The organism is Hymenobacter terrigena (genome assembly GCF_054776515.1).
The window spans coordinates 631,176-861,861 of sequence record NZ_BAAHBU010000001.1 but is presented as its reverse complement, the minus strand read 5'-3'; the positions used below and the strand labels follow the sequence as shown (position 1 = coordinate 861,861).

The 230,686-nt window shown below is 60.1% G+C and carries 186 protein-coding genes, 3 tRNA genes and 2 pseudogenes (2 of these 191 only partly in view); 81 read left to right on the top strand and 110 right to left on the bottom strand.

Annotation, left to right across the window (positions count from 1 at the left end):
* The 8 genes from ACYU7Q_RS03410 to ACYU7Q_RS03375 form a co-directional block, all read right to left on the bottom strand.
* Positions 1–929, bottom strand: partial view of a bifunctional folylpolyglutamate synthase/dihydrofolate synthase gene (locus ACYU7Q_RS03410; protein ID WP_460608023.1) — the 5' portion only. It extends 385 nt beyond the left edge of the window; only the first 929 of its 1,314 coding nucleotides appear in the window; the start codon lies at positions 927–929; its stop codon lies beyond the left edge, outside the window.
* 113 nt (positions 930–1,042) lie between these two features.
* Positions 1,043–1,927: a hypothetical protein gene (locus tag ACYU7Q_RS03405; RefSeq protein WP_460608022.1), complete on the bottom strand. Its 885-nt coding sequence runs from the start codon at positions 1,925–1,927 to the stop codon at positions 1,043–1,045.
* A 33-nt stretch (positions 1,928–1,960) separates the two neighbouring features.
* Positions 1,961–2,380, bottom strand: coding sequence for an ExbD/TolR family protein (locus ACYU7Q_RS03400; protein WP_198068443.1), 420 nt, complete (start codon positions 2,378–2,380; stop codon positions 1,961–1,963).
* 91 nt (positions 2,381–2,471) lie between these two features.
* Positions 2,472–3,170, bottom strand: coding sequence for a MotA/TolQ/ExbB proton channel family protein (locus ACYU7Q_RS03395; protein WP_460608021.1), 699 nt, complete (start codon positions 3,168–3,170; stop codon positions 2,472–2,474).
* An 8-nt stretch (positions 3,171–3,178) separates the two neighbouring features.
* A complete protein-coding gene (locus ACYU7Q_RS03390; protein WP_460608020.1) occupies positions 3,179–4,405 on the bottom strand; it encodes an HU domain-containing protein in 1,227 nt (408 codons plus the stop codon).
* A 152-nt stretch (positions 4,406–4,557) separates the two neighbouring features.
* Positions 4,558–6,351: a TonB-dependent receptor gene (locus ACYU7Q_RS03385; RefSeq protein ID WP_460608018.1), complete on the bottom strand. Its 1,794-nt coding sequence runs from the start codon at positions 6,349–6,351 to the stop codon at positions 4,558–4,560.
* A gap of 44 nt (positions 6,352–6,395) precedes the next feature.
* Complete coding sequence (locus ACYU7Q_RS03380) at positions 6,396–9,659, bottom strand: tetratricopeptide repeat protein (RefSeq protein WP_460608017.1); 3,264 nt, start codon at positions 9,657–9,659, stop codon at positions 6,396–6,398.
* Positions 9,660–9,901: 242 nt separating this feature from the next.
* A complete protein-coding gene (locus ACYU7Q_RS03375) occupies positions 9,902–10,093 on the bottom strand; it encodes a hypothetical protein (RefSeq protein WP_460608016.1) in 192 nt (63 codons plus the stop codon).
* Positions 10,094–10,329: 236 nt separating this feature from the next.
* Between ACYU7Q_RS03375 and ACYU7Q_RS03370 the strand changes: the two genes are divergently transcribed.
* On the top strand, positions 10,330–13,749 hold the full coding sequence (locus tag ACYU7Q_RS03370; RefSeq protein WP_460608014.1) for an SNF2-related protein: 3,420 nt from the start codon (positions 10,330–10,332) through the stop codon (positions 13,747–13,749).
* A 23-nt stretch (positions 13,750–13,772) separates the two neighbouring features.
* On the opposite strand, the gene holA is transcribed toward ACYU7Q_RS03370, so the two are convergent.
* Entirely contained in the window at positions 13,773–14,834 is a 1,062-nt protein-coding gene (holA, locus tag ACYU7Q_RS03365) for a DNA polymerase III subunit delta (RefSeq protein WP_460608013.1), read from the bottom strand.
* Between the two features lie 160 nt (positions 14,835–14,994).
* Between holA and tyrS the strand changes: the two genes are divergently transcribed.
* Complete coding sequence (gene tyrS / locus ACYU7Q_RS03360) at positions 14,995–16,305, top strand: tyrosine--tRNA ligase (protein ID WP_460608012.1); 1,311 nt, start codon at positions 14,995–14,997, stop codon at positions 16,303–16,305.
* 249 nt (positions 16,306–16,554) lie between these two features.
* On the opposite strand, the pseudogene ACYU7Q_RS03355 reads toward tyrS, so the two are convergent.
* Both ACYU7Q_RS03355 and ACYU7Q_RS03350 read right to left on the bottom strand, forming a co-directional pair.
* Positions 16,555–16,725 (bottom strand): annotated as a pseudogene (locus ACYU7Q_RS03355) (histone H1); the annotation flags it as partial.
* A gap of 252 nt (positions 16,726–16,977) precedes the next feature.
* Positions 16,978–18,225 (bottom strand): aminotransferase class I/II-fold pyridoxal phosphate-dependent enzyme, encoded by a 1,248-nt coding sequence (locus tag ACYU7Q_RS03350; RefSeq protein ID WP_460608011.1) that lies wholly within the window; start codon positions 18,223–18,225, stop codon positions 16,978–16,980.
* A 373-nt stretch (positions 18,226–18,598) separates the two neighbouring features.
* Between ACYU7Q_RS03350 and accC the strand changes: the two genes are divergently transcribed.
* Positions 18,599–20,110, top strand: coding sequence for an acetyl-CoA carboxylase biotin carboxylase subunit (gene accC / locus ACYU7Q_RS03345; protein ID WP_460608010.1), 1,512 nt, complete (start codon positions 18,599–18,601; stop codon positions 20,108–20,110).
* A gap of 94 nt (positions 20,111–20,204) precedes the next feature.
* On the opposite strand, the gene ACYU7Q_RS03340 is transcribed toward accC, so the two are convergent.
* The 3 genes from ACYU7Q_RS03340 to parS all read right to left on the bottom strand — a co-directional run bounded on the left by ACYU7Q_RS03340 (position 20,205) and on the right by parS (position 23,342).
* Positions 20,205–21,935: a serine hydrolase domain-containing protein gene (locus tag ACYU7Q_RS03340; RefSeq protein ID WP_460608009.1), complete on the bottom strand. Its 1,731-nt coding sequence runs from the start codon at positions 21,933–21,935 to the stop codon at positions 20,205–20,207.
* 506 nt (positions 21,936–22,441) lie between these two features.
* Complete coding sequence (locus tag ACYU7Q_RS03335) at positions 22,442–22,894, bottom strand: RES family NAD+ phosphorylase (RefSeq protein WP_460608008.1); 453 nt, start codon at positions 22,892–22,894, stop codon at positions 22,442–22,444.
* A gap of 7 nt (positions 22,895–22,901) precedes the next feature.
* Positions 22,902–23,342, bottom strand: coding sequence for a type II RES/Xre toxin-antitoxin system antitoxin (parS, locus tag ACYU7Q_RS03330; protein WP_460608007.1), 441 nt, complete (start codon positions 23,340–23,342; stop codon positions 22,902–22,904).
* Between the two features lie 243 nt (positions 23,343–23,585).
* Here parS and ACYU7Q_RS03325 point away from each other — a divergent pair, with 243 nt between their 5' ends.
* A complete protein-coding gene (locus ACYU7Q_RS03325) occupies positions 23,586–24,005 on the top strand; it encodes a YjbQ family protein (protein WP_460608006.1) in 420 nt (139 codons plus the stop codon).
* A 222-nt stretch (positions 24,006–24,227) separates the two neighbouring features.
* Here the strand turns inward: ACYU7Q_RS03325 and ACYU7Q_RS03320 are convergent, their stop codons facing one another.
* The 9 genes from ACYU7Q_RS03320 to ACYU7Q_RS03280 form a co-directional block, all read right to left on the bottom strand.
* Positions 24,228–25,967, bottom strand: coding sequence for an AIPR family protein (locus ACYU7Q_RS03320; RefSeq protein WP_460608005.1), 1,740 nt, complete (start codon positions 25,965–25,967; stop codon positions 24,228–24,230).
* A 402-nt stretch (positions 25,968–26,369) separates the two neighbouring features.
* Positions 26,370–27,089 (bottom strand): bacillithiol biosynthesis deacetylase BshB1, encoded by a 720-nt coding sequence (bshB1, locus tag ACYU7Q_RS03315; RefSeq protein ID WP_460608004.1) that lies wholly within the window; start codon positions 27,087–27,089, stop codon positions 26,370–26,372.
* 141 nt (positions 27,090–27,230) lie between these two features.
* Positions 27,231–28,352: a peptidoglycan DD-metalloendopeptidase family protein gene (locus tag ACYU7Q_RS03310; protein ID WP_460608003.1), complete on the bottom strand. Its 1,122-nt coding sequence runs from the start codon at positions 28,350–28,352 to the stop codon at positions 27,231–27,233.
* A 155-nt stretch (positions 28,353–28,507) separates the two neighbouring features.
* A complete protein-coding gene (trxB, locus tag ACYU7Q_RS03305; RefSeq protein WP_460608001.1) occupies positions 28,508–29,443 on the bottom strand; it encodes a thioredoxin-disulfide reductase in 936 nt (311 codons plus the stop codon).
* 147 nt (positions 29,444–29,590) lie between these two features.
* A complete protein-coding gene (locus ACYU7Q_RS03300) occupies positions 29,591–30,454 on the bottom strand; it encodes a sigma-70 family RNA polymerase sigma factor (protein WP_035566352.1) in 864 nt (287 codons plus the stop codon).
* A gap of 122 nt (positions 30,455–30,576) precedes the next feature.
* Entirely contained in the window at positions 30,577–32,748 is a 2,172-nt protein-coding gene (pnp, locus tag ACYU7Q_RS03295) for a polyribonucleotide nucleotidyltransferase (protein WP_460608000.1), read from the bottom strand.
* A 187-nt stretch (positions 32,749–32,935) separates the two neighbouring features.
* Positions 32,936–33,211 carry a 30S ribosomal protein S15 gene (rpsO, locus tag ACYU7Q_RS03290; protein WP_168672941.1) on the bottom strand — a complete coding sequence of 92 codons (276 nt, stop codon included), beginning with the start codon at positions 33,209–33,211 and terminating at the stop codon, positions 32,936–32,938.
* 144 nt (positions 33,212–33,355) lie between these two features.
* Positions 33,356–34,810, bottom strand: a complete 1,455-nt coding sequence (locus ACYU7Q_RS03285; protein WP_460607999.1) for an LptF/LptG family permease — start codon at positions 34,808–34,810, stop codon at positions 33,356–33,358.
* A 99-nt stretch (positions 34,811–34,909) separates the two neighbouring features.
* Positions 34,910–35,323: an START-like domain-containing protein gene (locus ACYU7Q_RS03280; protein WP_460607998.1), complete on the bottom strand. Its 414-nt coding sequence runs from the start codon at positions 35,321–35,323 to the stop codon at positions 34,910–34,912.
* A 131-nt stretch (positions 35,324–35,454) separates the two neighbouring features.
* On the opposite strand from ACYU7Q_RS03280, the gene ACYU7Q_RS03275 reads away from it, so the two are divergent.
* Positions 35,455–35,528: transfer RNA gene (locus ACYU7Q_RS03275), tRNA-Met, on the top strand.
* 184 nt (positions 35,529–35,712) lie between these two features.
* Here the strand turns inward: ACYU7Q_RS03275 and rplT are convergent.
* The 8 genes and pseudogenes from rplT to ACYU7Q_RS03235 all read right to left on the bottom strand — a co-directional run bounded on the left by rplT (position 35,713) and on the right by ACYU7Q_RS03235 (position 47,150).
* Positions 35,713–36,057, bottom strand: coding sequence for a 50S ribosomal protein L20 (gene rplT / locus ACYU7Q_RS03270; RefSeq protein ID WP_168672944.1), 345 nt, complete (start codon positions 36,055–36,057; stop codon positions 35,713–35,715).
* A 138-nt stretch (positions 36,058–36,195) separates the two neighbouring features.
* The gene (rpmI, locus tag ACYU7Q_RS03265) at positions 36,196–36,390 is read right to left on the bottom strand and encodes a 50S ribosomal protein L35 (RefSeq protein ID WP_046242504.1); all 195 of its coding nucleotides are present in this window, start codon (positions 36,388–36,390) and stop codon (positions 36,196–36,198) included.
* A gap of 195 nt (positions 36,391–36,585) precedes the next feature.
* A pseudogene (gene infC, locus ACYU7Q_RS03260) lies at positions 36,586–37,143 on the bottom strand (translation initiation factor IF-3); the annotation flags it as partial.
* A 256-nt stretch (positions 37,144–37,399) separates the two neighbouring features.
* A complete protein-coding gene (gene thrS / locus ACYU7Q_RS03255) occupies positions 37,400–39,334 on the bottom strand; it encodes a threonine--tRNA ligase (RefSeq protein ID WP_460607997.1) in 1,935 nt (644 codons plus the stop codon).
* Positions 39,335–39,467: 133 nt separating this feature from the next.
* Positions 39,468–40,652, bottom strand: coding sequence for a tetratricopeptide repeat protein (locus ACYU7Q_RS03250; protein ID WP_460607996.1), 1,185 nt, complete (start codon positions 40,650–40,652; stop codon positions 39,468–39,470).
* A gap of 19 nt (positions 40,653–40,671) precedes the next feature.
* A complete protein-coding gene (locus ACYU7Q_RS03245; protein ID WP_460607995.1) occupies positions 40,672–41,481 on the bottom strand; it encodes a tetratricopeptide repeat protein in 810 nt (269 codons plus the stop codon).
* 316 nt (positions 41,482–41,797) lie between these two features.
* Positions 41,798–44,518 carry a DNA gyrase/topoisomerase IV subunit A gene (locus ACYU7Q_RS03240; protein ID WP_460608730.1) on the bottom strand — a complete coding sequence of 907 codons (2,721 nt, stop codon included), beginning with the start codon at positions 44,516–44,518 and terminating at the stop codon, positions 41,798–41,800.
* A 700-nt stretch (positions 44,519–45,218) separates the two neighbouring features.
* Positions 45,219–47,150, bottom strand: coding sequence for a DNA topoisomerase IV subunit B (locus tag ACYU7Q_RS03235; RefSeq protein WP_460607994.1), 1,932 nt, complete (start codon positions 47,148–47,150; stop codon positions 45,219–45,221).
* Positions 47,151–47,355: 205 nt separating this feature from the next.
* On the opposite strand from ACYU7Q_RS03235, the gene ACYU7Q_RS03230 reads away from it, so the two are divergent.
* The 4 genes from ACYU7Q_RS03230 (at position 47,356) to ACYU7Q_RS03215 (ending at position 52,122) form a co-directional block, all read left to right on the top strand.
* Entirely contained in the window at positions 47,356–48,552 is a 1,197-nt protein-coding gene (locus tag ACYU7Q_RS03230) for an AI-2E family transporter (protein WP_460607993.1), read from the top strand.
* Positions 48,553–48,678: 126 nt separating this feature from the next.
* Complete coding sequence (locus ACYU7Q_RS03225; RefSeq protein ID WP_460607992.1) at positions 48,679–50,160, top strand: exonuclease domain-containing protein; 1,482 nt, start codon at positions 48,679–48,681, stop codon at positions 50,158–50,160.
* 256 nt (positions 50,161–50,416) lie between these two features.
* Complete coding sequence (locus tag ACYU7Q_RS03220) at positions 50,417–51,574, top strand: zinc-dependent alcohol dehydrogenase (protein ID WP_460607991.1); 1,158 nt, start codon at positions 50,417–50,419, stop codon at positions 51,572–51,574.
* Between the two features lie 11 nt (positions 51,575–51,585).
* Complete coding sequence (locus ACYU7Q_RS03215; protein ID WP_460607990.1) at positions 51,586–52,122, top strand: hypothetical protein; 537 nt, start codon at positions 51,586–51,588, stop codon at positions 52,120–52,122.
* 79 nt (positions 52,123–52,201) lie between these two features.
* On the opposite strand, the gene acs is transcribed toward ACYU7Q_RS03215, so the two are convergent.
* The 10 genes from acs to ACYU7Q_RS03165 all read right to left on the bottom strand — a co-directional run bounded on the left by acs (position 52,202) and on the right by ACYU7Q_RS03165 (position 65,998).
* Entirely contained in the window at positions 52,202–54,115 is a 1,914-nt protein-coding gene (gene acs / locus ACYU7Q_RS03210) for an acetate--CoA ligase (RefSeq protein WP_460607989.1), read from the bottom strand.
* Between the two features lie 131 nt (positions 54,116–54,246).
* Positions 54,247–56,172, bottom strand: a complete 1,926-nt coding sequence (locus ACYU7Q_RS03205) for an acyl-CoA synthetase family protein (RefSeq protein ID WP_460607988.1) — start codon at positions 56,170–56,172, stop codon at positions 54,247–54,249.
* Positions 56,173–56,256: 84 nt separating this feature from the next.
* Complete coding sequence (locus ACYU7Q_RS03200; RefSeq protein ID WP_460607987.1) at positions 56,257–56,634, bottom strand: response regulator transcription factor; 378 nt, start codon at positions 56,632–56,634, stop codon at positions 56,257–56,259.
* Between the two features lie 15 nt (positions 56,635–56,649).
* Complete coding sequence (locus ACYU7Q_RS03195; protein WP_460607986.1) at positions 56,650–59,460, bottom strand: ATP-binding protein; 2,811 nt, start codon at positions 59,458–59,460, stop codon at positions 56,650–56,652.
* 64 nt (positions 59,461–59,524) lie between these two features.
* On the bottom strand, positions 59,525–59,749 hold the full coding sequence (locus ACYU7Q_RS03190) for a hypothetical protein (protein ID WP_460607985.1): 225 nt from the start codon (positions 59,747–59,749) through the stop codon (positions 59,525–59,527).
* A 134-nt stretch (positions 59,750–59,883) separates the two neighbouring features.
* Positions 59,884–61,377 carry an MFS transporter gene (locus tag ACYU7Q_RS03185; RefSeq protein ID WP_460607984.1) on the bottom strand — a complete coding sequence of 498 codons (1,494 nt, stop codon included), beginning with the start codon at positions 61,375–61,377 and terminating at the stop codon, positions 59,884–59,886.
* A gap of 70 nt (positions 61,378–61,447) precedes the next feature.
* A complete protein-coding gene (locus ACYU7Q_RS03180; protein WP_460607983.1) occupies positions 61,448–63,019 on the bottom strand; it encodes a hypothetical protein in 1,572 nt (523 codons plus the stop codon).
* 171 nt (positions 63,020–63,190) lie between these two features.
* A complete protein-coding gene (locus ACYU7Q_RS03175) occupies positions 63,191–63,613 on the bottom strand; it encodes an IS1/IS1595 family N-terminal zinc-binding domain-containing protein (protein WP_460607982.1) in 423 nt (140 codons plus the stop codon).
* 95 nt (positions 63,614–63,708) lie between these two features.
* The gene (locus tag ACYU7Q_RS03170; protein ID WP_460607981.1) at positions 63,709–64,641 is read right to left on the bottom strand and encodes a zinc-binding metallopeptidase family protein; all 933 of its coding nucleotides are present in this window, start codon (positions 64,639–64,641) and stop codon (positions 63,709–63,711) included.
* A gap of 91 nt (positions 64,642–64,732) precedes the next feature.
* The gene (locus ACYU7Q_RS03165; protein ID WP_460607980.1) at positions 64,733–65,998 is read right to left on the bottom strand and encodes an MFS transporter; all 1,266 of its coding nucleotides are present in this window, start codon (positions 65,996–65,998) and stop codon (positions 64,733–64,735) included.
* 255 nt (positions 65,999–66,253) lie between these two features.
* On the opposite strand from ACYU7Q_RS03165, the gene ACYU7Q_RS03160 reads away from it, so the two are divergent.
* Positions 66,254–67,165: a flavin reductase family protein gene (locus ACYU7Q_RS03160; RefSeq protein ID WP_460607979.1), complete on the top strand. Its 912-nt coding sequence runs from the start codon at positions 66,254–66,256 to the stop codon at positions 67,163–67,165.
* Between the two features lie 27 nt (positions 67,166–67,192).
* Here the strand turns inward: ACYU7Q_RS03160 and ACYU7Q_RS03155 are convergent, their stop codons facing one another.
* The 3 genes from ACYU7Q_RS03155 to tsaE form a co-directional block, all read right to left on the bottom strand.
* Positions 67,193–67,558, bottom strand: a complete 366-nt coding sequence (locus ACYU7Q_RS03155; protein ID WP_460607978.1) for a hypothetical protein — start codon at positions 67,556–67,558, stop codon at positions 67,193–67,195.
* A 138-nt stretch (positions 67,559–67,696) separates the two neighbouring features.
* Complete coding sequence (locus ACYU7Q_RS03150) at positions 67,697–68,923, bottom strand: alanine dehydrogenase (protein WP_460607977.1); 1,227 nt, start codon at positions 68,921–68,923, stop codon at positions 67,697–67,699.
* Between the two features lie 101 nt (positions 68,924–69,024).
* On the bottom strand, positions 69,025–69,462 hold the full coding sequence (tsaE, locus tag ACYU7Q_RS03145; RefSeq protein WP_460607976.1) for a tRNA (adenosine(37)-N6)-threonylcarbamoyltransferase complex ATPase subunit type 1 TsaE: 438 nt from the start codon (positions 69,460–69,462) through the stop codon (positions 69,025–69,027).
* Positions 69,463–69,711: 249 nt separating this feature from the next.
* Between tsaE and ACYU7Q_RS03140 the strand changes: the two genes are divergently transcribed.
* Both ACYU7Q_RS03140 and ACYU7Q_RS03135 read left to right on the top strand, forming a co-directional pair.
* Entirely contained in the window at positions 69,712–72,138 is a 2,427-nt protein-coding gene (locus ACYU7Q_RS03140) for a TonB-dependent receptor domain-containing protein (RefSeq protein WP_460607975.1), read from the top strand.
* Positions 72,139–72,207: 69 nt separating this feature from the next.
* Positions 72,208–73,464 (top strand): pyridoxal phosphate-dependent aminotransferase, encoded by a 1,257-nt coding sequence (locus ACYU7Q_RS03135; RefSeq protein WP_460607974.1) that lies wholly within the window; start codon positions 72,208–72,210, stop codon positions 73,462–73,464.
* 29 nt (positions 73,465–73,493) lie between these two features.
* Here ACYU7Q_RS03135 and ACYU7Q_RS03130 read toward each other — a convergent pair whose 3' ends face one another.
* Both ACYU7Q_RS03130 and porX read right to left on the bottom strand, forming a co-directional pair.
* Positions 73,494–74,048 carry a hypothetical protein gene (locus ACYU7Q_RS03130; RefSeq protein WP_460607973.1) on the bottom strand — a complete coding sequence of 185 codons (555 nt, stop codon included), beginning with the start codon at positions 74,046–74,048 and terminating at the stop codon, positions 73,494–73,496.
* A 78-nt stretch (positions 74,049–74,126) separates the two neighbouring features.
* On the bottom strand, positions 74,127–75,695 hold the full coding sequence (porX, locus tag ACYU7Q_RS03125) for a T9SS response regulator signal transducer PorX (RefSeq protein WP_460607972.1): 1,569 nt from the start codon (positions 75,693–75,695) through the stop codon (positions 74,127–74,129).
* Positions 75,696–75,953: 258 nt separating this feature from the next.
* Here porX and ACYU7Q_RS03120 point away from each other — a divergent pair, with 258 nt between their 5' ends.
* The 6 genes from ACYU7Q_RS03120 to ACYU7Q_RS03095 all read left to right on the top strand — a co-directional run bounded on the left by ACYU7Q_RS03120 (position 75,954) and on the right by ACYU7Q_RS03095 (position 82,048).
* Positions 75,954–77,183, top strand: a complete 1,230-nt coding sequence (locus ACYU7Q_RS03120) for an HD domain-containing protein (protein WP_460607971.1) — start codon at positions 75,954–75,956, stop codon at positions 77,181–77,183.
* Between the two features lie 72 nt (positions 77,184–77,255).
* Positions 77,256–78,296 carry a UDP-3-O-(3-hydroxymyristoyl)glucosamine N-acyltransferase gene (gene lpxD, locus ACYU7Q_RS03115; RefSeq protein ID WP_460607970.1) on the top strand — a complete coding sequence of 347 codons (1,041 nt, stop codon included), beginning with the start codon at positions 77,256–77,258 and terminating at the stop codon, positions 78,294–78,296.
* A gap of 109 nt (positions 78,297–78,405) precedes the next feature.
* A complete protein-coding gene (locus ACYU7Q_RS03110) occupies positions 78,406–79,800 on the top strand; it encodes a bifunctional UDP-3-O-[3-hydroxymyristoyl] N-acetylglucosamine deacetylase/3-hydroxyacyl-ACP dehydratase (RefSeq protein ID WP_460607969.1) in 1,395 nt (464 codons plus the stop codon).
* Positions 79,801–79,907: 107 nt separating this feature from the next.
* Positions 79,908–80,714 (top strand): acyl-ACP--UDP-N-acetylglucosamine O-acyltransferase, encoded by an 807-nt coding sequence (gene lpxA, locus ACYU7Q_RS03105; protein WP_460607968.1) that lies wholly within the window; start codon positions 79,908–79,910, stop codon positions 80,712–80,714.
* Between the two features lie 116 nt (positions 80,715–80,830).
* A complete protein-coding gene (locus ACYU7Q_RS03100) occupies positions 80,831–81,481 on the top strand; it encodes an ABC transporter ATP-binding protein (protein ID WP_460607967.1) in 651 nt (216 codons plus the stop codon).
* Positions 81,482–81,685: 204 nt separating this feature from the next.
* Positions 81,686–82,048, top strand: a complete 363-nt coding sequence (locus ACYU7Q_RS03095) for a hypothetical protein (protein ID WP_460607966.1) — start codon at positions 81,686–81,688, stop codon at positions 82,046–82,048.
* A gap of 88 nt (positions 82,049–82,136) precedes the next feature.
* Here the strand turns inward: ACYU7Q_RS03095 and ACYU7Q_RS03090 are convergent, their stop codons facing one another.
* On the bottom strand, positions 82,137–82,997 hold the full coding sequence (locus ACYU7Q_RS03090; protein ID WP_460607965.1) for a DUF4197 domain-containing protein: 861 nt from the start codon (positions 82,995–82,997) through the stop codon (positions 82,137–82,139).
* A gap of 113 nt (positions 82,998–83,110) precedes the next feature.
* On the opposite strand from ACYU7Q_RS03090, the gene ACYU7Q_RS03085 reads away from it, so the two are divergent.
* Positions 83,111–84,412: a competence/damage-inducible protein A gene (locus tag ACYU7Q_RS03085; protein WP_460607964.1), complete on the top strand. Its 1,302-nt coding sequence runs from the start codon at positions 83,111–83,113 to the stop codon at positions 84,410–84,412.
* Between the two features lie 191 nt (positions 84,413–84,603).
* On the opposite strand, the gene ACYU7Q_RS03080 is transcribed toward ACYU7Q_RS03085, so the two are convergent.
* The 5 genes from ACYU7Q_RS03080 to dnaG form a co-directional block, all read right to left on the bottom strand.
* Positions 84,604–85,830, bottom strand: coding sequence for a bifunctional 3,4-dihydroxy-2-butanone-4-phosphate synthase/GTP cyclohydrolase II (locus tag ACYU7Q_RS03080; RefSeq protein ID WP_460607963.1), 1,227 nt, complete (start codon positions 85,828–85,830; stop codon positions 84,604–84,606).
* A 101-nt stretch (positions 85,831–85,931) separates the two neighbouring features.
* On the bottom strand, positions 85,932–87,125 hold the full coding sequence (locus ACYU7Q_RS03075; RefSeq protein ID WP_460607962.1) for a glycosyltransferase: 1,194 nt from the start codon (positions 87,123–87,125) through the stop codon (positions 85,932–85,934).
* 2 nt (positions 87,126–87,127) lie between these two features.
* On the bottom strand, positions 87,128–88,357 hold the full coding sequence (locus ACYU7Q_RS03070; RefSeq protein WP_460607961.1) for a glycosyltransferase family 4 protein: 1,230 nt from the start codon (positions 88,355–88,357) through the stop codon (positions 87,128–87,130).
* 105 nt (positions 88,358–88,462) lie between these two features.
* Entirely contained in the window at positions 88,463–89,518 is a 1,056-nt protein-coding gene (locus ACYU7Q_RS03065) for a potassium channel family protein (RefSeq protein ID WP_460607960.1), read from the bottom strand.
* Positions 89,519–89,593: 75 nt separating this feature from the next.
* Positions 89,594–91,684, bottom strand: coding sequence for a DNA primase (dnaG, locus tag ACYU7Q_RS03060; protein ID WP_460607959.1), 2,091 nt, complete (start codon positions 91,682–91,684; stop codon positions 89,594–89,596).
* 220 nt (positions 91,685–91,904) lie between these two features.
* Between dnaG and leuS the strand changes: the two genes are divergently transcribed.
* The 3 genes from leuS (at position 91,905) to ACYU7Q_RS03045 (ending at position 99,285) form a co-directional block, all read left to right on the top strand.
* On the top strand, positions 91,905–94,688 hold the full coding sequence (gene leuS, locus ACYU7Q_RS03055; RefSeq protein ID WP_460607958.1) for a leucine--tRNA ligase: 2,784 nt from the start codon (positions 91,905–91,907) through the stop codon (positions 94,686–94,688).
* 165 nt (positions 94,689–94,853) lie between these two features.
* A complete protein-coding gene (locus ACYU7Q_RS03050) occupies positions 94,854–96,512 on the top strand; it encodes a T9SS type A sorting domain-containing protein (RefSeq protein ID WP_460607957.1) in 1,659 nt (552 codons plus the stop codon).
* Between the two features lie 238 nt (positions 96,513–96,750).
* Positions 96,751–99,285, top strand: coding sequence for a M14 family metallopeptidase (locus tag ACYU7Q_RS03045; RefSeq protein WP_460607956.1), 2,535 nt, complete (start codon positions 96,751–96,753; stop codon positions 99,283–99,285).
* 128 nt (positions 99,286–99,413) lie between these two features.
* Here the strand turns inward: ACYU7Q_RS03045 and ACYU7Q_RS03040 are convergent, their stop codons facing one another.
* The 3 genes from ACYU7Q_RS03040 to ACYU7Q_RS03030 form a co-directional block, all read right to left on the bottom strand.
* Complete coding sequence (locus tag ACYU7Q_RS03040; RefSeq protein ID WP_460607955.1) at positions 99,414–99,764, bottom strand: MmcQ/YjbR family DNA-binding protein; 351 nt, start codon at positions 99,762–99,764, stop codon at positions 99,414–99,416.
* An 11-nt stretch (positions 99,765–99,775) separates the two neighbouring features.
* On the bottom strand, positions 99,776–99,949 hold the full coding sequence (locus tag ACYU7Q_RS03035; protein ID WP_198068543.1) for a DUF6728 family protein: 174 nt from the start codon (positions 99,947–99,949) through the stop codon (positions 99,776–99,778).
* A gap of 125 nt (positions 99,950–100,074) precedes the next feature.
* Positions 100,075–100,803 (bottom strand): phytanoyl-CoA dioxygenase family protein, encoded by a 729-nt coding sequence (locus tag ACYU7Q_RS03030; protein WP_460607954.1) that lies wholly within the window; start codon positions 100,801–100,803, stop codon positions 100,075–100,077.
* Between the two features lie 81 nt (positions 100,804–100,884).
* Between ACYU7Q_RS03030 and ACYU7Q_RS03025 the strand changes: the two genes are divergently transcribed.
* Positions 100,885–101,358 carry a nuclear transport factor 2 family protein gene (locus ACYU7Q_RS03025; protein WP_460607953.1) on the top strand — a complete coding sequence of 158 codons (474 nt, stop codon included), beginning with the start codon at positions 100,885–100,887 and terminating at the stop codon, positions 101,356–101,358.
* Positions 101,359–101,770: 412 nt separating this feature from the next.
* Here the strand turns inward: ACYU7Q_RS03025 and ispG are convergent, their stop codons facing one another.
* Positions 101,771–103,768 carry a (E)-4-hydroxy-3-methylbut-2-enyl-diphosphate synthase gene (ispG, locus tag ACYU7Q_RS03020; RefSeq protein WP_460607952.1) on the bottom strand — a complete coding sequence of 666 codons (1,998 nt, stop codon included), beginning with the start codon at positions 103,766–103,768 and terminating at the stop codon, positions 101,771–101,773.
* Between the two features lie 311 nt (positions 103,769–104,079).
* On the opposite strand from ispG, the gene ACYU7Q_RS03015 reads away from it, so the two are divergent.
* From ACYU7Q_RS03015 to ACYU7Q_RS02995, 5 genes are all read left to right on the top strand, one after another.
* Positions 104,080–105,084 (top strand): SDR family oxidoreductase, encoded by a 1,005-nt coding sequence (locus ACYU7Q_RS03015; protein ID WP_460607951.1) that lies wholly within the window; start codon positions 104,080–104,082, stop codon positions 105,082–105,084.
* A 58-nt stretch (positions 105,085–105,142) separates the two neighbouring features.
* Entirely contained in the window at positions 105,143–106,666 is a 1,524-nt protein-coding gene (locus ACYU7Q_RS03010; protein WP_460607950.1) for a lipase maturation factor family protein, read from the top strand.
* 51 nt (positions 106,667–106,717) lie between these two features.
* Positions 106,718–108,166, top strand: coding sequence for a phytoene desaturase family protein (locus ACYU7Q_RS03005; protein WP_460607949.1), 1,449 nt, complete (start codon positions 106,718–106,720; stop codon positions 108,164–108,166).
* 69 nt (positions 108,167–108,235) lie between these two features.
* A complete protein-coding gene (locus ACYU7Q_RS03000; protein WP_460607948.1) occupies positions 108,236–108,724 on the top strand; it encodes a TlpA family protein disulfide reductase in 489 nt (162 codons plus the stop codon).
* A 36-nt stretch (positions 108,725–108,760) separates the two neighbouring features.
* On the top strand, positions 108,761–109,366 hold the full coding sequence (locus ACYU7Q_RS02995) for a thioredoxin family protein (protein WP_460607947.1): 606 nt from the start codon (positions 108,761–108,763) through the stop codon (positions 109,364–109,366).
* 68 nt (positions 109,367–109,434) lie between these two features.
* On the opposite strand, the gene ACYU7Q_RS02990 is transcribed toward ACYU7Q_RS02995, so the two are convergent.
* The 3 genes from ACYU7Q_RS02990 to ACYU7Q_RS02980 form a co-directional block, all read right to left on the bottom strand.
* Positions 109,435–110,409, bottom strand: a complete 975-nt coding sequence (locus ACYU7Q_RS02990; RefSeq protein ID WP_460607946.1) for an NAD(P)H-quinone oxidoreductase — start codon at positions 110,407–110,409, stop codon at positions 109,435–109,437.
* 126 nt (positions 110,410–110,535) lie between these two features.
* The gene (locus ACYU7Q_RS02985; protein ID WP_460607945.1) at positions 110,536–111,063 is read right to left on the bottom strand and encodes a PAS domain-containing protein; all 528 of its coding nucleotides are present in this window, start codon (positions 111,061–111,063) and stop codon (positions 110,536–110,538) included.
* Between the two features lie 36 nt (positions 111,064–111,099).
* Positions 111,100–111,465 (bottom strand): hypothetical protein, encoded by a 366-nt coding sequence (locus tag ACYU7Q_RS02980; protein WP_460607944.1) that lies wholly within the window; start codon positions 111,463–111,465, stop codon positions 111,100–111,102.
* 187 nt (positions 111,466–111,652) lie between these two features.
* Between ACYU7Q_RS02980 and ACYU7Q_RS02975 the strand changes: the two genes are divergently transcribed.
* Positions 111,653–112,183, top strand: coding sequence for a hypothetical protein (locus tag ACYU7Q_RS02975; RefSeq protein ID WP_460607943.1), 531 nt, complete (start codon positions 111,653–111,655; stop codon positions 112,181–112,183).
* A gap of 165 nt (positions 112,184–112,348) precedes the next feature.
* Here the strand turns inward: ACYU7Q_RS02975 and ACYU7Q_RS02970 are convergent, their stop codons facing one another.
* Entirely contained in the window at positions 112,349–114,538 is a 2,190-nt protein-coding gene (locus tag ACYU7Q_RS02970; RefSeq protein ID WP_460607942.1) for a glutamine synthetase III family protein, read from the bottom strand.
* A 248-nt stretch (positions 114,539–114,786) separates the two neighbouring features.
* On the opposite strand from ACYU7Q_RS02970, the gene ACYU7Q_RS02965 reads away from it, so the two are divergent.
* Complete coding sequence (locus tag ACYU7Q_RS02965) at positions 114,787–116,649, top strand: LTA synthase family protein (RefSeq protein ID WP_460607941.1); 1,863 nt, start codon at positions 114,787–114,789, stop codon at positions 116,647–116,649.
* A gap of 30 nt (positions 116,650–116,679) precedes the next feature.
* Positions 116,680–118,014: a MiaB/RimO family radical SAM methylthiotransferase gene (mtaB, locus tag ACYU7Q_RS02960; protein WP_460607940.1), complete on the top strand. Its 1,335-nt coding sequence runs from the start codon at positions 116,680–116,682 to the stop codon at positions 118,012–118,014.
* A gap of 168 nt (positions 118,015–118,182) precedes the next feature.
* On the opposite strand, the gene ACYU7Q_RS02955 is transcribed toward mtaB, so the two are convergent.
* Both ACYU7Q_RS02955 and ACYU7Q_RS02950 read right to left on the bottom strand, forming a co-directional pair.
* A complete protein-coding gene (locus ACYU7Q_RS02955) occupies positions 118,183–118,998 on the bottom strand; it encodes a hypothetical protein (protein WP_460607939.1) in 816 nt (271 codons plus the stop codon).
* 77 nt (positions 118,999–119,075) lie between these two features.
* Positions 119,076–120,317 carry an ABC transporter permease gene (locus ACYU7Q_RS02950; RefSeq protein WP_460607938.1) on the bottom strand — a complete coding sequence of 414 codons (1,242 nt, stop codon included), beginning with the start codon at positions 120,315–120,317 and terminating at the stop codon, positions 119,076–119,078.
* Positions 120,318–120,494: 177 nt separating this feature from the next.
* On the opposite strand from ACYU7Q_RS02950, the gene ACYU7Q_RS02945 reads away from it, so the two are divergent.
* The 9 genes from ACYU7Q_RS02945 (at position 120,495) to ACYU7Q_RS02905 (ending at position 130,571) form a co-directional block, all read left to right on the top strand.
* Complete coding sequence (locus ACYU7Q_RS02945; RefSeq protein ID WP_460607937.1) at positions 120,495–121,760, top strand: asparagine synthetase B; 1,266 nt, start codon at positions 120,495–120,497, stop codon at positions 121,758–121,760.
* 129 nt (positions 121,761–121,889) lie between these two features.
* Entirely contained in the window at positions 121,890–122,924 is a 1,035-nt protein-coding gene (locus tag ACYU7Q_RS02940; protein WP_460607936.1) for a carboxypeptidase-like regulatory domain-containing protein, read from the top strand.
* A gap of 235 nt (positions 122,925–123,159) precedes the next feature.
* On the top strand, positions 123,160–123,957 hold the full coding sequence (locus ACYU7Q_RS02935) for a phosphatase PAP2 family protein (protein WP_460607935.1): 798 nt from the start codon (positions 123,160–123,162) through the stop codon (positions 123,955–123,957).
* A gap of 174 nt (positions 123,958–124,131) precedes the next feature.
* The gene (locus tag ACYU7Q_RS02930) at positions 124,132–125,982 is read left to right on the top strand and encodes a glycoside hydrolase family 2 protein (RefSeq protein ID WP_460607934.1); all 1,851 of its coding nucleotides are present in this window, start codon (positions 124,132–124,134) and stop codon (positions 125,980–125,982) included.
* A gap of 558 nt (positions 125,983–126,540) precedes the next feature.
* Positions 126,541–127,644, top strand: coding sequence for an Mrp/NBP35 family ATP-binding protein (locus ACYU7Q_RS02925; protein ID WP_460607933.1), 1,104 nt, complete (start codon positions 126,541–126,543; stop codon positions 127,642–127,644).
* 48 nt (positions 127,645–127,692) lie between these two features.
* The gene (locus ACYU7Q_RS02920) at positions 127,693–127,908 is read left to right on the top strand and encodes a NifU family protein (protein ID WP_460608729.1); all 216 of its coding nucleotides are present in this window, start codon (positions 127,693–127,695) and stop codon (positions 127,906–127,908) included.
* A 120-nt stretch (positions 127,909–128,028) separates the two neighbouring features.
* Positions 128,029–128,706: an IS1595 family transposase gene (locus tag ACYU7Q_RS02915; protein ID WP_460608728.1), complete on the top strand. Its 678-nt coding sequence runs from the start codon at positions 128,029–128,031 to the stop codon at positions 128,704–128,706.
* Positions 128,707–128,843: 137 nt separating this feature from the next.
* Positions 128,844–130,130: a fumarylacetoacetase gene (gene fahA, locus ACYU7Q_RS02910; RefSeq protein ID WP_460607932.1), complete on the top strand. Its 1,287-nt coding sequence runs from the start codon at positions 128,844–128,846 to the stop codon at positions 130,128–130,130.
* Between the two features lie 48 nt (positions 130,131–130,178).
* The gene (locus ACYU7Q_RS02905) at positions 130,179–130,571 is read left to right on the top strand and encodes a hypothetical protein (protein ID WP_460607931.1); all 393 of its coding nucleotides are present in this window, start codon (positions 130,179–130,181) and stop codon (positions 130,569–130,571) included.
* 35 nt (positions 130,572–130,606) lie between these two features.
* On the opposite strand, the gene ACYU7Q_RS02900 is transcribed toward ACYU7Q_RS02905, so the two are convergent.
* The 3 genes from ACYU7Q_RS02900 to lpxK all read right to left on the bottom strand — a co-directional run bounded on the left by ACYU7Q_RS02900 (position 130,607) and on the right by lpxK (position 134,373).
* Positions 130,607–131,203, bottom strand: a complete 597-nt coding sequence (locus tag ACYU7Q_RS02900; protein ID WP_457063548.1) for a MiaE family protein — start codon at positions 131,201–131,203, stop codon at positions 130,607–130,609.
* Between the two features lie 10 nt (positions 131,204–131,213).
* Complete coding sequence (locus ACYU7Q_RS02895; protein WP_460607930.1) at positions 131,214–133,238, bottom strand: putative porin; 2,025 nt, start codon at positions 133,236–133,238, stop codon at positions 131,214–131,216.
* 64 nt (positions 133,239–133,302) lie between these two features.
* Complete coding sequence (gene lpxK / locus ACYU7Q_RS02890) at positions 133,303–134,373, bottom strand: tetraacyldisaccharide 4'-kinase (RefSeq protein ID WP_460607929.1); 1,071 nt, start codon at positions 134,371–134,373, stop codon at positions 133,303–133,305.
* Positions 134,374–134,487: 114 nt separating this feature from the next.
* Here lpxK and ACYU7Q_RS02885 point away from each other — a divergent pair, with 114 nt between their 5' ends.
* From ACYU7Q_RS02885 to ACYU7Q_RS02825, 13 genes are all read left to right on the top strand, one after another.
* Complete coding sequence (locus ACYU7Q_RS02885; RefSeq protein ID WP_460607928.1) at positions 134,488–135,177, top strand: uracil-DNA glycosylase family protein; 690 nt, start codon at positions 134,488–134,490, stop codon at positions 135,175–135,177.
* A 31-nt stretch (positions 135,178–135,208) separates the two neighbouring features.
* Positions 135,209–136,330, top strand: coding sequence for a Nif3-like dinuclear metal center hexameric protein (locus ACYU7Q_RS02880; RefSeq protein WP_460607927.1), 1,122 nt, complete (start codon positions 135,209–135,211; stop codon positions 136,328–136,330).
* Positions 136,320–137,081 carry a zinc ribbon domain-containing protein gene (locus tag ACYU7Q_RS02875; protein WP_460607926.1) on the top strand — a complete coding sequence of 254 codons (762 nt, stop codon included), beginning with the start codon at positions 136,320–136,322 and terminating at the stop codon, positions 137,079–137,081. Before ACYU7Q_RS02880 ends, ACYU7Q_RS02875 begins: the two co-directional genes overlap by 11 nt.
* Positions 137,082–137,160: 79 nt before the next feature.
* Positions 137,161–138,741, top strand: coding sequence for a tetratricopeptide repeat protein (locus ACYU7Q_RS02870; protein ID WP_460607925.1), 1,581 nt, complete (start codon positions 137,161–137,163; stop codon positions 138,739–138,741).
* Between the two features lie 57 nt (positions 138,742–138,798).
* Entirely contained in the window at positions 138,799–140,076 is a 1,278-nt protein-coding gene (locus ACYU7Q_RS02865; protein WP_460607924.1) for an anthranilate synthase component I family protein, read from the top strand.
* A 97-nt stretch (positions 140,077–140,173) separates the two neighbouring features.
* Positions 140,174–141,610 carry a MiaB/RimO family radical SAM methylthiotransferase gene (gene miaB, locus ACYU7Q_RS02860; protein WP_460607923.1) on the top strand — a complete coding sequence of 479 codons (1,437 nt, stop codon included), beginning with the start codon at positions 140,174–140,176 and terminating at the stop codon, positions 141,608–141,610.
* 167 nt (positions 141,611–141,777) lie between these two features.
* The gene (locus tag ACYU7Q_RS02855) at positions 141,778–143,070 is read left to right on the top strand and encodes a sigma-54 interaction domain-containing protein (protein ID WP_460607922.1); all 1,293 of its coding nucleotides are present in this window, start codon (positions 141,778–141,780) and stop codon (positions 143,068–143,070) included.
* Positions 143,071–143,101: 31 nt separating this feature from the next.
* The gene (locus tag ACYU7Q_RS02850) at positions 143,102–143,587 is read left to right on the top strand and encodes an LptE family protein (protein ID WP_460607921.1); all 486 of its coding nucleotides are present in this window, start codon (positions 143,102–143,104) and stop codon (positions 143,585–143,587) included.
* A gap of 219 nt (positions 143,588–143,806) precedes the next feature.
* On the top strand, positions 143,807–145,378 hold the full coding sequence (locus ACYU7Q_RS02845; protein WP_460607920.1) for a hypothetical protein: 1,572 nt from the start codon (positions 143,807–143,809) through the stop codon (positions 145,376–145,378).
* A 27-nt stretch (positions 145,379–145,405) separates the two neighbouring features.
* Positions 145,406–145,810, top strand: coding sequence for a preprotein translocase subunit SecG (gene secG / locus ACYU7Q_RS02840; RefSeq protein WP_460607919.1), 405 nt, complete (start codon positions 145,406–145,408; stop codon positions 145,808–145,810).
* A gap of 256 nt (positions 145,811–146,066) precedes the next feature.
* Positions 146,067–146,357, top strand: coding sequence for a co-chaperone GroES (gene groES, locus ACYU7Q_RS02835; protein ID WP_168673154.1), 291 nt, complete (start codon positions 146,067–146,069; stop codon positions 146,355–146,357).
* Positions 146,358–146,418: 61 nt separating this feature from the next.
* Positions 146,419–148,065 carry a chaperonin GroEL gene (gene groL / locus ACYU7Q_RS02830; RefSeq protein ID WP_460607918.1) on the top strand — a complete coding sequence of 549 codons (1,647 nt, stop codon included), beginning with the start codon at positions 146,419–146,421 and terminating at the stop codon, positions 148,063–148,065.
* A 164-nt stretch (positions 148,066–148,229) separates the two neighbouring features.
* Positions 148,230–148,766, top strand: a complete 537-nt coding sequence (locus ACYU7Q_RS02825) for a GNAT family N-acetyltransferase (protein WP_460607917.1) — start codon at positions 148,230–148,232, stop codon at positions 148,764–148,766.
* A gap of 84 nt (positions 148,767–148,850) precedes the next feature.
* Here the strand turns inward: ACYU7Q_RS02825 and ACYU7Q_RS02820 are convergent, their stop codons facing one another.
* Both ACYU7Q_RS02820 and ACYU7Q_RS02815 read right to left on the bottom strand, forming a co-directional pair.
* The gene (locus tag ACYU7Q_RS02820) at positions 148,851–150,419 is read right to left on the bottom strand and encodes a peptide MFS transporter (protein ID WP_460607916.1); all 1,569 of its coding nucleotides are present in this window, start codon (positions 150,417–150,419) and stop codon (positions 148,851–148,853) included.
* A gap of 132 nt (positions 150,420–150,551) precedes the next feature.
* Complete coding sequence (locus ACYU7Q_RS02815; RefSeq protein WP_460607915.1) at positions 150,552–151,475, bottom strand: helix-turn-helix domain-containing protein; 924 nt, start codon at positions 151,473–151,475, stop codon at positions 150,552–150,554.
* Positions 151,476–151,706: 231 nt separating this feature from the next.
* Here ACYU7Q_RS02815 and pckA point away from each other — a divergent pair, with 231 nt between their 5' ends.
* Complete coding sequence (gene pckA / locus ACYU7Q_RS02810; protein WP_460607914.1) at positions 151,707–153,332, top strand: phosphoenolpyruvate carboxykinase (ATP); 1,626 nt, start codon at positions 151,707–151,709, stop codon at positions 153,330–153,332.
* 94 nt (positions 153,333–153,426) lie between these two features.
* On the opposite strand, the gene ACYU7Q_RS02805 is transcribed toward pckA, so the two are convergent.
* Complete coding sequence (locus tag ACYU7Q_RS02805) at positions 153,427–154,386, bottom strand: NmrA/HSCARG family protein (RefSeq protein ID WP_460607913.1); 960 nt, start codon at positions 154,384–154,386, stop codon at positions 153,427–153,429.
* A 372-nt stretch (positions 154,387–154,758) separates the two neighbouring features.
* Between ACYU7Q_RS02805 and ACYU7Q_RS02800 the strand changes: the two genes are divergently transcribed.
* Positions 154,759–155,454: an RsmE family RNA methyltransferase gene (locus tag ACYU7Q_RS02800; RefSeq protein ID WP_460607912.1), complete on the top strand. Its 696-nt coding sequence runs from the start codon at positions 154,759–154,761 to the stop codon at positions 155,452–155,454.
* A gap of 6 nt (positions 155,455–155,460) precedes the next feature.
* Here ACYU7Q_RS02800 and ACYU7Q_RS02795 read toward each other — a convergent pair whose 3' ends face one another.
* The 4 genes from ACYU7Q_RS02795 to ACYU7Q_RS02780 form a co-directional block, all read right to left on the bottom strand.
* A complete protein-coding gene (locus ACYU7Q_RS02795) occupies positions 155,461–156,327 on the bottom strand; it encodes a cation diffusion facilitator family transporter (RefSeq protein ID WP_460607911.1) in 867 nt (288 codons plus the stop codon).
* Between the two features lie 61 nt (positions 156,328–156,388).
* Entirely contained in the window at positions 156,389–156,883 is a 495-nt protein-coding gene (locus ACYU7Q_RS02790) for a hypothetical protein (protein ID WP_460607910.1), read from the bottom strand.
* A gap of 46 nt (positions 156,884–156,929) precedes the next feature.
* Positions 156,930–157,613, bottom strand: a complete 684-nt coding sequence (locus tag ACYU7Q_RS02785) for a hypothetical protein (protein ID WP_460607909.1) — start codon at positions 157,611–157,613, stop codon at positions 156,930–156,932.
* Between the two features lie 89 nt (positions 157,614–157,702).
* Positions 157,703–158,284, bottom strand: coding sequence for a Crp/Fnr family transcriptional regulator (locus ACYU7Q_RS02780; RefSeq protein ID WP_460607908.1), 582 nt, complete (start codon positions 158,282–158,284; stop codon positions 157,703–157,705).
* A gap of 164 nt (positions 158,285–158,448) precedes the next feature.
* On the opposite strand from ACYU7Q_RS02780, the gene ACYU7Q_RS02775 reads away from it, so the two are divergent.
* The 5 genes from ACYU7Q_RS02775 to ACYU7Q_RS02755 all read left to right on the top strand — a co-directional run bounded on the left by ACYU7Q_RS02775 (position 158,449) and on the right by ACYU7Q_RS02755 (position 163,753).
* On the top strand, positions 158,449–159,105 hold the full coding sequence (locus ACYU7Q_RS02775) for a DUF4159 domain-containing protein (RefSeq protein ID WP_460607907.1): 657 nt from the start codon (positions 158,449–158,451) through the stop codon (positions 159,103–159,105).
* 61 nt (positions 159,106–159,166) lie between these two features.
* Positions 159,167–159,751 carry a biliverdin-producing heme oxygenase gene (locus ACYU7Q_RS02770; RefSeq protein ID WP_460607906.1) on the top strand — a complete coding sequence of 195 codons (585 nt, stop codon included), beginning with the start codon at positions 159,167–159,169 and terminating at the stop codon, positions 159,749–159,751.
* On the top strand, positions 159,733–162,048 hold the full coding sequence (locus ACYU7Q_RS02765; RefSeq protein ID WP_460607905.1) for an ATP-binding protein: 2,316 nt from the start codon (positions 159,733–159,735) through the stop codon (positions 162,046–162,048). Before ACYU7Q_RS02770 ends, ACYU7Q_RS02765 begins: the two co-directional genes overlap by 19 nt.
* Before the next feature lie 4 nt (positions 162,049–162,052).
* Complete coding sequence (locus tag ACYU7Q_RS02760) at positions 162,053–162,499, top strand: response regulator (RefSeq protein ID WP_460607904.1); 447 nt, start codon at positions 162,053–162,055, stop codon at positions 162,497–162,499.
* A 6-nt stretch (positions 162,500–162,505) separates the two neighbouring features.
* Entirely contained in the window at positions 162,506–163,753 is a 1,248-nt protein-coding gene (locus ACYU7Q_RS02755; protein WP_460607903.1) for a sensor histidine kinase, read from the top strand.
* A gap of 109 nt (positions 163,754–163,862) precedes the next feature.
* Here ACYU7Q_RS02755 and ACYU7Q_RS02750 read toward each other — a convergent pair whose 3' ends face one another.
* The 4 genes from ACYU7Q_RS02750 to ACYU7Q_RS02735 all read right to left on the bottom strand — a co-directional run bounded on the left by ACYU7Q_RS02750 (position 163,863) and on the right by ACYU7Q_RS02735 (position 167,332).
* Entirely contained in the window at positions 163,863–164,399 is a 537-nt protein-coding gene (locus ACYU7Q_RS02750; RefSeq protein ID WP_460607902.1) for a lysophospholipid acyltransferase family protein, read from the bottom strand.
* Between the two features lie 161 nt (positions 164,400–164,560).
* Complete coding sequence (locus ACYU7Q_RS02745; RefSeq protein ID WP_460607901.1) at positions 164,561–165,373, bottom strand: patatin-like phospholipase family protein; 813 nt, start codon at positions 165,371–165,373, stop codon at positions 164,561–164,563.
* Positions 165,374–165,436: 63 nt separating this feature from the next.
* Positions 165,437–166,285: an MBL fold metallo-hydrolase gene (locus ACYU7Q_RS02740; RefSeq protein ID WP_460607900.1), complete on the bottom strand. Its 849-nt coding sequence runs from the start codon at positions 166,283–166,285 to the stop codon at positions 165,437–165,439.
* A 99-nt stretch (positions 166,286–166,384) separates the two neighbouring features.
* Entirely contained in the window at positions 166,385–167,332 is a 948-nt protein-coding gene (locus tag ACYU7Q_RS02735) for an acetyl-CoA carboxylase carboxyltransferase subunit alpha (protein WP_460607899.1), read from the bottom strand.
* Positions 167,333–167,634: 302 nt separating this feature from the next.
* Here ACYU7Q_RS02735 and ACYU7Q_RS02730 point away from each other — a divergent pair.
* Both ACYU7Q_RS02730 and ACYU7Q_RS02725 read left to right on the top strand, forming a co-directional pair.
* A tRNA-Asp gene (locus ACYU7Q_RS02730) sits at positions 167,635–167,708 on the top strand.
* A gap of 135 nt (positions 167,709–167,843) precedes the next feature.
* A tRNA-Asp gene (locus ACYU7Q_RS02725) sits at positions 167,844–167,917 on the top strand.
* A 244-nt stretch (positions 167,918–168,161) separates the two neighbouring features.
* Here ACYU7Q_RS02725 and ACYU7Q_RS02720 read toward each other — a convergent pair.
* On the bottom strand, positions 168,162–168,356 hold the full coding sequence (locus ACYU7Q_RS02720) for a recombinase family protein (protein ID WP_460608727.1): 195 nt from the start codon (positions 168,354–168,356) through the stop codon (positions 168,162–168,164).
* A 161-nt stretch (positions 168,357–168,517) separates the two neighbouring features.
* Between ACYU7Q_RS02720 and ACYU7Q_RS02715 the strand changes: the two genes are divergently transcribed.
* Positions 168,518–168,898, top strand: coding sequence for an ankyrin repeat domain-containing protein (locus ACYU7Q_RS02715; protein WP_460607898.1), 381 nt, complete (start codon positions 168,518–168,520; stop codon positions 168,896–168,898).
* A 183-nt stretch (positions 168,899–169,081) separates the two neighbouring features.
* Here the strand turns inward: ACYU7Q_RS02715 and ACYU7Q_RS02710 are convergent, their stop codons facing one another.
* Positions 169,082–169,468, bottom strand: coding sequence for a hypothetical protein (locus tag ACYU7Q_RS02710; protein WP_460607897.1), 387 nt, complete (start codon positions 169,466–169,468; stop codon positions 169,082–169,084).
* 116 nt (positions 169,469–169,584) lie between these two features.
* A complete protein-coding gene (locus tag ACYU7Q_RS02705; protein ID WP_460607896.1) occupies positions 169,585–171,180 on the bottom strand; it encodes a protein adenylyltransferase SelO in 1,596 nt (531 codons plus the stop codon).
* 349 nt (positions 171,181–171,529) lie between these two features.
* Between ACYU7Q_RS02705 and ACYU7Q_RS02700 the strand changes: the two genes are divergently transcribed.
* The 4 genes from ACYU7Q_RS02700 (at position 171,530) to ACYU7Q_RS02685 (ending at position 178,350) form a co-directional block, all read left to right on the top strand.
* Positions 171,530–171,835 carry a hypothetical protein gene (locus tag ACYU7Q_RS02700; protein WP_460607895.1) on the top strand — a complete coding sequence of 102 codons (306 nt, stop codon included), beginning with the start codon at positions 171,530–171,532 and terminating at the stop codon, positions 171,833–171,835.
* A 137-nt stretch (positions 171,836–171,972) separates the two neighbouring features.
* Entirely contained in the window at positions 171,973–172,212 is a 240-nt protein-coding gene (locus tag ACYU7Q_RS02695; RefSeq protein ID WP_460607894.1) for a hypothetical protein, read from the top strand.
* 357 nt (positions 172,213–172,569) lie between these two features.
* On the top strand, positions 172,570–174,237 hold the full coding sequence (locus tag ACYU7Q_RS02690) for a hypothetical protein (RefSeq protein ID WP_460607893.1): 1,668 nt from the start codon (positions 172,570–172,572) through the stop codon (positions 174,235–174,237).
* A gap of 510 nt (positions 174,238–174,747) precedes the next feature.
* Positions 174,748–178,350: a PA14 domain-containing protein gene (locus ACYU7Q_RS02685; protein ID WP_460607892.1), complete on the top strand. Its 3,603-nt coding sequence runs from the start codon at positions 174,748–174,750 to the stop codon at positions 178,348–178,350.
* A 142-nt stretch (positions 178,351–178,492) separates the two neighbouring features.
* Here the strand turns inward: ACYU7Q_RS02685 and ACYU7Q_RS02680 are convergent, their stop codons facing one another.
* The 14 genes from ACYU7Q_RS02680 to kduD all read right to left on the bottom strand — a co-directional run bounded on the left by ACYU7Q_RS02680 (position 178,493) and on the right by kduD (position 197,381).
* On the bottom strand, positions 178,493–179,851 hold the full coding sequence (locus tag ACYU7Q_RS02680) for a lipopolysaccharide biosynthesis protein (protein ID WP_460607891.1): 1,359 nt from the start codon (positions 179,849–179,851) through the stop codon (positions 178,493–178,495).
* A complete protein-coding gene (locus ACYU7Q_RS02675) occupies positions 179,848–181,104 on the bottom strand; it encodes a glycosyltransferase family protein (protein WP_460607890.1) in 1,257 nt (418 codons plus the stop codon). Before ACYU7Q_RS02675 ends, ACYU7Q_RS02680 begins: the two co-directional genes overlap by 4 nt.
* Positions 181,105–181,106: 2 nt before the next feature.
* Complete coding sequence (locus tag ACYU7Q_RS02670) at positions 181,107–181,982, bottom strand: core-2/I-branching beta-1,6-N-acetylglucosaminyltransferase family protein (protein WP_460607889.1); 876 nt, start codon at positions 181,980–181,982, stop codon at positions 181,107–181,109.
* 22 nt (positions 181,983–182,004) lie between these two features.
* Positions 182,005–183,201, bottom strand: coding sequence for a glycosyltransferase family 2 protein (locus tag ACYU7Q_RS02665; protein WP_460607888.1), 1,197 nt, complete (start codon positions 183,199–183,201; stop codon positions 182,005–182,007).
* A gap of 213 nt (positions 183,202–183,414) precedes the next feature.
* Positions 183,415–184,629, bottom strand: coding sequence for a glycosyltransferase family 2 protein (locus ACYU7Q_RS02660; RefSeq protein WP_460607887.1), 1,215 nt, complete (start codon positions 184,627–184,629; stop codon positions 183,415–183,417).
* A 39-nt stretch (positions 184,630–184,668) separates the two neighbouring features.
* Positions 184,669–185,559 carry a glycosyltransferase family 2 protein gene (locus ACYU7Q_RS02655; RefSeq protein WP_460607886.1) on the bottom strand — a complete coding sequence of 297 codons (891 nt, stop codon included), beginning with the start codon at positions 185,557–185,559 and terminating at the stop codon, positions 184,669–184,671.
* Positions 185,560–185,566: 7 nt separating this feature from the next.
* Entirely contained in the window at positions 185,567–186,976 is a 1,410-nt protein-coding gene (locus ACYU7Q_RS02650; RefSeq protein WP_460607885.1) for an O-antigen ligase family protein, read from the bottom strand.
* A gap of 67 nt (positions 186,977–187,043) precedes the next feature.
* Complete coding sequence (locus ACYU7Q_RS02645) at positions 187,044–189,278, bottom strand: GumC family protein (RefSeq protein WP_460607884.1); 2,235 nt, start codon at positions 189,276–189,278, stop codon at positions 187,044–187,046.
* Positions 189,275–189,994 carry a TolC family protein gene (locus tag ACYU7Q_RS02640; protein WP_460608726.1) on the bottom strand — a complete coding sequence of 240 codons (720 nt, stop codon included), beginning with the start codon at positions 189,992–189,994 and terminating at the stop codon, positions 189,275–189,277. Before ACYU7Q_RS02640 ends, ACYU7Q_RS02645 begins: the two co-directional genes overlap by 4 nt.
* 38 nt (positions 189,995–190,032) lie before the next feature.
* Positions 190,033–190,905, bottom strand: a complete 873-nt coding sequence (locus tag ACYU7Q_RS02635; protein ID WP_460607883.1) for a sugar transferase — start codon at positions 190,903–190,905, stop codon at positions 190,033–190,035.
* 34 nt (positions 190,906–190,939) lie between these two features.
* Positions 190,940–191,341, bottom strand: a complete 402-nt coding sequence (locus ACYU7Q_RS02630) for a response regulator transcription factor (protein WP_460607882.1) — start codon at positions 191,339–191,341, stop codon at positions 190,940–190,942.
* A 557-nt stretch (positions 191,342–191,898) separates the two neighbouring features.
* Positions 191,899–194,643 (bottom strand): ATP-binding protein, encoded by a 2,745-nt coding sequence (locus ACYU7Q_RS02625; RefSeq protein WP_460607881.1) that lies wholly within the window; start codon positions 194,641–194,643, stop codon positions 191,899–191,901.
* Positions 194,644–196,206: 1,563 nt separating this feature from the next.
* Entirely contained in the window at positions 196,207–196,362 is a 156-nt protein-coding gene (locus tag ACYU7Q_RS02620; protein WP_460607880.1) for a hypothetical protein, read from the bottom strand.
* Positions 196,363–196,610: 248 nt separating this feature from the next.
* Entirely contained in the window at positions 196,611–197,381 is a 771-nt protein-coding gene (kduD, locus tag ACYU7Q_RS02615) for a 2-dehydro-3-deoxy-D-gluconate 5-dehydrogenase KduD (RefSeq protein WP_460607879.1), read from the bottom strand.
* A gap of 265 nt (positions 197,382–197,646) precedes the next feature.
* On the opposite strand from kduD, the gene ACYU7Q_RS02610 reads away from it, so the two are divergent.
* A complete protein-coding gene (locus tag ACYU7Q_RS02610; RefSeq protein WP_460607878.1) occupies positions 197,647–198,105 on the top strand; it encodes a VOC family protein in 459 nt (152 codons plus the stop codon).
* A 16-nt stretch (positions 198,106–198,121) separates the two neighbouring features.
* Here the strand turns inward: ACYU7Q_RS02610 and ACYU7Q_RS02605 are convergent, their stop codons facing one another.
* A complete protein-coding gene (locus ACYU7Q_RS02605) occupies positions 198,122–199,585 on the bottom strand; it encodes a Gfo/Idh/MocA family protein (protein ID WP_460607877.1) in 1,464 nt (487 codons plus the stop codon).
* 312 nt (positions 199,586–199,897) lie between these two features.
* Here ACYU7Q_RS02605 and ACYU7Q_RS02600 point away from each other — a divergent pair, with 312 nt between their 5' ends.
* From ACYU7Q_RS02600 to ACYU7Q_RS02565, 8 genes are all read left to right on the top strand, one after another.
* Positions 199,898–201,574 carry a GMC family oxidoreductase gene (locus tag ACYU7Q_RS02600; RefSeq protein WP_460607876.1) on the top strand — a complete coding sequence of 559 codons (1,677 nt, stop codon included), beginning with the start codon at positions 199,898–199,900 and terminating at the stop codon, positions 201,572–201,574.
* Between the two features lie 14 nt (positions 201,575–201,588).
* A complete protein-coding gene (locus tag ACYU7Q_RS02595) occupies positions 201,589–202,200 on the top strand; it encodes a gluconate 2-dehydrogenase subunit 3 family protein (RefSeq protein WP_460607875.1) in 612 nt (203 codons plus the stop codon).
* Between the two features lie 150 nt (positions 202,201–202,350).
* Entirely contained in the window at positions 202,351–203,601 is a 1,251-nt protein-coding gene (locus ACYU7Q_RS02590; RefSeq protein ID WP_460607874.1) for a nucleoside permease, read from the top strand.
* 43 nt (positions 203,602–203,644) lie between these two features.
* Positions 203,645–204,796 carry a Gfo/Idh/MocA family protein gene (locus ACYU7Q_RS02585; RefSeq protein WP_460607873.1) on the top strand — a complete coding sequence of 384 codons (1,152 nt, stop codon included), beginning with the start codon at positions 203,645–203,647 and terminating at the stop codon, positions 204,794–204,796.
* Between the two features lie 7 nt (positions 204,797–204,803).
* On the top strand, positions 204,804–205,856 hold the full coding sequence (locus ACYU7Q_RS02580; RefSeq protein ID WP_460607872.1) for a sugar phosphate isomerase/epimerase family protein: 1,053 nt from the start codon (positions 204,804–204,806) through the stop codon (positions 205,854–205,856).
* 12 nt (positions 205,857–205,868) lie between these two features.
* The gene (locus ACYU7Q_RS02575) at positions 205,869–206,342 is read left to right on the top strand and encodes a c-type cytochrome (protein ID WP_460607871.1); all 474 of its coding nucleotides are present in this window, start codon (positions 205,869–205,871) and stop codon (positions 206,340–206,342) included.
* A gap of 11 nt (positions 206,343–206,353) precedes the next feature.
* The gene (locus ACYU7Q_RS02570) at positions 206,354–207,241 is read left to right on the top strand and encodes a hydroxypyruvate isomerase family protein (RefSeq protein WP_460607870.1); all 888 of its coding nucleotides are present in this window, start codon (positions 206,354–206,356) and stop codon (positions 207,239–207,241) included.
* A 48-nt stretch (positions 207,242–207,289) separates the two neighbouring features.
* Complete coding sequence (locus ACYU7Q_RS02565; RefSeq protein WP_460607869.1) at positions 207,290–208,081, top strand: 3-keto-disaccharide hydrolase; 792 nt, start codon at positions 207,290–207,292, stop codon at positions 208,079–208,081.
* 79 nt (positions 208,082–208,160) lie between these two features.
* On the opposite strand, the gene ACYU7Q_RS02560 is transcribed toward ACYU7Q_RS02565, so the two are convergent.
* The 6 genes from ACYU7Q_RS02560 to ACYU7Q_RS02535 form a co-directional block, all read right to left on the bottom strand.
* On the bottom strand, positions 208,161–209,054 hold the full coding sequence (locus tag ACYU7Q_RS02560; RefSeq protein WP_460607868.1) for a sugar phosphate isomerase/epimerase family protein: 894 nt from the start codon (positions 209,052–209,054) through the stop codon (positions 208,161–208,163).
* 78 nt (positions 209,055–209,132) lie between these two features.
* Entirely contained in the window at positions 209,133–210,476 is a 1,344-nt protein-coding gene (locus ACYU7Q_RS02555; RefSeq protein ID WP_460607867.1) for a transporter permease, read from the bottom strand.
* 51 nt (positions 210,477–210,527) lie between these two features.
* Positions 210,528–213,731 (bottom strand): cyclic nucleotide-binding domain-containing protein, encoded by a 3,204-nt coding sequence (locus tag ACYU7Q_RS02550; RefSeq protein WP_460607866.1) that lies wholly within the window; start codon positions 213,729–213,731, stop codon positions 210,528–210,530.
* A 53-nt stretch (positions 213,732–213,784) separates the two neighbouring features.
* The gene (locus tag ACYU7Q_RS02545) at positions 213,785–214,663 is read right to left on the bottom strand and encodes a YitT family protein (RefSeq protein ID WP_460607865.1); all 879 of its coding nucleotides are present in this window, start codon (positions 214,661–214,663) and stop codon (positions 213,785–213,787) included.
* A 284-nt stretch (positions 214,664–214,947) separates the two neighbouring features.
* Positions 214,948–217,137 carry an ATP-binding protein gene (locus tag ACYU7Q_RS02540; RefSeq protein WP_460607864.1) on the bottom strand — a complete coding sequence of 730 codons (2,190 nt, stop codon included), beginning with the start codon at positions 217,135–217,137 and terminating at the stop codon, positions 214,948–214,950.
* A gap of 83 nt (positions 217,138–217,220) precedes the next feature.
* Positions 217,221–217,451: a hypothetical protein gene (locus ACYU7Q_RS02535; protein WP_460607863.1), complete on the bottom strand. Its 231-nt coding sequence runs from the start codon at positions 217,449–217,451 to the stop codon at positions 217,221–217,223.
* A 276-nt stretch (positions 217,452–217,727) separates the two neighbouring features.
* On the opposite strand from ACYU7Q_RS02535, the gene ACYU7Q_RS02530 reads away from it, so the two are divergent.
* A complete protein-coding gene (locus tag ACYU7Q_RS02530) occupies positions 217,728–218,210 on the top strand; it encodes a hypothetical protein (protein ID WP_460607862.1) in 483 nt (160 codons plus the stop codon).
* A 118-nt stretch (positions 218,211–218,328) separates the two neighbouring features.
* Here the strand turns inward: ACYU7Q_RS02530 and ACYU7Q_RS02525 are convergent, their stop codons facing one another.
* The 7 genes from ACYU7Q_RS02525 to ACYU7Q_RS02495 form a co-directional block, all read right to left on the bottom strand.
* The gene (locus ACYU7Q_RS02525) at positions 218,329–218,889 is read right to left on the bottom strand and encodes a protein-tyrosine phosphatase family protein (protein WP_460607861.1); all 561 of its coding nucleotides are present in this window, start codon (positions 218,887–218,889) and stop codon (positions 218,329–218,331) included.
* A gap of 32 nt (positions 218,890–218,921) precedes the next feature.
* Positions 218,922–219,905: an ADP-ribosylglycohydrolase family protein gene (locus ACYU7Q_RS02520; RefSeq protein ID WP_460607860.1), complete on the bottom strand. Its 984-nt coding sequence runs from the start codon at positions 219,903–219,905 to the stop codon at positions 218,922–218,924.
* 14 nt (positions 219,906–219,919) lie between these two features.
* Complete coding sequence (locus tag ACYU7Q_RS02515; RefSeq protein ID WP_460607859.1) at positions 219,920–220,465, bottom strand: hypothetical protein; 546 nt, start codon at positions 220,463–220,465, stop codon at positions 219,920–219,922.
* A 12-nt stretch (positions 220,466–220,477) separates the two neighbouring features.
* A complete protein-coding gene (locus ACYU7Q_RS02510; RefSeq protein ID WP_460607858.1) occupies positions 220,478–221,020 on the bottom strand; it encodes a GbsR/MarR family transcriptional regulator in 543 nt (180 codons plus the stop codon).
* Between the two features lie 230 nt (positions 221,021–221,250).
* Positions 221,251–222,162, bottom strand: coding sequence for an epimerase (locus ACYU7Q_RS02505; RefSeq protein WP_460607857.1), 912 nt, complete (start codon positions 222,160–222,162; stop codon positions 221,251–221,253).
* 137 nt (positions 222,163–222,299) lie between these two features.
* Complete coding sequence (locus tag ACYU7Q_RS02500; protein WP_460607856.1) at positions 222,300–223,373, bottom strand: DNA polymerase beta superfamily protein; 1,074 nt, start codon at positions 223,371–223,373, stop codon at positions 222,300–222,302.
* 25 nt (positions 223,374–223,398) lie between these two features.
* Entirely contained in the window at positions 223,399–224,169 is a 771-nt protein-coding gene (locus ACYU7Q_RS02495; RefSeq protein WP_460607855.1) for a nucleotidyltransferase domain-containing protein, read from the bottom strand.
* 309 nt (positions 224,170–224,478) lie between these two features.
* Between ACYU7Q_RS02495 and ACYU7Q_RS02490 the strand changes: the two genes are divergently transcribed.
* The 3 genes from ACYU7Q_RS02490 to ACYU7Q_RS02480 all read left to right on the top strand — a co-directional run bounded on the left by ACYU7Q_RS02490 (position 224,479) and on the right by ACYU7Q_RS02480 (position 226,300).
* Positions 224,479–224,772, top strand: coding sequence for a hypothetical protein (locus ACYU7Q_RS02490; protein ID WP_460607854.1), 294 nt, complete (start codon positions 224,479–224,481; stop codon positions 224,770–224,772).
* Between the two features lie 10 nt (positions 224,773–224,782).
* Positions 224,783–225,382 (top strand): TMEM175 family protein, encoded by a 600-nt coding sequence (locus tag ACYU7Q_RS02485; protein ID WP_460607853.1) that lies wholly within the window; start codon positions 224,783–224,785, stop codon positions 225,380–225,382.
* A gap of 75 nt (positions 225,383–225,457) precedes the next feature.
* Positions 225,458–226,300: a restriction endonuclease gene (locus ACYU7Q_RS02480; protein ID WP_460607852.1), complete on the top strand. Its 843-nt coding sequence runs from the start codon at positions 225,458–225,460 to the stop codon at positions 226,298–226,300.
* Positions 226,301–226,308: 8 nt separating this feature from the next.
* Here ACYU7Q_RS02480 and ACYU7Q_RS02475 read toward each other — a convergent pair whose 3' ends face one another.
* Together ACYU7Q_RS02475 and ACYU7Q_RS02470 are read right to left on the bottom strand one after the other, a co-directional pair.
* Positions 226,309–226,512, bottom strand: coding sequence for a hypothetical protein (locus ACYU7Q_RS02475; RefSeq protein ID WP_460607851.1), 204 nt, complete (start codon positions 226,510–226,512; stop codon positions 226,309–226,311).
* Positions 226,513–226,517: 5 nt separating this feature from the next.
* Positions 226,518–227,303 (bottom strand): NIPSNAP family protein, encoded by a 786-nt coding sequence (locus ACYU7Q_RS02470; RefSeq protein ID WP_460607850.1) that lies wholly within the window; start codon positions 227,301–227,303, stop codon positions 226,518–226,520.
* Between the two features lie 244 nt (positions 227,304–227,547).
* Here ACYU7Q_RS02470 and ACYU7Q_RS02465 point away from each other — a divergent pair, with 244 nt between their 5' ends.
* Positions 227,548–228,543, top strand: coding sequence for a hypothetical protein (locus ACYU7Q_RS02465; protein WP_460607849.1), 996 nt, complete (start codon positions 227,548–227,550; stop codon positions 228,541–228,543).
* Between the two features lie 52 nt (positions 228,544–228,595).
* Here ACYU7Q_RS02465 and ACYU7Q_RS02460 read toward each other — a convergent pair whose 3' ends face one another.
* Positions 228,596–230,686: the 3' portion of a polynucleotide kinase-phosphatase gene (locus tag ACYU7Q_RS02460; protein ID WP_460607848.1), read on the bottom strand. It continues 639 nt past the right edge of the window; 2,091 of the gene's 2,730 nt are visible here — the last part of the coding sequence; its start codon lies off the right edge, out of view — the gene reads right to left on this strand; its stop codon occupies positions 228,596–228,598.

Genomic DNA, 230,686 nt, shown 5'->3' with positions numbered 1-230,686 from the left:
ATGCTCCAGCGCCCGCGAAGGCCCGTTAGGGCTGTCACCTGGCGCAGGCCGGTCCGCACAGCTGCTTCCGTGATGCGGAAACCCAGGGCCCGCAGTTCATCCAGCGTAGCCAGCACACCGGGCAGGTTGAACTGCTGGTAGTCGCCGGGCAGCCCCAACTCGGCATTGGGCAAATAAGGCCGGCCGTGCTGGTTTACGGCAATCGGGCGCAGGCCTGTTTCAGGCGAAGGCTCTGCGGCAAACGTTGCCTGGTAGATGTGGTCCGCAAAAACCAAATGAGCGAGTTTGTCCGCCGCCTCCCGCCGGAACACGTCGGCTACTTCCGGCTGCGTCTGGCTTACAACCACGGGCACGCCGGACTTTATAATGCCGGCTTTCTCGCCCGCTATTTCGGGCAAGGTATTGCCTAAAAGCGCCTGATGGTCGAAACTAATGTTGGTAATAAGCGACACCAGCGGCGTGATGATGTTTGTCGAATCGAACCGGCCACCAAGCCCTACTTCCACAATGGCAATATCCACCCGTTGTTGCGCGAAGTAATCGAATGCCAACGCCACGCACATCTCAAAAAACGACGGCTTGATTTCTTCAAACAGGGGCCGCCAGCGCGCCACCCATTCCACCAGATAAGCCGGAGCCAGCTCCTGCCCGTTCACCCGAATGCGCTCCGTGAACTCGCGCAAATGCGGTGAGGTGTACAGGCCCACCTTGTAGCCAGCTGCCTGTAGCACCGCCGCCAGCAGGTGCGAGCTGCTGCCCTTGCCATTGGTACCGGCCACATGCACACTCCGAAATTTGCGCTCCGGGTGGCCCAGCGCCTCGGCCAGAGCCAGGGTATTACCCAAGCCTTTTTTGAAGCCCGCCGCGCCCACCCGCTGAAACATGGGAAGCTGCTCGTAGAGGTAAGTAAGGGTTTCTTGATAAGTCACGAGTCTGCGAAAACAGGGGAAAGCGCAAATTAAGTGTATTCCGAGCTTATGCCCACGAAAAAGCCCCGCCGCCTGCGAGCAGACGGCGGGGCTTGCGTTGTCGCTCAGAAAGACTATTTGACCGAGAACTTGAAAGTGTAAAAACCTGTTGCGCCGCCCGGAGCCGAGTTGGTTTTGATGAAGTTGGTATCAAGCAGTTTGTCACGGCACAGCTTTTCCTGCGCCGGCGATACGTTCCCCGAAACCTTGGTTACCGATTCTACCTCGCCGTCGGCCGTAATCTTGATTTTAAAGCGAATCACACCGGAGTTGTCGTCCACCGACTCAACCACTGGCTTGCTCTCGAAGCGCCAGCCGCTCATTTCCAAACCTCCGCTGCCGGGGCTGCTGCCGCTGCCACCGCGGCCGGGTGCACCGTATAGCGCCGTAGCGTCGAGCGTGCCGTTCGGGTCGCCCTGGTCGCCCACGGTGCCCGGGTGGTCGCCGTTATTATTGCCCGTGGGCGCATTACTGGTGCCATTCACGCCGTTGCCACCGCCGGTAGCGCTGCCTTTGGGAGCAAAAGTTACCGCCACTTTGCGGGGTACTTTGGGGGCAGCTTTCACTTCCTCCTTCGGTGGCGCAGGCGTTTCAACCGGCGCTTCCGATATGGGGCTTTCCTCGGCTTCGCTAGTGATTATTTTCTCCTGCGAGGGTGGCGTAGGGTCGGGCGTGGCCACGGCCACGGGGCGCGGCTGCGGGTCGGGGCTGGCCTGGGGCGGGCGGCTGTCTTCGCGGTTGGGCGAGTTGTTGGCCGTGGCCATGCTCTGCACGTTGCCCGAGCCGGCTTCGTCGAGGCCATAGTTCAGCTCCACGCCATCACCGCCGCCCAGTGGGGCCAGCGGCGGGTTCGGACCTTTAAAAACGGTGAAAATGAACAGCAGCAACAGCACCCCGTGAACTACCAGGGTGCCAATCAGGCCTTCGCGGCGGTGCGGTTCTTGATAGTCAATAGCCATGATGCAGTGTACGCTTAACCAGCTGAATTCGGCTTATTTGCCGGCTGCCTGCTGGGCCTGGGTGGCCATCACCATCTTCAGCTTAAGCCGGTTGCCAATCTCTAAAATGTCAACCAGCTTCTGAACGTTCAATGAGGCATCGACGCGCAGCACTACGGTGGGCTGCTCGGTGGTTGGGGCGTTGCCCACCAAGGCAACCAATTCCGGCTCCACGTTGGCGGGTGCCACGGGCTTTTTGTTCACGAAGTATTGCCCGGCCGCATCTACCGAAATGGTAATGGGCTGCTTCATTACCTGCTTGCTGGATTTAGCATTTGGCAGTAACAGCTTAATTACGTTGGGGTTAACCAGCGTCGAAGCAATCAGAAAGAACAACATCAGGAAGAACATGATGTCGTTCATGGCCCCGGTTTCGACGTGCGACGTGAGGCGATGACGGCGGGAAAGATTCATAACTGTTTGAGTTATGAGTTAAGCGTGAGGAGTTAAGAGTTAAGGTTTGCCGAGCGCATCCTTAACTCTTAACTCCTCACGCTTAACTCAATTAGTTGTCCTGCAGAATATCCATGAACTCAATGGCCGAGTTTTCCATGCGGAATACCATGCGCTCAACCAGGATGCTCAGCCAGTGGTAGCCAACGTGGGCAATGATGCCGACAATGAGGCCCGTGGCGGAGGTCACCAGCTTGACGTACAGACCATCGGCCACCTGCGGAATGCCGAACTCCTTGGTGGCGGCGATGGAATAGAAAATCTTGATAACCCCGATGATGGTACCCACAAAGCCAATCATGGGCGCGATGCCGGCGATGATGCCCAGGATGCTGATATTTTTTTCGAGGCGGGCGATTTCAATCTTGCCCACGTTCTCCACGCTGGTTTCGATTTCTTTCAGCGGCAGGCCGATGCGGCGCAGGCCTTTTTCTACCATACGGGCCAGCGGCGAGGCATTCTGGGCGCAGTAGAGCTTGGCCCCGGCCAGGTCGCCCTTCACCATGAGCGAGCGAATGCCAGCCATGAAAGCATCAGGGTTGCCGGCGGCCCGGCGGATGGTGAAGTAGCGCTCGATGATGATGTAGACCGAGAGAAGTGAAAGGGCTACCAGCGGAATCATGATAAACCCGCCGCGCAGCAGCAGGTCGATGACGGGGACACTGGTATTGGCAATTGGAGCAGCAGCGGCGGCGGCGGTATTAACAGTATCGGCAGCGGCAGGAACCACTTGCAGGAGGAATACGGACATGCGGACGGTTAAAATTTCAAGGTATTGTAGTCACAGTGCGTGCTGATGCGCAGGCGCTGGGCTTCCCGCTGGGCCGAGGCCAGGTCGGGATAGTCGGCGGCGGTGAGGCGGAACAGCCGGCTGCCGAAGGGCGGCAGAATGATGTGCGACGCGTGCCCGCTTTTGGCCAGCAGCCTGCGGCCCTGCTCGGCACCGGCCAGGCTGCGGTAGGCCCCGGCAATGACGTAGAAACGCCCGGTGCGGCTTTTAATTGTGACGGTGCTGGCCGTAACGGCCGGGGCTTTAGCCCGAGCCGTACTAGTCGGCGCTACAGGTTCGGCAACCGTACCTGTAGCAGCACTGCTGGCAGTTGCTTTGGGTGCGGCCGGTGCAGCTTCGGTTACTGCGGGCGCAGCGGTAGCTATGGCTTTCGGGGTTTCCTTTTTGAGTGGCAGGCTGGCCGGGGCACTACTGTCGCCCACCATTTCCGGCACGGACTGCGCAGTGGTATTTTCCACCGGCGTCATGCCTTCCGCAGGGCTGGCGCTGCTATTGGCATGGGTGCTGTAATCCTGCTGGCTCAGCGTGGCCTGTTGGGGCTCCGTAATGATGGGGGCGGCGATGCTGGGCTGGCGCTGGGTCCACTCCCATTGCGGCATGGCGGCCTGCCAGCTCACGGGCAGGTATCGGGCTTTCAGCGCGACCTGGTAGTTGGCCAGCAGCAGCAGGCCGGCGGCCACGGCGATGATGCTCGCCGGCAGCAGGCGCGCCAGCGTGGAACGACGAGCGCCGCCGCTGCGCAGGATGGGCTGCGTGCTTTTGACGCGGGCATCGGCCACGCGCACGGGGCGGGCAGCCAGCTCCGGCAGACCAAAGGCGGCGGCCAGTAAATTATCGGTGCCGGTGTATTCAAAAGCGAGACCCCGGCCGGCGGCACGGCGGAAGATGCCGATGCCGGGCAGTTCGGTCCGGTTGGTTTCGTCGAGTTCCTGCTGGAGACCTGCTACGGCGGAGCGCACGGCTTCGCGGGCCTGTGCGATGGACAGGCCCAGGTGCTGGCTCAGGGCATCAACGAGCAGGCCATCGTTGCGCGTCAGGGCCTGGTTGAAGGCCACCAATTTAGTAGGCGGGCTCAACGCCTGGCGGCCGGGCTGCGCACGGGCCGGCGACACATCGGCCACCAATCCCCCGAAGTCCGGAATAATCACGCAATCGTGGTCACGGAGCAAGGGGCGAATGTGGTCGGCGAGGTGCATATGTAATACTTGGGAATTCTGAGACGTGGGCACCCGGCCTTATAAAGCATTAGCAAATTGGAATATTCAAGGTTAAAAGCTCCAACGCTGAAATGGCTGGCATCAATCCCTAACACCCAAGTTCCCAAGACCCTACGACCCCAAGTTCCCTATCAAAATGTGTAAGTAGCCCCGCCCAATACGTTAATACCTTTCACGGGATACCCGTAGAAACGCTGGTACTGCCGATTGGCGAGGTTATTACCCATTGCAAAGATGGATATTTTTGGCGTAATGCGGTAATCGGCGCGCAGATTCAGGTCGATAATTGGGTCGGTGGCGCGGTAAAAATCGGCTACCCGCGCGGCTCCGGCCGCAGTGGCCGGCCGGTAGCTGATGCCGTAGCTGGCCGCGAAGAAGTAGCCTTCCACGCCCACCATCAGCTTGTCGAAAACGTTGTAGGTACCGAACACCGAGCCTTGAAATTCGGGGCGGTGAAACGGCAGCGGCAGGTTTTTGAGGGCGTACTTATTGTAGTCGACCCGGGTACCGAGGCGGAATTTTTCGGCCGCATTGTACAGCAGCTCGCCGTGGATGTTCAGCACGCCGGTGGCGTTCTGGTCGTACACAAGGTCGAACTTGGTGGGGTCGACGGGGTTGTTGAGGTAGAAGTACAGGTTGCGGTCGCGGGCGTAGGTGGCCTTCACGTTGAACTCCAGCCCCCGGGCAGGCGTGGACGTAAACCCAGCGTACACCGTGGGGCCGCGGTGGGTATCGGCCACGTTCAGGCCACGGTTCAGCCAGGGGTTTTCGGTGCTCAGGTCGTAGCGGGTCACGCGTTGCAAGGCCCCGCCGAGGCCGGCATACACCATGAATTTCTCGGGCTCAATGGTGTAGCCCAGGCGCACGGCCGGGTACACCACGCCCTTGCTCACGTTAGTAGTGGTATCGGACGAATAACCCAGCGTAGCCCCTACCGAGAAGGCAATATTGTTGCGCAGAAACTCATATGCCGGCGTGGCCTGCACAAAGGTGCGCGTGCGGCTGGTTTGCAGTGGGCTGGGCGTTTTTAGGGAAGGCGCTGCCTGGTCCTTGTCCGAAATAAACGACGCATCGGCGGCCACGGTGATACGGCTGGACTCGCCCAAGGCGTAGCCGACTTTGGCATTCAGGCGCACGTCGTTTTCGGAGGCGGCGAAATTATCGGCCCAGTAGCGGTAGCCGATGCCGGCGTCGTAGGTCAGCTGCTGCTCGGGGTCGCGGTTGTGGGCGTAGGCCTTTACGGCGAAGCGGTTGAAGGTCTGCTTGATATCGCCGGACTCGGGCGCTGCTACCGGACTGCCGTTAGCGGCTTTCTCATAACCATAGAAGTTGTAGCGCTCCCGGCCGAAATCCAGCGTGGCGCCGAAGGCCCCGGTGCCCCGGTACAGTTCGCCCATGAGGTGGGCGCTGGTTTCCGACATCCGGGAGTTCTTGCCGTCCACCGGCCCTTGGATGGAGCTTACATGTTTGATGTCCAGCCCGTAGGCGTGGTCGGTGTTGCGGGTGCTGTGGAAATAGCCGCGCCCGTAAAACGTGCCGTAGTTGCCGATGGCGGCCTTCACAAAGTTGCCGGTGAGCGGCGTGGGCTCCTCGGCCCGGATGGTGAGCACCTTCACCGAGGGCGTGAGACGGTCGGCGGGCAGCCGAAAATCGGGGAAGGTGTAGGCCACCTTGCGCTCGACCTTGGGCGGAGCGGGCAGCTTGATTTTATCGAAGTTGCGGGTGGCTTCGGGCAGCTGGTTCACCCGCTCTTTCACAATCTCAATCTCGGCTTCTTCGATGCTACCCTTGTACTTGCCCTTGGTGGGCTGGGCCTGCGCAGTGGCGGCGGGCGCTACGCCACCCACCAGCACCGCCGCCAGGGCCAGGCCGGTGGTCAGCTTTGCACCGGAGTGGTTTGCAGAACGGCTTGTATTTATCGTCAAACGCTTCATCAGCAACTGGTTTTCTTGGAAATAATGCGCCGTTCCTAGCGCTGAGTGGTGTCGGCCGGGGCCGTGGTGGTACCGCGCAAGTTGGTGCGGGGAGCCGGGGCCTTGCCTTTGGTGGGCGCAGTGGTGGGCTTGGCAGGAGTTCCCGTGGGAGCAGCCGGGGTTTTAGTCGGGGCTGGCGTTTTGGCCGGGGTTTTGGCAGGCGTTTTCACCGGTGCCTTGGTGGGCGGCGCGGTTTCCTCGGGCTGGTCGGCTCCCAGCGTTTTGAGGCGCTGCTTGGCCGTTTCCAGGATTTCGGGCACTGGGAAGTTGTTGTCGATAAGCGAATTCAGCGTGCCGCGCGCCTGGAAGTTGTCGCCTTCCGAAGCGTAGATGTCGGCAATCAACAGGAAGGCCCGGCCCAACCACAGCGAGTAGCTGCTGAAATCGGAGTTTACTTTCAACGCCGCGGCTTTGGCTTCCTCGTTCTTCTTTTGCTTAAACAAGGTTTCGGCCAGATAATACTGTGCTTCGGCGCCGTTGATGTCGTTGGGCGCGGCCGTGATGGCCGTGGCCAGCTCAGTAGCAGCTTGGTCATAATTCTCGGCGCGCAGGCTGGCCTTGCCTAAGTAAAGCAGGGCGGCGTTGGTGGCGTTGGCGGTGGCGCCGGCCTGGGCACGCAGCTCTTCGGCCACGCGGCGGGTGCCGGGGTAGTCACCGCTCTCGTACAGGCTGCGCATCTGGCCGAGGGTGGCGTTGGCTATTTCGCGGCGGTTGGTGCTGGCCCCGCGCAGGCGCTCGTAGAGCTTGGCGGCTTCGGTGTAGTTCTTGTTCTCGAATTCGAGGTCGGCGAGGCGACCCACGGCGCGGTTCACGAATTCGCTTTTGCCCTCAGTCACGACGGCGCGCAGGCGGGTCAGGCCCTGCTGCTTGTCACCGGTTTTCAGGTACGAATCGGCGAGGAAGAAACGGGCATCGGCACCCAAAGCAGATTCCGGGTATTGCTTCAAGTAAGACTCCAGACGCAGAATAGCAGACTTGTATTTTTCAGCCAGATACAACGACTTGGCCGCTTCAAATTCTACGCTCTCCGTGGCCTTGCTGTCGGGGTTCTGGGCTTTGAAAGAAGCTAGCGCCGCATCGAATTCTTCGGTGCGGCCCAGCGCTGCCAGGCTTTCCTGCAGGCTGTAGAGCGCTTGCGAGGCGGCTTCGCTGCGCGGATAGCTGGTGAGCACCTGCTGGAAGTCGGCCACGGCCTTGTCCTGCTGCTCGAGGTTGGCATAGGCTACGCCGCGCTTTTGCAGGGCCTGCGGAATAAGCGGGCTGTTGGGACGGTCTTCAATCAGGCGCGTGAAGCCTGTGACGGCCGGCTGGTACTCGCCGGCCTCAAACGACAACTGCGCCTGCTGAAAAACGGCGTCTTCGGCGTAGCGCGAGTTGGGGCTGGCTTTGAGCAGCGCGGCCAGCGTGCTGGTGGCTTCCTCGCGACGGCCCATCAGGCCCAGCGTGCGGCCCTTCTGGTAGTAGGCGTAGTCCTTGTCGGCCGCGTTGGCCTTGATGACTTTGTCGTACTGGTCGAGGGCCTGCTGGTAGCTTTTTGCTACGTAATAGGTGTCGGCCAGCCGCAATGTGGCGTCGTAGTAGTTGGGGTCCGAGGGCTTGGCATCGGTGTCGTTCAGGAAAGCGGCAAATTGCGGCCGGGCCTTGTCGTATTGCTTGGTATTGTAATAAGCGTAGCCCAGGCCATAGCGGGCTTTCTGCTCAAAATCAGCCTCTTCGGGACTCACACCGCCCTGCCGGGCCGAGCGGGCTGCCGCCGCATACGCCGTAATGGCATCCGGGTACTGCTGGCCCACGCTGAAAATCTCGCCCCGCAGCACCTGCGCCGCTGCCCGCAGGCCGTCATCGGATGGGAATTTCAGGGACTTATCCAGCAGCGGCAGCGCCTGGGCGTAGTTGCCGTTGTTGTACAGCAATGCCGCCTGCGAATACGCAACGCGCTGGTACGTAGCATCCAGCTTTTCGCTGCGGTCGTCGATGCTTTCGAGGTAGGTAATGGCCTGGTTGTAGTCGGTAGACGCCAGGAAGCTGTTGCCCAGCAGGTCGTCAACAATCGGCTGGTTTTTCGAGCGAGGGAATTTCTTGCGGAAATCGCGCAGCACGTTGATAACCTCGGGTAGGTTGCCCAGCTCGTACTGCACCTGGCCCAGCTTGAGGGTGGCGTTTTCAGCAATGGCTTTGTCGAAGGTGCTTTGGCGGGCGGCCTCGAAGGCCGTGACGGCCTGGGGCTTCTGATTGGCCTGAATGTAGCTCAATCCGAGATGATAGGCCGCGTTCTGGCCCAGCGAATCGCGGCGCACGGCCACGTTCTTCAGGTTGGCGATGGCCCCCTTGAAGTCGCCCATTTTGTAATTGGCGAAACCAATCTTGTACTGCAGCGCCGGCTCAATGCGGTTCTGGTGCACGGCGGCGTACTTATCGAAGTACTCGGCGGCCTCTTTGTACTGCTGCTTCTGGTAGTAGGCATCGCCCACCAGCAGCTGGATTTCGTCGGAATTCTGGGGCGGCGGCGTGTTTTGCAGCGCCTTGGTGGCGTAGCCAATCAGGCCGTCGTAGTTGCCTTCCTTGTAGTAAATCTGGGTCACGATGGCGGGCACGACGGGCTTGTAGGCGTCGTTCTGCTCAGCCACGCCGAGGTCGGCCCGGGCAGCGGCGTAGTCACCGGCCCGGTAGCCGAGGTAGCCGGCGTAGTACGAGCTGGCATACTTGTACTGGCTCTGCACCTGCTTGTTGCGGTCGAACAGCAAGCGGGCTTTCTCGTAGTCCTTCTGCTCGAAATAGCTGTAGCCGAGCTTAAAATCGGACTCGGCACGCTGGTCGTTGCTCAGGTTGTCGGGCGCTACTTTGGTGAAGTAGCGGATGGCGGCTTCGTAATCCTTCTGGTCGAAGTAGAACTTGCCCAGCTCGAAATACGCGGCGGCGGCCTGCGGGTGGGCCGGGTGCTTGGCCGCAAAATCCAGAATGAGGCCCTCGGCATCGGGATGCGAGAGGTAGAGGCCGCTCACAGCGTAGTAGTACTCGGCATCGGCGGTGCGGTCGGCGGCAGCGGTGGGGCTGGCTTGGCTGCTATGAACCGGCTCGATGGCCAGGTACTGGCGAAAGGCCTCCTGCGCCGCGCCGTATTGGCCGCGGTCAAACAACTCCAACCCTTCCTGAAAGTGCCGCTCATCGGAGGCAAAAACCTGGGTTTGCTGGGCCTGGGCTGCCATGGGTGCCGCGGCACTCAGAGTGGCGGCCAGCGCCAGCCGGGGAAATAGCTTCATGTAAATACCTGTCGTGGAGGGGCCGCACCGGGCCCGGGAACTCGCCAAAAGTAGCGATAAATGCCCGTAGGTTGCCCAGCCAACGCGGAAATGCGGGTTTCATTGCCAACTGCACCACACCGGCTTGATTCGCATTTCCGCTGACAATGGATAAATGAGGAGTGATTCTCACCAAAGCGAGCAGAGAAAAGCCCCATCAGCAGTTGCTAACGGGGCTTCCTATCGTTCCGGTGCCATTCCGGCTATTGTTTGGGTGTAATGCCAGGCAAATTCAGGTTGCCGGCTTTGTAGCGCTTGTAGAGGTAGGCGGCGCCGGCCGCCAGCAGGGCGCCTTTAACTAGGCTGCCGCCGGTCGAACCAGCGGCGCGGGTACCGTCTTCGTTTTTGCGGCCGCCGAACAGACCGGCAATCAGGCCACCAAGGGTATTATTCATGAGTGAAATCAGGGTTGAGATGAATGTATGCCTTTTACGACGGTAACAACTTTGCTGTTGCCGTAAGCTTGGCTTGCGAAACACTTAAGTTGCATTTACAACTACTCTTTACCTAACAACTACTCTTTACCTAATAGCATCACAATTGTTGTCGGGCAAAAACTTATTTTACTAATAGAGCTTGAGCAGCGCACCAGATAGTATAACAATATTTTTTATTAGCAAAATCAAGTATATTGAGCTTCATTCTCGATTATTATCTGCGCTGTTATTCCATGCCTTTCCATCCGCGTCGACCAAAGCTTCCTAAAATACAGTTACCTTCTCCGCTATTCACTGAAACGGGTGAGAGCCACGAGCCGACAAGGCCTTTGTGGCCCGACCAAGCTCGGCTTCCGGTCAACTATCCACCGGAGCGACGTGAGGTTTACACCCAGCTTATTGCCGATATGCGGGCGTCGCCCGACTTTCTGGCGGTGACGGGTTTTACTTCGCTCAGCTTTTTGGTTGAATTGTTTGGCCTCGTGGATTTGCCAGAAGGCTACCTTATTCGCCTTACGCTAGGCTTTTCGCCCGAAGAACGCACCCGTAAAAACTGGCCAAAAGTACCGGTGTCTTATGAAATCAGAAACTACTGGTTAGAACGGCGGTTTTCTATTACGCAGCTTGGCGCTTTGCTGCGCACCGCTGACCTGCTGCGCCAAGGGCAACTGCAGGTACGTGCAGCCGACCATTTGCACGCGAAAACCTACGTTGGCGCTCACCATGCTACCTTGGGGTCAAGCAACTTCAGCGACAATGGTACGCGCAAGCAGCCAGAAGCCAATTTGCGCGTGGCCCGGGATAGCACCCACATCCACGAGCGGGAACAGTATGACGATTGCAAACGAACGGCTGAAAACTTCTGGAATAGCAGCACCAGCTACACGAAGCCGTTTCTGGAGTTATTAGAGAAGCTACTACAGCCCACTTCCTGGCAAGAGGCACTGGCGCGCGCCGTGGCCGAATTGCGTCACGGCAAATGGCTGACCAAAATTGAGCAGTTGCTTCAGGATGCACAGACCGTCCCGCTCTGGCCTTCGCAACGGGAAGGGTTGGCACAGGCGCTGCTCGTTTTGCACGCCCAGGGCAACGTGCTGATTGCCGACCCAACGGGTTCGGGCAAGACCCGGCTTATCAGCACGCTGCGCTTGGCGCTGATGCAGCAATTGTTGGCCCGGGGGCACGACACGCGCGGCAACATGGTGGTTGTCTGCCCACCGGCCGTGTGCGAGGACTGGCAAAATGAACTGCGTGACGTTGGCTTGCTAAGTGCCTATCCGGTTTCCATTGGGAAGCTGAGTAATCCCAAGCAAGCCTCTTACCACAAAGCGCGCGGCGATTTAGGCTTGGCAGACGTGCTCATCGTAGACGAAGCGCACCGCTTTATTAGAGCCAACTCGAACCGGAGTGAAGCATTGGGCAGCCATGCAGGCCAGTATGCCATCTTGGCGACCGCAACGCCCATTAATCAGCGCGCCCAAGATTTATTACGGCTGCTGGAATTGTTAGACGTAGACAATTTGCCCGACGAGCAACTGGCAGCCTTCAAACGCTTGTGGCAAACGCGCTTCGGTCGTTTGATTACCCCGCAAAACCGGCCCTTGCTCATGCAGTTGCGCGAGTACGTGCAACAGTTTTTGGTGCGCCGAACGAAGCGGCAGCTCAACGCAGCCATCAGCCGCGAGCCCACGGCCTATCGCAACCGCTTGGGCCAGTTCTGTCGTTTTCCACGGGTTGAGGGGCATTGGTACGAGGTGACGAGCAGCGCGGCCGACCTGGCCATTCTTGGCCAGATTACGGAGCTAGCCAGTCAGCTGCGGGGCCTTATGCATTTGCGCCGCATCAAGCCGCCAGCTTATGGGCTTAGTACAGAAGAAGAGTTACGGAGCTATTTCAACCAGCAGGTTCGACTGGCCGCCCGGCTCCACGAGTACCACGTTCGGCATCGCCTGCGTTCGTCCATTCCGGCGTTGCTGGAGTTGCTGTACGGCACCATCAAAGCCGCTGAATATGGGAGCGGGTTTGCGGTCAGCAAAAAAGAAACCGGCAATGAGCTTGGCCGGTTGCAGGCGTTGCTTAACGGCAAACCGTCGGAACTATTGCCGCGCATCAGCCCGCGCTTTAAGTCCGATTGGTTTCCGGATTATAACTGGCTGTGGAATCTGGATTCATACAAGCAAGCTTGCCAGGAAGAGATTGATATTTACGAAGCCATCGGCGCATTAGCTTATCAACTCAGCCCTAGCCGCGAGTTGTCCAAAGCCCGGCAATTAGGCAGCTTGCTGGCAACCTACCCGTTGGTATTGGCCTTCGACCAGCGGCTTATAACGCTTGACTATCTACATCATTTATTGCTCACTGACTCGCGGGTGCCGCCGACTTCCTACGTAGTGAGTGGAAACACGGAACAAACGCAGGCGCGCTTGCGCAATGACTTTGCATTTGGCTCTAAAAAACGAGGCATTGTAGCGCTATGCTCCGATGCGCTGGCGGAATCCATTAATCTGCAGCAGGCCTCCGCCATCGTTCTGTTGGATATGCCCGGTGTGCTGCGCTTGGCGGAACAACGCCAGGGCAGAGTAGAGCGCCTCGACAGCCCGCACGCGACCATCGCAGCCTACTGGCCCCGCGACCCAGAAATTCTTCAGCTCAACGCCGACCAACGACTGCGCGAGGTCATTGCGGTGGCACACGAAGTAATTGGCGGCAACCTAGAACTGCCCGACGCGGGAACTGAAGCGCCCGAATCATCTCATGATGAAGTGTTGAACGACCAAGCCCTTTTTGAAGCGCTGCAACCCGATGCTGCCGTGCAGCGAGAAGCTACCCAATGGGCCGGACTTACCGACAGCTTCCAGTTGGTGCGCGAGCTTGTAGAGGGCCCGACAGCGTTGATATCGCCCGAAATCTATACGCAGGTCGAAGACCTAACAGCCGGCGCCATGTGCCGTATCAACTTGGTTGAGACGGCCACCCCGTGGAGCTTTTTCGCGCTCCCCGGCGAAGCAGGACGCCCTCCCCGATGGGTACTTTGGCGCCCCAACGTTGTCCCCAATTTTACTACCGACCTGCGCATCATTTGCCCGTACTTACGCCAGCAGCTTCACCCCAACCCACCCACCGTAAGCATCTTTGCCGCCGGTGCACGCCAGCACTTGGAGCAGCAGGTTCAACTATTTCGACAAGCAGAGCGGGCGCTGTTGCCACCCCGTAAGGGCCGGGCCCTCAAAGTAGCGGAACACTTGTTCCGGCGGGAGCAACAACGAGTCGTGCCTGGTTCGGAACGTGCTATTTTACTGAAACAAGTCATCAGCTTGTTTCACGAAATCAGCAACGACCCATCCACCGAAACCTTGCCTGACTACGATGACTTGGCGCATCGTTGCCTAAGCTTGCTGCGGCCCGCCCTGCAGGAACTTCGCAATCAGCCACGTCTCCCGAGACAGAAGCGCCCACTCATTACCTTGGATTCTTTGAAACAGGTACCGACTGCTTTTGCCAACGTGAGCGAAGCCCAGCTTATTAATCTACTGGCCGGCGTCCGAGAAGTACCTGCCGCCGACTACCGAGTAGTCGCCTGCATCGTCGGCATCGCAGCTGATAGCAATCCGTAATGAGTGCTTTATCTGCCAAAACATTACCCCAGCACCCCGGCCGGCACGTTGTGCAGAATCAGCCACACCAACTCCCGCAGAATCTCGGCGTCGTCCATCGAGCCGCTTTCGATGCCCTTGCTCTGGGCATCGGCCCGGCGGATGTTGTGGATGAGGCCCACGACCCGCTCGGGTGGGTATACGCGCATGGCCTGCTGGTACTCCTTTTGGGCGAAGCTGTTCATAATGCCCAGGCTCTTGAACACCCCATCGGGCGGGTTCGAGCCGGCCTGGTGCAGCACCAGCAGCTTGGTGAAGAAATTGAACAGCAGCGTCAGGTTGGGGATGAGCGGGTTGGCTTTGGGGTTGGCAGCGAAATAGGCCAGAATGCGGTTGGCCTTGAGCACGTCGCGCTGCACCAGCGCCTTTTGCAGTTCGAAAATGTTGTAGTCCTTGCTGATGCCTACCAGCCGCTGCACCAGTTCCTCATCAATGGGCTGGCCGGGCTTCAGGTTCAGCACCAGCTTGTCGACTTCATTGGCCAGCCGGCCCAGGTCGGCCCCGATGTATTCGGCCAGCATGGCGGTGGCCTGTCCGGTGATTTGCTGGCCGCGGCTGCGCACGTTGGCCGTGAGCCACTGCGGCACCTGGTTGTCGTAGAGTTTTTTGCTGGTCATCAGCACAGCCGGCGAGTCTTTTCCACCGAGCAGCTTGCCCAGCTTTTTGCGACTGTCCAGCGTCTTGTGCTTGTAGCAAAATACCAGCACGGTGCTGGGCAGCGGATTTTTCAGGTAGGCCTCAAGGAAAGGCCAGCTCCGCTCCTGCTCCAAATCGGCCACGGTCTGGGCCTCTTTCACGATGACCACCGAACGCTCCGCCATCATCGGAAACCGTTTGGCCTGGCCCAGAATGGCCGTCACGTCCACGTCCTTGCCGTACACCACCACCTGGTTGAAGCTGCGCTCGTGCTCGGCCAGGGCAGTTTTCTCAATCAAATCCGCCACCACGTCGATGTAGTACGGCTCCTCGCCCTGCAAAAAATACACGGGCTGAAACTGCCGCTGCTGGAGCTGCTTAAGTATCGCGTCGGCTTCGAGAATGGGCACAGCGGGAGGGCTAGGGTATGTTGAAACGGCGGGGCACAGCGTCCCCGCTGCAAAATTAGGGCTGGCCTGTGCCTGCCCCTACCTTTGCGCCTCTTTATTATCGGCGGCGGACCTGGGACTTAATTGCCCCCGAAGTCCACGCCCCAGTACCCAAGTACTTATGTCCCTGATTGAAGAACTGACGTGGCGCGGCATGTACCACGATTCCATGCCCGGCACCGCCGAACACCTCGCCACCAACGCGCCCATTACCGGCTACATCGGCTTCGACCCCACGGCGGCCTCGCTGCACATCGGCAACCTGGCCACCATTATGCTGCTGGTGCACTTGCAGCGCGCCGGGCACCGCCCCGTGGCCCTCGTGGGCGGCGCTACGGGCATGATTGGCGACCCCAGCGGCAAATCGGCCGAGCGCAACCTGCTCGACGAAGCCACCCTGCGCCACAACCAAGCCGGTATTCAGGCCCAGCTGGAAAAATTCCTCGACTTCTCCGAAGGCCCTACCGGTGCGCTGGTGGTGAACAACTACGACTGGTTCAAGGAAATCGGCTTCCTGGGTTTCCTGCGCGAGGTGGGCAAGCACCTCACTGTAAACTACATGATGGCCAAGGACTCGGTGAAGCGCCGCATCGGCGGCGAGGAAGGCAACGACAGCAGCGGCATCAGCTACACCGAATTCAGCTACCAGCTGCTGCAGGGCTACGACTTCGTGCACCTCAACAAAACGCTGGGCTGCACCCTGCAAATGGGCGCCAGCGACCAGTGGGGCAACATCACGACCGGCACCGAGCTTATCCGCCGCCTCGCCAACGCCGAAGACCGCGAAGCCAAAGCCTACGCCCTCACCGGCCAGCTCATCACCAAGGCCGACGGCACCAAGTACGGCAAGTCCGAAACCGGCACCGTCTGGCTCGACCCCGCCCTGACCTCGCCCTACCAGTTCTACCAGTTCTTTCTGAACTCGGCCGATGCCGACGCCCCGCGCCTCATCCGCGTGTTCACGCTGCTGAGCGAGCCGGAGATTTTGGCCATCGAAGCCGAGCACGCCGCTGTCCCGCACCTGCGCATTCTCCAGAAAGCCCTTGCGGCCGACGTCACCACCCGCGTGCATTCCGCCGAAGCCACCGAAGCCGCCATTGCTGCCTCGCAAGTCCTTTTCGGCGGTGGCGACCTCGCTTCGCTGGATGAAGCCACGCTGCTCGACGTATTCGCCGGGGTGCCGCACCTGCGCGTGCTCCGCGAGGAAATGACCGAACTCAATGCCACCACTTTCCTCAGTGATTTCACGCTGCACCAAATCTTCCCATCCAAAGGCGAAGCCCGCAAGATGATTCAGGCCGGTGGCGTGAGCATCAACCGCGAAAAAGTGACGTCGCCTGATGCGCCAGTGGCTGCGCTGCAACATCTGGCCGGCAAGTACCTGGTGGTGCAGAAGGGCAAGAAAAACTACTTCCTGGTAGAGCTTGTGTAACCACAACCTCGTGCCGAGCACAGCCGCGGCATAAGGCCCGCACGGCTACCCAAAATAAAAAAGGCCCCGCCAATTGGCGGGGCCTTTTTTGCGTCCACAGAAGCCGCGAAATCCGAAGAATCCGCGCGAATCCGTGGTCTAGAATTACTTCTTAGCGGGAGCTTTCTTAGCCGGAGCAGCCTTAGCAGGAGCGGCTTTCTTAGCAGCCGGAGCAGCTTTCTTAGCAGCAGCAGGAGCAGCGGCAGCACCAGCGTTTTTGGTGTTCTGCACTTCGGTGCGGAACGCCTGGGCCATCGTCTTCAACTCCTGCATGCCTTTGCGCACGCGGGTGCCGGCAGCGGCGTTCTGCTTGTCGTAGAATTTCGAGAAGTCATCTTCGAGCGACATCACGAGGTCCTTCAGTTTACCAAAATTGTTCATTGGAAGTTGGGATTGGGGGTGAAAAATGAGTTTGTGGTGGTGTTAAGCCGGCCCTAATATACAGGGATTTCAAATGCAAGCAAGTTTTTCACTTTTTTTTAAAAACCCCTCTCCGGCTTTCAGAGGCCGATTTCGCCCCAAAAAAGGCCGTTTGCGCAAAGTACGTAAACGGCCAACCCATTAGAATAATCCAAAAACAAAAACGCGGGCCGCCTGAGAAGGCGGCCCGCGTCGGCACTTGGCAAGGCAGTTTTAAACCGCCTCCGGAATCGCAGTCGTACGGCTGTAGAGGCCCTTTTTGAGCTTATCGGCCACGGCTTCAAACGCCACAATCGTTTCCTCTACATCGGCCAGGGTATGGGCAGCAGTGGGGATGATGCGCAGCATAATCACGCCCTTCGGCACCACCGGATACACCACAATAGAGCAGAAAATACCGTGATTTTCACGCAAATCCAGCGTTATTTGGGTTGCATCGGGGATTTCGCCCTCCAGCAACACGGGCGTCACCGGCGAGGTGGTGGTGCCCAGGTTGAAGCCTTTTTCGCGCAGGCCGCTCTGCATGGCCCGCACAATCGTCCAGAGGTTTTCCTTGAGCTGCGGCTGGGTGCGCAGCAACTCCAACCGCTTTAGCGCGCCCACTACGAGGGGCATGGGCAGCGATTTGGCGAAAATCTGGCTGCGCATGTTGTAACGCAAATAGTCAATTACGCTTTCGGGCCCGGCCACGAACGCGCCGATGCTGGCCATGCTCTTAGCAAAGGTCGAAAAATAAAGGTCGATGCCGTCCTGCACGCCCTGTTCTTCGCCCGTTCCGGCCCCGGTGGCGCCCATCGTGCCAAAGCCATGAGCATCGTCAACGAACAGGCGGAAGTTGAATTTCTCTTTCAGCGCCACCACGCCGCGCAGGTCGCCCTGGTTGCCCGACATGCCGAACACGCCCTCGGTAATAACAAGGATGCCGCCGCCGGTTTCGTCGGTCAGGCGCTTGGCGCGCTCCAGCTGCTTTTCGAGGCTGGCCATGTTGTTGTGGGTGTACACAAAGCGCTTGCCGGCGTGCAGGCGCACCCCGTCGATGATGCAGGCGTGCGACTCGGCGTCGTACACAATGGCGTCGTGCCGGCTCACCAGCGCATCAATGATGGACACCACGCCCTGATAGCCGAAATTGAGCAACGTAGCCGTGGGCTTCATCACCATCTCGGCCAGCTCGTCTTCCAGCTGCTCGTGCAGGGTCGAGTTGCCGCTCATCATGCGCGCGCCCATGGGCAGGGCCATGCCGTACTGGGCGGCCGCGTCGGCGTCAGCCTTGCGCACTTCGGGGTGGTTGGCCAGGCCGAGGTAGTTGTTCAGGCTCCAGGTGAGCACTTCTTTGCCCCGGAAAGTCATGCGGGGCTTGATTTCGCCTTCCAGCTTGGGGAAGGTAAAGTAGCCGTGCGCATAATTCGAATGCGAACCCAGAGGCCCGCGGTTGGCCGAAACCCGGTCAAAAATATCCACTGAAAAAACGGAAATAGGGTGAGAAAAGGCGGAGAAACAACTGCTTTGGGAATTGCTATTGGCTGCATAACCCAAAACAGGGCTATCCACAAAGGTAGCCACCGCGCCGCGGATGTACATAATTTGGGCTTAACAACCGGGTAATGGCCCCAGGGTTTGGGGTTGGGGGGCGGTTTCGCAGTTTCTTTGTGGGCTGTTAGTGCAGATTAGAGCAAACCGAATGTCATGCAGAGCGCAGCGAAGCATCTTTACCGCTTCATTGTAATCGTCATTGATTAGTGACTGCAGTAAAGATGCTTCGCTGCGCTCTGCATGACGTTCTTTTTATTGTCTTTCCATATTACCCGCTACCCCGCCCCTCACTCCCACCCGCATGAAAAAAATCACCAAGCTGCTCGTCGCCAACCGGGGCGAAATTGCGCTGCGCGTTCTGCGCTCCGCCAAGGAAATGGGCATTGCCACCGTGGCCATCTACTCTGAGGCCGACCGCAACGCCCTGCACGTGCGCTACGCCGATGAGGCCGTGTGCGTCGGCCCGCCCGCCTCGAAAGACAGCTACCTGCGCGGCGACAAGATTCTGGAAGTCTGCAAACAGCTGGGCGTCGATGCCATCCACCCCGGCTACGGCTTTCTCTCTGAGAATGCCGGCTTTGCCCGCGCCGTGCGCGAGGCAGGGCTGATTTTCGTGGGCCCCAGCCCCGAGGCCATGGAAATCATGGGCGACAAACTCTCGGCTAAGCAGGCGGTGCAGGCCTATAATATCCCGCTGGTACCGGGCACAGCTGAAGCCATTTCCGACGTGGCCGCCGCCAAGCAGATTGCGCAGGAAGTCGGCTTTCCGATTTTGATTAAGGCCTCGGCCGGCGGCGGCGGCAAGGGCATGCGCATTGTAAATGGGCCCGACGAGTTTGAGGAGCAGATGCAGCTGGCTATTAACGAGGCCGTGTCGGCCTTTGGCGATGGCGCGGTGTTCATTGAGAAGTTCGTGACCGGGCCGCGCCACATCGAAATCCAGGTGCTGGGCGACGAGCACGGCCACATCGTGTATCTGTTCGAGCGCGAGTGCAGCATCCAGCGCCGCCACCAGAAGGTGATTGAGGAAGCGCCCTCCTCGGTGCTCACGCCCGAGCTGCGCGCCCGCATGGGCCAGTGCGCCGTGGACGTGGCCCGGGCCTGCGACTACACCGGGGCCGGTACCGTGGAGTTCCTACTCGACGACAAGCACAACTTTTACTTCCTGGAGATGAATACCCGCCTCCAGGTAGAGCACCCCGTGACGGAGCAAATCACGGGCCTCGACCTGGTAAAGGAGCAAATCAAAGTGGCCCAGGGCGAGCCCCTCGCCTTCTCGCAGGCCGACCTCACCATCACCGGCCACGCCCTGGAGCTGCGCGTGTACGCCGAAGACCCACAAAACAACTTCCTCCCGGATATCGGCACCCTGACCACCTACGTGCGCCCCCAGGGCCCCGGCGTGCGCGTCGACGACGGTTTCGAGCAGGGCATGGACATTCCGATTTATTACGACCCGATGATTGCCAAGCTGGTCACCTTCGGGGCCGACCGCGCTGAGGCCATTGCCCGCATGCTGCGCGCCATTGAGGAGTATAAAATCACGGGTATCGAAACTACCTTGGCTTTCGGCACCTATGTGCTGACGCACCCCGCCTTCGTGAGCGGCAACTTCGATACTAACTTCATCCGCGACCATTTTACGCCCACCACCCTCGCCCCCGCCGCACCGGACGAGGCCACGGCTAAAATAGCGGCCGCGCTGGGCGCCATGCTGCTTAGCGAGAAGAAACCCAAAACAGCCGCCGCAACTGGCGACTCGGCGGGCGCAGAGGCTTCAGGATGGCGGCGGAACCGGTTGAGCGTACGGTAAAAACTTCAGCTTAAGTAAGAAAGCTCAGCTTGGCGAAATTTACCAAGCTGAGCTTTCTCATTAAATCCCAGGCATAAACAAAGCCTTTTCAGCTTTATAGTCGCACTAAGTGCGCCACGCCTTTGCGCCAGGCACGTCGAAATCGCAGGAAGTATTTACCCACCACCATCTTCCGCTCAGAGGCGGTGTTATCGTTATCCGGTGAGGTGTCGCCTTGTAGCGTGGTGGCGCCTTGGGCCGCGTTGGAGTGAAGCGCAAGCTGTGGAAACTGCAGGCCCGATATGGTTGGGGGCAGCACCAGCGTAGGGTTGCCATCCAGCGTGTACACCGAGCGGTTGCCGGTGGTGGCATCCTGGCGGTATTCCACCACCCGGGCGTAGTAAGTGCGCTGCGGGTGCAGGTGAGCTAGCTCGGCCATGCTTTCGGGGCCATTGGCGGCGATGATGGTGCCGTCGGCCAGCTTGGTGGCCACCGGATAGGTCGTCCCGTCTAAAGGGAAAGCCTTGATGGGGCTGTCGGGCTTAAGGAGCAGCAAGCGGCTGGTGCCGGTGCCATTGGTCCAGGCGAGGCGCGGGTGGGTGGCTTTAGAAGCTGTTATCAGGAGGTTCGAGGCATTTTGCGCGGGGGCAAACAGGTCGTGCGTTGGCCAGCTGGTAGCCCCGGCCGGCCAGGTCCAGCCTAGTGCTTTCAGCTCTTGCCAGAATTGCGCCGAGCCGTTGCTGGTGTTCAGCAGGATGGCCCAGGTGTAGCCGCTGGCCGTGCGCATCACGATGCTGGCCGTGCCGTCGAGCTGGCCGGTGTGCCACCAGCTGCTGCCGTCCACCATCCAGCCCTTGGCATACCCCGCGGCGGTGGCCGAGGGCTCGGTCATGGTGCGCAGGGTGGCGGTCGAAATCAGGTCGGGTGGCGACGCAAACCCATCGGCCGCCAAAGCCAGCCGCACGAGGTCGCGGGCCGTGAACAGCCAGCCGCCGTGTGCGTTCATGGCTTCTATCTGGAAGCCACCGTAGGCCGCCGGCACCTGCCGGCCGGGGTTGTAGCACGAGAGCATACGATAGCGACTCAGGTATTTGCTTTCGCGTTCCTGGCGGACGGCGGGCAGGTTGTGGCCCAAGTGGGCTTCGAGCACGCCGGCGGGCTCCAGCACGTGCTGCCGCACCCAGGTTTCGTAGGGCTGGTGCGTCACGGCTTCCAGCACCTTGCCCAGCACCAGGTAGCCCACGTTGGAGTAGGCAAACCGGGCACCGGGGGCAAAATTCAGTCCCTGGCGCAGCATGTACCGAATGATGGTGGAGTCGCCTACGGGGTTGGGCACGTGCATCACTTCGGCCACGTGGGTGGGAAAATCGATGGGGTCGCAGGTGTCATAGCCATCGCAGCCGATGCTGCGGTCCCAGCCAGCGCTGTGCTCCAGCAGGTGCTGCACCGTGATGTTGTAGAGGCGCGGGTCATGGATTTCCCGGGTGTAGGCCTGTCCCTTGAGGTAGCCTTCCGGGCCGAATACTTTGTGCGCAAGGCTCAGCTTTCCTTCTTCCACCAGCTTCATAATGGCCAGGGCGGTCACGGGCTTCGAAATGCTGGCCACCCGCAGCAGGTGGTAGGGCTGCATGTGCACGGTGCGCTCCACATCGGCGTAGCCAAAGGCTCGCTCGTAGGCCAGCCGCCCGTCTTTGGTGATGGCCACCGAGGCCCCCAGTACGTTCCAGCGGCTCATAAACTGCCGGATGGAGGCATCGCAGTGGGCAAGCTCGGGTACTGGTATTCCGGTTTGGGCAGTGCTCTTCAGGCACAGCAGCGCTAGCAGGAGCGTGAACAAAAACTTCAAAACGGTAATGTGCTAAGTCAATCCCGTGACTCTGCTTATTCCAGCTCATCCGTTTGACCTAGCAAATTTATTGCATCTGTCTAAGTTTTTGATTTCAACCTTCGCTAATAAATTTTGATTTTTTCAAGTCCCGCCCACTAGTACTGAAAATACATTACCAGCTAACCTAACGCATTGAATGAAATTATAATGAGCTGAAACTATGATTTACTTAGCTGCCTTAAAAAAGAATTATTAAGTCCCTACGTTAACGCCAAGCGAACCATACTGATTAAATTGACTTATTCCAGTATTAAGCCAACCTTGTACACAACGCTCATGCCTTGCGCCTGTCCTATTTGCTGCTCACGCCAATGAGTGCGCATCGGAGTAGCTATGCGTACTTCCCGAAGGGCAAACCCACTGCAAAGCGCCATACCGCAGCGGAATTTTCGCGCTGGCTGGACAAGAAGCTGCCACTGTCGGCCACCTGCTTCTGCGCTGCTTACACACCGCTTCCGGTTTGCTCATACTTCCTTAATCCGGGGGTCAAACGCGAAATCCTCCCAGCCCACGATGCGAATCTGCGCAAAATCCGGGTGGCGGGTGTTGAGCACGTAATTGTGCTCGTGGGCGATGATGGAGGACGGCACGCGCAGCACCGCCGCGGCTTGGCGCTGGTACCAAGCGGCACCCAGGGGCTGGCAGCGGGCATAGTGGCGCGGCAGCTGCCACTCGGGCGGCATCTGGTCCAGGGTTAGCTCTTCGATGGGCAGGGCGTCGGGTACGTCGATGCGGATGACTTTGAAGAGGCTGTTGAGGCCTTCGCCGCTGCGGTGCACCACGTTTTCGAGGCAGGCCAGGGCGCGGCTGCCGGCGGCATAGATGACCAGCTGGCCGCGCAGGTTCCAGCGGCCGGGGTTGCCGGAGGCGACGAGCTCGCCGGCGTATTTGGCCAGGCAGATACGGTAGATTTCCACTCGGGGCTTAGGCCAGGTCGCCGTGGGCGATGCGGTCGACTTCGTCGGCCACGAGGTCGATGCCGCCGCTGGTTTCGAGCAGGGCCAGCGGGGGCTGGTTGTCGAGACCGTAGGCGGGCTTGTCGAGCCAGCGGCGGAAGGCGGGCAACGCACCAAATACTTCTTCACCCTGGCGGGCGAGGGCCAGCAGCTTGAGGACTTGCTCGCTGGCTGCCGGGCCGAGGCGCTTTTTGCCCTCGCGGTAGGCGCGCAGGGTTTTGGTGGTGGTGTGCAGGAGGGCGGCCAGCTCGTCGGCGCTGAGCTTGAGGAGGGCAGCCACGTCGAAGGCGATTTTGGCCGGCACGCCGGTGCGGGCTTCCATCACGAGGGCGAAGGAATCGGCCACGGTGGCTTGCAGGCCCCGCAGGGCGGGCGAATACACGGCGGCGGGCGGGGTTGTGGCAGTCATGGGGATGCGGAATTGATTCTTGCCCAAAGATGGGAAATATTTCCCTGACAACGGGGAAATATTTCCTATAGTTTCAGGAGTGCGACCGTAGCCAGTGCATGCGCCAGTCGGTATGCATCCTGCTGGCCGCGGCGGCCCATCCTGCCTGCCAATAACGTACACTGCCCGGGCGCAACTATTCAGCCCCACGCCTACTGGCAGGCTCACCCTCCGTATGCTCACCGTATTTTATACTTCTGTTTGATGGTTTTTCAGAAACAGCTGCGGCTGCCGGCCATGCGCCGGGGCTTCCACCTCATCACCGACTATGTGTTGCAGGAACTGCCCGAGCTGGCGCGGGTGCGGGCCGGCCTGCTGCACGTGTTCATCCAGCACACTTCGGCCAGCCTCTGCATCAATGAAAATGCCGACCCCACGGTGCGCCATGATTTCGAGCAATTCTTCAACCGCACGGCTCCCGAAAATGCGCCCTACTTCCGCCACAATTCCGAAGGCCCCGACGACATGCCCGCCCACCTGAAAGCCGCGCTGCTGGGCAGCAGCGTCAGCATTCCGGTCATGAACGGGCGGCTGGCGCTGGGCACCTGGCAGGGCATCTACCTGGGCGAGCACCGCGACCACGGCGGCCGGCGCTCACTGCTGCTCACGCTGCTGGGCGAGTGAGAGAGCGGGCTTGGTTATTCCCCGTGCGACGTGTACTTACCCAACCTGGAAAGCACCCTGCCGGAGCTGGAGGCCGCCTACCGCAAAGCCCGCGGAAATAGTGGACGCGGGCCACGGCGGCAAACCAGCCGCAGGGAAACAAGCGCGGCTGCTGGAATGCGAAACCGCCCCGGTCGCAAGTGCGGTCGGGGCGGTTTTTTGTTGGTTAAGCGTCATGTCTGCTTATTTAGCCGCAAGTGTTTTTCTATCTCTGTAGCCTGTCGCAGCATCAATAAGCTTCTCAGTTCTATTGGCTTGTTTAACGTGTTGCTTATCATCCAAATCAAATCCGGTACTATCAAGAAGTTCGGTGGCAATTTTGAAAAAATACAGTGTTTTCTCTTCATTGCTTAGGGTTTTTAATATGGTATCACAATAAGTACCCATAAGTTTAGGACTATTGAGAAAAGGCAAAGAATCTTTAACCACCAATATTCTAAAAATCATCAAGAGATGAAATCTCGCCTTCTTATAGCGGCTATCTATTGCCTTCCTCCTGAATATAGATTCAAGTCTGTAATAAGCTAATGCACTCGTATAGTATGGCACATGAGCATGGTCAGGTTTAAATATCTTTGTTGATTCAGTATTGAGTTTTTTCACAATTGACCCAAAAAAGCTCGTCACCATATGAGGGTCCATTAAAAACATTGCTGAAAATGATTTTATCTGGATTGGAATAGTGATTATTCTAGCCTTTGGAACAGCATTAAGTGTATTATATTGTTTTGCCCTACGCTCGTAATAGAGTTTACCTTCATCGGTAATAGCATTGTAATAGCGCTCTAATCCTCGTTGAAATTCAGTCAAAGCCGCTAGTTGTTCCTTCTTAATGGCAGTTTGGTTATTGGTTGCCAAGGTGATTTGATTCTTTATTTCATCATCACCGGTTACAATCAGCTTGACTGGTATAAACACATTTTTAAGCTCTTCATTGTCACGATTATTAAATAGTACATTACTCGTTTGACAGCCATTGACAATTTGATAATCTTTTACGATAAAATTATCACCCGTGCTACTCAGCCCCCCTGCAACTATAGTTACTCCGTTGTTAAGTACATTGAATAGTGTTGGCTGCTCCCCTTTTATAGTTCGGTCTATTAGAGCATTTACCTCATTATCCTTGCCTTGAAAATCTCTAACATTATCTTCAAAAACATTCTTTAGTTTATCATTCTCATCAACAATAATCTTTTTAAATTCAGCAAAAGGTAGCAAGCCGATGTAAGAAGCAGAAACTCCAGATATACCTGGAATGGTTATTTTCTTTTCAAATGCAATCGTCGCTGTATTCGATTCCTTAGTTTTTCGGTAAAGGTTAGTCAGCTCCTTGGCGCCACAGGGAAACATGCTCACCTTATTAAACAGGTTCTTATCCTCTAAATCCTTAATGTTACTATTTATTACAGCAAGATTATTCTGGTCATTCGTCCAAGTACCAGTGGTGACATAGTACAATTTGAGGTCTGGATTCTTTTTAAAAAATGAGGCTTGGTCATAGATATAAGTTGACAATTCCGCAAACTGTGCAATATCTTCATTTCGAACTAGCTTAGGACTTTCGGAAAAGAAATCCTTAACACCAAACAGAAAAGTGTTGATGTCACTGCTATTGAAGCTAGAAGATGACTTCGCCTGTGTGAGGACATAAGTAACTTCTAAGTATTCATTCGCTTCTAGCAAATCATCTACTTCATCAATGCTCTCAACAATATTTCCATTGACAATAATAGCAATACCATCAATGCCAGTATCATTCCCGCTACCAATAGTAGCAAGTTCTAAATCAAATAACTTGTTGTACTCATTAGATATACATGCATAGTTTACAAGCTTTTCGAAATCCTTTGCTTCACATTCAGATTTCAATTCTTGCGCTCTAAGCAACTCATTAATCAGACTGCTAGTGATTTTGTCCATTTTTTTGACTTAAAATAAGTGAGAATGAAGTGTGAAGCTACTGATGATTCAAAAGAAAATTCATACAGCTTCCCTTCAAAGGTATAGAAACTACTTGCAGCACTGCTCTACCTTCAAAGATTATCAGGGTTCACGGCTACAAGAACATCACTACCAATCAAAAATCACCCCACATACACCCGCTCCCCCTCCACCTGCCGCACCAGGAACATGGCGGCAAGGGTATCGAGCAGGGGCTGGATTTTATTTTTGTTGCTGCCCGCAATGAAAAAGAGGCCGCCACGTACGTGGCGGCCTCCAAAAATATTCTCAGGCCGATGCGCAGCTATCGTTTCAGCGGCTGTCAGCGGAAGCTTTAGCTGCCTGAGCCCCGCCCATCAGGTCCGTTGCAATGGTCAGGAACTACAGCAAGTCGCCCACCTCGCGCACCCCTACTGGTCGCGCCACCGTGAAGCCCTCGCCAAACTCGGCCCCGATGATGTGGCCGAACTCCCGCGCCCGCGCCTCCATAAAACGGGCGAAGGTCTGGCTGGAAAGGTACGTTTGCGGAGCGTCGAGGTCGGGGTTGAAAAACTGGGTTTTGAAGGCCTGGATGGCCGCCCACTTCTTCTCCCAATACGGCGTAATGTCGACCACGAAGGCGGGCGGCAGCTGCCGGTCCTGGATGTAGTGGTACACGTTTTTGGGCCGCCAGGCGGCCTGTGGCAGGCCGTCGTCGCCCAGGGTTTCAATCATGCGAAGGCCCGCCAGAAAACAGGCATCGATGGCCAGCTGGGCCGCCCGGCCGTGGTCGGGGTGGCGGTCATCAATGGCATTGGCCAGCACTACGTCGGGCTGGTAGCGGCGGATAGCAGCAATAAGTGGCAGCTGATGCTCCCGGTCGTTGCGGAAAAAGCCATCGGCCATGCCCAGGTTTTCGCGGATATCAATGCCCAGGATTTTATTTGCGGCGGCCGCTTCCTCCGCCCGAATAGCGGGTGTGCCGCGCGTGCCCAGCTCGCCCCGCGTGAAGTCGACAATGCCCACTTTTTTGCCCACTGCCATGCTGGCCAGCAGCGTACCGGTGCAGGACATTTCTACATCATCGGGATGAGCGCCAAGGGCCAGGATATCGAGTTTCATTGCGGGGAAATTGAATGATATGAAAAAAAGAATGTCATGCTGAACGCAGTCGAAACATCTCTTCCGCAGTAGTAATTATTTACTGTTGCAGTAGAGATGCTTCGACTGCGCTCAGCATGACGGACTATTGTATCTCAGAGGTTACTTAATCCGCAGCTTTTTGCCGGGCTGCAAGGTTCGCACCCCCGGGTTCAGCTTTTTCAGGGTGCTTACGCGCACCCCGTACCGCTCAGCCACCTCCGACATGGTATCGCCGGAGCGCACTTTGTGCGTGACCACCTGCCGGGCGCGGGAAGGCGACCCACCGCGGCTGCCGCTGCTCCGGTGCCCCAGGGCGCGGCTGTAGTAGTTGAATAGTGCCGAGGTGATGGTAAAATTGTCTTTCCGCAGCTTGTAGCCGGGGAAGTCATACATCAGCACCGGGTTGATGGGGTTGCCCTGGTAGCGCACCTCAAAATGCAGGTGCGAGCCCGTGCTGCGCCCCGTGCTGCCACCGTAGCCAATGAGCTGGCCCGCTTTCACGAAGGTACCCACCGTTACCAGCGCCTTGCTCAGGTGACCATACACCGTTTCGAGACCGTTATAATGGCGCACCAGAATGTAGTTGCCGTAGCCGCCGCCGTCCCAGGCCTGAATGCGAACCACGCCGTCGAACACGGTTTTCACCGAGTCGCCGGTTTCCAAATCCAGGTCCATGCCGTAGTGCCAGCGGTAGCCCCGGAAGGCAAAGCCCGAGGTAATGGGCGTAGTCAGGAGCGGCATTTTGGCGTAGCGCTGCCGGGGCGGGTCGGTAAGGTGCAGCTTCAGCGAGTCGCGGTAGCTGCGGCCGTCCACGCGGTACGGATTCACGCGGTGCGTGTCCCAGATGGAATAGTAGCCGGCCACCTTCACCCACGACGAATCAATCAATACTTCTTCCGACATCTCCACGATTTCCTGCCCGCCCTCGTTCAGCGTCGTGGTGTCTTCGCTCACAATGCTGAGCTTCTTGGCCGGGTTGAAATAAATGGATTTCGCGGCGTCGGAGTTGTCGTCGGGGATTTCTTCGGTTTCGATAACCGTAGTAGTGTCGGGCCGTACGTACCGCATCCGGGGCGTTTTGATGCGGAAGAAGTCGGACTTGCCGGTTGTGCTGCCGGCTTTGGTCTTGGTGCGCGCGGCCTTGCGGCGTTGCGCCTGGGCCGGGCTCAGCCCCGCCAGCAGCCAAATCAGCGCCAGCAACAGCAGCGCCGGGCGCCAGTATGTTGTTTTCAGGAAAGTCAAAAGCAGGTTGTTTTTAGACAGTAACAAGCAGCACGTCATGCGAAGCCTGCCGAAGCACCTCTACTGCGAGCGTAATGAATTACTGTGGCGGTAAAGAAAAGATGCTTCGGCAAGCTTCGCATGACGTGCTGTGTTATGACGTTCAGGAAGCAAATTTAGTGTATGCCCATGGCTGCCAGATACCGTTCTGCATCCAGCGCGGCCATGCAGCCGGTGCCGGCAGCCGTCACGGCCTGGCGGTAGGTGTAGTCCTGCACGTCGCCGCAGGCAAACACGCCATCGATGTTGGTCTTGCTGGTGCCGGGGATGGTTTTCAGGTACCCCTGCTCGTCGTGGTGCAGATAAGGTTGGAAAATTTTGGAATTTGGCTCGTGCCCAATGGCCACAAAGAAGCCCGTCAGCGCGATTTCGCGGGTTTCGTGGGTCAGCACGTTTTTCACGCGCACGCCTTCCACCGCGTGCTCACCCAGAATCTCATCCGTCACCGTGTCGAACAGCACCTCAATCTTGGGGTTGTCGAGCACGCGCTGCTGCATGATTTTCGAGGCCTTCATCTCGCTCTTGCGCACAATCATGGTCACCTTGCTGCACAGGTTGGCGAGGTAAGTCGCCTCCTCCGCTGCCGTGTCGCCCGCGCCTACAATGGCCACTTCCTGCCCACGGTAGAAGAAGCCGTCGCACACGGCACAAGCCGAAACGCCCGAGCCATTCAGTTTGGCCTCCGACGGAATACCCAGCCACTTAGCCGAAGCACCCGTGGCAATAATCACGGCATCGGCCGTCAGTTCGGTCGTTTCATCAATCGTGATTTTGCGCGGATGCACCGAGAAATCTACCGCCGTCGCAATACCGTACCGGATATCCGTACCGAAGCGAGTAGCTTGTTTTTTCAGGTCCTCCATCATCTCCGGCCCCATAATTCCGTCCGGATAACCGGGAAAATTCTCCACGTCGTTGGTAATCGTCAACTGACCGCCGGGCTGCAAACCCATGTACATAACGGGGGCCATATTTGCGCGAGCGGCATAAATGGCGGCAGTATAACCAGCCGGCCCGGAGCCGATAATCAGGCATTTGATGTGTTCAGACATTGAATGAGCGGGAAGCTTTAGCTTGCCGTTTTAGAGCTGATTTTCAAAATAAAAGTCTCGCGGCAAGCTGAAGCTTGCCGCACGAGCGGTACAAAAAACCCCAACCTTACAGCCGGGGTTTTTTGCAACAACAAAACTAAGCAGAAGTTAGCCCAGGTAAGGCTTCAGCGCCTTCGAGCGCGACGTGTGCCGCAGACGACGAATCGCCTTCTCTTTAATCTGACGCACCCGCTCACGGGTCAGGTTAAACTTCTCACCGATTTCTTCCAGCGTGAGGGCGGCTTCGCCATTCAGCCCGAAGTAAAGCGTAATTACATCTGCCTCACGCTTGGTGAGCGTGCTCAACGCACGCTGCACTTCCTTGCGGAGCGAGTCGTTCATCAGGGCCATGTCCGGCGATTCCTCGTCCTCGTTTTCGAGCACGTCGAGCAGGCGGTTTTCCTCGCCTTGCACAAACGGCGCATCCACCGATACGTGACGGCCCGAAATCTTCAAGGTGTCTACCACTTCCGAGGTAGTCAACTCCAGCACTTCAGCAATTTCCTCGGGCGAAGGCTCGCGCTCGAATTTCTGCTCCAGCTCCGAGAAGGATTTGCTGATTTTGTTCAGCGAACCCACGCGGTTCAGGGGCAGACGCACGATGCGGCTCTGCTCAGCCAGGGCCTGCAGAATCGACTGGCGAATCCACCAAACGGCGTACGAGATGAATTTAAAACCACGGGTTTCGTCAAAACGCTTAGCCGCTTTGATAAGACCAAGGTTGCCCTCGTTGATGAGGTCACCTAGGCTAAGGCCTTGGTTCTGATACTGTTTTGCTACCGACACTACGAAACGCAGGTTGGCCTTGGTCAATTTTTCCAGCGCCTGCTGGTCCCCGTCGCGGATACGCTGCGCGAGCGTCACCTCCTCGTCGGGCGTGAGCAAATCAACCTTGCCAATCTCCTGGAGGTACTTGTCCAGCGACTGGCTTTCGCGGTTGGTAATCTGCTTACTAATTTTTAGCTGTCTCATTGGGGACTAGGTAAGAACGATATCTGATGGGGTTATACGAAAGAAAAAGCCGTCCGGACAGTCCCCTAAGTCAGAGGTAGCCAACAGGCTTCCGCTGACATTAGTTCGGACTGCCCTCACAACTACGCCTGAGCTTCGCCGTTGCTGGCGGCAGCCGTTTCCGGCTTGGGCAGCAACACCTTGCGCGACAAGCGGTACTTGCCGGTTTTCTTATCGATTTCCACCAGTTTCACGTCGATATCCTGCCCCACTTCCAACAAACCTTCCAGCGTCTGAATCCGCTCGTGCGTCACTTCCGAGATGTGCAGCAGGCCGTCTTTGCCCGGCATAATCTCCACGAAAGCACCGTAGGGCTGAATTGAGCGCACTTTGCCTTTGTACACCTCGCCCACTTCGGGCTGCGCAGCGATGGCGCGGATGCGGTCGATGGCGCCCTGCATGTCCTCCTGGTTGGAGGCGTAGATGCTCACGTGGCCCTTCTCGTCCTTCTCCTCGATAATCACCGTAGCGTTGGTGTCTTTCTGAATCTGCTGAATGACTTTGCCGCCCGGCCCGATTACCGCACCGATGAATTCTTTGTCGATGAGCATCTTGTGCGAGCGCGGCGTGTGAGGCTTCAGCTCGGCCGCCGGAGCGGCAATGGTCTTCGCCATTTCGGCGAGGATGTGCAGGCGGCCGGCGCGGGCCTGGTGCAGCGCGGCGGTCAGAATCTCATTGCTCAGGCCCTGGATTTTGATGTCCATCTGGCAGGCGCAAATGCCTTTCTCCGTGCCGGTCACTTTGAAGTCCATGTCGCCGAGGTGGTCCTCGTCGCCGAGAATATCGCTCAGCACAGCATATTCGCCGGTTTCTTTATCCTGAACCAGACCCATCGCAATGCCCGAAACGGCACCCGTGATTTTCACACCGGCGTCCATCAGCGCCAGCGAGCCGGCGCAAACGGTGGCCATCGAGCTGGAGCCGTTCGACTCCAGAATGTCCGACACAATGCGGATGGTGTAGGGATTTTCCTCTTCGGGGGGCAGCACTTGCTTCAGCGAGCGCAGGGCCAGGTTGCCGTGGCCGATTTCGCGACGGCCAGCGCCCCGGTTTGGCTTCACTTCGCCGGTCGAGAAACCGGGGAAGTTGTAGTGCAACATGAATTTCGAGTAGCCCTTGGCCAGCGGCTGGTCGATGATTTGCTCATCGAGCTTGGTACCGAGCGTGGCCGTGGTCAAGCTCTGGGTTTCGCCGCGGGTGAAAATGGCCGAGCCATGCGCACCGGGCAGGTAGTTGATTTCCGACCAGATGGGACGAATTTCGGTGAGCTGACGGCCGTCGAGACGCACCCGCTCCTTCACCATCATATCACGAATAGCCTTCTTCTCGGCCGAGCTATAGTAGCGGCTGAACATCTTCATGTTCAACTCGGCATCCACGGACAGCAGGTGCTCAAGCACTGCTTTTTTCACTGCCGAAAAGCCTTCCTTGCGGCCGGCTTTGCTGGTGTTGCCGCTGCGGGCCACGTCGTAAGCCCCCTGGTACACGGCGTCGAGAATGGTCTTTTTCAGCTCCTCGTTCTCCTCGTACTTGGGGTACTCGCGGGTCGGCGAATCGGCCGTGCGGCCCACGGCCTCGGCCAACTCCTTTTGCAGCTGGCACTGGGCCTTGATGGCTTCGTGGCCGAAGGCAATGGCCGCCACCATTTCCTCTTCGCTCACTTCCTGCATGGCGCCTTCCACCATGGCCACGGAGTCGGCGGTCGCGCCCACCATCAGGTCCATGTCGGCGCGGGCCAGGTCGGAAGTCTTGGGGTTAATCTGGAACTGGCCGTCGATGCGCGCCACGCGCACTTCGGAAATCGGGCCGGCAAACGGAATGTCGGAAATCGACAGCGCAGCCGAGGCGGCCAGGGCGGCCAGCGCGTCGGGTTGAACTTCTTTATCAGCCGAGATGAGGGTAATCATTACCTGCACCTCGTAGTGGTAGTCTTTGGGGAACATCGGCCGCAGGATGCGGTCGACCAGGCGGCAAATCAGGATTTCGTAGTCGCTCAGGCGGCCTTCGCGGCGCTGAAACGAGCCGGGAATCTTACCGGCCGAGCCGAATTTCTCCTGATAATCCACCGACAGCGGCAGAAAATCAACGCCTTCGCGCTGGCTCGGGGCCGAAACCACCGTGGCGAGCAGCATGGTATCGCCGAGGCGAACCACAACGGCGCCGTCGGCAAATTTGGCCAGCTTGCCGGTTTCGATGGAGATGACGCGGCCGTCGGGCAGCGCCAGGGTTTTGGTAATGGCGTGGGGTTGGGACATCAGCGGGATTTGCTTGGAAAAGCGACAGCGGGCGAGCAGCCAAAAACGAGTACCGCGCACGGCCCTCGTTACTCAGGGGCTCCGATGGGAAAACAGCTTTCCGGGCCGGCCTCGGGGCCAAACCAACCCGAACAAAAAAAGAGTAGGGAACCTTCGTTGGAAGGCTCCCTACTCTCAGATTCTGGACTTACTTACGGATGCCCAGCTCCTTGATGATGGCGCGGTAGCGGTTGATTTCGCGGTGCTGCAGGTAATCCAGCATGCTGCGGCGCTTACCTACGAGCTTGAGGAGGCCCAGGCGGGTGCTGTGGTCCTTCTTGTTCACCTTCAGGTGCTCGGTGAGGTGGGTGATGCGGTGCGTGAAAAGGGCGATTTGCGATTCAGCCGAGCCGGTATCGGTTTTCACTTTCTGCAGGCTGTTCTTCTCGAAGATGGCCTGTTTTGCTTCTGTAGTTAAAATCATCGGTTGATAGGTGTTACCCCGTCTTAGATTTTAGAATGAAAAAAGAAATTTGAGTACCCCACACATTGGGGTGCCGCAAAGGTAAGAAATTTTAAAACAGGATGAAAGTGCGTTGGCGAGATTTGTATGGCTTGTGGCCTGAAATCAGGCGACAACCTCTTCTTTCGGCTCCGTGATTTTGCGCAGCGCCGGAATGCCCAGGCGTTGCGGCAGCCGCCGCCAGAAGTCCAGTTCCAGCAGCCCGGAGTCATTATAAGCTTGGTAGAGAAAGAACAAACCCGCCGGTAGCAGCACCAGGTTCGACATCCACATGCCCACTCCTACCGGCATCACAAACTCGCGCCCGTACTTCTCGCCCATGATGCTGAGCACGTAATAGACGATGAAAAAGAGGATGGAAATAAGAATGGGCACGCCCAGACCGCCTTTTTTGATAATAGAGCCCAGCGGCGCACCAATCAGAAACATCAGCAGCACCGCGACGGATTGCGAGTATTTCCGGTACACTTCAATTCGGAACAGCGCCGAGTTGCGGGCGTAGTCATTCAGCCGCTCGGAGGTAGAACTTGCGAAAGACTGAAGATTGCGGGCCCGGTTAGTAGCCTGTTGAATAATAGGAGCGGTAACGGGCGCCAGTTTTGTCACCGGCACCTGGATGCTTTCGGCCTTTTGGTTGGCCTTGCGGCCGGTGGTATCGAACCGCGCGAAGGTGTAGTACGCATTCATTTGCCGGGGAAGCTGCTTCTGCTCCATGTGCAGCTTCTTCTGCACCGAATCAGTAGCGGAATGCAATTGCGGAATGTTGAGCATCATCCGGTTCTCCTTGAACAAGTCCTCTTTGGTACGGCCTAAGCTGAACGAAGCCAGCGAAAACGTAATGACATTGTGGTCGAACCCCTGGCGCACGAAGCTGGCCCCGGCGCGGTCGCGGGCATCGGGCTGCTCGATGTAGTTGTGCCCGTGAAAGAGTTCCAGGCTCAGGTAACCGCCCCCATGCGTGGTAAACATGCGGCCGGAATCGGCCAGCATCACCGTGGCGTTGCCCGACTTCTGGGTGTGGTCGTAAATCATGACGCCGTGCAGCCGGTCGCCGTTTTCGCCGGTCTTCTTATCTACCTTGATGGTATAGCCGGGAATGCCGCTGTAAAACACGCCTTCGCGGATATCCAGGGCCAGTTTTTGCTGACGCACGTCCCACAGCAGGCTATACGCTTTGAGGTTGGCCTTGGGCACAATGGTTTCATTGAACCAGAACGCGCCGATGGCCAGCCCCGCCGTGAGCAGCAGCACCGGCCGCAGAATGCGCGTGAGCGCAATTCCTGACGCTTTAATGGCCGTTAGTTCGTGGTGCTCGCCCAGGTTGCCGTAAGTCATCAGCGAGGACAGCAGTACGGCCAGCGGCAGCGAAACAGGCACAATGAGCACGCTGAAATAGAACAGCAGTTGCAGCAGCACCCCAGTACCTAAATCCTTGCCGATAATATCGTCCAGATACTTGAGCAAGGTGTGCGTGAGCAGAATAAACTGCACCACCGCGAAGGTGAGCAGAAACGGGCCGGCAAAGGCCTTCAGAATAAGCTTGTCGAGCTTTTTGAGCATGGCAGGTAGCGCTTGGAGGCGCAAAAGAACGCGCCAGCGCAAAAACGAAAGTTCAGGTAAAAAAGTACCTCGGAGATATTTAGAAAAGCATTTGGCCGGTTAGCCGCCTACCTGGTCGCGCAGCTTGGCCACCAGGCTTTCCCACATCTCGTGCTGTTCAGCAGCATCGTGGCCCGCAGAGTAATCCACCACGCGCAGGTAGACTTCATCCGTCACCTGGGAGGAATCGAGGGTAAATTCCAGGAAATTGGCGTCGGGCAACGGCTGGCGGTGGTCGTCGAGGAATACGAAGCGCACGGCCTTGTTGAGGCGCTGGCCCGAAATCTCGGCGTAGTGGTTGTCGTTATCCCAGATAAAATTGAGGCGTTGGCCTTCCACGTAGCGTACATCGTCGCAAAACCACTGCGAAAGGCCCGAGGCCGTAGCCAAGTAAGGAAAAAGAATCTTGGGTGACGCATTAATGGGGAATTCCACCACGAAACGCGTTTTAGTTTGAGTATCAGGCAATGCCATAGGACGAAGATGAAGGAAGCCGAGCGCCGCTGCCGTAAAACAGGCGGAACACAGAAGAAATACAGTATTATTTGGCCCAGCGACTTGTTTCGGGGCCTTTTGCAGCGTTACCTTTGCACCCACAAAAACCCGGCGGGGTAGCTCAGCTGGTTAGAGCACAGGATTCATAACCCTGAGGTCGGCGGTTCGAGCCCGCCTCCCGCTACGTCGAAAACCGTTTCAGTCTGGTACTGGAGCGGTTTTTTTGTTTCCAGTCCTTTTAGGTCAACCAATGGCCCGACTCATCACGGAGCGAAAACAACCCAGCGGGCCAGTCAGCCCCGGCCAAAAACAAGAAAACGCTGAACCCAAGGGCCAGCGTTTTCTTGGTGGATAGCGCGCAGGGACAGTTATTTTGCCTTCTCCACGATGCCTTTGAAGGCTTCGGGGTGGTTGAGAGCCAAATCAGCCAGCACTTTGCGGTTGAGCTCGATGCCAGCCTTCTTCAGGCCGCCCATCAGCTGCGAGTACGACAGGCCGTGCTCACGAGCGCCGGCGTTGATACGCTGAATCCAGAGGGCACGGAATTCGCGCTTCTTTACTTTACGGTCGCGGTAAGCGTAGAGCAGGCCTTTTTCAACGGCATTCTTGGCTACGGTCCACACGTTTTTGCGACGGCCATAGTAGCCTTTCGCCAAACGCATGATTTTCTTACGGCGGTGGCGCGAGGCCACGTGGTTGACACTTCTTGGCATAACCTTGAGAGTTTTTGGCAGCCGGCGACGGGTGAAGGTCTTAAGGCCGGAAGCCTGGTGAAATTTTAAATTATTGGGTGACTTACGGCGTTAAGCTGGACGGGGCAAAAGCCACGCACTCACTAGCAACCAGTAAAATCAGATGTTCAACATCTGGCGCACACGGTTCATGTCGGCGCTGCTCACGAGGCCGGTGTGGGTCAGGCCGCGCTTCTGCTTGGTCGTCTTCTTCGTGAGGATGTGTGATTTGAAGGCGTGCTTCCGCTTCACCTTGCCCGTTCCGGTGAGCGCAAAGCGCTTCTTAGCACCGGATTTCGTCTTTACTTTCGGCATTGTAGTAAGTGTTGGAGGGTTGGTTGTTGATTGTTGATTGCTGACTGACCAAGGGTCGGGAAGCCATCTTCAACCGGGTAAAATCTATTCGGCGGCGTCGGCAGCGGGTGCCGGAGCCGGTTCGGAGGTCTTGTTAGTGGCTTCTGCCGGCTTGGGAGCTTTCGGCTTGGCATCGGCAGCAGGCTTGGCGGCGGGTTTCACTACGGCAGCCGCTTTCGGAGCCAGGTAGAGGAACATGCGCTTGCCTTCGAGCTTGGGCAACTGCTCTACTTTGGCGAGGTCCTCGAGGGCCTGGGCAAACTTGAGCAGCAGGATTTCGCCCCGCTCCTTAAACACGATGCTGCGCCCCACGAAGTGCACGTAGCTCTTGATTTTCGCGCCCTCGCGCAAAAACTCCTGGGCGTGCTTCACCTTGAAAGCGAAGTCGTGCTCGTCGGTGTTGGGACCGAAGCGGATTTCCTTGAGCACGACCTTGGTCTGCTTGGCTTTCAGCTCGCGGGTTTTCTTCTTCTGCTCGTACTTGAATTTCGAGTAGTCGATGACGCGGCAAACGGGCGGCACGGCGGTGGGCGAAATCTCAACGAGGTCGAGGTTTTGTTCCTGCGCCATCTTCCGGGCCTGGTCGGTCGGATAGATGCCTTGTTCGACGTTGTCGCCAACGAGGCGCACTTCGCGAGCAGTGATTTTTTGATTGATTTTGAACGGCTCTTCCACCTGCTGGCGGGGCACGTACCGACGATTCGGAGCTGCTATGGTTTGGTCCTCCTGCTAAAAAAGTGGCGGGGAATGAGATTCTGGGCGGTTTAGGCCGGGTAAGGCCTGGTTATCAGGGGGCAAATATCGGTGTTTTAAATGGGAAAGCCAAGCTGCGTGCCGAAGGAATTTATAGAAGCCTGTTAAATCATTGCTACGCTGAACGTAATGAAGCACCTTATCACGCCTGAACGACTTGTTCTAACGGAATAAGGTGCTTCATCATGTTTAGCATGACAAGCTTGTAATCAGCAGCTTACATTGCATCCACCATCTGGCTCTGCACGCTTTTCACAAACGCCTCCAGCGGCATGGAGCCAAGGTCGCCCTCGCCGTGCTTGCGCACGGAGATGATGTTATCCTGGGCTTCCTTCTCGCCTACGACCAGCAGATAAGGAATCTTACCCATTTCAGCGTCGCGGATTTTGCGGCCGATGCGCTCGTCGCGGCCGTCCACGGTGCCGCGCAGGTCGTGCTGCTCCAGCTGCGCTTTCACCTGGTAGGCGTAGTCGCTGTACTTGTCGGAAATCGGCAGCACGATGAACTGCTCGGGCGTGAGCCAGAGCGGGAAGTTGCCGCCGCAATGCTCGATGAGCACGGCCACGAAGCGCTCCAGCGAGCCGAACGGCGCGCGGTGAATCATCACGGGGCGCTGCTTGGAGTTGTCGGCGGCGGTGTATTCAAGGTCGAAACGCTCGGGTAGGTTGTAGTCGACCTGAATGGTACCCAACTGCCAGCGGCGGCCAATGGCGTCGCGCACCATGAAGTCGAGCTTGGGGCCGTAGAAAGCGGCTTCGCCGTATTCGGTGACGGTGTTGAGGCCTTTTTCGAGGGCAGCTTCCTGGATGGCGCTTTCGGCCTTTTCCCAGTTTTCGTCGGAGCCGATGTACTTGGTTTTGTTCTCGGGGTCGCGCAGGGAAATCTGGGCGGTGAAATCGGGGAAATCGAGGGCTTTGAGCACGTAGAGCACGATGTCAATCACATTCATAAACTCCTCCTTCACCTGGTCGGGGCGGCAGAAAATGTGGGCGTCGTCCTGCGTGAAACCGCGTACGCGGGTGAGGCCGTGCAGCTCGCCCGACTGCTCGTAGCGGTACACGGTGCCGAATTCGGCGAGGCGAACGGGCAGGTCGCGGTAGCTGCGGGGCTCGGTTTTATAGATTTCGCAGTGGTGCGGGCAGTTCATCGGCTTGAGGAAGAATTCCTCGCCGGGGTTAGGCGTTTTGATGGGCTGGAACGAGTCAGCGCCGTACTTTTCGTAGTGGCCGCTAGTCACGTATAACTCTTTGGCGCCGATGTGGGGCGTTACGACGGGCGAGTAGCCGGCCTTCACCTGGGCTTTGCGCAGGAACTGCTCAAGACGCTCGCGCAGGGCGGTGCCTTTGGGCAGCCACAAGGGCAGCCCCGCTCCTACTTTCTCCGAGAAAGCGAACAACTTCAGCTCTTTGCCCAGCTTGCGGTGGTCGCGGCGCTTGGCTTCTTCGAGGCGTTCGAGGTACTCGGCAAGGTCCTTGGCTTTGGGGAAAGTGATGCCGTAGAGGCGCGTGAGCTGCTTGTTTTTCTCATCGCCACGCCAGTAGGCCCCGGCCACGTTCATCAGCTTGGCCGCCTTGATGATGCCGGTGTCGGGGATATGCGGGCCGCGGCAGAGGTCGGTGAAGCCGCCTTGCGTATAGAAGGTGATGTTGCCGTCTTCAAGGTTTTCGAGCAGCTCCAGCTTGTAGGGGTCTTGCTTTTCGGTGAAGTAGGCAATGGCGTCGGCTTTCGAAACTTCCTTACGCTCGTACCGGCTCTTGTTTTTGGCCAGCTCCAGCATCTTCTTCTCGATTTCGGGAAAGTCTTCGCTGCTAATGCTGCGGCCTTCACCGAGGTCGACGTCGTAATAGAAGCCGTTTTCAATGGCCGGGCCGATGGCCAGCTTCACGCCGGGGTACAGCGCTTCGAGCGCTTCGGCCATGAGGTGAGCCGAAGAGTGCCAGTAGGTGGACTTGCCGGCGGTGTCGTTCCAGGTGAGGATGCTGACGGTGGCGTTGTCAGGTAGGGAGCGGTGGAGGTCGCGCACGTCGCCGTTCACGGTGACGGCGAGGGCATTGCGCGCAAGGCCTTCGGAGATGCTGGCGGCAACGTCGTAGCCGGTAGCGCCGTCGGGCAGCTGGCGATGGGAGCCGTCGGGGAGAGTGATATTGAGCATAATACTAAGTAAAAAGTCCCCGCTTGGGGCAGGCAAGGCGCAAGTTAGCACTTGTGCCGGGAGGGGCGGTATTTTTTTCGGGCAAAGTGCGCACAGCAAACCCCAGTACTTGCTTCCGAAGCTGGTTTTCGAGCTATTGCTTGCCCGTCATTGAATTCAGGGGCGAAACCGGCGCAATGGGCTCGATGCGGGGCCTAGCCACGGGGCGGCGGTAGTAATAGCGTGGAGTAGTGCGCAGGCTATCAGGCAGCGAGGCTTGCACTGCCCCGTTCATCTTCCAGACCTTGAAGGTCCAATGCGGGTTGCCGGGATTCTCCGCCACCAACAAACGGTATTGGGCCAAAGCCTCAGGCAGGCGGTTTTGGGTTTCGAGGGCCTCGGCCAGCAGGGCGCGGGCTTCGGGCAGGCGCGGGTTGCGGCGCAGGGCGCGGGTGAGGTGCTGGATGACGGCAACGGGCTGTCGGGCTTTGGCAGCGGCCAGGCCCAGGCGATAATCGGCCCGGTACACGGTGGTATCGAGGGCCAGGGCACGGCGGTAGTACCACAGGGCGCTATCGGGGCGGCCTTGCAATTCCAGCTGGCGGCCGTAGTCGTAGCGCAGCAGGCCGGAAGTCGTGTCGAGCTTCATCCCGAGCGCGGCGTAGCGGGCCGCCTCGGCGGGAATGCGCCAAGCATTCAGCAGGAAAGCTAATTGGTGCAGGATTTCGGGCTCGCGGGGGCTGCGGGCCAAGGCATCCTGCAAATACTGCACGGCCGTGCTGGTATCGGCGGTGGCAGCGTAGGCCAGGCCCTTGTAGAAAAGGGCGGCGGGCTGGTCGGGGTCGAGGCGCAGGGTGCGGTCGAGGTTATCGAGGGCGGCGGGGTAATTGCGGGCGGCCAAGTGGGTTTCGCCCACAAAAAGCGGCAGTTCGGGGCCAGAGAAACCCCGGTCGGCGGCCTGGCGGGCGGCGGCCAACGCAGCGGGCAATTGGCCGAGCGCGCGGTAGGCTTTGGCTTGAATGAAGTATAGATTACCGTCGGAATCGTCTATTTCCAAAGCAGCGGCCACGTCGGTAAGGGCGGCGGTGGGCTGGCCGGCGGCGAGGCGCAGGGTGGCGCGGCGGGCCAGTAGCGCCGTATTGCGGGGTTCGCGGGCAATGGCCCCGTTAAGTTCGTCGGCCTGTACGCGGGGGCCGCTTTGCACAGTGGCAAGGTTTACCAGCGTATCGGGCTGTTCGGAGGGCGCGGACTGGCAGGCTGCCACGACCAGGCTCAAACAGCCCACCAGCGGCAGCCAACGCGAAGAAAACCGTACCGAAACCGAGAAGCGCATGGTCATGTAAATGCAAAGCTAGCAGCTACTGCTTGCGGCTGAGGGTATCGCGGCGCGCCCGAATGGAATCAACCGGAGTCAAAATCGCGGGTTTGGGCTTTTTGCCTTCACGCACCCGGCGCTTCTGGCGACGGGCATCGGCGCGGAGTAATGGGGGCAGCATTTTCCGGCACAAACGACTCACCACCAAATCTTCGCTGGTAATAGTGGGCAGGCGCTCGGCTTCGCGCAGCAAGGCAATGGCCCGGCGGCGGCGCCCCTGGTAAACATACATCCGGGCCAAATCATAGCAAAACTGGAGATTTTGCGGGGCCAGCTCGCGGGCTTTTTCCAGGTCGGCCATGGCTTCTTTGCTGTCGCCGCCAGGGGGCACGCCGCCCAGCACAATTTTGCTGTAGAGGCGTTCAATTAAGTTATAGTGCGCCACGCGGTACTGCCAGCGGCCGCGTAGCTGCCAGGTTTCGGGCAGGTCGGGGCGGCGCTCGGTGGCCAGGTACACGTGCGAGCGTAGGTCGCGGAAAGCTTTGAGGCGCGCTCCGGCCCGGTATAGCGTGGCCTGGTTGAACAGGGCCAACGCCACGGCATAGTTGCTTTCGCCCCCTTCGGGCCGAAGCAGCAGGGCACGGTCGGCGTATTGCCGGCCGAGGTCGAAATACGCCGATTTACGCGTTTCGTCAGAATAGCGGGTGCCGATTTTTACGCTTAGCACCGCAGCCTGCCACAGGGCCAGGTAATGGGCTGGCACGGCTTTCAGGATTTCCTGATACACGGCCAAAGCTTCGGAATCCTTGAAGCTGTTGGCGAGCGCGGCGGCCTGGAATAGCTTGACACGCACGGCGGGCGGGTCGGACGGTGGCGCAACTACTGGCACCTGGCGCGCAGCGGGTTTTGCCGGGCGGGGCCGGATTTGCGCGGCCGCTGGCAGCATCATGAGTGCACTGAGCATTACGGCGCTACTGAGCCCGCCCCGCCCCCACCGGACTGCCAGGACCAAGCACGACCACCACCGAAACAACACAAGCATAAACGCAAAGAAAGGGCGCAAAAAGATTCGGAAGTAGCGGAATCAAGCCGGACAGCCTCATTCAAGCTGCCGCCCGGCTTCCAAGCTGCCGCCCGGCTTCATTCCATTGCCTCCCGAGCGGGACGCGCTAAAACAGCCCCAACTGCGCCTTGGGCCGCTTCAGCAGCTCTTGGGCGCGGGCCACTTCCTCGGCGGTCACATCGACGGGGCCGGCCGGCTCGGCTTGCGCTTCGGGCCCGGCCGGATTTTCACCGGGTTTAGGAGTGGCGGCGCGCTTCTTCACTTCGCGGCGCTGCGGCTCAGGGCCTTCGTCGGTGAGCAGCGTGAGGGCGTGGATTTTGTAGTAGTTGAGCTTGTTGCCCATCGCCTTCCAGCCTTTCACGTCGATAAACTCGTGCAACGCAATTTTCTCGGTTTCCTTGTCGGCCTTCTTGTCCTTCTGGATTTTTACTTCCACCAGCGGCTCGGGATTGGCCGTCACGGCCAGCATTTTCGAGCCTTTGGCTTCCGAAATAAAGGTAAAGCGCTTGCCTAGCGTGCTGGTTTCAATTTTGAACCGCTTGACGTAGTGGATTTTGGTTTCCCCATCGAGGTACACCGTTGAAAGTACCGTGTCGGGCTCCAGCTTGCGCAGCAGCACCATGTTGGGCACGTCGAAGTGGATGGCCGGGTCGGGCGCAGTCAGCTCGTAGCTGCCGTCCTTGTGCACCACCAGCAGCACGTTTTCGGTATCGAAAGTGCCCAGGTAGCGGCCGTGGCCAGCCGTGTTGAGACGGCCCACCACGCTGTCGAAGAACATTTCGCGGCCGCCCAGGGTCGAGTCGCCCAGCGTTTTCTGGGTGATTTTCTTAATGGGCTGCTTGGTCACGATGTTACCCATCGAGCCTTTGCCTTTGATGCTGAGCTCGGCAAAATCGAAGTCGAACTGCTTTACCCGCGCCGGTGCTTTATCGGAAAGCTGAATGCTGACGATTTCCGACTCCGAGTTGGGGTTGGCCGTGAGGTAGAGGGTTTTGGTGCCCTTTGTGCCCTTGGTCAGGTCGTAGGTTTTGTCGCGGGTGATGCCCGACACCAGGAAGCGTTTGGCAAAGCTGATGCCCGAGGCGCCGTCGAGGTACACCATGTTGTACACCAACCGGTCGTCGTTCTTATTATAGACACCAACGTGCAGGATATCCTTGCCCACGAAGGTTTTATCTCCGATTTTGGTCACCATAAACGTGCCGTCGCGCTTGATGGCAATGATGTCGTCCAAATCGGAGCAATCGCATACAAATTCGTCCTTTTTGAGGCCGTAGCCCACAAAACCGTCCACGCGATTCACGTAGAGCTTCTGGTTGGCGATGGCCACTTTCTGGGCCGTCACCACGTCGAAGGTGCGGAGCTGGGTTTTGCGCTCGCGGCCCGCGCCATACTTCTTCAGCAGGCCCTCGAAGTAGGCAATGGCGTAGCGCGTGAGGTTGGCCAGGTGGTCGGCCACTTCGGCCAGCTCGGCTTCCAGCCGCTGCAAGTATTCATCGGCCTTGAAGCCGTCATATTTCGAAATGCGCTTGATGCGGATTTCGGTCAGACGCGTGAGGTCATCCTCGGTAACGGGGCGGCGCAGCACGATGCGCTGGTCGTCGGCCTTGGCCTTCTCCCCTTCCACGCGCACAAATTTCTTCAGGCCCTTGTCAATCGTTTCGAGGATTTCGGGCCAGGTTTCGCACTCCTCAATCTTGCGATAGATGCGGTTTTCGATGAAAATCTTCTCCAGCGAGGCGTTGTGCCACTTTTCCCAGAGCTCGTCCTGGCGGATTTCCAGCTCGCGCTCCAGCAGGCGTACGGTGGCCTTGGTGCTCAGCCGCAGCACGTCCTCCACGCCCACAAAGCGGGGCTTTTCATCGATGATGACGCAGGTATTAGGCGAGATGCTGATTTCGCAGTCGGTGAAGGCGTACAGCGCGTCCATGGTCAGGTCGGGCGACACGCCGGCCGGCAGCTGCACCTGAATTTCCACGTCGGCGGCCGTGTTGTCGACCACCTTCTTAATCTTGATTTTGTTGGCTTCCGAAGCCTTCACAATGCTCTCCATCAGCGCCGTGGTGGTGGAGCCGTAGGGAATATCACGGATAACGAGCAGCGTTTTGTCGACTTTCTCGATGGTGGCGCGCAGCCGAATTTTGGCCCCGCGCATGCCCGAGTTGTAGTTGCTCACGTCGCACAGGCCGCCGGTCGAAAAGTCCGGAAACAGCTGCACTTCCTTGCCCCGCAGCACGTCGATGCTGGCCTTGCACAGCTCACGGAAGTTGTGGGGCATAATCTTGGTGCTCAGGCCTACGGCAATGCCTTCCACGCCCTGTGCCAGCAGCAGCGGGAATTTCACGGGCAGCGTGGTGGGCTCGCGCTTGCGGCCGTCGTAGCTCAGCTGCCACTCGGTGGTATCGGGGTTGAATACCACATCGAGGGCAAACTTCGAGAGGCGCGCTTCGATGTAGCGGGGGGCAGCCGCCCCGTCGCCGGTGCGCACGTCGCCCCAGTTGCCCTGGGTTTCGATGAGCAGGTCTTTCTGGCCCAGGTTCACCATGGCGTCGCCGATGCTGGCGTCGCCGTGCGGGTGGTACTGCATGGTCTGGCCGATGACGTTGGCCACTTTGTTGAAGCGGCCGTCGTCCATCTCCTTCATGGCGTGCAGAATGCGGCGCTGCACGGGCTTGAGGCCGTCCTCGATGGCCGGCACGGCGCGCTCCAGAATTACGTAGGAGGCGTAGTCCAGAAACCAGTTCTGGTACATGCCGCGCACCGTGGCCACGTCGTGAATGGTTTCACCGGGGGCGAATTTGGGCTCCTCCTCGGTTTGCTCTTCCACGGGAATAGCTTCGGCCTGGGGCGGCGTCAGGGGCACGTTGCCGAACAAATCGGCGGCCAGCGGGGCGGATTCTTCGGCCGCTTCACCAGCCGGCTCGTCAGCGAATTCGGTGGGTTCCTGGGCGTCGGCATCCGCTGCGGGCGAGAAGGCGGACAAATCAAAATCCACGGAATCACCGGGCTGTAAAAAATCCTGGTTGGGAGCGTCGGAATTGGGAGTATCGAGAGAAGCCACGAGGGAAACGAATGAGGTCGGCGTACTGCCGTCAAAAATACCGGAATCAGCGCGGAGCGCAATAAATTACAATTCCGGCACGGGCCGGAAAGTTCCCAAAATTCTTAGCGAATCAAAGTTGGCGAGTGCGCACCCAAATAAACCGCAACCCGCCTGAAAGGCCAAATTTCAGCCTTTTATCACTAAGAAACAAGCTAAATAGACTAGCTAATTACTGTCTTTTTTTGCCCTTCCGACTAATTATTGAGGTTTGAACTGACTCAAAAAGAAAAAAGCCCGAACCAAGGGCTCGGGCTTTTCCGTGGAATTTGTCGACTAGTCTACCCCTAGGCGACGTGGCAAACGTACACATAAAAAAAATTATTCCCAAACATCAGGTACTCATTCCGCGAAATTTTACTGCGCCAACGGTTGGGCTTACTTACACCCGGCTCTTCCAGCAATGAGAAGTGGCTGATGCTTTGGTTTATGCCAAATCGACTTCGGCCACCTCAGCGGCGGGCAGAATATCGGAAGTTATCAGGTCTTTTTCCAGGCGCAGGTTCTCGATAATGAATTCCTGGCGCGCCGGCGTGTTCTTGCCCATGTAATAGGTGAGCACCTGCTGGATGCTGCGGTCGGACTGCAAAATCACCGGCTCAAGTTTGATGTTCTCGCCGATGAACTTGCCAAACTCATCCGGCGAAATCTCGCCCAGGCCTTTGAAGCGCGTGATTTCGGGGTTTCGGCCCAGCTTTTTTATCGCGGCCTGCTTTTCCTGCTCGTTGTAGCAATAGATGGTTTCCTTCTTGTTGCGGACGCGGAAAAGCGGCGTTTCGAGAATGAATACGTGGCCGTTGCGCACCAAATCCGGGAAGAACTGGAGAAAGAATGTGAGCAGCAGCAGGCGGATGTGCATGCCGTCGACGTCGGCATCGGTGGCCACCACCACGCGGTTGTAGCGCAGGTGCTCGATGCCTTCCTCGATGTTGAGGGCGTGCTGCAACAGGTTCAACTCCTCGTTTTCGTACACGATTTTCTTTTTCAGCCCGAAGCAGTTCAGCGGCTTGCCGCGCAGGCTGAACACGGCCTCCAGCTCCACGTTGCGGCTCTTGGTGATGCTGCCCGAAGCAGAGTCGCCCTCGGTGATGAACAGCGTGGTCAAAAGTTCTTTTTCGGCCCCGTCCTTGGCGTTTTCGCCCAGGTGGAAGCGGCAGTCGCGCAGCTTGCGGTTGTGCAGGTTGGCTTTTTTGGCGCGCTGGTTGGCGAGTTTTTTCACGCCGGCCATGTCCTTGCGCTCCCGCTCGCTCTGCTCAATGCGCTTGCGCAGGGCCTCGGCCACCAGCGCGTTTTTGTGCAGGTAGTTGTCGAGGTGCTCCTTAACGAAATCGAGAATGAAGCCGCGGACGGTGGGGCCGTCTTCGCCCATGTTCACCGAGCCCAGCTTGGTCTTGGTTTGCGATTCAAACACCGGCTCCTGCACGCGCACCGAAATGGCCGCGATGATGCTGGCCCGAATGTCGGAAGCGTCGTAGTCCTTCTTGTAGAATTCGCGCACGGCCTTCACCACGGCTTCGCGGAAGGCGGCTAAGTGCGTGCCGCCCTGGGTGGTGTACTGGCCGTTCACGAAGGAATAGTACTCCTCGCCGTAGTCGTTGCCGTGCGTCATGGCCATCTCAATGTCCGGCCCTTTCAGGTGGATGATGGGGTAGCGCAGGTGTTCTACATCGGCCTTGCGGGCGAGCAGGTCGAGCAGGCCGTTTTCGGAATAATATTTCTGGCCGTTGAAGTTGATGGTGAGGCCAGCGTTGAGGTAAACGTAGTTCCAGATTTGATTTTCGAGGTACTCCGGGATGAAGCGGTAGTTCTTGAAAATCGTGTCGTCGGGCTGAAACACCACCAGCGTGCCGTTGCGCTGGCTGGTTTTCTGGGGCTTGGGGTCGGCCATGAGCTTGCCCTGGGCAAACTCGGCGGCCTTGAGGATGCCTTCGCGCACGCTCTGCACCAGGAAGTAGCCGCTGAGGGCGTTCACGGCCTTGGTGCCCACGCCGTTGAGGCCGACCGATTTCTGAAATACCTTGCTGTCGTACTTGCCGCCGGTGTTGATTTTGCTCACTACGTCGACCACTTTGCCCAGCGGAATGCCGCGGCCGTAGTCGCGCACCTGCACTTTGGAGTCCGAAATCTTGATGTCGATGGTGCGGCCGTGGCCCATCACGTGCTCGTCGATGCAGTTGTCGACGACTTCCTTCACCAGCACGTAAATGCCGTCGTCGTACGCCGAGCCATCGCCGAGCTTGCCGATGTACATGCCGGGCCGCAGGCGAATGTGCTCGCGCCAGTCCAGCGAGCGGATGCTGTCTTCGTTGTAGCCGTGGTCGGCCGCGGCCGGGGCGAGCGGTAATTGTTCGTCGTTCATCTAAAAAATCCGTAAGGAGGGCAGTTCTGGGGTAAAATAACGCAGAAAACAGCGGCACGGCAAGCCGGCTGCTGCCAGTTAACTTAGCCAGTTCCGCCAAATTATTTAGTTTTCAACACTGCTCCCACCGTTCAGGTTCACCGGACTGGTGGCTGACGCCTTGCTTTTCTGCTCTCCTCCCCTTGTTGATTTTCGCTTGATAAATATGTTTCCCCGCCCCAATAGCATCAACCAGCCGCGCAACCTGCCCTCGCCCACGCAAAACCACGCGCCGGCCGAGGTGAAGCAGTCGCCGATAGTTCACTACACCTTTTTGCTGATTGGGCTCTCGTTGCTGGTGTTTGTGCTGCACAAGCTAGACGGCGTGCTGCTGCCCATTCTGTTTGCCGGGCTGCTCGCGGTGCTGCTGCTGCCGCTGGTGGTGCAGCTGGAAAAGTGGAAGTTTCCGCGCATCTGGGCCATCATTGTGACGCTGTTGCTGCTGGTGGCGGCGCTGGCGGGCCTGTGCTACCTCTTCGGCACGCAGCTGCTGACGTTGCGCGACGAGCTGCCCAAGCTCCAGGCCAAGTCGCTGGTGTACTTCGACCAGATGCAGCAGTGGGCCAGCGTGAAGTTTGGCTACCAGCCCATGAGCAAGGAAGAGTTGATTGACTCCTCGATGAAATCGGTGAAGAAATCGGCCGGCGGCTACTTAGGCTCCACGCTTAGCATGACGGCCGCCGTGCTGAGCGTGACCACGCTGATTCCGATTTACATTTTCTGCTTTCTGTATTACCGCGACCACATGCGGCAGTTCATGTTCCGCTTCGTGGCGCCCGACAAGCGCACCACCGTGCTGCACACCATGGACAGCATTCAGACCGTGGTGCAAGCCTACATCCAGGGCCTGCTCACGGTGATTGTGGTGGTGTCGGTGCTCAATGCCATCGGACTGCTGCTGCTGGGGGTGAAATTTGCCGTGTTTTTCGCCGTGTTTGCCTCGGTGCTGGCCGTCATTCCCTACATCGGCATCATGGTGGGCTCGGCCATTCCGGCGCTGGTGACGCTGGTGGAAACCGGCTCCATTGGCAAGGCCGCGGCCGTGGTGGGCGTGTTCATGTTCGTGCAGTTTCTGGAAGGCAACTTCATCACGCCCATGATTACGGGCTCAAAGGTGAGCATCAACCCCATGGCCGCCATCGTGGCCCTCATTCTGGGCGGTGAGCTGTGGGGCACGCCGGGCATGATTCTAAGCATTCCGCTCATCGCGGTGATGAAAGTGGTATTTGATGCCAGCAAAACCACCGAGCCCTGGGGCTTTTTGCTCGGCGACGTTACCGATGGCGAGGAAACCCATATTGATAAGTCAGACGATAAACCGGGCTTTTTTGCAACGGCTTGGCGCATGATAAAGCGGATGTAGATGAATGGTTAATGCGTGCTTTTACCTATAATTAATCATTAACCGTTAACCACTAATCACTAAAACGCAACCTTCTACCGGGCTAAGCTTGTTAGCTTTCCTTTCTGACTCTCTTCCGCGCCCGATTTGTACGCCATCATCGACCTTGAAACCACCGGCGGGCAGCCCACCCAGGACCGCATCACCGAAATCGCCATTTACATCCACGACGGGGAGAAGATTGTGGACGAGTACGCCACGCTGCTCAACCCCGGCCGGGGCATTCCGCCGTTCATTACCCAGCTCACGGGCATCACCAACGACATGGTGAACGACGCGCCCAAGTTCCACGAGGTGGCCCGCAAGGTGGTGGAAATGACCGAAGGCTGCGTGTTTGTGGCCCACAACGTGCGCTTCGACTACTCGTTTCTGAAGAAGGAATTTGCCGACCTCGGCTACAATTACTCGCGCAAGACGCTGTGCACCGTGCGGCTGTCGCGCAGCCTCATTCCGGGCCAGCCCAGCTACAGCCTGGGCAAGCTGTGCCAGAACATCGGCATTCCGCTCGAAGGCCGGCACCGCGCCGCCGGCGATGCCCACGCCACGGCCCTGCTTTTTGGCAAGCTCCTCAAAATCACCAGCGAGAGCGAAGACCTGCCCCACGGCACCGATGCCAGCCACACGCTGGCCCGCGTGGATGCGCTGGCCCCGAGCGGCCGGGCGGCCAGCGCCAAAAAACCTTCGCCCAAGCGCGTGGCGGCCGTGCAGACTGCCATCCGGGAGGCGCTGATGCCGCCGCTGCTGCCGGCCTCGGTGGTCGCCAATTTGCCGCAGGCCACGGGCGTGTACTACTTCCACAACGAGGCGGGAGAGGTGATTTACGTGGGCAAGTCGATTAACATTTACAAGCGTATTCAGCAGCACTTTGCCATTGATGTGAAGTCGCGCAAGAGCCTGGAATTCAAAAATTCCATTGCCGACATTACCTGGGAGCTGACCGGCTCGGAACTAGTGGCGCTGCTGTACGAGTCGCACCTCATCAAGCAGATGAAGCCGGCCTACAACCGGGCGCAGCGGCGCTCGGTGTTTCCGGCGGGCATCTACCTGCGCATTGATGAGCAGGGCTACAAGCGCCTGGCTTATGGCCGCGCCGACGCCCGCAACGCCGAAATTCCCATCATCGCGCTGGGCAACCAGTACAAGGCGCAGGGCTTTCTCTACCACAAGGTGGCCAAGTACAACCTCTGCCAGAAGCTATGCGGGCTGTACAAAACGCCGGGCGCGTGCTTCGACTACCAGGTGCACCGCTGCCTGGGGGCCTGCGTGGGCCAGGAGCCGCCCGAGAGCTACAACCTGCGCGTGGACGAGGCCATCGACAGCATCAGCTACGAGCACGAGTCGTTCGTGGTCATCGGGCCGGGCCGCACGGAGCTGGAAAAGAGCATTGTGCTGGTGGAAAACGGCCGGTACCGGGGCTTCGGCTACGTGGACGAATCGTTCTCGGCGCGCAAGCTGGCCGATTTTCGCGAGGCGGTAAAGGAGTACACCGACAACAAGGATATTCAGCAGATTATCCGCAACCACCTCCGCACCAAGCGCAAGGGCGAGCGGGTGAAAGTGTTTGGTTGATACCGGAATGAGTGGCCGTGGCCGCTAATCATCCGAGCCGGGATTATTGGAATGCAGGCCCCGTATTTATTCGTACGTAATTGGCCGACTGCGCATTGGGAAAATACGGGTTTTCCGGTGAACCCGGAGTATTGGGCAACTTAAGCCTGCGAGGAAAGTAAAGATTACCACGGGCAACTGTGGTGGGGAAGGGAATGTGAACCCCGACGCGCCGGATTTCCCATGTTCCAATCTTCCATCTTTCACCCAACTCGCTATGTTAGCAATGGATTTCAGGGGCCCGAAAAGGGTCCGCGCCGTTCAAAAGCCTATGCCCACCATCTTGCATCCCGAGGATGCCATCGTGAAGGTGTTGCGCACATGCATCTGCGGGTCCGACCTGCACCTGTACAACGGGAACGTACCCGATACCCGCGTCGGCATGACGTTTGGGCACGAATTCGTCGGGGAAATCGTGGAAATTGGTTCCGAAGTCACCGAGGTGAAAGTGGGCGACCGGGTGCTGGTGCCCTTCAACGTGGCCTGCGGCCGCTGCATTTTCTGCAAGGAGGGCATGTTCGGTAACTGCCACGAATCCAACTCCGAGGCCACGGCCGTGGGCGGCTTCCTGGGGTATTCGCACACGGGGGGCGGCCACAACGGCGGTCAGGCCGAGTACGTGCGGGTGCCCTACGCCAACGTGGGCCCCACGGTGATTCCAGCGGGCATGAGCCTCGACGACGCCGTGCTGCTCACCGACATCACCCCGACCGGCTACCAGGCCGCCGAAATGGCTGGCATTCAACCCGGCGACACGGTGGTGGTGTTTGGCGCGGGCCCGGTAGGCATCATGGCCGCCCGGTGCAGCTGGCTGTTTGGCGCGGGCCGCGTCATCATCATCGACGAGTACGACTACCGCCTGGAATTTGCCAAGAACTTCGCCAAGTGCGAGGCCTACAACTTCAAGAAGGACATGGACGACCCGGTGATGTTCATCAAAAAGCAAACCGACTGGCTTGGGGCCGACGCCTGCATCGACGCCGTGGGGGCTGAGGCCGCCGGCAACACCATGCAAACCATCACCGGGCGCAAAACCCTGCTGCAGGCCGGCTCGGCTACGGCGCTGCACTGGGCCATCAACTCGGTGCGCAAAGGCGGCGTGATATCCATTGTGGGCGTGTACGGGCCCACCGACAACCTGGTGCCCATCGGCAACATGATGAACAAGGGCATTACCATGCGCGGCAACCAGGCCTCGGTGAAGCGCCACCTGCCCCGCCTGATTGACCACGTCATGAACGGCATCCTCAAGCCCAGCGAGCTGATTACGCACCGCATCCCGCTGGAAGATGTGGCCGACGGCTACCGCATTTTCTCGGCCAAGCTCGACAACATCATCAAGCCGGTACTCATCCCCCCCACTGCTAACGCGTAATGTTGCCCATCATGAAAAAGACCGCACAAGAGTTCGAACACATCCCCGGCTGGGGCATCGATGCCGACCCCCGCAACGAACCCACCTACCCCAACCGCCACCGCACCGGCGAGGAGCACAACGGCCGCTCCTGGGTGCGCCCCACGCAGCAGGTGCCCGACCGCGAGGTGCTGCACTCCATCGAGCGCCCCGACTACTCGGCCGTGGTCGGCAATTCGGTGCCGCCCACTGGCCTCAGCGGCATGATTCGGCGCGCGGCTTTCCACTACAGCGAGAACGATTACCGGCACTGGCTGCCACTGCTGGTAGCCGACAAAATCAACGTCGTGGAAGGCATCATCGACGACTTCGCGCATGGCACGGTGCCCAACATCTGGGCCGAAAAAGGCTACAATGCCCAGTGGAAATACGACCGCAGCGGCATGCTGGCGAAAATTGCCACCGCCGCCGCGGTAACGGCTGGCCTCGTGTATTGGCTGATGCCGAAAAACGACCGTTCATACAGATACGCTGGCAGCGGAAACTACAAATCGGGCAGCAAACGCTAAAACGCGTAGCAGCCCATTTGGCTATCACACAAAAAAGCCGGCTCTTTGGGCCGGATTTTTTGTGCGTTGTGGGGGCCTGTTACTTCCGGCCCGCCAGAATCTCGTCCACCACCAGCGGGTCGAGCAGGGTCGTTACGTCGCCCAGATTGGAGGTTTCGCCTTCGGCGACTTTGCGCAGGATGCGGCGCATGATTTTGCCGGAGCGGGTTTTGGGCAGGCCCGAAACGAGCTGAATCTTGTCGGGCTTGGCGATGCGGCCGATTTCGGCCACCACGGATTCGATGATGCTGGACTCCACGCGCTGGCGGTCGAGGTCATTTTCGGGCACGCCGTTCCGGCAGATGACGTAGGCGTAGATGCCCTGGCCCTTCACGTCGTGCGGGTAGCCGACGACGGCACTTTCCACTACTTCCTCACTTTCGTTGATGGCATTTTCGATTTCGGCAGTGCCGAAACGGTGGCCGCTCACGTTGATGACGTCATCGACGCGGCCAATGATGCGGTAGAGGCCGTTTTCGTCGCGCCGGGCACCGTCGCCCGTGAAGTAGTAGCCGGGATAGGGCGTGAAATAGGTCTGGCGGGCGCGCTCGTGGTCGCCCCAGGTGGTGCGGATGACGCCCGGCCAGCTGGCTTTGATGGCGAGGTAGCCTTCCTGGTCGTTGCCTTCGATTTCGGTGCCGTCCTGGTTCAGCAGTACGGGCTGCACGCCGGGCAGCGGCAGGCCGGCGCGGGCGGGCACGCTGGGCGTGATGTCGGCCATGGCCGATATCATGATGCCGCCGGTTTCGGTCTGCCACCAAGTATCCACGATGGGGCAGCGGCCTTTCCCCACATGCTGGTGGTACCAATGCCAGGCCTCTTCGTTGATGGGCTCGCCCACCGAGCCAAGCACACGCAGGCTGCTGAGCGAGTAGGCCAGCACGTGGTCAATCGGGGCGGCCATGAGGCTGCGGATGGCCGTGGGCGCGGTGTAGAAAATGGTGACGTGGTGCTTGTCAATCACCTCCCAGAAGCGGCCCGGCGAAGGGAATGTGGGCACACCCTCGAACAGGAGCGTGGTGCTGCCGGCCAGCAGCGGCCCGTAGAGGCCGTAGGTGTGGCCCGTGACCCAGCCGATGTCGGCCGTGCACCAGTACACGTCGTTTTCCTCCACCTGAAACACGTTGCGGAAGGTGTAGTCGGCCCACACCATGTAGCCGGCCTGGGTGTGCACCACGCCCTTGGGCTTGCCGGTGCTGCCGCTGGTGTAGAGGATGAAAAGCGGGTCTTCGGCGGCCATTTCCTCGGCGGGGCAGTCTTTGGCCGCGTCTTTTACCTCGTCGTGGTACCACACGTCGCGGCCTTCCTTCCACTGCACGGGCCAGCCGGTGTGCTCCACCACGATGACGCGGCGCACGCTGGGGCAGCTTTCGAGCGCTTCATCGACCACGCTCTTGACGGGGATTTGCTTGGCGCCGCGGTTGAGGCCGTCGGCGGTGAGGACGAAGGCGGCATCGGCATCGTTGATGCGGTCGGCGATGGCGGTGGCCGAGAAGCCGGCGAAAATGACGCCGTGCACCGCCCCGATGCGGGCGCAGGCCAGCACGGCAATGGCCAGGCTCGGAATCATGGGCATGTAGAGGACCACGCGGTCGCCTTTGGTCACGCCGTTTTTCTTGAGCACGTTGGCGAACTGGCACACTTGCTCGTGCAGCTCACGGTAGGTGAGGCGGAGATGGCGGGTTTTGGGGTCGTTGGGTTCGAAGATGATGGCGAGCTTGTTGGCGCGCTGTTCGAGGTGGCGGTCAAGGCAGTTTTCGGTGAGGTTTAGGGTGGCCCCATCGAACCAGCGGCTGTCGCCGGCGGGCGAAAACTCGCCGCTGCGCACGGTATCCCACTTTTTGCGCCAGGTGAAGGGCTCGGCGGCGGCGGCCCAGAAGGCGTCGGGGTCGGCTACGGACTGCTGGTAGTCGGCGTGGTATTCTTCGAGGGTGCGGGTACGAACTGCAGACATCTTTGGGGAATTATGAATTATGAGTTTTGAATTACGAGATGGTGGATGAAAGGTGCGGAGCTTGCCCCCGCCCGGACGTTGGCGCCAATCCAACAATTCCGTTCAACGGCGGGCGAGGACAAGCCCCGCCCCTACTGCGTTTTTTCGATTTCAAAAGCCGCGCCGATGCCCCGCCGCGCCAGGCCGGCGCGGATTTCGTCGAGGATGAGCGGGTCATCAATGGTAGCGGGCATGGTGAAATCCTCGCCGTCGGCCAGCTGGCGCAGGGTCTTGCGAAGGATTTTGCCGGAGCGGGTTTTGGGCAGGCACTTTACGACCAGCACGGCTCGGAAGCAGGCCAGCGCCCCGATTTGGGCGCGCACGGCGGCCACCAACTCTTGTTCGAGCTGCTCCTCTCCTATCGTCCGGCCGTCCTTGAGCACGACCAGGCCCACGGGCACCTGGCCGCGCAGCGCGTCGGCAATGCCGAGGACGGCGCACTCGGCCACGGCGGGGTGGGCGGCCAGGATTTCCTCGATTTCGCCAGTGCTGAGGCGGTGGCCGGCCACGTTGATGACGTCATCGACGCGGCCCATGATGTAGACGTAGCCGTCCTGGTCGCGGTAGCCGCCGTCGCCGCTGAGGTAGTAGCCGGGGAAGGTGCTGAGGTATGATTCCCGGAAGCGGGCGTCGTCGTTCCAGAGCGTGGGGAAGCAGCCGGGGGGCAGGGGCAGCTTCACGGCTACGAGGCCGGTGGTGCCGGGCGGCACGGGATGGCCGGCTTCGTCCAGAATCTGAATATCGTAGCCCGGCACGGGGTGGCCGGCGCTGCCGGCGCGGGGGGCGGGCATGCCTTCGAGGCCTACCAACGTGGCCAGCATGGGCCAGCCGGACTCCGTTTGCCACCAGTGGTCGATGACGGGCACGCCCAGCAATTTGCCGGCCCAGGCATAAGTGGCGGGGTCGCAGCGCTCGCCGGCCAGGAAGAGGTGGCGCAGGCTGCTGAGGTCGTATTTCCGGGCCAACAGGCCTTCGGGGTCTTCCTTCTTGATGGCCCGGATGGCGGTGGGGGCCGTGAACATGACGCGGACTTTGTACTGCTCCACAATGCGCCAGAAGGTGCCGGCATCGGGCGTGCGAACGGGCTTGCCTTCGAATAAAACCGTGGTGCAGCCCCGCAGCAGCGGCCCGTACACGATGTAGGAGCTGCCCACGGCCCAGCCAATATCGGAGCCGGTGAAAATGACCTCGCCGGGCTCCAAATTGTATATGGTCCGCATACTAAAGAACAGGGCCACGGCGTGGCCGCCGTGGTCGCGCACCACGCCCTTGGGCCGGCCGGTGGTGCCGCTGGTGTAGAGGATGTAGAGCGGGTGCGTGGCGGGAACCGGCACGGCGGGCACGGGGGCAGCTGTCAATAGTTCCTGGTAGTCAACATCGCGGCCGGGCTGCATGTCGGCGGCCACGAAATCGCGCTGGCAGACCACGACGTGGGCCGGCCGGAAGGTGGCTTTGGCGAGGGCCTCCTCCACCAGCGGCTTATAGGGAATCACGCGGTCGAACTCCATGCCGCCCGAGGCGCAGATAATGGCGCGGGGCCGGGCATCGTCGATTCGGACGGCCAGCTCGTGTGGCGCGAAGCCCCCGAACACCACCGAATGCACGGCCCCGAGGCGGGCGCAGGCCAGCATGGCCACCACGGCCTCGGGCATGTTGGGCATGTAGATGATGACGCGGTCACCCATTTCGACGCCGATTTGACGAAGGCCGCCGGCCAACCGGGCGGTCAGGTCCAGTAGCTCGGCGTAGGTGTAGGTGCGCTGGGTGCGGGTCACGGGTGAGTCGTAGATGAGTGCGGGCTGGTCGGCGCGGCCCTGGGCCACCTGCCAGTCGAGGCAGAGGTAGGCGGTGTTCAATTCGCCGCCCTTGAACCAGCGGTAGAAGCCGTTGGCGTCCTGGCTGAGCACTTCGGTGGGCTTGCGGTCCCAGTGCAGGTGGGCGGCCTGGGCGGCCCAGAAACCGGCCGGGTCGGCCAGGCTGGCGGCGTGGGTTGCGGCGTAGGAGCAGGCGGGTTTCATGGCGGGTGGGATGTAACGCGGGCTTTTAGTCCGCGGGTGGGAATTTCGGGATGGTTCCGGCGCGGACTAAAAGTCCGCGCTACGTTACGCGACCACGCCCAGCAGCTCCCGGACTTTTTCCATGAGCTGGCGGGTGCTGAAGGGTTTGGGAATGTATAAATCGGCTCCGACTTCGTAGCCTTTTTGTACGTCGGCTTCGCGGCTTTTGGCGGAGAGGAAAATGACTTTGGTGGCGGCGCGCTCGGGACGCTGGCGGAGCTGGCGGCACACCTGCAGGCCGTCCACATCGGGCATCATGATATCGAGGAGCACGAGGTCGAAGGCGGTTTGGTCGATGGCGGCCAGGGCCTCGGTGCCGTTGCGGGCGATGCCGACCTGGAAGCCGTTTTTACGCATCAGGAATTCAAGCGACATAACGATGTTGGGCTCGTCGTCGACGATAAGGATATGGGGTGTTTTCATGAAAGAAGAGCAGTGTCAAACGGAGAGTGAGGGCGAGGACGAGCGGGAAATGTCGGCTGCCGGGGCCTGGGTGAGCAACGGCAGCTCGATAAAGAAACGGGCACCCTGCTCCAGGCTGCTTTCGACCCAGATGCGGCCGTGGTGCAGCTCCACGATTTTGCGGGTGATGGCCAGGCCCAGCCCGGTGCCTTCGGGCTTACGGGTGGTCTGGTGCTGGGCCTGGTAAAACTTGTCGAAGATGAGGTGCTGGGCGGCGGGCGAAATGCCCCGGCCGTTATCCTCCACGCAAAGCAGGAGCACGTCGGCGGTGGGCCAGGCCAGCACGGCGATGCGGCCCTGGCCGTCGGGCCGGCAGGCCTTGATGGCGTTGGAGAGCAGGTTGACGAGCACCTGCATCAGGCGGTCGCGGTCGGCGTGGAGGATGGGCAGGTCAGCGGGCACGTCGACGTGCAGGGCAATGCCCTTGTCGCGCAGGAGCTGCCCCACGGCGTCGAGGGCTTCGGCCACCAGGTCGGTCACGGGCACAGGAGCGCGGTCCAGGGTGGCCTGTCCGGATTCGAATTTCTCCAAATCGAGCACCAGGGAGATGAGGCGGGTGAGTCGCTCGGCCTCGCGGCCGATGGTGAGCTGGAAATGCTGGCGCTCCTCGGTTTCCAAATCGGGGTTATCGGCCAGGATTTCGGCCAGGGCCCGGATGCTGGTGAGCGGCGTGCGCAGCTCGTGCGTCACGGTGTAGAGGAATTCGTCCTTGCGGTGGTCGAGGGCCTGGAGCTGGTCGTAGGCGGCGCGCAGCTCGTCGGTGAGGCGCTGGAGCTGGCGGCTCTGCTTTTGCAGCTGGCGGTTGGCTTCGAGCAATTGCTGGCTTTCCTTAAGAATGCCCACTACGCTGTCGTAGCTGATGCGCTCGGCCCCGGCCACGGAGGCCACCAGCATGCGGGCGCTGGCCGGGCCAAGGCTGCCGGCCAGCAGCTTCTCGGCGTAGGTGAGCAGGCGCGGGTCGGCGGGCGCGGTGGCTGAGTGAGTGAATGACGGAGTGGACTCGCCTTCCGGCGCGGGCGGCAGGGCATCCGGGAAGCGGGTGGCGAAGGTGCGCAGGGCCTGGTTGGTGCGCTTCTTTCCGAGGAATCCCAGGAGCAGGGCGCGCACGTCGGGGAACGGGGTCCTCCCCTGCCAGCCAGCCACTTCCTCAGCCAGGCTGCGGCGTGTGAATACGTCTACGAACACGTCGGCCTGGCGCAATTCCAGTGCCGTGGGCGGCCAGGCCAGCGAGAGGCCCACGTAGAGCCCGATGTTGAAAAACCAGCTCCAGAACAAGCCGTGCGAGAGGTAATCGAGCCCTTCGAGCCCGAACAGCGCAAACGGCCGCAAGCCGCTAATGCCGCCCACACCATCTGTCAGAATGGATTCGGGCAGCCGCCCCGGCCCCACCAGCGTGGGCAGCACCAGCGTGAAAAACCAGATACCGAAGCCCGCCAGCAGCCCTACCGTGGCCCCGCGCCGCGAGCCCCCCTTCCAGTACAGGCCGCCCAGCACGGCGGGCACAAACTGCGCCACCGCCGCGAAGGACACTAGGCCGGTATTCACCAGCGGCAGGGTTTTGCCTATTTCGGCGTAGTAGCCGTAGGCCAGCAGCAGCACCAGCACCACGGCCAGGCGGCGGCTTTCGAGGGCCACGCGGCCCAGGTAGGCAAACCAGCGGGTCTGGCCTTCGGGCCGGGCGGCGGGCACCCGCACCAGCAAGGGCATGAGCAGGTGGTTGCTCATCATCACGCTCAGAGCCACGGTTTCGACGATAATCATGCTGCTGGCCGCCGATAGCCCGCCCAGGTAGGTGAGCAGCGCCAGCCACGAATGGCCCGCCGCCAGCGGCAGCGCCAGCACGTAGGTATCGGCGTCGATGCCGCTGTGGCCCAGCCGCAGCATCCCGCCGAAGGCCACCGGCAGCACGAATAAGTTGATGACGATGAGGTAGAGCGGAAACAGCCACATGGCCTTGCGCAGGTGGTTTTCGTCCACGTTCTCCACCACGGCCACCTGAAACTGCCGTGGCAGCAGCAACACCGCCGACATGCTCAGGACCAGCAGCGTAAACCACTCGGCCCCGCTCGTGCCCGAGCCGCGCAGCGTGAACAGCTGCCGCAGTGCCGGCACCGCCGCCGCCTGGTCGAACACGTCGGCAAAGCCGTGAAACAGCCCGAACGTGATAAACAAGCCTAGCACCAAAAAGGCCACCAGCTTCAGTACGCTTTCCAGAGCCACGGCCAGCACAATGCCTTCGTGCCGCTCGGTAGCCTCCACCGACCGCACGCCGAACAGGATGGTGAATACCGCCAGCGCGCCCGTGGTGTAGAGGGCTGTGGAGGCCGCCGCCGCGCCCGCCCCGCTCCCGGTGAGCGTGACGAACGAGGCGGCAATGGCTTTGATTTGCAGCGCGATGTAGGGCACGATGCCCAGCACGCACACCACCGTTACCAGGGCGCCCAGCGCCGCGCTCTTGCCGTAGCGGGCCGAGATGAAGTCGGCAATGGACGTGAGCCGCTGCTGCCGGCTCACGCGGATAATCTTGCGCAACACCAGCCACCACACCGGGGCCAGCAGCGTAGGCCCCAAGTAGATGCCCACGAAGCCCAGCCCGTTGTGCGCGGCGCGGCCCACCGAGCCATAATATGTCCAGGCGGTGCAGTACACGGCCATGCTCAGGGCGTACACGAAGGGGTTGCTCACCAGGCTTTTTCGGGCGGCCGAGCGGCGCTCGGCGGCGTAAGCCACGCCGAAAAGCAAGGCCAGGTAGCCGAACGAAAAGCCGATGACGAGCAGCTTGGGCATGGTGGGTTTTAAGGTTTTGTCATTGCGAGTGGAGCGTAGCGAAACGCGGCAATGACAGACGGGCTTATTCTTCTTTTTTCTCCCGTACCAGCCAGGCCGTCAGGCCTACCAGCACAGCCCAGAGCAGCAGCACATACAGGTAGAGCACCGGCACCCCGCCCACGCGCCCGTCGTGGTCGAACACGGCCAGCAGCGGAAAATTGAGCAGCACGCCGAACAGTACAGCCAGGAACAGCAGCCGGTGGCCCCGGCGCGTTTCCGTACGTTCAGGATGGGAATGGGAGGACACGGGAAACGGAGGTTTGGCAGACATCGGGAGCCGGTGCGCCGGGGAAAGCGGCCGCTCGTCAATTTAGTAAAAAAGCCACTGGCCCAGCGGACCAGCGGCTTTTTCGGGCATGGGTTAGTCGCGGGACGGGCTACCTAAGCGGCCGGAGAAGGCTGGTCTTCAATGAGCTTGACATTGCGCACATCTTTCATGTAAGCCATGCCCACCAGGAAGCAAATCAGGGCAATGACCACCGGGTAAATCAGGCCCACGATGCTGCTGTGCTCCTTGGCAAACGTGCCCGCCGGCTGCGCCGCCGCCCACACCCCAATGGACGTAGCCACCAGCGGCACGAAGCCGCCGAAAATGCCATTGCCAATGTGATAGGGCACCGAGAGCGACGTGTAACGCACTTTGGTGGGGAACAGCTCGACGAGATAGGCGGCGATAGGGCCGTACACCATGGTCACGAACACCACAAGGCAGAACACCAGCGCAATCATAGCCGGCACATTGGGCGTAAGGGCTTTCATGACGGCGGGCACGGCTTTGCCGGCGGCGTCTACCGTGGCGGGCGTGATTTCGGTGAGCGGCCCGGCAAACGCCTTGATGCCGTAGAACAGCGGCATGGTAAACAGCGCCCCGCAAATCATGCCCGTCATGATGATTTTCTTGCGCCCAATGCGGTCCGACAGCGAGCCGAAATACACGAACAGCGGCGTGGCAAGCAGCATCGAAACCACCATGATGATGCTCGAATCGACGATGTCGAGCTTCAGCGTGGCATTCATGAAGGTGAAGGCCTGAAACTGGCTGGTGTAGAAAATTACGCCCTGGCCCATAGTTGCTCCAAACAAGGCGATGAGCACCAGGCGGCGGTTGATGGGGTTCACGAACGAGTCGCGCAAGGGGCTTTTGCTGGTGGTGCCAGTGGCCTTGGCTTTGGCAAACAGCGGCGACTCGTGCAGCCGGCGGCGGATGTAGTACGAGGCAATCACCAGGAAGCCCGAGAGCAGGAACGGAATGCGCCAACCCCACTCCTTGAAGGCGGGCTCGCCCATCAGCTTGCGGGTGACGAGGATGACTGTGATGCTGAGAATGAGGCCGCCGGTGGCCGTAATCTGGATGAAGCTGGTGTAGTAGCCGCGCTTCTGGTCGGGGGCGTATTCGGCCACGTAGGTGGCCGCGCCGCCGTACTCGCCGCCCAGGGCCAGCCCCTGCAACAGGCGCAGAATCACGACGATAACCGGGGCGGTAATGCCGATGGTATCATAACTCGGAATGAGGCCGGTGATGAACGTGGCCCCGCCCATAATCAGCAGCGTGACCAGGAAGGTGTATTTCCGCCCAATCATGTCGCCGATGCGGCCGAAGAACACGGCCCCGAACGGCCGCACCACGAAGCCCGCGCCAAACACGGCCAGCGCCCCCAGCAACGACTTGGTAATGTCGCCGGATTGCCCAAACAGCACCGGCCCGATGATGGCCGCCAGCGAGCCAAAAATGTAGAAATCGTACCACTCAATCACCGTACCCACCGACGAGGCCGTGATAACCTGCCAGATTTGACTGGTGGGCGTGCTGTTGTTGTCGTGCGCCACCGGGGCATTCACCGCCGCACCATACGGCTGGGTCAAACTCTGTTCCATGTTTTTCAGAAAAAAGTGGGGATTATGAAAGCAAGTGAAAGCGGCGTACGCCGCCGCGCCGGGCGATTGGCTACAGGTACACCTGAAGCTGCATGGTGACTTCGGGGCGGTACTGCACGCTATTGACGGTGGCCGCGCCATTATTGGCGGGCAGGAAAGTCTGGTCCGAAAAATCGGGCCGGGCGCGGTAGTTGAGCGTCACTTTGGCGTTGTGGCCGTCGAGCAGCAGGTTCAGGCCGGCGTCGTACACATTCACCGATTTGCGGCTGCCGTCCGTGTCGTGCAGGCCCTCCCACTCGTTGCGCAGGTAGGCCACGTAGGGCTGCAGGCGGGCTTTGGGGCCCAGCAGATTCTTGGGCAGCAGCAGGCCGGCCTGGGCGTAGTAGCTGTGGCCCGTGCCGATGAGCGGCAGCGCATTGCCGGCGAGGTTGGCCGGGCCGGGGCTGCCCGCCGCCACGCCCGTGCCGGGGTTCAGCAGGCCGGCGTTGCGCACGTAGTTGGGGCCGAAGTCGTAATTATAGTACACGCCATACAGCGTAAGCGCCGTGTTCGACGCGGTATCAATCGGCGCATCGTAGAACACATCGGCGCCGAAGAGTTTGATGTCGTGGGTGGTGGTGGTGGTGAAGGAATCGTAGTTGGCCGGCATGGGGTTGGCCGCCGTGAACACCGGATTGGCATTCGGCCGCGAATACATGCCGTCCCGGTTGTAGTGGAAGCCCGCGCCAATGTTGAAGACCTTCTTGGTGCCCAGGTACGTGCCCGTGGTGAAAGGAAGCAGGTTGGCCTCTTTTTCCAGAAATGAATAGCTGAAGTAGCCCTGGTAAATCTTGTGGTTGTTGTGCGGATTGAAAGCGGCCACGTTGGTGCGCAGGGCAATGGGCCCCTGGGCCGGCACAAAAGGCGTGGTGGCCGTGGCCGGCGTGGGCGCGGCCCCGGTCTGGTTGGTCTGGAACGGCTCATCCACGGCCACGCGGTAGTCGAAACCGCCGATGCGGCCGTGGCCATAAAAGCCCAGGAAGAAGCCAAACTGGTCGGTTTGGTCCAGCGTGGGAAAATTGGTGACCGGGATGTCGTAGGTCATCATGGTGGCCGTGCTGGCGGCCGTCATCCGCGACACGCCCACCTGGTAGTTCAGGCCGCCGCCCACACTGAGGTACTTGTTCACCTTGTACTCCGCCACGACTTCGTGGATGTAGTTGGGAGACCGTTTGGCGGGGCCGTTGGGGTCGTTGGGCAGGCCCCCGCTCAGGGAGGTCTGGTTTTCAATGCCCAGGTCGATGTATGTCATAAACCGGGGGTTGAGCTGGGCCAGCATAATCAGGCGCGCCCGCCGGATGCCAAACGTGGTCTGGTCGCTTTGCAGGCTGCCGTTGCGAATGGTGTTGCTGTTGTTCTGGTTGTACTGCGCCCACATCTGCGCCCAGGTCAGAAAACGCAGGTACTTCGAGCCGTCGGGCGAGAGGTTGATTTTCATGCCCCCGCCGTAGGGGGCCGATTTGGCCGGTGTGGGCACGGCGGGCGGCGGCGCAGGCGCAGCGGGCGCCGGGGCCGTGCCGGTAGCGGGCGGGGTGACCTGGCCGAATGCGGCCCCGGTCATCAACAGGCCACTCAGGGCCAAAGCGTAGCGGGAAGTGTGCATCGTGCTGAAGGAAGAAATAAGTGAGAGTTGCCGCGAAGCTGCCGGTTTTACTCAGAAGATGACACTGGGCACACTCCGGCCCCAAGCCGATTGGTCCGGCAAGTAGCACAACGCCCGGCCCGTTAGCTACCGGCCGGCATCGTTTTGGTAAGCACTATATTTTTCAACGGCTCAGTGCGCCCGGAATCGTTCCCAGCGAATCACCATGAATTTATCGCCCAGCTCCGTCACCACCATGCCCGCCCCTTTCAGGTTGCCAGGCACTTGGAAAAATGCGGCCAACTCGGTATGGTTGAGTATTTTGTAGGTGGGGTGGTAATCGGTCTGGCGCGGGGCTCGCATGCCGTATTTCTTCACCCAGTTCATCACGCTCACGTGGCTCACGCCCAGCAGCCGCTCAATCTCGCGGTAGCTCACGCCCTCGATGTAGAGCTGCAGGGCCTTGATAACGTAGTAGCTGTCTACCTCGCGGCCCAGCTTGGCCACGGTGTAGTGGTAGCCGCAGCTTTTGCACCGAAACCGCTGCCGCTCGTTCACCACGCCACTTTTGGTGGCTTCCTTCGATTCGCACTTGGGGCAGGCAGGAGCTAGCATGGCACAAAAAAGCTGGGTAAAATGCTAAGAAACTATAGGTATTCAGCAAACCTATACCATTTTAGCGAATATACTACTTTTTTGAAAGTGAGTGCTTACTCTCCTATTTCTTTCTGTATAGTCGCCAGCAGGGCATCTAAGGCCAGCCCCAGGCGGCGCATATCAAGCCGGCTTAGGGTGTCGCCGGCCTCATGGTAGCTGTGGTTGCGGTAGAACGCGGTATCGGTCAGCAGTACGGCCGGGAAGCCAAATTTCCAGTAGTTGAGGTGGTCGGAAAAGTCGATACCCGGCAGCCAGGCTGGCGCTTTGAAGCGCTTCACGGGCAAAGCTGCCGCCTGCCGGTAGCGGCGCGCAAACTGCCGCCCGAAGCGGCCATTGCCGAATTTCTGCGCCACGGTCACATAGTTGCCGCGGCTGCCGTAGATGAACTTCAGCGGCCAAATCGGGTAATGCTGGGTGCCGCGCCGGCCATCATAATAGCCCAGCATTTCGAGGGCCACCATGCCGCGCACCGGCACGCCAGCGGCTTTCAGGGAGGCCGCGTGTATGTAGCTGCCCATGTTCGGGGTGCGGAAAAACGGCGGCTCTTCCAGCGTATACGCCACCAAATCGATGCGGTACGGCAGCGCAGGCTGCCGGCCCAACAGGCGGGCTAGTTCCAGCAGGGCGGCCACGCCGGTGCCATTGTCATCGGCGCCGGGCTGGTCGCCGCACACGTCGTAGTGCGCCCCGATTATCAGGCGCGGCCCATCTACAGGTCCAAATGAACCGAGCACGTTGCGGTACGTCTGGCCCCGCACGGCGTAGGGCTGCGTGCCCACCGAGTGCGCCCCGGCTGCCCGCAGATGCTGCTGAATATAGGCCGCCACCGAATCGAGCACGGCCGGGTGCTGGTAGTTGCGCGGCTGCGGCGTGGTGGTGAGAAACTGCAGGTGCCGGTGCAACTGCGCCGTATCGGCCGACGATGGGCTGGCTGCCAGGGCCGGGCCGGATAATTGGAAGAGTAAACTCAGCAAAGCCCATTTCATGCGGCTAAAGCTAGCGCCTCATAACACAAACGGCAGCGCCGGGGAGGGCGCTGCCGTTTGATAATCTGCGTTCCAATTGAAATCGCGCAGCCTATTCTTCCTCCACATAGTCGAGGTCTTTGCCGTAGGTTTCGGGCAGGGTGCTGGCGCTGAAAAAGGCCAGCAGAAGCAATACCGCCCCAATAACGGCGGCCGCACCCACCATGCCCAGCGAGGGGTTTTCTTTCAGCGATTTGAAGGCGAGGGTGACCAGCACGAGGGCCCCACGGGCAAAATTGGGGGCCGTGGTGGCCACAGTGGAGCGGATATTGGTCCCAAATTCTTCGGCTGAAACCGTGACGAACAGCGCCCAGAACCCGCCCGTGTAACCCACGAAAAAGCAGGCCGCATAGAAAGTGGTGGTAGTAGCTCCGTTTAGCCCAAACAGATAGAAAGCCACCGCAATAGCGCTGCCGATGACGAACAGTTGCAAGGTTCGCATCCGGCTTTTGAGCAGCTGGCTGAGGCCGCCGCTGGTGAAGTCGCCCAGCGTGAGGCCGAAGTAGCACCAGGAAATGCTCAGGCCGCCCGTCACGGGCCCTTGCAGGTGGAAGGCCTTGCCAAATTCCGGGGCCAACGTAATGAGGATACCAGCCAGAAACCAGAACGGCACGCCCACAAACAGGCAGCGCAGGTACTTCCAAAACCGGACGCCGTTGGTGAACAAACTCATAAAGTTGCCGCGCCGGGCGGTGCTTTGCTTGGTTTGCTCAAACATGCCCGACTCGAACACGCCGGCCCGTAGCGCAAGTAGCGCCAGCCCCAGCCCGCCGCCGATGAAGTAGGCATTGCGCCAGCCAAACTTACTGCCCACAAAGTAGGCCACCACCGCCCCCGACACGCCCACCGAGGCCACAATCATGGTACCGTAGCCGCGCTTTTCGCGGGGCAGGGTTTCGGCCACCAGCGTGATGCCGGCGCCCAGTTCGCCGGCTAGGCCGATGCCGGCAATGAGCCTCAGCCAGCCGTATTGGTCGATGTTCTGCACGAAGCCGTTGGCAATGTTGGCGAGCGAATAGAGCAGAATCGAGCCGAACAGCACCGAGAGCCGCCCCTTTTTATCACCCAATATTCCCCACAGTATGCCACCCAGCAACATCCCGCCCATCTGCATATTGAGCAGGTACAGGCCCTGGTTGGTCACGGCCGAAGCCTCGGTAATGCCGATATCGTTCAGGCTTTGCACCCGCACGATGCTAAACAGCACAAGGTCATAAATATCAACGAAGTAACCCAGCGATGCCACAATGACGATGGCGCTGAACAAACCCACTTCGGGTCTTACTGCGTTGGGGTCCGGAATTTTGGTTGGGTTCATAGCTACAGAAATTAGGTGACGAACCCTTAACATTACCTGATATTTTATTAACGGTTGCCCGTGCGCCCACCGCCTGCTCTCAACTATAGTACCCTCCGCCCCCAATTCATCTTTACACAATCAGCAAACTGGTTAGGCAACAGGGCTTTTTAGCTCATATTACCCTCGTTAAAAAACGACATTTGTTTAGCACAATCAATTCCTGTCGGGCTAATTGCCATCCGGCATTTTCCGCGGTGTTTCCTTTGCGGCCCTATGACCGATTTTCACTCCCTCACGCCCTCCGACCTCACGCCCGCCCAGTGGCACCCATTCCTGGTGGGCGCGGTGGCTCCGCGTCCGGTCGCCTTCGCCAGCACCATCGATGCCGACGGCCGCGTAAACCTGAGTCCCTTCAGCTTCTTCAACGCCTTCAGCTCGAACCCGCCCATCCTCGTGTTTTCGCCGGCCAACCGCGTGCGCGACAACACCCAGAAGCACACGCTGGAAAACGTGCGTGAAGTGCCCGAAGTCGTCATCAACATCTGCGATTACGCGCTGGTGGAGCAGATGTCCTTGGCCAGCACCGAGTACGGCAAGGGCGTGAATGAATTCACTAAAGCTGGCCTCACCGAGCTGGCTTCTGAGCTGGTGCGTCCGCCCCGCGTGGCCGAAGCACCGGCGGCCTTTGAGTGCGTGGTGGAGCAGATTATCGAGTTGGGCCAGAACAACGGGGCCGGCAACCTCATCATTTGCCGGGTGGTGCGCGCCCATTTCCGCCAGGATATCCTGCTGCCCGACGCCACCGGCATCGACCCATTTAAGTTGGACGCGGTAGCCCGCCTGGGCGGCGACTGGTACTGCCGTGCCAGCGGCCCCAGCCTCTTCGAAGTGCCCAAGCCCAACCGCCACATCGGCATTGGTATCGACCAGCTACCTGAACACCTGCGTAACTCCGACGTGCTCACCGGTAACGAGCTGGGCCGCCTCGCCAACATCGAGCGCGACGCCCTGCCTGCGCCGGAGCAAGTCGAAGAATTTAAATCCGAGCCAATGGTGGCCTACCTGCTGAATAAATACCGAGACGACGCCCCGGAGCTGAAGAAACAGCTGCTGCAATTGGGCCGCCAGTTTCTAGCCGAAGGACGGCTGGTGGAAGCGTGGAAGGTGCTTCAAATCAACTATTAAGGCAACAAGTCAGCAGGCTTTTTAATATTATTTGGTTATGCCACCAAATTCATTGACTTCACGGCCTCCAGAATGAATCATTTGCTGCTTATTCATTTTACGTTCGACAATCACAATGACAACGCCGTTTTGAGAAACCACGTCACTATCGAGTGGCAATTTAGTCTGAGGGCCCCCTAGCCCTCTGTATTCATCAAAAACAACTTCGAGAGTGTCAGTGCCTTTCCATCTTGGATTAGCATATTCAGCAGGCAGCAAAAATTTGGATAAATCATGTTGAAAATCAGATTTCCTCAACAACGTCTGATATTCTGCAAAGCCCCTAGCACCGATATCTAAAGTATAATTAACTACAGCAACAGAGCTGTCTGAATTGTAGAGAGTTTTATTCAATTCAACCGCATCATTGCTTAAGTAATGCGGGCTCCAATCATATCTACAACTCTTTATAAATGCTATTGAAATTATAGTAGCAAGCGTTCCAATCAAAATATTAGACCGCTTCATATTTTCTTTTATCTCTATCCAAATTTAATTCCGCACCGCAATCAGCAGCCCCAATTCTTTATACCGCAGATTAAATTTCTTCGCAATCATCGCATTGGTCAGCGAGCCGCGATAGATATAGACGCCGCTGCGGAAATGCTCGTTGGTGAACAGCACCTCATTGATGCCGCCGTGCTGGCTGATTTCCTGGAGGATGGGCGTGAAGATGTTGCTTAGCGCGTTGGTGGCGGTGCGGGGCACGCGCGAGGCAATGTTGGGCACGCAGTAGTGCACCACGTCGTACTTGCGGAACACGGGCTTGCTGTGGCTGGTCATCTCGCTGGTTTCGAAGCAGCCGCCCTGGTCAATGCTCACATCGATGACGATGGAGCCGGGAGCCATGCTGGACACCATTTCCTCGGGCACCATAAAAGGAATGCGGCCATCTTCTACGGCCAGTGCGCCAATGACGACATCGGCCCGGCGGATTTGCTGGCTGAGCGCAAACGTATCCAACGTGCTGGTATAGAGCTGCATGCCTAAATTATGCTTGAGGCGGCGCAGCTTATAGAGGTGGTTGTCGAACACCTTTACTTCGGCACCAAGGCCGGTAGCGGCGCGCGCAGCAAATTCGGCCACCGTGCCAGCCCCCAGGATAACCACCTGCGACGGCGGTACGCCTGTAATACCGCCCAGAATAATGCCCTTGCCCTCGTTGGAACGGGCCAGGTACTCAGCCGCAATCAACATCACGGTCGAACCTGCTATTTCGCTCATGGCGCGCACCACAGGGCGGGCGCCACTGGGGTCTTTCATCAGCTCGAAGCCGATGGCGTTGATTTTTTTGCGGGAAAGCGCGGCGATGTACTCCGGCGTCATTGAGCCCATTTGGAGGGCCGAAATAAGGGTTTGGTTTGGGTGCAGCAACTCGATTTCTTCCAGCGTGGGCGGGGCCACTTTCAGCAGAATATCGGCCTTGAAAACTTCCTCGGTGGAGTAGGCAATCTGGGCTCCGGCTTCGGAATAGGCGTGGTCGGCGTACTTGCTGGGCTCGCCCGCCCCGGCTTCCATCACCACTTCGTGCCCGGCCGAAACAAGGTGCTGCACGGCTTCGGGCGTGAGGCCGAGGCGGTTTTCCTGGAGCGAGGTTTCACGCGGCATCCCAATGAAGAGCTTGCGTTTGCGCGTTTCCACGGCCAGCATCGATTCCTGCGTGAAATAGGCGCGGCTGGTGGCCAGGGACTCAAAACCGGAGGGTAGCTGCTCGGGCATTTCGGGGAATTATAAATAATAAATTACGAATTAAAAATCATGAACAATTAATATTAATAATGACTGCGCACGGCGGACTATGCGGAAGCAATTTTTAATGCTTAATTAAGAATTCTCAATTCTATTTGACGGGTTTCGTCGGGCAGCACCCGGATGTGTACTTCGAGGTAGGGAACGGGCAACAGGGCCGCCACCCGGGCCGGCCATTCTACCAAACAAAGATACCCGGAATCGAGGTACTCCGCCGCGCCCATTTGCTCGGCCTCGACAATAGAATCAATGCGGTAAAAATCAAAATGATAGATGGGCTCATCGTGGGCATTGCGGTACTCGTTGACGAGGGAAAAGGTGGGGCTACTCACATCGTCGGCCACGCCCAGGGTGCCAGCCAGCGCCCGGATGAGGGTGGTTTTGCCAGCGCCCATCTCCCCCTCGAAGGCCACTACCGAACAGCGGGCTTCGGCAATGGCGGCTTGCAGGCGGGCGGCGGCGGCGGGCAGGGCCGCCAGGGAAGGAACGGTAAGCGTAAGGGGAAGCATTCGGCGAAAATACCGCCTTGCGGCCAGAAACAGGCTTTTTTTTGCCGTATTGCCGTTAAAACCACGTTTTAACTCTTGCCGGTTTTTGCTAAACAATTCATTCCAAAGCTCCTACCTACAGCTTTAACAGCGCTGACATCGGTCGGTCACTGTGCAATGCAGGCTCATGCAACTTGCAATTACGCCTACTGGTCCTTGACGCCCATTCAGCCCAATTGCTATATGTTGCTCCCCTACTTTCTGCATCGTTTGACGTCCGTTCGCGGTGGATTTTTGCTTTTTCTCTTCCTGACCACCCTCGCGGCAGAGGGCCAAAACCGGGTGGCAGTGAACGGCACGGTGCAGTCGGCCGGTGTACCCGTTGAGTTTGCCACCATAACCCTGCACCGCGCGGCCGATTCGGCGGTGGTCAAGACCGAATTCAGCGATGCGCAGGGGCGGTTTCAGCTGGCAGCGCCGAGTGGGGCACGCTACCGGGTGTCGGCGGCGCAGGTGGGATTTGAGCGGTATTGGAGCGCACCGTTTGAGTTGCCGGCCGCCGGGCTGGCGTTGCCGGCCTTTGCCCTTCAAGCCAGCGCAGCCACGGCTTTGAAAGAAGTGACTGTAACGGCCCGCAAGCCGCTGTTTGAGCGCCAGGCCGACCGCACCGTCGTGAACGTGGAGGACAGCCCGCTCACGGCCGGCTCCACTACGCTGGATGTGCTTACGCGGGCACCGGGCGTAACGGTGGGCTCCGGCGATGCGCTGAGCTTGAAGGGCCGCGAGGGCGTGCTGGTGCTCATCGACGGCAAGCGCGTGGCCATGACCGGCACCGAGCTAGCCGATTACCTGCGCAACCTGCCCGCCGACCAGCTCAAAAACATCGAGCTGATTACCAACCCACCCGCCAAGTACGACGCGCAGGGCGGGGCCGGCATCATCGCCATCAACCTCAAAAAAGACCAGCGCCAGGGCACCAACGGCAACCTGAGCGCGAGCTACGGCCGCGGCCGCTACAACAAATACAACACCAGCCTGACCCTGAACCACCGCAAGGGCAAAACCAACGTTTTCGGCACCTACGGCTACGCCGACCGCGAAGCCTTCAATGCCCTGACCATCCACCGCGACTTCCGAAGCGGCACCGAGATAACCGGCCGCAGCGACCAGGAAAACTACATTCTGGTGCGCCAGCTGGTGCATAGCTGGAAGGCCGGGGTCGACTATAATCTTACGCCACGCACCACCTTGGGGCTGGCCGTGAATGGCCAGGCCGCCAACTCGCCGCAGGAAGGCACCAATGCCGCCGTGCAGGCCGACGCCCTCGGCCGCACCACCGCGCAGTACCAGGCCATCAACCTGCGCACGGTACGCACGCCCAACGCGGCGGCCAACCTCAACTTCAAGCACGAATTCGTGGATTCGCTGGGCCACCGCGACCTGACCATGGACGCCGACTACGCCGAATTCCGCAACACCCGCCTGCAAACCCTGGCCACCACTTACACCCTGCCCGTGCAGGCCCCCACTACCCTCACCGGCGACCAGCGCGGCACCCTCGTCATCGAGTCCTTCAAAGCCGACTACACCCAGCCGCTCAGTAAGCAGGCCAAGCTGGAAGCGGGCCTGAAAACCAGCTCGGTCAGCTCCGATAACAACGTGTTGTTCAACCTCACTCAGAATGACGTAACCACCGTCGACCGCAACCAGTCGAACCACTTCATCTACCACGAGAACGTGAACGCCGGTTACCTCACCCTCACGCACACCACGCCCAAAACCACGCTCACCGGCGGCCTGCGCGCCGAGCAAACCAACACCTCGGGCCAGCAGGAAGTGGGCACCGAGTCGTTCCCAACGCGCCATTACGTGCAGCTGTTTCCCAGCGCGGCCATCCGCCGCAGCCTCAACGCCCGGCACGAAGTCGCGCTGTCGCTCAGCCGCCGCATCGACCGGCCTACCTATGGGCAGCTTAACCCCTTCCGCATCTACATCGATGCCACCACCTATGGCAGCGGCAATCCCAGTCTGCGCCCCCAAACCAGCTACAACCTGGAGCTGAGCCACACCTACCGCCAAAAATTCACGACCGAGCTGGCCTGGGCCATCACCAGCCTGCCCATGGTTGGCTCGGTGCAGCCCGCGCCCGGGCCGGGCAATTTTGTGGTGGTGCAGGACGTCAACCTTGACCGGCTCGACACTTATACCATCACCTTCAGCGCGCCCGTGGAGCCCTTTAAGTGGTGGACCAGCAACAACAACCTCGTGGGCTACTACGCCCGCTACATCGGCACGCTGGCCGGCACCGCCCTCGACAAAGGCCAGCCCACCCTCAACCTCACCACCGCCAACAGCTTCACGCTGGGCCACGGCTGGGGGGCCGACCTCACCGGCACGTACCAGTCGCGCCAGCAGCAGGCCTTTTTTGATATTCAGGCCCGGGGCCAGGTGGTGGCCGGCATTTCCAAAAGTCTTTGGGACAAAAAAGGCAACCTCAAGCTGAACGTGGCCGACATCTTCTACACCCAGAAAACCCGCGCCACGTCCACCTACAACAACTACCAAGAGCATTTCTACCAGCGTTTTGATACCCGCGTGGCCACCCTGGCCTTCACCTACCGCTTTGGCAACCAGAAGGTGGCTCCCACCCGCCGCCGCACCAGCGGGGCCGAGGATGAGAAGCGCCGCGCCGGCTAAAAAGCAGGCTTTTCGGCGGCGCTGAAATACCTTCGTGGGCCGAAGCGGCATTCATTTATCCGTTTTCCCATGCAAGTATCCAAGATGGCAGCCGGCCTCATCGGCTCCGAAATCATTCGAATTGGCAACCAGGTAAGCGAGCAGGTGCGCCAGGGCGCGAACATCTGCAACCTGACCATCGGTGATTTCGACTCCAAGATTTTCCCGATTCCGGCCGGGCTCACCGCGGGCATCATCGCGGCCTACCAGGCTGGCCAGACCAACTACCCGCCCGCCGCTGGCATGGGCGAGCTGCGCGACAGCGTATCGGCCTTCCTGAAAACGCGTCAGGGCCTGGAGTACGGCCCCAACGACATTCTCATTGCCGGCGGCTCGCGCCCGCTCATCTACGCCACCTACCGCGCCCTGCTCGACGAAGGCGACCGCGCCATTTTCCCGCTGCCCAGCTGGAACAACAACCACTACTGCCACCTGGTAGGGGCCACGCCCGTAGCCGTGCCCACGCGGCCCGAAAACAACTTCATGCCCACGGCCGCCGACCTGGCCACGCACGTGGCGGGTGCCAACCTGCTGGCCCTCTGCTCGCCGCTGAACCCCACCGGCACCGTATTCACCAAAGAAGGGCTGGAGGAAATCTGCGACCTGGTAATTGCCGAAAACAAGCGCCGCGGCCCCGATGAAAAGCCGCTCTACATCCTCTACGACCAAATTTACTGGCTGCTCACCTTCGGCGGCGCCCAGCATTACGACCCTGTGAGCCTGCGCCCCGAGCTGCGCGACTACGTCATCTACATCGACGGCACGTCGAAGTGCTTTGCCGCCACCGGCGTGCGCGTAGGCTACAGCTTCGGCCCCACCGCCATCATCGACAAGATGAAAGCCATCCTGGGCCACGTCGGGGCCTGGGCTCCCAAAGCCGAACAGGTAGCCATGGGCAAATTCCTGCCCCAAACCGCTGCCGTCGATGAGTTCCTGACCAGCATCAAAGGCCGCCTGCAAAGCTCGTTGCAGGGCCTTTTCGACGGTTTGAAAGCGATAAAAGCCGAAGGCTACCCCGTCGATGCCGTGGCGCCGGCTGGGGCCATCTACCTCACCATCAAAATCGACGTGCTGGGTCGCACCGCCCCCGACGGCACCGTCCTCACCACCACCGCCGAACTCACGTCCTACCTAATTTCCGAAGCCAAGCTGGCACTGGTGCCATTTTCGGCTTTCGGGTCGCCGGCCTCGGAGCCGTGGTTCCGCGCCTCGGTGGGGGCTGAGACGGTGGAGTCAATTCAGGCCGCACTGCCGCGCCTGAAGGCGGCGCTGGATAAGCTGAAATAATTTGATGTAGCATTTTTGGTGTAGCATTACTAAGCTTCGCCATTTACCATCATATCATACCAAACAGCTTTAGTAAGATTGATTTTGACGTTGAAATAACAGTTCCCTCCATCGTCAACTACCAATTCTTCTTTACGCCAATTAGGCCCAGAATTACAGAAACAATTTACCCAAACTTCCTTTTCGCCTTTTGTATTAACCACAACAATAAGCTGACGTCTATACCTACTTAGATTGATGAAATAATTCTCTCGGTGTTTAGCTGCTTCAGGAAATCTCTTTACTATTTCCTGAAAGTCATTCTCCTCAGCTTTGTTTTGTTCAGCAACTGCTTTACTCAGCAAGTCATTTACTTGCAATAATTCCTTGATGCTTAGCTCAGCTGGCTTTGATTTCGGAAACAGATAGTCTGATTTCTGCGCGAATGGCAGAATTGCAAAAGTGGTTGTGTCTAATTCTAGTTGGCTCTCAAGTTCCGTTTTGGAAGCCTGCGCATTTCCACTTTCTATTTGTTGTGCAGGCTGTTTCTGCTTGCTACAAGCAGAAAACATCAGCAAGCCCAGCAATATTTTCCTGTTATTCATCGCAGTAAAATTTCAAGTATAAAAAAGCCCGACAGAACAATATAGTTTCTGTCGGGCTTTTTCAATTATTAAATTTATCTACCCTTTCGGCGTGAGCGTGATGTAAGGAATAATGCATTCCTCCAGCGAAATACCACCGTGCTGGAACGTGTCCTTGTAGTAGTTCACGTAGTAGTTATAATTGTTGGGGTAGGCGAAGAAATAGTCGCCAATCGTAAATACATACGCGGTGCTTACGTTCTCTCGCGGCAGGAAAATAGATTCCGGCTTGCGCACTACGTACACGTCGCGCGAGTCTTCGAAGCCCAGGTTTTTGCCGTGCTTGTAGCGCAGGTTGGTGTTCGTATTGCGGTCGCCCACAATCTTATACGGGCGCTTGCACCGGATGGTGCCGTGGTCGGTGGTGATGATGAGCTTGCCTTTTTTCTCGGCAATTTGCTGCATCATTTCATACAGCGGCGAGTGCAGAAACCACGAGCGGGTGATGCTGCGGTAAGCCGATTCATCGGCGGCCAATTCCCGAATCATGGCCATGTCGGTGCGGGCGTGCGAGAGCATGTCCACGAAGTTGTAGACGATGACGTTGCACTTATAATTGTTGTGCAGATTGCTCATCTTACCCAGCAAGTCCTTGCCAGCCTGCAGGTTGGTCACCTTGTGGTAGCTGTGCTTCACCTTCTGGTTGTTCTTCTGGAAGTTGATTTCCATGAACTCCGCCTCGTGCAGGTTTTTGCCTTCGTCGTCGTCGTCGGTCACCCATAGGTTGGGGTATTTCTTCTGAATTTCGCTCGGCATCATGCCCGAGAAAATGGCGTTCCGCGCATACGCCGTGGTGGTGGGCAGAATGGCGTAGTACATCTCCTCGCTGTCCACCGTAAACATCTCGGTGATAATTGGCTCCAGTACTTTCCACTGGTCGTAGCGCAGGTTGTCAATCAGCACGAAGTACACGGGCGTATCGCCGGTGGCTTTCAGCGTGGGGAATACCCGCTCCTTGAAGAGCTGGTGCGACATGAGCGGTGCGTCCTTGTCATCGCCGTTTACCCAGTCCTCGTAGTTCTCCGTGATGAAGCGGCCAAAATAGGTATTGGCCTCGTCCTTCTGCATGTTGAAAACCTCGGCCATGCTTTTGCCTTCGGTTTCGTTGATTTCAAGCTCCCAGTACACCAGTTTCTTGTACACATCGGCCCACTCGGAGGGCGAAAGACGGTCAGAAAGCTGCATGCCGAGCTGGCGGAAGTCGCGCTGGTAGCCCGAGTTAGTGGCTTCGCTCACGAGGCGCTTATTATCGAGCACCTTTTTCACCGACAGCAAAATCTGGCTGGGGTTCACCGGCTTAATCAGGTAATCGGCAATTTTAGCGCCGATGGCCGACTCCATAATGTGCTCTTCCTCGCTCTTGGTAATCATCACCACGGGCACGGTGGGCCGGATAGCCTTGATTTCGGTGAGGGTTTGCAGGCCGGTGAGGCCGGGCATGTTCTCATCGAGAAACACGAGGTCGTAGCTCTTTTCCTGAATTTCCTCAATGGCATCGGCGCCGCTGTTGACGGGCGTTACGTCGTAGCCTTTCTCCTTGAGAAACAGTAGGTGTGGCTTGAGCAGGTCGATTTCGTCGTCGGCCCAGAGGATGGTGGTTTGTTGCATAGTGGGGACTTGGGTCTTGGGGACTTTAGCGTCTTGGCTAATCAACTTAACGTAAGACGTCCCGAATGGATATATAGCGGCGCGGCTGCGTTTGCCAGCCGGCCTCCCTGCGAAGGGTTGAGCTTGCCCAAACGGCCTGCCGTAGCTTCGCGTTCAGTTATTGACGGGCGGGCCCTGCAAATGTTGCCTGTTTTTGCCCATTCGCTGCGTATTCCTACTGTTCTGTTTTCTGCCCGTCATCCCCTCCCCGCCCGTTCCGTGAACAAAAAGAAAATTTTCAACGACCCCGTTTACGGCTTCGTCACCATCCCGACGGAGTTTTTGTTTGACCTGATTGAGCACCCGTATTTCCAGCGGCTGCGGCGCATCCAGCAGCTCGGCCTCACGGGTTTTGTGTACCCCGGGGCGCTGCACACGCGCTTTCACCACGCGCTGGGCGCCATGCATTTGATGTCGCTGGCCCTGCGAACACTCAAGGATAAGGGCGTGAAGATTTCGGCGGCCGAGGGCGAGGCCGCGATGGCCGCCATTCTATTGCACGACGTAGGCCACGGCCCGCTGTCGCACGCGCTGGAAACCGCCATTTTCCAGGATGTGCCGCACGAGCAGCTGTCGCTTTTCCTCATGCAGCGACTCAACGCCGAATTTCACGGCAAGCTGAGTTTAGCCATTTCGATGTTTGACGGCAGCTACGGGCGGCCGTTTTTTCACCAGCTGGTGAGCAGCCAGCTCGACATGGACCGCCTCGATTACCTCAACCGCGACTCCTTCTATACCGGCGTGGAGGAAGGCCGCCCGGGGGCCGACCGTCTCATCAAAATGCTGCGCGTACATGATGAGCGGCTGGTGCTCGAAGAAAAAGCCGTGTACTCGGTCGAGAATTTCCTGGTGAGCCGCCGGCTGATGTACTGGCAGGTGTACCTGCACAAAACCGTAACGTCGGCAGAGCAAATGGTTATTCGGGTGGTGCAGCGCGCCCGCGACCTGGCCCGCCAAGGCGTGGAAGTGCCCGCCAACAGCTGCCTGGGTTACTTTCTGGGCCGCGCCGTGAGCCTGGACGAGTTCGAGAAAAATGAGAAAATCCTCAGCCATTTCGTCGAGCTTGACGACTACGATATCTGGTCGGCCATTAAAACCTGGGCCGGCCACACCGATATCGTGCTCAGCTACCTCGCCAAAAGCATTCTGCACCGCAACCTGCTCAAAATCGTGCTGGCGCCCGAGCCATTTGATGAGGAATTCCGCCTCGGCATCCAGGAGCTCATCGCCGAGAAATTTAAGCTGCCGATGGAAGAAGCCGAGCTGCTCATGATTCCGGGCCGCCTCAGCAACAGCGCTTACAACGCCGAAAGCCAGGAACCCATCGAAATCCTGACCAAAAAAGGCGACGTGGTGAACGTAATGGAAGCCTCCGACCTACCCAACATCCGCGCCCTGAGCCAGCGCGTGGAGAAATTCTACATCTGCTACCCGAAGGAGATTGTATAATCTCCGATTATCATCTGGAGCAGACTGACTCCCCAGGCTAAAAACAGAAACCGCCGCCTAATTTTGCGCCTTATGGAATTTACCGTTCAGCAAATTGCCGAAGTTCTCGGCGGCACCGTGGAGGGCGACGCCACTCTGCGTATCTCCAGCCTGGCCAAGATTGAAGAAGCCCAGGCCGGCTCCCTCACCTTCCTCTCGAACAGCAAATACGAGCCTTTTCTCTACGAAACCGGCGCTTCGGCCGTCATCGTGGGCCAGGCCCAGGAGCTCAAGCAAGCCATCGAACCAGTTCTTATTCGGGTCGAAAATCCGTACACTGCATTCAGTCAGTTGCTGGAATTTTACGCTCAGGCCACGCGCACAGGCAAGCGCGGCGTGGAGCAGCCTTCGTTCATCGCGGAAAGCTCCGAGATTGGGCCAGGGCACTACCGGGGGGCATTTTCTTACATCGGCGAGAACTGTAAGCTGGGCGAAAATGTGCTGGTGTTCCCGCACGCCTACATCGGCGACCGGGTCACGATTGGCGCGGGCAGCATCATTCACGCTGGCGCTAAGATTTATCCCGATACCGTCATCGGTCAATTCTGCGTCATCAAAGCCGGCGCGGTGGTTGGTTCCGATGGCTTCGGCTTCGCCCCGCAGCCGGACGGCTCCTATAAAGCCATTCCGCAAATTGGCAACGTGGTGCTCGAGGACTACGTGAGCATCGGGGCCAATGCCACCGTGGATTGTGCCACGCTGGGCTCGACGCGCGTGGGCCGGGGCAGCAAAATTGACAACCTTGTGCAGTTGGCCCACAATGTAGAAATCGGCCAGCATACGGTCATTGCTTCGCAATCGGGCATTGCCGGCTCGGCTAAAATCGGTGACTATTGCGTGCTGGCGGGGCAGGTGGGCATGGCCGGCCACGTCACGCTGGCCAACAAGACGACCGTCACCGCACAGTCGGGCGTGGGCAAGAATGTGAAGCAGGAAGGCACCATCCTGCAAGGCTCCACGGCCTTCGACTTCAAGCAGAACCAGCGCGCCCAAATCGTTTTCCGCCGCCTGCCCGAGCTGGAACAGCGCGTGGCCCAGTTGGAGAAGGCGAAAAACGCGACAGAAAAGCCCTAGCTTTGCGGCCGGGTTTCTGGTTGCTGATGGTTCGTTTCCGGTTGCCGGTTGTTTATCAGCCCCATCCAAAGCGAGAAAGCAGCAACGAGCGACCAGAAACTTACTGAGAATGAACGACAAGCAACACACCATTCAGGCACCCGTGACGGTGCGCGGCATCGGACTGCACACCGGCGTAGAGGCTACCATGACGTTTTGCCCCGCTCCGGTGGGCCACGGCTACAAGTTTCAGCGGGTGGACATGCCCGGACAACCCATCGTCGATGCCGACGTGGACAACGTAGTGGACCTAAGCCGCGGCACCACCATCGAGCAGAACGGTGCCCGCGTCAACACCGTGGAGCACACGCTGGCCGCCCTCGTGGGCCTGCAGCTCGACAACGTGCTGATTCAACTCTCCGGCCCCGAGCCACCCATCATGGACGGGTCATCGGCCGAGTTCATCAAGGCCCTGACTACGGTCGGGTTTGAAGAGCAGAACGCGCTGCGCAACTACTACGAAATCCCGGAAAGCATTCGGTACGTGGACAATGCGCGCGGCGTCGAAATCGCGGCCCTGCCCCTTTCCGACTATCGCCTCACGGTGATGGTGGACTACAACTCACCGGTGCTGGGCTCGCAACACGCCACGCTCACGGATATCGGCCTGTTCAGCGAAGAAATTGCGTCGTCGCGCACGTTCTGCTTTTTGCACGAGCTGGAAATGCTCTACAAAAACAATCTCATTCGCGGCGGCGACCTCTCCAACGCCATTGTGGTCGTGGACCGCGTGGTGAGCGACGACGAGCTGACCGACCTGGCCAAAATGCTGGGCAAGCCCCGCGTGTCGGTGAAGAAAGAGGGCATCCTGAACAACGTGGACCTGCGCCACAAAAACGAGCCCGCCCGCCACAAACTGCTCGACCTCGTGGGCGACCTCGCCCTAGTGGGCCGCCCGCTGAAAGGCCAGATTCTGGCCGCCCGCCCCGGCCACGCCGCCAACGTCGCCTTCGCCAAGAAAATCAAGAAGAAGATGCTGGAGTCGCGCACCAATCCGGTGCCGATGTACGACCCCAACCGCGAGCCGGTGATGGATATCAACCGCATCATGCAGGTGCTGCCCCACCGCTACCCGTTCGTGATGATTGACAAAGTCATTCACCTGGACGACCAGGTGGTAACGGCCGTCAAAAACGTGTCCATCAACGAGCCTTTCTTTCAGGGCCACTTCCCCGGCAACCCGGTAATGCCCGGCGTGTTGCAAATCGAGGGCCTGGCCCAAACCGGCGGAATTCTGGTGATGAACACCGTGCCCGACCCCGAGAACTACTGGCAGTATTTCCTGGGCATTGAGAATGCCCGCTTCCGCAAGAAAGTCCTGCCCGGCGACACCATCGTTTATCATTGCCAGTTGCTGGCTCCCATCAAGCGCGGCATTGCCAAGATGCGCGGCCAGGCGTTCGTGAACGGCAAAGTGGTGTGCGAAGCCGAAATGAGCGCCGCCATCGTTCGCAGAGACGCCTAATTCATTTAACAATTAACAGTTATCATTTAACAAGACCTAAGGCTACTTACAATGAACCAAGCCTTTACTTTCTGTTAAATGTTAAATGATAAATGACCACTGAGTACATGATTTCCCCCCTCGCCTATATTCACCCTTCGGCTCGCCTCGCGGCGAGCGTCACCGTCGAGCCGTTTACGACCATTGCGGCCGATGTCGAAATTGGGGAGGGCACCTGGATTGGGCCAAACGTGACCATCATGAATGGGGCCCGCATTGGGGCTAATTGCCAGGTGTTTCCGGGCGCCGTGATTGGGGCCGTGCCGCAGGATTTGAAGTTTGCCGGTGAGCAAACCACCGCCGTTATCGGCGACTACACCGTGATTCGGGAGTGCGTGACCGTGAACCGTGGCACCGTGGACCGTGGCGAAACCCGCGTCGGCAGCCACTGCCTGCTGATGGCCTACGTACACATCGCCCACGACTGCGTAATCGGCAACCACTGCATTCTGGCCAATGCCGTGCAGGTAGCGGGGCACGTCGAGGTGGGCGACTACGCCATCGTCGGCGGGTCGTCGGCAGTGCACCAGTTCGTTAAAATCGGGGCACACGCCATGATTTCAGGCGGCTCCTTGGTGCGCAAGGACGTGCCGCCGTACGTGAAAGCCGGCCGCGAGCCCCTCTCCTACGCCGGGGCCAACTCGGTGGGCCTGCGCCGCCGGGGCTTCTCCGAAGACGCCATCAATATGGTTCAGCAGCTGTACCGCACGCTCTTTCTGGGCGGCCTCAACAACCACGATGCCCTGACGCAGATTGAGCGTGAGCTGCCGGTTTCACCGGAGCGCGACCTGGCCGTGGAATTTGTGCGCGCCGCCACGCGGGGCATCATCAAAGGCCCCAAGCGCGGCCGGCCGGACGGCAGCGAGTCGGAGTAAGAATTAATCATTGCATTCCAACCAGCACGTCGTGCTGAGCGCAGCCGAAGCGTTTCTACCACAGAAGTAATCATTTACTCTCTCGGTTGAAATGCTTCGGCTGTGCTCAGCATGACGTGCTAATTTTAACTGACTACTTGCAAATCGACGCTACCGGCTTGGGCAAGCGCTTCCAGCGCGACTGGATTTTCCGGGGCCTGACGCGCGTTTTCCGGCCGGGCAGCGCCGCGGCCGTCCTCGGGCCCAACGGCGCGGGCAAGAGCACGCTGCTGAACACCTTTTCGGGGCAATTGCTCCCTACCGAGGGCACGCTGACGTATTCGCTGGCGGGCAAAAAACTGGCCGTGGAGGACGTGCCCCGGCACCTGGCCTACGCCGCGCCCTACCTGGAGCTGCTGGAAGAGCTAACGCTGCTGGAGATGCTGCAATTCCACACCCGATTCAAGCCGCTGCGGCCCGGCGTGACGCTCGACCAGCTCATTGGCATCATGTACCTGGACAGGGCGCGGCACCAGCTGGTGCGCGAGTTTTCGTCGGGCATGAAGCAGCGCCTGAAGCTGGGGATGGCGCTGTATGCTGATGCGCCCCTGCTCCTGCTCGACGAGCCCACCACCAACCTCGATACCACCGGCGTGGCCTGGTACCAGGAGCATGTGCAGGCCACTCGCGCCGGCCGCACCCTGCTGCTCAGCTCCAACGTGCCGGCCGAATACAGCTTTTGCGACGAGCAATTGGTGGTAACAGACTTTCAGGTCGTGCGCGGATAGCAGCGGTGGCTTTAATGTGGCCAACTTCCTGATATCTTGTTTGGAAGACCAAGCTAGCAACTCTACAAAAGCCCCATTCCCAAGCTTGAGCTTAACTTTTTATCAAAATCATCGCCGTAAGAAGGGAACTGAAAAACCATTGCAGCCGTATCTTCGCCGCCTACTCAAGCATCTTTTCTCACCTCAACCTAATCCGCCCCGGCCATGATTGATGACGACGACCTGGACGACGACTTGCTCGACGACGACGACACCCTGGACTCCTACGCCAAGAAAGGCGGCGCTGCCGCCATCGGCAACTCCGAAGACCGCCTCTCGGCCAAATACGCCGACTACCTGATGTGGACCGACACGGGCTCCTCGCACGACGAAGCCCTGGACCTGGCCAACATGACGGAAGAAGAGTTCGTGGAAGCCGAGCGGGCCGAAAACTCCGACCGCGGCGGTTTCACCAGCCTCGACGATGAGGAGGATGAATTCGCTGATGACGACGACGATGACGACGAAGGCTACAGCAGTGGCCGGGGCAGCCGCCGCGGCAGCAGCTTCGACAGCGACGATTACTAAGAAACCTCCGCGTTTCTGCCCCATAAAAAGCCCCGGCTGGAAATTCCAGCCGGGGCTTTTTCATGCAAATAATGCGGCAATCTGACGCCTAGCGGCCGAACACTGTTTTGAGGATGTCGCTGGTGCGGGCGGCGGGGTTTTTGCGGATTTTGGCTTCCTCGTTGGCCAGCAGGATGAACAGCCCATCCACGGCTTTCTGGGTGGTATAGTCGGCCAAGCTGAGGTTGACGGGCGTCATCAGCGGGATTTTGTTGTACTGGTTGGTGATGGTGGCGTAGGCACGGCCGGCCCCAACCTGGTCGATGGCGGCTTCGATGTCAGGGTGGAAAGCCGAAATCAGCTGCTGTTGCGTCGATTTGCGCAGGAATTGCGTAGCGGCATCAGTCTGGCCGCTGGTCACCAGCGTGAGGGCATCGGTGATGCTGATGTTGGTGAGGGCGTTGAGGAAAATGTCCTTGGCTTTGGGCGCGGCGGCCTCGGCGGCGCGGTTGAGCTGGGTTTCGAGCTGGGTGAACAGCGTGTTCATGCCCGGCAGGCGGCCCACGGTCGACTTCACAATGTCGAGGTCGGGCGGCGTGGGAATGTGAATGTCGTCATTCAGATTGAAGCCGTCGGGCTCCGAAGCGAACTGCACGGCCTTCACGATGCCCTTGTTGAGGGCTTCTTTGATGCCGGCGCTGGCCTGGGCCTCGGTGAGGGGCGCCGGGGCTGGCGTGGCTGCGGCCGCTTTGGTAGCAGCGGCTTTGGCAGCAGCAGCTTTGTCGGCAGCGGCTTTCGCGGCGGCGGCCTTGGCGGCAGCCGCTTTTTGGGCGGCGGTCTGGGTGGTGGTTTTGGTGGTGGTAGTTTTCTTGGTGGTCGTGGTTTTGGCTTTGGTTTGGGCGTGGGCCGCGGGTGCCACGGCCGCCAACAGGCCCGCTACCAACACAGAACCGGCAATGCGAGTAAACATGGAATAAACTGCTGCGGCGGGAAAACCGGAAGGCCCCTGTGGCTGTCCTTGGACCGCCGCTTGTGCAAATTGAAGACAATTTTGCGGCCAAACCTATTTTTTTCGCCCAACTCATGTCCACGGCCCAGCCCACCCCTGCCTCCAACGCCCCCCAACTTCCCCACGCCGCGCCGCCCGATGTCGAAATCATGACCATTGGCGATGAGCTGCTGTACGGCCAGGTTATCGATACCAATTCGGCCTTCATGGGCCAGGAGCTAGGCAAAATCGGCCTGCGCGTGCGGCAGATTTCCTCGGTTTCGGACCGAGCCGATGAGATTGTAGCGGCCCTCGACCAGGCCCGGCAGCGGGCGCGGGTGGTGCTCATCACCGGCGGCCTCGGCCCTACTAAGGACGACCTGACCAAGCACGTACTGGCCCGCTACTTCGGCTCCGAGCTGGTGATGCACGAGCCCACGCTGCGCCACGTGGAGGAGATTTTTAAGCGCTTCCAGCGGCCCATGCTCGACGTGAACCGCCAGCAGGCCCTGGTGCCGGCCAACTGTGAAGTGCTGCACAATGCCGTGGGCACGGCCCCCGGCATGTGGTTCAATGACCAAGGCACCATCTTCGTGAGCATGCCCGGCGTGCCCTTCGAAATGAAGCGCCTGATGACCGACCACGTGCTGCCGCGCCTGCAGGCCCAGTTCCACATCGCCCCCATCGAGCACGTAGTCATCATGACGGCCGGCCTGGGCGAGAGCTTTCTGGCCAAGCAAATTGAGGATTGGGAAGATGCCCTGCCCGCCAACATTAAGCTGGCCTACCTGCCCAGCTTCGGGGCCGTGCGCCTGCGCCTGACTGGTTCCGACGACGGCCTGCCCGACCTGCGCGGACGGATGCTGGCGCTGCTGCCCGCGTTGCGCGAGCGCATCGGCGAGTACATTTTTGCCGAAGAAGAAACCACCCTGGAAGCCGCCATCGGCAAGTTGCTGCTGGCCAAAAACCTGACCGTGGGCACCGCCGAAAGCTGCACCGGCGGCATGGTGGCTCAGCGCCTCACCAGCGTTTCGGGCAGCTCGGCGTATTTCCGGGGCGGTATCGTGGCCTACCACAACGACATCAAGCAGCAGGAACTTGGCGTGAAACCCGAAACCCTGGCCGAGTTCGGGGCAGTGAGCGATGCCACCGTGCGCGAGATGGCCGAGGGTGCCCGCCACCGCCTGGGCGTGGACGTGGCCGTAGCCATCAGCGGCATTGCCGGCCCCACCGGCGCCACGGAAACCAAAAAAGTCGGGACCGTGTGCCTCGCCTACGCCGACGCCACCCACACCATCAGCCGCGAGTACGTGCTAGACCGGGGCCGGGCGCTGAACACGGAATACGCCGCCCAATCAATGCTCACGATGCTGCGGCAGCAGTTGGCGCTGGGGTAGCGGAGAGCCGTTAGCGGAACAGCAGCCCCAGCGGGGTCGTACCCGGAGGGCGATACATCGGCAGTAATCGGCTAAAACAGCAGATGAAAGCCCCGGCAAGGCGTCACTCTTTGACTGAGTGTCGCTTCGCCGGGGCTTTGTCATTTCAATGGCCGGTAATTACAGCTGATATGCCACCCATCTAGGGCTCTCTATGCCGCCGGCGTTTCGGCCGGTACCACGTTCATAATAGTATGCCCCATTTTATCCCGCTTGGTGGCCAGGTACGCTTCGTTGTGCGGGTTCGAGTCGATTTCGATGGGCAGCGTGTCCACGATTTCGAGGCCGTAGCCGATGAGGCCGGTGCGCTTGCGGGGGTTGTTGGTGAGCAGACGCATCTTGCGAACGCCGAGGTCGCGCAGGATGCTGGCCCCCACGCCGTAGTCGCGCTCGTCGCCCTTGAAACCGAGTTCCTCGTTGGCCTGTACCGTGTCGCGGCCCTGCTCCTGCAGCTTGTAGGCTTTGAGCTTGTTGAGCAGGCCGATGCCCCGGCCCTCCTGGTTCATGTACACGATAACGCCACGGCCTTCGCGCTCAATCTGGCGCATGGCCTGGCGCAACTGCGGGCCGCAGTCGCAGCGGCACGAGCCGAAGATGTCGCCCGTCACGCAGGAGCTGTGCACGCGCACCAGCACCGGCTCGGGGCCGCTGATGTCGCCCTTCACCAGGGCCAGGTGCTTGGCCCCGTTCGAGTTCTGGGTGAAGGCATACAGGTCGAAATCACCTTCCTCGGTGGGCAACCGCACCGAGATTTCGCGGGTAATCAGGCTTTCCGTAGCGAGGCGGTACTTAATGAGGTCCTGCACCGAAACCAGCTTCAGTCCCCACTTTTTGGCCACGATTTCGAGGTCGGGCAGGCGGGCCATCTCGCCATCTTCCTTCAGGATTTCGACCAGCACCCCGGCCGGGGCCAGGCCGGCAAGGCGGGCCAAATCGACGGCTGCTTCGGTGTGGCCGGCGCGGCGCAGCACGCCCTCCTTACGGGCCTTGAGGGGGAAGATATGGCCGGGCTTGCCCAGCTCCTCCGGCTTGGTGGCGGGGTCGATGAGGGCCAGGATGGTCTTGCTGCGGTCCGAAGCGGAAATGCCGGTGGTCACGCCGTTCTTCAGCAAATCGACGGACACCGTGAACGGCGTGGCGTGCAGGGCCGTGTTGTGGCCCACCATCAGGTCGAGGCCCAGGGCTTCGCAGCGCTCCTCGGGCAGCGAGGCGCACACCAATCCCCGCCCGTGGGTGGCCATGAAGTTGATGATTTCGGGCGTGGCGCACTCAGCGGCGCAGATAAAGTCGCCCTCGTTTTCGCGGTCTTCGTCATCGACGACGATAACAACTTTGCCAGCCCGGATGTCGGCAATGGCGGATTCGATGGAGTCAAGCATGGGGTGGAGTATTTCGGCCCATAACAACGAGGGCGGGCGCAAAGTTAGCCCCCGTCGGCTGCGTCATTCCCAGCCGCCCTCGCGGTCCAGCGCAACAGGCATTATTTAGCCTGCTGAAACCGCTGCGTGGGCTGCCAAACCGTGGTTTTGATTCCTCGCAGGTAGCGCCAATAACCCAGCAGTAGCGCGGCATTCATGCTGTAGAAGTGCGTGATGAAGCGCAGCAGCCGAGGGTGGCGGCCCATGCGTTGCAGCGCCGAATCGAGCAGCAGCATTAGCGGCAGACCCAACTGACCCACCAGCGCCAACTGGAAAAACCACCCTGCCCCGCTCGCCACCAGCCCCACTGTGGCGGCTAGCAGCAACAGCAGCAATTGCGGCGTGCACCAGCGCAGCACCTTGTGCGACCACCATGCAAACGCCACCCCGCGCCACGGCGGCCACAGCAGCCGACGGAACTCGCGCAGGTTTTGGAAATTGCCGGCCGAGATGCGAGCCTTCCGCCGGAACTCCTCGGGCAGATGGTCCGACACGTCCTCGTAGCAGATGGCGTCCAGCTCGTTGATGGCCTGGTAGCCGTCGCGCAGCACGGCCATGGTGATGTAAAAGTCGTCGACCAGAAACTCGGCCGGAGCCGGGTGGTAGCAGGCGCGCCGCACCGCAAAGCAGCCGCCGAACGCGCCCATCATGGCGCCCCACACCACGCCTTCCTGGTATTTCATCAGGTTTTCGCGCTCCAGGTAAGCCTTTTCCTGGCCCGAAATTCCTTCGGCCCGGTGTTCGGGGTTGAGAATGTTGCCGCCTACCAGCCCAATGGCCGTGTTGTGAAAGTGTTTGACGAGCTCAAACAACGTATCAGGCGCGAAAAACACGTTTGCATCCGTCAGCACCAGCACCGGGGCCGTGGCCTGCCGGGCCAGGCGGTCAATCACGCCGGGCTTGCCGGTGCGCTGCCCGTAGGCTTCGAAGTGCAGCTGCGGGTATTTTTCGGCCAAAGCGGCCAGCAGGGCGTTGGTTTGGTCCGAGGAATTATCGGAGCCTACCAGCAGCCGCAGCCGGTCGAGCGGGTACGTGGTATCGAACGTGGAGCGGATTTTCTCTTCAATCACCGCCTCCTCGTTGTGCGCAGCCAGCAGGATATCCACGGCCGGCAGGTCAGCGGCGCCGGGCGGGTACACGTCCGGGTTTTGCCGGCGCCCACGGGCCAGCCACCCCAGCAGCACCGGAAACAGCACATAGGTATGCGCCACCAGCAGCAGGCAGCCCCAAAACACCAGCTGAAGTACAACAGTCACCATCAGCTAACCGGCACCGGCCGCAGCCGCTCGTATAAGCCCACGAATTGCTCGGTTACCCGGCGGCGGTCGTAGACGTGGGTGGCGGTGTGGGCGGCCGCCGCGCCAATGGCGGCCACGGGCATTTCTTGGCGGCCCCAGGCCCGGAGCGCGTCCAGCCACTCGGCGGCGGTGTCGCGCAGCACGATGTCGTGGCCGTCGCGCACGGCAATGCCTTCGGCCCCCAGCGTGGTGCTCAGCACGGCCTTGCCCAGCGCCATTGCCTCGATGATTTTGATGCGCATGCCGCCGCCGCTGAGCAGCGGCACCAGCATCAGCTCATACTGCTGCATGAAGTCTGGGGCCGACTCCACGAAGCCGTGCACGAACACGTTATCGGTGCGCGGGCGCAGGAGTTCGTCGGGCGTGCCGCTGCCGGCGATGTGCAGCTCCACATCGGGCATTTCGGCGTGGATGGTGGGCCAGATTTCGCGCAGCAGCCAGTGCAGGCCCTCCTGGTTGGGCAGCCAGTTTAGCGAGCCAATCATAAAGAGGGTGCGTGGTTTTGGTTTCACTGCCGGGTCGGGCCGGAAGCGCGTGAAATCGACGCCGGCGGGGATGAACACGACTGGCTCGGGGCAGCCTAGGGCTTGCAGCCGCTGGGCGTCGTCGTCGGTGATGGCGGCCACGGCATCGAACTGGGCCAGGTGGCGGCGCTCGAAGCGCGCCAGCCGGGTGGCCATATCGCGCAGGTAGAAGCGTCTAAGCGGATTCCGCTCGCGCCCGGCCAGCATCTGCCAAATGGTGTGCTCCAGGTTGTGGGCACGAAGCACCAGTGGCGGCACGCGCAGGCCGGCGCGCTCACTACGCCCCAGAAATTCGGCATACCAGGCGGCAAATGTGCCCTCAAACTGCACCGCGTCCACTGTTTCGTTTTGCAGAATCTCCAACAGCTTCTCTCCCACCTTCGGGCTGATAAACCGCTCCACAATGTAGGGCTGACGGCTCAGCAGCAGGTTTTTTAGGGCTTGCAGCGGCGTAATATCCGTATTCACGTCCACCGTCACCAACCGAAAATTAGGCCCCAGGTGGTCGAGCGCATCAGCTGGCTGGTGGTGCTTGGGCGTGTTGATGGCCAGCATGGTGACGCGGTGGCCGGCCTGCACCAGGCCCGCGGCCACGTCATACATAGCAATAGCCCCCCCGGTGGTGAGCGGGTAAGGAACGCGGGGGCAGAGTTGCAGAATGTGCATTGGGGAAATGTTGAGTTTTGAGGGTTGAGGGTTGAATGGTGGGCTTTGATGAGGTGGAAACGAATTGCCGAAACTCAACCCTCACCATTCAATACTCACCCCTCCTTACAGTTGCCGGAAGCGCACTTCGAAGTTTTCAATCTGCTCTTCGCTGCCGAGCACCAACAGCACGTCGCCGGCAATGGGCACGTAGTCCACGGGCGGGCTTACCAGCAGGGAGCCATCGGCCTGGCGCAGGCCGATGATGGTGGCACCCGTGATGGAGCGCACGTCGAGCTCGCGGATGCTGCGGCCGTGCAAATCGCGGCGGATTTGCTGGAACGTCATTTCTTCGAGGCGTAGTTTATCGGCGCTGAGGCCCGAAATCAGGTCCAGAAAGCGGATGACTTCGGGGCGCACCACCAGCTTGGCCATGTGCGAGCCGCCTATTTCGTCGGGCATCACCACCGAGTCGGCACCGGCCGACAGGAGCTTGCTTTCCGAGGTTTTGAGCGAGGCGCGGGCGATGATTTTCAGGCGCGGATTCAGCGCCCGGGCCGAGAGAGCTACGAATACGTTGTCGGCATCCTTGGGCAGGGAGGTGATGAGGGCCGAGGCCCGCTCCACGCCGGCTTGCTTGAGCACGAGGTCGGTAGTAGCATCGCCAAACACGGTGAAGATGTTGCCGCCGGGCACGCCGTCGCCGTCGTAATCCTCGCCGGTATGGCCTTCGGTGATGCTTTTCATCAGGTCCTGGTTCGACTCCACTACCACCACGCGGGCGCCGCTGGCCCGCAGCTCCTGATAGGCGCGGCGGCCGTTGCGGCCAAACCCGCACACAATGACGTGGCCGCTGAAACGCTTTATCTCCTGGTCGGTTCGAATCATTTTGTAAATTTTGCGCAGCTCGCCGTCAAAGATAAAGGAGGAGAAAACCGACACGAGGTAGGCCACCACCACCAGGTTGTAAAGGATGTAGATGGAAACGAACAGCCGGCCGGCCTCCGAAAACGTGTGAATTTCGCCAAAGCCCACCGTGGCAATGGTCGTCACCGTCATGTAAAACGCGTCGATGGGGCCGTAGTGCTCGATGTAGGTGAAACCCGTCATGCCAATGACCAGGCTGGCCACGGTGAGCACGACGGCCAGAATCAGGCGGTTGATGTTGAGGCGTTGGAGCATTTTTTAGGATTGGGACCTCAAAGAAACGTCATGCTTCGCTGCGCTTGGCATGACGTGCGGGTAAATGACGTTCCATCAGGTGCCCCGCGCCACCACCGTGCCCAGCAGCGCGGCCAGCTCATTATCCAGCTCCTTGAGCCGCTTGATGTCGCCCAGGATTTCGAACATTTCGGCGTCTTCCAGGGGGTGGCGCAGTTTTTCGAGGCACTGGTCAAGCTCGCGCTGCACGTGCACTTTGTTGAGGCGCAGCACGGCGTTGTCGCAGGCCAGCTGGGGCAGGTCGACTTCGTTGAAGACGTAGATTTCCTTGGTGCGCCAGTTGGGGCTGATTTCGTAGCGCTCGGTGGCCAGGTCGGTTATGAGCTGGCGGATGTCTTCGCGCTCGTTCTGGGCCAGCAGGCGGGCATCGGGGAAACGGCCGGCCAGGAGCTCCTGCCGGCAGATTTCCCACATCTCGGCGTAGAGCGGCTTCTGAAGTGGGTACTCGCCGAGCTGGCCCATAAGGTAGCCGGCCACACTCATCTCACCATCAATCTCGCGGCCGGCGTAGAGCACCAGCAGGCGCAGTACCTCGCGCTCGCACACCTGGAGCATGTCGGGGATTTCTTCCTCTTCAGCAGCCTTTTTCGGAGCTGAGGCGAACGAAGCTCCCGGTAATTCAGCGGCCTCGGCGCCACCGTACATCAGCATTTCGGCCTCTTCCTCGTCGGTCATCGGGCGCGGCGCGGGGGCCGAGCGCGGGTTGGAACTGGGCGGAAAGCCAGTATTGGCACTGCCGGCACCGTTGCCGTAGTTGCCCCGGTTATCAGGCTGGCCGCTGGGCTTGCTCTGCTGGCTGGGCGACTTGACGAGCTTGTTGTACTCCGTGATGAGCACCTGCTCATCGATGCCGAACGTGCCCGAAGTCTGCTGCAAAAACACCTGCCGCTTAATGGCATCCGGCACTTTGGCGATGCTGTGCAGCACGTCGCGGATGGCCTCGGCCTTCTTCACCGGGTCGCCGGAGGCTTCGCGGGCCACGAGCGTGGTTTTGAAGGTAATGAAGTCCTGGCTTTTGGTTTCGATGTACTCGGTGAAGCGCTGGTCGCCCACTTTGCGGATGTAGCTGTCGGGGTCGTCGCCGTCGGGAAACAGCACCACGCGCACGTTCAGGCCGCCTTCGAGCAGCAAGTCCGTGCCGCGCAGCGAGGCCTTGATGCCGGCCGCGTCGCCGTCATACAGCACGGTTACATTGTCGGAATACCGCTTGATGAGCCGAATCTGGCCTTCCGTGAGGGAGGTACCCGACGAGGCCACCACGTTTTTGATGCCGCCCTGGTATAGACTTAGCACATCGAGGTAGCCTTCTACCAAGTAGCATACCTCCTGCGTCCTTATCGCTTGCCGGGCCTGAAACAGCCCATACAGCACGTCCGACTTGTGGTAAATCTCTGACTCGGGCGAGTTCAGGTACTTCGCCATCTTGTCGTCGCGCTTCAGGGTGCGCGCCCCGAAGCCCACTACCCGGCCGCTGATGTTGTGAATCGGAAACATCACGCGGCCCCGGAACCGGTCGTAGCGACGGCCGGTGTCCTTGCCCTGGTCGTCGGTTCTGATTACCGTCAGGCCGGTTTTTTCCAGGTATTTCTTATCGAAACCGGCCGTTTCGGCGGCTTTCATCAGGTCGTCCCAGCTATCGAGCGAGTAGCCGAGCTCGAAGGTTTGGATGGTGCTCAGGTTCAGGCCCCGCTCCTTGAGGTAGCCGTAGCCGATGCTCATGCCCTCCTCGGAGTTGAGCAGCAGGCGGTGGTAGTGGTTTTTGGCGAAGTCCGAGACGATGAATTGGGAATCCCGCTCGTTCTGCTCCAGCTGCTGCTGGGGCGTCTTTTCCTCTTCCTGAATTTCGATGGCGTACTTCTTGGCCAGGTATTTCAGGGCCTCCACGTAGCTCGTGCCCTCCACGTCCATCACGAACTGCACCACGCCGCCGGCCTTGCCGCAGCCGAAGCATTTGTACAGGCTCTTGGCCGGGTTTACGGAGAAGGACGGGGATTTTTCGTTGTGGAACGGGCACGGCGCCCACAGATTCTGGCCCTTGCGCTTGAGCTGCACGAAGTCGCCGACAACTTCCACGATGTCGGCGGTCTGGATGATGTGGTCAACTAACTCTTTGGGGATGCGGGCCATCGGGGGCGGGATAATCGGCTTTTTCTGTTTAGAACGTCGTGCAGAGCGCAGCGAAGCATCCTGCTTGCCGTCGCTTATCTAGTCGTTCAACGAAGCGGGCAAGATGCTTCGCTGCGCTCTGCATGACGCGCTAGATTTAACGGTCATGCGTCGCAACACAACAAATTTCGCCCTACTTTCTCCTACGTCCTACCTTTGCCCGGAATAAACTCCGCGCAAGATGCCCGCATACCGCCCCGAAGAAATTGAAAAGAAGTGGCAGGCCCACTGGAAAGCGCACAGCACTTTCCGCACCGAGAACCACTCCGATAAGCCCAAGTACTACGTGCTCGACATGTTCCCCTACCCCTCCGGGGCGGGCCTGCACGTGGGGCACCCGCTGGGCTACATTGCCTCCGATATCGTGACGCGCTACAAGCGCCTGCGCGGCTTCAACGTGCTGCATCCCATGGGTTTCGACTCCTTTGGCCTGCCCGCCGAGCAGTATGCCATCCAGACCGGCCAGCACCCGGCCATCACCACCGAGAAGAACATCGAAACCTATGTGCAGCAGCTCAGCAGCCTCGGTTTCAGCTACGACTGGAGCCGCGAAGCGCGCACTTCCGACCCCAGCTACTACAAGTGGACGCAGTGGATTTTCCTCAAGCTGTTCAACTCCTGGTACAACCTCGACACCGACCGCGCCGAGCCCCTCACCGCCCTCACCGCCCGCTTTGCCGAGAGCGGCAGCGTCGGCATTCGCGCCGCTGGCGATGACGGCGACCGTCACGACTTCACTGCCGGCCAGTGGTCCATGTTCAGCGAGAAGCAGAAGCTGGCCGCCGTGCTCCCCTACCGCCTCGCCTACCAGCAGGACACCTACGTGAACTGGTGCCCCGGCCTGGGCACGGTACTTTCGAACGACGAAGTAAAAGACGGCCTCTCAGAGCGCGGCGGCTTCCCCGTCGAGCGCCGCCTCATGCCCCAGTGGAACCTGCGCATCACCGCCTACGCCGACCGCCTCCTCCAGGGCCTCGACCAGCTCGACTGGCCCGATGCCGTGAAGGAAATGCAGCGCAACTGGATTGGCAAGAGCATCGGGGCCGAAGTTACCTTCCCGGTGCAGGGCCACGAAAACGCCCAAATCAAGGTCTATACTACCCGCGTCGACACTATATACGGTGCTACTTTCCTGGTGCTGGCCCCTGAGCACGAGCTGGTGGACGAACTCACCACGCCCGAGCAGCGCGCCGCCGTGGACGAGTACATTGCCGCCACCAAGCGCCGCTCCGAGCGCGACCGCATGACCGACGTGAAGGCCGTGTCCGGCGTCTTCACCGGCGCCTACGCCCTGAACCCGGTGAACAACGAGCCCGTGCCCATCTGGCTGGCCGACTACGTGCTGGCCGGCTACGGCACCGGCGCCGTGATGGCCGTGCCCAGCGGCGACCAGCGCGACTACCTGTTCGCCAAGCACTTCAACCTGCTCATCCCCGCCATTTCCGATGCCCAGCAGGGCCTCGACCAGCAGGCCGACCCCACCAAGGAAGGCCGCTACATCAACTCCGGCATCATCAACGGCCTCACCTACAAGGAGGCCACGCAGAAGCTCATCGCCTTCCTCGAAGAGAAGGGCCTGGGCAAGGGCAAGGTGAATTTCCGCCAGCGCGACGCCATTTTCGGCCGGCAGCGCTACTGGGGTGAGCCCATTCCGATTTACTACAAGGACGGTACGGCCTACGGCATCGCCGAAAGCGACCTGCCGCTGGTGCTGCCCGAAATCGACGAGTACAAGCCCACCGAAACCGGCGAGCCGCCCCTCGGCCGCGCCCAAAACTGGCTCTACCGCGGCCAGTACCCCTACGAGCTGAGCACCATGCCCGGCTGGGCGGGCTCGTCGTGGTACTACCTCCGCTACATGGACCCCGCCAACGAAGCCCGCTTCGTATCGGAGGAAGCCGAGCAGTACTGGGGTAGCGTGGACCTCTACATGGGCGGGGCCGAGCACGCCACCGGTCACCTGCTCTACGCCCGCTTCTGGTACCTGTTCCTGAAGGACCTGGGCCTCGTCAGCAGCAACGAGCCGTTCCAGAAGCTGATTAACCAGGGAATGATTCTGGGCCGGTCGAATTTCGTGTACCGCATCAACGGCACCAATAAATTCGTGACGCTGGGCAAAAAAGACCAGTACGAAACTACAGCCTTACACGCCGATGTCAACATCGTTGACAACGATGTGCTCGACGTAGAAGCCTTCAAGAAGTGGCGTGAAGACTACGTGGACGCGGAATTTATTCTCGAAGACAACGGCACCTACGTTTGCGGGGTTGAAATCGAGAAGATGTCGAAGTCGAAGTACAACGTGGTGAGCCCGGACGTCCTGATTGGCAAATACGGCGCCGACGCCCTGCGCCTCTACGAGATGTTCCTCGGCCCGCTGGAGCAGTACAAGCCCTGGAACACCAACGGCATCAGCGGCGTGGGCGGCTTCCTCAAGAAGTTCTGGCGCCTCTTCCACCCCGAAGACGGCCCCCTGGCCGTGACTGATGAGCCCGCTACGCCCGCTGAGCTTAAGGTGCTGCACCGCGCCATCCAGAAGGTGCAGGAAGACATCGAGAAGTTCAGCTTCAACACCTCCGTCAGCCTGTTCATGATTACCGTGAACGAGCTCACGTCCCTCAAAACCCACAAGCGCGCCATTCTGGAGCCGCTCGTGCTGCTGGTGTCTCCGTATGCCCCGCACCTGGCCGAGGAGCTATGGCAGGAGCTGGGCCACGCGGCCGGCAGCATCTCCACGGCAAGCTACCCCGAGTTCCGCGAAGAATTCCTGGTGGAGGAAAGCGTCACCTATCCGCTGGCCATCAACGGCAAGGTGCGTGAGCAGATGCAGTTCGCCGCCACCGCCACCGCCCCCGAGATTGAAACCGCCGTCCTTACCTCCGATTTCCTGGCCAAGCACGGCGAAGGCAAAGCCGCCAAAAAGGTGATTGTGGTGCCCGGCCGCATGGTGAACGTGGTGGTGTAAATCCACCGATTAATTTACTAAAAACAAAAAGTCCGCTGGTGATTCCAGCGGACTTTTTTGATGGCATTTAGCCGCTTGAAACAGGCTGAAATTTAATTTTTTACCATAGTTGGCCGGTGAATGCTGCGGGTATCTTTGTTCGTTCATTATTCATCAACCCATTTCATGAAAAAACTACTACCCTTTCTCTTGAGTGCCTTCTCCCTGGGTGCTCAAGCCCAAACGGCCCCGGCCTGGACCTGGGCCAAAATGCTCGCCAGCAGTAACCTGGCCAGTGCCGGCACCATGACGACCGATGCCGCCGGCAATACCTACCTGGCGGGCAGTTTCAGCCAGCCGCTCACGCTGGCGCCCGGCACAGTGCTCACCACCAGCTCCGGCCAGGACGGTTTCGTGGCCAAGTATGATGCAGCGGGCGCGCTGCTGTGGTCGCGGCAGCTGGCCGGTTTTTTCAACGACGGGTTTCAAAAGGTCCTGATTGACGGCACCGGCAAAGTGACGCTGGTAGGTATGTCGAGCGACGGGGCACAGTTGGGCAGCACTACTTTCTCCAGCAACAGCTTTGGGCCGGTGGTCGTGCTCACCCAGCTCGACGCCCAGGGAGCGGTACTCTCCATGACGGAAGTGGGCAGCGGTTCCCCCCTCATCCTAGCCGACCTGGGCCTGGACGCGGCCGGCAACAGCTACATCAGCGGGACGTTTGGCCTCAGCGCCACGTTTGGCAGCTTCACGCTCACCACGCCCGTGGTGGGCACCAGCGTCGCCTTCGACCAGTTTCTGGTCAAAATTTCGCCGCAGGGCATCCCACTGTGGGCCCAGCAGGGCGGCCGGTCCGCCGCGCCGTCCGGCTCCGGCACCAATTTTTACTACAACAGCCTGGCCGTGGAACCCGGCGGCAACGTGTACCTCACCTGGACCTGCAATGCCAACGCCGCCGGCTTTGGCAACCTAGCCATGCCCTCCGGCTACGGCGATGCCGACATTGTGGTGGTGAAATACAACCCCCAGGGCACGCCGCAGTGGCTGCAGCGGGCCGGCAGCCCTGGCCTCGATTTTGCCGGCAACACGGCCCTCGACGCCAGCGGCCGGCTGGTAGTGCCGGGTTTCGTGACGGGCAATGGCACTTTCGGCAGCCAGGCCCTGACCGCTCCGGCGGGCGCTCCTACTGGCTACGTGTGGGCGCTGACCCCGGCAGCCGGGGCTAGCAGCTGGGTGCGCGGCCTGAGCGGCACCGTGGCCGCCACCTACCGGGGCGTGACGGCCGACGCCGCCGGCAACATCTACGCCGCCGGGCAGTTCAGCGGCCAGGGCACCCTGGGTGCCGCTACGCTAGCCAGCGCCGGCGGCCTCGATGGCTTGATTGTGAGCTACTCCGCGGCAGGCAACGTGCAGTGGTCGGCTAAAACCGGCGGGGCCGGCGACGAATCGCCGCTGTATGTATCGCTCGATGGCACCAACCGCTTGGCGGTGGCCGGTATTCTGAACGGGGCCGGCTTGTTTGGCACCACCGCCCTCACCGGCCAAAACGCTCCCGTTGGCAATCTTTTCGTGGCCCACCTGGGCACGGTGGTCACGGCCACGCGCGGGGCGCAGCCGGTGGCTCAGCTGGCCCTCTACCCCAACCCCGCCAGGGCCGCCGAATCGGTGAGTCTGCCGCAACTGCCGGCCGGTACTTCTCTTACCCTCACCGATGCAGTGGGCCGGGTGGTGCAGCAGACCGCGGGCCTGACCTTGTCATTGGCGGGCCTGGCAACGGGCGTGTACGTGGTACAAGCCACGGCCCCCAGCGGCCAGCGGTGGACCAACCGCCTGGTGGTGAAGTAGTGCTGGTTATTTTTTACCCACAAAAAAGGACTGCCAAATTTGGCGGTCCTTTTTTTGTGGAAACAACGCGAGCCGTCGGGCATTTCCTGAGGTGGCTTGGTAGCCTCTTTTCATGGGCAAGCAGTAGGTTTGCCTTCCAACCATTTCTCATTTGTAAATGACCATTTTTTCCTGGCAGCATTTTATATTCCTTCGCGCCTCGCGACAGGTTTTCGGAGCAATAACCACTGGGTTGGCAATGCTGCTGAGCTTCGGCAGCGCCGCCCAGAACCTGAATGGCCCTGACGCCGGCCCGCTGCTCACGCCTGAGCAATTCCTGGGCTATAAGCTGGGCGCGCAATTCACGCCCCACGCCGAGCTGCTGCGCTACGTGGCCCACATCACGGCCCACACGCCCGGCCGCATGAAGCTGGTGCGCTACGGCAGCACCTACGAGAAGCGCCCGCTGGAAGTGGTGCAGGTGGCCAGCGCCGAAACCTTCGGCCGGCTCGAAGACGTGCGCCACAACAACCTGCGCCTCGCGGGCCTCGAAAGCGGCAGCGCCCAACGCCAGATGCCCGGCGTGTGCTGGCTGAGCTACAACGTGCACGGCAACGAGGCCGTGAGCTCCGAAGCCGTGATGCAAGTGCTCTACGACCTGGCCAACCCGCAGGACCAGCAGATGCAGGACTGGCTACGCAACACCGTTGTCATCGTCGACCCCTGCATCAACCCCGACGGCCACGACCGGTACGTGAACTGGTACAACCGCGTGCGCAACCAGTCGGTGAACGCCAGCCCCGATTCCTGGGAGCACCACGAGCCCTGGCCCGGTGGCCGCTTCAACCACTACTACTTCGACCTGAACCGCGACTGGGCCTGGCAAACCCAGCAGGAAACCCGCCAGCGCATTGCCCTCTACAACCAGTGGTTGCCCGAGGTACACGCCGATTTCCACGAGATGGGGCCGAATAATACCTACTACTTCTCGCCCGCCGCCAAGCCCTACCACGCCGACCTTACCGTCTGGCAGCGCAAGTTCCAGGGCGTGCTGGGCGACTACAACAAGGTGGCTTTCGACAAGAATAACTGGCTGTATTTCACCCGCGAAGTCTACGACCTCTACGCGCCCACTTACGGCGACACGTGGCCCAGCTTCAACGGCGCCATCGGCATGACCTATGAGCAGGGCGGCGGCGGCCCCGCCGGCCTGGCCTACGCCCGCCTCGACGGCGACACCCTGACACTGGCCCAGCGCATCGCGCACCACCACGCCGCCAGCCGCGCCACCATCCAGGCCACCGCCGAGCGACACGACGACTTGGTGCGCGAGTTCCAGAGCTATTTCGCCAACGCGGCCAGCAAGCCCCGGGGCGAGTTTAAGAGCTACGTAATGGCGGCCGGCAACGACCCCGGCCAGCTCCGCGCCTTCACCCAATACCTCGACCGCAACCAGATTCGCTACGGCTACGCCCCCAGACGCACCAAAACCCGCGGCTTCAACTACACCACCGGCAAAACCGGCGCCGTTACCATTGAGCCGCGCGACGTGGTTATCAGCATGTACCAGCCCAAATCGACCCTGGTGAAGGTGCTGTTCGAGCCCAAGTCGCAGCTCGAAGATTCGCTTACCTACGACATCACTTCCTGGGCCCTGCCCTATGCGTTTGGTCTGAAATCCTACGCCGTAGCCAGCCGCTTGGATGCTTCGGCCGGCGCGCCTGCCACGGCCAGCGTGAAGGGCAGCGCCGCCGCGGCCGACCGTCCTTACGCCTACCTGGCCCGCTGGAACAGCTTGCAAGACGTGCGTTTTCTCAGCCGCCTGCTGCAACAAAAAGTGAAGGTGCGCTACGCCGAAAAGGCCTTCGAGTCGGAAGGCCAGCTGTACGCGCCCGGCACGCTCATCATCACCCGCACCGGCAATGAGGGCCTCGGGGCGCGGTTCGACCAGCTGGTTCGGGCCCAGGCCGATTCGGCCGGCACCACCGTCATGGCCGTAAAATCGGGCTTTTCAACCTCGGGGCGGGACTTAGGCTCCAGCTCGGTGCATTTTGTGAAGCAGCCCAACGTGGCCGTGGTGGCCGGCCCGGGCGTGGACGCCACCGCGTTTGGCGAGGTGTGGCACTTTTTCGAGCAGCAGCTCGGCTACCCTATTACGGTGCTCGGCACCGACTACCTCAGCCGCGTGAGCTTAAATAAATACGACGTCCTCATCCTGCCCAACGGCGGCTACGCCGACGTGTACAACGACCGCAGCCTCGAAAGCCTCAAAGCCTGGGTGCGCGACGGCGGCCGCCTCATTGCCCTCGAAGGCGCGGCCAAATTCCTGTCCGGCAAAAAGGACTTCCTGCTCAAGCCCAAAACCACCGACTCCACCGCCATCAAAAAAGAGCTGAAGGCCAACCCCTACCTGGCCCTGCGCCGCTACGGCGACGCCGAGCGCGAGGAAGCCGAGGATGCCGTGCAGGGTAGCATCTACCGCGTGCAGCTCGACAACTCCCACCCGCTGGCCTTCGGCTATGGCGACACCTATTATGCGCTTATCCGCAACCCGCTCAACTACAGCTTCCTGCCCAAAAGCGGCTGGAACGTGGGCGTTATCAAGAAAGACAGCTACTCGGCCGGCTTCACCGGCACCAAGGCCCGCAAGGAGCTCACGGATACGTTCGTGGTCGGGGCGCAGGATTTGGGGCGCGGCGAAGTGGTGTATATGGGCGACAATCCCTTGTTCCGCGCCTTCTGGCAGAGCGGCAAGCTGATGTTCGGCAACGCCGTGTTTTTGGTGGGGCAGTAGCTTTTTAAAGCACTATTTAAAGCAGGAACGTCGTGCTGGGCGGAGTCGAAGCATCTCTACCGCCATAGTAAATGAATTACTTGCGCGGTAGAGATGCTTCGACTCCGCCCAGCATGGCGTTCTTATTCTTATTCCTCCAACGCCGCCTTCACGGCCTTCGGGAGCGACGCCCGCACCAGCGCATACGAGTGGTCAATCAGCTCGCGGAGCTGGCCTTCCGGGGCACCGGTACCGATGAGCACCGTGTTCCAGTGCTTCTTGTTCATGTGGTAGCCGGGCCGCACGTAGTCGTGGGCCTCGCGCAGCTCCTCGGCGCGCTCGGGGTCGCATTTCAGGTTGATGCTGCCGAAGGTGTCGATATCGGTCAGGGCAAATACTTTGCCGCCGACTTTAAACACCAGCGTTTCGGGGCCGAAGGGCGTTTCTTCAGTCACGCCGGCTTTCAGCAGGCAGTAGTCGCGGAAATCCTCAATATTCATCCTACCCCAGCCTACAGCACGTAACGGAACAGCATCACCACCAGACACACCAGAAACATCGCTAAGCTGAGCTTATTGATGAAGTGCATGGTCTTCAGGTTGAAGTTGTTCTTGCGGTTGGGGTCGTTTTTTCGGAAATAATAGCCGAGGACCGGGCCGAAGTTGAAGAGGTTCTTGCCGTTCATATCAGAGCAGGTTTGGGAGTAGCTAAGGTAACACCCGGCGCGCCAGAAAGATTTGCCGCAGCACTGGCTTTAGCTTGTATATAGCTGGGAAAGATTACGCAACGCAGTGCAAGCTGAAGCAGGCGCTACACTTCGCGCCGCTCGCGCCAAGCCAGCCCGGCCGGCAGTTCCACCGAGGCAAATTCCAGGTGCATTACCCGGCGCGGCCGGTTGCTGGAGCTGCGATTGGAGGCGTGCAACAGCAGTGGTTTCATCAGCATAGCCCCTCCACCGGGCACGGCGCAGACGGTAGCTTTCGGCGTGTAGCTGCCGAGGGCGACGGCCGGCACCACGCCGTGGCGGTGCGAGCCGGGCACCACTTTCAGGGCGCCGTTGGTGGCGTCGCAGTCGTCGAGGTGAATGCGCAGGGTCACCACGTTTTCCAGGACTTCCACCGGCGGCTGCACCGAAATACCTTCGGTTTTGCTGGTCCAGGGACCGAAACCGGGTAAGTTGACACGCTGGTCCACGTTTATCATCAGGTCCTGGTGCCAGGCCACGAGCCAGTTTGAGCCGGCTGGTTTGTCGAAATAAATACCTTTCACCAGCTGGTAACCCGCCGGAAACAGCCCGGCCAGCAGTTGGCGCAAAGCAGGCGTATCGAGCAACGGCCAGAGGTCCGGAATTTCCTTTAGCAACTCCCGAATGGCAAACACTTCCTGGCTCCGCCGAAAGTTCGGACCATCACTCGCCACACTTTCTACGGCGTGCAGCAAGGCGGTCACTTCGGCGGGCGCGTAAACATTGGGCAGCACCGCAAATCCTTCATCGGCAAATTGCGCGGCCAGCGGGCCACTGAGAACGGCTGTTTGCATACGCCCGCAAAGCTACCTCCATCGCCGGCTACGCAACCTGCGCTGTGGCAGCGTGCCTTTAGCCATTCCAATACTGACCCGATGAATAAATCCGCTACTTTTCTTCTGTTCGCTGGCTTGCTGGCCATCGCTACCTCCGCTGCTAAGGCTCAAAAAGCTTCTTCCGAAACGGAAGCGGTGAAACAAACCGTCACCGCCTTTTTCGATGGCATGCGGCGCAGCGACAGCACCGCCGTGCGCCGCACACTGGCCCCGGCGGCCGTATTCCACGGTTTTGGCGGCAAGCCCGGCCAGCCGCCCACGCTGGAAATCGAATCCATCAACGGCTTCCTGAAAGCCGTGGGCACGCCCCACCCCGAAATCTGGGACGAGCGGGTGCAGTTCGAGCGGGTGTTAATCGATGCCAACCTGGCCAGCGTGTGGGCACCCTACGAGTTCTACCTAGGCAGCAAATTCAGCCACTGCGGCTACGACTCGTTCCAGCTGGTGAAGCTGGCCGACGGCTGGAAAATCGCGCACATCATCGACACGCGGCGGAAGGACAAGTGTAAATAATATACTGGTTTTTGAAAATCATAAACCTAAGCACCTAGAAAACACAGTATCCTTTTTTGAGTATTCAATTCTTCCGTCGTATCTCAAATTATAGACGCCAGATATCTTAACGTATGAACTATCGTTTTTACCATTAATTGAAACGGAATATGGTACAGTCTCTCTCTTTGAAGCTAATTTTTCATCGAACCATATTGTGTATCCATTATATTCTCCGATTTCAGAAATGAAAACAGGATTTTTAACCATTTGCTCCTTGATAGCAATTAGGAAATCTGGGATTTCAATAAATCTTTTGACAATAAAAAATACTGTTCCGAATAAAAAAACAATTCCTATGGATAGCATGGCTTTCTGAAAGATTCGGAAAGCTCTTACTATTGGACTTATTACGTTTAGCAGAGGCATGTACTTACGCCCCCACCGGCTCGCCCAATACTTCCTTCTCAATCCAGCGCCCGTCCTCGCGCATGAGTTCGATGAGCTCGTCCACGGCGGCTTCTTCGGGCACGGATTTTTTGATGACTTCTTGGCCGCGGTAGAGGGAAATTTTGCCTTTGCCCACGCCCACGTAGCCGTAGTCGGCATCGGCCATTTCGCCGGGGCCGTTCACGATGCAGCCCATGATACCGATTTTGATGCCCTTGAGGTGGTCGGTGCGCTTGCGAATCATGGCCGTGGTTTCCTGCAAATCGAATAGGGTGCGGCCGCAGCTGGGGCAGCTGATGTATTCGGTTTTGCTCATGCGGGTGCGGGCCGCCTGCAGGATGCCGAACGAAAGCTGGTTGAGCATGTCAATGTCGCGCAGCCAATCTTCCTGGGGCCGGTCGACGGGCAGCAGGCGGGCGCCGAGCACCACGCCATCGCCCAGACCGTCGATGAGTAGGCCGCCCACGTCGGTGGCGGCGTCGAGCTGGGTTTTCTCATCGGGCTGCTGCGGGTAGAAGCGGGCAATAATGACCGGGCAGGTCACGCCGTGGTTAATCAGCTCGAAGAAGGCCCGGCGCAGGTCGGGCATGGCGTGGGGGTTGTGGGTTTCGAGCACCAGCACCACGGTGCGGTCGGTGCGCAGGTGCTCAATCAGGCGCGAGTCGAACGCAATGGGCTCAACCAGTAGAAAGTTTAGCTGCGGATGACGGGCGTCGGCACTGGTTTCCAGGTAAGTGCAAGCCGTCATCAGCGGATAGTGGTCGGTGCGGCGGCCGGCATCTTTCCAGGCCGTGAAGGTTACCACTTCCTTCAGGCCATTGGGCAGCATGTAAGGCACCGGCCGCTCGCCGGTGTAGATGTAGTCGGCCCCGAGGTCGCCCATCTGAAATTTATCGAGGAAGGGCGAATACAGGTGTCCGGCGGCGCGCAGGTCGGCGTATTCGCGGCGCGGCAGGCGCGACAAATCCGCCACGGCGCGCGGCACGTTCAGCCCGCCAAAGTTGGCTACTTCGTGCGTGGTACGGCGGTGGTACTGGAAGGGGTCGATGGGCGCCTCGCCCACCAGCGGCCGGATGGGCCGGGCCAACGCGGCCCGCTCGGTGTAGCGGTCAATCAGCATGCGGGCCACCGGGGCTTCGGCCTCAGGTGCTTCGGTGAGCGACACGCGCACGGTGTCGCCAAGGCCATCTTCCAGCAGCGTGCCGATGCCCACGGCGCTCTTGATGCGGCCGTCCTCGGCCTCGCCGGCTTCGGTCACGCCCAGGTGCAGCGGGTACGGTTGTAGGCCTTCCTCGTCGAGCTTCTGCACCAGCAGGCGGTAGGCCTGCACCATCACCTGAGTGTTGCTGGCCTTCATGCTCAGCACCACGTCGTAGTAGTTTTCCTCCTCGCAGAGGCGCAGGAATTCCAGCGCCGACTCCACCATGCCGAGCGGCGTGTCGCCGTAGCGGCTCAGGATGCGGTCGGACAGCGAGCCGTGGTTGGTGCCGATGCGCATGGCCGTGCCGTGCTGCTTGCAAATCTGAACCAGCGGCCGGAACCGCTCGCGGATGCGCTCCACTTCGGCCGCGTAGGTGGCGTCGGTGTATTCAATTTCCTCAAACTTCTTTTTGTCGGCGTAGTTGCCGGGGTTCACGCGCACCTTCTCCACGATGCGGGCGGCCAGCTCGGCGGCGTTGGGCGTGAAGTGAATGTCGGCGATGAGCGGCACGTTGCAGCCGCGCTTGCGCAATTCCTTCTTGATTTCCAGCAGGTTTTGGGCCTCCTTCATGCTGGGCGCGGTAATGCGCACGTATTCGCAGCCGGCCTCCACCATGCGCAATGTCTGCTCCACCGAACCCATCGTGTCCATCGTGTCCACGGTGGTCATGCTCTGCACGCGGATGGGGTAATCGCCGCCCATCGGCAAGCCGCCAATGTTGACCACGCGCGACACGCGGCGCTTGTATTCGGTGAGGCTGGGGCAATACGTCTTGTTCATGGGCCAAAAACCAGGGGGTGCCGGCGAAAGTTGCGCCGTAATGCAAAGGTAAAGCGGTACCGGCGGCCGCGTGGCGCGCATGCGCAAGCTAGGTGAGCTGTGGAAGCTTGCGAGCCGACCTGATTTCCGGTTGAAGCGTTGGCCGCCATCGTTCCCAAACCGCCGCAGGACTTGCCTCAACGGTAAGCAGCATTAGCCGCTAACGTTTCTCAGGTTAGGCATTTTCAGCGGGCTCGCTACCAACCCGAACTTCAAAAAACGGGTATACAATATGCCAAACGCATATCCTTAAAACATTATATTTCAACACCATGAACGAAGAAAATAAACTCAGTCGGCGTGAACTCATCAGTGGGCTGGGAGCTAGTCTGGCGGTGGCGGCGGTGGCCCCCGTGCTGTCGGCGCAGGGCGCAAGTGCGCCCACCGCAGCCCCAGACCCTATGGTAAATCCAAACAATAAGTACCCCAAGCCGCCATTTAAAGGGCAGTCGCAGCCCTGGCCGGGCCTGGCCAGCCAGATGGACCCTCGCCCCGACCACGGCGAAAAAAGCTACAAGGGCTCGGGCCGCCTGCAAGGCCGCAAGGCGCTGATAACGGGCGGCGACTCGGGCATGGGCCGCGCCGCCGCCATTGCCTACGCCCGCGAGGGGGCCGATGTGGCCATCAACTACCTGCCGGCCGAGGAGGCCGATGCGAAAGAAGTTATTGCCCTCATAAAAGCCGAAGGCCGCAAGGGAATCGCCATTCCGGGCGACCTGCGTGAGGAAGCCTTCTGCCAGAAATTGGTGGCCGAAGCCGTGCGCCAGCTCGACGGCCTTGATATCGTGGTGAATAACGCCGGCCGCCAGCAGCAGCGCCAGTCCATTCTGGACCTGACAAGTGCGGATTTTGACGCCACAATGAAAACCAACATCTACGCGCCGTTCTGGATTATCAAGGCTGCGCTGCCCCATATGCCGGCCGGCTCCGCCATCATCGGCACCACCTCGGAACAGGCCTATGACCCCTCGCCCAACCTCTACGACTATGCCCAGACCAAGGCGGCAACGATGAACTATGTGAAGTCATTGGCTAAGCAGCTCGCCCCGAAGGGCATACGCGTCAACGGCGTGGCCCCGGGGCCGGTCTGGACGCCCTTGCAGGTGAGCGGCGGCTCCACCCAGGAAAACCTGAAAGAGTTTGGCGCCAAAACGCCCATGGGCCGCCCCGGCCAACCCGTCGAACTGGCCTCGATTTATGTGCAGCTGGCCGCTAATGACGCCAGCTTCACCACGGGCCAGATTTATGGGGCTTCTGGTGGGGGCGGCCAACCCTGACGGCCAACACAGGATTCTGCATGCCGAGCTTTTTCCATTTCATTGATACGCAATCAACATGGAAACCGAAGCCCTCCCCACGCCGCCCAAGCCAACCTACTGGCTCACGCGCTTCGTTATTCTGCGCCTGCTGGGCGCATTGTACGCAGTGGCGTTTCTGGTGGCCATCAACCAGATTATTCCGCTGATTGGGGCGAATGGGCTGCTGCCGGTGGGCGTATTTCTGAAGCAGGTGAGCGTGATGCTGGGCTCGACGGCCGCAGGCTTTGTGCGGCTGCCGTCCATCTTCTGGCTCGGGCATTCGGATGGAACTTTGCTGACGGCGGCCTGGCTGGGATTTGTAATTTCCTGCCTAGTAGCGGCCGGCTACGCCAACGGGCTGCTGTTGGCGGTGCTGTGGGTGCTCTACCTATCCATCGTGCACGTGGGGCAGGAATGGTACGGCTACGGCTGGGAAATCCAGCTGACCGAAACCGGGTTTCTGGCCATTTTTCTGTGCCCTTTACTCGATGGGCGACCTTTTCCCAAGTATCCTCCTCCCCTGCCCATCATTGTGCTGTTTCGCTGGTTGGTGGTGCGTGTCATGCTCGGAGCGGGGCTCATCAAGGTGCGCGGCGATGAAGTCTGGCGCAACAGCACCGCCCTCTACTACCATTTCGAAACCCAGCCCATTCCCGGCCCGCTGAGCCGATGGTTCCACTTTCTGCCGCGGGCGGGGCTGCGCCTGGGCGTGTGGTTCAATTGGCTGGCGGAGCTGCTGGCGCCCTGCTTTGCTTTTGGGCCGCGCGTGGCCCGGCACGCCGCCGGCGTGGTCATGATATTGTTTCAGGTCACCCTAATCCTGAGCGGCAACCTGTCGTTTTTGAACTGGCTGACCATCGTGCCCGCCCTGGCCTGTTTCGACGATGGCTTCTGGGCCCGGCTGCTGCCCCGGCAGCTGGTGCATCGGGCCGAGGTTGCGGCGGCCCAGGCCGAGGTGTCGCGCCCCATGCGCACAGCGGCCTGGGTGGTCACAGCAGTTGTCGCGCTGCTCAGCATCCGGCCGGTGCTGAATATGGTTTCGCCGGGCCAAATCATGAACACCTCCTTTGACCCGCTGGACCTGGTGAACACCTACGGAGCCTTTGGCTCCGTGGGCCGTGAGCGGCTGAACGTGGTATTTGAAGGCACCCGCGACGCCAACCCCAGCGACAGTGCTACCTGGCAACCCTACCCTTACAAAGGCCTCCCCGTGGCCCTCGACCAACGCCCGCCCCAAATTGCGCCCTACCAGCTGCGGCTGGACTGGCAGATGTGGTTTGCCGCCATGGCCTCGCCCGCCGATTATCCCTGGACGCTCAACCTCGTATCGAAGCTCCTGCACAACGACCCCGATGCGGTCAGTTTATTTGCCCGCAATCCGTTTCCCGGCCAGCCGCCGCGCTATATTCGGGCCGTGCGGTACCGCTATAAATTCGCCCGCCCCGGCAATCCGCAGGGCCAGTGGTGGCAGCGGGAACGGGTTGATATGTGGCTGGTGCCCATATCGGCCAACGACCCGCGTTTGGTTGAGTTCCTGCGACGGTCGGGCTGGGGGCCTTAAACCGGGGACCGCACGCTCCTTTACCCCAAAACACACCCAACCCCGTCCTGCATGAGTACGCCTACCTATGATGCTGTCGTCGTCGGTTCCGGCCCCAATGGGTTGGCGGCGGCCATCGTGTTGCAACAGGCCGGCCTGTCGGTGTTGCTGCTCGAAGGCAAGCGGGAAATAGGCGGCGGCCTGCGCACCGCCGAACTGACGCTGCCCGGTTTTCGCCACGATATCTGCTCGGCCATTCACCCGCTGGCGGCGGCATCGCCCTTTTTCCAGACGCTGCCGCTGGCGCGCTACGGGCTGGAATACCTCACCCCCCCCGTGGCCGCCGCGCACCCGTTCGACGACGGCACCGCCGCCGTGGCCGCGTCGCTGGTCGATACTGCCCGTGGCCTCGGCTCCGATGCGGCCTCTTATCAGCACCTGCTCGGCCCGCTTGTAGCTCAATGGCCCAGCATTGCCAACGACGTGCTGGCCCCGCTGCACTTCCCCCGGCACCCGCTGAACATGGCCCGGTTTGGCCTCTCGGCGCTGCTGCCGGCCACGGTGCTGGCGCGGCGCTTCGCGGATGAAAAAGCCAAAGGCTTGCTGGCCGGCATGGCCGCCCACGCCATCCAGCCGCTGAGCAACCTGACCACTTCTGCCATTGCCCTGGTGCTGCTCATTGCGGCGCACCGCGGCGGCTGGCCCTTGCCCAAAGGCGGCTCGCAGGCTATTGCCGACGCACTGGTGGCGCATTTCGTGGCCCTGGGCGGGCGGGTCGAAACCGGGACGTTTGTACGTTCGCTGGCGCAGCTGCCCTCGGCTCGGGCCGTGCTCTTTGATGTAACGCCGGCGCAGCTGCTCCAGATTGCCGGGCATAGCCTGTCGAGCATTTACCAATGGCAGCTGCGGCGCTACCGCTACGGCATGGGCGTGTTTAAAATTGACTGGGCGCTGGCCGAACCCATTCCCTTCACCGCGTCCGAATGTGCCCGGGCCGGTACCATTCACCTGGGCAATACGCTGGCCGAAATCGCGGCCAGTGAACAAGCCACGGCCCGGGGCCAGCACCCGGAAAAGCCCTTCGTGCTGCTGGCCCAGCAAAGCCTCTTCGACGCCACCCGCGCCCCGGCCGGGCGGCACACGGCCTGGGCCTACTGCCACGTCCCCAACGGCTCGCGCTTGGACATGACCGCCGCCATCGAGCGCCAGGTCGAACGCTTTGCGCCGGGCTTTCGGGAGCGCATTCTGGCTCGCCATACCTTTGACACGGCCCAGATGGAGGAATACAACCCCAACTACGTGGGCGGCGATATCAACGGCGGACAACTGGACATCGGTCAGTTATTCACCCGCCCGGCGCTGCGGGCGTCGCCCTACCGCACTTCGCAACGCGGGCTGTACCTGTGTTCATCGGCTACACCGCCGGGTGGGGGCGTGCACGGCATGTGCGGCTATTATGCGGCCCGTCGCGCCCTGCGCGATGTATTTCGCTTGCCCGCGCCACCGTTGTACGGGACGTAACTCGTGGACTGGCGCAACTTCCGACCGGCCTTCTCGGTCTGTTGGGAAACTCCACGCAGCTATTATTCAATGCGTCTAATACAATCCCTTGTTCTGGGTAGCAGCCTGCTCTGCTGCGCCCCTGCATTTGCTCAGAACGTTGCCGTTATCCGGTTTTCGGAGCTGCAAAATCGGCTGGTGCGGGCCACCGATACAACCTACGTGGTGAATTTCTGGGCCACCTGGTGCGCGCCCTGCGTGAAAGAACTGCCCAACTTCGAGCAGCTACGCGTAGCGAATGCCTCCAAGAAAGTAAAAGTCCTGCTCGTGAGCCTCGATTACGCTTCGCAGCTCGATAAGAAGGTGAAGCCCTTCGTGAAACAGCGCGGGCTGAAATCGGAAGTGCTGTTGCTGAACGAGCCCGACCCCAACGAGTGGATTAACAAAGTGGATGTTAAATGGTCGGGCGCGCTACCCTTCACCTTGATTTTCAATAACAAATCCAAGCGCCGTACCACCTTCGAGCGCGAGCTGTCGGCCGCCGAGCTCCAGGCAGCCCTGAAAAATATTCAGCAATAACTATCTTTAAAAAACAACCCGTAATCTTGTTGAGCCATGAAAAAAGTCCTGCCATTTCTCGCCCTCTGCTTCGTATTGCTGAGCAGCTTCGTGCTGCGCCCTTCCTCCGACGGTTACAAAGTCGGTGATAAAGCTGCCGATTTTAAGCTGAAAAACATCGACGGCAAAATGGTGTCGCTGGCCGACAACAAGACGACCAAAGGCTACATCGTGGTCTTCACCTGCAATACTTGCCCCTTCGCCAAAGCCTACGAAAGCCGCATCATCGGCCTTAATGCCAAGTACGCGCCGTTGGGCTACCCCGTGGTCGCCATCAACCCCAACGACCCGGCCGTGGCCCCCGGCGACTCCTACGCCGCCATGCAAAGCAAGAAATACGCCTTCCCCTACCTGCAGGACGAGTCGCAGCAGGTGGCCAAAACCTACGGCGCCACCCGCACGCCGCACCTGTTCGTCCTCACCCGTAAGGGGGCGGATTTCGTGGTGTCCTACATCGGGGCCATCGACGATAATTCGGAAGACGCCAAGCTGGCAAAAACCAAATACGTGGAAAATGCCATGACGGAAATCCTGGCCGGCAAGCCCGCCACCACCAGCGAAACCAAGGCCATCGGCTGCGGCATTAAGTGGAAGCGGGCGTAATGGCTTAGCTTTTTGTTCAAGCAAAAAGGCCCGTTCCAAACGCCATGGAACGGGCCTTTTTGCGTGGGCTACACGCCTACCGCCAGCACAATTTTGCCAAAGTGGGCGCTGCTTTCCATCAGTTCATGCGCGGCGGCCGCCTCGGCCAGCGGGAAGGTTTTGTAGATAACCGGCCGGAACTTGCCCGCCGCAATCAGCGGCCAGACGTGCTGTTCCACCGCTGCCGCCAGCGCGGCTTTAAAGTCCGCCGAGCGGGGCCGCAGCGTGCTGCCGGTGATGCTCAGCCGGCGCCGCATCACCTCCAGCGCGTTGAATTCGCCCTTGCCGCCCTGCATGGCATTCACGAACACCAGGCGGCCGTCGTCCTTCAGCAGGCGCAGGTTTTTGGCAATGTAGGCGCCGCCAATCATATCGAGAATCACATCGACGCCGGCCTCGTTCAATACCTCCTCAAAATCCTGGGTTTTGTAGTTGATGGCCCAGTCGGCCCCCAACGCCAGGCAAGCCGAGCACTTGGCATCATCGCCGGCCGTAATGGCGACGTGGCTGCCCAGCGCACGCGCCAGCTGAATGGCCGTGGTGCCAATGCCGCTGCTTCCTCCGTGTACCAGCAGCGTTTCGCCCGGCTGCAAACCGCCCCGCTGAAACACGTTGTGCCACACCGTAAATACGGTTTCGGGCAGGGCGGCGGCCTCCGTCATGCTCAAGCCGGCGGGCACGGGCAGGCAGTGGCGGGCATCCACCACGGCATATTCGGCGTAGCCACCGGCGGGCAGCAAGGCGCACACGGCATCGCCGGGTTGCCAGCGGGTCACGGCGGCCCCGCAGGCTTCCACGGTGCCGGCTATTTCCAGGCCGGGAACCAGGCCGGTTACGTCGCCGCTACCGGCATATTTTCCCTGGCGCATCAGCACGTCGGGCCGGTTTACGCCAGCAGCGTGTACGCGGATAAGCACTTCGTGAGCCGTCGGCTGCGGCTTAGGCTGCTGTTGCAGCTGCAGAACTTCAGGCCCGCCGGGCTGCTGAATAACAATGGAATTCATAAACAAAGAGGTACTGGGCCCACCGAAGCCGCCCGATGAATTAGCAAGTAGTCCGACAAGTAGTCAGGGCTATTAACGCAAAACGGCTCCGAAGAGCCGTTTTGAACAATGCTTACTCACCAAACCCTATTTGCCCGCCGCTTCGCGCAGCTGCTTCACTTCGCGCTCCAAATCCAGCGTCCGAAACATTACCTTGGCTTCAAGGTCCGAATACGCGGCCTCGAGTTGGTCGCGCAGCTGGCGCTGCTCCTGAATGTCGGTGCAGGTGCCAAACCAGGCGATAATCTGGCCATCTTCGCCCCGGCGCGGCAGGGCCTGGCCCAAAAACCAGCGGTACGACCCATCCTTGGCTTTGAAGCGGTATTCGATGTTGTAGTCATCGCCCGTGGCCAGCGAATGGCCCCACACCTCACGAGCACGGGCGCGGTCGTCGGGGTGCAGCAGGTTGTTCCACATATCCGGTCCCACGCTGTCGGCCAGCGTGTAGCCCGTGAAATTAGTCCAGCGCTGGTTGAAGTAGGTATGAAACCCGTTCTGGTCGGTAATCCAGACCAGCTGCGGTATCATATCCGCGAGGAAAGTGAACTGTTCGGGACCAACGAGCCCATTCTGGGCAATAGCGGGCAATTGGGTAACTTCCTGCGGTGTGCTCACGAATTGAGAAGTTTAAAAACCGAAATTAAAATACACTTACGCGCGGTCAAGCTGCATTTCCATGCCCGACGCGAAATACAGATTCAACTGGCTGTGCAGGCCATCGGCCGAGCGCCGCATCCGCGTAACCAGGGCGCGGGTAGCCTCATTGGGCAGCTCGAAGTTGAGGTAGGGCCGGTTCATCAGCTCGTCGCGCATCACGGCCCAGTTGCCGGTTAGGCTGGAGCCGGGCGGCGTGGGCTTGGCCTCTACCTGGCCCGGGGTGAGTACCAGCCGGTCGGCCAGCGCCAGCGGACTAGCGGGGTCGTTGTGGTTCAGCACCCGGCTGGCCACCTGCCATTCCCCGCCAAAATAGTCATCGGGTAGATGTTGTAAATTTATATCCAGCAGCAAATCAGACATACAAAAGAAAAAACGCCACCCATAGATGGAAAATTAACAAGCAAATGCTAAAAGGGTTACCACGTTTTTTTGAAATTTCAAAAATTTCTGTGATTTCCGCAAATCATTGCTTACCGCAGTGCTAACCCCTTTGGGCATTGCTGCGTTCCTTATGAAGCCCGTTAGGGCCAACATTTCGTTGTAATCCATGAAAAAACCACGCTTCCTGCCCACTCTTCTCGGGGCGGCCCGCTTCACCGGCTTGGCAGCCTGGCAAACCGGCCGCCTGTTTCGCCAACTGGCCGCCCGTGCCCTCGACAGCGTGCAGGACGTGCTCCGCGCCGAAGTAGAGAAAGGCAACCTCAAGCTCGTAGCCGATTTCCTGGCCGATAAAGCCCTGCCCGCTGCCCGCGTCCTGCTCATCGAGCAAATGGCCGTGCGCCTGCTGCTCCGCCTCGGCCTGCGCGGCGCGCTGGCCTCCAATGTGGTGGGCTGGGTGCTGCCTTTCGTGATTGAAAAGCTGATTGTCGTGGGCAACAAAAGCGGCTTGTTTGATAAGCTGAAGGCCAACCCCACCGTCAGCGACGCGCTGGACAAGCTCGATGAGCTCCGCAGCGCCACCTGGAAAATGCTGGTGCCCGACCCCGGCAGCAGCGCCGAAATTGTGGAGGATGAGGCCGTCACCCCGCGCTTGCCTCTGTTGCTAGCCGCCACGCCCAAATCCGCCAAAACGGCCTAATCAAGCCCAACGGGCACAAACGCAACAAAAAACTCCCGAATGCCAACTGCAAACGATTGCGGCAATCTACCAAAAAAAGCCACCTCACCCGAGATGGCTCTTTCAAAACCGGGGCGCGGCGAGAATTCCCACCCAACACCGGACCCGATTCCGTCCGCTGACGAATTACCGGCTGAACAATAGTTCGCGGTACTTCACCAGAGGCCAGTCCTCGTCGGCCACCATCTGCTCCAGTTTATCAACGGCGCGGCGGATGGGGTCGAATTTTGGTTTTACTTCTTCGCAGTACGCTACCGCGAGTTCGCGGGCGTCTCCGATTTTGTTGGCTTGCTTACGCGCCTCCGTCATGGCGTCGGCGTTGGTTTTGATGGTTGAAACGTGGCGGGAAATGGCTTTAATCATTTCCAGCGTTACCTGGCTGTGCTCATCGTCGAGGCCGAGCTCGCGCAGGCCGCGCACGTTGTTCACCAGCTTGGTCTGATACGCAAGTGCGGTCGGAATGATGTGGTTGATGGCCAAATCGCCCATTACGCGGCTCTCAATCTGGATTTTCTTCATGTACTCCTCCAGCAAAATCTCGTGGCGGGCGTGCAGCTCGATTTCCGAGAAGATGCCGTGACGGGCAAACAGGTCGGCCGCATCGTCGCGCACAAGGGCATCCAGCGCCTGGGGCGTGGTGGCAATGTTGCTGAGGCCACGCTTTTCGGCTTCTTCCTTCCATTCGTCGGAGTAGCCGTTGCCCTCGAAACGAATGCACTTCGAAGATATTACATACTCGCGGAGAATTTCCACGATGGCCACTTCTTTTTTCTTGCCCTGGTCGATAAGCGTATCAACTGCTTCCTTGAAATCGATGAGCTGGTCGGCAACGATGGTGTTGAGAACCGTCATGGCCGAAGAACAGTTGGCCGAAGAACCCACGGCGCGCAGCTCAAACTTGTTGCCGGTGAAGGCGAACGGCGAGGTACGGTTGCGGTCTGTGTTGTCGAGCAGGATGGCCGGAATCTTGTCGATGCCCAGCTTCAGGTAAATGTTGTCACCCTTGTCGAGCGGCAGCTTGGCGGTACGCTCCAGCTCGTCGAGCACGCCGTCCAGCATCGAACCCAGGAACACCGACATGATGGCCGGCGGGGCCTCGTTGGCACCCAGACGGTGGTCGTTGCTGGCCGAGGCGATGCTGGCGCGCAGCAAGTCGGCGTAGCGGTGCACCGCCTTGATGGTGGTGATGAGGAAGGCCAGGAATTGCAGATTCTCCTTGGGGCGACGGCCGGGGGCGAGCAGGTTCACACCGGTGTCGGTGCTCATTGCCCAGTTGTTGTGCTTGCCGCTGCCGTTCACGCCAGCGAAAGGCTTCTCGTGCAGCAGCACCTTGAAGTTGTGGCGCTCGCCTACGCGGGCCATCACGTCCATCAGCAATTGGTTGTGGTCGACGGCCAGGTTGGCATCCTCAAACGTGGGGGCGCACTCAAACTGGTTGGGGGCCACCTCGTTGTGCCGGGTGCGCAGCGGAATGCCGAGCAGGTTGGCCTCTTCCTCAAATTCCAGCATGAAGCCGTGCACGCGGGCCGGAATCGAGCCGAAGTAATGGTCGTCGAGCTGCTGGCCTTTGGCCGGAATGTGGCCGAAGAGCGTGCGGCCGGTGAGCACGAGGTCGGGACGGGCGTCGTACAACGCCTTGTCAACCAGGAAATACTCCTGCTCGATGCCGAGCGTGGTGTTCACGCGGCTCACGTCTTTGTCGAAGTAGTGGCAGACGTCCAGGGCCGACTTTTCCAGCAGCGCCAGCGACTTCAGCAGCGGGGCTTTGTAGTCGAGGGCTTCGCCGGTGTAGGCCACGAAAATCGTGGGGATGCACAGCGTTTTAGCGCCTACCGTTTCAATGATGAAAGCGGGCGACGTGGGGTCCCAGGCGGTATAGCCACGGGCCTCAAACGTGTTGCGGATGCCGCCGTTGGGGAACGAGGAGGCATCGGGCTCCTGCTGCACCAGGGCCGAGCCCTTGAAGTTTTCAATCGGCCGACCGTCGGAGTTGAGGTCGAAGAACGAGTCGTGCTTTTCGGCGGTGGCACCGGTCAGGGGCTGGAACCAGTGGGTGTAGTGCGTGGCGCCCTTGGCCATGGCCCAGGTCTTCATGGCCGAAGCCACGGCATCGGCCACGTTGCGCTCCACGGTAGCCCCCTGCTTAATGGCAGCCTGGAGCTTCTTGAAATAATCGCCGGGCATGGTGGCCCGCATGGCTTCCAGATTGAACACGTTTTGCCCAAAGCTGTCGGAGCGACGGGCAGCCGCGGACTCCACCGTAATGGGACGGCGCTGATTAACGAGTTCTAGAGCTTTAAAGCGGAGGATGGCCATAGGAATTGACTACCAAACGGGAAATAGTGGATTGGATGAGTTCGTATTCTGAGGGCAAAGATAAATGATGAATCACAAATCATAGCGAGCCACCCTAAATTTCCAAGTCTTTTTCTCGTTTTGCACCTTTTTCTACTGTTACACCCTATCATTTTTGTCCCTCTTTCAGAAATCATACCGGCTTTCTGGTCGAGGTTATTGGCAGGTACATGTTTTTTGGGCGCACTAGTGGAGTCTATCTTTAGGGCGTGAAAAACCGCTTTGCGTTCCAGCCGCGCTACTTTTTTTTCTGGCTGGTGTTTTTTGAGCTATGCCGGGGCCTGTTTCTGGGGTATCAGCACAAGGCAACGGCCCAATTATCGGTGGCAGAAGTGCTGGGGAGCCTGGGTTATGGACTGCGGCTGGATGCCTCGGCGGCGGCTTACGTCTGCCTGATTCCGTTCCTGCTGTTTGTGATTGGCAGCCTATTTCCCCGGTTTCACCTACAGCGGCTAATAACAGGCTATTCGGCCATTATCGGCATTGTGCTGGCCGTGCTGGTTACCACCGACCTGGAACTGTACCGCGCGTGGGGATTCCGGCTTGATGACACGCCCATTCAATACCTGAACTCGCCGCAGGAAATGGCGGCTTCGGCGGGCAGCGCGCCCATCGGCTTGTTGCTGCTGCTGCTGTTGGGGCTGCTGGGCGCGGGTGCCTTCCTATACAAGGTAGTGGTGGCACGGCTAATGCCGTTGCCCGCGTGGTTTGGGCGCGGGCGGGCGGCGCTGGCCAGCTTGCTCTATGCCGCGCTGCTGGTGGTGCCGCTGCGGGGCGGCACCCAGCAGATTCCGGTGAACCAGAGCGACGTGTATTTCTCCAATGTGGCCTTCGCCAACCACGCGGCCCTCAATGCGCCGTGGAATATGATAAGCGCGCTGGTGCTGCGGGCAGCCGAGCAGCCCATCCAGCCCTTTATGCCCGACAGCACGGCGCGCCGGCTAGTGGCGGGCCTGTACCCATTGGCGGTGGGTGCCCCGGCCCCACCCGATTCGTCGGCGCTCGTGTTGAGCGAGCCCCGCCCCAACGTGCTGTTCATTATTCTGGAAAGTTTCACCTCGAAGTTTGTGGGCAGCGTAGGCGGCGAGAAGGGCGTGACGCCAAATCTCGACAGCCTGGCCCGGACCGGCATTTTGTTCAACAACATTTTCGCGGCCGGCGACCGCAGCCAGAAAGGCCTGGTTTCGCTGCTTTCGGGCTATCCCAATCAGCCGACGACCAGCATTATCAAGTTCCCGCGCAAAACGGAGCGTCTGCCCCACCTGGGCCGGTCGCTGGCCGCGGTGGGCTACCACTCGCACTACTATTATGGCGGTGAGCTGGCGTTTGCCAATATGCGCAGCTACCTGCAAGCGGGTGGCTACGAGAAATTTACGGAACGCGCAGACTTTGCGGCCGCCGACCAGAACTCCAAATGGGGCGCGCACGATGGCGTGCTTTTCAACCGCATGCTAGGCGACCTGCGCCAGCAGCCGCAGCCGTTTTTCGTCACGGCCTTTACCCTCAGCAGCCACGAGCCCTTCGAGGTGCCGATGAAACCGCATTTTCCCGGCACCAGCGAGGTGGATTTGTTTCGCAACTCCGTTTACTACACAGATTATACGCTAGGCAAATTTCTGCAGGAAGCCAGAAAACAGCCCTGGTACGCCCATACGCTGCTGGTGCTCGTAGCCGACCACGGCCACCAGCAGCCGGGCAACTCCTCCAACCAAAGTCCTGATAAATTCCGGATTCCGCTGCTGCTGGCCGGCGGCGCGCTACGGCCCGAAGCCCGCGGCCGGGTGGTGAACTCGCTCGGCTCGCAAACCGACGTCGCTGCCACGCTTTTGCACCAGCTGCAATTGCCGGCCACGGCTTTCGTTTGGAGCCGCGACTTGCTGGCCCCGCACAACCCGCCCTTTGTGTATTACTGCTTTAACAACGGTTTCGGGGTTGTTTCGCCGCAGGGCACTATCACCTTCGACAACGTGGGCAGCCACGTTATGGACCGCAATGCCGGCGTCCCGGATAGCCAGCTGAAACTGGGCCAGGCCATGGAACAGGTGTCGCTGGAAGACTTTGCGCGCAAGTAAAACGCGCCCGGGCCGTACCTTTGCGGGACTATGCCTACCCCCCAATCCGTTGCTTTTTATACCCTCGGCTGCAAGCTGAACTTCTCCGAAACGTCGGCCATCGGCCGGCAGTTTGAGGAAAAGGGCTTTGAGAAGGTCGCCTTCGAAGCCGGGGCCGACTTATACATTATCAATACCTGCTCCGTTACCGACCACGCCGACCGTAAGTGCCGCAAGGTGGTGCAGCAGGCTCTAAAGCATAATCCGGAAGCATTTGTAGCCATTGTGGGGTGCTACGCCCAGCTCAAGCCGCAGGAAATCGCGGCCATTCCCGGCGTGAGCGCCGTGCTGGGCGCAGCCGAGAAATTCATGCTGGTGGATATTCTGGCCAATTTTCAGAAGCCCGCCGCCGGGCAGCCCGGTGCGGTGCACGCCTCGCCCATCTCGGAAGCCACCGAATTTGTGGCCGCGCACTCCTTCGGCGACCGCACCCGTACTTTCCTCAAAGTGCAGGACGGCTGCGACTATTCCTGCTCGTTCTGTACCATTCCGCTGGCGCGGGGGGGCAGCCGCTCGGGCAGCGTGGCCAGCGTGGTGGAGCGCGTGGAAAAGCTGGCCGAAACCGGCGTAAAGGAAATCGTGCTCACCGGCGTCAACCTCGGCGATTTTGGCCTGCAAGGCCCCGAGCGCGAGCGGCGCGAAGATTTCACCCAGCTGGTGCAAGCCCTGGACCAGGTAGCCGGCATCCGCCGCTTCCGCATCAGCAGCTGCGAGCCCAACCTGCTTACCGACGAGATTCTGACCACGGTGGCGGCTTCGGAGCGCTTCATGCCGCACTTCCACATCCCGCTGCAAAGCGGCTCGGACAAGATTCTGGGCCTGATGCGCCGCCGCTACCGCCGGGCGCTCTACGCCCAGCGCGTGGCCCGCATCAAGGAGCTGATGCCGCACGCCTGCATCGGGGTCGACGTCATCGTGGGCTTTCCCGGCGAAACGGACGCAGATTTTCTGGACACCTACAATTTCCTGAACGAGCTGCCCATTAGCTACCTGCACGTTTTTCCGTACTCGGAGCGGGCCGATACGCTGGCCCCCACTCTGCCCGGCCGCGTGCAGGACCGGGTGCGACACGAACGGACCACGCAGCTGCGCAGCCTTTCGGAGAAGAAAAAGCGCTTCTTCTACGAAGAGCACCTCGGCCTCGAAACCGAAGTGCTGTTCGAAGACGACGTGACCAATGGCCAGATGGAGGGCTTCACGCCCAACTACATCCGCGTGGCCGCCAAATACGACCCGCTGCTGGTGGGCGAAATGAAGCCGCTGCGCCTCACAAGCGTGAATGCCTTCGGGCTGATGGAAGCCGAGGAAATGGGCATTCTGGTCTGAACCGCAGATTCTGCGGATTTTTCCGATTTTGTGGACGATTATACAAGCCGGTTGAAATGCAAGAAGGCCACTCGCTAAGAGTGGCCTTCTTGCTTAGTACCGTTTGGTCATTGTTGCCATCCGTTCACAAAAACCGTGAAATCCGAAAAGTCCGCACGAATCCGTGGTTCAAACCATACTCTGCCGGGCCATGGCCAGCATTTCGCGCAGCATCTGCTGTTGTTCCAATAGATGCTGATTGCGCATTTCGGCGAGGGCCAGCTGGTGCTGCAAATGCTGAGTGTGTAAGGCGGCGGCTACATACACTTCGGGCGAGGGCGCGCTTGGGGCTGGCATTGCCGGAACTGGTGCCGGCGTGGGCTGCACGGCAACTGGTACCGGGGAAGGTTCCGGCATCGGTGGCAAACCCGGGGCCACCGGGGCTGCGGCAATTGGCGCAACGGGAGTAGCCGGGATTTCGGATGCAGCAGGAGCGTCGGTGGCAACGGAATTTTCTGCTACAGTAGCCCCCAGCACGGGCTGATAAACTGCGAACCCAGAAGGAGCTGCAGCACCAACGCCACGCACAGGCTGATTGGCAGCGGCGGCCAGCGCCAATGTTGCCGCTATTTCGGCTGGCTGAAGCCGGGAACCAGCCACGCCCGGCCCGGAACGACGGGCAGCGTGAACTTCCACGTCGGATAAATCGATGGGCTCGAGCGGAGCTTCCGGCGCAGGGGCTGCGGGCGGTGCAACGACTTTTGGCGCGTGCTCACCGCTTACCAGCATTGGCCCGCGGCCCAGCAGAAGCCAGTCTCTGGACACATTTGGATAAATCTCAAATACCTTGCAAAGCAGGTCGTAGCCCGGCTTATTGCGCCCGTCGATGAGGTGCTGCACCACGCTGGCCGTCTTGCCCAGGGAAATGGCAAAACTGTTTTTGGTCAACCCAAACTGCTGAATGAGTTGCGCAAAGCGCTGGTCGATGGGAACAGGAACGGGCACAGTCATACACTTACACAAATGAGTAGTTGTGCAAATGTATAAGAAAGACGCTTAGTTGGCTCCGTTACGTGTTCTGGCTATTCGTAGCGCAGCGAATCAATCGGGTCGAGCGAGGCAGCCTTGCTGGCTGGATAATAACCCGAAGCCATGCCCACACCTACGCAGATAACCAGGCCCGCCGCCATCCAGCCCCAGGGCACGAGGAAAGAACCCGAGCCCACGAACTTCGCCACAAGATTACCGCCCAGCACGCCGAGCAGAATGCCCATGCCGCCGCCCAGCAGGCAAATCACAATGGCTTCCATCAGAAACTGAAACCGGATTTGGCGAGCTGTCGCGCCCAAGGCTTTGCGGATACCGATTTCGCGGGTCCGCTCCGTCACCGATACCAGCATGATGTTCATGAGGGCGATGCTGGCCCCGAGCAGCGTGACGAAGGCAATGATGCTGCCGCCGGCCTTCATCTTGCCTGAAATCGCATCTAAGTCGTTGGCCAGCGACTCGCTGCTTTCGACCACGAAACTGTCTTCCTGACCCAGCTTATCGTGGCGCACGGCGCGCATGATGCCGGTGGCCTGGCCCATAATAAAGTTGAGGGTGCTGTGCTCGGTGGTGGCCGTTTTCACGTCGTAGGTCAGGGCACGCTGGCGGGGCATCTGGTTGCCAGTTTCGAGGGGCAATAACGCAATACGGTCGGCGCCCCCGCCCCCACCGGCTCCGCTGCCGCTCTTTTCAAGCAGGCCCACAATCAGGAAGCGGCGGCCCATGGCGGCCACGTACTTCCCCACCGGGCTTTGCTTGGGGAATAGTTTGGAGCGAATTTCGTCGCCCACAATCATCACATTGGCCCCGCTATTCAACTCGGCCTGCGAGAAAGTGCGGCCACCGGCCAGGTTGTAGCCCTCGATTTTCAGGTAGTTTTCGTCGCCGGCGATGACCTGCATGTTGGGGTTGGTTTTGGTGCCGTTGGCTTTCATTTCCACCGCTCCGGCAATAAAGGCCGACACGCCGACCTGGGCGTTGTCGCCCATGGCTTTTTTGTAGAGCTTGGCTTGCAGGAAGTTGATGGGCGGGTACTGCTTAGCCTGCACGCCGCCGCGTCGCCCGCGGTTGCTGTAGCCTTTGGCGTGCAGCTCGAAGGAATTGGCCCCGAGGCTGGCGAAGGTTTCGGACAGCGAATTCTTCATGGCGTCGATGCCGGTGAGGATGCCCACCAGCGCAAACAGCCCGATGCTGAGAATAAGCGCCGTGAGAATCGTGCGCAGTAAATTGGCACGGATGGAACGGAAGGCTTCGCGAACGTTTTCGAAAGGGCTCATGGGCAGGGACTTTGGCCGGCAGAATTGGTATTGCGATGGAATTGGGCGCGTTCGCAGCGGGTTGCTACGGGGGCCATACCGCAGCGCAAGGACACCAAAGTTCGGCGGCCGACGCCTAACTTGAACCACTGGCGCCGCAACCTCGTTGGTTTGCTGCGTTTCTTTCTCCCAAAAACTATGCTGCTCAAGCGTTTTTTGTTGCTTTTGCTCGTGGCCGTGGCCCCGCTGGCGGCCCGCGCCAACCACGTGTTCATCCCAATGGATAACACCCAGAAAGAGTGTCTGAAGGCCTACGGCGTGGCTTTCTGGCTGCTCCAGCGCGAAGTGCCCGTCGACTGGCTCCTCAATTATCGGGGCGGCTCCTTCGCCTTTGAGAGCACCCCGGGGGCCGAGAACGAGTTGGCCGTGCGCGGCGTCAGTTTCCAGGTAATCAGCGAGGCGCAGTATACCAGCATACTCCAGGAAATAGCCGACCCCAACGCCAACATGGACGTGATGAAGCTGGAGAAAGTGCCCAAAATTGCGGTGTACACGCCCAAAGGCAAGCAGCCCTGGGACGATGCTGTGACCATGGTGCTGACCTACGCCGAAATCCCTTACACCCAGATTTACGACGATGAGGTGCTAAAGGGCGAACTGCCCAAATACGACTGGCTGCATTTGCACCACGAAGATTTCACGGGCGAATACGGCAAGTTTTACGCCACTTACCGCAACTATCCCTGGTACCAGCAGCAGGTTCGGGATGCCGAAGCTGCGGCTAAGCGCAACGGCTTTAATAAAGTGAGCGTGATGAAGGGCGCAGTGGCCACCAAAATGCAGGAATTCATCGCGGGCGGCGGCTTTTTGTTCGCCATGTGCTCGGCCACCGACAGCTACGACATTGCGCTGGCCGGCCTGGGCATCGACATGGTGGAAAGCATGTACGACGGCGACCCGGCCGACCCCAACGCGCAATCCAAGCTGAATTTCAACCGCTGCCTGGCCTTCCAGAACTTCCAGTTGATGCGCGACCCGTACTTCTACGAGTACTCCAACATCGACATGCAGCCCAATGAGCGTGGCCTGAGCGAGCAGAACGACTATTTCTCGCTCTTCACCTACTCGGCCAAGTACGACCCGGTGCCCACCATGCTCTGCCAGAACCACGAGAAAACTATTCACGGCTTCATGGGCCAAACCACGGCCTTCCGCAAAAGCCTCATTAAGCCCGACGTCATCGTGATGGGCGAAACCAAGCAAACCGGAGAGGCCCGCTACATCCACGGCACGCTGGGCAAAGGCACCTGGACCTTCTACGGCGGCCACGACCCCGAAGACTACCAGCACCTGGTGGGCGAAGAACCGACCGATTTGGCCCTGCACCCCAACTCGCCCGGCTACCGCCTGATACTGAACAACATTCTCTTCCCGGCGGCTAAAAAGAAGAAGCAGAAGACCTAAGCCGCGCTGCCAGCCATCAGCAGACCATCACGCAAGAAGCCCCGACTGAAAAGTTGGGGCTTCTTGCGTGATGGTCTGCCTTTTCCGTCAGAACTTTGCGGGAATTGTTTTCCACATTCTTTTTTTTCAATGACCTCATTTATACGCACTGCGCAACTGGCCCTCACGGCTGTAGCAGCCACGCTGCTTTTCGCCACCACCTCATGCTCCAAAAAGGAAGATGCTGCCCCTGCCGCCCCCACCACGGGCAGCATTGAAGGCACAATTACCCCGGCCAACTCCGTTGCCACGGTGACGGCCACCAACGTGGGCGGCCTCACCTTCCTGGCCACGCCTAACTCCACATCCGGCGTATTCAACGTTCCCAATTTGGCCCCGGGAGCTTATGTGCTCACGTTCAGCCCGCGCGCGGGCTTCCAGGCCGCTACGGCCCGCACCATCAGCGTAGTGGCGGGCAGCACCGCGCAGGCCGGCACCGTGGTAGTGTCGCCGATACCAACGGGCAGCATCACGGGCAGCATTTACCCCGTTGATGGCGCGACGCGGGTGGAAGCCACGTCGGCGGCGGGCGTAACCGTTTCGGCAGTTCCCGATGCAACTACCGGCGCGTTCAGCTTTCCTAACCTGGAGCTCGGCACCTACACCATACATTTTGTGGTAGCAAACGGCTTCCTCCAGGAACCCGACCAGACGGCAACCCTGACCCTGACCACGACCACCATAGCGCTGGGCTCCACCAACATTCGCGGCAATGGCGTGCCGCGCGGCACTATGAGCTGGACGGTGAACGGAACCACGTTTACGGCCACGGCCTTCACCGGCAGCATCGTGGCCAGCAGCCAGTTTGTGGTGGAAGGCACCAGCACCAACGGCAACGTGAGCGACAAGCTGACCCTAGCGCTGTATGGCAACCCCACCACGGGCACTTACCCGCTGGGGGCTACGCCCTATTACTCGGCCCGCTACACGCATCTGGTAAATGGAATCGAAACCGCCATCTACACGACCCCCACTAATGCCCAGGCCGGTATTGTGAACATTGCTACCTTCGACCGCTTCACGGGTACCACAACCGGCACGTTTGGTTTTGTCGGCGTGTGGCCCACCCCTTCGGCTACCCCTACCGCAACTATTACCAATGGCACCTTCTCGCTGCGGTTCTAGCCTCATTATTACCCATCCCTAAATTTAAGCCCCAACCTTCACCGGTTGGGGCTTTTTTTATTGAGTTCGGATTCCGCGCCAACGGCCCCAATGCGCTTGCGCAACGCCCGGCATTTTGCCTTGGCGGGAGTTTACCGGCTGTTCGCCCCGCGTAGCGCCCCATTCGCCGGTCTCACGTTTGGGGCAAGGCTCCTTGTGGCCTAATTTTAAGAACCACATTACTACTCGGTTCGCTTTGATTTTACGTTTAAGCCTATTCCTGTTTGCACTGAGCGGCCTGACTACCCGCCTGGCCCAGGCCCAGCCACTCGCAACGCTGCCGGTTGATTCTACCATTCGGGTGCCACGGCCCGTCCATAAAGCCCGCGCGGTGGCCCTGCGCATTGCCGTGCCCTCGGCTCTGGTGGCCGTGGGCGTGATGGCCCACAGCCCCACTTACAGCGCGGTACTCTGCCAGGCCAAGCAGGATATGCAGGCCGAAACGCAGGAAGTTTTCAAGGGCTTCGATTCGCACGGCATCGACGACTACACCCGCCACGCCCCCCTGGCCATGGCTTATGGCCTGATGGCCACCGGCCACCGGGGCGAGCGTTCGGCCGTGGGCTTCACCCTCATCTACCTGGCCGCGCATGAGTTAGACGAAGGAATCGTGAGCAACCTGAAGCGCATCACCGCCGAGCCACGCCCCTACAACGCGCAGGATTTGAGCTCATTTCCGTCGTCGCACACGGCGCAGGCCTTCCTCACGGCCACGCTGCTGCACGAGCAATATGGCCGCCAGTACCCGTGGGTGAGCGTGAGCGGCTACACCGTGGCCACGGCCACCGGCGCCATGCGCCTGATGGGCAATAAGCACTGGGCCACCGACGTGCTGGCCGGGGCGGCCATTGGCTTTCTCTCCGCCGAAACCGTGTGGCATCTGTATCCAGCATTCACCAAAATGCTGCCGTCCCGCCTGGCGCACAAGCTGCTGCTGGTGCCCACCTACGTGCCTGGCGCGGGGGCCGGGGCCGCGCTGGCATTCCGGCCGTAGCACCACGCACATTCCCATAAAAGCCGGCACCCTTACTTATCGAAAGGGTGCCGGCTTTTTTATTTAGAAAAACGGATTTGTGTTTTATGAATCAATATCCGCATTGTTCCCGTTTGGTAAGTACCACTTCGCCGGCCACCACTGGTACCGGCTTGCTTTCTGCTTCCCATCCGCATGGACGAATTGAATCAGGCAAACTACTCGCTTTCCGCCAGCCGGCCCGAAGAATCTCCCGCCGAAGAAGCCGAGAATCCGCTGCCCCGAGCCGTGCTCCGAATGAACAGCCACATGCTGCTCGACGGCACCTGGCACTTTGCGCACGATGCCGAAGATGTGGGCCTGCGCGATAACTGGGCCCTGGGCCACGCCTACGAACACGTCGCCCAGTGGCCCGGCTCGGTGGAAGAGCACCTGGCCCAGGCGCGGGGCCACCAAAACGGCCCGACGTGGCAGGACCAAGTAGTGGTATGGTACGAGCGGGAATTTCAACTGCCCGAAGTAGCCGATTCCCAGAAACGGTCCATGCTTCAGCTCACGTTTGGGGCCTGCGGCTACGAAACCCGGGTATGGCTCAACGGCAAACCCTTAAAAACCATTGAAGGCGAAGAAATTCATCTGGGCGAGTACACCTCCTTTTCCTACGAACTGGACGAGGAGAACCTGCACCTCGTCAATCGTCTCACCGTCCGCATTGCTGATACCATGGACGCCGAGTTGCCCCGTGGCAAACAGGAATCGCACGTTTACAAGCGGGGCGGCATCTGGTACCAGACCTATACCGGGGCCGTGCGTAGCGTGTGGCTGGAGGTGGTGGAGCGCAACCGCCTGCGCTCGCGGGTGGGCGTGGTGAGCGCCGTGGAAGACCGGTTGGTGCGCTTTAACCTGACCCTTCGCATTCACGATGCCGGCGCTTACATCATCCGCCTGCAGGTGTTTGAAGTGGATGCCAAAGACCGCGCCGCGCCCCTGGCTACCTCCGATTTCCCCCTGCAGCTAGCCGCCGGGCAATGGCAGCAGCGGCTGGTGCTCGAAGTACCTGAAGCCAAGCTATGGTCGCCGGAAGCCCCGAACCGGTACCGGCTCGTGGCCCAGCTTATTCACGCCGATGGCTATGCGGCCCAGATTGAAACGCTGTTTGGCCTGCGCAAGATTGAAGCGCGGGGCCGCTACGTGTACCTCAACAACGAATCTGTCTACCTCGACGGCATTCTGTACCAGCCCGGGCAGGCCACCTACGCGGAAATGCAACGCCACATGCACGCCATGAAGGAGCTGGGCTGCAACCTGGTCCGCGTGCACATTGCCGGCATCGACCCGCGCATCTACAACCTGGCCGACGAGCTGGGCCTGCTGCTGTGGGTGGAAGTGCCCAGCCCGCACAGCTCCACCGCCCGCAGCCGCCAAAACCACCGGGCCGAGCTCCTACGCCTAGTTACACTCAGCGAAACCCACCCCAGCATCGTCATCTGGAGCCTGTATAACGAGGATTGGGGCGCCCAGGACATTGCCACCAACCCCGAAACCCGGCAGTACATCGTTGAAACTTACCACTTCATGCAAATTGCCTACCCGCAGTTTCTGGTGGTAGATAACGACGGCTGGCACCACGTTTCCTACACCGGTCGCCTGAAGTCGGACCTGCTCACCGCCCACCTCTATACACCCGACCTCAGCCGGTGGCAAGAGCTCCTCGACCGCCTAGTGGGCGGCGAGCTGGAGGGCACGGCCGCGTTCCCGCTGGTGGTGGGCGACCCGTTTTTCTACCGCCGCCAGGTGCCGCTTATCGTGAGCGAGTGGGGTGGTTTTGGCTTCCCCGATTACGGCGGGCCCCAGGATGCCGAAGCCCGCACCAACAGCATTCGAGCCTTCAAGCAGGAGCTGCGCCTCCGGCCCATCGCCGGCGACGTGTACACCCAGGCCACCAACATCGAAGACGAGCGCAACGGGCTACTCGACCCGCACACCGGCGCGCTCAGCGTACCCAGCGGCCTGCTGAACTCACGCCAGCCCACCGGTGGGGTTTGACCTTCTTTTTACAAAGAAGCCTGACCCGCTGGGGCCGCCTTGAGGGTTGCGGTTATGCACCAGCCCGCCCGGGTGGCAGTATTACTGGCTTGGCGCTGCACGTATAGCTTGCCCGGGATGGTAGTAGTCACAGAGTTCTCTCGTAAAGTCAACGGGCCGATTTCCGGCTGGAAGCGTGGCAACGCTACCTTGGCTGCCCTCGGCACAACAAGCTCAAACACAACTAATTGCTCCAGCTCTTCGTCGCATTGGACGCAGCATGCGGGTTGCATGCCGCCTATTCCAGTATCTTGGTTACGATGGTGCATAAAATTGCAGGGTAATAGTGCGTTAATATTAGATTGGAAAGAAAGGCAAATGTTTTTTTTGTAAATATGACATCCGTCATCCAAACCATCACAATGTTACAAAAATAATTTAAATTATTTTTTTTATACACATAGTCATATAAAAACAAGCCTCGGCAGTAGCGCCCCCTCCATAAGGCGCTCTCGAACCGTGCCGGCCTTTCCGGGGTTATCTTTGCATTACGCTGCCATTTGGCGCATTGCCTCACCCATGACCATAACCAAAGAAGCCGTTCTCAAAGCGTTGAGCTACGTGGAAGAGCCCGACCTGGGCCAGGACCTCGTGACGCTCAACATGATTGAGAACATTGAGATTGACGGCCTCACCGTCGCGTTTACCGTGGTGCTCACCACGCCCGCCTGCCCGCTCAAGCAGCTCATCCACGATGCCTGCGAGCGCGCCATCCACACGATGGTGGACAAGGACGCCAACGTGGTGATTACCATGACTTCGCGCGTGACTACGCTGCGCAATAACCGCGGCGACCTGCTGCCCGGCGTGAAAAACATCATCGCCATTGCTTCGGGCAAGGGCGGCGTGGGCAAAAGCACCGTTACGGCCAACCTGGCGGTGGCCCTGGCCTCCACCGGTGCCAAAGTTGGCTTGGTCGATGCCGACATTTCCGGCCCCAGCATGCCCGTCATGTTTGGCGTCGAGAACGAAGCGCCCCACGTTTTTCAGGGGCCGAACGGCAAAAACCTGATTCAGCCCATCGAGAAATACGGCGTGAAGCTGATGAGCATCGGCTTCCTGGCCCCGGCCGAAAGCGCAATTGTGTGGCGCGGCCCGATGGCCTCGTCGGCGCTCAAGCAGTTTATCACCGAAGTGGACTGGGGCGAGCTCGACTACCTGTTGCTCGACCTGCCGCCCGGCACTTCCGACATTCACCTCACGCTGGTGCAAACCGTGCCCGTGACCGGGGCCGTCATTGTGACTACGCCGCAAAAAGTGGCCCTGGCCGATGCCCAGAAGGGCTTGCAGATGTTCCGCCAGCCCCAAATCAACGTGCCCGTGCTGGGCGTGGTCGAGAACATGGCTTGGTTTACGCCGGCTGAACTGCCGGATAACAAGTATTTTATTTTTGGCGAAAATGGTGGCCAGCGCCTGGCCGCGCAGCACGACGTGCCGCTGCTGGGCCAGCTGCCGCTGGTGCAGAGCATCCGCGAAAACGGCGACCAAGGCCAGCCGGCCGTGCTCGACCCGGAATCGGTGGTGGGCAAAATGTTCGCCGACCTTGCCGAAGCGGTGGCCCGCCAGGTGAGTATCCGCAACAACGTGGCCCCCAAAACGGCCGTCGTGCAAATGAATTCCTAACTGCCCGTGGAAACGACAACCTCCCCTCCGGCTTTCGACCATCCGCTGATGCCCCGCATCGAAGCGGCGCTCGACACCCTGCGCCCCTACCTGGCCACCGATGGCGGCAACGTGCGCGTGGCCAACATCACCTCCGAGGGCGTGCTGCAACTGGAATGGGAAGGGGCCTGCGGGGCCTGCCCCATGTCGCCGATGACCCGCGCCGGCCTGGAAGACACGGTGAAGAAAGCCGTGCCCGAAATCACGGCCGTCGAAGCGCGGTAGCTTTTACTGCTATTTGAAGAAAGTAGAACGTCATGCCGAGCTTGCCGAAGCAGCTCTACCGCAATAGTAACTAAGGGGCTAGTAAAGCAAACGGGTTATTTTTGCCAATAACCGTTTGTGATGCAGTTGGTTAATCGTTACTACAAGTGCGCCAAAATTTCGGAAGCCAAATTCCGGCAGGTGTTGCGCCTGTTTGCCTTGGATTTGACGGCCAGTGATGCGGCTCGTCTCAGCGGCTTGAGTCGGGTGAGCACCACGGCCCTCTACCAGCGCCTGCGCCGCTACCTGGTGGGCTTGCGCCACGTGCCGGTCGAGTTGCGCGGCACGGTGGAAGTCGATGAATCGTACTTCGGCCCGCGCCGGGTGCGCGGCAAACGGGGCCGTGGAGCAGGCGGCAAGACCATCGTCTTTGGCCTGTTCAAACGCGGCGGCCAGGTGTACGTGGAAATCGTGCCGAATTGCGCCAAAACTACCTTGCAGGCCATTATCCGGGGCCACATCGCGCCCGACGCCATCGTGCAAACCGACGGCTGGCGCGGCTACGACGGGTTGGTGGACGTGGGCTACGACAAGCATTTTCGCGTGCAACACGGGCAGAATGAGTTTGCGCGGGGAAGTCAGCACATCAACGGCATCGAATCGTTCTGGAGCTTTGCCAAGCGACGACTCGCGCAGTTCAACGGCATCCGCGCCGCCGACTTTGAGCTCTTCTTGTTTGAGTCCGAAATGCGCTTTAACCACCGGCGCCAAGACCTCTACAAATTTCTTTTAGCTTCGCTGCGATGCTACCCACTTTAGCCCCTTTGCTTTACTAGCCCCTAACTAATTACTTGCGCGGTGGGGCTGCCTTGGCAAGCTCGGCATGATGTTTTGTTTATTGCTGACCTGCAACGCGGTCTACCCTAATTTTACCGCCCGAACCTCACCACCCCCAAATGCCCAACGCCCTCAACTCGCCTACGCTCCGCTCCTGGATTGACATCCGCCCCGAAAGCGACTTTCCTATCCAAAATCTACCGTTCGGTGTGTTCGAGACCGATGAGCGCGGGCCGCACTTGTGCGTGGCCATTGGGGGCTACGTTTTGGATTTGTATGCCGTCAGCCAGTTTGGTTTTTTTGAGGATTTGGATGAGTTAGGCGATGCCCAGCCCAAAGTGTTTCGCCGGCGGTCGCTCAATGCCTTTCTTCGGCTGGGCCGGCCGGCCTGGCGCGCGGTGCGCCAGCGCGTGAGCGAGCTGCTGCGCCACGACGAGTCCCGCCTGCGCGACAACGAGCTGGCCGTGCGCGACTGCCTCCTGCGCCAAACCGAAGTCCGCATGCTGCGCCCCGTGAAACCGGCCAACTACACCGATTTCTACAGCAGCATCGAGCACGCCACTAACGTGGGCACCATGTTCCGCGACCCGGCCAATGCGCTGCTGCCCAACTGGCGCCACCTCCCTATCGGCTACCACGGGCGCACCAGCAGCATCGTGGTTTCCGGCACCGATATCCGCCGGCCCAATGGCCAGCGCAAGGCCCCGACCGAGGATGCGCCTACCTTCGGCCCCAGCCGCCAGCTCGATTTTGAGTTGGAAATGGCCTTCGTGGTGGGTACCGGCACCGATTTGGGCACGACGGTACCCATTGGCGAAGCGGAAGACCACATCTTCGGCCTGTGCCTGTTCAACGACTGGAGCGCCCGCGACCTGCAAAGCTGGGAATACGTGCCGCTGGGGCCATTCTTGGGCAAGAACTTCGGCAGCAGCATGGCCCCGTGGGTGGTGACGCTGGATGCGCTGGAGCCCTTCCGCGTGGCCGGCCCGGCGCAGACGCCCACGCCCCTGCCTTACCTCAATCAAAGCGGCGCGCACAACTTCGACGTGCACCTCGAAGTGGCCCTGGCCCCCGCCAACGGGCCCGAAACCACCATCAGCCGCACCAATTTCGGGCTGATGTACTGGAGCATGGCCCAGCAGCTCACCCACCACGCCTCCAACGGCTGCAACCTCGAAGCTGGCGACCTCTACGCTTCCGGCACCATCTCGGGCCCCACGCCCGATTCGCTGGGTTCCATGCTGGAGCTGTCGTGGCGCGGCACCCGCCCCGTGCCCCTGGCCGATGGTACCGAGCGGAGCTTCCTGCTCGATGGCGATACCGTAACCATGCGCGGCTACGCGGAGAAGGACGGCATTCGGATTGGCTTTGGCGAAGTGCGCGGCACGGTGCTGCCGGCGTTGTAATTCACTCGCAAACCCTTGATTCAACTTTTTTTAAACCACAATTCGCCCATGAAGCACCTTACTCTTAGCGCCTCCTTCATCCTGATGAGCCATGCGGCTTTTTGCCAGGACATTGTTTTCAAGAAAGATATTGTGTCCGTCGATGGCAAGGAATGCCTGAAGGTAAACGACCGGGACCCCAACAACATTTCCTTTATGGACCTGCAGGGGAATGAAATTTTCTTCCTAAAATTTATTCACAACAGCAAGTACGGCAACCTCTACACTAAAATCACCTTTCTCAATCAAAAGAGAAGCATGACTTCGATGTCATACGGTTTCACAAAGAAAATCCTAGTTAAAAAGCTACTGGCTGATGGTACGCTAACCAATTGCGCGCTGGTTCCGGAGAAAGTTGAAAACTTCGTATTGAAATACGACGAAAACGTGGAAAGCAAATAATGACCGATTGATTATTTGCTTGAGTAATTGGCTTCTTAATGCATCCGGTCGTCGCGCACGGGCAAATTCGTCACAATCTCGCCCTCAATTACCAGCAACTCCTGCAACCGCTCTTCTACCAGTTTCGGGTCGCAATATTCTTTGGCTAAATCAACATAGCTCACGAAATGCGCGGCTTCGGAAACCATTAATTCGTAGTAGAATTTACTTAATTCCTGGTCGGCGATATTTTGCCAGAGCAATTTAAAACGCTCGCAGCTGCGGGCTTCAATCAGGGCCGAAACCAGGAGCTGGTCCATGAGCTGGCGCTCGCGGGCACCGCCTTTCCGCACGTGGGCCAGCAACTGCACCACGTACTCGTCTTTGCGCGGGCGGCCCAAGGCAAAACCGCGTTTGCGCAGCTCCAACAGCACTCTTTCGAAGTGGCTCCACTCCTCGGCCACCAGGTCGGTGAGTTCATCCACCAGGCGGGTTTTCTCGGGGTAATGAATAATCATGCTGATGCCGGTGCTGGCGGCTTTTTGCTCGCACCAGGCGTGGTCAACCAAGATATCTTCGATGTTTTTCTCCGCAATATTCACCCAGCGCGGGTCGGTATTGAGCTTTAATTTGAGGATGGTCTTTTCTTTCATTTTCGTATTTCTAATTAAAGAAATTCCACTTCAAACCAAACTGAAACCGGCGCGGATAGCCGGTGTAATAGGGCGAAGCGTAATAGCCGTTATCACGAATTCCCTGGTTGACGTAAGCCATTTTCAGGAATAGCGAAACGGTTTTGATATCGGCCACAAAAAACACGTCGGCAATGGCGTGGGCCCCGATGGTGAAATGGTCCTGCTGGTAGAATTGCTGGGTGCTGGGGCTGTAGTCGTAGCCTCGAAAGGCGGACTGATAATAGACCTCGGCCCCAATCTGATTGAACAGGGCTTTGCGGAAAATATAGCTTTCGTAGAACACCCGCGAATTGGTGACCAGGCTGGGGATGCGCAGGCCTTCGGTGTTGTTGTCGCCTTTGGTGTAGGTGGCCTGGTTATCGAAGCCCACCCGGCCCAGCATGGTGCGGTGCCGGGCAAAGGCAATGACCAGGTTGCGGTTGGTGCCGAGCTGCTGGGGCACGCCGGTGGTGCCGTAATACACCAGATTGGCGATATTGACGACGCTCGCGCTGGCCTCGAAGCGCTGGCCGGTGAGCAGGCCCAGGCTGGGCAGCTTCAGCTGCAGGCGGCCCGTGAGCTGCTGGGTGCTGGTGTTATTTTTAAATTTTTCATCCAGGGCATTGGTAGCGGGGTTGAAAAAGCTGCCACCTTCCCAATGGCTCCAGTTATAATGGTTGCCGACGAATTCCTGCTGGGTGAGCGTGGGCGAATAGGAATTAATTAATGCCTCGCCCGACAGCGGGCCGGTCCGGACACTGCCCCGCAGCCAGTATTCGGGCTTGTAATTATCGGTGCTCAGGCCGGTGAGCGGCAACAGGTACAGTTCGCCGGCCGTCTCAATGGCATAAATCGTGCGGTAGTTAAACGCCGCCGTGCCCCCCACAAACACCTGGTTGAACTGGCGTTCGGGCGCAGCTGGCCGCAGCAGGAGGTTGGAAGAGGTAGCGCCGGGCTGTAGCGTCTGGCTGACGAGGGAGGCGCTACGGTCGCGGGCGTAAAGGCGGTATTCCACGTTTTTGGTGCGGCCGAGCACGCCGAAGGTGTTTTCGACCTGCCGGTACTCGGCCCGGTCGATGGTGGCCGTGGGGCTGTTGATTATTCGGGGGAAGAACGAACCCTCCAGGGTAAGGTCGGCACGGGCCGTAGTCAGGCCCAAATCGGCGAAATTGTTGTATTGGCGCTTGGCATCGAAGGTATGGTAGACGGTGAGGCCGCGCCCGAGCAGGCGGTAGGTGTGGGTGAGGTAGAATTCGTCGCGGTCCTCGTTGTTGGCGGCCTGGGTGAGCCACACCTGCTGCTGGGCGTAGTTGAACAGGTCCTGCGGGGTGTTTTCGTCGGGCAGCGGCTTGATGCCGCCTTGCTCCAGCGCCCGGTGGCGCACGTTGCTGAAATTGAACAGCAAGTGGTACCGCTCGTTCTCGTTCTGGTAGCGGCCGAAAAACAACAGGTTGGAATGCTCCACCAAACCATCACGCGAACCCTTGGCGGCCAGTACTTTATTGGACGCAATCCGTTCATAAGCTACGCCCACGCTGAAATTCTTTTTCAGGCTGCGGCTGTAGCTGATTTCAAACACCTGCTCGCCCGAGCCCGACTGCACCACCCGAAAAAATGAATAGGGCGAACGGGAATCGTAGTACGGCACCGTACGGGCATCGCGGGCGTATTTGTCGAACACATTGCGCCCGAAGCGAGCCCCCAGCTCCAAATTGGGCTGGTAGAGCAACGGCCGCGAGGCCGAGCCCACCGTGCCCAAATCCTGCTGAAAAGTGGTGTCGTGAAACCAGAACCGCGCCTGCGGTTCTTTGGTAAGCGTGGTATCGAGCGGTGTGCCGGAGGTGGAATCACGCAACACCTCGGCCTCGTAGATAAGGCGGGTGGTTTTGGGCCCGTATAGCACCTTGGTAGAATCATCGACTACCTGGGCTCGGGCGACGGACGCAGCCAGCACCAGCAGCAGACAGGCAATAAACCACAGGCGCGGCCAGGAGCGTAAAAAAGATAATTGCAAAGCCTTCAAGGAGGAAACAAAATGGGTTGGAGCGCAATCGCACATCCAGCCAAGTCAATGTAAATCAAGCACCCGCTGCGGGCGCAGACGGTAACAGCTGGCGCAAAACCACGCCCCCAGCGCCCAGAAACGCCACCCGCACCGGAATGGTATAGAGCGGGAGCCCGGCCCGGGCGGCCCGCAACTCGGGCATCAGCAGGCGCGTGGCATCCTTTTCCGTCGTAAAAATAGGCCAGCCCGGCTGCCAATGCGCCCGCAACGCCGCGACATCTTCTGGCAGGAAGGCGTGGTGGTCGGGAAAATTGGCGTGATAACGGATATGGTAGCCCTGTTCTTCCAGGTATTCATGCAGCGGGCCGGGTTGGGCAATGCCCGTCAGTAGCACGGCCGGGCCGGCGGCCGGGGTAACTGGCAAACCCGCCCCAATGGCATCTGGCAGCGCCTGGGGAGCGGTATACTGGTAGGCAGAGAAAAGCACGGGCGCATCGGGCCGGCTATAGCGGCGAATTTGTTGTTTTACCAGTCCTTGGTCAGCGTCCGAAAGATTGGACGGGCATTTGGTCACGATGACGACATCGGCCCGCTGCGCCCCGGCGCGGCTTTCGCGCAGGCGGCCGGCCGGCAGCACATGGTCCTCGTAAAAAGGCCGGGCCAGCTCCGTGAGCAGAATATTCAGCGCCGGGCGCACGGCGCGGTGTTGGTAAGCATCATCGAGCACAATTACTGTGATTTCCGGGTGTTCACGTAGCAGCAGGTGGGCACCCAGCCGACGTTCTTCGGCCACGGCTACGACCACTTTTTGGGCTGCGAATTGCTCGAAATACTGCCAGGGTTCGTCGCCCACTGTTGCGGCCGAATCCTGCGGTCCGGCCAGGCGCGGGCCTTTGGTCTGGCGGCCGTAGCCCCGGCTGAGGATGGCCGGGCGGTGGCCCTGGCGCAGCAATTCTTCCACCAGCCAGATTACGTGGGGCGTTTTGCCGGTGCCGCCCACGCGCAGGTTGCCCACGTTGAGCAGCGGCACGGCGAAGGTTTCGGTTTGTTTCCAGCCCGCGTCGTACAGCCAGTTGCGCACGGCCAGCACCCCGGCATAAAGCCAGGAAAACGGCAGCAGCAAAAAAGTCAATACGGCAGACATGGACAGGAAACTTCGGACCGGTTACGGCCTGCAAAAGTACAGTCTCCCGGAGGTCAGGGCGTCAGCGAACGTCTGGTCTCGTAAAACTCATTCGCAATTACCCTCTGTCCTCTCATGCCCGCATTTGCCGACCAGCTGCTGCATTTTCTTCGCACCTTCCCCTTACCAGCAGCCCTGCCCGCCGGTGTTGTTGCTCAAAGTCCCTTTCGCGAGCCGGCGGTGTATTCCCTCCTGAGCCGGTTCGCCCATACATTTTACACCGAAGCGCCGCCCCGTGTGGCTGTGCTGGGCATCAACCCCGGGCGGCTGGGCATGGGCCGCACCGGCGTCGCCTTCACCGACCCGGGTGCGCTGAGCGAATTTTGCGGCATCGAACATGATTTGCCACGTCAAAGGCCCGAAACTTCTACCCAGTTCGTGTACAAAGTCATTGCGGAAATGGGTGGCCCGGCGGCTTTTTACCAACACTTTTATGTAGGGTCGTTGTACCCCTTGGTGCTGCTGAAAAACGGGTTGAACTACAACTATTACGATGCTCCCGCCCTCACCAAGGCCTTATGGCCGGACATTCAGCTGTCGTTGCGCCAGCAGGTGGAAGAATTAGGTTTGCGGCGGGATGTAGCCGTGAGCCTGGGCAAGCGCAACGGCGAATTTTTCAAACACCTCAACGCTGAACTGGGCTTTTTCGAAGAAATTGTCGTGCTCGACCACCCGCGTTACCTCATGCAATACAAGAGCCGCAACACAGATGCCAACGTAGCGCATTATGTAGCAACACTAGGCCGACTTTTGCCCAACTCATAATTCAACATTCCAAACTCAACCCTCCCCCAAAGTGCCCACCGTTCAAGACCTCGCCCGCCTGCTGGAAGCCGCCGCGCCACTTGCCTACCAGGAAAGCTACGACAATGCCGGCCTGCAATGCGGTGACCCACAGGCCGAAATCAGCGGCGTGCTGATAACGCTGGACTGCACCCCGGCCGTGGTGGCCGAAGCCGTGCGGCGCGGCTGCAACGTGGTGGTGGCCCACCATCCGGTCATTTTCCGGCCCCTCAAGCGCCTCACCGGGGCCAATGAAGTAGAGCAAACCATCATTGCCGCCCTCAAAAACGACGTGGCCATCTACGCCGCCCACACCAACCTCGACAACGTGCGCGGCGGCGTCAACGACAAGCTTGCCGAAAAAATTGGCCTGCTAAAAACCCGCGTGCTGGCCCCGCAAAGCGGCACCCTGGCCCGCCTCATTACCTACGTGCCCAACCGGCCCGAGGACCAGCAAGCCGACGTGGCCGGCCGCGTCCTGGGGGCACTTTACGCCGCCGGGGCCGGCCAGGTAGGCCAGTATTCTGACTGCAGCTTCCGCACCGAAGGCACGGGCACTTTCACGCCCGGCGCGGGCACCCGGCCTGCCATCGGCGCCCAAAACCAGGCAGAAACCGTGGCCGAATTGCGCCTCGAAGTGCTGCTGCCGCTGCACCGTCAGGCGGCCGTGCTGCGGGCCTTGCGGGCCGCGCATCCTTACGAAGAAGTTGCTTATGAATTAATTAAGCTAGAAAATGTGCATCAGGAAATTGGGGCCGGTCTGGTGGGCGACTTGTCCGAAGCGCTTTCTCCCGCTGAATTCCGGCAGCTGCTGAAGCGGGAGTTGCTAGTGCCGGTAGTGCGCCACACAGTTTTTGACAAACCCATTAAAACGGTGGCCATCTGCGGCGGGGCCGGCGCGTTCCTCATCGGCGCGGCGCGGGCGGCAGGGGCCGATGCTTACGTGACCGGCGATGTGAAATACCATGAGTTTTTTGGAGCCGAGGGGCAGCTCATGCTCTGCGACGTGGGCCATTTTGAGAGCGAACAGTTCACCGGCGAAGTGTTTCGGGATTTGCTAACGGCCGGATTTGAACGTACTTTTGCGGTCTTAATCGCTGAAACCCCTACGAACCCCGTTCAATATGACTGCTAAAAGTGCCGCCGTGGCTCCCGCCGACGTTCCCGTAGCCGCTAAGCTCGAAGCCCTGCTCACCCTGCAGCACCTCGACTCGCAGCTCGACGAAATCCGGCGCGTGCGGGGCGATTTGCCCGAGGAAGTGAGCGACCTCGAAGACGAAATTGCTGGCTACGAGGTGCGTGTGAAGAAATTCGACGAGGACATTCAGGGCCTGAACGACTTCATCAAGAGCCGCAAGCAAGCCAGCAAGGACGCCGAAACGCTCATCAAAAAGTACGACGAGCAGCAGCAGAACGTGCGCAACAACCGCGAGTTCGAAGCCATTGCCAAGGAAATTGAGCTGCAGCGCCTGGAAATCCAGATTGCCGACAAGAAAATCAAGGAGTCGCAGTACCAGATTGACGTAAAAAACGCCGAAATCAGCGGTACGAAGTCGAAACTGGAAGAGCGCCGCAAGGACCTCGAAACCAAGAAGAGCGAGCTCGACACCATTATTTCGGAAAACGAAGAGGAAGAGCGCGCCATCATGGCCCAGCGCGAGGAAGCCACCAAGCCGGTGGAAGACCGCCTGCTGACGGCCTACACCCGCATCCGCGGCAACGTGCGCAACGGCCTGGCCGTGGTGCTGGTGCGCCGCGACGCCTGCGGCGGCTGCTTCAACACGGTGCCGCCCCAGCGCCAGGCCGACATCATTTCGCACAAGAAAATCATCGTGTGCGAGCACTGCGGCCGGATTCTGGCCGATGTGGAAGCTCGTACCGCGTAGTTTCTGGTTGTTAGAAATTGAAAAAGGAACGGCTGAGCCGTTCCTTTTTTGTTGCCGGGCTTTTGGTCTTTATTGCTTCATGTTTGGTTGTGCTTTCTCCGTTGCGGCGTTTTGCATCCGCGCCCGCCGGGCGAGGGTGCTGCTGGCGTTGGTGAACGTCCCGTTGCTGGCGCAGGCTGGCTGGGTGCACTCGGCTCAGGCCGTCGAAATCCAGCAAGTAACTGCCGAAGTTGAGCAGCCGACAGGACAAAAACCCGAGGCCCTTACCACCAATAGCCGCCGCGCCTATGCCGAAGTGCTGAAGCTGCGCCTTGACGCGGCCCGCGCCTTGCTACGGCCCGAGTTGGCCAGCACGCCCGCGGCCCCCGCTCCCCTGCTGGTAGCCAACTGCGCCGATTTCGTGGAGTTGCTCATCACCCAGGATGCCGGCCGCTACGACGCGCTGACGGAATCGCAGGAAGCCCGCCTCGATGCCTTGGACGAAGCCCCCGCCAGCGCTTTGCGTGATTACGCGCGGGCCGAAATCACGCTGCACCTGGGCCTGAGTCAATTGCTATTCAAGCATGTGGTGATGGGCGGCTACCACCTGCGCAGCGGCTACCACCAGATGCAGGACGTGGTGAAGCATTACCCTAATTTCCTACCGGCCCGCAAAACCCTGGGCGTTTGCGAGTTTGCCGTGGGCTCTTTGCCCGAAGGCTACCACTGGCTGCTGCGCCTGCTGGGCCTCACGGCCAACCTAGACACCGGCCTGCAACGCTTGGCCCAGGCCGCCGCGCAGCCGCATGACTTTCAGCTCGAAAGCCAGATTTTCCTGGCTCTTATTCGGGAGAGCTACTATAAAAAGCCTGCCGAAGCGCTGCGGTTGGCCGAGCAGCTCACCACCCAACAGCCCGACAACCTGCTGTTTGCGTACCTACGCACCAGCGTGGAAAAGCGGCAGCACCACGGCGCAGCGGCCCTGGCGGCCTACCGCGCCCGCCCCACCGGCCCCGGCTACCTGCCCGCTGCCTACCTGCACCACATGGCCGCCGACCTGCTGCTCTATCGGGGCGAATACGCTGCATCGGAGCGCGAAAACCTGGCGTTTCTGCACGAGTTCCGGGGCCAACACTATCGCAAGGACGCGGCGTTTAAGCTGTACCTGGCAGCATGGTTGAGCGGGCAGCCGGCGGCTGCGGCCAAATACCGGGCGCTCATCAACCAGCCCGGCCCGGCCGACGTGGAAGAGGACGTGTATGCCCAGCATTACTACCAGGAAGCCGTAGCACTCAATCCTATTCTCACCAAAGCGCGGCTGCAATCCGACGGCGGCTACGACCGCGAGGCGCTGAACACGTTGCGGGCTTTCCACGCCACGCAGGCCACGCTCTGGCGCGACCGCATTGAGGCACCCTACCGCCGCGCCCGCGCCTATCAGGGCTTGGGCCGACTTGATTCGGCCTGGTTTTATTTTGAGCAGACCCAGACCGAGGCCGGCCCCAAAGCGCCTTACTATTACGCGCCCCAGGCGGCATTGCAACAGGGCTACATGGCCCAAAGCGTGGGCAACAAACCCACGGCGCGCCTGTATTTCCAGCGGGCGCTGAACTACCCCTGGCACGAATATAAAAACAGCACCGACGCCAAAGCCAAACTGGCCCTGCGCGAGTTGAAGTAGCCCGACCTTTGCAGCTGGCGCCCGCTGCTTCGGCTGCTTTTACTATCTATTTCTGCCGTGTCTGCAACTGCTCCCGTCACAATTCCGCTGCATGACTTGCCCGCCGATTTCAGCGTACGGGCGCTGCACTGGGGCGCGGCTTTTTCGCACTGTACCTACTTCGAGCCCAATGGTCTGGAATATCCGCACGGGGCATTTGAGCGTCGGCTTGCGGTAGCACCATCCGGTGCCGAAAGCGCCCATTCGCTGGCTGATTTGTCCGGGCAGGCGACGACGACTGCGCCCCGCGTTGGTTTCCTGACCTACGATTTAAAGGATGAAATCGAGGCGCTGCAAAGCGAAAATTTTGCAGGTTTTGCCTGGCCGCACCTACATCTTTTTACCCCTGTAACCTGGCTGGTGTGGCGGGCCGATACGCTGGAAATCCACGGCCGGACGAACGGTGTTTTGGACCAGATTCTGACGTGGCCGGTGCCGCCCATTTCGGCGCTGGCCGTACCCACGATGCGCCCACGCCTACCCAAAGCCGACTATTTACAGGCGGTGGAAGCTATTCGGGAAGATATTCTTAACGGGGAAGTGTACGAGTTAAACCTCTGCCAGGAGTTCTACGTGGAAAATGTGACGGTGCGTCCCGTAGAAGTTTTCTGGCAGCTCATGCAGGCGTCGCCCGCGCCGTTTGCGGGCTTCGTGCGCTGGCACGACCATTTCCTCCTCTGCGCCTCGCCCGAGCGGTTTCTGGCCCACCGCAACGGCCAGCTGATTTCCCAGCCCATCAAAGGCACCATCCGGCGTGGCCCCACGCCGGCCGAAGATGAGCAGCAACGCCAAACCCTGCTGCACGACGAAAAAGAGCGCGCCGAAAACCTGATGATTGTGGACCTCGTGCGCAACGACCTCGCCCGCATAGCACAAACCGGCACTGTGCGCGTGCCCGAGCTCTTTGGCCTCTACCCCTTCCGCCACCTCTGGCAGATGATTTCGAGCGTCACCGCCGACCTACGCCCGGGCCCCGACCTGGCCGAAATTCTGCGCGCCACTTTCCCCATGGGTTCGATGACCGGTGCCCCGAAAATCCGCGCCATGCAGCTCATCGAGCACTACGAAAGCAGCCGCCGCGGCCTCTACAGCGGCAGCATCGGCTACGTGGGAGCCGATGGGAATTTTGATTTCAACGTGGTTATTCGCTCGCTGCAATACCGCCAGGATACCGGTTATCTCAGCTTTCAAGTTGGCTCCGCCATTACCTACGACTCCGACCCCGAGCGTGAGTACGAGGAATGCTTGTTGAAAGCCAGGGCTTTACTGGAAGTTTTGGGGACTAGCATCGAGTAGAGGGCGGGCTTAGCCCCACACCCTACATTATTCTGCCATTCTGTCATTTTACCCTTGGCTGCCGTATCTTTGTCTTCCGCCGAAACGCGCTTAGAATATGGCCCAACCCCTGTTAACCCTTGATTTTTTAGATAAAGCCGCTCCCACCGCCGAGGCTACACCCAGCGGCGAGGTGCGCGTGACCGCTGCTACCCGCACGGGTCGCCAGCGCAAGCTCTACATCGAGAGCTACGGCTGCCAGATGAATTTCTCGGACTCCGAAATCGTGTCGAGCATTCTGTTTGATGAAGGCTTCGACACCACCGACGACCTTGCCAATGCCGACCTCGTGCTGCTCAATACCTGCTCCATCCGCGAGAAGGCTGAGCAGACGGTACGCATGCGCCTCAAGCAAATTAACTCGCACAAAAAGCGCAAGCCCGGCATGTTGGTGGGCGTGCTCGGCTGCATGGCCGAGCGCCTGAAAAGCAAGTTTCTGGAAGAGGAGAAAATCGTCGACCTAGTCGTCGGCCCCGACGCTTACCGGGATTTGCCTGGCCTCATCGAGCAGGTCGACGGCGGCCAGAAAGGCGTGAACGTGCTGCTGAGCCGCGAGGAAACCTACGCCGACATCACGCCCGTGCGCCTGAACAGCAACGGCGTATCGGCCTTCATCAGCATCATGCGCGGCTGCGATAATATGTGCTCGTTTTGCGTGGTGCCCTTCACCCGCGGCCGCGAGCGCAGCCGCGATGCCCACAGCATCATCCAGGAAGCCAGCGCCTTGGTAGCGGCCGGCTATAAGGAAGTGACTCTGCTGGGCCAGAATGTGGACTCCTACAAATGGGCTTCAGCCGACGGCCTGGAGCACGTCAACTTCGCCCAGCTGCTGGAGCGTGTAGCCCTCATCAGCCCCGAGCTGCGGGTGCGCTTCTCCACCTCGCACCCAAAGGACATTACCGACGAGGTGCTGCACACCATGGCGCGCTACGAGAACATTTGCAAGTACATTCACCTGCCCGCCCAAAGCGGCAACTCGCGCATTCTCAACCTAATGAACCGCACCTACGACCGGCCCTGGTACGAGGAACGGGTGCAGGCCATTCGCCGCATTCTGGGCGAGGACTGCGCCATTTCGACGGATATGATTGCCGGGTTCTGCTCCGAAACCGAGGAAGAACACCAGGACACGCTCAGCCTGCTCGATTTGGTGAAGTACGACATGGCCTACAACTTCTTCTACTCGGAACGCCCCGGTACGCTGGCCGCCCGCAAGCTGGCCGACGACATTCCGCTGGAAGTGAAGAAGCGCCGCCTGCAGGAAATCATCGACTTGCAGCAGCTCCATGCCCGCGCCCGCTACACCCGCATGGTGGGCAAGGTGCACCAGGTACTAGTCGAAGGCCCTTCGAAACGCTCGGCCGAACACCTTAGTGGCCGCAACGACCAGAACCAGGTGGTCATCTTTCCAAAGCAAAACTTCAAGAAGGGCGACTACGTGAGTGTACTTGCCACCAGCACCACCGGCGCGGCTTTGCTGGGCGAAGCGGTTTAGGCTCACATAATCAGCACTATGCCGATAGGTAACAGCATGCTTGCGTGGCAGATTTTTCTTCTGATTGGAGGAAGTTTCATTGCCTTTCTGGTTATCCGGTTGCTCTGGCGCATGAATTTTCCTAAAAAATAATTTTACGGCTGAATTATTTTGATTCGGTCCTCTGAATGACACCTTCCGAAATCCAATCCATCAAGCTCCGGTTCGGCATCATCGGCAACGCGCCGGCGCTGAACTACGCCATTCAGGTGGCCGCGCAGGTCGCGCCTACTGATATGACGGTGCTCATCACCGGCGAAAGCGGGTCGGGCAAGGAGTCGTTTTCCAAGATTATCCACGCGCTGTCGCCGCGCAAGCACGGGCAGTTTATTGCCATCAACTGCGGTGCTATCCCCGAAGGCACGATTGATTCGGAGCTGTTTGGCCACGAAAAAGGCTCCTTCACCGGAGCCAATGAGGCGCGCAAGGGCTACTTCGAAGTAACCAACGGCGGCACCATCTTCCTGGACGAAATTGGCGAGATGCCGCTGGGCACCCAGGCCCGCTTGCTGCGCGTGCTGGAGAATGGCGAGTTTATCCGGGTGGGTTCCAGCAAAGTACAGAAAACCGACGTACGCGTGGTAGCCGCTACCAACGTGAACCTGCTCGACCGCGTGCAGGCCGGTACCTTCCGCGAAGACCTGTACTACCGTCTCAACACGGTGCCCATCACGGTGCCGCCGCTGCGCGAGCGCGGCGATGATATTTACCTGCTATTCCGCAAGTTTGCTTCGGATGCTGCCGAGCGCTACCGCACCCGGCCCATCACGCTGCTGCCCGACGCCGTGCCGGTGCTTACGCGCTTCCGCTTTCCCGGCAATATCCGCCAGCTCAAGAACATTGCCGAGCAGATGTCGGTGCTTGAAACCGAGCGCGACGTGGATGCCCGCCGCCTCGCCCCTTACCTGCCGCAGGACCAGGCCAGCCGCCTGCCCATGCTGCTGGGGCCGGGCGCGCCCGAAGGCGCAGCAGCTGGCTACTCGGAGCGGGACTTGCTCTACAAAATCCTGTTCGACATGCGCCGCGACATGACGGACCTTAAGAAAATGGTGCTGGAATTGGCCACTGGCCAGCGCCCCCACGAGGCCCAGGAATTGCTTCGCCAGAACAGCCACCTCTTCAACAATACGGCTCCTGCTACCGCGTTTGACAGCGGTCAAGCCGCCGAGTATTTCCTGCCCGCCGCGCCCAGCGCCTACAACAGCGAGCCGGCCACGAGCTACGACGACGAAACTCCGGTGGAGGATATTCCGCACGAAACCGAGGAAGAGACGCTTTCGCTCGACATCAAGGAACGCGAGATGATTCTCAAGGCGTTGAAGAAACATAACAACAAGCGCAAGTACGCCGCCCACGACCTGGGCATTTCGGAACGCACCCTGTATCGCAAACTCAAGCAATATGACCTGGAGCAAGTGTAAAGCCGCTTTTTATTCAATAGCCGCCCTGTGTGTGTTATTGGGATTGAGCAGCTGCGGCGTCTACTCGTTCAACGGCACCAACATTGACCCGGCGGTGCGCACCATTTCCATTGCCACTATCCAGAACAACTCACCTTCGGGTCCGGCCTTTCTGACCCAGCGCTTCACGGAAGATTTGAAGGATTATTTCCAGCGCAATACCAACCTGAAGCTCGTGCCCCGCGACGGCGACCTGCAATTCGACGGCAACATTGTGGCCTACGACTTCGCTCCCGCCTCCATTCAGCAGGTAAACGGGGTGTCGCAGGCCGGTTCGAACCGCCTCACCATCCAAGTCAAAATCCGTTTCACCAACACCAAAGACGACAAGCAAAGCTTCGAGCAGGTGTTCCAGAATTTTGACGACTACGCGGCCAACCGCAACATTTCGACCATCAACAACGACCCCTCCGCCGTGCGCACCACCACGGATAAAATCATTACCGACATTTTCAACAAGTCGGTAGCTAACTGGTAGGCGGCGAATAAATTGGGTCCCGGCGCGCTTATTCTGCCGGGAAATTGCGTGCTGGATTTTCCGAAAAATATCGATTAACTGCACGGTAGCAGCAGGGGTATCTGCGTAAATTAGCGTAATGTTGCACCCCCATTAATGGGTCCGGAGCGCTGATTTACGGCTTAATCCCAAAAATCAACGGCTCTTTACGCCACCACTTCTCCACCGCCTGTTTCAGCCGTGACCCGCGCTACGCTCCTGCACGTCCTCGACCGCCCCACCGCCCTGGGTCCGGCCGAAGTGCGCGAGCTTGAGCAATTGGCCCAGGCCTTCCCCTACTGCCAAACGGCGCACCTGCTGCTGGCCAAAGCGGCCCACGACCAGGGCACCATGCTGGCCGGCCAGCGCCTGCGCCGCGCCGCCACCTACGCCGCCGACCGCAGCCTGCTCCGCCGCCTCATTGAGCAGGTAGAACCGGAGCCGCTGCCGACAACAGTTGCCGCTCCCGAGGTGGCAACGGCTGTTGAAGTCCCGGTCCTCGCCGCAATCGAACCGGCCCCAGTTGCCGAAGCCACCCTAGCTGTCGCCCAGCCACCAGTTGCCCCGATTACGGTAATCGAAATTCCTTCGCCACCGCCAGCAGCCGTGGTAATTGAAGCAATGCCTGAACCGGTCGTGGCCGTTGAGGAAGTTCAACCAGTGGCGCCGAGTCCGGTAGCGGCGGCCGTTCCTGTTGGAACAGAACCCGCCTTGCCACCAGCCGTGACGGCTCAGTTGCCCCCGGCACCGGCCGCTACTGTCGAAGCCCAGCCCGAAGTAGTTCCAGCTGCCGAACCAACATATTCATCGCCTATAGTTCAGGAAGTACAAGAGACGTTGCCGCCAGCGGCAATCGAAGCGCCCGCGGTATCAACTGAATTGGAAGCGGCAGTTCCGGTGGCAGCGCCGGCCGTGGTGGATTTGCCGGTGCTAGTCGACCAGGAAGGCGCTACCATAGCAGCCAGCAGTTCTTCCGAAGCAGCGGAAACATCCCCTGCACCACCTCCCGAAGCGCCTCTGGCAGTTGAAATCGCTGATGAATTGCCGCCCCAGGCCCCCGCTATTCGGCCGCCGGTAGAAGTGGGCGAAGCGAGGTTCGAGTTCGGGTTGGCCGATGCGCCGCCAGCTGCCGTGCCGACCTACGAGTTGCCAGGTTTGGTTGATGAATGGGCTGCCTCGGCCGTAACGCGCAGCCTGGGCAGCCCCGATGTATTTGCCCTGCCGATTCCCGCTCCGGCCGCGCCGGTTTTTACCCCGGCCGCCTTCACTGGCGATGCCGTGGTGGGCTATGCTTATGGGGAAAGCAGCCGGCTGGGGTTGTCCATGCAATTGCTGGACTTGTTGATTGCCAAGGCCGAAGCTGCCGAGACAGCCACCGCGGTAGTAGCTGCCGCCCAGCCGCCGGCCGTGCCACTTCCTCCCACCGGCACCTTCTTCGAGCCCGACCCGCTGCTGCTCGACCACTGGGCTACGCATTGCCCGGCACCGCCCGAGTTGCCCTCCACACTCGACCTTATCAACAACTTTCTTAAGCGCCAGCCGCGCCTCACGCGGCCCGGCATGCTGCCCCCAACGCCCGGCGGCCAGCCCGATTTGAGCGTGCGCAGCACCCGCGCCGAACCCGACCTCGTGTCCGAAAATCTGGCCCGCATCTTCGTGCGGCAGGGCAAAACGGCCCGCGCCATTGAGATTTATGAAAAGCTCATGGTGAAGCAGCCGGAAAAAATGGCGTACTTTGCACTCCAGATTCAATCTTTGCAACCTTCAGCGTAGTTTGCTTTTTCAGCTTCTTTACCCCTCATGTACACTGCTCTAATTATCCTCGTTCTCCTGGTGTGTTTCCTGCTGGCCCTCGTAGTGCTGGCCCAAAACCCCAAAGGGGGCGGAATTTCCAGCCAGTTTAGCGCCGGCGGCGCGGCCAGCATGATGGGCGTGAAACGCACCGGCGACCTGCTCGAAAAACTCACCTGGGGCTTCGCCATTGGCCTGGTGGTGTTGTCGCTCGGCTCGCACATGCTCACCTCCACCGGCGGTGGCCCGGTGCGTAGCGTGAACCAGCAGCGTGCCCTCGAAACCAAGCTGCCGGCGCCTACCGCCCCGAGCGCGCCGGCCCCGGCGGCTACCGACGCAACTGCTCCGGCTACTGCTCCCACTGGTACGGCTCCGGCTCAGCAGCCTGCCGCGCCGGCCACAACCGGCAAATAATTAGAGCGTTTTTTGAACGAGCGGAAGCCGGTGTTTCTCTAACGAGAAGCACCGGCTTTTTCTTTGGGCATTGCGCAGGCTTGGCGTTATGGCAATGCACAGCCGAAGCGGCCACTGCAACCGGCACATCCGCCACTTCTGCCACCTGCCAGTGGCAAAGCCTGCCAATTTTGTCAGGTTTGTGGGGCTGGCACGGGAAATGAGACAGGGCCGGGCACCAAGTATTTCAACTTAATCCAACCCTAATACACCCAAAATGGCACTTAGCATGAAACCGCTGGCCGACCGCGTCATTGTTCGCGCCGCCGCCGCCGAGGAGAAAACCAAATCCGGCATCATCATCCCCGATACGGCCAAGGAGAAGCCCCAGCGTGGCGAAGTAGTAGCCGTGGGCGAAGGTAAAACGGCCGACAGCGGCACCATCATCAAGCCCCAGGTGAAGGTGGGCGACCAGGTTCTGTACGGCAAGTACGCCGGCACCGAAATCACCGTCGACGGTGAGGACCTGCTCATCATGCGCGAGTCGGACATTTTCGCCGTGCTTTAAGCCATTGGCTTACGTTGCGAAAACCCATTAACTCATTCTTTCATACCCTCATTACCCAGCAATGGCTAAGAACATCCAATTCGACACCGACGGCCGCGCCAAGCTGCAAGCCGGCGTCAACAAACTGGCGAACGCCGTGAAAGTGACCCTCGGCCCGAAAGGCCGCAACGTCATTATTGATAAGAAATTCGGCGCTCCCTCCATCACCAAGGACGGCGTGACCGTGGCCAAGGAAATTGAGCTGCGCGACCCGATTGAGAACATGGGCGCCCAGCTCGTGAAAGAAGTGGCGTCGAAAACGGCCGACCAGGCCGGTGACGGTACCACCACGGCTACGGTTTTGGCTCAGGCCATCTACACCGCCGGCTCGAAAAACGTGGCTGCCGGGGCCAACCCGATGGATTTGAAGCGCGGCATCGACAAGGCAGTTATCGCCGTGGTTGCTAACCTGAAATCGCAGTCGAAAAAGATTGAAAATTCGGCAGAAATCGCCCAAGTAGGTGCCATTTCGGCCAACAACGACATGGAAATTGGCAAAATGATTGCCGATGCCATGGACAAAGTAGGCAAGGAAGGCGTCATCACGGTGGAAGAAGCCCGTGGCACCGAAACCGAAGTAAAAACGGTGGAAGGCATGCAGTTTGACCGCGGCTACCTCTCCCCTTACTTCGTGACCAACCCCGAGAAAATGGAGGTTGAGTTCGACTCGCCTTACGTACTCATCTACGACAAGAAAGTGAGCACCATGAAGGAGCTCCTGCCCGTGCTGGAGCAGGTGCTGCAGACTGGCAAGCCCCTCGTTATCATCTCAGAAGATGTGGACGGTGAAGCCCTCGCTACCCTCGTGGTGAACAAGCTGCGCGGCTCGCTGAAAATCGCGGCCGTGAAGGCTCCCGGCTTCGGCGACCGCCGCAAGGCCATGCTGGAGGACATTGCCACCCTCACGGGTGGTACCGTTATCAGCGAAGAGCAGGGCTACAAGCTCGAAAACGCTACCTTGGAGTACCTCGGCACGGCGGAGAAAATCATCATCGACAAGGACAACACCACCATCGTGAACGGCAAGGGTTCGAAGGACGCCATCAGCGGCCGCATCGCCCAAATCAAAGCCCAGATGGAAACCACCACGAGCGACTACGACAAGGAGAAACTGCAGGAGCGCCTCGCTAAGCTGAGCGGCGGCGTGGCCATTCTCTACATCGGTGCTTCGACTGAAGTGGAAATGAAAGAGAAGAAAGACCGCGTGGACGATGCCCTGCACGCTACCCGCGCTGCCGTTGAGGAAGGCGTGGTACCCGGCGGTGGCGTGGCCCTGGTGCGCGCCCTGGAAGCCCTCGATGCAGTGGACACCCACAATGCTGACGAGCGCACCGGTGTGAACATCATCCGCACCGCCCTGGAGGCTCCCCTCCGCACCATCGTGGCCAATGCTGGCGGCGAAGGCTCGGTAGTGGTGCAGAAAGTGCGCGACGGCAAAGCCGACTACGGCTACAACGCCCGCGAAGACCGGTACGAGAACCTGGTGGCCGCTGGTATCATCGACCCCACCAAGGTGACCCGTCTGGCCCTCGAAAACGCTGCTTCCATCGCCGGCCTGCTGCTGACGACCGAAGCCGTGATTTCGGACGAGCCCGAGCCTAAGGACAACGGCCATAGCCACGGCGAAGGCGGCATGGGCGGCATGGGTGGCATGGGCGGCATGATGTAAGTCGAGCCGCTGGCAGCCCTGCTGTTAGCTCAAGAGAAGGCCCCGCTGGTATTGCCGGCGGGGCTTTTTTATGCCCATAGGAGTTATCAAACCGCAGAATGGCTCAGCCTCCGGTGTACCTTGGCGGTCATAGCTACACAACTTGCCCATTTGCACGCTGCCCCATGATGCCTAATATTCAACCCCGCTTAGAAAACCAGCAGGTACTGTTGATGCCCTTGCAGGAAACTGATTTTGCGGCCCTGCACGCTACGGCTGCCGACCCAAATATTTGGGAGCAGCACCCTAATAAGGACCGATGGCAGTTAGAGGTATTCAGGACGTTTTTTGACGGAGCCATGCAAAGCCACGGCGCCTTCAAAATTGTAGACAAAGCCACCAACGAAGTAGCGGGCAGTACGCGGTTTTACGGGTATAACGAGGAGGATGACAGCATCCTGATTGGCTACACGTTCTATGCTACCCGGTATTGGGGAAAGGGCTTTAACAGCGGTGTGAAGGCGCTGATGCTTGATTACATTTACCAGTTTGTCTCGCAGGTACATTTCCACATTGGCGCGCAAAATACCCGTTCGCAGATAGCCATCGGCCGCTTGGGCGCCGAGAAGATTGCCGAGGAGGAAATAGCTTATTTCGGCGAGGCGCCCAAGCTCAACTTTGTCTATCGGCTCACTAAAGAAAACTGGCTTGCCCGTCAGTAGCAGCATTCATCGAGCGGTGTGCACTGCATAAAAAAGCCCCCGGCACCATCGGTGCCGGGGGCTTTTTTATCTTGCCAAATACAGTTACTGCGCTACGGGCGCGGGGTAGTTGCGGGCGTCCATCATCTTGGCCAGCTTGCCGCTGATGAGGAACAGAATGCCGGCGGCCACGGCGGCCGAAACCACGAACACCATGAAGAAATCGTAGAGGTTGGTGATGTGGAAACCCAGGATTTCGGGCGCGGGGGCCGTCGATTTGGGGTCGGGGTAGAGGCTGCTCATGTAGCCGGCCAGGTAGTTGGCGGCGGCGTTGGCGAGGAACCACACGGCCATCAGCAGCGAGGCGAATTTGGCGGGAGCCAGCTTGTTTACCAGCGAGAGGCCGATGGGCGACAGGCACAGCTCGCCCACGGAGTGCAGGAAATAGAGCGCCACCAGGAAGAACATACTCACCTTCACGCCGGGCTGCAGGTTGTGCACGCCGAAGCACATCACGAGGTAGCCAGCGGCCAGGCAGGCCAGGCCGATGGCCATTTTGAGGGGGGACGGCGGCTCGGCGCCGCGGCGGCCGAGGGCCGTCCAGACCATGGCCATGAGCGGTGCGCCTACCACCACGAAGATGGCGTTCAGGTTCTGGAAAATACTGGCTGGCAGGGTGAAGCCGAAGATGGTGCGGTTCATCTGCTCATCGGCGAAGAAGGTGAGCGAGGCCGGGGCCTGCTCGAAAGCGGCCCAGAAGAACACCACGAAGAACGACACGATGAAAATCACCATGATGCCTTTGATGTCGGCCCCGCTCAGGGATTTATCGCTGAAAATCATGTAGGCAATGCCAATAACGGCCACGCCCAGCAGCGGCGCAATGGTGGGGAACTTGGCAGAATCGAGCCACAGAATGCCCAGAATGATGGCCAGCAGCACCGGCAGCAGCGCATATACGCCCATGATGCCGCCCGAAATGGCGGGCGTTTCGCCTACCTGCACGCCTTCCGGCGTGTGCAGGTACTTGTTTTTGCCCCAGTTGAACACCACGGTGCCCAGCAGCATGGCAATGCCGCAGGCCAGGAAGGCCCAGCGGAAATCGGCCGGATTGCCGGTATCGCCGATGAGGCTGGTGATGGTGTTGCCGATAAACGAGCCCAGGTTGATGCCCATGTAGAAGATGGTGTAGGCCGCGTCCTTGCGCTTATCGGCCGGGCTGTAGAGGGAGCCCACCATGCTCGAAATATTGGGCTTAAAGAAGCCGTTGCCCACAATCATTACGCCCAGGCCCAGGTACAGCATCCAGTGGCTCAGGGCGTGGGTGCTTTCGGGGCCGTAGTTCGAAGCCGAGAAAAACAGCGTGAACTGGCCCAGCGCCATCAGCAAACCGCCCGTGAGAATGGAGCGCCGGTTGCCCCAGTAGCGGTCCGAAATAAAGCCACCGATGAGCGGCGTGAGGTACACGAGACTGGTGTAGCCGCCGTAGAATTTGGACGCGAAGGCCTTGTCCATCATCATGGCCTTGGTGAGGAACAGCACCAGCACGGCGCGCATGCCGTAGTAGCTGAACCGCTCCCACATTTCGGTGGCGAAAAGCAGGTACAGGCCGCGCGGGTGGCTCGTGGATTCCGCCGATAGCGGTTGCTCGGTCTGAGCAGGAATGGTTTGCATATGGGAAACTAGGGTGAGAAATGAGTTGCTAGCAGGGAAAATGCGGTCCGCTGCATTCTTAATGCAATACGGGCACGGTAAATCTAGGAAAGTTTCGGCATTATGAAGCCGATTAGGCTGGCAAGCGCAAGCTCAGGCAGACAGCGAAGGCTCCCCTTTTCCGGCTTTGCCGGCCCCATCACTCCGGTACGCCTTCGCCCGGTATGCCCCCGGCGAGAGTCCGGTTTGCTTGCGAAAAAACCGCGTGAAATACCCCGGGTCGACGAACTGCAGCTCGTAGGCGATTTCGGCGACGGAGAGCGAAGTGTATAACAAGTAGTTGTGGGCCCGGCGGATGGTGTGGGCCTGCACAATCTGCTGGGCCGTTTTGCCCTTCACCGCCTGGCAGATGCGGTTGAGGTGCACCGGCGTAATCTTGAGCTCCTGGGCAAAATCGGAGATTTTCTTCTCGAAGGGTGCGGTGCGCTCGATGGCTTTCTGGAACTCGCGGAAGTAGTGCAGGGCGCGGTTGGGGCTTTCCTCCTGGCGGCGGTTGTGGTGCAGCAGCCGAAATATTTTCACAAACAGTAGCTTGAAATAGCCATTCAGCGCTAGCTGCTTGCCGGGCAGCTCCGAATTTATTTCCTCGTGAATCTGCTGCTCCAGGGCCGATAAATCGGCGAAGCTGACTTCGGAATTGAATTCGGACAGAATATGCAGCGCGTTGATTTCAACCAGCACACCGGGCGTGGCTTGCAGAATGGTATCGAGCAAGGCCTCTGAAAGCGTGAGCGTGCGCCCCTTCACCTGGGGGCTGAAGGTGAAGCCGTGCACGGTATTGGCCGGAATGATGACCAGGCAGGGCGTGCGCAGCTCCACCAGCTCGGTGGCCTCGAAGGCAGCGCGGCCGGCTTCGAGAAAAAACAGCTGGAACAGGTTTTCGTGCAGGTGCGGCTTCAGGCCCCAGTCGGTGAAGCGCTGGCGGGGCACGATGAGCTGGCTTTGCAGGTAGTCGTGCGAAATCTGGGCCTTGTGGTCGCCGTAGATTCCGTTGTAGCGAGCAATTTCAATGGCCATGGACAAAGATGCGAAAGGCTGGGACAAACCAAACCTAAAGATAGACCAGCGTTGCATTACTCCTACCCTCACGGGGCGTCAAGCCGCATCCTGTCGCCAACGGGACAATCTGAACCATGCGTGGTTTGATTTGTCCCATTAAAGAAATGGTTTGTTTCACTACTCTCAAGCAGCGGTATTCTACCTTTGTACCCGAAGTCAAGAGAATTCCCACCCAACACTTTCATAGCCATGCAAGAAGCTTCCACCTCTGCCGTCGACGCCCGCAATCGTTTGCAGCCGCTCGGCTTCCGCGAAACCGCCACCGTTCACCTCAATCCTACACCGGCCGAGCTCATTGAGCACGCCCTGCGCAACGGCGAAGGCCAGCTCACCGACACCGGCGCGTTGATGGCCGATACCGGCAAGTTTACCGGCCGCTCGCCCAAAGACCGGTTTGTGGTGAAGGACGCCAACACCGAAAACAGCGTGTGGTGGGGCGATATCAACATCCCCTTCGACGCCGATAAGTTCGACCAACTGCACCAGAAAGTGGTGGCTTACCTGGCCGATAAAGAGCTGTACGTGCGCGAAGCCTACGCCGGGGCCAACCCCAACTACCAGCTCAAGCTGCGCATCGTGAACGAGCAGGCCTGGCACAACCTATTCTGCTACAACATGTTCCTGCGCCCTGAGCCCGGCGCGGACACCTCCTGGACGCCCGATTTCAGCATCATCTGCGCCCCCGGCTTCGAGGCCGACCCGGCCGTGGACGGCACCCGCCAGCCCAACTTCGCCATCATCAACTTCACCAAAAAGATGATTCTGATTGGTGGCACGGGCTACGCCGGCGAGATGAAAAAGGGCATTTTCGGCGTGCTGAACTACCTCTTGCCCCACGAGCACAACACGCTGAGCATGCACTGCTCGGCCAACGTAGGCAAAGACGGCGACACGGCCATCTTCTTCGGCCTGTCGGGCACCGGCAAAACGACGCTTTCGGCCGACCCGAACCGCGGCCTTATCGGCGACGACGAGCACGGCTGGACGCCCGACGCCGGCATCTTCAACTTTGAAGGCGGCTGCTACGCCAAGGTGATTGACCTGAGCAAGGAGAAGGAACCCGAGATTTACGACGCTATTCGCTTCGGCGCCATCGTCGAGAATACGCGCTTCTTCCCCGGCACGCACACCATCGACTACGCCAACAAGTCGGTGACGGAAAATACCCGCACCGCCTACCCCATCAACTTCATTCCCCACGCCATTGAGCCCGGCGTGGCCGATGCGCCGAAGAACATTTTCTTCCTCACGGCCGATGCCTTTGGCGTGATTCCGCCCATCAGCAAGCTCGATAAGAGCCACGCCATGTACCTGTTCATGTCGGGCTACACGGCCAAGGTGGCGGGCACCGAAATGGGCGTGACCGAGCCCCAGACCACGTTCTCGGCCTGCTTCGGCGCCGTGTTCCTGCCGCTGCACCCCACCAAATATGCTGAGATGCTGGGCCAGAAAATGGACGAGAACCCGGATATCAACGTGTGGCTCATCAACACGGGCTGGACGGGCGGCAGCTACGGCACCGGCCACCGCATGAAACTGCCCTACACCCGCGCCATGATTACGGCCGCCCTCAACGGCCAGCTCAACGACGTGAAATTCACCAAGCACCCCGTGTTTGGCATGATGGTGCCTGGCGCGGTACCCGGTGTGCCCACCGAAATCCTGGACCCGCGCAATACCTGGGCCGACAAGGAAGCCTACGACAAAACGGCTTCGGACCTGGCCGAGAAATTTGTCGAGAACTTTAAGAAATACGCCGAATTTGCCAACGAGGAAATCCTGGCCGGCGCGCCGCACGTGGCGGTAGAAGCCTAGAAATCCGCAGTAGTTCACTCACCAGAAAGCCCCGTCGGTTGCAGCCGACGGGGCTTTTGCTGTTTTATTGAAGGAAGCTGGAACGGCTAAATGGTTAGCTAACCAGCTGCTCGACGGGAATGCGCTGGCCGTTTTTAATCAGCCATTCGCTGAAGGTTTGCAGCTCGGGGTTTAGCTCCCGCGAGAAAGCCAGGTCCCGGGCTTTGAGGGAATCCTCGGCAAAGTCCCGCTGAAACTGGAACATGTTGCCGAGGTCGTCGGCCCCGGGAAAGCCCAGGTTGCGGTATTGCTCGGGCGTCAGCTCATTATAGGCAATGGGCAGGCCGAAGACTTTGGTCATGGTGTCGGCCATCTGCTGCCCGGTGAGCTGCTCACCGGCGATGCCAACCGTTTTGCCAATCAGCGCTTTGCCTTTTTTGAAAATACCCAGTGCGCACTTGCCAATATCCTCGGCCGCGATGCCCGACAGCTTGCTATTGCCGAGGGGGAAACTGATGGCCAGCTTGCCATCCGGCCCCGGTTTCGGGCCCATGCCGAAGTAGATAAAGTTCTCCCAGTAGAACGAGGTGAGCAGGAAAGTAGTCGGCACTTTGAGGTCGGAAAAGTAATGATTGGCGCCGCCTTTGGCGTCGAGGTGGGGCACTTTGTACTTGCCCATCAGGGTCGGCATGCGGTTGTCGGACAGCGGAATCCACTTCCGCGAGTCTTCCAGCGTAGACCAGATAACGTGTTTCAGGCCCGCATCCTTGGCCGCCTGGGCCATGTTGCGGGCGTGGGTATCTTCTTTCTCGGGCGAAAAATGCTCCCAGAAAAAGGTGACGCAATACGCGCCGTAAGCGCCGGCCATTGCCCGGCGGATGCTCGCCGGGTCGTCGAGGTCGCCGGCCACAACCTGGGCCCCGTGCCGGACCAACTGCTGCGCCTTAGGCGAATGAACGTCACGGGTAACGGCGCGCACAGTGAATTCATCGGAGGGGTCATTCAAGATTGCGCGAACAAGGCCGCCGCCCTGGGCACCGGTGGCACCGAAGACGGTGATGAGTTTTTTCTGCATGGCTCAAGCGTTTGGTATTAGTAAAAACAGGATGGGTCAACTAAAATAATTATTATATTTCAATATTTATATTAATAAAACGCATTGGTATAGCCTTTCGGCAGCACCTTTTTGCCATGCATGAACACCATTCAGTGCGAATAAGCGGGCTTGAAGAGGCTGTTTTCACTGCCAGTCAGCCGCTTGCCAGCAGTATAAAAGCGCTAGGCGTTGAGTAGTCTTGAGCCATAAAACTCCTTTCCTGGCCGGGCAAATAATTTGCGGCATGGCGGCGACAGGCCGCATCGGCCGGCGTGCAATTATCGACGGCCCGGCTTGGCGTGCGGCATCTGGCAACGCGGCTTTTGCCCCGGCCTGCCGTTCTTTGCCGCCATGCATACCTTTTTCGCGCCCGACCTCGCCGGCCCCACTTACACCCTGCCCGAAGACGAGAGCAAGCACGCCGTGCGCGTGCTGCGCCTGGGCGTGGGCGACGAAGTGGAGCTGCTCGACGGCCGGGGCGGCCTCTACAAGGCAGCCGTGGCCGACGCCAACCCCAAGCGCTGCCAACTCCGCATCACGCACCACGAAACGGTAGCCCCCCGCTCCTACTTCACCCACGTGGCCGTGGCTCCCACCAAAAACCTCGACCGCATGGAGTGGTTCGTGGAAAAGGCCGTGGAAATTGGCGTCGAGCGCATCAGCTTCCTGCGCTGCGCCCGCTCCGAGCGCCGCGAGCTGAAGCTAGAACGGCTGGAGAAAATTGCCATCAGCGCCTTGAAGCAGTCGGGCCAAGCGTGGCTGCCGCAGCTGGATGAGATGCAGGATTTTGGGGCTTTTGTGGCCGGGGCGATGCCGGAAACCACGTTTATCGCGCACCTGGAGGAAGGCGAGCGTACATCGCTGGCGCAGGTGGCCGGCACGGGGTCGGGCTGCTGCGTGCTCATCGGGCCGGAAGGCGACTTTACGCCGCAGGAAATTGCCCTGGCGCTGGGGAAAGGAATTCGGCCGGTGACGCTGGGCGCCTCGCGGCTGCGCACGGAAACGGCGGCGCTGGCAGCGGTGTTCATGGCCCACATCGGCCGCTAAACTCCGCTACTGCGGCTCTACGTGAATGAGGACGTGGCCGAGTTGCGGGAGCTTAGTACGCAGCGTGTCCTGGAGGTGGTGCGCGATTTCGTGGCCCTGGCGCACGGTAATGGCCCCGCTTACCTTGGCGTGCAGGTCGACGTGGTACTGCATGCCGGCTTTGCGGATGAAGCACTTTTCGGTGCCGCGCACGCCTTCCACCGTGAGGGCAACTTGGCGGATTTCCAGCACCAAATCATCGTAGACGTGCTCGTCCAGGATTTCGCCCAGCGCGGGCCGGAAAATCTGGTAGCTGTTGTAGAGGATGAAGCCCGAGGCGAACAAGGCGGCCCAATCGTCGGCCGACTCGTAGCCCTTACCCAAAAACAGCGCGATGGAAATGCCTACGAACGCGGCCACCGACGTGATGGCGTCGCTGCGGTGGTGCCAGGCATCAGCTTTGAGCGAGGAGCTGTTGGTTTCCTCCGCTTTTTTCATCACCGTGCGAAAGGAAATTTCCTTCCAGACGATGATGCCGCCCAGAATCGCCAGCGTCCAGGCCTTGGGCAGGGCGTGCGGCGTGCCAATGTTCTGAATGCTCTCGTAGGCAATAATGGTGGCCGAGGTTATCAAAAACCCCACCACCAGAAACGTCACCAGCGGCTCGATGCGGCCGTGGCCGTAAGGATGGTTTTTATCGGCGGGCCGGCTGGCGTACTTGATGCCAAAGAGCACCAGAAACGACGCAAAAATATCGGTCGTGGATTCGATGGCATCGGCCACCAAGGCGTAGGAATTGCCGAAGTAGCCGGCCACTCCCTTGATTAGCGCCAGGCTCGTATTGCCAATGATGCTGAAATAAGTGGCTTTAACGGCCGTTTCTTCGTTGGTCATAAAGCGGGCAAAAGGCAGTGCGGAAGCGAAGGAAAGCGGCTGGCAAAGCAGCAGCGACGCGTTATTTCAGGTAATACGTCCGCATAAACTGCACGGCTTCTTTTTCGTCGGCCACGCATTCATTGCAGAACGTTCCACTGCCGTTGACCGGTCCTTCGTACTCCCAGGCAAAGTTATTGGGAGTCTGGCCGGCAGCACTCACCGCGAGCAGGGTGCCGCTCGGAATTACGGACAGCACATTCCCATTGGCAAACTGCACCTTAAAGCCTGGCTTACCATTTAACTGGGTCTTCCCCAAGTATTTTACCGTGACTTCCTTGCGGTCAGGTCCGTAAGAATAATAAATATCCGTGCGCTTACCGGCCTTCACCCAGAAGCTCAGGTGCTCGTAGCCGACCGTGCCCGGTGCACCATAGGAATACGACGCGACTTTGGTTGGCGCGCTTTTGGTTTGGGCGCTGGCAGAGGCTCCGGTCAACAGCAGCGTGGCGGTGATGGCAAAGAGCTGGACCTTCATGGTCAAATGGATAAAGTTCGAGAAGTTCGGTGAAGGCACGCACCGAAGCGGACGGCCCCACGGTGGCGTTTACTAATTCAAATGCTTAAATGTTGTCCGTCAGCAGCTGCCAGATGGCGGCCAGGTGCGCCAATAACACCAACGGCACCACGCACCCCGGCAGCCACACAAACGGAAAATGCAGAATGGCCACATTGGGCTGCTCGAAGGCGAAACGCTGCAAGGGCGTGGGGGCCGACAGCAGCGCATTAACCACAATATTGAGCAGGGAGGCTAGCCCGAGGATATTCCAGAGCAGCAGCCCCCGGCGACCCAGCTGCTTTTTATGGAAGGCAAAATAGTAGACTACGGGCGCCGTGAGGCCCAGCAGAATATCCCAGTTGCGGCCTTCAAACGTCATGAGTAGCGGCACGGCTTTCTGCAAATACAGACCGAACAAAACCAGCTCGACCGGGAAGCGGACCACGTGAAGCAAGGTCAGGATGTCCAGGCGCAACCCATCAAGCCAGCGCCGCCCGGCCGCCGTGGCAAACAGCACCACAACCAGCAGCAGCGGCGACCCCAGCAGCAGCGCCAGCCGCGGCGGCAGCGTATTGCTGATGGTATAGAAGCCGCTCAGGCCTACCACGCCCTGCATCAGCAGCCACGCTAGCAGCACCTGCAGCACGCGTTTCGACCGCTGCGCGGCCAAGTAAAACAGCCAGACCGCGAGGCCCGTGGTCAGGCCAAAAGTGAGGCTGAGAAGCGCGGTGTTGGGGAGCGTGTGCATGGCCGTTCGGGTCAGTCTTTGATACGTCACAAAGGAACTGACGGCCCTTCCGGCCCGGCTTGCCAAATGGCAAGAAATCGCAGCCGGCGCTACTTTGTGGCAGGCCCCTTCCGAATCCGGCTCAGCGAGGTGTCGGTGATGCCGAGGTAGGAGGCCACGGTTTTGAGGGGCGCGTGCTGGAGGATTTCGGGGCTGGCGCGCAACAGGCTGTCGTAGCGGGCGGCTGCGGGCTCGGTTATGAGGGCCAGCATCCGGCTTTTGAGGGCCGCGTAGCCGCGCACGAGCACCGCCCGCCCAAACTCCCGGAACTCGGGCCGGGCGTGAAACAGCGCGTTCAATTGCTGGTGCGTGATGGCCCAACCCTGGCAGTCGGTGAGCGCCTGAATGTATTCCTGCGAGGGCGTGCGGTTGAAGAACGACGCCACTTCGAACACAATCTGGCCGCTGGTATAAAACCCGGTGGTCACGTCGTTGCCATCGGTATCGTAGGCGAAGGCGCGCATGAAGCCGCTGTCCAGAAACAGGTAGTCGTCGCTCACCTTGCCGGCCCGCAGCAAAAAATCGTGCTTGCCAATGGCTTTCGGGACAAAGACACTGGCAATGTCTTCGGCCTGCGCGGCACCGATGGGGCCCATGCGCTGGAAAAACTGGGTTAGCGTCTCTTTCGTCATATATCCGGACCGAATCGCGGCCTGCCGTGGCACCCAATATAGGCGCGAAGCCGGCGCAGGTGGCTACATTGCGCCTTAGGGGCCCACCGTGCGGCCCCAGGCCCGAACTTTACGATTCCCGCTGTCATTATAAGGCTGGCGGGTTCGGCCTGCCTACTCGTCTTATGCTGAAATACCTGCTTTTATCCGCTTCGCTGCTGCTCTCGGCCGCCGCGCCCGCGCCCAGCTTCCGCATTGCCAAACTGCACTACGGCGGCGGGGGCGACTGGTACGCCAACAAAACCTCGCTGCCGAACCTCATCAGTTTCTGCAACCAGAGCCTGAAAACCAACATTGCGCCCGACGAAGCCACCGTGGAGCTCGACGCGCCGGAGCTGCTCTCTTACCCCTTCATTCACATGACCGGGCACGGCAACGTGAGCTTCACGGCTGCCGAAGCCAAAAACCTGCGTCAGTATCTGATTGGGGGCGGTTTTTTGCACATCGATGACAATTATGGGCTCGACAAATTCATCCGGCCCGAGATGAAGAAGGTATTTCCTGAATTGGAATTTGTGGAGTTGCCCTACTCCCACCCCATTTACCACCAGAGATTTCAGTTTCCCAAGGGTTTGCCCAAGGTGCACGAACACGACGGCAAGCGGGCGCAGGGCTTTGGGCTGGTGTACAAGGGCCGGCTGGTGTGCTTCTACACTTATGAATGCGACCTGGGCAATGGCTGGGAAGACGTGGGGACTTACCCCGAAGATTCGCCCGCCATCCACGACGCGGCCCTGCGCATGGGCGCCAACCTGGTGAGCTACGCCCTGACGCAGGACTGAGCAAAAGCTGCTGTGCCGCGCTCGATGGCCTATTTTCGCCTTGTTAACGTTGTTTTCTTCCATGCCCAATCCTCTGGAAAGCTCGGCTATTCTGCCGCAGCTTCGCCTCGAAACCAAACCGTTCCACGATGCCGTGGAGCAAAACCCGTTTAATCAGGGCCTAAGCACGGGCACGGTAACGGCCGCCGATACGGCCCAATTCCTGGCTAAGATGTACGGTTTTCTGGAACCGTACGAGGCGCAGCTGCACGCCCACGCCGCCGCCTTCGGGCCGGCCTGGCAGCTCGACCAGCGCTACCGTGCGCCCCTGATTCTGGAGGACTTGGCCCGGCTGGGCCACGATGCGGCCCCGCCGCTCTACCCCGAGTTGCCGCCGCTCACTAGCCGCGCCCAGTTGCTGGGGGCCATGTACGTATTTGAAGGCTCGACGCTGGGCGGGCAGGTGATTGCGCGGCAGCTCGCCAAGGCAGGCATTGGCGCGCACGCTTTTTTTACGGGACGAGCTGAACGCACCGGGCCGCTCTGGAAGGCTTTCTGCCAGCAACTGACCGAGGCCGCCGAAACCGGCGACGACGCCCCGGCGGCCATTGTGGCCTCGGCCGTTCACACTTTTCAAGCATTATCCGCATGGCTAAATCAGCCCTGAACTATACCGACGAAAGCCTGCTCGGCCAGCCCATCACGCTCAACAACTGCGACCGGGAGCCCATTCACATCCCCGGCCTGATTCAGCCCTACGGCTTTTTGCTGTGCCTCGATGAGCAGAGCCGCCGCGTGGTGCAGGCCAGCGCCAACACGCTGACGCTGCTGGGCATGGCCCCCGAAACCCTCATTGGCGGTGGCTTGGGCACGTTGCTGGAGCCCGAGCAGCTGGTGGAAGTGGAGCGCGTGTGGGCCAAGCTCGGACCCGACGGGCGGCTGCTGGGCATCCGCCTGGGCCGGGTCACGAGCCAGCCGTACTACAAGCTCATCCTGCACCGCTACGACGGCCTGCTGTGGGTGGAAGGCGAGCCGGTGGCCGACACCAGCGTAAGCGCGCTCGATTTGCCGGCCCTCAACGTGAGCCTGGGCCGCCTGCTCACGGCCGAAAGCGTGCTCGACTGCTGCCAGGTCACGGCCGAGCAGGTTCGCGCCATCACGGGGTTCGACCGCGTGGCCATCTACCGGTTCGCGCCCGACGACAGCGGCGAGGTAATTGCCGAAGACGTGCGCGAGGACCTGCCCCCGTGGCTGGGCATGCACTACCCGGCCACCGACATTCCGAAGCAGGCCCGGGCCATGTACCTCAAAAACTGGCTGCGCTTCATCCCCAACGCCCGCTACGCGCCGGTGCCGCTGGTGCCCACGCTCAACCCCGACACCGGCCGCCCGCCGGACATGACGTATTCGGTGCTGCGCAGCGTGTCGCCCATTCACCTCGAATACCTGCATAATATGGGTTCAGAGGCCACCATGACCATTTCCCTCATTCAGGAAGGGCGGCTGTGGGGCATGGTGACCTGCCACCACCAGAGCCCGCGCCTGGTGAGCTACGAGCTGCGCGACCTGTGCCAGTTTCTCGGCAAAACCGTGTCAGCGCTGCTCAAAAGCAAGGAGCAGCAGGACGAGCAGGCCTACCGCCTGCGCATCCGCGAGGCCCAGGTTGGGCTGTTCGATTTGGTGAGCACCCAGGCCAATTTCATGGATGGCCTGCACCGCTTCACCCCCAACCTGCTGGACGTGCTGGACTGCGGCGGCGCGGCAATTGTTTTCGAAGGCGAAGTCATTACCCTAGGCCACACGCCCAAGCGCGCCCAGATTGCGGACATTGTGGAATGGCTGCGCGCCAATAACCCGGACGAGGTTTTCGTCACCGATTCCTACGCCCAGCTGAACCCGGCGGGCAAGGCCATTCGGGGCACGGCCAGCGGCATTCTGGCCGTGGCGCTGGCCCGCGACGCGGGGGAGTACATCCTCTGGTTCCGGCCCGAGCAGCTGCAAACCGTGACCTGGGCCGGCCGCCACGAAAAAAACCAGACCACCGCCGATGGCCAGATTTTCCTCTCGCCCCGGCAGTCGTTTGAGGCCTGGAAACAGACCGTGGAAGAAACTTCGGCCCCGTGGCTGCCTCTCGAAATTGAGGCCGCCAAGGAAATTCGCCTGCACATTTCCGACATCCGACTCAAGGTGTTCAACGAATTGCAGGCCAAGGCTCTCAGCCTGGCCCGCCTCAACACCGAGCTGGAGCGCAGCAACGATGAGCTGGACTCGTTCGCCTACGTGGCCTCGCACGACCTCAAGGAGCCCCTGCGCGGCATCCACAACTACTCGCTGTTTTTGCTGGAAGACTACGCCGACAAGCTCGACGCCGAGGGCGTGAGCAAGCTCCAGACCCTGGTGCGCCTCAGCCAGCGCATGGAATCGTTGATTGAGTCGCTGCTGCAGCTCTCGCGCGTGGGGCGGGTCGAGCTGGCCGTTGATACCGTGAATTTAAACGACGCCCTGGCCGACGTTCTCGACCTGCTTTCCCCGCGCCTGGAAGAAACCCGCACCACGGTGGCCGTGCCCAGCCCTTTGCCCACCCTGCGCTGCAACCGCACCTCCATTCACGAGGTATTCAACAACCTGCTGACCAACGCGCTGCGCTATAACAACCACGCCAAAAAACAGGTTACCATCGGCGTAGCCTCGCCCGAAATTCGCGGCCCGAAAGGCACCGGAAATCCAACCGATTTCACCGTTATTTACGTACAGGACAACGGCATCGGCATCGACCCGAAGCACCACGAAAACATCTTCAAAATATTCAAGCGCCTGCACGCGCAGGACAAGTACGGCGGGGGCACCGGGGCAGGCCTGGCCATTGCCCGCAAAATGGTGGAGAAACACGGGGGTGAGCTGTGGGTTGATTCCACGGTTGGCAAGGGTGCCACCTTCTATTTTTCGCTTCCCAATAACCTCTAAGTCAATGAATACCACCGCCCTCATCCCCATCCTCGTGGTGGAAGACAGCGTCGAAGACTTCACGGCTCTGAGCCGGGCCTTCCGCAAGAATGCGGTGCCCAACCCCGTGCTGCGCTGCGAAGACGGCGACCAGGCCCTCGAATACCTCAAGGGCTACGGCAAGCACCCGGACTGGCCCAATCAGCTGCCCGTCATCATCATGCTCGACCTCAACATGCCCGGCACCGATGGCCGCGCCGTGCTCGATGTGCTGAAGAATGACCCCGCCCTGCACACCATCCCGGTCATCGTGTTCACCACCTCGACTAATAGAACTGACATTGCCGAGTGTTACCGCCTGGGGGCCAACAGCTACCTCACCAAGCCCATTGGCTACCCCGAACTGGAAGAAAAAGTGCGGCTCATCATCCGTTATTGGCTGGAGGCTTCCGAGCTTCCGCTGGCTGGCTAGATTTCTGTGAAGCGAATTCTTCTGATTGACGACAACCCGGAGGACCGGATGCTGTACCGGCGTTTTCTGGGCCAGCAAGCTGGTTTTCAACGCCTCGAAATCGTGGAAGCCTCCTCGGGGGCTGATGGCCTGGAGCAATTTCGCCTCCAGCAGCCCGACTGTGTACTGCTGGACTACAACCTGCCCGACACCGACGGCCTGGACCTGCTGGAAGCCCTGCGTGAGCTGGCCCCGCCCGACACGCTGTGCGTGGTGATGATAACCGGCGGTGGCAACGAGGCCCTGGCCGTGCGCGCCCTCAACTCCGGCGCGCTCGACTACCTGGTGAAGCAGCAGTTCGACCGCGAGCTGCTGAACAAGACGGTGCTGCACGCCATCGAGAAAAACGAATGGCGGCAGTACGTGGCCCGCTACCACGGCGAGCTGCAGGGCGTGAACCGCGAGTTGCGCGACTCACTGGCTGAACTTACCAAAATCCGGAAAGAGCTGCACGAAAAAAACGCCCAGCTCAGCGCCGCCAACCAGGAAATCGGGGCGCGCAACCGCCTGCTGGCCCGCACCAATCAGGACCTCGACAACTTCGTGTACGCCGCCAGCCACGACCTGCGCCAGCCCCTCGACAACCTGCGCGGCCTCTTCGACGAGCTGCGCCGCACCGCCACCTTCCAGGACCCCGAAGAAGCAGTAGTAATGCGCTTACTGGAGGATTCGCTGCACAGCCTATCCACCACCATCACCGACCTGGCGGCCGTGGTGCAGGAGCAGCGCAGCCCCGGCGAGCAAGCCGCCGAGCAGGTCACGTTTGACAGCCTGGTGGCCGATGTGCTGAAGGCCCTACGCCCGCAGCTGGTGGCCACCGAAGCTCACGTTGACACCGATTTTGCGGCCCTGCCGACTCTGCGCTACGTGCGCAGCAACCTGCGCACCATCCTCATCAACCTGTTGGGCAATGCCCTCAAGTACCGGCACCCCGCCCGAGCGCCTCACATGCAGTTGCGCACCTACAAAGCCGACAGCTGCCCGGTGCTCGAAGTGCGCGACAACGGCCTGGGCATGAACCTGGACCGCCACGGGGCCCAGCTTTTCCAGCTATTTCGGCGCTTCCACCCGCAGGTGGGCGAAGGCACAGGCGTGGGCCTGTTCCTCGTCAACCGGCTGGTGCAGTCCGAAGGCGGGCACATCGCCGTCGAAAGCGAAGAAGGCCAGGGCACGGTGTTCCGGGTGTTTCTGCACGGCAACCGCGGCAATTGCTAAGGTCGAACCCGGCCCTAAAGCAGCTAACTTCAAAGCCATTCGGCCCGAAAACCCTCCCCTCTTTCGGGCAGGATTTTCGGGCCGAATGGCTTTGAAGTTAGCTTAAGACTTATCGCACGCCTTTCTCAGGAAAGCGCCCCGATTTAGTACGGTAAAACGCTTTGATTTTGGCCTCATCGGCCTCGTAATCACCCGTGGGCCATACAGCTTCGCCAATACCGGCTTCCTTTTTGGCATAGTCCAGATACCCCAGCCGAATCGGCACGTGCGCGCCCAGGGCAGCAAAATAGTAGCCCTTGCGCCAGCGCGGCTGGAAGGCCCGCGTGCCCTCCGGCGTGATGAGAATGACCAGCTCCTCGTGCTCAGCAAACAGCTTCACCATGCCATCCACGAGGCTGTTGTTCTTGCTGCGGTCCACGGCCAGGCCGCCGATGGCCTTCACCAGCCAGCCCAGGGCCCAGTTTTCGGTCCACTCCTTCTTCACGGTGAAGCGCACGGGCACCCCCATCAAATAGAAGGCGGCCCGGGCCAGGATGATGTCCCAGTTGCTGGTGTGCGGGGCCGCAATCATCATGCTCTTCTTGATGTCGGGGTTGTGAATCTCGCCCAGGTGCCAGCCGGCCACACCGAACACGAGCTTGGCCATGGCATACCAGAATGGGGATTTCGAACGAGCAGACTCAGGAGACATCAGGTTATAAGCGCAAGGAGAAGTGGATAAAACGGCCGAAGCGGCTCGGCCCCAAATTCAATGGGAGTGCAAAGATGGGCAATTGGGTCAGAATAGCCTTCAGGGGCCGGCCATACCTACAACAATGCCTGCAAGGCCCCGGCCTGCCCCATGGCGTAGCGGTAACCGATGTCGAATAGCTCGGGGCCGCGCTTGTAGCTCAGGGGGCGGTAGTGGCGCAGCTCGGGTGGCTCCAGCAGCAGGTCGCACTGGTTTTTGCGGGCCGCGGTGTTGGCATTGATGGCCAGGTGCAGCGTGCGCTCGATGAGGCGGCGGAAGGTGGGGATGCGGGCTTCGGGATTGATGGGGTTGCAATGCACGCCCACCACGCGCAGGTTGGTTTGGCCCAGCAGCGGCTCCACAGGCAGGTTATTGAGCAGGCCGCCGTCCACCAGCTGCCGGCCCTGGTACTCCACTGGCCGGTAAATTATCGGCACCGCCGACGAAGCCAGCAGCGGCGGCAGCAGCGCCCCCGAGTTGAAATACACCGACTCGCCCACCATCAAATCCGTAGCCACCAGCGTCAGCGGCCGGCTCAAATCCTCAAAATTGACCGTGCTGCCCAGGTGCCGGGCCAGCAGCTGCTCCACCGCATCGAGGTGCAGCAGGCCAAACCGGCTGAATGCCGGCCGCGTGAGCCGAAACACGTTGGTAGCCAGCAGCAGCCGCAAAATCTCACGCGGCGCAAAGCCCGCCGCGTAAAACACGCTGGCAATGGCCCCCGAGCTCACACCCGCCAGCTGCGCCACCGGCAGTTGCAGCTCATCGAGGGCGGCCAGCACGCCCAGGTGCGCAATCCCGCGCGCGCCCCCGCCCGATAATGCCAACCCGAGCTGCGGGTTGGCGGGTTGGTGAGTTGGCGAATTGGTGGGGTCGTAAGGAAGCTGCACGTTCTTAGCTGTCGGATTGTGTCCTGATACGTTATTCTCCCGGTATTCCGCCACTTCACCAACTCACAAATCCGCCACCCGCAGGGTTTGGTCTAAACGGATGCCCCTATCGGTCAGGGCCACGGTGCAGGCTTCGTTGGTGGGGTCGTGCTCCAGCAGCAGCACCCAGTTTTCTTCGGCGGCGCGGCGCAGCACGGCTTCTTTTTCGGGCATCGTGATGAGCGGGCGCACGTCGTAGCTCATCACGTAGGGCAGGGGAATGTGGGCGGCGCTGGGCAGCAAATCGGCCATGAAAGCCAGCGTGCGGCCCTTGTAATCCAGCACGGGCACCATCATTTTCTCGGTGTGCCCGTCGGCCAGAATGATTTCGCGGAACTGTGGCAGTTCATCGGGCACGCCCTTTTGCAGGTCGACAAACTTCAGATGGCCACTTTCCTGAATCGGCAGAATATTTTCCTTCAAAAAACTGGCCTTTTCGCGCGGGTTGGGCGTCACGGCCCACTCCCAGTGCGCCTCGTTGCTCCAATAGGTGGCGTTGGGAAAGGCCAGCTGCAACACCCCATCGGGCCGGCGCTGCACCGAGCCGCCGCAGTGGTCAAAGTGCAAGTGCGTCAGGAACACGTCGGTAACATCAGCACTGGTGAAGCCCAGCTTGCTCAGAGATTTCTCCAGCGTGTCGTCGCCGTGCAGGTAAAAATGGCCCCGAAATTTCTCATCCTGCTTATCACCAATACCGTTGTCGATGAGCAGCAGCCGGCCCCCGTCCTCAATCAGCAGGCAGCGCATGGCCCAGGTGCACATGTTGTTGGCATCGGGCGGGTTCAGCTTCTGCCACATGCTTTTGGGCACCACGCCAAACATGGCGCCGCCGTCGAGCTTAAAAAGGCCGGTATCGATGGTATGAACGGTCATTGTTCAGGGTATGAGGTTGGGAGGGTATGGGGTATGAGGGACAATTATACGCTAGTATTTCAACTCCTGCGCTCATCCCCCATACCCTCCTACCCTAACCTATTCCACCACCACGCCCATCGCCGAAAACTTATCAATCCGCTGCGAAATCCGGTCTTCCACCGAAATCGCGCTCAGCTCCTTCAGCGTCTTGAGCAGCGTGTTTTTCAACGTTTCAATCATGCGCTCGGGGTCGGTGTGGGCCCCGCCCAGCGGCTCTTTCACAATGCCATCAACCAGGCCGGCCGATTTCATGTCCGTCGCCGTGAGCTTGAGCGCCTCGGCGGCCTGCTCCTTATAATCCCAGGAGCGCCACAGAATGCTGCTGCAAGACTCGGGCGAAATAACTGAATACCAGGTATTTTCCAGCATCAAAACCCGGTCGCCGATGGCGATACCCAACGCCCCACCGCTCGCACCCTCGCCAATGATGACGCAGATAACCGGCACCTTCAGCATAAACATCTCCTTGAGGTTGCGGGCAATGGCCTCGCCCTGCCCCCGCTCCTCGGCCTCCAGGCCGGGGAAAGCGCCGGGTGTGTCAATGAGCGTCACCACGGGCACGTTAAACTTCTCGGCCAGTTTCATCAGGCGCAAGGCCTTGCGGTAGCCTTCGGGATTGGGCATGCCGAAGTTGCGAAACTGGCGCTGCTTGGTGTTGTGGCCCTTCTGCTGGCCGATGAACATGACGGTGTGTCCGTCAATCTCGCCGAAGCCGCCCACCATGGCCTTGTCGTCGCCCACGGTGCGGTCGCCGTGTAGCTCCACAAACTTCTCGGCCATGCCCTCTATATAGTCTAAGGTATACGGCCGCTCCGGGTGGCGCGAAAGTTGCACCCGCTGCCAGCGCGTGAGGTTGGCGTAGGTTTCCTTTTTGAGGTCTTTGATGCGTTTTTCCAGGGCCGCGACGGCTTCGCCTACTTCCACGTCGCTGTCGGCAGCGAGTTTCTGCATTTCAAGAAGCTTGCCTTCGAGGGCGGCGATGGGTTGTTCAAAATCGAGGAGCATGAGCGGCGAATGGCTTGGCAAGTGAGTAGGAAGGCGAAAATAGCGGGTAGCAGCGGTCTAAACCGGACTTGTGCCCGCCACCACCGGCCCTAAATGCCGTGGGCACGGCGGTTGGCAAAGGTAAAACATCTGCCGTTGCGGCAGCATCGAAAAAATAATCAGACTGATAAACAACCCCCAAGCTCCAAAACGAAGCGGATTAGCGAAAAATATTGGCCCCATCCTTGCGGGTGGCAATTTCTTTCCCCTACCTTTGTGTCACCAAAGCGGAAAAGCACACGGCTTCTCCACTTGAGACAAACGGTTTGGTAGTTCAGTTGGTTAGAATGCCGCCCTGTCACGGCGGAGGTCGCGGGTTCGAGTCCCGTCCAGACCGCAACTGTTTGTCGAAAAGGCCGTTTCCCATACGGAAGCGGCCTTTTCATTTCTCAATTACGGCAAGGCAAGATTTTGTCAGCTTGTTTTGTCGCCTCAATTATGGAAGAGCATCCGGCTTTTCCACAAGACAAACGGTTTGGTAGTTCAGTTGGTTAGAATGCCGCCCTGTCACGGCGGAGGTCGCGGGTTCGAGTCCCGTCCAGACCGCTACCGTTTGTAAAAAGGCCATTTCCAGTACGGAAGTGGCCTTTTTTATTGCCCAAAGAAAAAGGGTGGCAGTATGGCCATTCGGTTTTGACGTACTTCGCCACGATGCTGAGTAAAATTCCGAGCGTCCGAGCGATATAACCGTTCGACTTACCCTCCCCTTTCAAGGCCTGCGCTTGAGCTACGACGGTTGATGATTTCGTTGGGCACCCTGTTTTATGCCGGCGGCCTTCTTGGCCAGTGCCTACTTGGTGTTCTCCGAAATCTTAATCAGGTCCTGCGCCGCGATGGTAGCCTGCATCGTGAGAATTACGTCACCGAACGGACCGAGGCTGTCGAGGTTGGGCTCGGTGAAGGATTTGTAGTTCACGCCGTGGTCGCGCAACTCCTTCAGGTACTTCAGCGTGGGCAGCGCTCCTTCGCGGCTGAAGCGGTCCAGCCGCTAGAATACCACCAAGTCAAATTTCTTCTGGTAGGCTTCGAGAAGTAGCTGCTTGAACTCCGAGCGGTCGGACTTGCCGCCCGACACCTCTTCGGTAAATACAGTACCGTCAAACCCTCCTTCACACGGCCATCAGCCAGGGTTAGGCAGACTACACCTTGTTTTTGCTCGAAAAAGGCATCACCGTGCAGCAGGCCGACTACCAGGGCGCGACCGCGCTGCATTTTGCCGCTTTTTACCGGATGGCGCATGTGACCGCCCGTATCCTGGCCCGCCACGGGAACCCCAACGCGACAGACGAGCACGGCAATACGCCGCTGTGGACCGCCGTGTTAAACGCACGGGGCAACTATCAGCTGGTCCAACTCCTGGTCGATGCCAGAGCAGACCCGCCCCAAAAACAGGTACGGAAAGTCGCCCTTAAACATTGCCCTTCAAATCAAAGACGAAGCATTGCAACGGGTGCTTTCCGGCGTTTGAGGTCAGAATTAAAACGCTCCGGGCTTAACACATGGAGCACCTCATCAATCGTATTCTGAGGAACAGGGTGCAGGCCGTGTTTCCTAGCGTAATTTTCTAGGAACAGTGCATATGGGTGGACAAATTGCATGACTAGCTCCTTAGCTTCTGCTTCCTAACGTCAAAGACTGTGCGCATGCACGCGGGCGGCGGGGCAAAAGCCCGTGCAGCAGCAAGCAGCCGCCGTACGGGCTTGATTTGACCTACGCCCGGGCCGATTTAGGGGGCTGGCCGGATATGTCGCTGATGCCGTTAAGCACCATGGGAACCAGCCCCCAGAAAATGGCGACATTGCGCTCGGCCCGAGGCTTCAGCGGCAACAGGTAGCTCAGCGCCAGCAGCGTGGTGCCGCCCACCTGCCCGATGCGCACGTGGGTCCGGAAACTGATAAGCGGCCAGATGCCCGTCGGAAACCGTGTGATGCAGCCCACCACCGTTTCGCCGATGGCATGCGCCAGGATAATAGCCGCTGCGGGTTTGCTCCGCCGCGCCGCCCAAATCGCACAGTCCACCAATACAGGAAAACACAGCCGGTCGATGATGGCGTGGACGCCAGGCGAAACAAGGTCGAGCGCGCGGCGGGGAGCCAAGATACTTTCGGATTGCGGCAGGGATGGGGCGGTGCTCATAGCAAAAAAAAGGAAGAAGTTCGTTTTCAGCGCCTACGCGAGGTCTCGCCCAAAGTTCTGTGCCAGCGGCCGGGTGCCTACGAACTACAGGAAAGCGTCGCGCTGCCGGGTTTGTCGCGGGCCCAGTCGGGCCGTTTGGCGGCTAGCTCCTCGTGTTCGGGATGTTCGGCAAAGGGTGTTTTCAGCACCTCAAACAAGGTTTCCAGCGGGGCCAGGTTGCCGGTTTCGGCCGCCTCGATGGCTCGTTGCGCGAGGTAGTTGCGCAGCACGTATTTGGGGTTGGCACCCAGCATGCTGTCCCGGATGGCTGCCGGGCTGGCGGCCTCCTGCCGCAGGCGCTGGGCGTAGTGGTGCAGCCATTCGTGCAGGGCCGGGTCCTCGTTTGCCTCGCCTGAATACGCTGCTTTGGTGAGCAGCTCGCCAAACAGGGCCTCCTCGTTGGCACCTTCGGCGAGTAGGGTCGGAGCCAGGTGAGAAAGCCCGCGGAAGAACAACGTCATGTCAACCGCCGGCCCGGCCAGGGCGGCGGGCAGCGCCTCGGTCAGGGCGCGGTCAGCTTCCGGGTGCAGGGGCGTGAGGCCCAGCTTGCGTAGGAACAACGCATGTTGGGTGGCCGCCAGCGTTTCGGCGTACACATCGAGGCCGGCGCGCAAGGCCTGGGGGTTTTCGACCAGGGGCGTCAGGGCCTGGGCCAGTGCCATCAGGTTCCACATGGCCACCCGGGGCTGCTGGCCGAAAGCATAGCGCCGCGAGCCGAAATCGGTGGTGTTGGGCGTCCAGTCGGGGTCGTAGGGTTCGAGCCAGCCGTAGGGGCCGTAATCGATGGTAAGCCCCAGAATGGACATGTTGTCGGTGTTCATCACGCCGTGCACGAAGCCCACCGTCATCCAATGCGCCACCATCACGGCCGTGCGGCGGGCTATTTCCTCAAACCATTGCACGTACACGGCAGACGAGGGTGCGCCCAGCTCGGGGTAGTGGTGGTGCAACATGTAGTTGGCCAGGGCGCGCAGGTTGTCCAGCTCGTTGGCCACCGACAGCAGCTGAAAGTTGCCAAACCGCACAAAGGTGGGCGCTACCCGGGCCACAATGGCACCCGGCTCGGGGGCGGCGTTGCCATTATAAAACATGTCGCGCACCACCATATCGCCGGTTTCGACCAGGCTCAGGGCCCGGGTGGTGGGCACGCCGAGGTAGTACATGGCCTCGCTGCACAAGAACTCCCGCAGCGACGAGCGCAGCACCGCCCGCCCGTCGGCCCGCCGCGAATACGGCGTGGGCCCGGCGCCTTTCAGCTGGATTTCCCAGCGCGACCCGTCCACGGCCGCCACCTGGCCCAGGGAAATGGCCCGGCCATCGCCCAGCTGCCCGGCCCAATTGCCAAACTGGTGCCCGCCGTAGCGTGCCGCAAACGGCTTCATGCTGGGGGTAAGCAGGTTGCCGGCCAGTATGGCAACCGTGGCACTTCGCTCCGCCGGCCGGGCCAGGCCCAGCAGTTCACCCAACTCATCGGACCACGCCAGCAGGTGGGGGGCGTGCACGGGGGTGGGGGCAACGCGGGAGTAGCAGTAGCCGGGCACCTGCCGTGAGCCTTTGTTGCCGGACGCTTCCCCGCGCAAGGCGTCGACAAATGGGTTTTCAAACGTGGCTTGGTCAAGGGTTATGGCGGGCATGGAAGGTGCGCTATCGGGTGGAAGGGAAAGCCGGACAGTGTCCCCAAGGGTGTCGGACTCATTTGTACCAAACGGGACCTTGGGGCTGCATGTTCAACCCAAGGCGCGACCAACCGCCGCTTATCCAGCATATGGTACAGGTTAACAAGGTGGTTGCCGGCCGCTGGCCAGCCAGACCTGCTTGCCGGCCGGGCGCTCGCCCTGCGCACCGCAGAGGCCGTAACTCCGCCCCCGGAAGCACCGCTCTGCTGAACTCAGGCAAATTCTCCCTCGTTTTCCTTTCGGTCGCGTAGCTGCTGGCCAGCCAGCATGAGGTAGCCCGTTGCAGTTCGCTCGCGCCCTATTTCCCATGCCCGATACGCCGTTATTTTCTTCCAAGAAGTGCCCTGAGTGCCAGCAATGGTCCACGTGGGAACAGCACCCCGACGACCGGTGTACGCACTGCGGCGCGCTGCTGGACCCGCAGGCGCAGCGGAGTGCCCTGGCGCGCGAAGAGCTGGCCAATCAACCGATGCCTGCGTTCGCGTTGCTGGAAATCAAGGCGGATGACCGGGCAGTGGTCCGTTTTTTCAAAACCATCATTCGGGGAGGGCAGTTAGCTTTTGCGGCGCTATTGGCCTTTATCGTGTGGGTGGTAACGCTGTTGGCCGGCTGATGCGGGTGTGGTCCGAGTTCCGACACCCCCTTTTTGTAGGGGCGGCCCTGCTCTATGGAGGACTTCACCTGGCTCGGCTGGTACGCTCAGTGGCCGTACCGGCTCTGCTCACTTCCTACGGAAGCGACGTGGCCAGTATGCCCATTATTTTGACCCTGTGCCTGGCGGCGCAGCGACGCCTGGTGACGCATTCGCCTGCCTTTGTCGTGCCTGATTCCTGGCTGCTGCTGGCGTGGCTGTACGTATCGGTCTGGTTTGAGGCCCTGCTGCCCCATTTCTCCGCGAAGGCTGTCGCCGACCCGCTCGACGTAGCAGCTTACGCGCTGGGCACATGGGCGTTTCGACGCTGGCTCAACCAGCCGGGAGCCGAAGCATAACGTGGCAGCCTACCGCCGGTGCCCGAGCAAATGGCCACGGCACGTGGTGGTTGATGACGTTTTTGCGTGTTCGGGAACGGGGGCTCGTGGGGTGCCGCACCGGCAGCCTTTGTGCATGCTTCCGTAGCAAGAGTTCTACCCAAGTAATAATCTGATATAAATCATTTTGCATATAAACCAGGGACTCTATTCGTACATTACCCAAAAGATGACCCGATAGGCACTGCGGACAACCCTGTATTCCCCGCTCCCACAGCCGAATAAGCATGGCTGGCAGAAGCACAATGAATTGATTAGCTCATTGAATGGCGTGCGCGCTTGGCAGCCCATTTCCAAGCCCGGCCCGCCCCAGCCTGCATGAGATTAGCCGACATCTACCTCTTCCACCGCTGTATTTCAGTCCATTGGCACTCCTCCCGGCTGCGCAAGATGGCCGTGGGGCTTGGCTTGCTGGGGCTGGCTTCCTGCGCCGCTGCACCGGCCACGCCGCCGCCCGCCCCGCACACGGCTCAGGTTCGGGTGCGGCCCTGGGCAGCCTCCTTCGGCTACGGCACCAACCTGGGCTACTACGGCCCGGCCTGGCCCGATGAGCGCCTGGCCGCCGCCGCCAGCGCCGCCGGGGCCACCACCATCCGCGTAACCTTGCCCGAGGCATTTCTGGACAAGTGGGGCGCCAACTCGCGGCGCGGCGCATTTGGCTACTACGCCGACTCGTTGGGCCTGCGCGACCTGGTGTGCTTTGTGGGCGAGCCCGCGCCCAAGCACCGCGACCCGGTGACGTATCCGGGGTGTCCGGAGCCGTCCAAGCTGTTCGCTAATCTCTACGAGCCCATCTGGAACCCGGACAGCACCGTCAACCCGAATAACTACTACGCCCACTACATCTACCGGCTCACCCAGCAGTACGGGGCCAACGTGCGGGTGTGGGAGGTAGTGAACGAGCCGGATTACGTGACCGGCACGCAAAACGAAAGCTGGTTGAAACGCGCCCCCGAGCCCGCCGAGATGCCCAACGTGCTGGCCCCCGTTTACCGTTACATTCGCACGCTGCGCATCACCTGGGAGGTGGTGAAGAAGTACCGGCCGACTGCCTACGTCACGCCTGGCGGCCTGGGCTACCCGCAGTTCCTCGACGCGCTGCTGCGCTACACCGACAACCCGCGCGACGGAGCCGCAACGCCGGATTTTCCGGCGGCGGGTGGCGCGTATTTCGACGTGCTCGCTTACCACGTGTACCCGTCGTACTACCTACGGCGGCGCGACTGGCTTCGCGCCGGCTGCTTTGCCTACTCCCGCACCTCAGACGCGGCGGCGGCGCAGGTCATCGCCCACCGCGACGCCATGGCCGCGGTGCTGGCCCGCTACGGCTACGATGGCCGCACTTACCCACAAAAGCACTTCATCGTAACCGAAGCCAACATCAGCCGCCGGTCGGCCGGGTGGCGCACCGGTTCCGATGAGATGCAGCGCAACTTCGGCCTGAAGGCGCTGGTGCTGGCCCAGAAGCATGGCCTCCGGCAGCTCCATTTCTATAGCCTGGCCGAAGCCACCAATGCCCCGCCGCCCGGCACCCACGTCTCCGACACCGACGAGTTCAAGCTCATGGGCCTCTACGAAAACCTGAACGGCACCACGCCGGGCGCGAAAAACCTGACGCCGCTGGGCCAGGCTTTTCGCGCCACGGCAGCCCTGCTGCACGGCCTGCGCTACGACAAGGCCCGCACCGCCGCCCTGCGCCTGCCCGCCGAGGTAGAAGGGGCCGCCTTTGCTGATGCGGCCCGCACGGTGTTTGTGCTGTGGGCCAAAACCGAGGCCGACGAAAGCGAAATTGCCGCGGCCCGGTATTCCTTTCCCGCCGCCCTGCGCCTGGGCCGCCTAGTCCGGCATTCCTGGGACTACTCCCCAAAGGCTCTCGCCGCGCAAGTGCCCGTGCCAGCTGGCCAGACCGTGAGTCTTACCGGAGCGCCAACTTTTTTCGTGTCTACCGCTGCCGCAACAGGTCAGTTAGTAAAAGCGAGCCGTTGAGAAGTGAGCAGGAAAGCAACTTTGGGATTACGTGCAGAGCTTTTTTTTTAAATAATCACCTATAATTCAATGCCTAGCGCAGCTCCCTATTGTGGCTGTTCTGGTATGGCAGCAGTAGGTAGTTGAGCGGAAAAAGTTTATTAATTCACACAATCAGAATAATCAACCGGGCTATTAAATATTAAATAATTTGTATTTTACAATTGAACGTGTATGTGATTGGGTACAAGTTATTGATGTTCCAAAATTTTGCTCGGAATTCCAACGCTTAGTTCCTAAATTAGCTAAGGATTCCCGCCCCACGCACTTATACCGACAACTAAAAAGCAGATTTTTAAGTTATTGCGCACTGCTTCGTTAGTTGGGTGTAGTTGTACGTGAGTGCAAGGCTGCGACGCTTAATGAGCCTCCCTTTGCACATATCCTATTTCCGGGTTTATAAAAAAAATCATAAACCTGATTGAGGGAGAATTGCGCGCAATCCCAATTCAATTGTCTTTGACCTAGCTTATGATAACGAAACATCCCCTGAAGAATATCCGCTTGCTGGCAGTGTTGCTCAGCTACTTCTTAGCCTTTGGCGCAGCGGCCCAAATCACCCCCAATGCCGGCGAAGAAGCCATTGGCATCACCTCGATTACTCCGAGCATAAACACCGGCCAGGACTACTCGCCCTGGCTCGATGACGACCTAAACAACCTGGTGCAGAACAACTGGAACCCCACCAACTTCCAGTACATTGATGTGACGCTGCGCCTGGCCCGGCCCACAGTGCTGACCCGCCTGTCCCTGTTTGATTACCAGGGCACGTTTGAGCAGCAGCCGGCCACCATTTATGCGCAGAATGGAAGCCAGCGCACGCTGATTGGCACGTTCACGGGCGAGCTGTACAACCAATACGTGAGCCTGGCCGTGGCCGGCAGTGTGACGGCCGATGCCATCGTGATTCACAAGTACTGCAACAACATCCCGGTCAAAGTCAAGGTATTCGGGCGCAGCGGCACGGCGCCTACAACTCCCACTACGCCTACGCCGCAGCCGGTGGCCGCTACGCTCACCTTTGGCACGCTGCCCACCCGCACCGTGGGGGCCGGCCCCTTTGCTCTCACAGCCAACAGTACCAATACGAGCACGCCTATCACCTTCACGTCGTCCAATCCCGGCGTGGTGAGTGTGTCGGCGGCTTCGGGGCAGTGGCTGGCGACGGCAACAGGAGCAGGCACGGCCACCATCACGGCCTCGCAGGCAGCCAGCGCTACGTACCTGGCTGCTACCGCGACCCAGACGCAGGTGGTGCAGGCCGCTACGCCCACCACCCCGACCGGCCCCGCGGCAAACGGCAAAATCCCGCTTGACCCGTCCCGCTGGTACAGCCTCAACAACGTCAGCAACAACATTCAGGGGCTTTTCGACGGCTCTACCAGTTCGGGCGTGACAATGGGCTACGGCCGAATCCTGGACACGTACGACGCCTATTACACGCTGCTGCCCGGCGAAGCCATCAGCCTGGAGAGCATCCGCATTTTCGACGGCGGCGCGGGCGACCCCAACAAGCCCCTGACGCTGTCGGTGCTCACCAATACCTGGCAGCGCGTGGTGGTGGCCACCTACACCGGCGGCCACAACGGCCAATGGATTGGCCCGGACCCCAGCAACCCCACCAATTTCCAGCTCAGCTCGCCGTTTAGCAACATCCGGGCGCTGGTGCTCACGGCTTCCTGGGCCTACCCCGGCGAGCTGGAGCTGTACGGCTCCTACACGCCCGGCCAAGCCCTGCCCACGGCCGACCCCATGGCCCTGGCGGTGCAAAAGGGCATCAGGCTGCGCCAGGAAATGGGCATCAACGCCTTCGAATGGGACGTGGAAGACCCCAATGTGCCTTATCAGATTGACGAAACGCGCCTGGCGGCGGTAAAGAATTTCACCGGCATCCGGCATTACCTCGACTGGGAAAAGCTGGAATCGAGCCAAGGCAACTACACCTTCAACCCCGTGCACAGCGGCGGCTGGAACTACGACGTGCTCTACCAGCGCCTCAAAGCCGAAGGCATTGACGTGCTGGTCTGCCTGAAAACCCTGCCCAACTGGCTGCTCAACAGCTACCCCGCCAATGAGCGCGATATGGAGAACGTGCCTGTGGCGTACGGCCGCGACTTCGCCGACCCCAATTCTTACATCGAACAGGCCAAAGTGGCGTTCCAGTTTGTGGCCCGCTACGGCTACAATACCAGGGTGAACCCCGGCCTGCTGCACGTGGACACCAGTATTCGCTGGCCCGGCGATGGCGTGAACCAGGTGCGCGCCGGCCTGGGCGTGGTGAAGTACATTGAGTGCGACAACGAGCGCGACAAGTGGTGGAAGGGCCGCAAAGCCTACCAGACGGGTCGCGAATACGCCGCCAACCTCTCGGCCTTCTACGACGGCAACAAGAACACCATGGGCGCCGGCGTGGGCGTGAAAAATGCCGACCCCAGCGTGCAGGTGGTGATGGGCGGCCTGGCATCGCCGAACACCGACTACGTGCGCGGCATGATTGACTGGTGCCGGCAGTACCGCGGCCTGCGCGCCGATGGCTCAGTTGATTTGTGCTGGGACATCATCAACTACCACCTCTACTCAAACGACGCTCGCTCGTCGCAGAGCGGCAACCCGACGCGCGGCGCAGCTCCCGAAGTATCGGAGGCCGGCCAGGTGGCCCAGGATTTTGTGAAGCTGGCCCACCAATACGCCCACGACATGCCCGTGTGGGTGACCGAAACCGGCTACGACACCAACCAGGGCAGCCCGCTCAAGGCCATTGCCATCGGCAACAAGTCGGTGCTGCAAACCCAGGCCGACTGGACGCTGCGCACGGCCCTGCTGTATGCCCGCTGGGGCGTGGAGCGCACCTTCCACTATCAGCTGGCCGACGACAACCCCAATAACGCCCAGCAGTTCAGTTCGATGGGCCTGATTAATGCCAACCACACGCCCAAGCCGGCCGCCGAGTACCTGCGCCAGACCGCCGCGCTGCTCGGCAATTATGTGTACAAGGGTACCATCAACCGAGACCCCATCGTGGACCGCTACGAGGCCAATGGCAGCACCGCCTACGCCCTGGTGGTGCCCGACGAGCAGGGCCGCACCGCCAGCTACACGCTCAACCTGGGCACGGATTCGGCCCGTATCTACCAGCCACAAATCGGGCAGGCCGCCATGCGCCTAACCCGCGTGCGTACCCAAAACGGCCAGTTGCAGCTCACCGTGACCGAAACGCCCACGTTTGTGGTTGTGGGGGGCACGAGCCCTGGTGCGCCCCCCACTGCCACGGCGTGCCCGGGCACGGGCTCCATTCAGTGGGAGCAGTGGACGAACATTGGCGGCACCAGCATCAGCGCCATTCCCACGCCGAACCCGCCTACCGCAACCACCACGCTCACGCAGTTTGAGAGCGGCCAGAACGTGGGCGACAATTACGGGTCGCGCATCCGGGGCTATATCTGCCCGCCCCAGGATGGCAGCTACGTGTTCCGCGTTTCGGGCGACGACGACTGCCAGCTCTGGCTCAGCTCCGACGAGGACCCCACGCACAAAGTACAGATTGCCGGTTTCGTGGGCTGGACCAACTACCACGAGTGGGGCAAGTACTCCACCCAGCAGTCGGCGCCCGTGGCGCTGCTGGCCGGCCGCCGCTATTACGTGGAAACCCTGCAAAAAGAAGGCGGCGGGGGCGATAACGTGTCCGTAGCCTGGACCCTGCCCAACGGGCAGGTGGAAGTGCCCATCGCGGGCTCGCACCTGATACCCTTTGTTACTACAGCGGCCCGCACGACCACGGCACTGGCCGCCAGCAGCGCCTCCCAGCTCGGCCAAGGGCCCGAACTGATGGTGTACCCGAACCCCTTCACCAGCCAAACCACGGTAGAATTTTCCTTGCCGGTGAAAGGCGACGCCACGCTGGCCGTGTACGACATGCAAAACCGGCTGGTAAAGCGCCTGTTCAGCGGGGCGGTGCAGGCGGGCACCCGCCAGCACTTCACGCTGAGCGCGACTGGACTGGCGCAGGGCGTCTACATCGTGCAGCTGGTGACAGCCACCAAAGTTGTGACGCAAAAGCTGATGCGCGCCTATTAGTGCAGCGTGGTGAACTATCGAATGACCAAAATAAGCAAAGCTGGCCGCTTGAGTAAATCTCAGGCGGCCAGCTTTGTTGTAGGGAATTTTGCCGGCCCGGTGCGGAGTGCAGCACTTACCGGGGGTATTGAGGTTGGGCGGCCTATTTGGCCCGGGCTGGCATCAGCGGGGCAATGGCTTCTTTCAGGCGATGAAGCAGGCCGGCGCTGCTGTTTCTCAGCTCCTGCACGGCCAAACCCAGCGCGCCCTGGAAGGTGATGGGCAGGTACCGGCGCAGCGCCACGTAGCCATACGCCGTGCTGGTTATCAGGGTGAAAGTCGATGCCAGTGCCGCACCGTAAACACTGCCCAACAGCTTGATGCACACAATGTCGGCCACTACGTTCACGGCCAGGCCCAGCATGACTTTCACCAGGTTCAGCTGCGGTTTGTTGATGATGTCGAGCGTGACGCCCAGAAACCGTTCGAGCGGAAACAGGAGCGAGCAGGCCATCATGATGCGGTAGATGTTGGCCGCCTCGGTGCCCACGTATTTGCCGCCGCCAATGAGGCCCACGATGACGTCGGCAAATACTATCGTGCCCGCGATGAGCGGTATGAATAGCAGCGTGAGCAGCACCGTGTACTTCTTCAGAATGTTGGCCACTTCGGTTTCGCGGCGCTGATTTACGGCCGCCGACATGCTGGGCATGGCCGTGGCCAGGCTGCTGCGCAGCGGAATCTCAATGATTTCGAGCAGGCGCGTGGGCAGGTTGTATACGGCCAGCGCCGCCGGCCCCAGCATAAACTTGACGATGAAGGCGTCGGAGCTGCGGAATAGGTTGGCGCACAGAAAAGTGCCGAAGCTGTACTTGCCGAAGTGAAACAGCTTCCGCACGTCGGCCGCCGTTTTGTGGCGCAGCGCGCTCAGGTGCGTCCAGCCCGCCGCCACGGCCACCGCGCTGGTGAGCAGCGAGCTCAGCAGAAATGAGGCGATAACGCCCTGGACCGTAACGGTATGCAGCCGGTACATCCCAAACACCAGCACGATGAACGAGCCCTGATTGAGCAGCCGGATGTAGAGAATCCGGTCGAAGCGCTGGGCGGCCTGCAGCAGCCAGATGGCCATGTTGTAGGGCAGCGTCACGGCCAGGCTCAGCCCTACCCATTGCACCACCACGAGCACGCCGGCATCGTGCACCCAGCCGGCAAAGGGCCAGGCGCCCACATTAAGCACCACAAAAAAGCCGGTTATCAGCAGGGCCAGAAACCAGGCCGAGCCGGCCACGCCGCGTTTGCGGATTTCATCGGCCCCGGCGTAAAATTTAATCAGTGCCGTTTGCAGCAGGCCGGTCCGGAAGGTATCGAGCAGCAAAAACACAAACTGGAAAAAAATCCAGTTGCCCATGTCCGCCGCCGCCAGGAAACGGTAGAGAATCAGGTAGGTAAGCAGGCTGAACACGGCCATTACCCCGTTGCCGGTGAGCGAGAGAAAGTGGCGGTTTTTGAGGAGCGCAGTCATCGGGCGGCCGGTTGAGGGTGCGGCAGTGCCGGCCGAGCGGCGAAACGGCCGTGGCGGGCGTACTGCTCCGCCACGGCCTGGTAAATCTTGTCGACGCTGTTTTCCCAGGTGTGGGTGGCCGCGAAGGCACTGCGGCGCTGCTGCCGCGCCGGAGTGTCTTCGCGCAGCGCCTGGTCTATTAGGCGCACATAATCCTCAGCGGTTTCGGCCAAGTAGGTATAGGGCTCGAACAGGTGCATGGCCTCGGTGCGGGTGGCCACCACGGGCCGGCCCTGCAGCAGGTATTCGTCTACTTTGCGGGGGTAATTGCCCCGAGTTAGGTCGTTTACCACCTGTGGGTTCAGGCACACGTCGAAGTGCCGCACGTAGCCCGGCAGGTTTTCGGGTGGTTTGGCCCCCAGGAAATGCACGTTGGCGCGCTGGTGCAAGTCATTGGCTTTGAATGCCTCATCTTCGGGGCCGATGAGCACCAGGCTCCAGTCGGGGCGCTGCTCGCTGATGTGGCGCAGCACCGGTATCGACAGCCGGGAACTCACCAGCGCGCCCACGTAGCCCAGCAGCGGGCGCGGCAGGTCGGCCAGGTCGACGGGCACGGCGGTCTGGTCCAGGTCGGCAGCCGGTGGCGCATCGCAGCCCTGGCCCACATCGAACGAATAGGGATTGTACTGACCGCAATACCCGGCAAGAAAGGCCGAATTGGCCACGCACACGTCACTTTTCGCAATAAGCTGCGGCTCCAGGCGCCGGCCGTGCTTGCCCCAATACTCGGTGGCCACCACAAAATCCCGCGAATAATAAATGCTGACTTCGGGCCCGAGCAGCTCTGGCAGGTAGAAGCTGCGAAAAATGTCGTTGTCGTTGAATAGAATGAAGCGCTCGAAGTCCAGCTCGGCGGTGGCGGCCCGGATGGTGGCGGCAAGGCGGCAGTTGTTGCGCTTGTTGAACCACGTATGCAGGCCCGCCGGCAGCCAGTTGATGGACTCCAGCACGGTGGCCGGGGTGAGCACCCACAGGTTCGGGGCCACGGCCTGCAAGCCGGACTCCTGGCCGCGCAGCACCCGCAGGCGCTTCTGCACGACGGGCGAGCGGCGGTGCCGCAACAGGGTGTTGCGGTCGAGCGGCGCATTCACGTACAAGACGCGGTTGTGCTTGCTGAATTCCAGCGCAATGTCTTTGCAATTGCTGCCGATGGCGGTGTCCCAGGGCTGTTGGCCCACTACTACGATGTTGCGGCGGAAGAGCGTATGGGGCATGGCTAGGCGGGCATGTGGGTGGGAAGGTGCAGCATGGTGCGGTCGATGAGGCCCAGGATTTCGGCGTCGTGGTCCAAGTCGAACTTGCGGGCGAACAGCTTTGGCGATTGGGCCAGGGCGGGCGCATCGGCCACGGTCAGCAGTTTGGGGTTGGCCCCGCCCTCCGACCAGTCGATGTAACGGTAGTTGTCGTTGACAATCCGGTCCTTGAGCGGCGAATTCAGCAGAATGGTCGCCGGCAAAAACTCATCGGAGCCCCAGGTAAACCGGCAGAACCGGCGCAGCTCCGGGTGGGCATCCACGAACTCGACGAGGTAGCGGGCGCAGTCCCGGCTCATGGTCCACCACGACCCGTTAGGGCCGCCGTACAGCGTGTAGGACAGCGGAAACCAGCGCTTTGGCAACAGCATATTCACGGCGGCCTGCAGCCGGTACTGGCCCTTAAACTGGTAGTAGGTGGTGTGGTATTGCTCGATGCGGCTGATGGCGTGGCTCCACCAGCGCGAACCCTCGCGCTCGAAGGAGAGAAACGAGCAGCCCGGGTGGCGGGCAAAGAACCAGTGAATGGTTTCGACCGGCTTGATGGGGTAGTCCTGCCCACTCAGCAGGTTGATGAAGTCGTAGGGCTGGCCGGTGGCAAGGATTTCGCGCGTGCCCTCCACCAGCGCCTCGGTGAAGCGGTAGGATGCCCACCGCACGGCCACACGAGCCTGCGTGAACCGCACACCGGGCCGGGCCGCCAGGTAGGCGAAATCCTCCATCGCCACCTTTTTATCGAGGTGGATGTAGAAGTCGGCATCCGGGTGCGCCAGCGCGTCCAGCAGCCGTTCGACCTGCGCCGGATTCTTGTGCACGGTGATGAGGTGAGCGATGCGCATGGTGAGTCAATTGGAAGTGAAGCTATTCCCGAACCGCCGCCAGCTGCTCCGGCACGGGCAGCCGGGTGGCCTTGGCCCAGGCGGCGGGCTGCGCGTTGCGGTAGTAGCGCCGGAAGCCGGCGAACACGGCCAGATTCATCATACAGAAGTAGAGGGGCACCACGGCCAACTTGCCGGCCGCGCCCTGCCAGCCGCGCCAGGCGGCCAGGTAAAACAGCACCTGCGCCGCCGCGGCCAGCGCATAGAAACCGCTCGCCCAGCCGCTCGTGGCAGCGGCCAGCAGCACGCTCAGCGGCAGAAGCAGGGCCAGGGCCACGGGCGCCAGGCTCCAGCGCAGCACCCGGTGCGACACGTACAGAAACGAGACCAGCGGCTGCCGAAGCGGGTTCAGTAAGCGGCGCAGACGGCTCATGGCCTGCCACCCGCCCGCGCAGATGCGGATTTTGCGCTCCCATTCCTCGGCCAGCGAGGCCGAAGGGTCTTCCGTAGCATACGCTGCCGGCTCATACACTACTGTATAGCCCTGCTCCACGATGCGTAGCGACTGCACGAAATCGTCCAGAATGGTGTCGGCTTCCAAGGGTCGAAACAGCTCGGTGCGGAACGAGACCAACTCGCCGGCGGCGCCCATTAGGCTGCGCACGCGGGAGTCGCAACGCTTGAGGAACGACTCGTACTTCCAGTACAGGCCTTCGCCCGCGCCGGGCGTGGAGCCGGCCACTGCCCGCACTTTTTTCTCGCCCGACACGGCCCCGACGGCCGGGTTCTGGTAGTGCTTCACCAGCTCGCGCACGGCGGCGGGGTTCAGCTCGGTATTGGCGTCGGTGAATACCACGAAGGGGGTTTCGACAAATTCCATGGCCCGGTTTTCGGCCAGCGACTTGCCGCCCCGGGCCGGCGTGTGCAGGTGCCGCACACTCGGGTAACGGGCCAGCACCTGCGCCGAATTGTCCGTCGAGCCGTCGGTGATGACCATTACCTGCAGCCGGTCCGCCGGGTAGTCCTGCGCGAGGCAGTTTTCGACTTTTGCGGCGAGGATGGGCGCCTCGTTGTAGGCCGGCACCACCAGCGTCACGTCGGGCTCAAAAGCGCGCAGGGCCTGGGGTTTGCGCAGGCGCGTAACCAGGGCCGCCCATGCGCCCACTACCACCGCGTAGCCCAGATAGGTATAGGCTACAAGGGCCAGCGCTATCCAAAACGAGTATTCCAGCACAATCATAAACGGTTAATTAGCAGGTTTATCTAATGACGCAGTGCTTCGTGCCGCAGGGAGCGCAGCAGGAAGGGTAGATTATGAAGGGCCCAATTGGCTTGCTGATTCAGGCGGCTTCAGCGAACCTGCCGGCGCGCCCGCAGCCCGCTCCGGAGGCCGAGCAGCAAGCAGATGAGCACGGGCACGGCAATGATTTCGAAAGGCATGACGAGGCGGCGGTTAGTCAAGCGTGGCGCTGGGCACCCGGGCCTTGTGGGCGGTAGCCAGGAAAGACGTTTTGGTCCGGTTCACGCGCACCAGCGCCAGGCACATGCACACGATGGCGTAGGGCAGCCGCACCACGGCGTGCAGCAGTTGCCCGGTGTACAGGCGGGCCGGCAGCGCCAGCAGCAGTGTGGCGGCCAGCAGCAGCAGCAGCCCGCTCCAGAAAGTGGCCGGCGGTCCCACCGGCAGCACCAATGACAGCAGGAAAAACACCCCCAGCACACCAATCAGCAGCGTGCGGGGCACCAAAAAGGTCTGCACCGCTTTGTTGAAAAACTCCACGTTGCCGAACCGGACCAGCTGCCAGATGCCCTCGCCCGCGTACTTTTTCAGGAACTCGAGCTGCGACGCCAGCCAGCGGGTGCGCTGCTGCGTGAAGCCTTGGGCGTTGTCGATTTTCTCGTCGTACACGTAAGTATCGGCTAAGTAAGCCACCTTCACCTGGTCGCGGGCAAGGCGGAAATCCAGCTCCTTGTCTTCGCCCACCGTTTCGCCGATGCCCTTCAGCAAGCGCAGCAGGTAGTCGTACTCGAAAGCCATGCCGGAGCCAATCAGCGCCGAGGACAGGCCCAGGGCAAAGGGCCCCTGGCGGTAGATGTGGTTGTTGATTTCCTCGTTGCAGGCGTCGAGCAGCGCAAAAGCCGTGTCCTGGTTCAGGGCCGTGCGGTGGGCTTGCACCACGCGGTAGCCGGCGTTGAACGCGCCGTTGATGTCGTTGAGGCAGTTGCGGCCCATGAGGTTGTCGGCATCCAGCACCACGGCCACATCGAAGGCCGCCGGCGGCAAGCTGCTGAGCGTGTGCAGCAGGGCCTTGCCTTTGGTGCTGCGTTCAAAGTTGACTTCTACCACTTCGGCCCCCGCCTGCCACAGCGCCTGCACGGTACCGGGCTGCAAGCCGTCGGAAATAACCACCACCTGAAACGTGCCCGCGTAGGTGTGGTGCAGGGCGGCGCGGGCAGTGTCCAGAATCACCGCGTCGGCTTTGTAAGCCGGAATGAAAACCCCGATATGGCGCGTGCGCGCCGGTAGCCTGAACGGCTGCGGGCCACTTTTTCTGGCCTTCAGAAAGTGGCCCGCCACGGTGAAAAACAGCAGGTACAAGCAGTTGAGCAGCAGGAAGCCGCCCACCAGGTACAGAACGTAATGCAGCAGTACTCCGATGGTTTGCATAGCGGGCGCGGTGGGTGAATGGCGTTGAGGACGAAGCGGCTAGACCGCGTGCGGGTGCTGCAGGTGCCAGCTCAGGCCGCGGCCCAGGGCCCGCAGGTGCTGCCACTCGCGGTGCAGCGAATGCTGAAGGGCTTTCTTGGGCAGCGCGGCGGCCAGGAACACGAGCGTGCTGGTCCAGCGGGCCCAGCCGCTGCAGTTGCGGCGGATGAACAGCAGGCGGTTGCGGTTCATGTAGTAGGTTCTCAGCACCGAATATTTGCCCACCGACACCGACTCCTTGTGGTAGACCGTGGACTCGGCCACGTAGTAGCAGAGGTAGCCGGCCCGTTTGATGGCCTCGCACCAGTCCAGCTCTTCGTAGTAGAGGAAATACACTTCCGGCATCGGGCCCACGGCGTCCACCACGCGTCGGGGCACCATCATGGCGGCGCCGTCGGCGAGCTGGGTGGGGTGCGAGCGGTTGTACTGGCCGTGGTCGTGCTCCTGCTGGCCGATGGTGATGCTGCGGCCCGTCCAGGGGTTGACGCCCCGCGACCCGGCGTACTGAATCAGGTCCGGCTGGTCGTAATAACGGATTTTGGGCGAGGCGATACCAGCGGCCGGGTGCTGCTGAAACAGCGCCACCAGCGGCTCAATGAAGCCGGGGGCCACCTCGGTATCGTTGTTCAGAAACAGCAGGTACTCGCCGTGGGCGGCGGCAATGCCGAGGTTATTGCCGCCCGCGAAGCCCAGGTTTTTATCCGATTTAATCAGCTGCACCTGCGGGAATTGCTGCGTAATAACATCGGCATCGCCGGCCGGCGAGGCATTGTCAACCACGATTATTTCGATGCGCGGGTAGGTTACCCGCAGCAGCGAGGCCACCATGGCGCACGTCACCCGCGCCTGGTTGTAATTGATGGAAATGACGGAAACCAAGGGAGTATTCACGGCGATGTCAGGCTTTAGAAATAGTGGGACCCGCGTCCAGTTGCGGGCCGCGAAACACGAAGGCCCAGGAGATGTAAACCACCAGCGCCGAGGGCATGAAGTTGATGACCTCGTTGCCGTAGCTGCTGAAGAGGCTGCCCACAAACCCGGCCGTGAGGGCAATAAGCTTGGCTTTCAATGCTCTATCCTGAGTATTCCAGACAATGCCGCAGCACTTGCCCAGGATGTAGAGCATGATGCCCAGCCAGATAACGAAGCCCACGATGCCGTACATGGCCCACACCTTCACCCAGTAGCTGTCGGGTGGAATGGTGGATAAGTACTTGTCGGCATTATACTTAATGCCCGAGTTGCCAATCACGCCTACGCCGCCGCCCAACGGGTGGTCGGCCAGGTAGGTGCGCAGCTTCAGCTGATTGGTGAGCCGCACGTTGAGCGACGGGTCCGAGGGGTCCAGGGCCGTGCGCATGCGGTAGATGTTGTAGTTGCCGCTGCCGATATTGGTGTACTTGAGCACGCAAAACCCCGCCACGGCCAGCATCGAGCCAATCAAAAACACCTTGATATTCTTGCTGATGAGCAGCGCCACCATGATGCCGGAGCCCAGCGCGAACATGGCGCCCCGCGTGCCCGAAATGACCATGCCCACTATCAGAATAAGCGCCGCCGCTGCCAGCAGCACCCGCTTCCAGGCCTTGAAGGGGCCCAGCGCCAGAATGAGCGCCACCAGGGCAATGTGGGCCTGCGACGCGCCAAACTGCCCGGCGTCGCTGTAGAAGGAAAACACGCGCAGCTTGCCCCAGAGCAGGTGGGTTTTGGCGTTTTCGTTGAGGAAAGCCTGCTCCCCCGGCGAGAGGCCAATGAAGAGCTGCTTCAGGCCGTTGAGCGCGCCCAGCACCGACAGCCCGATTATGAGCATCAGGAACAGGTTAAGGTCTTTGCGGGTGTTGAAGAGGAGCATGGCCAGCGGCACGCACAGAAACCAATACAGCGAGGCGCTCCGAAACTCCTGAAACCAGCCCGCCACGCTGGCCCCGGCCGGGTTGCCTAGCTCCAGAATGTTCAGCACAAACCACCCCAGCCCCAGCAGGCACAAGTCGTTGTTGATGGTGCGCCACTCAAACTGCTGGTAGTTAAAGGCCACCGCCACCCACGTCACCACCAGCAGGCCATCCACGGCCATGCCGAAGGGCACCCCGCCCACCTCGTGGGCCAGAATGAAGAACAAAAAGCAGTAGCAGACCAGCGCAATCACGCCCAGCCGGGGGCTGTGAAACAGCGCAACCAGGAACGGCACCGCTACCGCCACCGTCACCAGCAGGCCCGGTATCACCAGCCCATTGCGGGCGGTCAGCCAGCCCACCACCACGGCCAGCAGCACGCCGGCGGGCACTAACAGGCTTTTGAGCCGGGGCAAAAAAAAGGGCGCGAGCGGATACACCAGCAAGTGGGTTACGTGAAAAGCAGGAGGGTAAAGACGGCCGTTAGTTCAGCAGCGGCTGCGGCGGGTAGGGCGGCAGGGCGGGCTCGTAAGCCGGGGCTGCGGGCCGGGTGCGGGCCCCGACAAATTCGGCCACGTAATCGGGCAGCACGCCGTTGAGCACGACTTCGATGGGTGCTTTCGTGACCGTGCGGATGCTCTGGAATATCTGCTGGTCGGCCGGCATCCAGCTGCGCTCGGCACGCACTGCTACTAGTACCAGGTCCAAATCCTGCAGCAGCGAGGCCGGGTACGTTTGCTCGAGCAGCGCCGGAAACTCCACGATGATAACCTCGTCGCTTTGCACGTACTTGGTGGCAATGTCCGTCACCCGAACCCCTGGAGTGAGGCCTTGCAGCGGCGAGTAGAACTGAATGTCGTCGTTGGGAATAAGCTGGAGCACGTGGTCGCTCGGAAACATGCTCAGCGTCTTGATGCGCATCGCATTGAGGCTGGCGGCCAGGCTGCAGCAAACTTCGGTTTTGCCCTCGGCGCTCAGGCTGCTCAACACCCCAATCACGTAGGGTTTCCCCGTGTCAACCTTACGCTGAAACTTGAGCAGCAGGTGACGGGCCAAATGGTCCTCGGCGCGCTTGGCGTTGGCCTGCGCGCTGGCCTTGGAGGCCGTGGGCTTCGGGATGATGCCCGCCACCGGGAAGGTGGTGATGGCGGTGGCGCGGGCCGGGTTTTGCAGCGACGAATCCAGCATGCCCGCCGTCACCACCCCGGCCCCGGTCAGCAGAAACGAACCCAGGCAACCGCCAATCAGGAGCAGCAGCAGCTTCGAGCCGGTGCTGGTGGGCAAATACGGCGGGTCTATCACGCGCAGCTGCGAGGCCAGCACGCCGTTTTGCTGCGAGAGCTTGCTCTGCTTCAGGCCCTCCATCTGGGAGAGGTATTCCTTTTCGGCCACTTCCACTTCGCGCCGGATTTTGCGGATTTCGGCTCCCAGCGGCACCAGTGCGTTATATTGCCCGGCCACGGCGTCCTTCTGCCGGCGCATCAGGTTCAGCTGGCTTTTCAGGTCCTCGGCCAGCAGGGTGTTTTTGGTGTATTCGCCCAGCAGGTCCTTCACGTTCACGCCCTGCACCGAGTGCGAGCTGGCATATTCGCTGTTCACCGCGTCGCCGATTTTGTTGGTCATCCGCTCAGCCTGCTGCTTCAGGCTGGCCAGCCGGGCCGGGGCGCCGGGCACGGTGCTGCCCACCATTTCCAACTCGGCAATCTGGCTGGTGAGGCCCGAGAGCTGGTTGCGCAGCCGGATAATCTCTTGGCTCTTGAGGTTGGAAAAGCCGCGCTTGCTCAGCGTGTGCTCCACCGATTTTACCTGCGAGAAAGCCCCGGCGTACTGCATTTCCAGCTGGTTGTACTTGTCGGCGGCCAGCTGCTTTTCGTCGGTCGAGGCCACGATTTGCTTGTCGTAGTCCACGATGTTGTGCTTCTTGTGGAACTCCAGCAGCTTCTGCTCGGCGGCCTGCAGGCGCTGGTAGGCCTTCTGCGACGCCTGGTCGAAATAGCCAATCACCGTTTCGTTCTGGCCCGTAAACAGCTCCTTGTGCTTGCGAATGAACACCTGAGTCAGGATTTCGAGGGTTTTCTGGCACACCACCGGGTCGGTGGCCGTGTATTCAATCTGAATCAGGTCGCTGTCCTTCACCCGCGACGCGGCGATGCCCGCCAGCGCCGTTTCCGAAAACAGCGGCGCTTTCGAGTTCACCAGCCGGTACACCGGGCTGCCGGGGCCCTGGTTGTAAGCGGCCGTGAGCCGGGCCGTGGTTTCCTCCACCGTCGGGCCAATGAGGCGGGCGCGCAGCGCGGCCGGCAGCATCTCATCGGCCGCGGTAGCGCGCCCGCCCATCAGTCGGTGCATCAGCCGGGTAAACAGGCCCTCGGCCGCCGGGGCCCGGCCCGTGGCCTGGTACACGTAGGCCGTAGGGTCGGTCATCAGGTGCCAGGCCAGCAGGCGCAGGCTCACTTCCTGGCGCGTGTCGCGCGAGTTCATGAGCGTGAGCAGGTTGTCGAAGGCCGTGCTGGTAGCGTTCCAGTTGCCGCCGGAGTCGTTGTTGCCGCCCTCAATCTTATAACCCGAGGCGATGCCGGTATAAATCACCGTGTCGGACTTGTATTTTTTGTCCTGAAACCGCGAGAAGAAAAAGATGGACACCGCCGTGGTAAGCGGCACGAGCACCAGCAGCAACTGGTGCCGCCGCAACAGGCGCAGAAGTTCTTTCGCTGTCATTGTCCAAGCATTAAGGTGTTAATGGGCATGCCAATCAGGTTTTCCATCAGCAGCGTGGCCGTCTGGTACTTGCTTTTGGCCTCGGCCTCGGCCAGCACCGCCTTGTTGTAGAAGTCAATGGCCACGATTTGCTCATCGAGCTGGATTTCGCCTTCCTTGAATTTCTTGTCCGCAATTCGCTTGTTGATGTTGGCCGATTGCAGCGCGTCCTGGTAGTGCTGCATCACGGTGCGGGCCAGCGTAAGGGCCTGATATTGCGCAATTACCTCGGCCCGGAGCTTGTTTTCAGCAGCGTTGCGCTCGGCCTCGGCCTGCGTCACCAGCAGCTCTTGGCGGTGGGCGGTGCTGCGGCGGCCCGCCACCACATCCAGCGGCACCACCAGGTTCACACCCGCCGAGTACACCGCCCGCGCCCCCTGCGAAAACGGGTTCATGACAAACGCCCGTTGGGTGCTGCCGTTGGCATCGGCCGTGGCGAAGTAGGGCAGCGAGCCGTAGTTGTAGCTCGACGAGAGCGCCACCATGTTCAACAGGCGCTTGCGGCTCAGCGCCAGGTCCTCGAGGGCCACGCCCCGGCCCGCTTCCAGCCGGGTAATCTCGGCCGAGTGCTGCGCGGCTGCCTCAAACAGGCGGGGCAGCACCTTCTCGGGCGCGCTGAAAAACGTGGGCACCTCGGCCACGCTTCTGCCCGGCACCGTCTGGCCCCAGCCCGGCACGGATGCCAATCCCAACAGGAGTAAAAAGGCCGTTTTCATCACACGTTTTCCTGCTGAATAAGCGCAGGGATGGTTTTGAGGAGTATCAATAAATCGCCTTTGAGCGAATAATTGCGGGCGTATTCCAAATCCAGTGCCTTGCGCTCGTCCTCCGACACGCCGGCCCCGCCGCGCTTGCTCACCTGCCACAGCCCCGTGATGCCCGCCGGCGCCATAAACCGGGCTGCAAACTGGTCTGTAGTTAGCTTTTCGGCTTCGTAGAGTGGCAGCGGCCGGTTGCCCACAATAGACATATCGCCCCGCAACACGTTGAACAGCTGCGGCAACTCATCGATGCTTGTGTTGCGCAACAGCGCGCCCACCCGGGTCACGCGCGGGTCGTTCACAATTTTAATGAAGGCCGGGGCCGTGCTGTTTTTCTGCTGGGCCCGGTAGTGCTTCTCGCATACCGCAAAGCCCTGTTTGTTAATGAGCTGCGCCTGGCAGACGGGGCCGCCGCAGGCACATGCGTCGGCAGGCGGGGCCGTTGCCTCGGCCGTTGCCTGGTACTGGTTCAGGTCCTTGATGGTGGCCAGCAGCTGGTCGGCATCCGGGCGCATGGAGCGGAATTTCCAGAACCGAAATATGCGGTAGCCCGTCCCCACCCGGTGCGAGTAGTAAAACACCGGCCCGCGCGACTCCAGCTTAATCAGCAGCGCCACCAGCGCAAACAACGGCAGTAAGCACAGCAGGCAGACCGTGGCAAACGCAATGTCGAAGAGGCGCTTATCCAGCGAAATAGTGGCGGTCAGGGGGGGCGCCGCGTGGCGGTCCTTGGCCCGGATGGCCTTTTTTTGCAGACGGAAAGGTGCGCTGGGCCGCGGCGGGGGAGCGGTTTTGGGCGAGAACGTATTCTTGAGTAGTAGTTCCATAGCGATGGGTCATAGATGGAGGATAGGGGTTGGTTTAGCGCACGGTTTCTGCTGGCGCATGGGCTCGGGCCCGTCCCATGATTTTCTTGATTCGGATTTCCAGCTCTTCCGGATTGAAGGGCTTAACCAGGTAGTCATCAGCGCCTTGCTTCAGGCACAGAATCTTCTTGCTCGTTTCGTCGGTGCCGGATAGCATCAGCAGCGGGGTGTACTCGTAGGCGGGGAAGGCCCGCAACTCCCGCACAAAATCCAGCCCGTTCATGATGGGCATTTCGTAGTCGGCCACGATGACATCAACTCGTAGGCCCTGTTGCAGCCATTCCAGCGCATCGCGCCCATTGGCGGTCAGCACCACTTCATACTCGTTGGAGAAGAAATGCTCCAGAATCAATTGAATGGCCGGTTCGTCGTCGATAACCAGTAGGTGCTTTTTCATCATCAATATCTGTTGAGGTGGAAAGCTGCCTGGTATTCGTAACAAGACAGCTTAAATCGAAGTGGGCAAGGGCATAATGCCAATAAGTGCAGGGGTAAGCCTGATAAGCCACGCAAGGGCGTGCATAGCAGAGAAAAAAGTAATTAAAACCGGTGCTAACTGTTGCTTTTCAGTCATAAGTGAGAAGACAATCCTTGATTAAGGACATTTTCTACTGCATGGACATACCAAAGCCGAGGCCTTCGAAATGGTCAGGAAAAGGCGGGTGGGATTGGGTGGGCGGGCCGTTGTCGGCGCGGGCTACGTGGGCTAATTGCCACGGTCAGTGGCAATGCTGTTCACTACAATAATACGCTTAATTTCAATGGGCCGGTATGATTCTGGCCGGTCGCCAAAAGCCAGGCCGGAGCTTAACCGGCTGTAAGCCAAATGATAATACGAACGTTTGTTATATTATAATTCAAATTATTATATATAACAAAAAAATGCATTTCTACAAGACCCCTGCATTTCATAAGCATCTTATTTTTAGTGGCTAAAAAATAAAAAGGACTAGTCTAATAGCTTAGCTGTATTCTGAATATGTCCATAATCTGATTTGTAATCCGGCTGGTTGTGCGGAGGAGGTTTATGAGCTCGGCGGGCTCTGGATTTTTTTTCAAAATTTCTTCAAATTTTTTCATGCACCGTTGAGCTTCATCGATTTGCAGGTTGCCGTAGGTCGATTTTAGCGAGTGCACAAGCAGGGTGGCCGCGGCCCAATCCTGCCCCGCCACGGCCTCCCGGAGCTGGCCCAATTGGCCCGGCACCGTGTCAATAAACAGCTGTTGCATCTTGCGCACGAAGCCGGCATCCTGGGCCAGCCGCCCCAACCCTTCGAAGCCGAAGGTGGGCACGCCCGGCGCAGCAGTCGAAGCCGCCGGCTGAGCCGGGGCCGGGGCCGTGGTGGACCGGCCCGTGGCCCGAGCAATGGTAAGGTAGAGGTCGCTTTCGTGGTAGGGTTTCACCAGGCAATCGGTGAAGCCGGCTTGTCGGCAGGATTCCAGCTCGCTCGCCATGGCATTGGCAGTTAGGGCGATGATGGGCGTTGCCTGGTTGGGGCCGGGCACGCGCCGCAGGTGCAGGGTCGCTTCCAGGCCGCTCATACGCGGCATCTGAATGTCCATGAGGATGAGGTCGTAGGCCGTTGCTTCGGCCAGGGCCAAGGCTTGCTCGCCGTCGCTGGCCACCTCGGTTTCCACGTCCCACGACCGCAGCAGTGCCCGCGCCAGGAAGGCATTCACGGAGTTATCCTCTACCAGCAGCACGCGCAGGCTGTGCAGCAAGCCGGCCACCAGGGGCTGGGGAAGGTGCTGCTCCAGCGGGGCCCGCTCGCTTACGGGGTAGGGCAGCCGAAAATAGAACCGGCTGCCCTGCCCCGGCTGGCTTTCGAGCCAGATGCGGCCGCCCTGTAGCTCAATCAGGTTCTTGCAGATGGCCAGGCCCAGGCCCGTGCCCCCGTACAGCCGCGTGGTGCTGGCGTTGGCTTGCCCAAAGCTCTTGAATACTTGGTCAAACTTGTCGGAGCTGATGCCAATACCCGTGTCCTGCACGCAGAATTGCAAGTGTATTACCCCGGCTTCGTGGTGGTGCACGCCCACGCTCACGGTCACCTCGCCAGCACTGGTGAATTTGATGGCGTTGTTTACCAGGTTCACCAGCACCTGATTCAGGCGCACGGGGTCGCCTTCCACCACGGGCAGCAGGTCGTCGGCCACTTCCGTTTGCAGGCCCAGGCCCTTGGCCTCGGCCAGGAAGGCGAGCGAGCGGGTGGCCTCGTGCACGGTGGCGGCCACGTCAAAGGGAATGATTTCGAGGTCTACCTTGCCGGACTCGATTTTGGCAAAGTCCAAAATGTCGTTGATAACCAAAAGCAAATTCTCGGCATTCGAGAGAATCAGGTCCAGGTATTCGCCTTGTTCGGGGGTGCTGGCCTGCTTTCTCAGCAGCCGCGACAGGCCCACGATGCCGTTCATGGGCGTACGAATCTCATGGCTCATGTTGGCCAGAAACACTTCTTTGGCGCGCACCGAGTCCTCCGCTGCCACCAGGGCCCGGTTGAGGTCGGTGGTATCGGCCGCGATGGTAAGCAGGTAGCGGGTGCCGTCGGGGCGGGCAAAGGGCTTTTTGGTGGTGTGGTACCACACGGCCTGACCGTCGCGGCCGGCGTGCAGAGCCTCGTAAGAAGCCGTAATGCCACTCTCCAGCAGGTGCAGGTCCTGGGTCAGCTCCTCGTCGGGGGCCACGCGGCCCAGCAGCTCGGTCACGCTGAGGCGGCGCAGTTCGGCATAGGCTTCGTTGGCCAGCAGGTAAGTGCCCGTGGCGTCCTGCAGGCACATGGGGTTTGGGTTGGTGGCAATGACCTGTTCCAGCAGGGCCTGCTGGTTGGCCAGCTGCTGCTCCATTTGCTTGCGCCGGGTGATGTCGACCCAGTAGCCGATGAGGTAGGCCACCGTGTTGCGGTCGTCCACTACCGGATAAAACTTGCGCAGGCGGTAGCTGAGCATGGTGCCCGCCGGCGCGTGCGTTTCTTCCCAGGTCACTTCGCCCCGCGTGCCCAGGGCGCGCTGGAACTGCTGCTGGTGGTAGGCAGTGGTGGCAGCATCCCAGGCATGGGCCTGGCAATACGCCGCAAAATCCTGCCCGGTTATTTGAGGCGCGGCCGTTTCGGGAGTGTCCCGCTTGTTCACAAAGAGACAGGTTTGGGCACCATCGAACACGGAAATTCCGGCGGGGATATTATTCAGAATGCTTTCGTAAAACTCCTTCTGGGCAATGAGCTGGTCGGTGAAGTTCTTTTCCTCGTCAATATTCTGGAGGGTGCCCATTAGCTGTTCTGCCTGGCCTTCGGCATTGTGCGCAAACACCGTATCCTGCACCCGGAACCACTTCCACTGCCCATCTTGTGCCAGCAGCCGGAACTCCATCTGCACGGGCGTGCCCGCTGGCGCATTCCGCAGCCGCTCAAAATGCATGGGGCGTCGCTGTCGGTCATAAGGATGCATCAGCGCTTCCAGCAGGCAAGGCTTAAGCCTGCCAATCTCATCCGATGAATACTGGAGCAGCTGGTACAGCCGGTCGTTGAAAAAGACTTCGCTGTGGTCCGACAGTTGGTAGATGTATAAGGCGGCAGGCACCGCCCGGGCAATCTGCGTGATGAAGGCTTGGCGCTGAACCAGCTGCTTGCGGAGCTCCTGCCGAAGAATGCTTTCCTCATGCAGCTGGGCCTCCAACTGGGCCACCTTGCTGCGTAAGGCTTTCACTATCTGCGGCCTGGTGGTGCGCCGCCGCGGTGGCTTCGCGTTGTTACCGAAAGGACTTTCCATGAGATTATGCGGCTAAAGCGTCCGACCAGTTCACACGACCGGGAAACGACGATGGAATATTGGCTGTGAATATTCAGCGCTGGCCACACAGCCACTAGGCACAGCATTCAACTGTAATTGCTACGCGAGCAATGCGTTGTCCGGAATTACCCAATTAATAGAAGCTCCTGAATGGGCGGCTTCTATCTAAAGACCGGCATTGGCTATTTATAACTGAGCTACTTCGGAAGTCATCGGTATGCCGATGAGGTTAACTATGGAGATTTCAAGCGGATAGCGTAAGTTTCTATCCGTAAAATACTCAATTATCCTCCTATTGTACTAAGCTACTCGTTATGGCTTTGTAGCTCAAGCCCAAAGCTGGTCTTGATGAGCCGGCAAAGTGCTGAATCGCAGAGTCGCAGACCTAAGTATCCGGATAACATGTATATAGTATTCAACCGCGCAGGATTCATCTTTTTAAAAGCCCCCGCTTACTTCCGTTATTCAGGAGGAACGGGCCACGGGGGCATCATTCCCATCCGAGTGCCTTGAAACGTTGTAAGCATTCGACTGACCAGATGTTCCGGACTTGCCGATAACATCCGATAAATTTGCTTTTTTAGAACACAAAATCAATAATGGGGACTGTAGATATTTATGCCTTTGAGGTGCTCTAGTATCGGCTATTATGCCCCATATCTCGCTCGTCAACAATTCCTTCCAACCACTGGCTAAACTGCCCATGCTAACTGGACCACCTTAGGGTAACACCCTGCTCGTAGTGCCCTACCCGGGAATCGAAGCGGGGCCAGTGCTCCTTTACCACTTAACCGCTCACCACCTGACCTTGCGGTTGGAACAAGCCCGTACGCCTAGCGCCCCCTATACTGTGTGGGACCGGTCCATGACCCGGTAACAACAGCCGGTCATCAAACCCTCGTGGCTGTTGCAGAACTCACGGCAGGCCTGTTCAGCAATCATTCCGCGAGATGAACCACGCTAATGAGGCCATGAAATGGGCCTTTCACCGTCCTATAGACGCTCGCCTACGCCGTCTTTGTGCTACCTAATGAGTTCTGCAACAGCCACCCTCCTTTGCCTCAACGAAGCTTGTTTAAGCCAGTACCGTAAACAGTTAGTGTGGATTGACTAGGAGTGAGCACACATCTTTGCCCGGCTGGTCCCGTGCCGGCGGTAAGCCGTATGAAGAACTTCTGATTTTGGTTTGCCAGTCTTTCACATCGGCCAGCTGCCCGGTCAGTAGTAGAAGCGCCTGGAGCATCTGGATTTGCACGGCATAGGTGAGCTCCCCATCCGCTGCCAGCGCCGGGTTGGCGGCCGGCAGCGTGGCCCCACCGGTGGCCCCACCGGTGGCCCCACCCTCGGCGTAGCCGCGCAGGCGCTTGGCCTCCAGCCACTACTCCACGGCGGCCACCTGCGGGTCTTGGCGCATCCACTTCGGCACCACGTACTCTTACTCGTGCACCAAGCCGGCCACGGCGCAGCCCGAGTTGTCTATCAGCGTGCCGTTGCTGCCGATGCCCATGCCACAGCCAACCCGGTCTGCACCGCCCCAATCCCCGCGCCGAACACGTCGGCGGTGAGCGAGTTTTCGGGCTGCTCGGCGGCATACTGCCAGCTGGCGGCCACCAAGGCCATAATTTTGCGTTCCACATCAAGCTGCACCTTGCCTAACTCCAAGGCCTACAGATTTTTGTTCGTTAACAGGGCCTTTTTCCCTTAAGTTGAGCGGCATTTCCTGGTGATGGCGCTCGGCTTCAATCTTGGCTTGGTGCTGCTTCAATAAGGCGACCAAGCGCTTTTTCAGGTCCGCGGCCGACTCGCCGGCCTAGGCTCATCGCGCCAGGAAGTAAAATCTATTCAGCGATTTCCTAAGTCAGAAAACCTGGATTAACAGCCTGCTACCGTCCCATCCAGCCGCCGTCCACGGTGAGGATGGTGCCGTGCACGTAGTCGCTGGCCGCCGAGGCCAGGAACACGGTAGGACCTTTGAAATCTTCCGGAGTGCCCCAGCGGCCGGCCGGGATGCGGCCCAGAATGGTCTGGCTGCGCTCTTCGTCCTCGCGCAGGGCGGTGGTGTTGTCGGTGGCGATGTAGCCGGGCGCGATGGCATTCACGTGCACGCCCCGGCCGGCCCATTCGTTAGCCAGCGCTTTTACCAGGCTGCCGAGGGCGCCCTTGCTGGCTGCATAGCCGGGCACGTTGATGCCGCCCTGAAAGGTGAGCAGCGAGGCGGTGAAAATGATTTTGCCGCTGCCCTGCCGCAACATCTGGCCGCCAATGGCACGAGCCAGCCGGAACGGCGCGTCGAGGTTGATGGCCAGCACGTCGTCCCAGTCCTGGTCGGAATGCTCGGCGGCGGGGGCGCGGCGGATGGTGCCGGCATTGTTGATGAGGATGTCAATGCGCGGAAAATCCTGCTGCACCTGCGCGATGAAGGCATCGGTAGTGGCGCGCTGGCTGAAATCGGCCTGGTAGGCGTGAAGGTCGCGGCCCAGCGCCCGCACCTGACGGCCGGTTTCGCCGCCATCGGCCGCCAGCGTGGCCGATACGCCGATGATGTCGGCCCCGGCCTCGGCCAGACCCAGGGCCATGGCTTGGCCAATGCCTTTGTTACAACCGGTTACCAGGGCGATTTTGCCGGTCAGGCTGAAGGCGGAATTAGTATTCATGCAGGAAGGAAAAGCGAGCTGAAAATGCAACGGCCCAAAAGTAGCGCCGCCCGTCCGGCGCACTCTTCCGCACTCTACTGATTACCTACGACGCTGTCCTTACACTTATCGGGAAGGCCGAACCTACCCTTCCTTTCCTCGGGTGTGCACCAGCACACCAAGCAGCTGCAAACCAGAAAGCTGGGGCGCTGGCAACTCACAAAATAATTGCACCTTGCGGCAGCATTCACCGGCCTGTTTGCGCCGCCAAAACCGTTCACGAATCATGAAAAAAATGCTTTGCAGCGCCACATTCGGCCTGCTGATGACGCTGAGCAGCGCGGGGTCGGCCTTTGCCCAAAGCACGCCAACGGTCAGCCACGTCGCGCTCTACGTCTTCGACCTGCAGAAAAGCGTGGATTTCTACGGCAAGGTGCTGCAATTGCAGCAGATTCCGGAGCCGTTCAAGGACGGCCGGCATGTCTGGTTTCGGATGGGGCCGCACAGCCAGCTGCACATCATTCAGGGCGCGGCCAAAGTAGAGCCGCACGACAAGAACCTGCACCTGGCTTTCAGCGTGAAAGACCTGAAAAAATTCACCGCCCACCTCGATAAACTCGGCACGTCCTATGGCAGCTGGGCCGGACTGGCCAAGGAATCGACCGCCCGGCCCGACGGGGTGAAACAGGTGTATCTGCAGGACCCGGACAATTACTGGGTGGAAGTAAACGACGACGCATTCTAGCCCGCTTGCCCCGCTCCTACCAGCCCGGCCGGTACGTGCGCTTCACAAATTGGTTGGCCTCCTCGAAATTGGTGACGCGCAGCTGCTGCGGGTCCCAGAGCAGCTCGATGCCGCGGCCGGGATAGTCGAAGCCCGTGCCGGTGGTTCTGGGGCGCTGAATGTCGTAGCCGCGAATGGCGAGGTTGGCCATGAGCAGGGCTTCGGTGAGCGGGCCGGCCAGCTCGAAGGGCGAGCTGACGGCCTTGTTGCCGTAGCCGGCCAGGCAGGCTTCCACCCACTGGGCGTAGTGGCCGTTGGCCCCGTCGGGCACGCGGGCTAGGGTGGGCTTCACGTGGACTTCGTTGGTGCGGGAGGTGGGCAGCAGGCGTGGGTCGGCCGAGTAGGTGCTGGCCATCATCTTGCCCTTTTTACCGATGAACAGGATGCCGTTGCCGCCGTCGCCGAACTTTTCGTTGGGGCCCAGTTCCTCGGGCCGCTCGGGCTGAATGCCACCGTCCATCCAGTGCATGGTGACTTCGTGCTTGGTTTTATTGGTCTTGGGGAAGGTCAGCGTGACGTGGCTGGACGGCGGGCAGCTTTCGGGAAAATAGCCGCGCTTAAACTCATCTACATACACGCTGCCCACGCTGGCCTGCACCGCCGTGGCGTAGCCCAGGTTCAGCACCCGAAACGGCGCTTCCATGAGATGGCAGCCCATGTCGCCGAGCGCGCCGGTGCCGTACTCCCACCACCCGCGCCAGTTGAAGGGCACCAGCTTATCCACGTAAGGCCGCTGGGGTGCGGTGCCCAGCCACAGGTCCCAGTCCAGCTCTTTGGGCACGCTGGTGGCCGGCGGGGGCCAGGCGATGCCTTGCGGCCACACCGGCCGGTCGGTCCAGCAATACACGGTGTGCACCTCGCCGATGAGGTGGGCGTCGTACCACTCCTGGAGCTGCCGCACGCCGTCGCCCGATGCGCCTTGGTTGCCCATCTGGGTCACTACTTTGTAGCGCTTGGCGGCCTCGGTGAGCGCGCGGGCTTCGTATAGGTCGTGGGTGAGCGGTTTTTGCACGTAGACGTGCTTACCCAGCTGCATGGCCGCCAGGGTAATAACGGCGTGGTTATGGTCGGGCGTGGAGACCGAGACAGCATCGAAATTCTTGCCTTCCTTTTCCAGCAGTTGCCGCCAGTCCTTATAGTACCTGGCCTGCGGAAACGCCTGCACCGAGCGGGCGGCGCGGCGGTCGTCCACGTCGCACAGGTAGCCGATGCGCACCTTGCCGGTTTTGGCGAAGGCGGCCAGGTCGCTTTCGCCCTTGCCGCCTACGCCCACGCCGGCTACCACCAGCTGGTCGCTCGGCGCGGTGTAGCCCCGGCCGCCCAGCACGAAGCGCGGCACTATCATAAACACGGCTGCGGCGGCAGCGCCCTGCTTTAGGAATTCGCGCCGCGAGGGCGCTTCAGGTAGGTTATTCAACGACGCATCGGGAACGTTGCTCATGGGTAGTTAGCGGAAAATTTAACAAGGGAAGGAAACCAGTAAGGCAATCATAAATACAGTCAAATTATTGGCAATAAGCCTTTTGTCTTTTTGCAAAGTTTAATCTGCTACCGGGCGGTATTCGAACCTCAATCCCGTGGTAAGTGGGCGGACACTCATGCTTAGCAATATTATGTAAATTATTGGTCGCGTAGTGGTTGGCCGGCAACAAATTATTTTATATTTGTTCGCACCGCGTGGCCCGTCCGGCGGCCAGCAGTTGCCACTTCGCTTGGTTCCTTTCTCAAATCCAACATCATTTGCTAGCGTAACATGGAAAAAAATACGTACGATGCCATTGTCATCGGGTCGGGTATCTCGGGTGGCTGGGCGGCGAAGGAGCTGACGGAGAAGGGCCTCAAAACCATCATGTTGGAGCGCGGCCGCAACGTGGAGCACATCAAAGACTACGTGAACGCCAATAAGGCCCCGTGGGAATTTGAGCATCGGGGCGGCAAAACCCAAAAGATGATTGCCGACTACCCGGTGCTGAAGCGCGACTACACCCTCAACGAAACCAACCTCAGCTTCTGGGCCAGCGACAAGGACAGCCCCTACGTGGAAATCAAGCCCTTCGACTGGTTCCGGGGCTACCAGGTGGGCGGCCGCTCGCTGATGTGGGGCCGACAGTCGTACCGCTGGAGCGACTTCGATTTTGAGGCCAACGCCAAGGACGGCATTGCCGTGGACTGGCCCATCCGGTACAAGGACCTGGCTCCGTGGTACAGTTACGTAGAGAAATTTTCCGGCATCAGCGGCTCCAAGGAAGGCCTGCCGCAGCTGCCCGACGGCGAGTTTATGCCGCCCATGGAGATGAACGTGGTGGAAAAGGACGTGGCCGCTCGCCTCAAAAAGCACTACGCGCACCGGCGCATGGTCATCGGCCGCACGGCCAACATCACGGTGCCGCACCACAACCGCGTGGCCTGCCAGTACCGCAACAAATGCTGGCTGGGCTGCCCGTTCGGGGCGTATTTCAGCACGCAGTCGGCCACGCTGCCGGCGGCCGTGGCCACCGGCAACCTCACGCTGCGGCCGTTTTCCATCGTCACCAAAATCCTCTACGACAAGGACACCAAGCGGGCCAAGGGCGTGGAAGTGCTCGACGCCGAGACCAACCAGACCGTCGAATACTACGCTAAAGTCATCTTCCTCAACGCCTCAGCGCTGAATTCGGCCTGGGTGCTGATGAACTCGGCCACCGACGTGTGGCCCGGCGGCCTGGGCAGCAGCAGCGGCGAGCTGGGCCACAACCTGATGGACCACCACTTCCGGGCCGGCGCGCACGGCGACGTGGAAGGCTTCGAGGACAAATACGTGTACGGCCGCCGCGCCAACGGCATCTACATCCCCCGCTACCGCAACCTGTTCGGCGACAAGCGCGACTACATCCGCGGCTTCGGCTACCAGGGCAGCGCCGGCCGCGAGGGCTGGAGCCGCGAGATTCCGGAAATGAGCATCGGCGGCGAGTTTAAGGACGCCCTCACCGAGCCTGGTAAGTGGACCATGGGCATCACCGGCTTCGGCGAAACCCTGCCCTACCACGACAACCTGATTACCCTCGACAAAACCAGGAAGGACAAGTGGGGCCTGCCCGTGCTGGCCTTCGACGCCAGCATCCGCGACAACGAGCAGAAAATGCGTATCGACATGATGGCCGACGCCCAGGAAATGCTGGAAAAAGCGGGCCTGAAGAACGTGAAGACCTACAACAACGGCTACAACCTGGGCGGCGGCATCCACGAGATGGGCACCGCCCGCATGGGCCGCGACCCCAAAACGTCGGTTCTCAACGCCCACAACCAGGTTTGGGACGCCCCCAACGTGTACGTAACCGACGGCGCCGCCATGACCTCGGCCGCCTGCCAAAACCCCTCGCTGACCTACATGGCCCTCACGGCCCGCGCCGTGGACCACGCCGTGAGCGAACTCAAAAAGCAAAACCTCTAAACCGACCTCCCATCATGAACAGAAGAGACGCCCTGGCCCGCGTGGCCATCATCATGGGTGGCACCGTTATCGGAGCCGATTTTTTCCTGAGCGGCTGCTCCTCTCCGACTAATAAAGAGGAGAAAACCGCTGCCAAAGAGCCGGCCGCCGCTAAAGAAGCCAAGCCGTTTCTTGATGCCAATCAGGTGAGCCTGCTCGATGAAGTGGGCGAAACCATCCTGCCCGCCACCAAAACACCAGGCGCCAAAGCCGCCCAGGTGGGCAGCTTCATGAGCGTGATGGTGCGCGATTGCTACACGCCCGCCGACCAGAAAATCTTCCTCAACGGCCTCACCAAGCTCGACCAGGACTGCAAAGCGAAGAACGGCAAAGGCTTCCTGGCCTGCGACGCGGCCCAGCGCACCGCCTTTCTCACCGCTCTGGATGCCGAGCAGAAAGCCTTCACCCAAAACAAGCAAAAAGACGACCCGGCCCACTACTTCCGCATGATGAAGGAGCTTACGCTGCTGGGCTTTTTCACTTCGGAAGTGGGTGCGACGAAGGCCCTCCGCTACCTGCCCGTGCCCGGCCGCTACGACGGCAACGTGCCCTACAAAAAAGGCGACCGCGCCTGGGCCACGACCTGATTCGGAGCACTAACCCGTCATGCAGAGCGCAGCGAAGCATCTTTACTGCAATAGTAATCTGTTTAGTTGCACGGTAAAGATGCTTCGCTGCGCTCTGCATGACCTTCTTTTTCCCGCCCGAATTCCTTTCCCAACACCAACTTCCTGCCCATGACGCCTGCCATTCGCTTTAAGCTGTCCCTGATGATGTTCCTGGAGTTCTTCATCTGGGGGGCCTGGTTTGTGACGCTGGGCACCTACCTGCTGCACAACCTGCACACCACCGGCACGCAGGTGGGCAGCGCCTTCCTCACGCAGTCGGTGGGGGCCATCGTGGCCCCTTTTATCATTGGGTTGATTGCTGACCGGTTCTTCTCGGCCCAGAAAATCCTGGGGGTGCTGCACCTGCTGGGCGCGCTGCTGCTCTGGCTGGCCTCGCAGGCCACCGATTTTTCGGCCTTCTACCCCTATGTGCTGACGTACATGATAGTGTACATGCCTACGCTGGCGCTGGTGAACTCCATTTCCTTCCGCCAGATGCAGAACCCGCAGAAGGAATTTGCCTCCATTCGGGTGCTGGGTACGCTGGGCTGGATTATTGCCGGCATCACCATCGGTTGGCTGAACTGGGAGCAGAGCGGCAACCTTGGCCTCACATTCCAGATGGCGGCCGGGGCCTCGGCGTTGCTGGGCCTGTTCAGCTTCACGCTGCCGCCCACGCCGCCCGTCAAAAAAGCCGGCCCCACTACCATGGGCGAGCTGCTGGGCCTGGAAGCCATCGGTTTGCTGAAGAACCGCTCGTACCTGATTTTCTTTCTGGCCTCGGTGGCTATCTGCGTGCCGCTGTCGTTTTATTACGGCTTCACCAACCCGTTCTTGAACGAGACGGGAATGAAATCAGCCGCTGGCATTCAGAGTTTGGGGCAGGTGTCGGAAGTGCTATTTATGCTGCTGATTCCGGTATTTTTCATGCGGCTGGGCGTGAAGAAAATGCTGGCCATCGGCATGCTGGCCTGGGTGGTGCGGTACATCTTCTTCGCCTACGGCAACGGCGGTTCCAACTACTGGATGCTGATTGCGGGCATCGTAATGCACGGCATCTGCTACGATTTTTTCTTCGTGACAGGGCAGATTTACACCGACAACCTTGCCGGTGAACAGTCGAAAAGCGCGGCCCAGGGCTTTATCACACTGGCTACTTATGGAGTGGGCATGCTCATCGGCTCCCTCCTCTCGGGCCAGATTGTGGACGCGCACAAAATCACCGGCGACCTCCACGATTGGCACACCATCTGGCTGATTCCGGCCGGTATTGCGGCGGCGGTGCTGGCGGTGTTCGTGCTGCTGTTTAAGGACCAGAACGCCCCCGCGCCAGCCGAAGATATCAGCTACGCGGAGGCTAACGCCCGTTTGGAAGTATAGAGACGCATATTTGCGCCTCTACTTTTAGCACCACACTCCCCCTATGAAACTACGACTGGGCATGATTGGCGGCGGACAGGGCGCGTTCATCGGCGGCATCCACCGCATTGCCGCCGCCCTCGATGGCCTGTATGAGCTCACCGCCGGCGCTTTCAGCAGCGACGCGGAGAAGTCGCGGGCCACGGGCGTACTTCTGAATCTGGCCCCTGACCGCGTGTACGGCTCATTTGAGGACCTGATTACACAGGAAAAGCAGCGCCCCGAAGCAGAGCGCGTGCAGGTCGTGGCCATCGTCACGCCCAACCACCTGCACTTCGAGCCCGCTAAACTGGCGCTGGAAAATGGCTTTCACGTCATCCTCGATAAGCCGATGACTTTCTCGCTGGCCGAGGCCAAACAGCTCAAGGAAATCGCCACCTCCAGCGGCCGAAAACTCTGCTTGACCCACACCTACACCGGCTACCCGATGGTGAAGGAAGCCCGGCAGCTCATTGCAGCCAATACCTTTGGTCCCATCCGCAAAGCCTACGTGGAATACCCGCAGGGCTGGCTCAGCGCCTTCGAGGAAGGCACGGACAACAAGCAGGCGGCCTGGCGCACCGACCCCGCCCGCAGCGGCATTGCCGGGGCGATGGGCGACATCGGCACCCACGCTTTTAACCTCTTGGAATACGTGACCGGCCTGCAAGTTGAGAAGCTGTGCGCCGATATTAACACCGTGGTGCCGGGCCGCCGGTTGGATGACGACGGGGCCGTATTGCTCCGGCTATCCAACGGCGCGAGTGGCGTATTGGTCGCTACGCAGGTGGCGGCCGGTGAGGAAAATAACGTCCGCATCCGGGCTTACGGCGACAAGGGCGGGCTGGAATGGCAGCAGGTGGACGCCAATACCCTGCAAGTGAAGTGGCTGGATAAGCCGACCGAGGTTCATCGGGCGGGCACGGGCTACGTCAGCTCCTTTGCCCAGCACAATGCCCGCACCCCGGCCGGCCACCCCGAGGGCTACCTCGAAGCCTTTGCTAACATCTACCGCAATTTCGCCCTGACTTTGCAGGCCGAAATGGCCGGCCAAACCGCCCCGCCCGAAGCCCTCGATTTTCCTGGGCTGGACGAAGGCATCCGCGGCATGGCTTTCATTGAAAATGTCATTGCTTCGGGCCATTCCGAACAAAAATGGACCGAATTCACCGTCTGACCCGCCCATGACCACCATCCAGGGACCCGCCGTTTTTCTGGCCCAATTCATTGGCAATGAAGCGCCTTTCGACAGCTTGGCCGGCATCTGCGCCTGGGCCAAAGGCTTGGGATTTCAGGGCGTGCAGCTGCCCACCAACGACCCGCGCTTTATTGACCTGCAAAAAGCCGCCGAAAGCCAGGCCTACGCCGACGAAATCCGGGGCGTGGTGAATGCCGCCGGGCTGGAAATCACCGAATTATCGACCCACCTGCAGGGCCAACTGGTGGCCGTGAACCCAGCCTACGACCAACTGTTCGACGGCTTCGCGCCCGAGGCCTACCGCAACAACCCCAAAGCGCGGCAGCAATGGGCCGTGCAGCAGCTTATATACGCCGCCAAGGCTTCGCAAAACCTGGGTTTGAAGGCACACGCCACCTTTAGCGGGGCGCTGCTCTGGCCAATGCTGTATCCGTGGCCGCAGCGCCCGGCAGGCTTGGTGGAGGATGGTTTTGCTGAACTGGGCCGCCGCTGGCTGCCCATTCTGAACGCCTTTGACGAGTGCGGCGTGGACTTGTGCTACGAAATCCACGCCGGCGAGGACCTGCACGATGGCGTGACCTACGAGCTTTTTCTGGACCAGGTGCAGCAGCACCCGCGCGCCTGCCTGCTCTACGACCCTTCGCATTTCGTATTGCAATGCCTTGATTATCTGGAATACATCGACATCTACCACGAGCGGATTAAGATGTTTCACGTCAAGGATGCGGAGTTCAACCCCACCGGGCGGCAGGGCGTGTACGGCGGCTACCAAAGCTGGCTAAACCGGGCCGGCCGCTTCCGCTCGCTGGGCGATGGGCAGGTCGACTTCAAGGCCATTTTCAGCAAGCTGACGCAGTACGACTTCCCCGGCTGGGCCGTGCTGGAGTGGGAATGCGCCCTAAAAAATGCCGAAGACGGCGCCCGCGAAGGCGCTCAGTTCATCAAAGACCACATCATCCGCGTTACGGATAAGGCGTTCGACGACTTCGCCGCCACGGCCCCCAACCCTACCCTCAACCATTCCCTGCTCGGAATCTAACTGCCGCTTCCCATGAAAAAAACTGCTTTATTCCTCAGCCTCTGCGCCTTGCTGGCCGCCTGCGATTCCGGCTACAAAAAAGACGGCCCCGATGAAGTGAGCCAGCAGAAGGCTTCATCAGCGGAGCTCAAGAGCGACAGTACCACCGGCGCCAACGTGGCGGCCGTGGCCGAGCAGCCACAGGTCGATACCAGCACGTCCAAAATTGGCACCGAGCACAGCGGCGGCTTAGTGGCCAACGGCGCCAAGCTGATAACCGCTTCAGACTGCACCAGTTGCCACAAGGAAAAAGAGAAACTGGTAGGCCCGGCCTACGCCGATGTGGCCAAGAAATACCCGAGCAATGAGGCCAATATCAGCATGCTGGCCGGTAAAATCATTCAGGGCGGCTCGGGCAACTGGGGTGCTGTACCCATGACGCCGCACCCCGGCGTGACGGAAGCTGATGCCCGGGAAATGGTGAAATACATCCTGACCCTGAAATAAAACTTTCCGTCATGGCCTCGCCTCCCACCCGCCGCACGGCGCTCAAAAACATTCTGGCGGGCGCTGCGGCGACCGGGGCCGCGGGGGCGCTCGGCGCATTTGCGCCCGCCGAAAACGTGCTCGAAACGCCCGCCTTGAAAAACAACATCAACCATTCGGTGTGCCGCTGGTGCTACGGCGATTTATCGCTCGACCAGCTGTGCGCAGCGGCCAAAAGCATTGGCATCAAGGGCATTGACCTGGTGGGGCCGAAAGAGTGGCCCACGCTGAAGAAGTACGGCCTGGACTCGCCGATGTGCAACGGGGCCGAAATCAACCTCACCGACGGCTTCAACGACCCGCAGTTTCACGCCACGCTGCAGAAAAGCTACGCCGAGATGATTCCGAAAGTGGCGGCGGCGGGCTATAAGAACCTGATTTGCTTTAGCGGGAGCCGGCGGGGCAAGGACGATGCCACCGGCTGGGCCAACTGCGTGAAGGGCCTGACGCCCCTGCTGGAACTGGCTGCCAAGCACAAAGTAGTGCTGGTGATGGAGCTGCTCAATAGCAAAATCGACCACAAGGACTACCAGTGCGACCGCACGGCCTGGGGCGTGGCGCTGGCCAAAAAGCTGGGTTCCGAGCATTTCAAGTTGCTTTTCGACATCTACCACATGCAGATTGACGAGGGCGACATTATCCGCAATATTACCGACAACCACGCCTACATCGCGCATTACCACACCGGTGGCGTGCCCGGCCGCCACGAAATCGACGAGACCCAGGAGCTGTACTACCCGGCCGTTATGCGGGCCATTGTGGCCACGGGCTTTAAGGGCTACGTGGCGCAGGAATTTATTCCGAAGCAGCCCGATAAGCTGGCCTCGCTGCGCAAAGCCGTGCAATTGTGCGACGTGTAGCGCCCTTCTCTTCCCTGCCATCTCTCCCACTTCCAACCCTTTGCCGTCATGAAAACCCGCCTGTTACTCACCGCCCTTCTGACCGGCAGCCTGGGCGCCGCCCACGCCCAGCAAACCGCCAAACCCGAGGATACGGAAGTGTATGAGCCCGTGCCCAAAGTGGTGACGCCCGGCAAAAACATCGGCGATGCGCCCTCCGACGCGCTGGTGCTATTCGATGGCAAGAACCTCGACCAGTGGGTGCTCACCAGCGACCACAAGGCGCCCGCCAGCTGGACGGTAGCAAACGGCATTATGACGGTGAAAAAGGACGTCGGCAACATCGAAACCAAGCGCAGCTTCGGCAATTACCAGCTGCATTTAGAGTGGCGCATTCCGGCCAACATCACCGGTACGGGCCAGGCCCGGGGCAACAGCGGCGTCTTCCTAGCCTCGACGGGCAGCGGGGACTTGGGCTACGAGCTGCAAATAGTGGACGCCTACCAGAATAAAACCTACGTGAACGGCATGGCCGGCAGCCTCTACAAGCAGGCCATTCCGCTGGCCAACCCCGCCCGGAAGCCCGGCGAGTGGCAGACCTACGACGTGGTGTGGACGGCGCCCGTGTTCGGCGCAGGCGGCGCGCTGGTGACGCCGGCCTACGCCACCGTGTTTTTCAACGGCGTGCTGGTGCAGGACCATACCGCCCTCACCGGCCCCACGCAGTACATCGGCAAGCCCTCGTACCAGGCCGCGCATGGCCCCTCGCCCATCAAGCTCCAGGCCCACGGCGACAAGAGCGAGCCGTTGAGCTTCCGCAATATCTGGATTCGGGAGCTGCCGATGGCGGCGGCGAAGTAGAATTGACTTCTCAAAAAAGCAAAACCCTCCTGCTGAGCGTAGACTCAGCAGGAGGGTTTTGCTTTTTTTGGTCTTACGGCTATACCAGGTTTTTCTTGATGTAAGATAGGCTTTTAGCAGCGCTATCGAAGGGCGAGCCGGGCGTGATGTCCTGCTCCACAAAGAAGTATTGCAGACCGGCTTCGTTGGCGTGGGCGAATATCTTTTTGAAGTCGATGCTGCCGTTGCCTACTTCCGTGAACGAGTGCGGCGCGGCCTTGTCCATGTCCTTGACGTGCCAGAGCGGGAAGCGGCCGGGGTGCTGCTTGAACAGCGTGAGCGGGTCGTGGCCGGCTTTGGTGGCCCAGTAGAGGTCGAGCTCCATTTTCACCAGTTTGGGGTCGGTGGCGAGGAGCAGGTCGTAGGGCAGCTTGCCGTTTTGGGGCACAAACTCGAAGTCGTGGTTGTGGTAGCAAAGTTGGATGCCGGCTTTCTGGCAGCGCTCGCCGGCTTTGTGGAGCTGGTCGGCGATGTATTTGTAGTGGTCGAGGTTGCCCCGCTCGGCCTCCGAGAGGTAGGCACACACCATGTATTTCACGCCGACGGCGGCCGCGTCGTCCACGGCGCGGTCCCACTCGTGGAGCATGGTGCCCATGGCCGGCGCGCCGTTCATCTGCTCCTCGCCGAGGCGGTAGTGGCTGCTGGGCATTATCAGGCCGTTTTGCTTGAGCAGGGCGGCGAAGGCCTGGGGCGTCATGCCGTAGAATTTCTGGGTGCCGGTGTACGTCGCGCCTTCCAGCGAGTTGTAGCCCATTTTGGCCAGCTGCGCCAGCGTGCCGGCGGGGTCCTTGGCCATGGCATCGCGCACGGTGTAGAGCTGCAGGCCGATGTACTTTTTATTGTAGCTCTTGTCGCGGGCCAGCAGGGCCGGCGATACCAGTAAGCCAGCCGATAGCAGCGCGGCCGAAGTCAGGAAATTTCTACGGGAATTCATAGGGCGACGTGGGTTGAAGGATGGATTAAGATGAAGCCAAGATAGGGATTAACAATTACTTGCGAGCATTTCACCAAGTCATAATCGTGCCAGCACGGGCGCCACCAGTGGCAAGGCCCAATCGAGCACCAACACGCCCAGCAAGCCCACCACCGACACGATGGTTTCCATAGCCGACCACGAACGTAGCGTGTCGCGCAGCGAGAGGTTGAAATACTGCTTGAATAGCCAGAACCCGCTGTCGTTCAGGTGCGAGAACAGCAGGCTGCCCGCCCCGATGGCCAGCACCATCAGGTTGGGGTTCACGGCTGAATGGGCCATAGTAGGCAGCATCACCCCGGCCGCCGTGAGGCCCGCCACCGTGGCCGAGCCCAGACACACCCGAATGAGGCCCGCCAGCAGCCAGCCCAGCACCAGCGGCGGCAGGCCCGTGCCGTGCAGGCCCGCCGCAATGGCCTGGCCCGCCCCGCTTTGCACCAGCACTTCCTTCAGCGCCCCCGCCCCGCCGATGATGAGCAACAGCAGCGCCACGTCGCGCAGGGCTTCGCCGTAAGTTTCCATCACGGCGGCCATGGTTTTGCCCTGGCTGCGGCCCAGGCTGAACGTGGCCACGCCCACCGACAGCAGCATGACCACGCCCGGGTCGGCCAGAAACGCGAGGGCCGGCGCGAGCGGGCCGCCGGGCGGCAGCACCGCCTGCAAACCCAGCACGGCTGCCAGCACCAGCACCGGCAGCAGCGACGAGAGGAAGCTGTTGGCGCGGCCTGGCAAAGCGCTTTCGGGCCGCGCTTCGCTCACAAATCCCGCCAGTGGCGCCGACACGATGTCCCGCAGCGTGCGCGCATACAGCGGCCCGGCCACCGCCACGGCCGGCACCGCCACCAGCAGCCCGTAGCCAAACGTGAGGCCCACGTTGGCGTGGAACAGCGCCACCAGCGCCGTGGGGGCCGGGTGCGGCGGCAGAAAGCCGTGCAGCACCGAGAGCGAAGCCAGCATGGGCAGGCCCACGTACACGGCCGGCAGCCGGTACTGGTACACCACCGAGAATATCAGCGGGATAACCAGCAGAAAGCCCACGTTGTAGAACAGCGGAATGCCGATGATAAAGCCGGTGACCATCATCGTCCACTGAATGTTTTTCGGGCCGAAGGCGCGCATCAGCACGGCGGCGATGCGCTGGGCAGCGCCGCTTTCGGCCACCAGCTTGCCCAGCATGGCTCCCAATACTACCACCAGTGCGACGGAGCCCAGCGTATCGCCGAGGCCTTTTTGCACGGCGGCCAGCACCTGCGCGGGCGGCAGCCCCAGCGCCAGCCCCGCCGGAACGGTGACCAGCAAAAATGCCAGAAACGCATTGACTTTGCCCCAGCTGCTGAGGACGATAAGCGCCAGCACGGCCAGCACAATGATGAGGAGCGTCATGCCGCAAGGTAGCCCGGCGGGGAGCATTACGCGCACTCGCGCCACGGCAAATTACCCCGCTACCGGCTGCGGGGGCTGCATCCGCTCGTTCTGGCGGCGCAGGCGCTGGCACAGCACTTTCAGGATGTTGCGGGTGACTTCGGGGCAGTCCTCCATCACGTCGTAAAAGTCCTCCTGGTCGATGCGAAACGCGGCGACCGGCCCCAGCGCCACGGCCGAGGCCGAGCGGGCTTCGGCATCGAGCAGGGCCAGCTCGCCAAAAAAGTCGCCGCTGTGGAAGGTAGTCAACTGGCGCTGGCCGTCGAAGATGCCGACTTCGCCCTCACTCACGATGAACAGCGAGGTACCCAGGCTGCCTTTGCTGAAGATTTCCTGGCCCGCTTCAAACGTCACTTCCCGCATGATGGGCTCGATATTGCCGAGGATGTTTTCGGGCGTATTGGCAAACAGGGAGGTGCCTTTGAGGATGAGGACCCGGTCGCGGGCCGAGGTGTGGGGAGCAGTGGTCGGTGGATTCATAGCGAGGAAGGCGACGGCAGGATGCGTGAGAAGAAGTTGGTCGTAGGCAGCCGGGCGCAGCACGGGCAATTGCTGGAGCACGGCGAGGGCACTTTCCTGCACCAGGAGGCTGGTGGCCTGCAAATGGGGCACTAGGTAGGCCACGGTGGCGGGCTGCGGGTGCCACTGCCGCAGGGCCACGCTTATCGTCCAGGCCGTGAAGGCCTCCGCGCCCCGGCGCACCACGGTGGTTTGCATCGTTTCGGCGGTGGTGACGGGCCCGAGCAGCGCATCCATCACCTCGCCACGCTGGCTTAGACGGCCCGTTTCCAGCATGGCCTGCAGGCCGGCAAAGAGCGGGAGCGGAATCATGTTTTCCAGGATTTCAAGGGCGCTGGCCTGGGTTTCGCCGGTGGCGTGGATGGCGCTGTGCTGCGCTTCCAGCAGAGGCGGCCGCTCATATACTTGCATCAGCAGGCCAAACAGGCGCTGGGTGCAGCGGCGCAGCTCCTGGCGCAGGGCGGCGCGCAGCTCGCCGTTGGCGGCGTGCATGCCGTGCAAAAAGTGCTGCGCCAGCCGCATCTCTTCCTCTATCAATTGCTGAAAGAGCGGCGCATCGCCGGGCATGGTGACAAAGCTGTCGAGCGCCCGCAGCACCGCCGCCCGCGCCTGGAGGTTGGTGCCGCTGGCTATTTCGAGCAGTACTTGCCGGGCCGCGGGGGTGGCCATGCGCGCGCACACCTGGGCCAACGCCTGGGCACGGCGCTGGTCGGTTTCCTGCGCTAAAGCGGGTTTGAGCAGCGGCAGCACGGGTGCCCCGATTCGTACCAGCCCCGCCAGAGCTGGTTTCTGCACTTTTTTCATGCACAGAAAGCTCATCATCAGGCTTATCATATCGGGGCCGGGCACCTCGGCCACGGCCCGCACGGCGGCCTGCACCAGGGCCGGCTCGGGGCTGTGCAGGCAGGTAGCGATGGCCTGCTGCTGCTGCTGTGGCGTGAGCAGTGCAATGAGCTCCAAAGCCGCGTGGCGGGCATTGGTTTCGGTGGATGAGGCCACGGCGGCCAGGCTGGCCAGCGCCGCGCCATCGGTGGGGTGCGCCCCCAGCCGCCCCCGAATGGCGCCCTGGCGCACGGCCCAGTCGGAGTGCAGCAGCAGGTCGTCGGCGGCCGGGTGGGGGCCGGCCAGGCAGCTGGCCATTTCGCGCAGCGCAGGGTCGGGGTCTTCCAGGGCCAGCTGCCGCAGCCGCCCAAGCTCTACCCGGGGGCCCAGCAGCCGCAGGGCCCGGTGGCGGATGCGGTTGCTGGGGTGCGTGAGCAGGTGCTCGGCCTGTTCGAGCAGGGCGCCGGCTTCAATCTGGTGCAGATGCTCGATGGCCTGCAACACCATTTCCACGCCGGAATCGGCCTCGGCCGAGCGCCGGTCCGGCGGTTGAGCGCCCGCGCCAAATTCCTCATGTTCTGACGTACCGTGCAGGTGCAGGCTCAGCTTCAGGGCTTCCAGGTAGTGCCAAAGCATGTACCGCAGCAGAAACACCACGCCAATTATCAGCCCGGCCATCCACACAAAGGGCAGCCAGGAGCTCACAGTTGCAAACGGCTGGGCCGCGAGCAGCAGCAAGCCGCCCAGCCCCACCCCCGCTGGCTCGTAAATTCCTTTGACCACGCTGCGCCCCGCCAGGTGCTCGGGCGGCGGCAACCGGTGAAACAGCACCATAAAAACCGGTTCGAACAACGCCCGGCGGCATATTTCCAGCCCCAGGTACAGCCCGCTGAAATAAACCAGCTGGCCCAGTGGCCCCACGGGCAACGCCCGCCACCCCCAGAACAGCAGCACGCCCCCCAGCACCGTGATGGGCAGCAGCAGCAGCGTCCGGCGCACGCCCACCCACGCCAGGCCGCGCCGGGCAAACAACAGCCGGCCCGCCGCGGCCAGCAGATACGCCAGCGCCAGCACCGCGCCCAGGTACTGCACCACATCCACCGGCCCGGGCAAAAAGTTGCGAACGTTGAGCAAGAAAACGTACTCCACGCCCACGGCTACCGTTGCCACCGCCATCACGCTCAGGCCCATCACCCGCACCAACGCGCCCGGCCCCAGCAGCTGCCGGATGAGCGGCAGGGAGCGTCCAGCCTTCGAGGCGTGGGACAGATGGGGCAAGCCGGTTATCCGCCGAAAAGCCGCCCGCTGCACCAGCGCGGCCAGCAGGTACGCGCTTAATGCCATGATTAACAGCAGCGAAATGGCGTGGGCCGCGGGCACGAAAATGGCCAGCGCCGCCCCCACGGCTTTGGCCGGCAGTTCGCCGGAGCTCACCACCCCGAACAGCCGCCGCCCCTGGCGCGCGTTGAACAGGGTGGCCGACATGCTCCAGGCCTCCAGATTGGTGAGCAGGTACAGCAGGCGGTAGCCCGTCATGATGGCCACGGCCGTGACCACCGACGGCGTGGGACGCCAGGCCAACGCCAGCACCAAGGCAATGGCCACCACCGCCAGCAGTGCCCGCACCGCCAGGCTCGGCCCCAGCCAGCGCCGTTCCAGGTAGGCATACAGGCAGCCCGTGAGCCCCATGGCCAGAGCGCCCACGCAGTAGGCCACGGGCAGGCTGGAAGCCGGGTGCCGGGCCAGCAGCAGCGCCGTGGCCGCCAAATACACCAGCACGGTGCCAAAGCTGAGCAGGGAATTGTGGGCAAAGAGCAGCCACACCGACGTGGTTTCGTGCGGCCGAACTCCCAGAAACCGGTACCACCTTTCCATGATATTCTACTGATTGGCCCCACCGCCCGGTGGCCGGCTCTCCCCCGGAATGGCTAATGCAAGGCCCGTCTTTTAATCAGGCCGCCCTTCATGTCGCTCACGCTCTGGGAGACGACGAAGGCGTTCGGGTCAATTTTATGAATCTCATCCGTCAGGCTAACCACCTCCAGGCGGGTCACGACCGTGAAAATGGCCTCTACTTTCAAATGTTGGTGCCCGTGGGTGCCAAAGCCCTGGGTACATTCGTACACCGTTGCCCCACGGTGCAGCTTATCGGTTATCATGCGCCGGATTTCGGTGCTGTGAAACGAGATGATGGTCAGGCCGGTGTATTCCTCGATGCCCACCAGCACAAAATCCACGGTACGAGCCGCGGCCAGGTACGCCAGAATGGAATACAGCGCCGTTTCTATCGACAGCAGCCAGGCGGCTGCCGAGAATATAATCACGTTGATAATGAGCACAATGTCGCCGATGGAGGCAGGCAGCCGACGCGTGAGATACAAGGCCAGAATTTCGGTGCCATCAAGCACGCCGCCGCCGCGCATGGCCAAGCCCACCCCGGCCCCCAGAAAGAAACCGCCGAACACGGCAATCAGCAGCTTGTCCTGCGTGAGGGGCGGAAACGACACCACCAGCAGCGCCCCCGCCAGCGCCAGAATGGTGAGCAGGGTTTTGAGGGCGAACTTCTGCCCCACCTGGTAATACCCCAGCACAATGAACGGGATGTTAATCAGCACAATGAGCGCCGAGAGCGAAATCCCCGTCAGCTGGCTGACCAGCAACGAAATACCCGTCACGCCCCCATCGATAAAGCCGTTTGGGAGCAGAAAGCCTTTCAGCCCGAGCGCGGCCGAAAAAACGCCGCCGGCCAGCAACATGCCTTGCATGAGCATGCCCCCCAGCTGATGTTGCGTAAAGAACTGGGACACGCCCGCGCTCACCTGCGCCATCGCTTTTGGGGGCGGAGGCGCCGGCTGGCGGGCAAGTTTCCGGTTTCGAAAACGAGAAGGAGGTAATTGTTCGAGCAACATCGTAAGTGTCAAAACTTAAGCTTGCGCCATGACTATTCCCGAGAATCCTCCCACCGTTTCCTGATGCTGATTCAGGAAGCAGGCGCTACTTCCAGGGCGGCATTCATAAGGACCAGGCGGGTAGATAATGTTCAGTTTAAACAGACAACACCTTAAATATATTCAATAAATAATATATAAAGTCAGGCAACAGCATCTTCTACAACCTTTTCAACTCCAACAGGCAGGTTGATAGTGAATTGGCAGTACTCGCCTTCCTGGCTTTCCACGCTCAAAGCCCCGCCGTGGCCCTTGGTGATGACGTCGTAGCTCAACGACAAGCCCAGGCCGGTGCCTTCGCCGGTGGGCTTGGTGGTGAAGAAGGGCTGGAAGATTTTCTCCCGGATGGCCAGCGGAATACCAGCCCCGTTGTCGCGCACCCGAATCTCGACGGCGTGGTCGGTTTGGCGGGTTTGCACCTGCACTTCGGGGCGGTAGGCGGCATCGGCGTGCTTGCTTTTTTCAGTCACGGCGTAGAAGGCGTTGGTTAGCAGGTTCATGAGCACGCGGCTGAGGTCTTGGGCTACGGCCGGCACGGGCCGCAGCTGCGGGTCCAGATTGGTGGTGAGCGTGGCACTGAAGTCTTTGTTGCGGGCGCACCAGCCGTGGTAGGCCAGGCGCAGGCTGTCCTCGGCCAGGGCGTTGAGGTCGGTGGCCTGACGAATGCCGCTGCTTGGGTGTGAGTGCTCCAGCATGCGTTTCACAATGCGGTCGGCGCGGGCCCCGTGCTCCTGAATCTTAACCTGGTTCAGGGACAGGTCCTCAAGCAGCTGCTGAATATTCTCCCGGGCGCTGGCCGAGAGGTGCTCCCCGGCCAACTCTGCTTCCAGCTCGGCCAGCAATTCCACGTTCAGGTCCGAAAAATTGGTCACGAAATTCAAGGGGTTCTGAATTTCGTGGGCCACGCCGGCCGTCATTTCGCCCAGCGAGGCCATCTTCTCGCGTTGCACCAGCTGGGTTTGGGTAGCCTGGAGCTCGGTCAGGGTGCGGTTCAGCTCGTCGCGGTGGGCGGCAATCTGGGTGTTTTTCTCGTTGAGGTGGCGGTTGGCGCGCTGCTTGAGGTAAATGTTGCGCCACAGCAGCCCGGCTATCAGCAGCACACTCACCAGGCCGGCCAGCAGTCCATTTAGCTGCAGGCGCTGTCGGGCCGCCCTCTGGGCCTCGAGCTGCCGGGTTTTGGTGAGCAGGTCAATCTGGGCCTGCTTACTGGTCAGCTCATAATCGTAGCGCAGGCGGCTGGTGCGGCGGCGGGTGTCCTCGCCCGAAAGCGTGTCGTTGTAGGCCAGGTGCAGGTTGCGGAAGTAATAGGCCTGCGCAAAGTCGCGGCGCTGGGCGTAGGCCTGGGCCAGGATGTCGCTGGCGTTGCGGATGTTCTCGTTGCTGCGCGCCTGCTGGCTGAGCAGCAGGCCGTGCCGGGCCAGGGCCACAGCGCTATCGGTCTGGTGGGCCAGCAGGTAGGCGCGGGCCAGCATCAGCTCCACGGCGGGCAGGTTGTAGTCGTCGTGGGTGGCGCGCACCAGCTGCTGGGCGCGCAGTCCGTGGGCCAGGGCTGCTGCCTGGTTGCCCTGCAGGCCATACACTTCGGCCAGGCTGGTTTCGCTGCCGGTTTCGCCGATGGCATCGCCGAGCTGCCGGCTCAGCGCCAGCGCCCGCTGATAATAGTAGATGGCCTGGGGCCATTTTTTCAGCATCTGAAACGAGTTACCCAGGCCATTCAAGGCCAGCAGCGTCACCTGTTGGTCGTGGGTGCGCTGGCCGCCGGCCAGGGCTGTTTGCAGCGCAGGCAGGGCCTCGTCGTAGCTGCCCATTTTGTAGTAGATATCGCCCAGCGTGGCCTGCAAGCGGATTTTGGTTTGCAAGTCGCCCGCCTGTTCGGCTAGGCGCAGGCCTTTGAGAGCCGAGGCCAGGGCAGGCACGGGGTTGCCCTGGAGCATGTCAATCAGGCTGAGCTGCAGCCAGGCGCGGCCCTGGCCCCGGCGGTCGCGCTGCCGCACAAACAGCGCCTGCGCCTGCCGGGCCAGGCGGCGGGCCAGCGCGAAATCGTTGTGGCGGCGGTGCAGGGTGCTCAGGCGGAGCAGGGCCTGGCCCTCGCCCACCGAATCGCGAAGCTGCCGGGCCAGCCCCAGCGCCTGCTGGCTCAGCCGGATGGCGCGTGGAATGTCGGCGGTGCTCCATTGCTGCGCGGCTTGCAGCAACTGGCGCACGCGGGCCGTATCGGGCCGGATCGGGCGGGATGGGGTCGGGCGCGGGTTTGAGGCACGGGGCACCTGCCCAGCCACCGGTAGAAGGCATACTGTCAGGCTCATGCACAGCAGAATCGTAAAGTGCTTCATGCCGATGAGCGCAAAAAGTCAGGCCATTGCCGCGCTCAACCGCACGTATTGCGGCCGGGCAGGCAATGCCTTGGGCAACAAAATCAAATGTTCGGGTTGTGAATCACACCCGCGATTACCTCGCCGCTGGCGCGGAGGTCATTGGTTTCGATAAGGTGCAGCTCATAGTCCTTGTCGACGGGCCGGAAAATGACCACCGGTGGATACTGCGAATAGTCTGGGGAGGTGTCCAACCGCTGCGTGTAAGACTCAACAGTTTCATTCCAGTTATCCTGGGAAACAACTTTTTCTTCGATGGTGGGATGGGGCTTCATGGCCACAGGCGTTAGCAGTGAATACAATATTATAAATATAATAAATATTATATTAAATATTTCACTCAGACATTCAATGAAAAAGCCTATTTTAAAAGGTCCGATTCCGGCTCCAGAATAACCGAAAAATCGACCCAGAAGGACTCAAAGCGGAATAAATGGGCCGATAGACCAGAAAATTATATAGCCCAGACAATTATTAGGCAAAATCCTCATCCAAATTCAGCCACGAATGAGCCGCTTACGTAGCAGTTATGTTCACTTTACCATTCATTTATGAAGCGCTACGCCCCCCTCCTGCCGCTGGCCCTGCTGTTGAGTTGCGCCAGCACCGACCGTCCGGTAGTCGAAACCCCTACCGCAAGCACCGTACCCACCGTGCAGCGGGCCTTCGACGTACCTGCCCTGCTGGGCATGAATGCCGACCAGATTGCCCGGCCCCTCATCAGCCAATCCGTCCGCCCCGACCACGACCGCACCCCGCGCGAATCATCGACGGGCGCTACCGAGGCCCTGTACACCTACTGGCGCGATACCACCGCGCTGGAAGTGAGCTACGACCCCGCCACGCTGCACGTCAACAGCTATTTTATCAAAACCAAGAGCGGGCGGACCTCGGACTACACCACGTTGCTCAAGCTGGCCAATGTGAGCAAGTACGACAAGCGCCTGAGTATCGAGCCCATCGCCTCGGTAGAAAACCCGCAACTTTATACTGGCGTGAAGCTGGTGCCGGCCGCGACCACACCCGCAAACTAATCAAGCCCCTTATCCTTAGTATAGAGGGCGTTGTCGTTCCTAAAAAGCAAGAGGCCGGGCAAAATACAGCTCGATGTCTTCCTTCGCCGGAATAACAACACCCTGTTTGCATTGCCTCTTAGCTGGCAGTAGCCGGCACGGGCTCGAACGCCCGCGCGAAGGCGGCCTGCTCGGCGGTTTCGGGCGAGCGGGGCACGCGGTAGTTCTTCTCCATACCCTTCCATTCCTCGGCGATGCGGGCCAGGGCTTCGTCGCCGCTCAGGCCGAAGTGCTGGCGCAGGTGGCAGCCTACTACCGTACCCGTGCGGCCCACGCCGCCCCAGCAATGCACCACGGCCCGGCGGCCAGCGGTGGCACTGTCTTCGAGCGCGGCCAGCACCTCAGCCAACCGCTTGGGCGTGGGCACACTCACGTCACGGATGGGAAAGCGGCAGAAACGTACGCTTTCGGCTGCCAGGCCTAGGTGGGCAGCGCGGGCGCGCAGCAGGTCCTCGTAGGGTTCGAGCGGCTCGGTGGCCTCGGTGAGGTCGTAGAAGTCGCGGATGCCGGCGGCCAGCAGCAGGTCGAGCCGGTGCGCGGCATCGGCTTCCAGCTTAGCTCCAGGGTACTCGGAGGCCAGCAATAATGGGGTGGCCCAATACGAGTTGGGCAGCGGGCGAGGGGCGGGAATAGTATTCATGACAGAAGTACGGAAGGGTGCGAAACTCCCCGCTACTCCCCCGCCAGTCGCCCGGCCAGCTCTTCAATATCAGTCCGGCGGGCCAGCACGGCCAGCCACTCAGCTGGGATGTCGGCCTCACCATAGGCCAGGCCGGCAAGGCCACCGGCCACTGCTCCCGTGGTATCGGTGTCATCGCCCAGGTTTACGGCGGCCAATACAGTAGCGGCGTAAGTGTCGTGCTTCAGCAGGCACCACAGCGCCGCTTCGAGGGTGTGCACGACGTAGCCAGAGGACTTAATTTCTGTTTCACCAGGTTCTAGCAGGCTTCCGTCAAAAAACGCCTCGTATTTTGGCCATTCGTAAAAAACAGGGCCTTTAGCCTGACCTTGGAGCCAGGAATAAGCACTTTGCCGAGCCTCGTCATAAGCTGCTGGCGAGGCTTGCCCGCGCAACAGTCCCCGCGCCACCAGCAAGTATAAAAAGCAGCCCAGTGTGGAGCGCGGGTGCCCGTGGGTTACGCTGGCCACGTTTTCGGTGAGCGCCCAGGCAGCGTTTAAATCCAACGTTTCGGCCCGCCAGACATCGTGAAAAGCCAGCGGCAGAATGCGCATGAGCGCGCCGTTGCCGTTGTCATATTCGGAGCTTGGGCCGGCTTTCGTGGGCTCTACGCCCCGCTGAAGCCGGTCAATGGCGGCTCGGGTAGCATTGCCTACGTCGAAAGTTTCGCCGTAAGCCGTCCAGTAAGAATGATACAGCCAATTGATGCTGCGCCGGGCAAAATCGTCCAAATCGGGTGCGCCGCTGCGACCGCCGGGCCGGGCCAGAGTTTCGGCCAGGCAGAAGGTGAGCGAGGAATCGTCGGACCAGGTACCGGCGGGCTGATGGTGGGTGCCGTAGGCGCGCATATCCGTTACAGGGTCCTGCCGGCGGGCAGCACGGGGCGCGAATTCAACGGGTACGCCGAGGGCATCGCCTACAGCCAGGCCCAGCAGGGCGGCGCGAGTGTGAGCAGCAGCGGATTGGGGTGCTTTCATAGAACGAAGTAACGCTACAAACCCCAGCACTGGCGCAGCAACAGCGCCAGCAGTAGCAACAGAAGCAGCAAGCTATTGCGCCGCCATTCGGCCTGAGTCCACCGCTGCCGCCAACCGTGATGCATGCTCATAACAAACTCTCCGATGGCGAGACCTATAAGGGCCAGCAGCACAAACAGGCCATGTGCTGGAAAAGTATAGGGGAAAATCAGCAGCACAAACCCGCCCAGCTCAGCATCAAGCGCTATGCTGCCCACTACCAAAAACAGCAGTGCCCAGGTCCATATCCAGACGCTGCACTTCCAGAGATTTGGCCGACGGGCCGGGTGATTGCGCAGATGCACAAAGGCCGCCAGCACCCCGCTCACCACCGGCCCAACCCAGAACAGCCCCACCAGCGCCTGTTCTTGTCTGGCCCGAGCCGTCCAGGGCCACCACCATGCCACCAGAAAGGCCACCATCGCCATCGGCAGAGTAACCACGGCTGCCGAAGCCGCTGGCGAAGTCAAGTCAGATTCGGGTCCACCAAGTGATTGGGAATGTTGGTTATCAGGCAGCATGGCGGCGAGCAACTATATAAACAGCTTCAGAAACTTGTCCCAGAACCAGCTTTTCTCGGCCTGCATAAGACGCGTGAGCAGCTTATCGGACGCGGTGGCCAGCTGCTGAATTTCGGTGAGCGTGGCGTGGAAGGCCCGGTACTCGGCATCGGCGGGGTTGCCGGGCAGGGCGGCCAGCTGGTCGAGGCTGCGCTTCATCTGGTCGAGCTCGCGGCGCTTGCGGGCCCGGATGATGCAGCGCGTGACCTGTAGCATGTCCTTCTCGGCCACGAAATATTCGCGGCGCTCGCCGGGCCGCAGCTCCTTGTAAACCAGGCCCCAATCGAGCAGTTCGCGCACCGTCATGCTGGCATTGCCGCGCGAGATGGTGAGCTGTTCCATGATGTCTTCGGTGCTGAGGGCGGCCGGGCTCACCAGCAACAGGGCGTGCACCTGGGCCAGGGTTTTGCTCACGCCCCAGCTGCTGCCCGACACGCCCCAGAGGTGAATGAACTGGGCGCGGGCGTCGGCTAACGTTAATGTCGGGTTAGTTTGGTCGAAGTTTTCGGGAGTCATCGTAAATAATTTATTGTCTGCTGAATAGCCAAGCGAAATAAGTAATAACGGGGACCAAAGGCAGAAATCCCCTGTTAAGCTTCGACTGAATATCGAGGTTGGAAAACCATACCAGCAAACTACCTCCTATTGCAATGGGCAGAAAAAAAAGCCCCACAAACGGAGCAAAAATCAACAGGCTACCCAACCAGCACAATGCTGTTCCCACAGTTACAAACCGCATAGCTGATTCACAGTAAATCTTTTAAGCAGGCCTCACAGGCCGGAAACTCAAACTGAAACCCCAGTTCCAGCAGCCGCTGCGGGTACACTTTGCGGCTTTTGAGAATCAATTCCGTTTCGGTGCGCAGCACGAAGGCTCCGATTTCCAGCAGCCATTTGGGTTGGGGCAGCCGCAACCACGGGTGCAGCTGCCGGCAGAGCAGGGCCATAAAGTCGCGGTTGGTCAGCGGTTGAGGCGCGCACAGGTTGAAGACCCCGGCCGCCGTGGGCTCGTGGAGGAGAAAATCCACGGCCCGGCAAAAATCTGTGATGTGCAGCCAGCTCATCCACTGCCGGCCATTGCCCTGCGGCGAACCCAGTCCCCGCCGGGCCAGCCGCGCCATCACCGGGAATGCGCCGCCATCGGGCCCCAGCACTATCGCGGTGCGCAGCGCCACTTTGCGCGTGGCCGGCGTCGAGCAGGCGGCAAAAGCCGTTTCCCAGGCCCTCGCCACTTCCACCGAAAAGCCTTCGCCAATATGGCCCGCCGCCTCTGTATTAGCAGGTTGCTCGCCCGGCGTATCGGCGTAAATGGTGGCGGTGGAAGAGTTGAGCCAAACCCGCGGCGGCACGGCGCAGGCGGCCACGGCCGCGCCCAGTACGTGCGTGCTTTCGGTGCGACTGGCAATGATTTCGCGTTTGTTGGTCGCCGTATAGCGGCAGTCGACGGTGCGGCCCGCGAGGTTTACCAGAGCTACAGCCCCTTCCAACTCGGCAGCCCAAGCACCGAGGGTGCGCCCATCCCAACGCACGTAGTCGGGGCCGGGTGGCGCTCCCCTGCCCAGCACGACCACCCGGTAGCCCCGCTCCCGGAAATAGCTGGCCAGATGCTGGCCCAGAAACCCATTTCCTCCGGCAATCACCAGTTTTGGCAGTAGCATATGCGGCGACCCGGCGGATGGCGCAGTTCCGGGACGTTCCGGCCGCGCTTCTATCGGACAGAACAAATGTATCACAAGTTTCAATAATTATTGAAACTTGTGATACATTATTTTAAAATCCTGCTTGCAACTTGATTTCAAGCACTTGTGTAAAACGCGCGTCGCACTTGCCGCAGTAGCTGCTCGGCAGCATATCTGTCGGGCGCATCGGGCAGTACGGAGCTGGCAAAAGCGGTTTCAACACGTGCCACCAGATGCTCGGCATCGGCCACCAACTGCTCATACCCAAATTCGCCGCTCCGGATTTGTAATAGGAATTCCCGGTTGGGTCGGCGCACCTTTAATTCACCGCTCATTGCTATTTCCTCGGCCATTTGCAGCAGACGAAATACGTGCAGCATATTTTTCGCGTCATAATTTTTACCGTGCTGCACGGTGTTCTGGTAACGCTCGGCGTTGCGCTTTTCTACCCAATCCCAGTATTCTCGAAACACGCGACAGTAGCTGCTGTAGCCGTTGCGGTTAAAGGATAGATACGCCACCGGCTCCTCCCCTTTGAGCACGGCCGAGAGCAGGACGTCCTGCGAAGTATCGGCGTCGCGCACCAAGCCGCGGTAGCCCAGCGTGCGCCCGGGTGTGGCATCCACAAATAGCGCATATAAATCAGTGAGGTGTGGCACGTTGGCCAAGCCGCACTGCGTGGCCGCGTAACCGTGACGGGCCAGCCAAGTAGCTACGGGCTGTGCCCCAGCGCCCGCTGTTACGTAGCAAAAATCCAGCACCGATTTGCGGGCTGGCGGCTCAGGGTTATTGATTTTCTTATTCAGACCCTTGGCTTTGCGAATTTGTGCTACAGCGTATTCAGCAAAACTTTGGCGGCAAAGTTTAGAAAGGAAATCAGCGACTTGAAATTGCTCAAATAGTGGATGCTTGTAAATAATGCAGTCGGTAGGTGTACCTAATAATTCTAAAACGGTGGGGTTATTCTTCAGCAATAATTCCACAAAACGTCGCAATTCATAAAATACTTCGTCGCTGGTTTCATTGGCTATTTGCGGAATGTAATCCAAGCCAAAAAACTGGTCTTCGGGCAGGATAAATACGCCTTTCAAATCGGTGTCAGAGTGTGGCAGATTGGTGCCGTAGGCACGGCTTCCGCTTATAGCTTCGAATAGAATCAGATTCTGTCGGCGCAAGTCGGCAATGGTCATGGGGCAATTTTTAAACCGGCTGAAGCTAGTTGGTGAAAGCGGCGTTTAACAATACTCGAAATACCTCATCAATATTTTCCGTGATGGTGCCGGTCCGCAACACAGGCAGGGATTCCCGTGCTGCCTGACCAGCCGCATACTCTTCCTCCAAAAAAGCCACTACCGCGCCGGGACGGAGCACGGTTGTCTTTTCATTCGCAGTCGATTTTTCGTGCAGCAGCTCATCAATGGCGGGAGCTAACTCTTTTGGCAACAGTGCTCGCAGCGAGGCAAATTCCATAGGGGGCAGCGTGTGGCGCTCCCGAATCCAGCGGGAGGCCAGGGCCGAACGCAAGGCATAGAACAGGCGCTTCAAGCGCACTTCATTTTCGGTCAGGTCTTCTTCCACCCCGCGCCGCAATTGGCCCAGGTAGTGATGAAGACCGGCCTTCAGGTTAAAAGCAGTGGGCAAATGTGGAACCAGACGCGCCCGAAAATCCAGGGCTTCGTGGTAAACCACAGGCGATTGCAGCCACTCGAACAACGAGGCATTCGAGCCGCGCAGCAGGCGCAGCGACTTGCGCAGTTCCCAGCCAGCCAGGTCGAGTTCTTCATCGACGGGGAAATTGAGTGTGTCGCGACCTTCGTCCAGGGCCAGGTACCAAACCGGCAGATGGCAGTAGATAAAGCGCACATCGTAGTCGGAATCGGGCGAAGGAAAGCCCCAGGCACGGCTGCCCGACTCGCAGGCGTAGAGGATGCGAATGCCGTGGGTGACTTCGATTTCGGTGAGGGCGGCGGAGATGTGAGTTTGCATAGTAAAAATTAATTGGGGCAATAGTACGCCATGCTGTCTTTTCCGGCTCAAAGTCGCCATATTGGCCGGCAAATCATGTTTTCCTACTGTACATTCACTAGAAAATAGCCTAGCTAAATTATGCTCAGTCTGATATTTTTAGCTGCTGTATTTGCTTTCAGTGTCAGCCTAACTCTTTATTTAAAGCGAGTAGCACTTAAAAATATTGCCAATGATATCCTGCGAATCACCTTGGTAATTACCTCATTTATAGTCATATGTTGCACAATTTTGTGGACATGCCTATGGATAATTTCTCCGCCACCCAGTATGTATAGCATAGCAGGTGGTTATAGCATGGCTCAAAGACCAGGCTATACCGTAGCACGAACAACGGATTATTATCATCTAATTTTTTATCAAAATCGCAGTTGGTGGACCGACAAAAAATTGGGAGAAATAGAATTGAAGTGCCAATGCTTAGGGGACGAAAGAATTACTGCTACCATCACCGACGCGCCCCCCAGTCTTAAAACGCTGAATATCAAAATAGATGGCCATAATATCGTTGACACGACGCTGATTTTTAAAAAGGGTTTTAATTTTCAGGTTTCAGCGGATTAATAATTAATTCATGCACAAAGGACGACTCGAAGCTTTCAGCGATGGCGTGCTGGCCATCATCCTCACCATCATGGTGCTGGAAATCAAGGTGCCGCATGGTGCCGATTTCGCGGCCCTGCGCCCGCTGCTGCCCGTGGTGCTCAGCTACGTGCTGAGCTTCATCTACATCGGCATCTACTGGAACAACCACCACATGATGCTGGCCAGCACGAGTAAAGTATCCGGCGGCGTGCTGTGGGCCAATCTGCACCTGCTGTTCTGGCTGTCGCTCGTGCCCTTCGCCACGGGGTGGATGGGCGAAAACCACTTTGCCCCCGCCACGCTGGCCGTGTATGGCGTGATTTTGCTCATGGCCGGGGTGGCCTACTTCGTGCTCCAGACCTGCATCATTGCCATTGAGGGGCCGAATTCGGTGCTGGCCCGCGCCATCGGGCGCGACTTAAAAGGCAAATCCTCGCCCCCGCTCTACTGCCTGGGCATCGCCGCCAGCTTCTGGAACCCGTGGGTGGCGGGCGGCATCTACGTGGGCATCGCGCTGATGTGGCTCATCCCCGACCGGCGCATTGAGCGCACGCTGGCGGAGAAGGGTGACGGGAAGCACGTTGGGTAGCGGCCTCGCAGGTTTAATGGAAGATGCATAAATAGCTGAAGTATTATAGAAGTATTAATTCTTAAATAGCCCAACATGAACTGGAAAGATTATGAAGTTGAAATTGCTACCTATTTCAAGGAGCAGTTTCCAAACGCCGAAATCACTCACAATGCAAGCGTAGACGGCCGATATTCCAAAACTAAAAGGCAAATTGATATTCTAATTGAAGACTATGTAGCTGGTAACAGAATCAGAATTGTCATCGACGGAAAGTTCTTCTCGGAAAAGATTGATGTCAAAGATGTTGAAATGTTCATCGGCATGCTAAATGATAGCGAAGCGAACAAAGGTTTGCTTATCACTCAGGAGGGTTTTAGCCCAGCAGCAATAAACAGAGCATTTTCAGACCCAATCGATATAGAGCTTGACATACTCAGCTTCAAAGACTTGAAAAGTTTTCAAGGCGTCGGGGGAATTATTTATAGCGGAAAGGTAGGAGCAATTGTAACTGCTCCTTTTGGCTGGGTTCTGGATGGTACCCGGCGCGATGGAATGTTAGCTTCTTTTTATCAAAGAGGATTGACTTTTGAAGAGGCTGGAGCTTCAAAAGAATTCATGTATGCTAACTTGTTTATTAAAGACAATGATATAAAGAGCCTTGATGAGCTTTTAGCTTTTCAAGAAACTTATACAATGAAGGACTTCCCGGCTGCAAAAATCAGTTATATACCAACTATCAGGAGAAATGACTCATCTGTCAAAATTCGTGTAATTGATATTCCGCCTTATCCAAGCAAAGAGTATACAGGGTTTGTAGAATTCGAGGAGGCAATATTTTTCTGCGTGATGTTTACCCCCCTTGAGTTAAGCAAAAAGAATATCAGGAAGTTGGAAAGTATTATGCTTCGGGTTCTGCCGTTGAATGTCAACCAGTAATTCTCAAATCACAGCCGCGGGTCCACGGCCTCGCTTTCCAGGGATAGCACGCCGAAGAAGCACTGATGCACCCGGCGCAGGGGCTGCCGGGCCACGAAGCGTTCTAAGCCCTCCACGCCGAGGGCGAACTCGCACAGGGCGAGGTAGCGCTTGGCTTTCACGTTGTGCTGGTGGTGGGAAGTGGGGAGGACGAGTTGCCGATAATATGGCAACCTAATCAGAGCCCCGAATAATCCGTCGGCCGCAGGAACGTGATATCGATGTGGGACACATTATGCTGATACTCGGGCAGGGCGGATAGTTTTTTCCATTCGGGGTCGCTGCTAAAGGCTTTCCAGTGTGCTTCCCGCGCCGGCATGTTCGCGAAGGACGTCATATACATGAGATTGGGCATTTTTGCGCCGAAGACTACTTCGCCGTAGAAAATGCCGTTGAATCCCAGTCGGTCAAACAGCCTGATTTCTTTGCCGGCATTGAACATCTGAACTTTGTTGCGGAACAGCTTTTCGCTGGCACCTTCGTAGCTGCGCAGCTCGTACACCCGCTCATTTTTAGGCGCTTCGAGCCTGGGAGCAGTCAAGCCCGTCATCTCGTCAAAAGCGCGAATGAGCACGGTTTCGTGCCGGGTGTAGGCGGGGTCGTTGTAGGCGGCATTGACGTAGGCGCCACCAGCGGCCAGCAGTTTGGCTGTTGTCTCTTTATCAATTTTCTCCCACTGTTTCAGGGAAGTAAATGGCGTGAATACATACACGCGCCTATCGGCGGCAGTATCGTTGCCGATGGGCTTGAACACCCCAATGGTGGGAATGCCCGCCGCGTGCAGGGTCGGCAGGTATTGCCGCTGCAGAAAACTGTCAATCAGGGCTTCCTGCCGACTGGTTTTCAAATGATACACTTTCAACGCGAAATACGTCGGACGCTCGGTGGTTGGCGCTATGGCGGCGCTGGTCAGCCCAAAGCCCAGGCAGGCAACGATGAGCGGCAGGAGAAGCTGTTTTTTCATAGAACGGCAAGGTCAACATAAAGTACTTACCCATACGAATGTAGTGCACGCAACAACCGCTGAATAGTTGCAGCAGTGCAGTGGCCTACGCTGGAACAGAAAGCCCCCTAATGTGATAAAAGTCAATTCTATGCGTGACTCACATCATATTGCTATTTCATGAATATAATGACCTTTAGCAATACACACTACTTGTGCGGCACCAAAAGCCTTCCGTTTTTCCTCCACCCTTACCACAACACTCATGGCAACTTTTTTGACTGACAAAGAGCATGTTCTATTAGGCAACAACCAACCCTCCCCCGCCAGCGACCACCAGCCCGACGTTGCGCAGCATCTCCAAAACCCCCGGCACGAGTTTCCGGCGCAAGTTCAGCGCGCGCTCGATGACAGGCGGGCCGAGAGAATGCAGGTGCTGGCAAAGAACCAGAAAATTGCCATTGCCGCGCGCACCACGGCCGAGAAACGGGCTTTGCAGCGGGCGCATCTGCCCAAGATGACGCACGCCGAAGAAACCGCCGTGACCAGCCTGACCCGGAACTTCCGGGAACGGGTGCGGCACATCGAACTGCCACCGGTTTTCGCCGACCCGCTCCCGCCGGCCGACGTAGCGCCCGCGCCCCCCATCGACCAAACCATGTGGTGGGCGCACACCAATTGGTTTACCGCCGGCGGCATCCAGGCGTCTTTTCAGACCGACGGCCTGCACTTCTTTGGCGAGGCCAACTACGACGGCGACCCGCTTTTTCCGTTTAGCGTGGGCGCGTGGGCCACGTTCGAGCTTCAACCGGAGCGTCGCCCAGTGTCAGTGTCGGGCCGCTACTCCTCCACCCCGTATGTGGAGTTGTTCGGGGCCATTACCGGCTGGGCCAATCTGCAATTTTGTCCGTGGGCCTGCGACGATAAATGGTCGAAGTGCAAGATGTTCCTGCGCCAGTCAGCCATTCAGTTTGTTGACGACCACGGCACCTGGCAGCTCTGCGGCGAAAGCACCGAATGGCGACAGTTGATTGACCTGGATGGCTCCGGCAGTGGTCAAACGGCTTCATTGCCGGGCTACCTGCCCATGCCCGCCTTGCAGTTTGGTCTAATCCGGCCCGACCGCTCCCTGCTCATCGACCTGGAAGTGAGCTTCCATATTCAACTCGAAGGGAGTTCGTACATCGGCTTCAGTCCGGACAGTAATCCTGCGGGCTCCGTGGTCCTACGCTACTTCCAGTGGCCAATTTTTCCTGTCTAACTGTGCCTTTCTACAAGGGTGTTGCCTTAGTGGCGCAAGTCAATATTAGATATCACAGCCGCGGGTCCACGGCCTCACTCTCCAGCGCCAGCACGCCGAAGACGCACTGATGCACCCGGCGCAAGGGCTGCCGAGCCACGAAGCGCTCCAGGCCCTCGACGCCGAGGGCGAACTCACGCAGGGCAAGGTTGCGCTTGGCTTTCACGTTGCGCAGGCGGAGGCGGTCGAGGTTGCCGGGCAGCAGGTAGTCGGGGCCGTAGATGATGCGCAGGTACTCGCGGCCGCGGCACTTGAGGGCGGGCTGGAGCAGGCCCCCTTTGCCCTGGGGCACGAAGTCGTAGGGCTTCACCACCATGCCTTCGCCCCCGGCGGCGGTGAGGTCGGTCCACCACTGGATGGCGGCTTCTACTTCGGCGGGGTCCTGGAGGGGGACGACGCGGTAGGGCGTGGCGCGGAGCAGGCCGGGGTCGGCGAGGGCGAGGGAGCGCAGGGTTTCCATGTGCCAGGCGTGGTCGCGGTCGAAGTAGGTTTTGCCTTCGGTGGCCAACAAATGGAAGGGTGCCAGCTTGAGGTCGTCGAGCGATAGCACGGGCCAGCAGTAGCGGCGGTAGGCGTCGGCGTAGTGGGTGGCGGCCTGGCGGCGGGCGGTGGTGCGGGCCAGCAGGACTTCGGCGCCGTCGAGCTGGCGGGCGGCGGCTTCGGTGAGGGCGGCTTCGACCTGGGGCAGAGCGGCGTTGGCGGCGGCGGCCACGGCGGCGTACTGGTTTTTCACCAGCTCCTGGGCTTTGGCCGACCAGGGCAGCAGCTCGGCATCGAGGCAGACCCAGTCGGTGTCGAATTTCTCCCAGAAGCCGGCCGTGCTCAGGGCGTCGCGCAGGCGGGCGAGGAAGGCGGTTTCGAGGGCGGCGTCGGTGAAGAAGTTGCGGCCGGTGCGGGTGTAGCACTTGCCGATGCCCTCGCCCACCAGCCCCAGGCGGCGCTGGATGGCGGCTTCGTCGCGGCCCAGCACCACCACCACACGGCTGCCCATGTGCTTTTCTTCACACACCACGCGCTCCACCCCGAGGCGCTTGTAGTAGTCGAAGGCTTCGGCGGGGTGTTCGAGCAGGTCGGGCAGGGCCGAGGTTTCGATGGGCGACATGGTGGGCGGCAGGTACAGCAGCCACTTGGGGTGCAGGGCGAAGCGCGACATCACCTCTAGGGCGGCCACGGCGTTTTCCTCGCGGATGGTAACGCCGCGCAGCAGCCGGGTTTCGATGAACTGCTTGCCCGTGACATCGCGGATGTCGAGCAGGTCGTCTTGCTCGTGCTGGGCTGAATTGGTGCCTGGTGCCTGGTGCTCGGTGCCTGGCGTGTTTTCAAGCTCGGCTTGCTGCTGGAGGGCGCGGTAGTTGAGCGGGCGCACGGGCTCGCAATACACCTGCGCGGCGGGCACGGCCACGAGCTCGCGCTCGGGGTAGCGCAGGGCGGTGAGACGGCCGCCGAACACGCAGCCGGTGTCGAGGTCGATGGTGTTGTTGAGCCATTCGGCATCGGGCACGGGCGTGTGGCCGAAGGCGACGATGGCGCGGCCCCGGTACTCGCGGGCCCATTCGTAGCGCACGGGCAGGCCGAATTCGTCAATCTCTCCTGTCGTTTCGCCAAACAGCGCGAAGGCCCGCACGGCGCCCGAGCCGCGGCCCTGCATCTCTTCGGGGAGGCCGGCGTGGGCCACCACCAGCTTGCCGCCGTCGAGCACGTAGTGGCTCACCAGGCCGTCGAGGAAGCGCCGCACTTCGCTTTTGAAGGCTTCGGGCTCGGTTTCGAGCTGGGCCAGGGTTTCGGCCAGGCCGTGGTTGATGGTGACGTTTTTGCCGTTGAGGTGGCGCAGGAGCTTGATGTCGTGGTTGCCGGGCACGCAGAGGGCGGTGCCGTCGCGCACCATGCTCATCACGAGGCGCAGCACTTGCGGGGAGGCCGGGCCGCGGTCCACGAGGTCGCCGAGGAAGACGGCTTTGCGATGAGTTAAGAGTTGAGAGTTAAGAGTTAATTCCTCAGCTCCCTCCCCCTGTTGGTCGACTCTTAACTCTTCACTCCTAACTCTTAACTCAGCAACTGGCGCCACCACCCGCACGCCCAAATCCCGCACGTCATTAATCGGCTC

Excerpts from the sequence above, each read along its gene's own strand:
- ACYU7Q_RS03380 (WP_460608017.1), bottom strand. The coding sequence starts at position 9,659 with ATGAAGCTATTTCCCCGGCTGGCGCTGGCCGCCACTCTGAGTGCCGCG.
- ACYU7Q_RS02495 (WP_460607855.1), bottom strand. The coding sequence starts at position 224,169 with ATGCAAACTCACATCTCCGCCGCCCTCACCGAAATCGAAGTCACCCAC.
- ACYU7Q_RS03110 (WP_460607969.1), top strand. The coding sequence starts at position 78,406 with ATGAACGACAAGCAACACACCATTCAGGCACCCGTGACGGTGCGCGGC.
- ACYU7Q_RS03195 (WP_460607986.1), bottom strand. The coding sequence starts at position 59,460 with ATGCCCAAGCTGCTCGTCATCGGCTTTTCGTTCGGCTACCTGGCCTTG.
- ACYU7Q_RS03045 (WP_460607956.1), top strand. The coding sequence starts at position 96,751 with ATGCTGCTGAGCTTCGGCAGCGCCGCCCAGAACCTGAATGGCCCTGAC.
- ACYU7Q_RS03090 (WP_460607965.1), bottom strand. The coding sequence starts at position 82,997 with ATGTTTACTCGCATTGCCGGTTCTGTGTTGGTAGCGGGCCTGTTGGCG.
- lpxA (WP_460607968.1), top strand. The coding sequence starts at position 79,908 with ATGATTTCCCCCCTCGCCTATATTCACCCTTCGGCTCGCCTCGCGGCG.
- ACYU7Q_RS02645 (WP_460607884.1), bottom strand. The coding sequence starts at position 189,278 with ATGACAGCGAAAGAACTTCTGCGCCTGTTGCGGCGGCACCAGTTGCTG.
- ACYU7Q_RS02855 (WP_460607922.1), top strand. The coding sequence starts at position 141,778 with ATGACACCTTCCGAAATCCAATCCATCAAGCTCCGGTTCGGCATCATC.
- ACYU7Q_RS02605 (WP_460607877.1), bottom strand. The coding sequence starts at position 199,585 with ATGAGCAACGTTCCCGATGCGTCGTTGAATAACCTACCTGAAGCGCCC.
- ACYU7Q_RS03375 (WP_460608016.1), bottom strand. The coding sequence starts at position 10,093 with ATGAATAATACCCTTGGTGGCCTGATTGCCGGTCTGTTCGGCGGCCGC.
- trxB (WP_460608001.1), bottom strand. The coding sequence starts at position 29,443 with ATGTCTGAACACATCAAATGCCTGATTATCGGCTCCGGGCCGGCTGGT.
- accC (WP_460608010.1), top strand. The coding sequence starts at position 18,599 with ATGAAAAAAATCACCAAGCTGCTCGTCGCCAACCGGGGCGAAATTGCG.
- mtaB (WP_460607940.1), top strand. The coding sequence starts at position 116,680 with ATGCCTACCCCCCAATCCGTTGCTTTTTATACCCTCGGCTGCAAGCTG.
- ACYU7Q_RS03025 (WP_460607953.1), top strand. The coding sequence starts at position 100,885 with ATGAATAAATCCGCTACTTTTCTTCTGTTCGCTGGCTTGCTGGCCATC.
- ACYU7Q_RS02995 (WP_460607947.1), top strand. The coding sequence starts at position 108,761 with ATGAAAAAAGTCCTGCCATTTCTCGCCCTCTGCTTCGTATTGCTGAGC.
- ACYU7Q_RS02670 (WP_460607889.1), bottom strand. The coding sequence starts at position 181,982 with ATGCGCATCGCTCACCTCATCACCGTGCACAAGAATCCGGCGCAGGTC.
- ACYU7Q_RS02945 (WP_460607937.1), top strand. The coding sequence starts at position 120,495 with ATGCTGCTCAAGCGTTTTTTGTTGCTTTTGCTCGTGGCCGTGGCCCCG.
- ACYU7Q_RS02925 (WP_460607933.1), top strand. The coding sequence starts at position 126,541 with ATGACCATAACCAAAGAAGCCGTTCTCAAAGCGTTGAGCTACGTGGAA.
- ACYU7Q_RS02560 (WP_460607868.1), bottom strand. The coding sequence starts at position 209,054 with ATGAATTCCCGTAGAAATTTCCTGACTTCGGCCGCGCTGCTATCGGCT.
- ACYU7Q_RS02775 (WP_460607907.1), top strand. The coding sequence starts at position 158,449 with ATGCTGAAATACCTGCTTTTATCCGCTTCGCTGCTGCTCTCGGCCGCC.
- ACYU7Q_RS02485 (WP_460607853.1), top strand. The coding sequence starts at position 224,783 with ATGCACAAAGGACGACTCGAAGCTTTCAGCGATGGCGTGCTGGCCATC.
- ACYU7Q_RS03050 (WP_460607957.1), top strand. The coding sequence starts at position 94,854 with ATGAAAAAACTACTACCCTTTCTCTTGAGTGCCTTCTCCCTGGGTGCT.
- ACYU7Q_RS03185 (WP_460607984.1), bottom strand. The coding sequence starts at position 61,377 with ATGGAACAGAGTTTGACCCAGCCGTATGGTGCGGCGGTGAATGCCCCG.
- ACYU7Q_RS02530 (WP_460607862.1), top strand. The coding sequence starts at position 217,728 with ATGAAGCGCTACGCCCCCCTCCTGCCGCTGGCCCTGCTGTTGAGTTGC.
- ACYU7Q_RS02940 (WP_460607936.1), top strand. The coding sequence starts at position 121,890 with ATGACCTCATTTATACGCACTGCGCAACTGGCCCTCACGGCTGTAGCA.
- ACYU7Q_RS02465 (WP_460607849.1), top strand. The coding sequence starts at position 227,548 with ATGGCAACTTTTTTGACTGACAAAGAGCATGTTCTATTAGGCAACAAC.
- ACYU7Q_RS02665 (WP_460607888.1), bottom strand. The coding sequence starts at position 183,201 with ATGATTGTGCTGGAATACTCGTTTTGGATAGCGCTGGCCCTTGTAGCC.
- dnaG (WP_460607959.1), bottom strand. The coding sequence starts at position 91,684 with ATGGCCCGCATCCCCAAAGAGTTAGTTGACCACATCATCCAGACCGCC.
- ACYU7Q_RS02785 (WP_460607909.1), bottom strand. The coding sequence starts at position 157,613 with ATGCACACGCTCCCCAACACCGCGCTTCTCAGCCTCACTTTTGGCCTG.
- lpxD (WP_460607970.1), top strand. The coding sequence starts at position 77,256 with ATGGAATTTACCGTTCAGCAAATTGCCGAAGTTCTCGGCGGCACCGTG.
- ACYU7Q_RS02510 (WP_460607858.1), bottom strand. The coding sequence starts at position 221,020 with ATGACTCCCGAAAACTTCGACCAAACTAACCCGACATTAACGTTAGCC.
- ACYU7Q_RS03285 (WP_460607999.1), bottom strand. The coding sequence starts at position 34,810 with ATGCTCAAAAAGCTCGACAAGCTTATTCTGAAGGCCTTTGCCGGCCCG.
- ACYU7Q_RS02515 (WP_460607859.1), bottom strand. The coding sequence starts at position 220,465 with ATGCTGCCTGATAACCAACATTCCCAATCACTTGGTGGACCCGAATCT.
- ACYU7Q_RS02950 (WP_460607938.1), bottom strand. The coding sequence starts at position 120,317 with ATGAGCCCTTTCGAAAACGTTCGCGAAGCCTTCCGTTCCATCCGTGCC.
- ACYU7Q_RS02920 (WP_460608729.1), top strand. The coding sequence starts at position 127,693 with ATGCCCCGCATCGAAGCGGCGCTCGACACCCTGCGCCCCTACCTGGCC.
- leuS (WP_460607958.1), top strand. The coding sequence starts at position 91,905 with ATGCCCGCATACCGCCCCGAAGAAATTGAAAAGAAGTGGCAGGCCCAC.
- ACYU7Q_RS02505 (WP_460607857.1), bottom strand. The coding sequence starts at position 222,162 with ATGCTACTGCCAAAACTGGTGATTGCCGGAGGAAATGGGTTTCTGGGC.
- ACYU7Q_RS02470 (WP_460607850.1), bottom strand. The coding sequence starts at position 227,303 with ATGAAAAAACAGCTTCTCCTGCCGCTCATCGTTGCCTGCCTGGGCTTT.
- secG (WP_460607919.1), top strand. The coding sequence starts at position 145,406 with ATGTACACTGCTCTAATTATCCTCGTTCTCCTGGTGTGTTTCCTGCTG.
- rpsO (WP_168672941.1), bottom strand. The coding sequence starts at position 33,211 with ATGATTTTAACTACAGAAGCAAAACAGGCCATCTTCGAGAAGAACAGC.
- ACYU7Q_RS02885 (WP_460607928.1), top strand. The coding sequence starts at position 134,488 with ATGCCCGCATTTGCCGACCAGCTGCTGCATTTTCTTCGCACCTTCCCC.
- ACYU7Q_RS02825 (WP_460607917.1), top strand. The coding sequence starts at position 148,230 with ATGATGCCTAATATTCAACCCCGCTTAGAAAACCAGCAGGTACTGTTG.
- ACYU7Q_RS02930 (WP_460607934.1), top strand. The coding sequence starts at position 124,132 with ATGGACGAATTGAATCAGGCAAACTACTCGCTTTCCGCCAGCCGGCCC.
- ACYU7Q_RS02550 (WP_460607866.1), bottom strand. The coding sequence starts at position 213,731 with ATGGAAAGGTGGTACCGGTTTCTGGGAGTTCGGCCGCACGAAACCACG.
- ACYU7Q_RS02675 (WP_460607890.1), bottom strand. The coding sequence starts at position 181,104 with ATGCCCCATACGCTCTTCCGCCGCAACATCGTAGTAGTGGGCCAACAG.
- ACYU7Q_RS02660 (WP_460607887.1), bottom strand. The coding sequence starts at position 184,629 with ATGCAAACCATCGGAGTACTGCTGCATTACGTTCTGTACCTGGTGGGC.
- kduD (WP_460607879.1), bottom strand. The coding sequence starts at position 197,381 with ATGAATACTAATTCCGCCTTCAGCCTGACCGGCAAAATCGCCCTGGTA.
- ACYU7Q_RS02525 (WP_460607861.1), bottom strand. The coding sequence starts at position 218,889 with ATGAATACTATTCCCGCCCCTCGCCCGCTGCCCAACTCGTATTGGGCC.
- ACYU7Q_RS02765 (WP_460607905.1), top strand. The coding sequence starts at position 159,733 with ATGGCTAAATCAGCCCTGAACTATACCGACGAAAGCCTGCTCGGCCAG.
- ACYU7Q_RS03220 (WP_460607991.1), top strand. The coding sequence starts at position 50,417 with ATGTTAGCAATGGATTTCAGGGGCCCGAAAAGGGTCCGCGCCGTTCAA.
- ACYU7Q_RS02570 (WP_460607870.1), top strand. The coding sequence starts at position 206,354 with ATGGCCTCGCCTCCCACCCGCCGCACGGCGCTCAAAAACATTCTGGCG.
- ACYU7Q_RS03030 (WP_460607954.1), bottom strand. The coding sequence starts at position 100,803 with ATGCAAACAGCCGTTCTCAGTGGCCCGCTGGCCGCGCAATTTGCCGAT.
- ACYU7Q_RS02735 (WP_460607899.1), bottom strand. The coding sequence starts at position 167,332 with ATGCTCCTCGATTTTGAACAACCCATCGCCGCCCTCGAAGGCAAGCTT.
- ACYU7Q_RS02915 (WP_460608728.1), top strand. The coding sequence starts at position 128,029 with ATGCAGTTGGTTAATCGTTACTACAAGTGCGCCAAAATTTCGGAAGCC.
- ACYU7Q_RS02630 (WP_460607882.1), bottom strand. The coding sequence starts at position 191,341 with ATGAAAAAGCACCTACTGGTTATCGACGACGAACCGGCCATTCAATTG.
- ACYU7Q_RS02535 (WP_460607863.1), bottom strand. The coding sequence starts at position 217,451 with ATGAAGCCCCATCCCACCATCGAAGAAAAAGTTGTTTCCCAGGATAAC.
- bshB1 (WP_460608004.1), bottom strand. The coding sequence starts at position 27,089 with ATGAAACTCGATATCCTGGCCCTTGGCGCTCATCCCGATGATGTAGAA.
- ACYU7Q_RS02970 (WP_460607942.1), bottom strand. The coding sequence starts at position 114,538 with ATGGCCATCCTCCGCTTTAAAGCTCTAGAACTCGTTAATCAGCGCCGT.
- miaB (WP_460607923.1), top strand. The coding sequence starts at position 140,174 with ATGGCCCAACCCCTGTTAACCCTTGATTTTTTAGATAAAGCCGCTCCC.
- ACYU7Q_RS03405 (WP_460608022.1), bottom strand. The coding sequence starts at position 1,927 with ATGGCTATTGACTATCAAGAACCGCACCGCCGCGAAGGCCTGATTGGC.
- ACYU7Q_RS03395 (WP_460608021.1), bottom strand. The coding sequence starts at position 3,170 with ATGTCCGTATTCCTCCTGCAAGTGGTTCCTGCCGCTGCCGATACTGTT.
- ACYU7Q_RS02800 (WP_460607912.1), top strand. The coding sequence starts at position 154,759 with ATGCATACCTTTTTCGCGCCCGACCTCGCCGGCCCCACTTACACCCTG.
- ACYU7Q_RS03175 (WP_460607982.1), bottom strand. The coding sequence starts at position 63,613 with ATGCTAGCTCCTGCCTGCCCCAAGTGCGAATCGAAGGAAGCCACCAAA.
- ACYU7Q_RS02490 (WP_460607854.1), top strand. The coding sequence starts at position 224,479 with ATGTATAGCATAGCAGGTGGTTATAGCATGGCTCAAAGACCAGGCTAT.
- ACYU7Q_RS02595 (WP_460607875.1), top strand. The coding sequence starts at position 201,589 with ATGAACAGAAGAGACGCCCTGGCCCGCGTGGCCATCATCATGGGTGGC.
- ACYU7Q_RS03215 (WP_460607990.1), top strand. The coding sequence starts at position 51,586 with ATGAAAAAGACCGCACAAGAGTTCGAACACATCCCCGGCTGGGGCATC.
- porX (WP_460607972.1), bottom strand. The coding sequence starts at position 75,695 with ATGCAACAAACCACCATCCTCTGGGCCGACGACGAAATCGACCTGCTC.
- ACYU7Q_RS03150 (WP_460607977.1), bottom strand. The coding sequence starts at position 68,923 with ATGCCCGAGCAGCTACCCTCCGGTTTTGAGTCCCTGGCCACCAGCCGC.
- tyrS (WP_460608012.1), top strand. The coding sequence starts at position 14,995 with ATGTCCCTGATTGAAGAACTGACGTGGCGCGGCATGTACCACGATTCC.
- ACYU7Q_RS03040 (WP_460607955.1), bottom strand. The coding sequence starts at position 99,764 with ATGAATATTGAGGATTTCCGCGACTACTGCCTGCTGAAAGCCGGCGTG.
- ACYU7Q_RS03095 (WP_460607966.1), top strand. The coding sequence starts at position 81,686 with ATGATTGATGACGACGACCTGGACGACGACTTGCTCGACGACGACGAC.
- ACYU7Q_RS02610 (WP_460607878.1), top strand. The coding sequence starts at position 197,647 with ATGAAAAAAATGCTTTGCAGCGCCACATTCGGCCTGCTGATGACGCTG.
- ispG (WP_460607952.1), bottom strand. The coding sequence starts at position 103,768 with ATGAACAAGACGTATTGCCCCAGCCTCACCGAATACAAGCGCCGCGTG.
- ACYU7Q_RS03005 (WP_460607949.1), top strand. The coding sequence starts at position 106,718 with ATGAGTACGCCTACCTATGATGCTGTCGTCGTCGGTTCCGGCCCCAAT.
- ACYU7Q_RS03160 (WP_460607979.1), top strand. The coding sequence starts at position 66,254 with ATGACCGATTTTCACTCCCTCACGCCCTCCGACCTCACGCCCGCCCAG.
- ACYU7Q_RS02690 (WP_460607893.1), top strand. The coding sequence starts at position 172,570 with ATGAGATTAGCCGACATCTACCTCTTCCACCGCTGTATTTCAGTCCAT.
- ACYU7Q_RS02805 (WP_460607913.1), bottom strand. The coding sequence starts at position 154,386 with ATGCAGAAAAAACTCATCACCGTCTTCGGTGCCACCGGTGCCCAGGGC.
- ACYU7Q_RS03235 (WP_460607994.1), bottom strand. The coding sequence starts at position 47,150 with ATGAACGACGAACAATTACCGCTCGCCCCGGCCGCGGCCGACCACGGC.
- ACYU7Q_RS02580 (WP_460607872.1), top strand. The coding sequence starts at position 204,804 with ATGACCACCATCCAGGGACCCGCCGTTTTTCTGGCCCAATTCATTGGC.
- parS (WP_460608007.1), bottom strand. The coding sequence starts at position 23,342 with ATGACTGCCACAACCCCGCCCGCCGCCGTGTATTCGCCCGCCCTGCGG.
- ACYU7Q_RS02750 (WP_460607902.1), bottom strand. The coding sequence starts at position 164,399 with ATGGCCAAGCTCGTGTTCGGTGTGGCCGGCTGGCACCTGGGCGAGATT.
- ACYU7Q_RS03300 (WP_035566352.1), bottom strand. The coding sequence starts at position 30,454 with ATGAGACAGCTAAAAATTAGTAAGCAGATTACCAACCGCGAAAGCCAG.
- ACYU7Q_RS02740 (WP_460607900.1), bottom strand. The coding sequence starts at position 166,285 with ATGACCGTTCATACCATCGATACCGGCCTTTTTAAGCTCGACGGCGGC.
- thrS (WP_460607997.1), bottom strand. The coding sequence starts at position 39,334 with ATGCTCAATATCACTCTCCCCGACGGCTCCCATCGCCAGCTGCCCGAC.
- ACYU7Q_RS03165 (WP_460607980.1), bottom strand. The coding sequence starts at position 65,998 with ATGAACCCAACCAAAATTCCGGACCCCAACGCAGTAAGACCCGAAGTG.
- ACYU7Q_RS03390 (WP_460608020.1), bottom strand. The coding sequence starts at position 4,405 with ATGCACCTCGCCGACCACATTCGCCCCTTGCTCCGTGACCACGATTGC.
- ACYU7Q_RS03130 (WP_460607973.1), bottom strand. The coding sequence starts at position 74,048 with ATGAATAACAGGAAAATATTGCTGGGCTTGCTGATGTTTTCTGCTTGT.
- ACYU7Q_RS03015 (WP_460607951.1), top strand. The coding sequence starts at position 104,080 with ATGAACGAAGAAAATAAACTCAGTCGGCGTGAACTCATCAGTGGGCTG.
- ACYU7Q_RS03280 (WP_460607998.1), bottom strand. The coding sequence starts at position 35,323 with ATGGCATTGCCTGATACTCAAACTAAAACGCGTTTCGTGGTGGAATTC.
- pckA (WP_460607914.1), top strand. The coding sequence starts at position 151,707 with ATGCAAGAAGCTTCCACCTCTGCCGTCGACGCCCGCAATCGTTTGCAG.
- ACYU7Q_RS03230 (WP_460607993.1), top strand. The coding sequence starts at position 47,356 with ATGTTTCCCCGCCCCAATAGCATCAACCAGCCGCGCAACCTGCCCTCG.
- ACYU7Q_RS02770 (WP_460607906.1), top strand. The coding sequence starts at position 159,167 with ATGCCCAATCCTCTGGAAAGCTCGGCTATTCTGCCGCAGCTTCGCCTC.
- ACYU7Q_RS03070 (WP_460607961.1), bottom strand. The coding sequence starts at position 88,357 with ATGCACATTCTGCAACTCTGCCCCCGCGTTCCTTACCCGCTCACCACC.
- ACYU7Q_RS02695 (WP_460607894.1), top strand. The coding sequence starts at position 171,973 with ATGCCCATTATTTTGACCCTGTGCCTGGCGGCGCAGCGACGCCTGGTG.
- ACYU7Q_RS03080 (WP_460607963.1), bottom strand. The coding sequence starts at position 85,830 with ATGCTTGACTCCATCGAATCCGCCATTGCCGACATCCGGGCTGGCAAA.
- groL (WP_460607918.1), top strand. The coding sequence starts at position 146,419 with ATGGCTAAGAACATCCAATTCGACACCGACGGCCGCGCCAAGCTGCAA.
- rplT (WP_168672944.1), bottom strand. The coding sequence starts at position 36,057 with ATGCCAAGAAGTGTCAACCACGTGGCCTCGCGCCACCGCCGTAAGAAA.
- rpmI (WP_046242504.1), bottom strand. The coding sequence starts at position 36,390 with ATGCCGAAAGTAAAGACGAAATCCGGTGCTAAGAAGCGCTTTGCGCTC.
- groES (WP_168673154.1), top strand. The coding sequence starts at position 146,067 with ATGGCACTTAGCATGAAACCGCTGGCCGACCGCGTCATTGTTCGCGCC.
- ACYU7Q_RS02575 (WP_460607871.1), top strand. The coding sequence starts at position 205,869 with ATGAAAAAAACTGCTTTATTCCTCAGCCTCTGCGCCTTGCTGGCCGCC.
- ACYU7Q_RS02815 (WP_460607915.1), bottom strand. The coding sequence starts at position 151,475 with ATGGCCATTGAAATTGCTCGCTACAACGGAATCTACGGCGACCACAAG.
- ACYU7Q_RS03000 (WP_460607948.1), top strand. The coding sequence starts at position 108,236 with ATGCGTCTAATACAATCCCTTGTTCTGGGTAGCAGCCTGCTCTGCTGC.
- acs (WP_460607989.1), bottom strand. The coding sequence starts at position 54,115 with ATGTCTGCAGTTCGTACCCGCACCCTCGAAGAATACCACGCCGACTAC.
- ACYU7Q_RS02600 (WP_460607876.1), top strand. The coding sequence starts at position 199,898 with ATGGAAAAAAATACGTACGATGCCATTGTCATCGGGTCGGGTATCTCG.
- ACYU7Q_RS02980 (WP_460607944.1), bottom strand. The coding sequence starts at position 111,465 with ATGTCTGATTTGCTGCTGGATATAAATTTACAACATCTACCCGATGAC.
- ACYU7Q_RS02685 (WP_460607892.1), top strand. The coding sequence starts at position 174,748 with ATGATAACGAAACATCCCCTGAAGAATATCCGCTTGCTGGCAGTGTTG.
- pnp (WP_460608000.1), bottom strand. The coding sequence starts at position 32,748 with ATGTCCCAACCCCACGCCATTACCAAAACCCTGGCGCTGCCCGACGGC.
- ACYU7Q_RS02990 (WP_460607946.1), bottom strand. The coding sequence starts at position 110,409 with ATGAATTCCATTGTTATTCAGCAGCCCGGCGGGCCTGAAGTTCTGCAG.
- ACYU7Q_RS02520 (WP_460607860.1), bottom strand. The coding sequence starts at position 219,905 with ATGAAAGCACCCCAATCCGCTGCTGCTCACACTCGCGCCGCCCTGCTG.
- ACYU7Q_RS02680 (WP_460607891.1), bottom strand. The coding sequence starts at position 179,851 with ATGACTGCGCTCCTCAAAAACCGCCACTTTCTCTCGCTCACCGGCAAC.
- ACYU7Q_RS03135 (WP_460607974.1), top strand. The coding sequence starts at position 72,208 with ATGCAAGTATCCAAGATGGCAGCCGGCCTCATCGGCTCCGAAATCATT.
- ACYU7Q_RS03085 (WP_460607964.1), top strand. The coding sequence starts at position 83,111 with ATGTCCACGGCCCAGCCCACCCCTGCCTCCAACGCCCCCCAACTTCCC.
- ACYU7Q_RS03320 (WP_460608005.1), bottom strand. The coding sequence starts at position 25,967 with ATGGACAAAATCACTAGCAGTCTGATTAATGAGTTGCTTAGAGCGCAA.
- ACYU7Q_RS02870 (WP_460607925.1), top strand. The coding sequence starts at position 137,161 with ATGTTTGGTTGTGCTTTCTCCGTTGCGGCGTTTTGCATCCGCGCCCGC.
- ACYU7Q_RS02820 (WP_460607916.1), bottom strand. The coding sequence starts at position 150,419 with ATGCAAACCATTCCTGCTCAGACCGAGCAACCGCTATCGGCGGAATCC.
- ACYU7Q_RS02700 (WP_460607895.1), top strand. The coding sequence starts at position 171,530 with ATGCCCGATACGCCGTTATTTTCTTCCAAGAAGTGCCCTGAGTGCCAG.
- ACYU7Q_RS02540 (WP_460607864.1), bottom strand. The coding sequence starts at position 217,137 with ATGAAGCACTTTACGATTCTGCTGTGCATGAGCCTGACAGTATGCCTT.
- ACYU7Q_RS02900 (WP_457063548.1), bottom strand. The coding sequence starts at position 131,203 with ATGAAAGAAAAGACCATCCTCAAATTAAAGCTCAATACCGACCCGCGC.
- ACYU7Q_RS03205 (WP_460607988.1), bottom strand. The coding sequence starts at position 56,172 with ATGAAACCCGCCTGCTCCTACGCCGCAACCCACGCCGCCAGCCTGGCC.
- ACYU7Q_RS03250 (WP_460607996.1), bottom strand. The coding sequence starts at position 40,652 with ATGACCATGCGCTTCTCGGTTTCGGTACGGTTTTCTTCGCGTTGGCTG.
- lpxK (WP_460607929.1), bottom strand. The coding sequence starts at position 134,373 with ATGTCTGCCGTATTGACTTTTTTGCTGCTGCCGTTTTCCTGGCTTTAT.
- ACYU7Q_RS02565 (WP_460607869.1), top strand. The coding sequence starts at position 207,290 with ATGAAAACCCGCCTGTTACTCACCGCCCTTCTGACCGGCAGCCTGGGC.
- ACYU7Q_RS02590 (WP_460607874.1), top strand. The coding sequence starts at position 202,351 with ATGACGCCTGCCATTCGCTTTAAGCTGTCCCTGATGATGTTCCTGGAG.
- ACYU7Q_RS02780 (WP_460607908.1), bottom strand. The coding sequence starts at position 158,284 with ATGACGAAAGAGACGCTAACCCAGTTTTTCCAGCGCATGGGCCCCATC.
- fahA (WP_460607932.1), top strand. The coding sequence starts at position 128,844 with ATGCCCAACGCCCTCAACTCGCCTACGCTCCGCTCCTGGATTGACATC.
- ACYU7Q_RS02635 (WP_460607883.1), bottom strand. The coding sequence starts at position 190,905 with ATGGAACTACTACTCAAGAATACGTTCTCGCCCAAAACCGCTCCCCCG.
- ACYU7Q_RS03325 (WP_460608006.1), top strand. The coding sequence starts at position 23,586 with ATGGTTTTTCAGAAACAGCTGCGGCTGCCGGCCATGCGCCGGGGCTTC.
- ACYU7Q_RS03180 (WP_460607983.1), bottom strand. The coding sequence starts at position 63,019 with ATGCACACTTCCCGCTACGCTTTGGCCCTGAGTGGCCTGTTGATGACC.
- ACYU7Q_RS02585 (WP_460607873.1), top strand. The coding sequence starts at position 203,645 with ATGAAACTACGACTGGGCATGATTGGCGGCGGACAGGGCGCGTTCATC.
- tsaE (WP_460607976.1), bottom strand. The coding sequence starts at position 69,462 with ATGCTTCCCCTTACGCTTACCGTTCCTTCCCTGGCGGCCCTGCCCGCC.
- ACYU7Q_RS02905 (WP_460607931.1), top strand. The coding sequence starts at position 130,179 with ATGAAGCACCTTACTCTTAGCGCCTCCTTCATCCTGATGAGCCATGCG.
- ACYU7Q_RS02875 (WP_460607926.1), top strand. The coding sequence starts at position 136,320 with ATGACTGCTAAAAGTGCCGCCGTGGCTCCCGCCGACGTTCCCGTAGCC.
- ACYU7Q_RS03200 (WP_460607987.1), bottom strand. The coding sequence starts at position 56,634 with ATGAAAACACCCCATATCCTTATCGTCGACGACGAGCCCAACATCGTT.
- ACYU7Q_RS02795 (WP_460607911.1), bottom strand. The coding sequence starts at position 156,327 with ATGACCAACGAAGAAACGGCCGTTAAAGCCACTTATTTCAGCATCATT.
- ACYU7Q_RS03035 (WP_198068543.1), bottom strand. The coding sequence starts at position 99,949 with ATGAACGGCAAGAACCTCTTCAACTTCGGCCCGGTCCTCGGCTATTAT.
- ACYU7Q_RS03170 (WP_460607981.1), bottom strand. The coding sequence starts at position 64,641 with ATGAAATGGGCTTTGCTGAGTTTACTCTTCCAATTATCCGGCCCGGCC.
- ACYU7Q_RS03400 (WP_198068443.1), bottom strand. The coding sequence starts at position 2,380 with ATGAATCTTTCCCGCCGTCATCGCCTCACGTCGCACGTCGAAACCGGG.
- ACYU7Q_RS02760 (WP_460607904.1), top strand. The coding sequence starts at position 162,053 with ATGAATACCACCGCCCTCATCCCCATCCTCGTGGTGGAAGACAGCGTC.
- ACYU7Q_RS02480 (WP_460607852.1), top strand. The coding sequence starts at position 225,458 with ATGAACTGGAAAGATTATGAAGTTGAAATTGCTACCTATTTCAAGGAG.
- ACYU7Q_RS02500 (WP_460607856.1), bottom strand. The coding sequence starts at position 223,373 with ATGACCATTGCCGACTTGCGCCGACAGAATCTGATTCTATTCGAAGCT.
- ACYU7Q_RS02555 (WP_460607867.1), bottom strand. The coding sequence starts at position 210,476 with ATGACGCTCCTCATCATTGTGCTGGCCGTGCTGGCGCTTATCGTCCTC.
- ACYU7Q_RS02975 (WP_460607943.1), top strand. The coding sequence starts at position 111,653 with ATGAAAAAACCACGCTTCCTGCCCACTCTTCTCGGGGCGGCCCGCTTC.
- ACYU7Q_RS03010 (WP_460607950.1), top strand. The coding sequence starts at position 105,143 with ATGGAAACCGAAGCCCTCCCCACGCCGCCCAAGCCAACCTACTGGCTC.
- ACYU7Q_RS02705 (WP_460607896.1), bottom strand. The coding sequence starts at position 171,180 with ATGCCCGCCATAACCCTTGACCAAGCCACGTTTGAAAACCCATTTGTC.
- ACYU7Q_RS03065 (WP_460607960.1), bottom strand. The coding sequence starts at position 89,518 with ATGCTCCAACGCCTCAACATCAACCGCCTGATTCTGGCCGTCGTGCTC.